The 225,925-nt window shown below is 72.5% G+C and carries 202 protein-coding genes, 8 tRNA genes, 5 pseudogenes and 1 riboswitch (2 of these 216 cut by a window edge); of the genes and pseudogenes, 106 read left to right on the top strand and 109 right to left on the bottom strand.

Annotated elements, in window-relative coordinates; genetic code table 11:
* Positions 1-780, top strand: partial view of an alanine--tRNA ligase gene (gene alaS / locus ACFYST_RS07525; protein ID WP_387860710.1) — the 3' portion only. 1,629 nt of this gene lie to the left of the window's left edge; 780 of the gene's 2,409 nt are visible here — the last part of the coding sequence; its start codon lies beyond the left edge, outside the window; the stop codon is at positions 778-780.
* 80 nt (positions 781-860) lie between these two features.
* On the opposite strand, the gene ACFYST_RS07520 is transcribed toward alaS, so the two are convergent.
* From ACFYST_RS07520 to ACFYST_RS07510, 3 genes and pseudogenes are all read right to left on the bottom strand, one after another.
* Positions 861-1,325: a GNAT family N-acetyltransferase gene (locus ACFYST_RS07520; RefSeq protein WP_387860708.1), complete on the bottom strand. Its 465-nt coding sequence runs from the start codon at positions 1,323-1,325 to the stop codon at positions 861-863.
* A gap of 342 nt (positions 1,326-1,667) precedes the next feature.
* Positions 1,668-6,269, bottom strand: a complete 4,602-nt coding sequence (locus ACFYST_RS07515) for a tetratricopeptide repeat protein (protein ID WP_387860707.1) — start codon at positions 6,267-6,269, stop codon at positions 1,668-1,670.
* 1,192 nt (positions 6,270-7,461) lie between these two features.
* Positions 7,462-8,853 (bottom strand): annotated as a pseudogene (locus ACFYST_RS07510) (IS1380 family transposase); the annotation flags it as partial.
* A gap of 319 nt (positions 8,854-9,172) precedes the next feature.
* Between ACFYST_RS07510 and ACFYST_RS07505 the strand changes: the two are divergent.
* A complete protein-coding gene (locus tag ACFYST_RS07505; protein ID WP_387860706.1) occupies positions 9,173-11,560 on the top strand; it encodes a helicase C-terminal domain-containing protein in 2,388 nt (795 codons plus the stop codon).
* 56 nt (positions 11,561-11,616) lie between these two features.
* On the opposite strand, the gene ACFYST_RS07500 is transcribed toward ACFYST_RS07505, so the two are convergent.
* The 3 genes from ACFYST_RS07500 to ACFYST_RS07490 form a co-directional block, all read right to left on the bottom strand.
* Positions 11,617-11,895, bottom strand: a complete 279-nt coding sequence (locus ACFYST_RS07500) for a type II toxin-antitoxin system RelE/ParE family toxin (protein WP_387860704.1) — start codon at positions 11,893-11,895, stop codon at positions 11,617-11,619.
* Positions 11,896-11,898: 3 nt separating this feature from the next.
* Positions 11,899-12,180, bottom strand: coding sequence for a type II toxin-antitoxin system Phd/YefM family antitoxin (locus tag ACFYST_RS07495; protein WP_387860703.1), 282 nt, complete (start codon positions 12,178-12,180; stop codon positions 11,899-11,901).
* A gap of 133 nt (positions 12,181-12,313) precedes the next feature.
* Positions 12,314-12,535 carry a hypothetical protein gene (locus tag ACFYST_RS07490; RefSeq protein WP_387639316.1) on the bottom strand — a complete coding sequence of 74 codons (222 nt, stop codon included), beginning with the start codon at positions 12,533-12,535 and terminating at the stop codon, positions 12,314-12,316.
* A gap of 449 nt (positions 12,536-12,984) precedes the next feature.
* On the opposite strand from ACFYST_RS07490, the gene ACFYST_RS07485 reads away from it, so the two are divergent.
* From ACFYST_RS07485 to ACFYST_RS07470, 4 genes are all read left to right on the top strand, one after another.
* Positions 12,985-13,188 carry a cold-shock protein gene (locus ACFYST_RS07485; protein WP_030916923.1) on the top strand — a complete coding sequence of 68 codons (204 nt, stop codon included), beginning with the start codon at positions 12,985-12,987 and terminating at the stop codon, positions 13,186-13,188.
* 106 nt (positions 13,189-13,294) lie between these two features.
* A complete protein-coding gene (locus tag ACFYST_RS07480; protein WP_387860702.1) occupies positions 13,295-14,740 on the top strand; it encodes a DEAD/DEAH box helicase in 1,446 nt (481 codons plus the stop codon).
* 266 nt (positions 14,741-15,006) lie between these two features.
* Positions 15,007-15,558: a nuclear transport factor 2 family protein gene (locus tag ACFYST_RS07475; RefSeq protein ID WP_387639322.1), complete on the top strand. Its 552-nt coding sequence runs from the start codon at positions 15,007-15,009 to the stop codon at positions 15,556-15,558.
* A 121-nt stretch (positions 15,559-15,679) separates the two neighbouring features.
* Positions 15,680-16,894: a hypothetical protein gene (locus ACFYST_RS07470; protein ID WP_387860700.1), complete on the top strand. Its 1,215-nt coding sequence runs from the start codon at positions 15,680-15,682 to the stop codon at positions 16,892-16,894.
* Here ACFYST_RS07470 and ACFYST_RS07465 read toward each other — a convergent pair.
* Complete coding sequence (locus ACFYST_RS07465; RefSeq protein ID WP_387860698.1) at positions 16,879-17,793, bottom strand: AraC family transcriptional regulator; 915 nt, start codon at positions 17,791-17,793, stop codon at positions 16,879-16,881. The two genes, ACFYST_RS07470 and ACFYST_RS07465, sit on opposite strands and share 16 nt — an antisense overlap.
* 102 nt (positions 17,794-17,895) lie before the next feature.
* Between ACFYST_RS07465 and ACFYST_RS07460 the strand changes: the two genes are divergently transcribed.
* Entirely contained in the window at positions 17,896-18,804 is a 909-nt protein-coding gene (locus ACFYST_RS07460; RefSeq protein ID WP_387860696.1) for an MBL fold metallo-hydrolase, read from the top strand.
* 283 nt (positions 18,805-19,087) lie between these two features.
* Positions 19,088-20,584: a hypothetical protein gene (locus ACFYST_RS07455; protein ID WP_387860694.1), complete on the top strand. Its 1,497-nt coding sequence runs from the start codon at positions 19,088-19,090 to the stop codon at positions 20,582-20,584.
* Positions 20,585-20,600: 16 nt separating this feature from the next.
* On the opposite strand, the gene ACFYST_RS07450 is transcribed toward ACFYST_RS07455, so the two are convergent.
* Positions 20,601-20,867, bottom strand: a complete 267-nt coding sequence (locus ACFYST_RS07450; RefSeq protein WP_387860691.1) for an ArsR/SmtB family transcription factor — start codon at positions 20,865-20,867, stop codon at positions 20,601-20,603.
* A gap of 49 nt (positions 20,868-20,916) precedes the next feature.
* Between ACFYST_RS07450 and ACFYST_RS07445 the strand changes: the two genes are divergently transcribed.
* A complete protein-coding gene (locus ACFYST_RS07445; RefSeq protein WP_387860688.1) occupies positions 20,917-21,210 on the top strand; it encodes an alpha/beta fold hydrolase in 294 nt (97 codons plus the stop codon).
* A 7-nt stretch (positions 21,211-21,217) separates the two neighbouring features.
* On the opposite strand, the gene ACFYST_RS07440 is transcribed toward ACFYST_RS07445, so the two are convergent.
* On the bottom strand, positions 21,218-22,153 hold the full coding sequence (locus ACFYST_RS07440) for a LysR family transcriptional regulator (protein ID WP_387860685.1): 936 nt from the start codon (positions 22,151-22,153) through the stop codon (positions 21,218-21,220).
* A gap of 142 nt (positions 22,154-22,295) precedes the next feature.
* On the opposite strand from ACFYST_RS07440, the gene ACFYST_RS07435 reads away from it, so the two are divergent.
* Both ACFYST_RS07435 and ACFYST_RS07430 read left to right on the top strand, forming a co-directional pair.
* A complete protein-coding gene (locus ACFYST_RS07435; RefSeq protein WP_387860683.1) occupies positions 22,296-23,516 on the top strand; it encodes an MFS transporter in 1,221 nt (406 codons plus the stop codon).
* A gap of 79 nt (positions 23,517-23,595) precedes the next feature.
* Positions 23,596-24,150, top strand: a complete 555-nt coding sequence (locus tag ACFYST_RS07430) for a cysteine hydrolase family protein (protein ID WP_387860681.1) — start codon at positions 23,596-23,598, stop codon at positions 24,148-24,150.
* Between the two features lie 7 nt (positions 24,151-24,157).
* Here the strand turns inward: ACFYST_RS07430 and ACFYST_RS07425 are convergent, their stop codons facing one another.
* Positions 24,158-25,063, bottom strand: coding sequence for a LysR family transcriptional regulator (locus tag ACFYST_RS07425; protein WP_387860678.1), 906 nt, complete (start codon positions 25,061-25,063; stop codon positions 24,158-24,160).
* A gap of 220 nt (positions 25,064-25,283) precedes the next feature.
* Between ACFYST_RS07425 and ACFYST_RS07420 the strand changes: the two genes are divergently transcribed.
* Positions 25,284-26,732 (top strand): MFS transporter, encoded by a 1,449-nt coding sequence (locus ACFYST_RS07420; RefSeq protein WP_387860675.1) that lies wholly within the window; start codon positions 25,284-25,286, stop codon positions 26,730-26,732.
* A gap of 14 nt (positions 26,733-26,746) precedes the next feature.
* On the opposite strand, the gene ACFYST_RS07415 is transcribed toward ACFYST_RS07420, so the two are convergent.
* Positions 26,747-27,529, bottom strand: a complete 783-nt coding sequence (locus ACFYST_RS07415) for a helix-turn-helix domain-containing protein (protein WP_387639353.1) — start codon at positions 27,527-27,529, stop codon at positions 26,747-26,749.
* A 228-nt stretch (positions 27,530-27,757) separates the two neighbouring features.
* Here ACFYST_RS07415 and ACFYST_RS07410 point away from each other — a divergent pair, with 228 nt between their 5' ends.
* From ACFYST_RS07410 to ACFYST_RS07395, 4 genes are all read left to right on the top strand, one after another.
* A complete protein-coding gene (locus tag ACFYST_RS07410) occupies positions 27,758-28,426 on the top strand; it encodes a DUF4097 family beta strand repeat-containing protein (protein WP_387860673.1) in 669 nt (222 codons plus the stop codon).
* A 52-nt stretch (positions 28,427-28,478) separates the two neighbouring features.
* On the top strand, positions 28,479-29,504 hold the full coding sequence (locus ACFYST_RS07405) for an ATP-binding cassette domain-containing protein (protein WP_387860671.1): 1,026 nt from the start codon (positions 28,479-28,481) through the stop codon (positions 29,502-29,504).
* Complete coding sequence (locus ACFYST_RS07400) at positions 29,501-30,277, top strand: ABC transporter permease (RefSeq protein WP_387639360.1); 777 nt, start codon at positions 29,501-29,503, stop codon at positions 30,275-30,277. Before ACFYST_RS07405 ends, ACFYST_RS07400 begins: the two co-directional genes overlap by 4 nt.
* Before the next feature lie 151 nt (positions 30,278-30,428).
* Positions 30,429-31,835 carry an alpha/beta hydrolase family protein gene (locus ACFYST_RS07395; protein WP_387860668.1) on the top strand — a complete coding sequence of 469 codons (1,407 nt, stop codon included), beginning with the start codon at positions 30,429-30,431 and terminating at the stop codon, positions 31,833-31,835.
* Positions 31,836-31,847: 12 nt separating this feature from the next.
* On the opposite strand, the gene ACFYST_RS07390 is transcribed toward ACFYST_RS07395, so the two are convergent.
* The 5 genes from ACFYST_RS07390 to ACFYST_RS07370 are packed head-to-tail and all read right to left on the bottom strand — an operon-like array spanning position 31,848 to position 35,356.
* Positions 31,848-32,729: a hypothetical protein gene (locus tag ACFYST_RS07390; RefSeq protein ID WP_387860665.1), complete on the bottom strand. Its 882-nt coding sequence runs from the start codon at positions 32,727-32,729 to the stop codon at positions 31,848-31,850.
* Entirely contained in the window at positions 32,726-33,238 is a 513-nt protein-coding gene (locus ACFYST_RS07385; RefSeq protein ID WP_387639367.1) for a SigE family RNA polymerase sigma factor, read from the bottom strand. Before ACFYST_RS07385 ends, ACFYST_RS07390 begins: the two co-directional genes overlap by 4 nt.
* Positions 33,239-33,297: 59 nt before the next feature.
* A complete protein-coding gene (locus ACFYST_RS07380) occupies positions 33,298-34,287 on the bottom strand; it encodes a hypothetical protein (protein ID WP_387860662.1) in 990 nt (329 codons plus the stop codon).
* Positions 34,284-35,171 carry an ABC transporter ATP-binding protein gene (locus tag ACFYST_RS07375; protein WP_387860660.1) on the bottom strand — a complete coding sequence of 296 codons (888 nt, stop codon included), beginning with the start codon at positions 35,169-35,171 and terminating at the stop codon, positions 34,284-34,286. The genes ACFYST_RS07380 and ACFYST_RS07375 overlap by 4 nt, the downstream gene beginning before the upstream one ends.
* Positions 35,168-35,356, bottom strand: coding sequence for a hypothetical protein (locus ACFYST_RS07370; RefSeq protein WP_387860658.1), 189 nt, complete (start codon positions 35,354-35,356; stop codon positions 35,168-35,170). The genes ACFYST_RS07375 and ACFYST_RS07370 overlap by 4 nt, the downstream gene beginning before the upstream one ends.
* A gap of 120 nt (positions 35,357-35,476) precedes the next feature.
* Here ACFYST_RS07370 and ACFYST_RS07365 point away from each other — a divergent pair, with 120 nt between their 5' ends.
* The 4 genes from ACFYST_RS07365 to ACFYST_RS07350 all read left to right on the top strand — a co-directional run bounded on the left by ACFYST_RS07365 (position 35,477) and on the right by ACFYST_RS07350 (position 40,044).
* Entirely contained in the window at positions 35,477-36,601 is a 1,125-nt protein-coding gene (locus ACFYST_RS07365; protein WP_387860655.1) for a sensor histidine kinase, read from the top strand.
* 103 nt (positions 36,602-36,704) lie between these two features.
* Entirely contained in the window at positions 36,705-37,361 is a 657-nt protein-coding gene (locus ACFYST_RS07360; RefSeq protein ID WP_387640692.1) for a response regulator, read from the top strand.
* A 123-nt stretch (positions 37,362-37,484) separates the two neighbouring features.
* Positions 37,485-38,687 carry a serine hydrolase domain-containing protein gene (locus tag ACFYST_RS07355; RefSeq protein WP_387860652.1) on the top strand — a complete coding sequence of 401 codons (1,203 nt, stop codon included), beginning with the start codon at positions 37,485-37,487 and terminating at the stop codon, positions 38,685-38,687.
* 154 nt (positions 38,688-38,841) lie between these two features.
* Positions 38,842-40,044, top strand: a complete 1,203-nt coding sequence (locus tag ACFYST_RS07350; protein WP_387860650.1) for a serine hydrolase domain-containing protein — start codon at positions 38,842-38,844, stop codon at positions 40,042-40,044.
* 56 nt (positions 40,045-40,100) lie between these two features.
* On the opposite strand, the gene gap is transcribed toward ACFYST_RS07350, so the two are convergent.
* The 4 genes from gap to ACFYST_RS07330 all read right to left on the bottom strand — a co-directional run bounded on the left by gap (position 40,101) and on the right by ACFYST_RS07330 (position 43,987).
* On the bottom strand, positions 40,101-41,099 hold the full coding sequence (gene gap, locus ACFYST_RS07345) for a type I glyceraldehyde-3-phosphate dehydrogenase (protein WP_387639385.1): 999 nt from the start codon (positions 41,097-41,099) through the stop codon (positions 40,101-40,103).
* A 421-nt stretch (positions 41,100-41,520) separates the two neighbouring features.
* Positions 41,521-42,477, bottom strand: coding sequence for a GlxA family transcriptional regulator (locus ACFYST_RS07340; protein WP_387639388.1), 957 nt, complete (start codon positions 42,475-42,477; stop codon positions 41,521-41,523).
* A gap of 65 nt (positions 42,478-42,542) precedes the next feature.
* Positions 42,543-43,214, bottom strand: a complete 672-nt coding sequence (locus ACFYST_RS07335; RefSeq protein WP_387860648.1) for an NAD(P)-dependent oxidoreductase — start codon at positions 43,212-43,214, stop codon at positions 42,543-42,545.
* 200 nt (positions 43,215-43,414) lie between these two features.
* Positions 43,415-43,987 carry a DinB family protein gene (locus tag ACFYST_RS07330; protein ID WP_387860645.1) on the bottom strand — a complete coding sequence of 191 codons (573 nt, stop codon included), beginning with the start codon at positions 43,985-43,987 and terminating at the stop codon, positions 43,415-43,417.
* A gap of 138 nt (positions 43,988-44,125) precedes the next feature.
* On the opposite strand from ACFYST_RS07330, the gene ACFYST_RS07325 reads away from it, so the two are divergent.
* A complete protein-coding gene (locus ACFYST_RS07325; RefSeq protein ID WP_387860643.1) occupies positions 44,126-45,118 on the top strand; it encodes a helix-turn-helix transcriptional regulator in 993 nt (330 codons plus the stop codon).
* Entirely contained in the window at positions 45,115-45,495 is a 381-nt protein-coding gene (locus ACFYST_RS07320) for a MerR family transcriptional regulator (RefSeq protein WP_387860640.1), read from the top strand. Before ACFYST_RS07325 ends, ACFYST_RS07320 begins: the two co-directional genes overlap by 4 nt.
* A 6-nt stretch (positions 45,496-45,501) precedes the next feature.
* On the opposite strand, the gene ACFYST_RS07315 is transcribed toward ACFYST_RS07320, so the two are convergent.
* Complete coding sequence (locus ACFYST_RS07315) at positions 45,502-46,023, bottom strand: DinB family protein (protein WP_387860638.1); 522 nt, start codon at positions 46,021-46,023, stop codon at positions 45,502-45,504.
* Positions 46,024-46,027: 4 nt separating this feature from the next.
* The gene (locus ACFYST_RS07310) at positions 46,028-46,828 is read right to left on the bottom strand and encodes a VOC family protein (protein WP_387639404.1); all 801 of its coding nucleotides are present in this window, start codon (positions 46,826-46,828) and stop codon (positions 46,028-46,030) included.
* Positions 46,829-46,989: 161 nt separating this feature from the next.
* Between ACFYST_RS07310 and ACFYST_RS07305 the strand changes: the two genes are divergently transcribed.
* Complete coding sequence (locus tag ACFYST_RS07305) at positions 46,990-47,292, top strand: TolB family protein (protein WP_387860635.1); 303 nt, start codon at positions 46,990-46,992, stop codon at positions 47,290-47,292.
* A gap of 194 nt (positions 47,293-47,486) precedes the next feature.
* Positions 47,487-48,494, top strand: a complete 1,008-nt coding sequence (locus ACFYST_RS07300; RefSeq protein WP_387860633.1) for a hypothetical protein — start codon at positions 47,487-47,489, stop codon at positions 48,492-48,494.
* Here ACFYST_RS07300 and ACFYST_RS07295 read toward each other — a convergent pair.
* A complete protein-coding gene (locus ACFYST_RS07295) occupies positions 48,482-49,081 on the bottom strand; it encodes a hypothetical protein (protein ID WP_387860631.1) in 600 nt (199 codons plus the stop codon). The genes ACFYST_RS07300 and ACFYST_RS07295 overlap by 13 nt on opposite strands.
* 26 nt (positions 49,082-49,107) lie before the next feature.
* A complete protein-coding gene (locus ACFYST_RS07290) occupies positions 49,108-49,617 on the bottom strand; it encodes a SixA phosphatase family protein (protein ID WP_387639413.1) in 510 nt (169 codons plus the stop codon).
* A gap of 96 nt (positions 49,618-49,713) precedes the next feature.
* Here ACFYST_RS07290 and ACFYST_RS07285 point away from each other — a divergent pair, with 96 nt between their 5' ends.
* Together ACFYST_RS07285 and ACFYST_RS07280 are read left to right on the top strand one after the other, a co-directional pair.
* Positions 49,714-50,298: an HhH-GPD-type base excision DNA repair protein gene (locus ACFYST_RS07285; RefSeq protein WP_387860629.1), complete on the top strand. Its 585-nt coding sequence runs from the start codon at positions 49,714-49,716 to the stop codon at positions 50,296-50,298.
* Between the two features lie 66 nt (positions 50,299-50,364).
* Entirely contained in the window at positions 50,365-50,862 is a 498-nt protein-coding gene (locus ACFYST_RS07280; RefSeq protein ID WP_387639418.1) for an FBP domain-containing protein, read from the top strand.
* Positions 50,863-50,871: 9 nt separating this feature from the next.
* Here the strand turns inward: ACFYST_RS07280 and ACFYST_RS07275 are convergent, their stop codons facing one another.
* Both ACFYST_RS07275 and ACFYST_RS07270 read right to left on the bottom strand, forming a co-directional pair.
* Positions 50,872-51,390 (bottom strand): YbhB/YbcL family Raf kinase inhibitor-like protein, encoded by a 519-nt coding sequence (locus tag ACFYST_RS07275; RefSeq protein WP_387639420.1) that lies wholly within the window; start codon positions 51,388-51,390, stop codon positions 50,872-50,874.
* 49 nt (positions 51,391-51,439) lie between these two features.
* A complete protein-coding gene (locus ACFYST_RS07270; RefSeq protein WP_387639423.1) occupies positions 51,440-52,276 on the bottom strand; it encodes an alpha/beta hydrolase in 837 nt (278 codons plus the stop codon).
* 94 nt (positions 52,277-52,370) lie between these two features.
* On the opposite strand from ACFYST_RS07270, the gene ACFYST_RS07265 reads away from it, so the two are divergent.
* From ACFYST_RS07265 to ACFYST_RS07255, 3 genes are all read left to right on the top strand, one after another.
* Complete coding sequence (locus ACFYST_RS07265) at positions 52,371-53,534, top strand: hypothetical protein (RefSeq protein ID WP_387639425.1); 1,164 nt, start codon at positions 52,371-52,373, stop codon at positions 53,532-53,534.
* A gap of 68 nt (positions 53,535-53,602) precedes the next feature.
* Entirely contained in the window at positions 53,603-53,899 is a 297-nt protein-coding gene (locus ACFYST_RS07260; protein WP_014136828.1) for a type II toxin-antitoxin system VapB family antitoxin, read from the top strand.
* A gap of 205 nt (positions 53,900-54,104) precedes the next feature.
* Positions 54,105-54,785, top strand: coding sequence for a LytR C-terminal domain-containing protein (locus tag ACFYST_RS07255; protein ID WP_387860627.1), 681 nt, complete (start codon positions 54,105-54,107; stop codon positions 54,783-54,785).
* Positions 54,786-54,877: 92 nt separating this feature from the next.
* Here the strand turns inward: ACFYST_RS07255 and upp are convergent, their stop codons facing one another.
* Positions 54,878-55,513 carry a uracil phosphoribosyltransferase gene (gene upp / locus ACFYST_RS07250; RefSeq protein ID WP_387639430.1) on the bottom strand — a complete coding sequence of 212 codons (636 nt, stop codon included), beginning with the start codon at positions 55,511-55,513 and terminating at the stop codon, positions 54,878-54,880.
* 149 nt (positions 55,514-55,662) lie between these two features.
* Here upp and ACFYST_RS07245 point away from each other — a divergent pair, with 149 nt between their 5' ends.
* The 4 genes from ACFYST_RS07245 (at position 55,663) to ACFYST_RS07230 (ending at position 57,523) form a co-directional block, all read left to right on the top strand.
* Positions 55,663-55,938: a hypothetical protein gene (locus ACFYST_RS07245; RefSeq protein ID WP_387860625.1), complete on the top strand. Its 276-nt coding sequence runs from the start codon at positions 55,663-55,665 to the stop codon at positions 55,936-55,938.
* 296 nt (positions 55,939-56,234) lie between these two features.
* A complete protein-coding gene (locus ACFYST_RS07240; protein ID WP_387860622.1) occupies positions 56,235-56,801 on the top strand; it encodes a hypothetical protein in 567 nt (188 codons plus the stop codon).
* Between the two features lie 29 nt (positions 56,802-56,830).
* Entirely contained in the window at positions 56,831-57,370 is a 540-nt protein-coding gene (gene tadA / locus ACFYST_RS07235) for a tRNA adenosine(34) deaminase TadA (protein ID WP_387639438.1), read from the top strand.
* A 66-nt stretch (positions 57,371-57,436) separates the two neighbouring features.
* Positions 57,437-57,523: transfer RNA gene (locus ACFYST_RS07230), tRNA-Ser, on the top strand.
* Between the two features lie 70 nt (positions 57,524-57,593).
* On the opposite strand, the gene ACFYST_RS07225 is transcribed toward ACFYST_RS07230, so the two are convergent.
* Entirely contained in the window at positions 57,594-59,624 is a 2,031-nt protein-coding gene (locus ACFYST_RS07225) for a hypothetical protein (protein WP_387860620.1), read from the bottom strand.
* Between the two features lie 265 nt (positions 59,625-59,889).
* Between ACFYST_RS07225 and ACFYST_RS07220 the strand changes: the two genes are divergently transcribed.
* The 6 genes from ACFYST_RS07220 to ACFYST_RS07195 all read left to right on the top strand — a co-directional run bounded on the left by ACFYST_RS07220 (position 59,890) and on the right by ACFYST_RS07195 (position 66,981).
* Positions 59,890-60,315 carry a hypothetical protein gene (locus ACFYST_RS07220; RefSeq protein WP_387860617.1) on the top strand — a complete coding sequence of 142 codons (426 nt, stop codon included), beginning with the start codon at positions 59,890-59,892 and terminating at the stop codon, positions 60,313-60,315.
* Complete coding sequence (locus ACFYST_RS07215) at positions 60,312-64,022, top strand: HEAT repeat domain-containing protein (RefSeq protein ID WP_387860615.1); 3,711 nt, start codon at positions 60,312-60,314, stop codon at positions 64,020-64,022. Before ACFYST_RS07220 ends, ACFYST_RS07215 begins: the two co-directional genes overlap by 4 nt.
* 367 nt (positions 64,023-64,389) lie before the next feature.
* A complete protein-coding gene (locus tag ACFYST_RS07210; RefSeq protein WP_189273132.1) occupies positions 64,390-64,554 on the top strand; it encodes a hypothetical protein in 165 nt (54 codons plus the stop codon).
* A 76-nt stretch (positions 64,555-64,630) separates the two neighbouring features.
* Positions 64,631-64,924: a Dabb family protein gene (locus ACFYST_RS07205; RefSeq protein WP_387639447.1), complete on the top strand. Its 294-nt coding sequence runs from the start codon at positions 64,631-64,633 to the stop codon at positions 64,922-64,924.
* Positions 64,925-65,128: 204 nt separating this feature from the next.
* On the top strand, positions 65,129-65,986 hold the full coding sequence (locus ACFYST_RS07200) for an RNA polymerase sigma factor SigF (protein WP_387639449.1): 858 nt from the start codon (positions 65,129-65,131) through the stop codon (positions 65,984-65,986).
* A 173-nt stretch (positions 65,987-66,159) separates the two neighbouring features.
* Positions 66,160-66,981 carry an RNA polymerase sigma factor SigF gene (locus tag ACFYST_RS07195; protein WP_387640695.1) on the top strand — a complete coding sequence of 274 codons (822 nt, stop codon included), beginning with the start codon at positions 66,160-66,162 and terminating at the stop codon, positions 66,979-66,981.
* A gap of 143 nt (positions 66,982-67,124) precedes the next feature.
* Here ACFYST_RS07195 and ACFYST_RS07190 read toward each other — a convergent pair whose 3' ends face one another.
* Together ACFYST_RS07190 and ACFYST_RS07185 are read right to left on the bottom strand one after the other, a co-directional pair.
* Positions 67,125-67,973, bottom strand: a complete 849-nt coding sequence (locus tag ACFYST_RS07190; RefSeq protein WP_387860612.1) for a tyrosine-protein phosphatase — start codon at positions 67,971-67,973, stop codon at positions 67,125-67,127.
* Positions 67,974-68,076: 103 nt separating this feature from the next.
* Entirely contained in the window at positions 68,077-68,277 is a 201-nt protein-coding gene (locus tag ACFYST_RS07185) for a hypothetical protein (protein ID WP_387639454.1), read from the bottom strand.
* A 151-nt stretch (positions 68,278-68,428) separates the two neighbouring features.
* Here ACFYST_RS07185 and ACFYST_RS07180 point away from each other — a divergent pair, with 151 nt between their 5' ends.
* Entirely contained in the window at positions 68,429-69,385 is a 957-nt protein-coding gene (locus ACFYST_RS07180; RefSeq protein ID WP_387860610.1) for an aldo/keto reductase, read from the top strand.
* 71 nt (positions 69,386-69,456) lie between these two features.
* Here the strand turns inward: ACFYST_RS07180 and ACFYST_RS07175 are convergent, their stop codons facing one another.
* From ACFYST_RS07175 to ACFYST_RS07165, 3 genes are all read right to left on the bottom strand, one after another.
* On the bottom strand, positions 69,457-70,413 hold the full coding sequence (locus ACFYST_RS07175; RefSeq protein ID WP_387860607.1) for a C40 family peptidase: 957 nt from the start codon (positions 70,411-70,413) through the stop codon (positions 69,457-69,459).
* Entirely contained in the window at positions 70,410-71,639 is a 1,230-nt protein-coding gene (locus ACFYST_RS07170; RefSeq protein ID WP_387860605.1) for an SPFH domain-containing protein, read from the bottom strand. The genes ACFYST_RS07175 and ACFYST_RS07170 overlap by 4 nt, the downstream gene beginning before the upstream one ends.
* Before the next feature lie 191 nt (positions 71,640-71,830).
* Positions 71,831-74,986, bottom strand: a complete 3,156-nt coding sequence (locus tag ACFYST_RS07165) for an Ig-like domain-containing protein (protein ID WP_387860602.1) — start codon at positions 74,984-74,986, stop codon at positions 71,831-71,833.
* A 271-nt stretch (positions 74,987-75,257) separates the two neighbouring features.
* Here ACFYST_RS07165 and ACFYST_RS07160 point away from each other — a divergent pair, with 271 nt between their 5' ends.
* A complete protein-coding gene (locus tag ACFYST_RS07160; protein WP_387860599.1) occupies positions 75,258-75,698 on the top strand; it encodes a globin domain-containing protein in 441 nt (146 codons plus the stop codon).
* Between the two features lie 12 nt (positions 75,699-75,710).
* Entirely contained in the window at positions 75,711-76,916 is a 1,206-nt protein-coding gene (locus tag ACFYST_RS07155; protein WP_387860596.1) for a globin domain-containing protein, read from the top strand.
* Positions 76,917-76,953: 37 nt separating this feature from the next.
* Here the strand turns inward: ACFYST_RS07155 and ACFYST_RS07150 are convergent.
* From ACFYST_RS07150 to ACFYST_RS07140, 3 genes are all read right to left on the bottom strand, one after another.
* Positions 76,954-77,029, bottom strand: a tRNA-Arg gene (locus tag ACFYST_RS07150).
* Between the two features lie 34 nt (positions 77,030-77,063).
* Positions 77,064-77,139: transfer RNA gene (locus ACFYST_RS07145), tRNA-Arg, on the bottom strand.
* Positions 77,140-77,316: 177 nt separating this feature from the next.
* Positions 77,317-77,407, bottom strand: a tRNA-Ser gene (locus tag ACFYST_RS07140).
* A 201-nt stretch (positions 77,408-77,608) separates the two neighbouring features.
* Here ACFYST_RS07140 and ACFYST_RS07135 point away from each other — a divergent pair.
* Positions 77,609-80,863, top strand: a complete 3,255-nt coding sequence (locus tag ACFYST_RS07135; RefSeq protein ID WP_387860594.1) for a PAS domain-containing protein — start codon at positions 77,609-77,611, stop codon at positions 80,861-80,863.
* 7 nt (positions 80,864-80,870) lie between these two features.
* On the opposite strand, the gene ACFYST_RS07130 is transcribed toward ACFYST_RS07135, so the two are convergent.
* Positions 80,871-82,304, bottom strand: coding sequence for a sensor histidine kinase (locus ACFYST_RS07130; RefSeq protein WP_387860591.1), 1,434 nt, complete (start codon positions 82,302-82,304; stop codon positions 80,871-80,873).
* Entirely contained in the window at positions 82,297-82,974 is a 678-nt protein-coding gene (locus ACFYST_RS07125) for a response regulator transcription factor (RefSeq protein ID WP_387639479.1), read from the bottom strand. Before ACFYST_RS07125 ends, ACFYST_RS07130 begins: the two co-directional genes overlap by 8 nt.
* Positions 82,975-83,108: 134 nt before the next feature.
* Between ACFYST_RS07125 and ACFYST_RS07120 the strand changes: the two genes are divergently transcribed.
* Positions 83,109-83,735 carry a PepSY domain-containing protein gene (locus ACFYST_RS07120; protein ID WP_387860588.1) on the top strand — a complete coding sequence of 209 codons (627 nt, stop codon included), beginning with the start codon at positions 83,109-83,111 and terminating at the stop codon, positions 83,733-83,735.
* A gap of 67 nt (positions 83,736-83,802) precedes the next feature.
* On the opposite strand, the gene ACFYST_RS07115 is transcribed toward ACFYST_RS07120, so the two are convergent.
* Entirely contained in the window at positions 83,803-85,464 is a 1,662-nt protein-coding gene (locus tag ACFYST_RS07115) for a long-chain fatty acid--CoA ligase (RefSeq protein WP_387860586.1), read from the bottom strand.
* 359 nt (positions 85,465-85,823) lie between these two features.
* On the opposite strand from ACFYST_RS07115, the gene ACFYST_RS07110 reads away from it, so the two are divergent.
* Positions 85,824-86,792 (top strand): DMT family transporter, encoded by a 969-nt coding sequence (locus tag ACFYST_RS07110; protein ID WP_387860584.1) that lies wholly within the window; start codon positions 85,824-85,826, stop codon positions 86,790-86,792.
* A gap of 593 nt (positions 86,793-87,385) precedes the next feature.
* On the opposite strand, the gene ACFYST_RS07105 is transcribed toward ACFYST_RS07110, so the two are convergent.
* Positions 87,386-88,750 (bottom strand): FAD-binding oxidoreductase, encoded by a 1,365-nt coding sequence (locus ACFYST_RS07105; protein WP_387860581.1) that lies wholly within the window; start codon positions 88,748-88,750, stop codon positions 87,386-87,388.
* Between the two features lie 105 nt (positions 88,751-88,855).
* On the opposite strand from ACFYST_RS07105, the gene ACFYST_RS07100 reads away from it, so the two are divergent.
* The 3 genes from ACFYST_RS07100 (at position 88,856) to ACFYST_RS07090 (ending at position 91,211) form a co-directional block, all read left to right on the top strand.
* On the top strand, positions 88,856-89,077 hold the full coding sequence (locus ACFYST_RS07100) for a hypothetical protein (RefSeq protein WP_387639492.1): 222 nt from the start codon (positions 88,856-88,858) through the stop codon (positions 89,075-89,077).
* A gap of 81 nt (positions 89,078-89,158) precedes the next feature.
* On the top strand, positions 89,159-90,646 hold the full coding sequence (locus ACFYST_RS07095) for a hypothetical protein (RefSeq protein WP_387860578.1): 1,488 nt from the start codon (positions 89,159-89,161) through the stop codon (positions 90,644-90,646).
* Positions 90,647-90,650: 4 nt separating this feature from the next.
* Positions 90,651-91,211: an NUDIX hydrolase gene (locus tag ACFYST_RS07090; RefSeq protein WP_387639498.1), complete on the top strand. Its 561-nt coding sequence runs from the start codon at positions 90,651-90,653 to the stop codon at positions 91,209-91,211.
* A 70-nt stretch (positions 91,212-91,281) separates the two neighbouring features.
* Here the strand turns inward: ACFYST_RS07090 and ACFYST_RS07085 are convergent.
* Together ACFYST_RS07085 and ACFYST_RS07080 are read right to left on the bottom strand one after the other, a co-directional pair.
* Positions 91,282-91,367: transfer RNA gene (locus ACFYST_RS07085), tRNA-Ser, on the bottom strand.
* 58 nt (positions 91,368-91,425) lie between these two features.
* Positions 91,426-93,192, bottom strand: coding sequence for a S1C family serine protease (locus ACFYST_RS07080; RefSeq protein ID WP_387860575.1), 1,767 nt, complete (start codon positions 93,190-93,192; stop codon positions 91,426-91,428).
* A gap of 241 nt (positions 93,193-93,433) precedes the next feature.
* Positions 93,434-93,585: riboswitch (TPP riboswitch) on the top strand.
* Here ACFYST_RS07080 and ACFYST_RS07075 point away from each other — a divergent pair.
* The 4 genes from ACFYST_RS07075 (at position 93,576) to ACFYST_RS07060 (ending at position 97,644) form a co-directional block, all read left to right on the top strand.
* On the top strand, positions 93,576-94,934 hold the full coding sequence (locus tag ACFYST_RS07075; RefSeq protein ID WP_387639503.1) for a purine-cytosine permease family protein: 1,359 nt from the start codon (positions 93,576-93,578) through the stop codon (positions 94,932-94,934). It overlaps the preceding riboswitch by 10 nt.
* Positions 94,935-95,013: 79 nt before the next feature.
* Positions 95,014-95,826, top strand: coding sequence for a glycerophosphodiester phosphodiesterase (locus tag ACFYST_RS07070; RefSeq protein WP_387639505.1), 813 nt, complete (start codon positions 95,014-95,016; stop codon positions 95,824-95,826).
* A 247-nt stretch (positions 95,827-96,073) separates the two neighbouring features.
* A complete protein-coding gene (locus ACFYST_RS07065; protein ID WP_387861102.1) occupies positions 96,074-96,601 on the top strand; it encodes an ATP-binding protein in 528 nt (175 codons plus the stop codon).
* A 65-nt stretch (positions 96,602-96,666) separates the two neighbouring features.
* The gene (locus ACFYST_RS07060; protein ID WP_387639509.1) at positions 96,667-97,644 is read left to right on the top strand and encodes a DUF5926 family protein; all 978 of its coding nucleotides are present in this window, start codon (positions 96,667-96,669) and stop codon (positions 97,642-97,644) included.
* A 190-nt stretch (positions 97,645-97,834) separates the two neighbouring features.
* Here the strand turns inward: ACFYST_RS07060 and ACFYST_RS07055 are convergent, their stop codons facing one another.
* On the bottom strand, positions 97,835-98,491 hold the full coding sequence (locus ACFYST_RS07055; RefSeq protein ID WP_387860573.1) for a bifunctional DNA primase/polymerase: 657 nt from the start codon (positions 98,489-98,491) through the stop codon (positions 97,835-97,837).
* Between the two features lie 349 nt (positions 98,492-98,840).
* Between ACFYST_RS07055 and ACFYST_RS07050 the strand changes: the two genes are divergently transcribed.
* From ACFYST_RS07050 to ACFYST_RS07040, 3 genes are all read left to right on the top strand, one after another.
* Positions 98,841-100,211, top strand: a complete 1,371-nt coding sequence (locus ACFYST_RS07050) for a PP2C family protein-serine/threonine phosphatase (protein ID WP_387860571.1) — start codon at positions 98,841-98,843, stop codon at positions 100,209-100,211.
* Between the two features lie 126 nt (positions 100,212-100,337).
* Complete coding sequence (locus ACFYST_RS07045; protein WP_387860568.1) at positions 100,338-101,828, top strand: aminopeptidase P family protein; 1,491 nt, start codon at positions 100,338-100,340, stop codon at positions 101,826-101,828.
* Positions 101,829-102,223: 395 nt separating this feature from the next.
* Positions 102,224-103,240: a helix-turn-helix domain-containing protein gene (locus ACFYST_RS07040; protein WP_387860566.1), complete on the top strand. Its 1,017-nt coding sequence runs from the start codon at positions 102,224-102,226 to the stop codon at positions 103,238-103,240.
* Positions 103,241-103,262: 22 nt separating this feature from the next.
* Here ACFYST_RS07040 and ACFYST_RS07035 read toward each other — a convergent pair whose 3' ends face one another.
* The 4 genes from ACFYST_RS07035 to ACFYST_RS07020 all read right to left on the bottom strand — a co-directional run bounded on the left by ACFYST_RS07035 (position 103,263) and on the right by ACFYST_RS07020 (position 105,363).
* The gene (locus tag ACFYST_RS07035) at positions 103,263-104,030 is read right to left on the bottom strand and encodes a MerR family transcriptional regulator (RefSeq protein ID WP_387860564.1); all 768 of its coding nucleotides are present in this window, start codon (positions 104,028-104,030) and stop codon (positions 103,263-103,265) included.
* An 80-nt stretch (positions 104,031-104,110) separates the two neighbouring features.
* Complete coding sequence (locus tag ACFYST_RS07030; protein ID WP_387860563.1) at positions 104,111-104,533, bottom strand: MarR family winged helix-turn-helix transcriptional regulator; 423 nt, start codon at positions 104,531-104,533, stop codon at positions 104,111-104,113.
* A 73-nt stretch (positions 104,534-104,606) separates the two neighbouring features.
* Complete coding sequence (gene trxA / locus ACFYST_RS07025) at positions 104,607-104,930, bottom strand: thioredoxin (protein WP_387639527.1); 324 nt, start codon at positions 104,928-104,930, stop codon at positions 104,607-104,609.
* A gap of 19 nt (positions 104,931-104,949) precedes the next feature.
* The gene (locus ACFYST_RS07020; protein WP_387860561.1) at positions 104,950-105,363 is read right to left on the bottom strand and encodes a MerR family transcriptional regulator; all 414 of its coding nucleotides are present in this window, start codon (positions 105,361-105,363) and stop codon (positions 104,950-104,952) included.
* A 94-nt stretch (positions 105,364-105,457) separates the two neighbouring features.
* Here ACFYST_RS07020 and ACFYST_RS07015 point away from each other — a divergent pair, with 94 nt between their 5' ends.
* From ACFYST_RS07015 to ACFYST_RS07005, 3 genes are all read left to right on the top strand, one after another.
* The gene (locus tag ACFYST_RS07015; RefSeq protein ID WP_387860558.1) at positions 105,458-106,270 is read left to right on the top strand and encodes a GNAT family N-acetyltransferase; all 813 of its coding nucleotides are present in this window, start codon (positions 105,458-105,460) and stop codon (positions 106,268-106,270) included.
* A 139-nt stretch (positions 106,271-106,409) separates the two neighbouring features.
* Positions 106,410-106,772, top strand: coding sequence for a YciI family protein (locus ACFYST_RS07010; RefSeq protein ID WP_387639536.1), 363 nt, complete (start codon positions 106,410-106,412; stop codon positions 106,770-106,772).
* An 8-nt stretch (positions 106,773-106,780) separates the two neighbouring features.
* Complete coding sequence (locus ACFYST_RS07005; protein WP_387860555.1) at positions 106,781-108,022, top strand: RNA polymerase sigma factor; 1,242 nt, start codon at positions 106,781-106,783, stop codon at positions 108,020-108,022.
* Between the two features lie 17 nt (positions 108,023-108,039).
* On the opposite strand, the gene ACFYST_RS07000 is transcribed toward ACFYST_RS07005, so the two are convergent.
* Positions 108,040-109,227, bottom strand: coding sequence for an ROK family transcriptional regulator (locus ACFYST_RS07000; RefSeq protein ID WP_387860553.1), 1,188 nt, complete (start codon positions 109,225-109,227; stop codon positions 108,040-108,042).
* 172 nt (positions 109,228-109,399) lie between these two features.
* Here ACFYST_RS07000 and ACFYST_RS06995 point away from each other — a divergent pair, with 172 nt between their 5' ends.
* The 3 genes from ACFYST_RS06995 (at position 109,400) to ACFYST_RS06985 (ending at position 112,010) form a co-directional block, all read left to right on the top strand.
* Complete coding sequence (locus tag ACFYST_RS06995) at positions 109,400-109,627, top strand: hypothetical protein (RefSeq protein WP_387860551.1); 228 nt, start codon at positions 109,400-109,402, stop codon at positions 109,625-109,627.
* Between the two features lie 200 nt (positions 109,628-109,827).
* The gene (locus ACFYST_RS06990) at positions 109,828-111,354 is read left to right on the top strand and encodes an LCP family protein (protein WP_387860550.1); all 1,527 of its coding nucleotides are present in this window, start codon (positions 109,828-109,830) and stop codon (positions 111,352-111,354) included.
* Positions 111,355-111,383: 29 nt separating this feature from the next.
* Positions 111,384-112,010, top strand: coding sequence for a hypothetical protein (locus tag ACFYST_RS06985; protein WP_387860547.1), 627 nt, complete (start codon positions 111,384-111,386; stop codon positions 112,008-112,010).
* A 135-nt stretch (positions 112,011-112,145) separates the two neighbouring features.
* Here the strand turns inward: ACFYST_RS06985 and ACFYST_RS06980 are convergent, their stop codons facing one another.
* The 4 genes from ACFYST_RS06980 to ACFYST_RS06965 form a co-directional block, all read right to left on the bottom strand.
* Positions 112,146-113,396, bottom strand: coding sequence for an MFS transporter (locus tag ACFYST_RS06980; RefSeq protein WP_387860545.1), 1,251 nt, complete (start codon positions 113,394-113,396; stop codon positions 112,146-112,148).
* A gap of 3 nt (positions 113,397-113,399) precedes the next feature.
* Positions 113,400-114,041 carry a pyridoxamine 5'-phosphate oxidase family protein gene (locus tag ACFYST_RS06975; RefSeq protein ID WP_387860543.1) on the bottom strand — a complete coding sequence of 214 codons (642 nt, stop codon included), beginning with the start codon at positions 114,039-114,041 and terminating at the stop codon, positions 113,400-113,402.
* A gap of 165 nt (positions 114,042-114,206) precedes the next feature.
* Positions 114,207-117,281, bottom strand: a complete 3,075-nt coding sequence (locus ACFYST_RS06970; protein ID WP_387860541.1) for a BTAD domain-containing putative transcriptional regulator — start codon at positions 117,279-117,281, stop codon at positions 114,207-114,209.
* Between the two features lie 81 nt (positions 117,282-117,362).
* Positions 117,363-118,691: a cytochrome P450 gene (locus ACFYST_RS06965; protein WP_387860538.1), complete on the bottom strand. Its 1,329-nt coding sequence runs from the start codon at positions 118,689-118,691 to the stop codon at positions 117,363-117,365.
* A gap of 206 nt (positions 118,692-118,897) precedes the next feature.
* Between ACFYST_RS06965 and ACFYST_RS06960 the strand changes: the two genes are divergently transcribed.
* On the top strand, positions 118,898-119,854 hold the full coding sequence (locus ACFYST_RS06960; protein WP_387860535.1) for a DUF4331 family protein: 957 nt from the start codon (positions 118,898-118,900) through the stop codon (positions 119,852-119,854).
* A 228-nt stretch (positions 119,855-120,082) separates the two neighbouring features.
* On the top strand, positions 120,083-120,556 hold the full coding sequence (locus ACFYST_RS06955) for a hypothetical protein (RefSeq protein ID WP_387639564.1): 474 nt from the start codon (positions 120,083-120,085) through the stop codon (positions 120,554-120,556).
* A gap of 86 nt (positions 120,557-120,642) precedes the next feature.
* Here ACFYST_RS06955 and ACFYST_RS06950 read toward each other — a convergent pair.
* Positions 120,643-120,716 (bottom strand) — tRNA-Gly (locus ACFYST_RS06950).
* A gap of 163 nt (positions 120,717-120,879) precedes the next feature.
* Between ACFYST_RS06950 and ACFYST_RS06945 the strand changes: the two genes are divergently transcribed.
* A complete protein-coding gene (locus ACFYST_RS06945) occupies positions 120,880-121,080 on the top strand; it encodes a hypothetical protein (RefSeq protein WP_387639567.1) in 201 nt (66 codons plus the stop codon).
* Between the two features lie 80 nt (positions 121,081-121,160).
* A complete protein-coding gene (gene dcd, locus ACFYST_RS06940) occupies positions 121,161-121,736 on the top strand; it encodes a dCTP deaminase (RefSeq protein ID WP_387639570.1) in 576 nt (191 codons plus the stop codon).
* Positions 121,737-121,807: 71 nt separating this feature from the next.
* On the opposite strand, the gene ACFYST_RS06935 is transcribed toward dcd, so the two are convergent.
* The 5 genes and pseudogenes from ACFYST_RS06935 to ACFYST_RS06915 all read right to left on the bottom strand — a co-directional run bounded on the left by ACFYST_RS06935 (position 121,808) and on the right by ACFYST_RS06915 (position 128,663).
* Positions 121,808-122,701 carry a metal-dependent hydrolase gene (locus tag ACFYST_RS06935; RefSeq protein WP_387860534.1) on the bottom strand — a complete coding sequence of 298 codons (894 nt, stop codon included), beginning with the start codon at positions 122,699-122,701 and terminating at the stop codon, positions 121,808-121,810.
* Between the two features lie 86 nt (positions 122,702-122,787).
* Positions 122,788-123,726 carry a Yip1 family protein gene (locus ACFYST_RS06930; protein ID WP_387860531.1) on the bottom strand — a complete coding sequence of 313 codons (939 nt, stop codon included), beginning with the start codon at positions 123,724-123,726 and terminating at the stop codon, positions 122,788-122,790.
* 237 nt (positions 123,727-123,963) lie between these two features.
* Positions 123,964-125,037, bottom strand: a pseudogene (locus tag ACFYST_RS06925) (sugar phosphate nucleotidyltransferase); the annotation flags it as partial.
* Between the two features lie 222 nt (positions 125,038-125,259).
* Positions 125,260-126,342 (bottom strand): LamG domain-containing protein, encoded by a 1,083-nt coding sequence (locus ACFYST_RS06920; RefSeq protein WP_387860529.1) that lies wholly within the window; start codon positions 126,340-126,342, stop codon positions 125,260-125,262.
* Between the two features lie 89 nt (positions 126,343-126,431).
* Entirely contained in the window at positions 126,432-128,663 is a 2,232-nt protein-coding gene (locus ACFYST_RS06915) for a (Fe-S)-binding protein (protein WP_387860527.1), read from the bottom strand.
* Positions 128,664-128,987: 324 nt separating this feature from the next.
* Here ACFYST_RS06915 and dnaK point away from each other — a divergent pair, with 324 nt between their 5' ends.
* The 6 genes from dnaK to ACFYST_RS06885 all read left to right on the top strand — a co-directional run bounded on the left by dnaK (position 128,988) and on the right by ACFYST_RS06885 (position 135,642).
* Complete coding sequence (gene dnaK, locus ACFYST_RS06910; RefSeq protein ID WP_387639582.1) at positions 128,988-130,835, top strand: molecular chaperone DnaK; 1,848 nt, start codon at positions 128,988-128,990, stop codon at positions 130,833-130,835.
* Entirely contained in the window at positions 130,832-131,422 is a 591-nt protein-coding gene (gene grpE / locus ACFYST_RS06905) for a nucleotide exchange factor GrpE (protein WP_387639585.1), read from the top strand. Before dnaK ends, grpE begins: the two co-directional genes overlap by 4 nt.
* Positions 131,423-131,558: 136 nt before the next feature.
* Positions 131,559-132,710, top strand: coding sequence for a molecular chaperone DnaJ (dnaJ, locus tag ACFYST_RS06900; RefSeq protein WP_387639588.1), 1,152 nt, complete (start codon positions 131,559-131,561; stop codon positions 132,708-132,710).
* Positions 132,711-132,717: 7 nt separating this feature from the next.
* Positions 132,718-133,236, top strand: coding sequence for a heat shock protein transcriptional repressor HspR (locus ACFYST_RS06895; protein ID WP_387860524.1), 519 nt, complete (start codon positions 132,718-132,720; stop codon positions 133,234-133,236).
* Between the two features lie 207 nt (positions 133,237-133,443).
* Complete coding sequence (locus tag ACFYST_RS06890) at positions 133,444-134,451, top strand: helix-turn-helix domain-containing protein (RefSeq protein WP_387639593.1); 1,008 nt, start codon at positions 133,444-133,446, stop codon at positions 134,449-134,451.
* Between the two features lie 579 nt (positions 134,452-135,030).
* Positions 135,031-135,642, top strand: coding sequence for a hypothetical protein (locus tag ACFYST_RS06885; protein WP_387639596.1), 612 nt, complete (start codon positions 135,031-135,033; stop codon positions 135,640-135,642).
* 7 nt (positions 135,643-135,649) lie between these two features.
* On the opposite strand, the gene ACFYST_RS06880 is transcribed toward ACFYST_RS06885, so the two are convergent.
* From ACFYST_RS06880 to ACFYST_RS06840, 9 genes are all read right to left on the bottom strand, one after another.
* Positions 135,650-136,636, bottom strand: a complete 987-nt coding sequence (locus ACFYST_RS06880; protein ID WP_387639599.1) for a LuxR C-terminal-related transcriptional regulator — start codon at positions 136,634-136,636, stop codon at positions 135,650-135,652.
* Between the two features lie 58 nt (positions 136,637-136,694).
* A complete protein-coding gene (locus tag ACFYST_RS06875) occupies positions 136,695-136,832 on the bottom strand; it encodes a hypothetical protein (RefSeq protein ID WP_387639602.1) in 138 nt (45 codons plus the stop codon).
* Positions 136,829-137,767: a helix-turn-helix domain-containing protein gene (locus tag ACFYST_RS06870; protein WP_387639605.1), complete on the bottom strand. Its 939-nt coding sequence runs from the start codon at positions 137,765-137,767 to the stop codon at positions 136,829-136,831. The genes ACFYST_RS06875 and ACFYST_RS06870 overlap by 4 nt, the downstream gene beginning before the upstream one ends.
* On the bottom strand, positions 137,764-138,714 hold the full coding sequence (locus ACFYST_RS06865) for a LuxR C-terminal-related transcriptional regulator (protein ID WP_387639608.1): 951 nt from the start codon (positions 138,712-138,714) through the stop codon (positions 137,764-137,766). The genes ACFYST_RS06870 and ACFYST_RS06865 overlap by 4 nt, the downstream gene beginning before the upstream one ends.
* The gene (locus tag ACFYST_RS06860; RefSeq protein WP_387860522.1) at positions 138,707-139,678 is read right to left on the bottom strand and encodes a helix-turn-helix domain-containing protein; all 972 of its coding nucleotides are present in this window, start codon (positions 139,676-139,678) and stop codon (positions 138,707-138,709) included. The genes ACFYST_RS06865 and ACFYST_RS06860 overlap by 8 nt, the downstream gene beginning before the upstream one ends.
* A complete protein-coding gene (locus tag ACFYST_RS06855) occupies positions 139,671-140,675 on the bottom strand; it encodes a LuxR C-terminal-related transcriptional regulator (protein WP_387639614.1) in 1,005 nt (334 codons plus the stop codon). Before ACFYST_RS06855 ends, ACFYST_RS06860 begins: the two co-directional genes overlap by 8 nt.
* Before the next feature lie 653 nt (positions 140,676-141,328).
* Positions 141,329-142,573 (bottom strand): IS701 family transposase, encoded by a 1,245-nt coding sequence (locus tag ACFYST_RS06850; RefSeq protein WP_387861101.1) that lies wholly within the window; start codon positions 142,571-142,573, stop codon positions 141,329-141,331.
* 282 nt (positions 142,574-142,855) lie between these two features.
* Positions 142,856-143,845: an NAD-dependent epimerase/dehydratase family protein gene (locus ACFYST_RS06845; protein ID WP_387860519.1), complete on the bottom strand. Its 990-nt coding sequence runs from the start codon at positions 143,843-143,845 to the stop codon at positions 142,856-142,858.
* A gap of 252 nt (positions 143,846-144,097) precedes the next feature.
* Positions 144,098-145,207, bottom strand: a complete 1,110-nt coding sequence (locus ACFYST_RS06840) for a TDT family transporter (protein ID WP_387639617.1) — start codon at positions 145,205-145,207, stop codon at positions 144,098-144,100.
* A gap of 70 nt (positions 145,208-145,277) precedes the next feature.
* Between ACFYST_RS06840 and ACFYST_RS06835 the strand changes: the two genes are divergently transcribed.
* The 3 genes from ACFYST_RS06835 (at position 145,278) to ACFYST_RS06825 (ending at position 149,661) form a co-directional block, all read left to right on the top strand.
* Positions 145,278-146,207, top strand: a complete 930-nt coding sequence (locus tag ACFYST_RS06835) for a LysR family transcriptional regulator (protein ID WP_387860516.1) — start codon at positions 145,278-145,280, stop codon at positions 146,205-146,207.
* Positions 146,208-146,294: 87 nt separating this feature from the next.
* Complete coding sequence (gene clpB / locus ACFYST_RS06830) at positions 146,295-148,898, top strand: ATP-dependent chaperone ClpB (protein WP_387861099.1); 2,604 nt, start codon at positions 146,295-146,297, stop codon at positions 148,896-148,898.
* 199 nt (positions 148,899-149,097) lie between these two features.
* Positions 149,098-149,661 carry a YbjN domain-containing protein gene (locus ACFYST_RS06825; RefSeq protein WP_380480394.1) on the top strand — a complete coding sequence of 188 codons (564 nt, stop codon included), beginning with the start codon at positions 149,098-149,100 and terminating at the stop codon, positions 149,659-149,661.
* 70 nt (positions 149,662-149,731) lie between these two features.
* On the opposite strand, the gene ACFYST_RS06820 is transcribed toward ACFYST_RS06825, so the two are convergent.
* From ACFYST_RS06820 to ACFYST_RS06810, 3 genes are all read right to left on the bottom strand, one after another.
* Entirely contained in the window at positions 149,732-151,129 is a 1,398-nt protein-coding gene (locus ACFYST_RS06820) for a DUF2079 domain-containing protein (RefSeq protein WP_387860513.1), read from the bottom strand.
* Positions 151,130-151,409: 280 nt separating this feature from the next.
* Positions 151,410-152,495, bottom strand: a complete 1,086-nt coding sequence (locus tag ACFYST_RS06815) for a peptidase (RefSeq protein ID WP_387860511.1) — start codon at positions 152,493-152,495, stop codon at positions 151,410-151,412.
* Positions 152,496-152,499: 4 nt separating this feature from the next.
* Complete coding sequence (locus ACFYST_RS06810) at positions 152,500-152,973, bottom strand: hypothetical protein (RefSeq protein ID WP_387860509.1); 474 nt, start codon at positions 152,971-152,973, stop codon at positions 152,500-152,502.
* Between the two features lie 251 nt (positions 152,974-153,224).
* Here ACFYST_RS06810 and ACFYST_RS06805 point away from each other — a divergent pair, with 251 nt between their 5' ends.
* Positions 153,225-154,385 (top strand): pyridoxal phosphate-dependent aminotransferase, encoded by a 1,161-nt coding sequence (locus tag ACFYST_RS06805; RefSeq protein WP_387639630.1) that lies wholly within the window; start codon positions 153,225-153,227, stop codon positions 154,383-154,385.
* Positions 154,386-154,396: 11 nt separating this feature from the next.
* On the opposite strand, the gene ACFYST_RS06800 is transcribed toward ACFYST_RS06805, so the two are convergent.
* A complete protein-coding gene (locus ACFYST_RS06800) occupies positions 154,397-154,927 on the bottom strand; it encodes a hypothetical protein (RefSeq protein ID WP_387860507.1) in 531 nt (176 codons plus the stop codon).
* A gap of 48 nt (positions 154,928-154,975) precedes the next feature.
* Entirely contained in the window at positions 154,976-155,338 is a 363-nt protein-coding gene (locus tag ACFYST_RS06795) for a hypothetical protein (RefSeq protein ID WP_387639635.1), read from the bottom strand.
* Between the two features lie 575 nt (positions 155,339-155,913).
* Between ACFYST_RS06795 and ACFYST_RS06790 the strand changes: the two genes are divergently transcribed.
* From ACFYST_RS06790 to pyrE, 4 genes are all read left to right on the top strand, one after another.
* A complete protein-coding gene (locus tag ACFYST_RS06790) occupies positions 155,914-156,534 on the top strand; it encodes a DUF2617 family protein (protein ID WP_387860506.1) in 621 nt (206 codons plus the stop codon).
* Positions 156,535-156,651: 117 nt separating this feature from the next.
* Positions 156,652-158,310: a spermidine synthase gene (locus ACFYST_RS06785; protein WP_387860504.1), complete on the top strand. Its 1,659-nt coding sequence runs from the start codon at positions 156,652-156,654 to the stop codon at positions 158,308-158,310.
* A gap of 389 nt (positions 158,311-158,699) precedes the next feature.
* Positions 158,700-159,563, top strand: coding sequence for a CoxG family protein (locus ACFYST_RS06780; protein ID WP_387860501.1), 864 nt, complete (start codon positions 158,700-158,702; stop codon positions 159,561-159,563).
* Positions 159,564-159,595: 32 nt separating this feature from the next.
* Positions 159,596-160,132: an orotate phosphoribosyltransferase gene (gene pyrE, locus ACFYST_RS06775; protein WP_387860498.1), complete on the top strand. Its 537-nt coding sequence runs from the start codon at positions 159,596-159,598 to the stop codon at positions 160,130-160,132.
* A 105-nt stretch (positions 160,133-160,237) separates the two neighbouring features.
* On the opposite strand, the gene ACFYST_RS06770 is transcribed toward pyrE, so the two are convergent.
* Positions 160,238-160,954 carry a DedA family protein gene (locus tag ACFYST_RS06770; RefSeq protein ID WP_387639649.1) on the bottom strand — a complete coding sequence of 239 codons (717 nt, stop codon included), beginning with the start codon at positions 160,952-160,954 and terminating at the stop codon, positions 160,238-160,240.
* A 263-nt stretch (positions 160,955-161,217) separates the two neighbouring features.
* Between ACFYST_RS06770 and fbaA the strand changes: the two genes are divergently transcribed.
* Complete coding sequence (gene fbaA, locus ACFYST_RS06765) at positions 161,218-162,240, top strand: class II fructose-bisphosphate aldolase (RefSeq protein WP_387639651.1); 1,023 nt, start codon at positions 161,218-161,220, stop codon at positions 162,238-162,240.
* Between the two features lie 98 nt (positions 162,241-162,338).
* Positions 162,339-162,758 (top strand): DUF3151 domain-containing protein, encoded by a 420-nt coding sequence (locus tag ACFYST_RS06760; protein ID WP_387639654.1) that lies wholly within the window; start codon positions 162,339-162,341, stop codon positions 162,756-162,758.
* A gap of 57 nt (positions 162,759-162,815) precedes the next feature.
* Here the strand turns inward: ACFYST_RS06760 and ACFYST_RS06755 are convergent, their stop codons facing one another.
* Positions 162,816-164,615, bottom strand: coding sequence for a hypothetical protein (locus tag ACFYST_RS06755; protein ID WP_387860496.1), 1,800 nt, complete (start codon positions 164,613-164,615; stop codon positions 162,816-162,818).
* Between the two features lie 140 nt (positions 164,616-164,755).
* Between ACFYST_RS06755 and ACFYST_RS06750 the strand changes: the two genes are divergently transcribed.
* Complete coding sequence (locus ACFYST_RS06750; protein ID WP_387639659.1) at positions 164,756-165,535, top strand: WXG100 family type VII secretion target; 780 nt, start codon at positions 164,756-164,758, stop codon at positions 165,533-165,535.
* Positions 165,536-165,548: 13 nt separating this feature from the next.
* On the opposite strand, the gene ACFYST_RS06745 is transcribed toward ACFYST_RS06750, so the two are convergent.
* Both ACFYST_RS06745 and ACFYST_RS06740 read right to left on the bottom strand, forming a co-directional pair.
* Positions 165,549-166,127 carry an SUKH-4 family immunity protein gene (locus ACFYST_RS06745; protein WP_387860494.1) on the bottom strand — a complete coding sequence of 193 codons (579 nt, stop codon included), beginning with the start codon at positions 166,125-166,127 and terminating at the stop codon, positions 165,549-165,551.
* A 58-nt stretch (positions 166,128-166,185) separates the two neighbouring features.
* A complete protein-coding gene (locus tag ACFYST_RS06740; RefSeq protein WP_387860491.1) occupies positions 166,186-167,166 on the bottom strand; it encodes a nucleic acid/nucleotide deaminase domain-containing protein in 981 nt (326 codons plus the stop codon).
* A 125-nt stretch (positions 167,167-167,291) separates the two neighbouring features.
* Here ACFYST_RS06740 and ACFYST_RS06735 point away from each other — a divergent pair, with 125 nt between their 5' ends.
* The 4 genes from ACFYST_RS06735 to ACFYST_RS06720 all read left to right on the top strand — a co-directional run bounded on the left by ACFYST_RS06735 (position 167,292) and on the right by ACFYST_RS06720 (position 170,561).
* The gene (locus ACFYST_RS06735) at positions 167,292-168,155 is read left to right on the top strand and encodes a nucleic acid/nucleotide deaminase domain-containing protein (protein ID WP_387639666.1); all 864 of its coding nucleotides are present in this window, start codon (positions 167,292-167,294) and stop codon (positions 168,153-168,155) included.
* Positions 168,156-168,199: 44 nt separating this feature from the next.
* Positions 168,200-168,913 carry a hypothetical protein gene (locus ACFYST_RS06730; protein WP_387860490.1) on the top strand — a complete coding sequence of 238 codons (714 nt, stop codon included), beginning with the start codon at positions 168,200-168,202 and terminating at the stop codon, positions 168,911-168,913.
* 125 nt (positions 168,914-169,038) lie between these two features.
* On the top strand, positions 169,039-169,884 hold the full coding sequence (locus ACFYST_RS06725) for a DUF3152 domain-containing protein (RefSeq protein ID WP_387639670.1): 846 nt from the start codon (positions 169,039-169,041) through the stop codon (positions 169,882-169,884).
* Complete coding sequence (locus ACFYST_RS06720; protein ID WP_387860487.1) at positions 169,884-170,561, top strand: SUKH-4 family immunity protein; 678 nt, start codon at positions 169,884-169,886, stop codon at positions 170,559-170,561. The genes ACFYST_RS06725 and ACFYST_RS06720 overlap by 1 nt, the downstream gene beginning before the upstream one ends.
* Positions 170,562-170,577: 16 nt before the next feature.
* Here ACFYST_RS06720 and ACFYST_RS06715 read toward each other — a convergent pair whose 3' ends face one another.
* The 4 genes from ACFYST_RS06715 to purS all read right to left on the bottom strand — a co-directional run bounded on the left by ACFYST_RS06715 (position 170,578) and on the right by purS (position 174,690).
* On the bottom strand, positions 170,578-171,390 hold the full coding sequence (locus ACFYST_RS06715) for a sterol carrier family protein (protein WP_387860484.1): 813 nt from the start codon (positions 171,388-171,390) through the stop codon (positions 170,578-170,580).
* Between the two features lie 74 nt (positions 171,391-171,464).
* Positions 171,465-173,720, bottom strand: a complete 2,256-nt coding sequence (gene purL, locus ACFYST_RS06710) for a phosphoribosylformylglycinamidine synthase subunit PurL (protein WP_387639680.1) — start codon at positions 173,718-173,720, stop codon at positions 171,465-171,467.
* A complete protein-coding gene (purQ, locus tag ACFYST_RS06705; protein WP_387639683.1) occupies positions 173,720-174,397 on the bottom strand; it encodes a phosphoribosylformylglycinamidine synthase subunit PurQ in 678 nt (225 codons plus the stop codon). The genes purL and purQ overlap by 1 nt, the downstream gene beginning before the upstream one ends.
* Entirely contained in the window at positions 174,394-174,690 is a 297-nt protein-coding gene (gene purS, locus ACFYST_RS06700) for a phosphoribosylformylglycinamidine synthase subunit PurS (RefSeq protein ID WP_387639685.1), read from the bottom strand. The genes purQ and purS overlap by 4 nt, the downstream gene beginning before the upstream one ends.
* A 416-nt stretch (positions 174,691-175,106) precedes the next feature.
* Here purS and ACFYST_RS06695 point away from each other — a divergent pair, with 416 nt between their 5' ends.
* The 7 genes from ACFYST_RS06695 (at position 175,107) to ACFYST_RS06665 (ending at position 179,638) form a co-directional block, all read left to right on the top strand.
* Complete coding sequence (locus tag ACFYST_RS06695) at positions 175,107-175,424, top strand: Lsr2 family protein (RefSeq protein WP_073807183.1); 318 nt, start codon at positions 175,107-175,109, stop codon at positions 175,422-175,424.
* 152 nt (positions 175,425-175,576) lie between these two features.
* A tRNA-Gly gene (locus tag ACFYST_RS06690) sits at positions 175,577-175,649 on the top strand.
* A 38-nt stretch (positions 175,650-175,687) separates the two neighbouring features.
* Positions 175,688-175,763 (top strand) — tRNA-Gly (locus tag ACFYST_RS06685).
* Positions 175,764-175,948: 185 nt separating this feature from the next.
* Positions 175,949-176,926 carry an ABC transporter ATP-binding protein gene (locus tag ACFYST_RS06680; protein ID WP_387639688.1) on the top strand — a complete coding sequence of 326 codons (978 nt, stop codon included), beginning with the start codon at positions 175,949-175,951 and terminating at the stop codon, positions 176,924-176,926.
* Positions 176,923-177,726, top strand: a complete 804-nt coding sequence (locus tag ACFYST_RS06675; protein ID WP_387639691.1) for an ABC transporter permease — start codon at positions 176,923-176,925, stop codon at positions 177,724-177,726. The genes ACFYST_RS06680 and ACFYST_RS06675 overlap by 4 nt, the downstream gene beginning before the upstream one ends.
* Before the next feature lie 59 nt (positions 177,727-177,785).
* The gene (locus ACFYST_RS06670; RefSeq protein ID WP_387860481.1) at positions 177,786-179,027 is read left to right on the top strand and encodes a sensor histidine kinase; all 1,242 of its coding nucleotides are present in this window, start codon (positions 177,786-177,788) and stop codon (positions 179,025-179,027) included.
* Complete coding sequence (locus tag ACFYST_RS06665) at positions 179,024-179,638, top strand: response regulator (protein ID WP_387639696.1); 615 nt, start codon at positions 179,024-179,026, stop codon at positions 179,636-179,638. Before ACFYST_RS06670 ends, ACFYST_RS06665 begins: the two co-directional genes overlap by 4 nt.
* A 27-nt stretch (positions 179,639-179,665) precedes the next feature.
* On the opposite strand, the gene ACFYST_RS06660 is transcribed toward ACFYST_RS06665, so the two are convergent.
* From ACFYST_RS06660 to purD, 4 genes are all read right to left on the bottom strand, one after another.
* A complete protein-coding gene (locus tag ACFYST_RS06660) occupies positions 179,666-180,565 on the bottom strand; it encodes a phosphoribosylaminoimidazolesuccinocarboxamide synthase (RefSeq protein WP_387639698.1) in 900 nt (299 codons plus the stop codon).
* Between the two features lie 93 nt (positions 180,566-180,658).
* Positions 180,659-182,203, bottom strand: a complete 1,545-nt coding sequence (locus ACFYST_RS06655) for a N,N-dimethylformamidase beta subunit family domain-containing protein (RefSeq protein ID WP_387860479.1) — start codon at positions 182,201-182,203, stop codon at positions 180,659-180,661.
* A gap of 151 nt (positions 182,204-182,354) precedes the next feature.
* Positions 182,355-183,845, bottom strand: a complete 1,491-nt coding sequence (locus tag ACFYST_RS06650; RefSeq protein WP_387639703.1) for a hypothetical protein — start codon at positions 183,843-183,845, stop codon at positions 182,355-182,357.
* 431 nt (positions 183,846-184,276) lie between these two features.
* Positions 184,277-185,521, bottom strand: coding sequence for a phosphoribosylamine--glycine ligase (gene purD / locus ACFYST_RS06645; RefSeq protein WP_387860477.1), 1,245 nt, complete (start codon positions 185,519-185,521; stop codon positions 184,277-184,279).
* Between the two features lie 429 nt (positions 185,522-185,950).
* Between purD and ACFYST_RS06640 the strand changes: the two genes are divergently transcribed.
* Positions 185,951-186,736, top strand: a complete 786-nt coding sequence (locus ACFYST_RS06640; RefSeq protein ID WP_387639709.1) for an SLATT domain-containing protein — start codon at positions 185,951-185,953, stop codon at positions 186,734-186,736.
* A gap of 126 nt (positions 186,737-186,862) precedes the next feature.
* On the opposite strand, the gene ACFYST_RS06635 is transcribed toward ACFYST_RS06640, so the two are convergent.
* The 3 genes from ACFYST_RS06635 to ACFYST_RS06625 form a co-directional block, all read right to left on the bottom strand.
* Entirely contained in the window at positions 186,863-187,513 is a 651-nt protein-coding gene (locus ACFYST_RS06635) for a hypothetical protein (RefSeq protein ID WP_387639712.1), read from the bottom strand.
* A 43-nt stretch (positions 187,514-187,556) separates the two neighbouring features.
* Entirely contained in the window at positions 187,557-188,453 is an 897-nt protein-coding gene (locus tag ACFYST_RS06630; RefSeq protein ID WP_387860474.1) for a GntR family transcriptional regulator, read from the bottom strand.
* Between the two features lie 118 nt (positions 188,454-188,571).
* Positions 188,572-189,369 carry a carbon-nitrogen family hydrolase gene (locus ACFYST_RS06625; RefSeq protein ID WP_387860471.1) on the bottom strand — a complete coding sequence of 266 codons (798 nt, stop codon included), beginning with the start codon at positions 189,367-189,369 and terminating at the stop codon, positions 188,572-188,574.
* A 159-nt stretch (positions 189,370-189,528) separates the two neighbouring features.
* Here ACFYST_RS06625 and ACFYST_RS06620 point away from each other — a divergent pair, with 159 nt between their 5' ends.
* Positions 189,529-190,356 carry a maleylpyruvate isomerase family mycothiol-dependent enzyme gene (locus tag ACFYST_RS06620; RefSeq protein ID WP_387639720.1) on the top strand — a complete coding sequence of 276 codons (828 nt, stop codon included), beginning with the start codon at positions 189,529-189,531 and terminating at the stop codon, positions 190,354-190,356.
* A gap of 31 nt (positions 190,357-190,387) precedes the next feature.
* Here the strand turns inward: ACFYST_RS06620 and ACFYST_RS06615 are convergent, their stop codons facing one another.
* Positions 190,388-191,731: an MFS transporter gene (locus ACFYST_RS06615; RefSeq protein ID WP_387639723.1), complete on the bottom strand. Its 1,344-nt coding sequence runs from the start codon at positions 191,729-191,731 to the stop codon at positions 190,388-190,390.
* Positions 191,732-191,812: 81 nt separating this feature from the next.
* The gene (locus ACFYST_RS06610) at positions 191,813-193,039 is read right to left on the bottom strand and encodes a M64 family metallopeptidase (protein ID WP_387860468.1); all 1,227 of its coding nucleotides are present in this window, start codon (positions 193,037-193,039) and stop codon (positions 191,813-191,815) included.
* Positions 193,040-193,300: 261 nt separating this feature from the next.
* On the opposite strand from ACFYST_RS06610, the gene ACFYST_RS06605 reads away from it, so the two are divergent.
* Entirely contained in the window at positions 193,301-193,594 is a 294-nt protein-coding gene (locus ACFYST_RS06605; protein WP_387639725.1) for a helix-turn-helix domain-containing protein, read from the top strand.
* 61 nt (positions 193,595-193,655) lie between these two features.
* On the opposite strand, the gene ACFYST_RS06600 is transcribed toward ACFYST_RS06605, so the two are convergent.
* From ACFYST_RS06600 to pdhA, 3 genes are read right to left on the bottom strand one after another with little or no spacing between them, the layout of a single operon-like run.
* On the bottom strand, positions 193,656-195,065 hold the full coding sequence (locus tag ACFYST_RS06600) for a dihydrolipoamide acetyltransferase family protein (protein WP_387860466.1): 1,410 nt from the start codon (positions 195,063-195,065) through the stop codon (positions 193,656-193,658).
* Between the two features lie 13 nt (positions 195,066-195,078).
* Positions 195,079-196,053, bottom strand: a complete 975-nt coding sequence (locus ACFYST_RS06595) for an alpha-ketoacid dehydrogenase subunit beta (RefSeq protein WP_387639730.1) — start codon at positions 196,051-196,053, stop codon at positions 195,079-195,081.
* Complete coding sequence (gene pdhA, locus ACFYST_RS06590; protein WP_387639732.1) at positions 196,053-197,201, bottom strand: pyruvate dehydrogenase (acetyl-transferring) E1 component subunit alpha; 1,149 nt, start codon at positions 197,199-197,201, stop codon at positions 196,053-196,055. Before pdhA ends, ACFYST_RS06595 begins: the two co-directional genes overlap by 1 nt.
* 311 nt (positions 197,202-197,512) lie before the next feature.
* On the opposite strand from pdhA, the gene ACFYST_RS06585 reads away from it, so the two are divergent.
* On the top strand, positions 197,513-198,172 hold the full coding sequence (locus ACFYST_RS06585; protein ID WP_387860463.1) for a response regulator: 660 nt from the start codon (positions 197,513-197,515) through the stop codon (positions 198,170-198,172).
* A gap of 58 nt (positions 198,173-198,230) precedes the next feature.
* Complete coding sequence (locus ACFYST_RS06580) at positions 198,231-199,319, top strand: phosphotransferase enzyme family protein (protein ID WP_387860460.1); 1,089 nt, start codon at positions 198,231-198,233, stop codon at positions 199,317-199,319.
* Between the two features lie 22 nt (positions 199,320-199,341).
* On the opposite strand, the gene ACFYST_RS06575 is transcribed toward ACFYST_RS06580, so the two are convergent.
* From ACFYST_RS06575 to ACFYST_RS06555, 5 genes and pseudogenes are all read right to left on the bottom strand, one after another.
* Positions 199,342-201,015, bottom strand: a complete 1,674-nt coding sequence (locus tag ACFYST_RS06575) for a protein kinase (protein ID WP_387860457.1) — start codon at positions 201,013-201,015, stop codon at positions 199,342-199,344.
* Between the two features lie 201 nt (positions 201,016-201,216).
* A pseudogene (locus ACFYST_RS06570) lies at positions 201,217-202,551 on the bottom strand (protein kinase); the annotation flags it as partial.
* An 89-nt stretch (positions 202,552-202,640) separates the two neighbouring features.
* Positions 202,641-203,252 carry a bacterial proteasome activator family protein gene (locus tag ACFYST_RS06565; protein ID WP_387639740.1) on the bottom strand — a complete coding sequence of 204 codons (612 nt, stop codon included), beginning with the start codon at positions 203,250-203,252 and terminating at the stop codon, positions 202,641-202,643.
* A gap of 88 nt (positions 203,253-203,340) precedes the next feature.
* Positions 203,341-204,408 carry a hypothetical protein gene (locus ACFYST_RS06560; protein WP_387860455.1) on the bottom strand — a complete coding sequence of 356 codons (1,068 nt, stop codon included), beginning with the start codon at positions 204,406-204,408 and terminating at the stop codon, positions 203,341-203,343.
* 118 nt (positions 204,409-204,526) lie between these two features.
* Positions 204,527-205,495, bottom strand: coding sequence for an NAD(P)H-quinone oxidoreductase (locus tag ACFYST_RS06555; protein WP_387639745.1), 969 nt, complete (start codon positions 205,493-205,495; stop codon positions 204,527-204,529).
* Between the two features lie 151 nt (positions 205,496-205,646).
* On the opposite strand from ACFYST_RS06555, the gene ACFYST_RS06550 reads away from it, so the two are divergent.
* Positions 205,647-206,753 (top strand): potassium channel family protein, encoded by a 1,107-nt coding sequence (locus tag ACFYST_RS06550; protein WP_387860452.1) that lies wholly within the window; start codon positions 205,647-205,649, stop codon positions 206,751-206,753.
* Between the two features lie 44 nt (positions 206,754-206,797).
* On the opposite strand, the gene ACFYST_RS06545 is transcribed toward ACFYST_RS06550, so the two are convergent.
* The 4 genes and pseudogenes from ACFYST_RS06545 to ACFYST_RS06530 all read right to left on the bottom strand — a co-directional run bounded on the left by ACFYST_RS06545 (position 206,798) and on the right by ACFYST_RS06530 (position 210,043).
* Positions 206,798-208,000, bottom strand: a complete 1,203-nt coding sequence (locus ACFYST_RS06545; RefSeq protein WP_387861098.1) for a molybdopterin molybdotransferase MoeA — start codon at positions 207,998-208,000, stop codon at positions 206,798-206,800.
* A gap of 23 nt (positions 208,001-208,023) precedes the next feature.
* Positions 208,024-208,281, bottom strand: a pseudogene (locus ACFYST_RS06540) (DUF6457 domain-containing protein); the annotation flags it as partial.
* A gap of 183 nt (positions 208,282-208,464) precedes the next feature.
* Positions 208,465-209,001, bottom strand: a pseudogene (locus ACFYST_RS06535) (molybdenum cofactor guanylyltransferase); the annotation flags it as partial.
* A 52-nt stretch (positions 209,002-209,053) separates the two neighbouring features.
* Positions 209,054-210,043 (bottom strand): MBL fold metallo-hydrolase, encoded by a 990-nt coding sequence (locus tag ACFYST_RS06530; protein ID WP_387860449.1) that lies wholly within the window; start codon positions 210,041-210,043, stop codon positions 209,054-209,056.
* A gap of 213 nt (positions 210,044-210,256) precedes the next feature.
* Between ACFYST_RS06530 and manA the strand changes: the two genes are divergently transcribed.
* Positions 210,257-211,450, top strand: coding sequence for a mannose-6-phosphate isomerase, class I (gene manA, locus ACFYST_RS06525; RefSeq protein ID WP_387640707.1), 1,194 nt, complete (start codon positions 210,257-210,259; stop codon positions 211,448-211,450).
* Here the strand turns inward: manA and ACFYST_RS06520 are convergent.
* On the bottom strand, positions 211,447-212,007 hold the full coding sequence (locus tag ACFYST_RS06520; protein WP_387860446.1) for an HD domain-containing protein: 561 nt from the start codon (positions 212,005-212,007) through the stop codon (positions 211,447-211,449). The two genes, manA and ACFYST_RS06520, sit on opposite strands and share 4 nt — an antisense overlap.
* A gap of 103 nt (positions 212,008-212,110) precedes the next feature.
* On the opposite strand from ACFYST_RS06520, the gene ACFYST_RS06515 reads away from it, so the two are divergent.
* A complete protein-coding gene (locus ACFYST_RS06515) occupies positions 212,111-213,322 on the top strand; it encodes a GNAT family N-acetyltransferase (protein WP_387860444.1) in 1,212 nt (403 codons plus the stop codon).
* A gap of 34 nt (positions 213,323-213,356) precedes the next feature.
* Here the strand turns inward: ACFYST_RS06515 and dnaB are convergent, their stop codons facing one another.
* Positions 213,357-214,865, bottom strand: a complete 1,509-nt coding sequence (dnaB, locus tag ACFYST_RS06510) for a replicative DNA helicase (protein ID WP_387861096.1) — start codon at positions 214,863-214,865, stop codon at positions 213,357-213,359.
* Positions 214,866-215,449: 584 nt separating this feature from the next.
* Between dnaB and ACFYST_RS06505 the strand changes: the two genes are divergently transcribed.
* Complete coding sequence (locus tag ACFYST_RS06505) at positions 215,450-216,796, top strand: MATE family efflux transporter (RefSeq protein ID WP_387860441.1); 1,347 nt, start codon at positions 215,450-215,452, stop codon at positions 216,794-216,796.
* A gap of 126 nt (positions 216,797-216,922) precedes the next feature.
* On the opposite strand, the gene rplI is transcribed toward ACFYST_RS06505, so the two are convergent.
* The 4 genes from rplI to rpsF form a co-directional block, all read right to left on the bottom strand.
* Complete coding sequence (gene rplI / locus ACFYST_RS06500; RefSeq protein WP_387639760.1) at positions 216,923-217,369, bottom strand: 50S ribosomal protein L9; 447 nt, start codon at positions 217,367-217,369, stop codon at positions 216,923-216,925.
* 17 nt (positions 217,370-217,386) lie between these two features.
* A complete protein-coding gene (gene rpsR, locus ACFYST_RS06495; RefSeq protein WP_030457605.1) occupies positions 217,387-217,623 on the bottom strand; it encodes a 30S ribosomal protein S18 in 237 nt (78 codons plus the stop codon).
* 67 nt (positions 217,624-217,690) lie between these two features.
* On the bottom strand, positions 217,691-218,290 hold the full coding sequence (locus tag ACFYST_RS06490) for a single-stranded DNA-binding protein (protein ID WP_387860438.1): 600 nt from the start codon (positions 218,288-218,290) through the stop codon (positions 217,691-217,693).
* A 101-nt stretch (positions 218,291-218,391) separates the two neighbouring features.
* On the bottom strand, positions 218,392-218,682 hold the full coding sequence (gene rpsF, locus ACFYST_RS06485; RefSeq protein ID WP_387639765.1) for a 30S ribosomal protein S6: 291 nt from the start codon (positions 218,680-218,682) through the stop codon (positions 218,392-218,394).
* Between the two features lie 234 nt (positions 218,683-218,916).
* Here rpsF and ACFYST_RS06480 point away from each other — a divergent pair, with 234 nt between their 5' ends.
* From ACFYST_RS06480 to ACFYST_RS06470, 3 genes are all read left to right on the top strand, one after another.
* Entirely contained in the window at positions 218,917-219,222 is a 306-nt protein-coding gene (locus tag ACFYST_RS06480) for a hypothetical protein (RefSeq protein WP_387639767.1), read from the top strand.
* Between the two features lie 188 nt (positions 219,223-219,410).
* A complete protein-coding gene (locus ACFYST_RS06475; RefSeq protein ID WP_387639769.1) occupies positions 219,411-220,529 on the top strand; it encodes a lipid II:glycine glycyltransferase FemX in 1,119 nt (372 codons plus the stop codon).
* Between the two features lie 32 nt (positions 220,530-220,561).
* Positions 220,562-221,593 (top strand): alanine racemase, encoded by a 1,032-nt coding sequence (locus tag ACFYST_RS06470; RefSeq protein WP_387860436.1) that lies wholly within the window; start codon positions 220,562-220,564, stop codon positions 221,591-221,593.
* Positions 221,594-221,672: 79 nt separating this feature from the next.
* Here the strand turns inward: ACFYST_RS06470 and ACFYST_RS06465 are convergent, their stop codons facing one another.
* Positions 221,673-223,211 carry a glycosyltransferase family 87 protein gene (locus ACFYST_RS06465; RefSeq protein ID WP_387860433.1) on the bottom strand — a complete coding sequence of 513 codons (1,539 nt, stop codon included), beginning with the start codon at positions 223,209-223,211 and terminating at the stop codon, positions 221,673-221,675.
* A gap of 237 nt (positions 223,212-223,448) precedes the next feature.
* Here ACFYST_RS06465 and ACFYST_RS06460 point away from each other — a divergent pair, with 237 nt between their 5' ends.
* Positions 223,449-223,700: a hypothetical protein gene (locus ACFYST_RS06460; protein WP_387860430.1), complete on the top strand. Its 252-nt coding sequence runs from the start codon at positions 223,449-223,451 to the stop codon at positions 223,698-223,700.
* A gap of 103 nt (positions 223,701-223,803) precedes the next feature.
* Here ACFYST_RS06460 and ACFYST_RS06455 read toward each other — a convergent pair whose 3' ends face one another.
* Positions 223,804-225,925 carry the 3' portion of a transglycosylase domain-containing protein gene (locus ACFYST_RS06455; RefSeq protein WP_387860428.1) on the bottom strand. 500 nt of this gene lie beyond the right edge of the window, so the window shows 2,122 of its 2,622 coding nt (coding positions 501-2,622); its start codon lies beyond the right edge, outside the window; it ends in the stop codon at positions 223,804-223,806.

Here is a 225,925-nt window from a genome sequence, read left to right as displayed (position 1 = left end):
GACGACCCCGAGGTCCGCATCTGGCACGCCACCCGCGCCGACGCGGAGGCCGCCGGTGCGACGGCTCTGTTCGGCGAGAAGTATGGCGACCACGTCCGCATCGTCGACATCGGCGACTTCTCCCGCGAACTGTGCGGAGGCACCCACGTCGGCCACGGCTCCAACGCCGGCCCCGTCCGCATCCTCGGCGAAGCCTCAATCGGCTCCAACCTCCGCCGCATCGAAGCCCTCACCGGCCGCGACGCCCTGAACTACTACGACACCGAACGCCGTCTCCTCGAAGAACTCTCCACCCTCCTCAGCACCCGCCCCGAGGACGCCCCCGACGCCCTGCGCAAGCGCCTCGACGCACTCACCACCGCCCAGCAGGAACTCGGCCGTCTCAAGGACGCCGAACTGCGTGAACAGGCCCGGCGGCTCGCCGCGTCCGCCCGCGCTGTCGTCGGCGGCCGAGTCATCACCGAGAGGCTGACCGGCCTCAACCCGGAGGATCTCCGCCACCTCGTCGGCGAGACCGCAGCCCTGATGGCCCCCGACCGCGCCGTCGTCGTCCTCGGCAGCGAACACCAGGGCAAGGCCGTACTCGCCGCCGGGATCACCCGCGCCCTCCACGAAGCCGGCACCCAGGCCAGCCAGATCCTTTCCCCCGCAGCCCGCGCCGTCGGAGGTGGAGCCGGCGGCAAGGGAGCCGTCGCCAGCGCCGGAGGCCGACGCGTCGAAGCCCTCGACGAAGCCCTCACAACCGCCGCCCAGGAGGCCGAACAGCACCTCGCCCGGTAGCAGCCGCACGGCAGAGAACAGCGCTCGGTGGGCGCGTCCCCAGCTTGGGGACGCGCCCACAGCCATTCCATAGCCGGCGGTCATCCTGCAGACAGGGCCTTCGAAAGAACGACGCTCTCGTAGTTCGTCACATCCCAACGCCAGCTACCGACCGGCACATATCCCCGCCGCCGGTACCAGCCGACCAACTCGATCGCCTCGACCGACGTGTCGATGACCACCTCGGTCGCGCCGAGGGCTGTGATCCGCTCCTCCGCCAGGGTCAGCAGCCGTTGCCCGAGGCCCGTCCCCCGGTACGCGGGATCCACCGCCAGTTGCCAGAACGAGCCCGCTCCCGCCGGGGCTGGGTACCCGTCCGGCACCTCGTGCGGGGCCGACAACGTCACTAAGCCCACCAACTCAGTCCCCTGCACTGCTAACCAGCACTCGCCCCTTCCTAGTCGGATGGCCGTGTCCTCCACCGACTGGTAGGAGGCAAAGAAGGCCCGCCCTGCTGCAGCGTGATCGGCGTAAGCCCGGTGGAGGAGGCTCGTCAGCTCCTCCACCGAGTCGCGCCCGGCGAACCGTCGCACCACAAGCCGATCACGCACTGTGAACGATGTCGGCACTCGGGCCGGTGGTTTAGGCACGTGATCAAGTGTCGGCCGGGTAGCGACAGACCGCCCGCTAGACGTCGGACCCTGGTCTCAGTTTTGGTCTCATTCACCCCCGTCCAGCCGGGTTCAGCCGCCGCCCAACCGCTCGCTCCGCCGCAGGTCAGAACGAGCGTGAACCCAGACGGCAGCGTTCGAGAGGGGGCATTCCTGGCAACCAGGTAACAGGCGACTGCAGGCGGCAGGCACTCGCGATGGCCCGTCGGCTTGCATTGCTCCGCTTTCTGGCCGAGCTCAACGGGTCCTGCCACAGCAGTGCTTGAACTTGCGCCCGGTGCGCATCATGCACGGGCACGGTGCGTTCCTCCTCGGGCGGGCCACGACCAGCGGCACAGTGCCGCCGACGGTCTGCCCGGTATCCATCGCCTGCAACAGGTAGCCCGGGTCGTCAGCCGCCATCCCCTGAAGGTTTCGGCCGACCACGATGATCAACGTTCCCTCCCGGGCGGCCCGGTACCAGTGGGGGAAGAAGTTGAGTGGCATGCCGTCCAGCAAGGCTCCCGAGGGGCCAGAGACGGTGAGCCTGTTGTCCACCAGGCGCGCTTGAAGGTCGCGGTTCCGCACTCGGGGAATGGTCCTGAAATCCAGCACGTCGCCATCTTGCAAGCCCTCGAGCACGCTCCGGAGATCGGTGAACCCGGCGGCGAGGTGGGAATCCAGGACCAAGTCTTGGATGGGCCCATCGCCGACCGACCCCCATCCGCCGTAGCAGTCGACGATAATGCCTGCCGTGTCGCCGCCAAACAGGATGCACTCGACCTCGGAGATGATCTTGGGCGCCTTCGGCGCTCTCCCAGCGAGCTGGATCACCTTGGAGCCCACGCAGTGTGGGTGGGCCAGGCGCACAACCTCGTGCTCAAGCTCCGGGTGCTGAAACAGCAGCAGTTCGGCCTCGCTGGCCTCGTCGATCACCAACTTGCAGGCTTCACAGACCTGCCGAGAGCTGGCAAGCCGAGCGATCATTCGTGTGATGTCATGGCCGGCCAGCTCGCGCTGGACCGACGAGGCGACATTGATTCGCCTCCCGTCCCGAGCGGGTGTCAGCTGCTGCCGATCATTGTCGGCTGAAGCGAGGAGACTCCGGCTGGCGGGCTGCAAGCGGGCCCGAATGGATTCCAGGACTCGGCGGTCCTGCAGCTTCTGCGGGCCGAGCAAATCGCTGAGCGTGGGCTCGGTAGCGTTCGGTTCGCTGCGAGCGTGAAGACGACGCAGCTCAAGGAGCGCGTTTCCCGCCCCCGACCAGTCTCCGATGCGCTGGTCGACACCGAAGGCCTCGCGTGCGTGGTGCCGCGCGGCATCGATCTGTCCGAGCGCCTTATAGGCGCGCGCCAAGTTCATCAGACAGGGCGCCAGCAGAGTGTCGTCGTCGAGATCCTCAATCAAGGCCAGGGCCTGGTTGAACCGTTCAACGGCCGACGCATGATCGCCTGTATCCGCACAGCGGGCACCGATATTGACATGGATGGCTACCTCCAGGGAACGCATCCCTAGCTGCTGCGCCGAAGGCATAAGGCGGTCGAGATCGGCAACGGCCTGCTCAGGATCTTCTCCGTACAGCAGGCAGACGGCTGCCTGTGTCTCGGCGGTGAGGAGGACGTGCAGATCCTTTTGCGCTACGGCGAGATCCGCGGCTTTCCGGTACTCGTTGAGGGCCTCGGGCCAGTCCCTATTGCGGGCGTTCACGTTCGCAAGCGCCATTCTTGTGCGCAGGATGGCCGTGGCGTCGCCAGCGCGGTCGCATGCATCGAGTGATCTGGTGATCATGGTCTTGGCCTCTGTGTGGAGGCCACGGCGCGAGTAGAGGATGGCAAGCGCCCGGTCTGCGTGGGCTCTGGTAAGTGGCAGGGCGTCGTCCGAGGTAACGGAGGCGACCTGCTCCAGCATCCGAGCGCCCTCCTGCCACTGCCCTGAGACAAGGAGGGCTTCCCCCAAGGCGGTCCTCGCCTGCGCCCTAGCGTGCTTGTGCTCGGTGCCGTCGAGCAGACCTACGGCCTCGGTCAGCAGGTTCACGGCTCGACCGATTCGACCTGTACGCCATACAAATTCCGCATTCTTCTGCAAAGCCTGCGCTAGTACGCCGGGGTTCCCAGTGTGGCGAGCCAAGTCCTGAGCTTGAGTAAAGAAGGCTTCCGCTTCATCCAAATGCCCGGCGCCTCCGTGGTAGGACGCCAGGTAGGCCACCGCCTGGGAGGCATGGTCGTAGTCGCCGATATCTACCCCCAGCCGCGCGCATTCGCCTAGATATGCGACAGCCGTGTCGATCTCTGCCCGCTCGGCGGCCCGCTCGCCCAGACGATACAGCGCCCGCACCTGACCCTGGACATCTCCGGTGTCCCGGTAGATCGCCAGCGCCGCGTCAAGCGGCTCAACGGGTGCGGAGTCCGGCCGATCCTGCGGGGGCGTCTCGGCAAGTGCCATCAGGGCCGCCGCCTCCAACGCCCGGCTTCCCACCGCGCGGGCCCGTTCGATGTCCTGAGCGGCCTGCTGCGAAGCCTCAGCCATACGACCGCCAGCACGCAGAAGGGTGCCGAGCGCGCCGCGGTTCCACAGTTCCGCAGTGGTTCCTACCTTCAAGAGACTGCGGCTATTGCGCAGGTAGCGCTCGGCCCGGCGCACCTGACCAACAGCGAGATAGGCCTGACCCAGGTTGCCAAGGGCCTGGGCCAGCACCTGCTGCGAGCCGGTGATACGCCAGTACGGCAGTCCCTGGCGCAGGTAGGGGATGGCGTCGCGGGCGCGTCCGAGATTGATGAGCAAGGAGCCCATGGCCAGCTCCGCGAGGTGCATCAGGTGTGGATCGTCGGCGTCGTGGGCGGTCCGGGCTGCCTGGTGGTACAGGTCGGCGGCACGCTGACTATCGCCGAGGTGGGCGGCAGCCATGGCGAGGTTGTTCAGGGCTGTTGCCATCCACTCGGGGTTATCGGACCGGGTGCCAGCCTCCAAGACACACTGGTAGACACGGTCGATGTCACTCCAATGGCTGCCATGCCACAGAGCGGCAGTGTGGTTGGCCGCGAGAGTGACGAGCGGGCCCCAGGCCTGGTGGTCCCGGGCAAGTTCGACCAGAGCAACCGCGCCTGGCCGGTCCGCGTTCAGTTGCTGCAGGGCCTGCCGGTTGTTCGGCGCCGGTACGGTGGCTTCCTTATCGGCAAAACCAATCGATTCGGTGGCCGATTCTGCACGGGCGGCCGCCATCAGACAGGCATGCCGAATTGCGGTCTCGCGGCACTCCATCGCGGTCGAGGCGGACTTGAGGCGGGCGAAGCGATGCAGGATCTCGTGAAAGACGTAGCGGTCTTCGTCAACCTGCTCGATGAGACTCAGCTCGAACAGTTCGTCGAGGAGTTCCGCTACAGCGTCGAGGCGGATATCTGCCAGTTGCTCCGACGAGGCAATGGCGGCGGCAGCGATGTCGACGGTGATGGACATGTGCGGCAGGATCCCGAGCACCGTGAACAGATGCTCCTGCTCCTCATCCAGAGCAGCAAAGCTTCGCTCGATCACAGGTTCGATAGCGGTCCGACCGGCCCGCAAGGCCCGCAGTCCGTGGTCAGGACTCGCGATGTCCTGGATGAACCGGTCTGGGTCGACCTTCGGACGCCTCGCCAAGTGGGCTGCCGCGATGTGCAGCGCGAGCGGATGTCCACCGCAGGCCTCGGCCAGGTCCGACACTTGTTCATTGGTCAACCGCCTCGGCCCGGCGACTGCCGTCACGAGCGCTTGGCTGTGCTCGACGGGCAGGGGACCGATTTCGACGGAGTGGACCAGTCCGGCAAGGCCGCTGAGCCTAGACCTGCTAGTGCACACGAGCGCGAAGGGACCGTCCATCTGCAGCACCTCCAACAACGCCTCCTCAGAGACGATGTCGTCCACCAGCAGGAGGACTCTACGGTCGGCCAATGTTGCGCGCAGGAGAGCGCGACGCTGACCACTCACCTCGGGGATTGGATCACCGATAGGCCGAAGAGCCTGGAGGAGCATCGACACTAGGTCGACCTCGGATCCGTCGTTACCACCAAGTGCCAGATCGAGGTGGTACTGGCCGTCGGGATAGTGCTCCTCCACCAGCCGCGCCAGTCTCAGAGCCAGACAGCTCTTCCCGATGCCTGGCCCGCCGGTGACGAGCACTGAGCGTCTTCCGTCGGGATCGGGCGTTTGGAGAGCCGCCAACGCATCCGCGAGCGCATCCTCGCGCCCGATCAGCGGCCGCAGCTCTCGCGGCAATCCGTAGCCGGCAGACAATCCGGACAGCGCTCGAGATGCGTCCAGCTCCTGAAGCAGCGCATACAGACGGGCCAGGACATCGCCGGGCAGGACCGCGTCGGCATTGGCGTGGCGCACATCCTCGTTATTGTCGAGGAGTCGGCAGATCTTGTCGTAGTGCCAGACTTCCCAACCCTTGACCGGCAGATTCAGCTGACGTACGCGCTCGCGCACGGCCTCATGGACACGGTCGGTACCCCCGCTGCCCGGAACAGCGGAGAGGACGACGTTGGTGGTGATCAGGAGATAGTCGGGGATGCGACCCTTGCGGACCCGATTGGAAGCAGGATCGCCCCACGCATCCAGCTCCGCCTTGATATGGCCGATCAGCCAATCAGCGTCCTTGCCCGTACCTTCTGGACGACTACGAAACTTGGCCTGCAATACGCCGTAGCCGGTCCATGGAGTATCAGGGTCCGGGAAGTGCGTCAGCCCCTGGAAACTGGCTTCCCGTCCGCCGTCAGGACCGTCGCCGAAGATCTCCACTGATGCCCCGAGAGTCTTCAGGGCAAGAGCCTGGGACAGTTCCTCGAACCGCTGAGCACCAAGGCCGGTCAGCACATAGGGCGTCATGCCGACCATGCTGACGCATACCGCTGACAACGGGGTGTGGGTGGAAGGGTCTTGGCTGACCAGGGCCCTGGATCATGCGACACCGAGCCGGCGGTCGATAACTTCAGCGGAGGAACCTCCGAGTTGACGCCGTGCTGTTTGCGAGCGGCTGCTGCCGAGCAGGTCGCTCCGGTCCCCTGTAGCCCGCCCTTACGAGAGGCGGTGTTTGAAGGGGTCGCATGGCTGGTCCTGGTCCAACGAGCCAACCACCCAGTCAGGTGAAGCTACCGGCCGCCCGCCACTGGTCAGAACGGATGCGAACCCGACCGGCGGGAGCTTGAGGGTCCTGGAGTCACCCGCCACCTCGAAGGTCTCGCTCCTGGTCTCAGTTGTCCTGAAGTCGCACGTCCAGACAGGCGCTGAGGACTACGGTCGCTCCACTCGACTACTGGAGGCCAGCATGGTGGAAAACAAGGAACGAACCTGCGGGCGACCGACCCGCGCAGGCACGCCGTGCCGCGTTCGCGTATCCGGCTCGGATGTCGCCTGCAGTACCCATGCGACGGACGAAGATCGCGCAGTGGCAAAGGCTCACCGGCAGGGTTGGAGCGAGGGATACAAGGCAGGCTGCGAGTCTGGAGCCAGTTCGGCGAAGCTGAAGATCGAGTGGCTGGAGCGGCGGGTTGCGGAACTCGCCCAGCGGCTCGACGAGGCCACTCGCATCTACGAACTTGGCGGCCACCAAGTCGTAGACGTAGGTGGGTACGCATACCGGTGGCGAGGCGGAGATCAGCTCAAGGTAGGCGATCGGGTGCTGCTTCTGGAGAACTACGTGAGCCGCATGAAGCACGGCCCGGGACCGGTAATCTGGTCAGCCAGCTGGGCACGACGTATCGGGGCACGCTCTCCTTCATCAGCGGGCGGGTGCCAGCGGTGGAGGATCAGGCGTAGAACGCACCAGCAGGCCGTTTCCCCCGGCGATAACAGAGCTCGTATCCTCCGCCTCCGCCCGCCAGGGCAAACGAGGGTCCCGACCGCTCAGCCCGGATCCACCGGCCTGATTCGTGGGTGATCGTTTCGGGTGCTGCCGGTTGACGGCCTGGGTGAGGGTATGGGGTGGTCGCTGGTCTGCCCAGCTTTTCCACGTCTGTCCTGGTCGGGCCCTCGCGGGCGGGTGGTCGGGGTGGTCAGCAGGCCGGCGGGGGGTGGGTGGCGTCGAACAGGTCGGCGGGGGGTGGGTGGCGTCGAACAGGTCGGTGAAGGCGTGCTGCCAGGGCCAGCGGGTCGGCAGGTGGAGTGTCAACCGGCGTGCGGTGCGGGCGAGTCGGGCCGGGACGTGGACCAGGTGTCCGCGGATCGTGGCCGTGGTCGCCTTCGCGTGGAAGGGCCCGGCGAGTGCGCCGGCGGCCCGCAGCAGGTTGTGCGCGATCGCCCACAGGGTCAGCCAGGCGGCGTTGGCCTGGAAGTTCCCGGAGGGCAGGTGGGCCAGCGCAGATGCCTTGCCGTCCGCGATGACCTGCTCGATCACCGCGTGCCGCCGGTGCTGCAGCTCGGCCCCCAGCGTCTCGAAGGGGCTGTCGGTGAACACCGGGTGGTAGCGCCAGGCGGCGAACAACTCGCCCTGCCCCGCGACGACTTCCGCGTTCAGGCGCCGGACCCGGCGCACGATCAGCCGGGCGGTGACCTGCTCGGCCTTCCGGCGTCCGGTGAACGCCGTGTACTCGGTCTCGGCGACCTCGGCGTCGGAGACCAGCTCGCCGGTGCCGGGGTCGACGAACGCGTCCGGGTAACGGATCGCCGTCCACGCAGTCCCGGGGATCGCGCTGATCGCGGCGGCGACATGCGGGTTCATCCGCACCGTCACGGAGAAACGGGCGTCCGCACGGCGGCAGGCCGCCACCACGTCGGCGTTGTAGAACTGGCTGTCCGCCCGCACCACCACCGTCCCCGTCGCACCGGCCTGCCTGGCTGCCGCGACGGCCTCGGCGGTGAACGGCCCGGCACCGCGCGCGTCGGACGCCTTGCCCCGTCGCAGTCTCACTGACGCGATCACCGGCCGTGCGAGCGGTGTCGACAGCGTGGCCAGGATCGGGTGGAGCGTGCGGACGCCCTTGAACCGGCCGACCTCGGCGCCCTGCTTGGCGCGTCCGAACACCCGCCGGTGAGTAGGGTCGATGTCCACGAACGCCACCTCGCCGACATCGGGCAGCAGCGGCGTCGCTTCGGCGAGCCGAGCAAGGAACTCCCGGTGCGTGGCGTGGAGTTGGCGGTTGTGGCCGTGGGTGAACGAGCGCAGGAACGTGCCCAGCGTCGAGGGCGCGCGTACCCCGTCGAACAACCTGACCGTCGCCCCGACGCGCAGCCGGTCGGCGTCGTCGATCGAGTCGGCCCCGGCGCACATCGCCGCCACCAGGCTCATCGCCTTCGCCGCCGCGTTCGCCCCGCCGCTGTTGCCGGCCCCGTCGATCCGCAGCCGGTCCGCGACCAGGCCCGGCAGACCGAGCCGCTCGGCCAGGCGGACCAGCGGGACCAGGCCTGCGTCCGCTACCAGATTCGACTCGTCGAACACGGCGGAGACCCCCGCTGGGGCATGGGAAGATTGCACTTACGGGATGCCTTGCTGATTGTGCGTGCTGGAGCTTAGAGAACTCCCATCATCGCAGGTCGCAAGGCATCCCTTTGCTCCGTCGCACCTCTTCAGTGGCGATCGGCCGGTGGATCCGGGCTCAGCGGTCGGGGCCCTCGTTGTGTTCGGGACGCGAGCCGGAGTGGTGGCCCGAGGCGTTCTCCGGCATCATCCAGCCCTTCGTGTGACGCGCGACCCTTTTCGTACGCCATCCTGGAGCCCCGGCCGGTCCCGCGACGGAACGGCGGTACTCCTGCGTGGCGAGGTGTTCCCCATAAGCAAGACGAACGGTTCGGCCATGGCGGCGTGGCTGCGCGGACTCGACGCACCCGGGTTGGAACGGGTCCTGGCGGCGCGCCCGGATGTGGCGGTGGCGCCGGAGCCGCGGTCGGTCGGTGAACTGGCGGACCGTCTTCAGCGCCCGGCGTCAGTGGCACTGGCCCTGCCCCGGCTCGCACTGCCGTGCCTGCAAGTGGCGGAGGCCATCGCCGCGCTGGGGTCCGTGTCCCGGGACGACCTGGCCCCCTTCCTGGACGCGGCGGACGGGGAACGCACCCGCGGGTTGGACGTGGCCCTGGAGGCGCTGGCCGATCGTGCTCTGGTGTGGCCGGGCCACGACGGGGTGCTGCACATGGCAGCACCGCTGCGGCACGCATGGGACTCACCCCTCGGGCTCGACGCCCCGCTGGCGCGTCTGCTCGCAGGCACGAACTCCGACGAACTGGGCCGCGTACTGGCGAAACTGGGCGTCAAGCCGGCTGCCAACAACAAGTCACGACGATTGGCGGCGCTGATCGACCATCACAGCGATCCGGAAAAGGTCGCCGCGCTGGTGGCCAAGGCTCCGGGGGCGACGAGGAAGCTCCTTGAGCAGCGTGCGAGCCGGCCTCCGAAGCAACCGGCGTTCATCATGTTCACAGGGTCGCAGTCCGGCTCCGAGCCAGGCGAACAGTGGGCGCTGGAGCGGGGGTTGCTGATCCGGGACCGCCATCGGTACGGGTCGGCCCGGATGCCGGCAGAGGTGGCACTCGCGGTGCGCGGGCCCGGCTGGTTCGCTCCGTTCACGCCCGTCCCGCCGGTCGTGCGATCGGTGTCCATCACTGCTTCACAGATCGAACGGGAGGCCGCAGCCGCCTCGATGGCGTTCGCCGCCCATGCCGCGTCGGTTCTCAGGGTGTGCGCCGTCACTCCCCCGACTCGGCTCAAGGCTGGTGGGATCGGCGCACGCGAGTTGTCCCGGATCGGCAAGGCGGCGCAGTGCGACGAGATCGTGGTCCGCATCGCGCTGGAGGCGGCGAACGGTGCTGGGCTGCTCGCCCGGGACGGTGACCGGGTCGCGGCGACCGCCGGCTACGACGTCTGGGCCGAGAAGGAGCCGGCCGACCAACTCGCCGTGCTTCTCCAGGCGTGGTGGACACTCCCGCTGTCCCCCGGCGGCAGCCGCGACGAGGACGGGAAGGCTCTGCCTGCCCTCGCCGGCCCACCGGCCTGCGGGGGCTGCGTACAGGGTCGGCACGGACTGCTCTCGGCCGCGTCACAGCTCCCGGCCGGCGAAGGCGCGTCGAACCCAGCGGAGTTGGGGGCGCTGATCGTGTGGCACCGGCCGCTCGCCGACGAACTCCCCCAGGACGCCACGCCGTTCGCCACCCTGATCCGTGAAACGGAACTGCTCGGCGCACTCGCCCTCGGGGCGCTGTCCCCCATCGGGACCGCGCTGCTCGCCGGTGACACCGCCGCGCTGGCGGACGCCTGCCGGCAGCTACTGCCCGCCGCCAGCGGGACCGCCCGCTTCGGCAGCGATCTCACGGCCATGGTTGCCGGTACGCCATCAGCAGCCATCGCCACGTTGCTGGACTCCGCCGCAGACCGGGAGACAGCCGGGACGGCGTCCGTGTGGCGGTTCAGCCCGGGAAGCGTCCGCCGCGCCCTCGACGCGGGCCTGACCCCCGACGCGATCACGGCCGACCTGGCCGCCGTCGCCGTCGAACCGCTTCCCCAGCCGCTCTCGTACCTGATCCACGACACCGCGCGCAGCCACGGCCGGGTCCGTGTCGTCTCCGCAGCCAGTGTGATCCACGGCGGGGAACCGGCTCTCCTGGCCGAACTCGCTGCCCACCGCAAGCTCGCCCAGCTCGGCCTACGGCAATTGGCACCGACCGTCCTGATCAGCCGGACCCCGCCGGACAAGACACTCGCGGCACTGCGATCGGCGGGCTATGCCCCCGTCGCCGAGAAGCCCGACGGCACCGTCCGCGTCGAGCGGGCCGAGCGCCCCCGCGCAGCGCCCCCGATCCCGTCCCCGCGCCTGCCCCGCGGCAGGTCCCGGCCGCAGCAACCGGAGAGCCGTACCGTCGACTTGAGTGCCCTCGCCGCCCGGCTACTGGCCGGCCCGCAGGACATCCCGGAGCCCGACCCGTGGGACGGCCGCCCCTACGGCAGTGACACCGAGGAGATCATCGCCGGGTACGCGCGCAACCTGTCCTTCACCGACGTCCGCCAGCTGGCCCACGCGGTCAACGAGGGCCTGGCGGTCACCATCGAGTACATCGCCACTTCCGGCAACGAGACCATCCGCACCCTCAGCCGTCTAGATCTCGACCCGCCCTACCTTCAGGCCTGGTGCCATCTGCGAAACGACGAACGCGTATTCACCATCTCCCGCATCCACGGGGTGATGCCCGGGTAGCCAACGCCGTCGTCGGCCTCCTGTCATGGGACCTCCGGTTGGGCGGCCGAAGTCGCCTACAGGTTGCGGTAGACGTCGCGGCGGTTGCCGACAGTCAGGACCCACACGACCAGTTGGCCGTCCTCAACCGTGTACACGACGCGGTAGTCCCCGACCCGCAGTCGCCAACGCGCACTGTGCCCCTGAAGGGCTTTGGCATCGAAGGCCCCGGTGTCCCCGTCGTCCAGCGCCTTCTGGAGATCAGTGAGGCGATGCAGGACACGCACGGCATCAGGCCGGGGAATCCTGAGCATGTCCCGCTGGGCGTGCGGTGTGAACCGCGTGACGTAGCCCATGGCTCAGGCGTGGTGGTCGCGGAGCACGGCGGCCATCTCTTCGAGCGACACGGATCCGTCGCGCCCCTCGGTCTCCGCCTCGTCGGCCAACCGGTTGAGCCAAGCGTCTTCGGCCTGCTCCGCCAGCCTGCGCAGGTGCTGGTACTCACGGATGTCGATCACCACGGCTTCCTGCTTGCCGCGCCGCGTGATGATCGTGGGGGTTTCGTCCCTGCGCGCGCGATCGAGGACGTCCGCAAGGTGGCTGCGGACCTCGGCCATGGATTCGATCACCGGCTCACTCATGCAACAAATGTAGCAGATGTACATCCATGCCATCTTTGTGGTCGGCACCTCCCGCGTCCACGGCGCCATGCCGACGCAGCCCGGGCCGGGGTGGCGCGGGCTGGGGGCGGGATGGCGCCGGGGGCGGGGTGGGTCAGAGGTTGAACATCCCGCGGTACGGCTCGGCGATGCGCTCCTGCCGTGATCCGAAGTCGACCAGTACTGCGGTGTCGCCCTCGACGCCGATGACCCGGCCGAGGCCGTAGGCGTCGTGGGTGACGCGATCGCCGATGGCGAAGTGCTTGCGCGGCGCTTCGGCCTTGGCCTTGAAGGGGCTGGTGGGCAGGTGGCGGCGGACTGCTTCAGGTTTTCTCATCCAGGTCAGTATGCTCCGCGAAGCGTGGTAGCGGCCCTTTCTGACGACCCGAAATCCTGGATGCCTGAAATGCCGGGTTTGTTGAACGTCACTTTCCGGGGGCGTGCGCCCGGAGTCACACCACAGGTCGGCCGCCGCGCCGGGGCGCCGCGCGCGGTCGGATCAACTGCCCGCACCAGCAGTGATGTTGGCGTACGCGGTGGATCCGGCCCGTCGGTGCCGGGGCAGCGGCCGCCGAAACCTGGGGCAAAATGTCCCCCCGTTCCGGGCTTGGGGCTGCTACAGTCGGAGGAGTTGCAGTAGTGGTTCCCATGAACTTTGTGTGCGCCTGCTGATGTATCGCAGGCGCATTTTTGTTTCCCGGACATTTTCCGGGCGGGCGCTCATCGCGGTGACTCGGTGCCCGTATCGTGCGGGTTCCGGAAGGTCCCTTGAAGGAGATTTTTTACATGGCTAATGGCACCGTGAAGTGGTTCAACGCGGAAAAGGGCTTCGGCTTCATCGAGCAGGAGGGTGGCGGCCCGGACGTCTTCGCCCACTACTCGAACATCAACGCCAGCGGCTTCCGCGAGCTGCTCGAGGGCCAGAAGGTCGAGTTCGACGTCACGCAGGGCCAGAAGGGCCCGCAGGCCGAGAACATTCGCCCGCTGTAGTTCCTACTGCCACGGCAACCGCCTGGCAGCGAGGGGCCCGCGCCGCGCACATGGTGCCCGGTGCGGGCCCCTCGGCTTTTGTGCCGCCCCGAGGAGGGTCTCCCGCATGAACCGTTCCAGCCGCCCTCCGCGCCGACACACCGGTTCCGGTTCCGGCTCCGCATCGGGCGGCGGCGCGGGATCCGCCTCCCTGCGGGAGTTCTCGGTGCCGGTGAGTACCGTGCCGGCCCTGCCGCCCGTCGAGTCCTTCGAGGAACTGGACCTGCCGAGGGAACTGCTGACGATCCTGGCGCGCAGGGGCATCAGCACGCCCTTCCCGATCCAGGCCGCGACGTTGCCGAACTCGCTGGCCGGCCGCGACGTGCTGGGACGGGGCCGTACCGGCTCCGGCAAGACACTCGCGTTCGGTCTCGCCGTACTCGCCCGCACCGTCGGGCAGCAGGCTGAGCCGCGGTGCCCGCTCGCACTGGTCCTGGTCCCCACCCGTGAACTCGCCCAGCAGGTCACCGAAGCCCTCACCCCGTACGCCCACGCGACGCATCTGCGGATGGCCACCGTGGTCGGCGGGGTGCCGGTCCGCCGCCAGGCGCAGGTGTTGAACCGCGGTGCGGAGATCGTGGTGGCCACGCCCGGCCGGCTGGGGGACCTGATCGAGCGCAGGCTCTGCCGCCTGGACCGGGTCGGTATCACCGTCCTCGACGAAGCCGACCGGATGGCCGACATGGGCTTCCTGCCCGACGTCACCGCGCTCCTCGAACAGGTCGCCGAAGGCGGCCAGACGATGCTGTTCTCCGCCACCCTGGACCGCAACGTCGACGGCCTGGTACGGCGCTTCCTGAAGGACCCGGTCACGCACTCGGTGGATCCGTCCGCGGGAGCGGTCAGCACGATGGAGCACCACGTGCTGCACGTGCAGAACTCCGACAAGACCGCCACGATCGCCCACATCGCCTCCCGCGACGGCAGGGTGATCATGTTCATCGACACCAAGAGCGGCGCGGACCGCCTGGTCGACACCCTGCTGGCAAAGGGAGTGAAGGCCGCGGCCCTGCACGGGGGCAAGTCCCAACCGCAGCGCACCCGCACCCTGGAACAGTTCCGCACCGGTCAGGTGGCCGCGCTCGTCGCGACCGACGTCGCCGCCCGGGGCATCCACATCGACGGCCTCGACCTGGTCGTCAACCTGGACCCGCCCGCCGACCACACGGACTACCTGCACCGCGGCGGACGCACCGCCCGGGCCGGCGAGTCCGGCACCGTCGTCACTCTGGTCCTCCCCAACCAGCGCCGCGGCACGGCCCGGATGATGTCCACGGCCGGCATCACCCCCGTCACCACCAAGGTCCGGCCCGGCGACGCGGAACTCACCCGGATCACCGGCGCCCGCGTCCCCACCGGCGTGCCCACCACGATCCCCGACCCCGTCGTCGAACGGCCCCGCCACAACCGGTCCACCGGCCGCCCCCGCTACGGCCGCCCGGCCTCCGCCACCCGCACCCGGCCGACCACCGACGGCTCGGGCGGCACCGCGTCCCGGTCGCGCGGCAGGTAACCGCGAACAATCGCCCCGGCGGCGTCCACCGGCGGCGGTGGACGTCGCGTCGGTTGCCCATCGCCATGACCCAGACGGTCAGTCGGCCGTCCTTGAGGGAGGGCCGGAGTCGGCGGGCCGGGCGGGGTTCGGGCTGCACGGGCGTGGCTGACGGGCACCGGTGGCTCTGTGCCGGGCCTTGATCTCCAGTGGGCTTGAAGTTCTAGCCTCAGCGGTACGCGGCCGGGTCGGCCGCGGCAGGCAGCGCGAGCCGGGGAGTCACGGCCATGGGCATCAGCACGGAGGCGTTCGCCGCTCTGGAGCGGCAGGTTCAGGTTCTGGTCGATCGCGCCGAGATCACCGGACTCATCGACGGTTATCTGATCAGCCTCGACACGGTGCCCCAGGGCGGCGGCCGGTTCGACGAAGCGTGGGCGCGGCGGTACTTCACGTCCGATGTTCGGATCAGCAGGCCGGTCGGGGAGCACGAGGGGATCGCCGGGCTGGCCGAGGCGGAGCAGGTGGCGCTCGGAAAGTTCAAGCGCACTCAGCACACGGGGGCCAACTACATGATCGACCTGGCCGGGGACCGGGCCGCGGTCCGCTGGAACGCGATCATGACGCACGTGCACCTCGCCGCGACGCAGCAGGCGCGCGGCGAGGAAGCCGGCGGCCACTTCGATGTCGGCGGCACGTTCACCGGCGAGGCGGTGCGGACCTCGGACGGCTGGCGACTGCGCCGCCTCGAGGTGCAGGCGGTCTGGACGAACGGGAAGGGGCCGCTCGCCCTGACGCCGGAGGCCGAGGCGACGCTGCGCGACCTTGCGGTCGGCGTGTGACGTCCCGTGGGGACGGCCAACCCCCTGGCGGGTGACAAAGCGGCCAGAGTGTTGCGTACATGTCCAGCACGAGCCTAGCGTGAGGGCCTGTTGGACTGTTCGCACGGAGAGGCTCGATGTGATGCTTCGTCAAGTCAGGGCAGCAACAAGCGCGGTGATCGCCGCCGGACTGGCGGTCGCCGGCGGATGGGTGGGGGCCTCGCCGGCCGGGGCCGCGGCGGGCCCGACGGCGCTGAACGGGGCGGACTACACGCTCAGCGCGGACTATCACAAGTACGACGCGCTCGACTCGGCGCTGGTGACGGCGCTGGGGACGTCGCCCGTGCACACCGTGATGGAGAACGCGAACCACACCCGGCAGGCGCTGCCCTCTTCGTTCTCGGTGGCGGGGCTGTCCACGGGGTTCCGGTTCGACGACGGTGACAACACGGACTGCAAGAGCGTTCCGCAGGGGATCACCACGAGCCGGGACGCCGTGGGGACGGCGAACAGCGGGAACTACGACGGGCATCAACTGGTGCTGGTCAGCTGGTACACCGCCGACGCCTGCGGCGGGAACCACCAGCGCAGCCGGATCACGCTGGCGGACTGGGACGCCACCTACCCCAACACGTACCGCAAGATCCTGCTGGTGGAGCCGACGGGCACGGCGGCGGCGCCGGACTTCAAGGACATCCCGATCCACGCGGGCGGCGTCTCCTGGTACGGGGACTACCTCTATGTCGCCGACACCGGGCGCGGCATGCGGGTCTTCGACATGCGCAAGATCCTCAACACCGACACCGGCGGCACCGCCGATCAGATCGGCCGCCAGGCCAACGGGGCCTACTACGCCCACAATTACGCCTACGTGCTGCCGCAGGTCGGCACCGTCACCTCGCAGACGGCCACCGGTGTGACCGGGCTGGCGTGGTCGTCCATCTCGCTGGACCGGGTCAGCCAGTCGATCGTGATGACGGAGTACACCTGCCCGGCGAGCTCGACCTGCACCGACTACCCGAAGCGGGCGCCGCGGGCCGTGCGCTTCCCGTTCGCGCCGGGGGCGACGACGTTCGCCACGACGACGACCGCGAGTCAGGCGCTCATGCTGCCCTGGTACCACCTCAACGGCGTGGCGTCCCACAACGGCCGGTGGTGGTTCAACTCCTCGGGGGAGAAGCAGCTTTACTACTGGACGCCGACGGCCGGCCCGTCCACCTTCGCCTGGGTGGGCGGCGGCGAGAGCCTCTCCTACTGGGAGGACGCCACCAACCCCGACCTGCTGTGGTCGTTGCAGGAGACCACGGGCGGACGCAATGTCTTCGCCGTCACCCAGGCCACCTACGGCGGGGGCTGAGCGGCGGCGCGGTAGCGGCCGGGTGTGGTGCCGAACTCCCGCTGGAACGCGTGGGAGAAGGCGTAGGGCGTGCCGTAGCCGACCCGGCGGGCGATCGCGGCCAGCGGGTCGGGGGTGTCCCGGAGTCTCGCGGCGGCCAGGGCGAGGCGCCACCAGGTCAGGTACGCCATCGGCGGCCGGCCGACCAGTGCGGTGAACCGGCGCGCCAGGGTGGCGCGGGACACCCCGACCTCCGCCGCCAGGAGGTCGGTGGTCCACCGGGCGGCCGGGTCCGCGTGCAGGGCGCGGACCGCGGCCGCCGCCACCTCGTCGTCCAGGACGGCCGGCCAGGCGCCCGTCGAGCCCTCGGTGAGCCAGGCGCGGATCAGGTAGACCAGCAGCAGGTCGAGCAGGCTGGGGACGGCGACGCCGGAGCCGGGGCGGCGGCCGCTCGCCTCGCGCCCCAACAGGTCGATGGCGGCGCGGAGTTCGGGGTGGCGGCCGACCCGGTTCGGGAGGTGCACCAGCTCCGGCAGCTCGGCAAGCAGTGGGTGCGCGCGGCTGTGGTCGAGCCGGTACTTGCCGCACAGCAGCTCCACCTCCCCCTGGCCCGGCCGCCCGAGAATCTCCCTTTCGGCCAACTGCTCGAACGGGACTGCGCGTTGGGCAGCGCCCAGGCCGGCCTCGGCGTCCGCGAGGACGTGGCCGGCGCCGCGCGGCAGCAGCACCGCGTCGCCGGAGGTGAGCGCCAGGGTGGTGCCGTCCGCGCCGATCAGCCGGCAGCTGCCCGCCAGGACGACGTGGAAGCCGGCGCCGCCGTACGGGGCGAGGCGGGTGCTCCAACTTCCGCCGACCCGCACGCGGTTGGAGGAGGGCCGTCCGATCCGGACCGTCGATATCGCGTCGCTGACCACGTCCATGCCGGGGAGTGTATTCACCCGCGCAGGTGAGAGCGTGTTGCGTATCCGGGTGAGCCGATCGAGCATTGAGACTCTCACCAAATGGCCCTTAGCGTCGACGACATGAACAGCGAACACGTGCGGAGCATCACGCTCGGGAGTGTCGAAGTCCTCCGCGTCATCGAGTGGCAGGGCCCGTTCCTGCCGGCCCACCAGCTGGTCCCCGGGTTCGGGGCCGAGCGGTGGGAGGAGAACGCCGGGTGGCTGGCGCCGCAGCACTGGGTGCCGGAGAGTGGGCTGGCGGCGGCCGCGTTGCAGACCTGGGTGCTGCGCAGTAGCGGCCGAACGGTCTTGGTGGACACCAGCGTTGGCAATGGGCGCGAGCGGCCCGAGACGCCGGCGTTCCACCAGTGGCAGGGTGACTTCCTCGGCCGGCTCGCCGCGGCCGGCATCCGCCCGGAGGACGTGGACGTCGTCGTCAACACCCATCTGCACGCCGACCACGTCGGGTGGAACACCACCGAGTCGGACGGGGAGTGGGTGCCCACGTTCCCGAACGCGCAGTACCTGCTGCACGCCGCGGACGACTTCCACCTCGGCCCGGAGAACTCCTACGGCGGCGGGCGGGAGGCGGAGCTGATCTACCAGGACAGCATCGAACCGGTGGACCGGAGTGGGCAGTTGGCGCGCTGGGAGGGTGAACACCGGATCGACGAGAACCTGGTGCTGGAGTCCGCGCCCGGCCACACGCCCGGCTCCTCGGTGCTGCGACTGGAGTCCGGGGGCGAACGGGCCGTCTTCGTCGGTGACTTGATGCACAGCCCGGTGCAGATCATCGCCCCGTCCTGCAACAGCTGCTGGTGCGTCGACCCCGCGCAGGCGGCGGCAAGCCGTCACCGGATCCTCGAACGGGCGGCGGCGCGGCGGGAGTTGGTGGTGCCGGCGCACTTCGGCGGAGCCGGGGCGCTGGAGGTCCGGCGGGCGCCGGGCGGCGGGTTCGCGATCGAGCGGTGGGCGGCCGCCTTCGCCTGAACTGCGGTGAAAGTAGCGAAAGTTCTACTTCGCAGACGCCAGGGAATGCCTCAACGCGTAGCCCTGTTCGGGCAGACGGAGGGAAGCGGTCGGGAGTGTGACAGACATCGACCGCCTGCGGTCGGGAATGGTCCGATTTCATCCGCAGGTGGCGAAATTTCGGCTACCCGCCGGTTTCGCCGATCTTCGATCGGTTCGGGTGCTAAGTTCCGTGCCTGTAAACATAGTTAGCCCCGACGACGCGGCAACGTCCCGGGGCCTGGCACTAGGACAACACCTCCCAATGCGTATTCATCGTAGCGCCCAGAGCGGCGAATCCACGGCTATCGCCAACGAAATCCTGCAGAACGGTGACCTTTCGTACGCCGCCCGAGGTGTGCTCACGTACCTCCTCTCGCTGCCGGACGGCTCGTTGGAGAACAGCAAGAACCTGGCCGCCATCGGCATCGAGGGCCGCACCACCATCAAGAAGGCCGTGGCCGAACTGCGGGCCGCCGGGTACTACCAACTGGTGACGAAGCGCCTCCCGGCGGGCCGGGTCATCAGCGAGATCCACGTCTACGACACGCCCCAACTCCCGCAGGACACTGCCGAGCCGGGCACCGACGCACCGGGGGCCGGGATTCCGGGCCCCGGTGCAGCGAGCGTCGGTGCGCCGGGCGGGTACCTACAAAAGAAGGTAAAAGAAACTACTACCCCCCTACCGTCCCCAGCGCCGAGCGACCGGCGCGAGCCGGGCGGGGCGGACGAGGCGGACCGACCGACCGAGCCGACCGAGCCGGACGCGCTCGACGAGCCGGGCGAGCCGGACCTGCCTGGCCAACCCGACGAGCCGGACCTGCCGTACTGGGCGTACTGGGCGAATTGGCCGACCTGGCCGACCTGGCCGAACCGGACGCACGCGCCTGCCGATCCCAGCGAGGCCAGCGGGACGACCGATCCTGGCCAGCCCAACGGACCGGACCAGCCGGACCTGCCGGACCTGCCGAACCAGCCGCACGCGCCCTGTGAGCCCTACGAGCCGAACGCGCCCGCCGACCAGGCCGGTCAGCCCGAGCCGGACGAGCGCAGCAGGACCGCCGTACCGCCGCAGCAGGCCGCGCCGCCGGCCGGGCCGGACGAGCGCAGCAGGCCCGCCGCACCGCCGGCCGAGCAGGCCGAGCCGCCCCAGCGCGCCGAACGCGCCATCCCGGCGCAGCGAGCCGCCCCGACCATCCCGGCGCAGCGAGCCGCCCCGACCGGGCGGGCGCAGCGCGCCGAACGCGCTCCGCGAACCCCGCGTGGCACGGCCCGGACGGCCCTGACGGCCATGGACGGCCGGACCCGCGAGGCGGTCGCCGCGCTGTTCCGGGCGCTCCGCAACGAGCCGCGCCTGCGTCTCGGCGAGGCCGAGGCGCGGAGGCTCGCGCCGCTGGTCGTGCCGTGGCTGGAGCGCAACGTGCCGGAGGCCGATCTGGTCCGGGCCCTGACGAGCTACCTGCCCCCCGAAGTCACGTCGCCGGCCGGCCTGGTCCGCTTCCGACTGAGGGACAAGCTCCCGCCCGTCCCGGAGCCCGCGCCTCCCGCCAAGCCCCCGCAGGCCGAGTGCGCCAAGTGCTGCGACCCGATCCCGCAGCCCGGCATCTGCCCCCCGTGTGCCGGTCTGGGCGCCCGTCGGGAGCCCGCTGTAGGTGGCGGTGCGGCGTTCGCCCGGGCGGGTGCCGCCCGGGTCAGGGAGGCGATGCAGTGGGTCGCCCGGCCAGGCAGGTCGGCTGTCGGCAACCCCGTCCCGGCGGGCTGATCGGGACGGGTCGCCGTCACGGGTTCGCGTCGAGCAGCGCGTGCCCGAGCGGCGTGAGGGCGTGCTGCACCTGGCGCCCCTGCCGGGTGGTGGTGATCAGTCCGGCGGCTCGCAGCGCGTTGGTGTGCGGCGAGGCGGACGGTGCGGCGATGCCGAGCGTGGCGGCCAACTCCGTGGTGGTGCACGGGCCTTGGGCGACAGCCCGGAGAGCTCGAGTGCGGGCCGGGCCGAGCAGCGCGAGCAGGCCGTCGGGAGCGGCGTCCGGACGGACGGCGGGCGTCACCGGGTGCAGCACGGCGGTGGGCCGGTCGGGCGGGTGCAGGACGGCGCACTTGTCGAGGAACAGGTTCGGGTTGGAGGTGGCGAACTCCCACCTGATGACGCTGCCGGACGAGGAGTATCTCGGCCGTGAACTCGACCCGCCCGTCAAAACCCGGTTCGCCGAACTCGCTGTCCCGGTAAGCGTTCTGGTCGGCGGAAGCGACCTGGAGGCGACCCGGCTGTGGGCCCGGCGGCTGGCCGCGCAGGCACCGGACGCGACGCTGACGGAGCTGCCGGAGGCGGACCACTTCCCGATGCTGTCGGCGCCGGCCGCGTTCGAGAAGTACCTGCGCGCGCTGCTCTGAGCCGTGCTCAGTCCCGCTGCACCCAGTCGGGCACCCAGGTGCCGGGGGCGTCGTGGGCGGCCTTGGTGGCGGCCAGGTGGGCGCGCAGGGCGGCCAGTGCCGGGTGCGGGTTGTCGCGGTGCCACACCAGGGAGTGCGGGTAGACGGGCGTCGGGTCGGTGAGCGGGATCCGGCGCAGGCCGTGGCTCTCCGGCCAGACCAGCCGGGTGCCGTCGCTGAGGAAGGTCGCCAGTGCGGGAGTGTCGGCGATGGTGTCGAGCAGGGCGTCGGAGCCGAAGTTGGGGCCGGTGGCCTCGATGGTGAGGCCGAACTCGGCGACCAGGTCGTCGTAGTAGGCCGCCCACTCGGAGCCGGGGAGGATGCCGGGCATCCAGATCCGGTGGCCGACGAGTTCGCGTGGCGTCACCGAGCGGGCCTCGGCGAGGGCGTGGTCGGGGCCGGTGAGCAGCTGGAGCTGCTCGTCGATCACCCGGGCGGCGGCGAGGTCGTCGGGCAGCGGCCGGCCCGGGGCGGCGACGGCACGGAAGGTGGCGTCGATGGCCCCGGAGCGGACGGCGCGGACGGCCTCGTCGATGTCGAGCAGCTTCACCACGTCGAGTTCGGTATCGGGGTGGCTGCGGTGGAAGTCGCGCAGCAGGCCCGACGCGGCGCCGCGCAGGTTGATCACGTCCACCCGGAGCGGGCGGCGGGCGGCGTGCACGGAAGCGACGGCGCGTTCGGCGACCCGCAGCAGTTCGCGGGCGTGCGGGAGGAACGCCTGACCGTCGATGGTGGCCTCGGCGCCGCGCGGGGTGCGGATGAACAGCCGGACCCCGAGGTCGCGTTCGAGGGCGGCGATGCGCTTGGAGACGGCCTGCTGGGTGATCGCCAGGTCGGTGGCGGCCTTCTGGAACTGGCCCGCCTCGGCGACGGCGAGGTAGGTGCGTACGGCTTCGAGGTCCACGTTGCCCCACCTTAGTGAACAACCACTGGTTGTACAGTCGGCCCTCCTCAGTTGTTTGACCTGCGCTTGTGCGGCCCGGTTGGCTCTCCATGGTCAACGAAGGTTTGTACGGTCGGCGGGGGTGGCGGTGGGCAGGCGGTCCTTGGGACGACGGTTCGGGTGGCTGTGGGCGTCGTACGCGGTGAGCGCGTACGGGTCGGGGCTGGGGTTCGGGGCGCTGCCGCTGATCGCGGTGCTGGTGCTGCACGCCGGGCCCGCCGAGGTGTCGGCGCTGTCGGCCGTGGGCCCGGCGGTGGGGGCGATGCTGGCGGTGCCGCTCGCGCCGTGGGTGGAGTTCCGGCGCAAGCGGCCGGTGATGATCGCGGCCGACCTGGTCCGGTTCGGCGCGATGGCGTCGATCCCGCTCGGGTACGCCTTCGGGGTGCTCGGCATCGGGCAGCTGTTCGCGGTGTCGGCGGTGGTCGCCGCGGCGAAGATCGCGTTCGGCGCGGCCAGCGGCGCCTACCTGAAGGCACTGGTCCGACCGGAGGACCTGCTGGTCGCCAACTCCCGCTTCGAGTCGACGAATTGGAGCTCGATCGCCATCGGGCCGCCACTCGGCGGGGCCGCGATCGGCGCGTTCGGGCCGGTCATCACGGTGCTGGCCGACGCGGGCAGCTACCTGCTGTCGGCGCTCGGCCTGACGGCGATCCGCGACCGCGAGGAAGCACCCCGGCGGCGCGAAACAGGCACGGCCGGATCGCTGCTGGACGGCTGGCGGCACCTGCTGGGCGACCCCGGGCTGCGCGCGCTGTACCTCAACAACCTGCTGGTGTCCGGCCTGATCATGGCCACCGAACCGGTCCTCGCCGTCCTACTGCTGCGCCAACTCCACTTCCCCGCCTGGCAGTACGGCCTGGCCTTCGCCGCTCCCTGCCTCGGCGGACTGATCGGCTCCCGGCTGGCCCCGCGGGTGGTGGCGCGGTACGGCCGGACGTGGGTGTTCCGGACGATCGGCACGCTGCGCGCCGTCTGGCTGGTCGGGCTGGCCTTCGTCCGGCCCGGCGTGGTCGGACTGGTCACGGTGATGGCCGTCGAGCTGGCGATCATCGTCAACATGAGCCTGTTCACGCCGGTGCTCGCCACCTACCGGCTGGAACGTACCCCGCAGCACCTGGTCGCCCGCACGCTCTCGGCCTGGTCGATCGGCCAGCAGGCCGCCATCGCCGCCCTCACCGCGCTCGGCGGCCTGCTCGCCACCCTGACCGGCCCGCGCACCACGCTGGCCGTCGCGGGCCTGCTCGCCCTGGCCACCCCGCTGCTGCTGCCCCGCCGCGAACCGGCAGCGCCGCACGAGCCCGCGCCGCTCAACAACCGCGCCTGATTCGAACCGGCGCCGCCGCGCGAGCCCGCACTGCTCAACAACCGCGCCTGATCACCCCCTTAGGAGTGAGGAGACTCCCGTGAAGAACACCGCGCTGCTCCTGCTGGACTGCCAGCCGGCCGTCCTGTCCGCCGTCCCCGAGGCCGGTCCGCTGCTCGACCGGCTGGAGCGGGCCGTCGCCGAGGTCCGCGCGAAGGGCGGCGCGGTGGCCCACGTGCGGGCCGCGTTCACCGAGGACGACTGGGCGGCCGTCCCCGCCGCCAACACCACGTTCGCCGCCGTGGCCCGGTACCGCGCCCTGCACCACCAGGACCCGGGCGCCGCCTTCCACCCCCGACTCGCCCCGCAGCCAGACGACTTGGTGGCCCGCAAGACCCGCCTCGGCGCGCTGTCCACCACCGACCTCGACCGGTGGCTGCGGGCCCGCGGCATCGACACCCTGATCGTCGGCGGGCTCAGCACCGGCGGCGCCGTACTGTCCACCGTCCTGGACGCGGCCGACCGCGACTACCGCCTGCACGTACTGTCGGACGGCATCGCGGACCCGGACCCGGAGGTGCACGCGTTCGTGCTCGACCGACTGCTCCCGTCCCGCGCCCAACTGGTCACCTGCGCGGCTCCGTTCGCGCCCTGATCGCGCGTCAGGCCACCGCCATCCGGGCGAACGCGGCGCGCGCGGTAGCGAGGAACGCCGGTACGGCGGGCCGGAGTTCGGCGCTGCGCAGCCAGCTCATGGTGATCGTGGTCCGGGCGGCGTCGCCGAGCACCGGGACGGCGGCGAGTTCGCCGCGGGCCGCCGCGTCGGCCACCGCGAGCTCGGGCAGCAGGGCGCAGCCGAGCCCGGCCACGGCACACTGGCGGAGGGCGGCGATGCCGGCCAGCTCGGTGTCGATCACGGGGGCGTCCGGGCCGAGGCTCCCGATCAGGGCGTCCAGCATCTCCCGGAAGCCGCAGCCGGGCGGGGTGGCCAGGAAGGGTTCGCCGCGCAGTTCCGGCCCGCCGAGCTGCGGGTGCTGGGCCAGCCGGTGGCCGATCGGAGCGACCACCATCAGCCGTTCGCCGGCCAGCGTCTCACTGGCCGTCAGCTCGTCCTGGGGTGCCCGGCCGAAGGTCAGTGCCACGTCGATCTCGCCGCGTCGCACCGCGTCGTACAGCTCGCCCCGGTTGCCCTGGCGGACCGCGACCTGCACCTGGGGGAACTCGCGGCGGTACGGGGCGAGGACGGCGGGCAGGCGGTGGGCGCACAGCGTCTCCAGTCCGCCGATCACCAGTCGGCCGCCGGGCCGGCCGTCCTCCTGCTCGACGGCTGTGCGGGCCTGCTGGGCGAGCAGCAGCATCCGGTCCGCGTACTCGAGCAGCCGTTCGCCGGCCGGGGTGAGCGACAGTTGGCGGTGGCTGCGGTCGAACAGCTTGGCGTCGAGTTCCGCCTCGAGGGCCTGCACCTGCGCGGTGACGCTGGACTGGGCGTAGTTCAACTCCGCGGCGGCCCGGGTGAAGTTGAGCGTCCGGGCGACGGTGCGGAAGGTCCGGAGATGGCGCAGTTCCACGGTGTCCGCTCCTCGTCGTCGGCCGAGTCGGCCCGGGCCGGCTTCGTCATCGGCTCCGGCGATGGGTGCCATCGGAAGCTTCCGCTTCCTCAACCGCCGTGCCGCGGCAAGAATTTCAGTGATCGCCCGCCGCTCACAACCGGCCCGGCGAACCGCGGCGCCGCCGTCGTCCGGCGCGCCCGTCGCATCCACTCTTCTTCGCACCCTCGGGGGGACAGCTGTGCCCGGTGGACGGACCGACGCCCGGCGCGGGAACGGGCTGCTGCTGCTCGGAATCTCGCTCGGCTACTTCATGGTGATGCTGGACACCACGGTGGTGACCGTGGCGCTGCCCGCGATCGGCGCGGACCTGTCGGGTTCGCTCGGCGGCCTGCAGTGGGTCTCGAACGGCTACACCCTCACCTTCGCCGCGCTGCTGCTCACCGCCGGTGCACTGGCCGACCGCCACGGCGGGCGGCGGGTGTTCCTGGCGGGGCTGTGGCTGTTCGGCGCCTGCTCCGGGGTGAGCGCGCTGGCCGGGTCGATGGGCGTACTGATCGCGCTGCGGGCGCTGCTCGGCGCGGCGGGCGCGCTGCTGCTGCCGGCCTCGCTCGCGGTGATCGCGCACGCCTGGAGCGAACCGGCGGCGCGGGCCCGGGCGATGGGCGTGTGGGCGGCGATCAGCGGCAGCGCGCTGGCCGCCGGGCCGCTGGTGGGCGGGGTGCTCACCGACCGGTTCGGCTGGCAGGCGATCTTCCTGGTCAACGTGCCGGTGGCGCTGCTCGCCATCGCCCTGACGGTGCGCCACGCCCCGGCGGACCGGCCCGGGCCGGCGAAGGGTGTGGACCTGCCGGGTCAGCTCTGCGCGGTGCTGGCGCTGACCGGGCTGACCTGGGCGCTGATCGAGAGCGAGCCGGCGGGCTGGGCGTCGCTGCCGGTGCTCGGCGGTTTCACGGTGTTCGCGCTGGCGGGCGGGTCGTTCGTGGCGGTCGAACGCCGCCGGGAGGCCGCGCGGCTCGCCCCGATGCTCCCGCTGGGGCTGCTGCGCGACCGGACCCTCGCCACCGGGCTGTTCGCCGGGCTGCTGGTGAACTTCGGGCTGTCCGGGGTGCTGTTCGTGCTCTCGCTGCACTTCCAGCGGGCGCACGGCCTGAGCGCGCTCGGCGCGGGCGTCGCGTTCCTGCCGCTGATGCTGCCGACAGCGTTCAACCCGGTCTTCACGGGACGGCTGGTGGGCCGGATCGGGGCCCGCCGCCCGGCCGTCGCCGGATTCCTGCTGATGGGCACCGGGGTGCTGGTGGCCGCCGCGGCGACCGCGGACTCGACGGCCGCGCGGGTGGCGATGGCGGCCGGGCTGCTGGTGCTGGGCTTCGGGGTGTCGTTCGCGATCCCGTCGCTGATGACGGCGGTGGTCGGCGCGGTCACCAAGGAGCGGTCCGGGATCGCCTCGGGCGCGCTGAACTCGGCCCGGCAGACCGGCGCGGTGCTCGGCGTGGCCGTGCTGGGCGCGCTGGCCAACACCGCCCCGGGCGGCTCCGGCACCCGGCTCGCCCTGCTGGTCGCCGGGCTCGCGCTGCTGGCCGGCGCGGCCGCGGTCGCCGCGTTCCTGGGCCGCCCGGCCGGACGGTCGGACCAGGCCGGGCGAGAGGCTCCAGCCCGGCGAGAAGCCCCGGCCGGGCGAAAGACCTGACCGGGCAACGCAGTTCAGCGCTTGCCGCCGTCGCCCCCGCCCTCGGGGGTGTCGGCGGCTTCGGCGCTCTCGGGTGCGTCGGCGTTCGGCTCGGGCTTGACGAACAGGATGTCGCGGGCCTGTTCGGCCGTCCGGTAGAGGCTCTCGGTGACGAAGTCGAGGAACCGCGCGATGTTCTCCAGCCGGGCGGCGGCCGGGGTGCTGGGGCCGAGCACGGAGACGCCCTCCCGGGCGATGGCGACCACGGCGGAGTTGGCGCGGGCGCTGGCGAGGGTGGCCTGGTACCAGATGTCCTCGTCCAGCACGTAGCGCTCGCGGCGCCGGTCGTCGCGCTCGCGGCGGATCATGGTCTGCTCGTCCAGGAAGGCCACCGCCTTGGAGACGGACGCCGGGCTGACCTGAAGCCGCTGGGCGAGTTCGGCCGCGGTGAGGGTGCCCTCGTCGGTGAGCAGCAGCGCGGCGAGCACCCGGGCGGGCATTCGGCTCATCCCGGAGTGCATGAAGACCGTGGTGACGGACTCCTCGTAGGCGCGCACGGCCTCCGGGTCGCGCCCGTCGACGGGCCGGTCGGCGTACGGGTCACGGGGCAGCGCCGCGCGGCGCTGGGCGCGGTGTTCGGTGGCGCGGTGGGCGAGGTCGGCCCGGTAGCCGTTGGGGCCGCCGTTGCGCATGACCTCGCGGGTGATGGTCGAGGTCGGCCGGTCCAGGCGGCGGGCGATCTCGGCGTACGCCAGATCGTCGGCCAGTCCCAGCGCGATCTGCTGGCGTTCCTGCTGGGTGAGCCTGCCTCCCGGCATCGCGGTCTCCTCGGGTCGATCGGTGCGTGACGCGGTCCAGCATAGCGTTCACCCTTAGCCCATTGCAACGCGCGCCTTTCCGTCGTTGCGTTATCCTACGAACCATTGCAACGATTTATGATCCCTGAGCTGCGCAAACACTGATCGATTGCAACAACCTTCTTGCCGACTTCATGAACGCAACGTAGCGTTTCCACCATCAGAAACGACGCGCAGACGGAGTCCACGATGCAGAAGTTCGACACCCCCACCACGATCACCGCCGTCATCGACATCCCGGCCGGCCAGCTCCGCCTGATCGCCGCCGACCGCACCGACACCGTCGTCGAGGTGCGCCCCGCGAACCCGTCCAAGGGCCGCGACGTGCAGACCGCCGAGCAGACCGAGGTGTCCCTCACCGACGGCGTGCTGCGGATCGTCACCGCCGCCTCGAACCACCGCCTGCTCGGCCCGAGCGGCGCGCTGGAGGTGACCGTCCAGCTGCCGTCCGGTTCGCGGGTCGAGGCGAAGGCCGCCGACGCCGAACTGCGCGGCGTGGGACGGCTCGGCGAGGTCTCGTACGAGAGCGCCCGCGGCAAGGTCAAGCTCGACGAGACGGCCGGCGGCCGCCTGAGCCTCCAGGACGGCTCCGTCGAAATCGGCCGGCTCACCGGCTCGGCGCAGCTCGACACCCAGCGCGGCGACCTGACCGTCACCGAGGCGGTGCGCGGCGAACTGACGCTCACCACTCAGTCCGGGTCGATCACCGTCGGCGCCGCCCGCGGCATCTCGGCCTCGCTGGACGCCGGCACCGGCTACGGCCGCATCCACAACGCGCTGCGCAACGCCGACGACGTGCCCGCGCTCGCCATCCGCGCCACCACCAAGAACGGCGACATCACCGCCCGCACGGTCTGACCACCACCCCGCACCGCCCCACCAGCTCAGCGACAGAAGAAGGAGTTCTCCCATGACCGGCCTGGCCATCGCGGCGCAGGGGCTGCGCAAGTCCTACGGGGACAAGACCGTCCTCGACGGCGTCGACCTGTCCGTCCCGGAAGGGACCGTCTTCGCCCTGCTCGGCCCGAACGGGGCCGGCAAGACCACCGCCGTCAAGATCCTCTCCACCCTGATCTCCGCCGGCCCGGGCAGCGGGCCGATCCGGATCGGCGGCCACGACCTGGCCGCCGCCCCGCAGGCGGTGCGCGCCGCGATCGGCGTCACCGGCCAGTTCTCCGCCGTCGACGGCCTGATCACCGGCGAGGAGAACATGCTGCTGATGGCCGACCTGCACCACCTGCCCAAGGCCGAGGGCCGCCGGGTCGCCGCCGAGCTGCTGGCCCGCTTCGATCTCACCGAGGCCGCCCAGAAGCCCGCCTCCACCTACTCCGGCGGCATGAAGCGCCGCCTCGACATCGCGATGACCCTGGTCGGCAGCCCGCGGATCATCTTCCTGGACGAGCCGACCACCGGCCTCGACCCGCGCAGCCGGCACGGCATGTGGCAGATCATCCGGGAGCTCGTCACCGGCGGCGTCACGGTCTTCCTCACCACCCAGTACCTGGATGAAGCCGACGAACTCGCCGACCGCATCGCCGTCCTGCACAACGGCGTGATCGCCGCCGAAGGCACCGCCGCGGAGCTCAAGCGCCTCGTTCCGGGCGGCCACGTCAGCCTCCGCTTCACCGACCCGGCCGGGTACCGGTCCGCCGCCGACGCACTCACCGAGGGCGCCCGCGACGACGAGTCGCTGACCCTGCTGGTCCCCAGCGAGGGCAGCCAGCGCGCGCTGCGCTCGGTGCTCGACCGGCTCGACGCGGCGGGCGTCGAGGCCGACGCGCTGACCGTGCACACCCCCGACCTGGACGACGTGTTCTTCGCGCTGACCGGCGCACCCGCCGTCCCCGCCCAGCCCGACGCCGCTCAGTCCGGCGCCGCATCCACCGCCACCGCCCCGGCCGCCGCGGCCGCATCCTCGAAGAAGGCTGTCCGATGAGCTCGTTCGCCCTCGCCGTCCGCGACTCGTCCACCATGCTGCGGCGCAACCTGCTGCACGCCCGGCGCTACCCGTCGCTCACCCTGAACCTGCTGCTCACGCCGGTGATGCTGCTCCTGCTGTTCGTCTACATCTTCGGCAACGCGATGAGCGGCGGCGCCGGCCGCGCCGCCTACGTCGCCTACCTGGTGCCCGGCATCCTGATGATGACCATCGGCTCCACCGTGATCGGCACCGCCGTCTCGATGGCGACGGACATGAACGAGGGCATCGTCGCCCGGTTCCGCACCATGGCCATCCACCGTGGCTCGGTGCTGTTCGGCCGGGTGATCGGCAGCGTGCTGCAGTCGATGCTGAGCGTGCTGCTGGTCGGCGCGGTGGGTGTCGCCATCGGCTTCCGCTCGCACGACGCCACCGTGCTGGAGTGGCTGGCCGCGATCGGCCTGCTGGCGCTGGTCGCGCTCGCCCTCACCTGGATCGCCGTCGGCATGGGCCTGGGCAGCCCCAACGCGGAGGCCGCCAGCAACAGCGCACTGCCGCTGATCGTGCTGCCGCTGATCTCCAGCGCGTTCGTCCCGCTGCACTCGATGCCCGGCTGGTTCCAGCCGATCGCCCAGTACCAGCCGTTCACCCCCGCCATCGAGACGCTGCGCGGCCTGCTGCTCGGCACCCACATCGGCAACAACTGGTGGATCGCCCTGCTCTGGTGCGCCGCCCTCACCGTGCTCGGCTACGTCTGGTCCCGCTCGCAGTTCGACCGCGAGCCGAAGTAATCGCCCGGCCCCGCCCCGGAGCTGACGCTACGTCAGCTCTGTCGGCGTTTCCGGGGGCTGTCCCCCCTGAGCTTCCGGGTGACTGCCCCATCCCGCGGCGCCGCGCGATCGGAAAAGGTGGAGCGACCATCGACCACGGGGAGACCACGCCATGGGCGGCAGACACCGAACGGCACACCGCACCGCACTGCTGGGACTGATCACCCTCCTGCTCGGCCTGCTGATCACCACCCCCGCCACCGCGGCGGACACCCAACTCGACCACACTGCAGTCGAGTTCACCAGCGCCGACGGCACCCGGCTGCACGGCGAACTGATCGCCCCGCACGGCGCGAGCGGCGCCCCCGGACTGGCGATGGTCGCCGGGGCCGGGCCGGTCACCATGGACGAACTGCGGCCCTCCGCCGAGGCCTACGCGGCACACGGCGTCCCCGCGCTGATCTGGGACAAGCGAACGGCCGGCTACTCCACCCTCGAACGGGACTACGGCCGGCTCGCGGACGACGCGCTCGCCGCCGTCCAACTCCTGCGCTCACGGCCCGAGATCGATCCGAACCGGGTCGGCCTGTGGGGCCTGTCCGAGGGCGCATGGGTGATCACGCTGGCCGCGGGCCGCACCACCGACGTGTCCTTCGTGGTGACCGCGGGCGCGTCCGGCCTCAGCCCGTCCCGCCAGGAGGCCTGGGCGTACGGCGAGTACCTGCGGCACGCCGGGATCACCGGCTCGCTGCTGCCCACCATGCAGCACACGCTGATCCGCGAGCTGGCCGCCGCCAAGCTCTTCCCGGAGGCGGACTACGACCCGGTACCGGCCTGGGAGCGGCTCCAGGTACCGGTACTGGCCGAATGGGGGACGCTGGACCGCGAGGCCGTGCCCGCCGAGAGCGAGCAGATCGTCCGGGAGGCCTTGGACCGCAGCGGCAACCGCCACTACACGATCCGCACCATCCCGGACGTCCGCCACAATCTCCGGCGCACCTTCGACGACGGCTTCGACCGGCCGAGCCAACTGCCCGGCGACTACGCCGAGTTCGAGTCCCGCTGGATCACCGGACTGGCCACCGGCCTGCCGCCGGTCACCGTCGACGCCGCCCCCGCGCAGCAGTACGCCAGCCGGCCGCTCGCCCCGCTCCACTGGTACGAGTCGCCCTGGCTGCAGGCCGCACTGACCGCCGTCTGCCTGCTCGGCTTCGCCGGGCACCTGGTCACCGGCACCGTCCGCCGTCTTCGCCGCCGCCCCGCACCGGCCGGCCTCCCCCGCGCGGCCCGCTGGGCCGCCCTGACCGGCACACTCGCGGTCGCCGGCACGCCGGTCTACCTGCTGTACATGGCGCTCGTGGCAGCCGCCCTGCCCGGACCGGTCCTGCTCGGCCGACCCGTCCCCTGGCTGGTGCTGCAACTGGCCGCCACGGCAACGGTGGTGGCGGCCGGCGTCACCGTGGCCGCAGCCGTCCGGAACCGCCCGGCGAGCGGCAGCCGGGTCCGGATCGGACTACTGGCGCTCTCGGGCGCGGCGTTCGTCCCGTGGGCGCTGTACTGGGGGCTGCTGCGCCCCTGACCCGCGTCGGGATCAGCCGAACTGGGCCTTCAGCTGGTCGATCACGTTCGACCAGACCGGGTCCAGGACGAGGGTCGTGAGCTGATCGCCGTTGAAAGCCGGCTGCACGATCGGCCCGCCCATCATCGGGGAGTTGTTCGCGCTGGCGGTGACGATGTTGCCGTCGGTGCGGTACAGGGCTGCCGACCACCGGTAGAAATCGCCCGCCGCCGGGGGGAGCTTGACCATCAGCACGCTGCCGTCGGGGCGCTGCGTGACGGTGCAGTTGGACATCCCGTCGCAGGTCGGATTCGGCTGGTACGTCGTCCCGGGCGCCATTCCCGGCATGTGGCTGATCTCGAGGCGGATGTCGGTGCCCTCCACCGGGCTCTTCGCGTCGTTGACGAGAAGCATCGTCGTCGCGACCCGGTACCGCACGCCCGATCCGGGCGCCGGGTCCGGATCGTCGTAGCTGTTGGCGATCCGGTAACCGGCCGGGATCCGCGCCGTGAGCAGCTCCTTCACCCTCGGATCGAGGACCGGGCTGTTGCTGGTCTTGGTCGACGGCGTGCCGGAGGGCTTGCTCACCTCCGACGGCTTGCCGGACGGCTTGGCCGACCCCGAAGGCTTGGTCGACGGCTCCCCCGAGGGCTTGGACGACGCCTCCGGCCCGGACGCGGCAGCGGCGGCCGGCCCGATGCCCGTGGTGGTGGCCCCCGGGCCGCCGATGAACAGCGTCCCCATCGCGAGCGCGCCGACGGCGACGGCCGTGCCGGTCACGGTGGCGGCACGCAGCCGCTTGCTGCGGCGGCCCCGGCGCAGCAGGTCCGCCGTGGGTGCGGAGCCGGGCGGGAGCTGGCGGTCCGCCAGCACCTCCAGCGCGTGCGACAGGTCCTCATGGTCGTTGGTGCTCATGGGCTGACAGCCTCCTCGTTCTTCGACCGGTTCTTCGGAAGTGCCGTGCGCAGCCGGGCCAGGGCCCGGGAGTGCTGGCTCTTGACGGTGCCGACGGAGCAGCCGAGAACGCTGGCGGTGTCCTTCTCCGACAGGTCCTCCAGGTGCCGAAGCACCACCACCGCACGCTGCCGGGCGGGCAACGAGCGCAGGGCACGGTGCAGTTCGTCCGTCTCGCCGTACTCGTCGCCGGCCCTGCCGGGCAGGTCCGGCAGCTCGGCGGTGAGGGTCTCCCGGCGTCGCCGACGCCACCAGCTGACGTGGCCGTTGACGAGCATCCGCCGCAGGTAGGCGTGCGGGTCGTCGGTGGCCATCCGGTGCCAGCGGACGTAGAGCTTCACCAGGCAGTCCTGGAGCAACTCCTCGCCGCGGAGCCGGTCCCCGGTGATCAGGGTGGCCGTCCGTAGATGTCGCGGCCAGGCGGCCGCGACGAAAGCGGTGTAGAGGTCGTCCTCGGTTCCTCGCGTCACACCGACCACACGCCCGAGCCCGTCCGAAAGGTTGTCAGCTCTTCCGATCGATTCTCCGGTCAGTCGGCGCGGGTGCGCAGCCGACGGACGGCAAGGGCGGCGGCAAAGGCGGTGAGCAGGGCGAACAGGGCGCTCTCGACGACCTGGAAGGTCCAGTAGCGGTCGGCAGGCTGCTGGGTGATCTCCACGTGGATCCGGTGGTCGGCGAGGCAGCGGGGCAGGTCGGCGAGCGAACTGTGGTCCATGCAGTCCTGGAACCAGTCACTGTGCCCGACGGGTGCGCCGCTCTCGTCGAGGATCGCGCTGGTGTCGATCACCCACGGGCCGCCGGGGACGCGCAGGCCACCGATGTCGCCGTAGGTGCCGATCTTGCTGAGGTTGGCGACGATCGGCGCGGTCAGCTGCACACTGGTCCGCTCGGGCGCCTGGTAGTGCGGCCGGACCAGGGCCGGAACGGCCAGCTGGACGGCGGTGAACACGGCGAGCGTCGTGGCCATCGCCGGAACGGTCCGACGCAGGTGGAGTCCGAGGGTGGCCCCGAGCACGGACGCGAAAGCGGCGTACGCGGCGGGCACCAGCCCGTGCGAAGCAAAAGCCACCGGCTCGAAACGCGCGCCCTCGACGGCGACGACGGGGCCGGTGGCCCAGCCCAGCAGCAGCGAGACGAGCGCGACGGCAAGCGTGCAACTGCCGCCCACCACCGCCAACTTGACCGCCAGCCAGCGGCGGCGGGTGATGCTCTGGTTCCACACCAGCCGGTGCGTACCGGCCTCGAACTCGCGGGCGACCAGCGGCGCACCGCAGAACACGCCGAGAACGACGGGCAGCACCAGCAGCAGATAGCCGAGCAGGTCGGTGCGCAGCCGGTAGCGGTCGGCGAAAGCCCCGAGCGGGCCGGCACAGTCCCGGCCACCGCAGTGCGCGAGGACGTCCTGGTGCGCGTGCTGGATGTCGAGGCCGAGCACCAGCAGGTAGCCGCCCAGCAGGAGCAGCGCGGCCAGGCCGATCAGGGCCTGGGTGCGGAACTGGCGCCAAGTCAGCCAGATCATCGACGGGCCTCCGGTCGGGCGGCGGCCGGCTGCCCGGGGCGGGCGGCGCGGGCCAGGTGGGCGAGGACGAGTTCTTCCAGGTCGGGCGCAGTGACGGTGAACGGCCCGTCGGGCAGCGGCCGTTCGAAACGAACCAGCGCGGTCTCCGGGTCGGTGCGGGTGAGCACCGTGACGTCCGCCGGGAGCGCGTCGAGGGCGGCGGGCCGGCCGGTCAGCCGGGCGTGCTGAGCGATCAACGGCTCTATGTCGCCGTGCAGTTGGACCCGGCCGCGGGCCAGCACCACCAGGTGGTCGCAGACCCGGGCGACGTCGGGCAGGGCGTGCGAGGAGAGCAGGGCGGTGGCGCCGAGTTCGGTGACGGACTCCATCAGGTGGTCCAGGAAGGCGTGCCGGGCCAGCGGGTCCAGGGCGGCGGCGGGCTCGTCCAGGATCAGCAGGTCGGGGCGCTTCGCGGCGGCCACGGTCAGCGCGAGCTGGGCGCGCTGACCGCCGGACAGCCGTCCGGCCTTCTGCCGGGGGTCCAACTCGGAGCGGGCAAGCCTGCGTTCGGCGAGCGCGGCGTCCCAGCGCGGGTTGAGGCGGGCGCCGAGCCGCAGGTGCTCGGCGACGGTGAGGTCCGGGTAGACCGGGGTGTCCTGGGCGACGTACCCGACCCGGGCCAGGTGGTCGGGGCGGGTACCGGGCTCGGTGCCGTGCACCAGGATCCGCCCCGAGCTCGGGCCGATCAGCCCGCAGGCCAGCTGCATCAGCGTGGACTTGCCGGCGCCGTTGGGCCCGACCAGGCCGACCACCCGACCCGCCGGAATGCTCAACTCGACGTCGGCGAGCGCGAGTCGGCGCCCGTACCGCTTGCCGAGCCCGACGGTCTCCAGCACCGGCGTCACCACTGCCCGTCCTCCGCGTCCTGCTCGGCGCGCCGCGCCCGCCAGGCCCGCACCAGGCGGTACCCGCCCCAGCCGAGCGCGATCAGCACGCCCAGTTGGAGCGCCCACCAGGCGTAGAGCAGCGGGCTGCGTTCGGTCTTCTCGGCCACCGCGAGCAGCGCGGCACCGGCCAGTGATGTGGTCATGGCCCCACGCTGCCGTTCGGCGGCAGGCGCCCACAGCGGCCGAAGGTACGGTCCGGACGGGAACGGGGTCGTACTTTCGGCCGGTTCGCGGCGGCCGCGGATTCCCCTACCGTGGCGGCCGTGAGGCGAACGGCGATGGTGGGGAACGCGGTGCTGGGCGCGGGATTCGCGCTGGTACTGCTGGTGATGGCCGCGCAGTACGCGGCGCAGGGCCGGGTGTGGGCGCTGGACGCGGCGACCGGCGCCGTGGTGTGCGCGCTGGCGCTGGGCCGGGAGCGGCACCGCGGCGCGGCGGCGGCCCTCGGCCTGGCCGTGGCCGGTGCGGCGGCGCTGATCGCGCGGGAGGCGGGACTGCCCGGGGAGCCCGGCGCGGCAGCCGTATTGGGCCTGCTGGTGCTCGGCGGATCGGCGGTGCGGACGCTGCCGTGGCGTCCGGCAGCGGCCCTCGGCGCGGCAGGACTGGCCCTGATGACGGCGGGCCTGCTGGCGGCCCCCGCCCCGGCCACCTCGTTCCGGATCGGCATCGAGGTGTGGGCGCTGGCCCTCGCCGCCGGCCTCGGCCTACGGCTCCTCGACCACCGCCGCAGGGCCGCCGCCGAGTCCGTCCGCCGGGACGAACGGCTGGCGCTGGCCCGCGAGTTGCACGACCTGGTGGCCCACCACATCACCGGCGTCGTGGTCCAGACCCAGGCCGCCCGGATCGTCGCCCGCAAACGCCCCGAGCAACTGGACGAGACCCTCGCCGGCATCGAGACGGCAGGCGCCGACGCCCTGTTCGCGATGCGCCGCGTGGTCGGCCTGCTACGGGCCGCCGACGACACCCCGGGAACCGCGCCCACCACCCCCGGCACCGCCGAACTCGCCGCCCTGGTACGGCGGTTCGACGACCACGGACCCACCGTCCAACTGCACCTCCCGGACCAGAACGCCACACCCTGGCCACCGGAGGTCGCCACCACCGTGCACCGCATCGTCCAGGAGTCACTCACCAACGTCGCCCGGCACGCCGCCCACGCCCGCACCGCCCAGGTCACCGTCGCCCACCCGCCCGGCACCCTCACCGTCACCGTCACCGACGACGCCCCGCCCGGCCACACCCGCCACCTCCGCCCGGTCGGCTTCGGCCTCCTCGGCATGCGCGAACGCGTCGAAGCCCTCGGCGGCACCTTCACCGCAGGCCCCGCCCCCACCGGCGGCTGGACCGTCCACGCCGAACTCCCCGCCCCCACCGGCGCCGCCCGATGACCACCCGCGACCTGCCCGCCGCCGCCCGAGACCGGCAGCCCACCCAACTCGGCCCCCTCCAACGCAACTTCACCGCCACCCCCGGCCAGAACGGCGCCACCCGATGACCATCCGCGTCCTGCTCGCCGACGACCAGGCAATGATCCGCGGCGGCCTGCGCCTGATCCTGGAGGACCAGGACGACATCACCGTGGTCGGCGAGGCCACCGACGGCCCCGAGGCGGTCGAACTCGCCCGCCGGCTGCGCCCCGACGTCTGCCTGGTAGACATCCGGATGCCCGGCCTGGACGGCATCGACGTCACCCGCGCACTGGCCGGCCCCGGCGTCCAGGACCCGCTGCGGGTGGTCGTCGTGACCACCTTCGACCTCGACGAGTACGTCCACGGCGCGCTGCACGCCGGCGCGGTCGGGTTCGTGCTCAAGGGCGCCGCACCGGCCCTGCTGATCGAGGCGGTTCGCGCCGCGCACGCCGGCGACGCCCTGATCTCGCCCTCCCTCACCCTCCGTCTGCTGCGCGGCCTCACCACCCCCACCGCCCCGGCCGCCGCCCCGCCCGGCCGGCCGCTCTCCGCCCGCGAGACCGAGGTGGTCCGCGCCATCGCCCGGGGCCGCACCAACCAGGAGATCGCCGCCGACCTGTTCATCACCCTCAGCACCGTCAAGAGCCACCTGACGGCCGTCCAGCAGAAGCTCGGCGCCCGCAACCGGGTCGAGATCGCCGCCTGGGCCTGGCAGCACAAGCTGATGGACCACCCCTGACGCCTCCCTGGGCCCACACTCCGGGTCCGATCGGGGTCCGCCCCGGATGACCCGACGGCAGCCGAGCGAAAGACTTCTCCACGTCAACAGGCAGAGCGGGAACGGACGTTGGGGGACACGGGGATGCACGCGAACACCACAGGACGCAAGCTGGCAGGCACGGCCGCGATCGGCGCGATGGTCGTCGCCCTCACCGCCGGAACAGCCTCGGCCGCGCCCACCACCACCGCCACACCCCCGAACGCGGCCGCGCTCCGCGCCTCCATCGCGGGCTACCCGAACGACCAACTCACCAGCGCCGTCGCCCTGGTGGGCGGCGACGGCGGCCGCTGGTCCGGCACCTCCGGCACCGGCGACCCGGCCACCGGCCGCCCGGTGAAGGCCGACGGCCGGTTCCGGATCGGCAGCATCACCAAGGTGTTCACCGCCACCGTCCTGCTCCAGCTGGCCGCCGAGCACCGCGTCGACCTGGACGGCACCGTCCAGCAGTACCTGCCCGACGCCCTGCCGAACGGCTACCCGGCCGTCACCGTACGGCAGTTGCTCAACCACACCTCCGGCCTGCCGACCGGCGGCGACCTGGGCGAGGACGACGGCAGCGAGGCCTGGTTCGCCGCCCACCCGGGCGCGCGCTGGAGCCCCGAGCAGGTGGTCGCCGAGGCGATGACGCACCCGAAGGAGTTCATGCCCGGTGCCGCCCAGGAGTACAACGGCACCAACTACTTCGTGGCGGGCCTGGTGATCGAGAAGGTCACCGGCCGCAGCTTCGCGCAGGAGGTCAACGACCGGATCCTGCGCCCGCTCGGCCTCCACCACACCTCGGCACCCGCCGCCGACGACACCTCGCTGCCCGACCCGACGGCCCACGCCGTGCTCGCCGTCCCCCGCCCCGACGGCGGCACCACCCTCGCGGACGTCACCCGGCAGAGCCCGTGGCCGTGGGCCGAGGGCGGCATGATCTCCACCGCGCCCGACCTGGAGCGTTTCATGTCCGCGCTGCTGCACGGCGAGCTGCTGCCGCCCGCCCAGCAGGCCGAACTGTTCGCCGTCCCGGACGTCCCGAACTTCCGCAACCACAACTGCGACATCGGCCCCACCGCCGGAAGGGCCTGCTTCAGCACCGCCCTGATGCGCTTCTCCCCCGCCCCGGGCGTCGAGTTCTGGGGCAAGACCGGGACCAGGCCGGGCTACTCCAGCGGCGTCTTCGCCACCCGTGACGGCTCCCGCGACCTGGTCTACTCCTTCACTCCCACCAGCCGCTTCGGCGCCCCGTTCGCCGCCCAGTACCGGGTCTTCTCCGCCGCGTTCGACCTGCCGGCGAACTGACCCCCTGCGACACCGGGCTGCCGCCCCTGACCCGCACCGGGGCCAGACCTCGGGGGCGGCTCAGGGTCCGTCCCGGATGACCGGGCCGCGACCCCCACGAAACACTGATCAACGTCAACAGGCACAGCAGAAACAAAAGTTGGGGGACACGGGGATGCGCGCGAAGACCACGGGACGCAAGCTGGCGGGAACGGCCGCGATCGGCGCGATGGTGGTCGCACTCGCCGCCGGAACCGCCTCCGCCGCACCCGCCACCACCGCCACGCCCCCGAACGCGGCCGCGCTCCGCGCCTCCATCGCGGGCCTGCCGAACGACCAACTCACCAGCGCCGTCGTGCTGGTGAACGGCGACGGCGGCCGCTGGTCCGGCACCTCCGGCACCGGCGACCCGGCCACCGGCCGCCCGGTGAAGGCCGACGGGGAGTTCCGGATCGGCAGCATCACCAAGGTGTTCACCGCCACCGTGCTCCTCCAGCTCGCCGCCGAGCACCGCGTCGACCTGGACGGCACCGTCCAGCAGTACCTGCCCGACGCCCTGCCGGACGGCTACCCGGCCGTCACCGTACGGCAGTTGCTCAACCACACCAGCGGTCTGCCGACCGGCCTGGGGCAGTTCCCCGACGACGGAACCCCGGAGTGGTTCGTCGCCCACGCGAGCGACAGCTTCACCCCGCAGGAAGTGGTCAGGCGGATCATGGCCAACCCGAAGCAGTTCGAGCCGGGCACCGCGCAGCAGTACAACGGCGTCAACTACTACCTGGCCGGCATGGTGATCGAGCAGGTCACCGGCCACAGCTACGGCCACGAGGTCAACGCCCGGATCCTGCGCCCGCTCGGCCTGCACCACACCCGGGTGCCCGACGTCGCCGACACTTCGCTGTCCAACCCGAGTGCGCACGCCGTCCTCGCCGTCACCCGCCCGGACGGCAGCACCGGCCTGGCGGACGTCACCCGGCAGAGCCCGTGGCCGTGGGCCGAGGGCGGCATGATCTCCACCGCGCCCGACCTGGACCGCTTCATGTCCGCACTGCTGCACGGCAAGCTGCTGCCGCCCGCCCAGCAGGCCGAACTCTTCGCCGTCCCCCATGTCCCGAACAACCAGAACGACCACTGCGACATCGGCCCCACCTCCGGCTGGGCCTGCTTCAGCACCGGCCTGATGCGCTTCTCCCCCGCCCCCGGCATCGAGTTCTGGGGCAAGACCGGCAGCCGCCCCGGGTACACCAGCGCCGTCTTCGGCACCCGCGACGGCTCCCGCGACCTCGTCTACTCCTTCACCCCGACCTCCCGCCGCGGCGCCTCCTCCGAGTCGCAACTCCGCCTCGCCGCCGCCGCGTTCGACCTGCCGACCGGCTGACCCCGGCACGCGAAAGGGCCCGCACCGTCCAAGCGGTGCGAGCCCTTGCCGTGGCGTCAGCTCGCGGCGAGCAGCTCCAGGCTGTCGATGACCCGGTGCGAGAAGCCCCACTCGTTGTCGTACCAGGCGACCACCTTGACGTGGCGGCCGTCGACCCGGGTGAGCTCCGAGTCGAAGATCGAGGACGCCGGGTTGCCGACGATGTCGGACGAGACCAGCGGGTCCTCCGAGTACTCCAGCACGCCCGCGAGCTTGCCGCCGGCGGCCTCCCGGTAGGCGGCGAGCACCTCCTCGCGGGTGACGTCGCGGGAGACGGTGGTGTTCAGCTCGACGATCGAGCCGACCGGGATCGGCACCCGGATCGAGTCGCCGGACAGCTTGCCGTCCAGCTGCGGCAGCACCAGACCGATCGCCTTCGCGGCACCGGTGGTGGTCGGCACGATGTTGACGCCGGCCGCGCGGGCCCGGCGCGGGTCGCGGTGCGGACCGTCCTGGAGGTTCTGCTCCTGCGTGTAGGCGTGCACGGTGGTCATGAACCCGTGCTCGATGCCGGCCAGTTCGTCGAGGACGGCGGCCAGCGGCGCCAGCGCGTTGGTGGTGCAGGACGCGTTGGAGACGATGGTGTGCACGGCCGGGTCGTACGCCTCGGTGTTGACGCCGTAGGCGAGCGTGACGTCGGCACCGTCGGACGGCGCGGACACCAGGACCTTCTTCGCGCCGGCGGTCAGGTGCGCCCGGGCCGCCTCCGCGGAGGTGAACCGGCCGGTGGCCTCCAGCACGATGTCCACACCGAGCTCGGCCCACGGCAGGTCGGCCGGGTTGCGCTCGGCGAGCACCTTGATCCGGCGGCCGTCCACCACCAGGACATCACCCTCGACGGTCACCGGGCGCCCGAGCCGGCCCGAGGAGCTGTCGTACGCCAGCAGCCGGCCCAGCGCGGTCGGCTCGGTCAGGTCGTTGACGGCAACGACCTCCAGCTTGCTGTCGCGCTCCAGCAGGGCGCGCAGCACGTTGCGCCCGATGCGGCCGAATCCGTTGATGGCGATGCGGGTCATGGCAGGTGCCCTTCTGTCCTTCTGAGCGGGGTGGACTCCTCCACTTTCGCTCGCGGACCGGGCCGGTGGCAGTGGCGTCCGTGCCACGGTTCGAAAGGATCGTGCCAACCACCGAACCCAACGGGAAAACGCTTTCCCTCCGCGCCCAGAAACCGCTTTCCTACCGCTTCCCCGCCGCCGGAAAGCCCCTTCCCCTCCGCCCCGTCTCCCCCGCCGCCGCCAGGCGCTTCCCCTCCGCCCCCTCCGCGACCGGCAAGCGCTTTCCCCCGCCTCCCCCGCCGCCGCCAAGCGCTTCCCCTCCGCCCCCTCCGCGACCGGCAAGCGCTTTCCCCCGCCTCCCCCGCCGCCGCCAAGCGCTTCCCCTCCGCCCCGTCTTCCCCGCCGCCGGAAAGCCCCTTCCCTCCGGGAACGGAAAGCGCTTTCACTCCCCCTTGGTGAACGTCCGCCGGTACTCGCTCGGCGTGGTCCCGAGGATCTGCTGGAAGTGCGTACGCAGATTCGCGCCGGTACCGAGTCCGGTCTCGGCGGCGATCCGCTCGACGCTCCGCTCGGAACGTTCGAGCAGCTCCCGGGCCAAGTCCACCCGCGCCCGCAGCACCCACTGCATCGGTGTGTACCCGGTGTCCTCGACGAACCGCCGGGAGAACGTGCGCGGCGAGACCGCGGCGTGCCGGGCCAGCGTCCGCACCGTCAGCGGCTCGTCCAGCCGGTGCAGCGCCCACTCCCGGGTGGCGGCGAACCGCTCCCCGATCGGCTCCGGCACGCTGCGCGGCACGTACTGCGCCTGCCCGCCACTGCGGTACGGCGCGGCCACCAGCCGCCGCGCGGTGTGGTTGGACGCGGCCACCCCGAGGTCGCGGCGCAGCATGTGCAGACACAGGTCGATGCCGGACGCCGCGCCCGCCGAGGTGAGCACGCTGCCCTCGTCCACGAACAGCACGTTCTCGTCCACCCGCACCCGCGGATACTTCGCTGCCAGCGCCCGGGTGTAGTGCCAGTGCGTGGTGGCCCGGCGGCCGTCCAGCAACCCGGTGGCGGCCAGCGCGAACGCCCCGGTGGAGATCGCCGCCAGCCGGGCCCCGCGGGCGTGCGCCGCGCACAGCGCCTCGACCACGGCGGCCGGCGGGTCGTCCCGGTCGGGGTGCCGGTAGCCGGGGACGAACACCGACTCCGCCCACTCCAGCGCCTCCAGCCCGTGCGCCACGTGGTACGACAGCCCGTCCCCGCCCGCCACCAGCCCGGGCGCCGCCCCACACACCCGCACCTCGTACGGCATGCTCGCGCGGGTCGAGAACACCTGCGCCGGGATCCCGACGTCGAGCGGCTTCGCACCGTCCAGGACCAGCACGGCCACGCGGCGCAGACGAGGAGCAGACATCCCTTCAGCCTAGGCGCCCACCCGACCGGCCCCACCCGACCGGCCCCGTCCGACCTGCGCCCGGCTCAGTCCGCGATGCCGAGAATCTGCCCGACCGTCTCCGGATCCCCCAGGCTGCGCAGCATGCAGTGCGCGACATCGGCCCGGGACACGGCGGAGCCGCCGCGCACGTTCCGGCCGTACGCGGTCCGGTAGTCGCGGGTGAGCGCCTTGTCGGTGAGCCGTGGCGGCCGCACCACCGTCCAGTCGAGGCCGCTGGCGAGCACCGCGTCCTCCATCCGGGCCAGGTCCGCGTAGTGCGCGCGCAGCACCCGCTTCACCAGCGGCGTCAGCAGGTACCGCATCACCGGCCCCTCCCCGGGGTCGTGCCGCGGCGGGTGCGGCCGGTCCGGGGACGGCACGGTGCCGATCGGCGCGGCGCTGACCACCACCAGCCGCCGCACGCCGGTCTGCCGCATCGCCTCGATGACCGTCCGGGTGCCGTGTTCGGCCACCCCGATCCCGGCTTTGCCCACCGCGCCAAGCCCGGACAGCATCGCGTCCGCGCCCTCCACCGCCGCCCGCAGCTCAGCCGCACCGGCGGTCGCCAGGTCGGCCTTCACCACCCGCGCCCAGGACTGTTCCCCCAGCTTGGCGGGGTTGCGCACCACCGCCGTGACGTCGTGCCCACTCGCCAGCGCCTGTTCCAGCAGCTGCCGGCCGATGCCCCCGGTGGCGGCCAGTACGGTCAGTCTCATCCTTCGCCCCTTCTCTCCCACACAGCCCAACGGCCTCGATCGCCTTGACGCCGCCGCCCGGCACGTTGTGACACGCCACCCGCCCAACCCGCCCCGCCGAACGCAAAACACCGAACGCAAAACACCGAACGCAAAACGCCGAGAGGCCCGCACACCTGACACTCTGTCAGCTGCGCGGGCCCCTCGACGTGCTCCAGGCCTCAGCCCATGCTCTTCGCCCCGTCGATCGCTTCCCGGATGATGTCGGCGTGCCCGGCGTGTTGGACGGTCTCGGCGACGATGTGCATCACGGTGCGGCGGGCGGACCAGCTCTCCTTCTGGTTGAACCAGGGGGCGGCGGGCAGCGGGTGGGACGCGCCCAGGTCGTCGAGGCCGGCCACCAGCTCGTCGGTGGCGGCGGCCACGGCCTCGTACGCGGCGAGCACGCCGGCCAGGGTCTCACCGGGGAGCATCCGGTACTCCTGGGCGCGGCGCTCGTAGTCGGCCTCGGTGAAGTTCATGAAGTCCGGCATCGCGGACGTACCGAACTCGATGAACCCGGCCCAGGTCCGCTCCCCCGAGGTGACGTGCTTGATCAGGCCGCCGATGCACAGCTCGCTGACGGTGCTGCGGTGCCTGGCCTGCTCGTCGGTCAGGCCCCGGGCGGTCAGCCGCAGGAAGTGCCGAGCCGCGCGAAGCCCCGCCACCAGGTCGGCCTTCTCGCCGGTCAGCCGCTCGTCCGTGATGGTGGCCGCGGGGTACTCGTTGACGGTGGTCTCGACGGTCTCGGTCATCGGCTCGCCTCTCGATAGCAACTGCGCTTCTCCGCACCGGAGTTCAACACCGTTTTCGGCGGTGTCTCGCTCTCTCGTGTTCCACACTAGAAGCCATTCCGGTCAGTTTCCGGCCGCAATTCGAGCAGGATGAACCGCATGGCCGACACCAGTGCCCGCACCCTGCGGCTGCTCACCCTGCTCCAGTCCCACCGCTTCTGGCCGGGCGAGGATCTCTCCGCCCGGCTCGGCATCTCCGCCCGCACCCTGCGCCGCGACGTCGACCGGCTGCGCGAGCTCGGCTACCCGGTGGAGGCCCGCCGCGGCGTGGACGGCGGCTACCAGCTGGCCGCGGGCGCCGCGCTTCCGCCGCTGGTGATCGACGACGAGGAGGCGGTTGCCCTGGCCGTCGGCCTGCAGGCGGCGGCCGACGGCGCGGTGGAGGGCCTGGCCGAGGCCTCGGTGCGGGCGCTGGCGAAGGTGGTGCAGGTGATGCCGGCCCGGCTGCGCCGCCGGATGGAGGCGCTGCGCACCGTCACGGTCCCGGCCGGCTGGCGCGGCGACGGCGGCAACGACGCCCGGATCGACCCGGACGCCCTCACCGCCGTCGCGCTGGCCTGCCGCGACACCGAGCGGCTGCGCTTCCAGTACGGCACCGCGGACGGCCGCGCCGGCGAACGCCACACCGAGCCGCACCACCTGGTCCGGCTGGGACGGCGCTGGTACCTCGTCGCCTACGACCTCACCCGGCACGACTGGCGTACCTTCCGCCTGGACCGGCTCACCGCCCCCGCACCGACCGGCGCCCACTTCCTCCCCCGCACCCTCCCGGCCACCGACGCCGCCGAGTTCGTCCGGGCCGGCCTGTCCGGCCAGTCCCGCCCGCACCGCGTCGAAGTGCTGCTCGACGCCCCCGCGGAGACGGTCCGGCAGCGGATCGGGACCTGGGCCGAGATCGAGGAGCTGGACGAGGACCGCTGCCGGATCCTGATGAACTCCGAGTCGCTCGACTGGCCCGCGATGGCCATCGGCTCGCTGGACATCGACTTCCGGGTCGTCTCCCCACCCGAACTCACCGCGCTGCTCGCCACCTGGGGCGAACGCTTCACCCGCTGCACCCGCCCCGACCAGCAGGCAGAATCGGCCCCGTGACGACTCAGCAGCTCCTCACCCCCGCCGAGGCCGCCGAACTCTCCGGCTTCAGCCTGGACACCCTGCGCTACTACGAACGCATCGGCCTGCTCACCGCCATCACCCGCGCGACCAGCGGCCACCGCCGCTTCACCCCCGACGACCTGGCCTGGCTGGGCATCCTGCGCTGCCTGCGCGACACCGGCATGCCCATCGCCGACATGCGCCGCTACGCCGAACTCGCCCGCACCGAAGGCCCGGCCGGCCTCCTCGACCGCATCGCCCTGCTGGAACAGCACGACACCGCCGTCAACGACCACATCGCCCTGCTGGAACGCCAACGCACCCACCTGCGCGAGAAGATCGACTGGTACCGCAGCCTCCTCCCCGCCGGCTGAGACCCGTCAGCCCATCGTTCGCTGCCCGTCCAGGGCCTCGCGGAGAATGTCGGCGTGCCCGGCGTGCTGCGCGGTCTCCGCGACGATGTGCAGCAGGACCCGGCGGACGCTCCACTCCGCACCGGGTTCGAACCAGGGCGCGGACGGCAGTGGGTGTTCGCTGTCGAGGTCGAGGGTGGCGATCAGGCCGTCGGTGTGTTCGGCGACGGCCCGGTAGCGTTCGAGCAGGACGTCCAGGGTCTCGCCGGGCAGCATCCGGAACTGGTCGGCCCAGGCTTCGGCGTCCTGCGGCGCGCCCTCGGAACGCATCGCCTCGGCGCCGCCGACGGCGAACCGCATCCAGCGTTCCTCGACCCCGGCGACGTGCTTGATCAGCCCGCCGAGGGTGAGTTCGCTGACGGTGGTGCGCTGCTGGGCCTGCTCGTCCGTCAGGCCGCGGACGGTGTAGCGCAGGAAGCCGCGGTGCTTGTCGAGCGTGCTGAGCAAGTCGGCGCGTTCGCCGGTGAGTTCGGGCCGTGGGGTGACCATCGGTTCAGGACACCTCCACCGTGGCCGGCATCTCGCCCTCGGCGGCGGCCGGGTCGATCAGCGAGAACGCCGCGCCCTGCGGGTCCACGAAGGACGCGAACCGCCCGAACGGGGTGCTCATCGGCCCGAACACCTTCTGCCCGCCGGCCTTGGCGACCCGCTCGACCGCCGCGTCGCAGCCGTCCACCACGAAGTACACGCTGATGAACGACGGTACCTGCGCGGGCACTTCGGGCGTCATGCCCATCGAGCCGAGCACCGGCACGTCGCCGAGGCTGAAGACCCGGTAGTCGACCTGCTCGTCGGCGAGCTTCCGGACGCCGTAGGAGAACACCTTCGGGAAGAAGGCGTTGGCGGCGGCCGGATCCCGGGTGAACACCTCCGCCCAGCCGTAGCTGCCTGGCACGTCGCGCAGTTCGAAGCCGGCGTGCTCACCGGCCTGCCAGATGCCGAACACCACGCCGGCCGGGTCCTTCGCGAGCGCCATCGAGCCGAAGGTGCCGACCTTCATCGGCTCCAGCAGCAGGGAGCCGCCGGCCGCCCGGATCCGCTCCGCGGTGGCCCCGACGTCCGGCGAGGCCAGGTAGAGCACCCAGGCGGACTGTCCGGGGCCCTGCCCGGGCATCGGCGGGACGATCGCGGCGACCGCCTTGCCGTCCCGGTACGCCTGCGTGTAGTTGCCGTACTCGGTGGAGGATTCGCCGAACGTCCAGCCCAGCACGTCACCGTAGAACTTCTTGGCGCCCTCCAGGTCGGTGAACATCGCGTCCGCCCAGACCGGGGTGCCTTCGGGTTGCGCAGCCATGGTGCATCTCGCTCCGCTGTCGGGAATCGGGGATCCGCGGCGCGCCGAAGAGCCGGCCCGCGGACAGAAGCACATGCACTGCCACGCTAACCAGCTACCCGCCCCGCCACCACACGACGGCCCTTCACCACCCGCGAACCGCGAACGACCGTTGCACGGCAGTGACGATGCCCGCACGGATCGAGGTCATCCGGCTGCCAATCTTTGGTCATCACCCGAACGGCGACCTGGTGTTCGTCCGCTCGAGCGGCGGGCACGACCACATCTTCGAGCGGAGCAACGACACCCGCCAGGAGCGCGATCTCACCCCGGACGCCCCCGTCAGCTTCACCGAGCCGGTCGTCTCGCACGACGGCACCACCGTCGCCTCCCGTGGCACGGACGGCGTCCACACGCTGCCCACCAGGGGCGGGACGCCGCAGAAGGTCACCGACCGGGCGGGCCTGCCGACGTTCCGCGGCTGATGCCCCACCTGTCCCGATTCGCCTATTCGGTTTCCACAAACCAAAATTGACGCACTGATAGCCCGAACGGCCCCGGCTTCCGGACTGTTGTCGCTTACTGACAGGATGTGTACGAGGCACATGCCTGTTGGCGGCGGCCCGGTCTTCGGCCGGGCCGCCGCCATACGTAGATCCGTTCCGTGGGGGAGTTTTTGATGAGCGAACGCACCCGTCTGCGCCGGTCTGCCGCCGCCCTGCTGGTGGCCGCGGTCACCACCGGGTCGGCCCTGCTGCTGACCGCCTGCGACCCGGAGGGCGGCGACACCGGGGGGACCGCCGCTCCCAGCAGCACTGCCAACAGCCCGTCCTCCGACGCCCCTGGCGGCTCGACGGCCGGTTCGTCCGCGCCCGCCGCCGCGGGCGGCAAGCTGAACAAGACCGCCGGCACCAAGGTGACCGTCAGCACCGGCACCAACACCGTGCTGATGGACGGCAAGGCCGTCGACTTCGGCACCGTGGTCCGCGACCTGGCCTGGTCCCCGGACGGCAAGCACGCCGCGTTCATCGACGGCAGCGGCAACCTGGAGACCTCCGACCCGGACGGCAGCCACAAGACCGTCATCGCCAAGGCCCCGTCCGGCGAGACCTGGTCCCACCCGACCTGGCAGGTGTACGGCCCGGACGAGCCGCACGGCGCCGGCACCTTCCTGCTGTTCACCGCGGACGACAAGAAGGCGCTGAAGCTGCTGTCCGTCGAGGCGAAGGCCAACGCCAAGCCGGCACCGCTGTCGGTCGGCGACTCCGAGGCCGAGAAGCCGCTGCCGGAGGCCGGGAACCAGTGGCCGAACTCGGCCGGCAAGTTCGGCATGACGGTGTACGCCAACAAGACCGACGGCCAGGTCTACTTCCACGACGTGGTCTCCCGCACCAACGGCGGTGTGGTCACCAAGGGTTCGCAGCCCGCGCTCGCCGACGACGGCGAGGTGGTGTTCGTCCGCTCGGTGAACGGCCACGCGCACATCTTCGCCAAGGCGCAGGAGCAGGGCTCCAAGGAGATCGACCTGACGCCGGACGCCACGGTGGACTACACCGAGCCGGCGGTCTCGCACGACGGCAAGTCCGTCGCGTTCCGCGGCCCGGACGGCATCTACACCATGCCGGCCAAGGGCGGAAAGCCGGACAAGATCACCGACACGGTCGGCCTGCCCGCCTACCGTTCCTGAGTCATCCGGGCCAACTCGGCCTGGAGATTCGGGAGTTGCTGCTCGGCCAGGTCGTGCGGCAGGCACTCCACCGGGTCGATGAAGCGGAACAGCACCCGGGTCGGAGTGATCGCGAACTCGTAGTCCTCGAAGCCCACCACGGCACCCAGCTCGCCCCGGGCGGCCCCGCGCACCACGTGCGCGGTCAGGTCGTCCGGGGCCATTTCCTGATCGGCGGTCACCTGGCGGCGGGCGTTCGGGCGGCCCAGGTACGGGCAGACCATCGACGCGTACAGCATGCACGCCCGGTGGCCGGGGGCCTCCATGGTGGGCGCCATGTTCCGGTACGGCCGGCCCGCCGCCAGCGCCTCACCGATCGCGGCCGCCTCCTCCCCGCCGACCACCCGCCACACCGGGCCGCGCGGCATCAGCGTGTTGCACACCGAGCACAGCCTCTCGCGGGCACAGGTGGCGGACCGCTCGTAGTCGGTCAGCCCGAACTGCGGGTGACCGTCCTCCCACGGCGTGATCGCGGGCACCGGGTAGCCGCGCTCGTCACGCGGGCGGGCGGCCACGGCGGGCGGCTTGGGCACGGAGTCGAAACGCATACCCCATGCCTATCACGCCCTACAGCTCACCCACGCGGTACCGCAAAGTCGGTCAACTCAGCACTTCCCGGGACGAGTTGACCCCACTCCCCGGGCACCTCCAGGACGGCGATCCCCGCCGTGGAGAACTTCTCCCGCAGCCGCTCCAGCGGCTCGCTCTCCCGCTCCCCGGCCAGCGCCAGCACCAGCTCCTGCACCTGCGGCCGGTGCCCGACCAGCATCGCGGTGCGCACCATCGGCGGCAACTCCCGCACCAGGCCGATCAGTTCGTCCACCTCACCGCGGTAGGCCCGGGGCTCCAGGACGAGTTCGGGCGTGCCGCCGAGGGCCGGCTCCGCCAACTCCCAGGTCTGCCGGGTGCGCACCGCCGTCGAGCACAGCACCCGGTCCGGCACCAGCGCGTGCGCGGCCAGCCAGCGTCCGGCCGCCGCCGCGTCGGCCCGGCCGCGCTCGGCCAGCGGGCGCAGCTCGTCCGGAACGTCCGGCCAGTCCGCCTTGGCGTGCCGCAGCACGATCAACCGCCGCTGTTGGGTCATCCACCCAGTGTGGCCCGCCCCGCCGGTGGTGTGTTGCGGGACGCGCCGCCGAACGGCGGCTGCCAGGATGGGAATCCCGACCCCCTGGAGCCCGCCATGGCGCCCGCCGTCCACCTCGCCCAGCAGGACGACGCCGACGAACTGCTCGGCCGCAGCCCGCTGGCCGCCCTCACCGGCATGCTGCTGGACCAGCAGGTCCCGATGGAGAAGGCGTTCAGCGGCCCGCTGGTGATCGCGCAGCGGATGGGCGCGGACGACCTGGACGCGCACGCCATTGCCGCCGCCGCCCCAGAGGCGTTCGCCGCGCTGTTCGCCGAGAAGCCCGCCGTGCACCGCTACCCCGGCTCGATGGCCAAGCGGGTCCAGCAGCTCTGCGCCCACCTGGTCGAGCACTACGACGGCGACGCCGAGGCGGTCTGGCGCGACGCCCCCACCGGCAAGGATCTGCTGACCCGGCTGAAGGCACTGCCCGGCTTCGGTACCCAGAAGGCGCAGATCTTCCTGGCCCTGCTCGGCAAGCAGTACGGCGTCCGCCCGACCGGCTGGCGCGAGGCGGCCGGCGCGTACGGCGAGGAGGGCTGCCACCGCTCGGTCGCCGACATCACCGGCCCGGAGTCGCTGCTGAAGGTCCGCGCCACCAAGCAGGAGGCCAAGCGCGCCGCGAAGGCGGCCAAGGGCTGAACGGCACCCCCGCACCGCCGGAAAACCGGACGACACGCCCGGGGCCTCTCGGTTAGCGTCCGGTCCATGCGTGCCCTGACCGAGCCCGAGATCCGCGCCTCCTTCGTCAACTGCTCGAAGGGCGAGGCCAAGCGGCTGCCCGTTCCGCGCGAGCTGGCCGAACAGCGCTGGGACGACCTGGACTTCCTCGGCTGGCGGGATCTCGGCGCCCCCGACCGGGCGTACCTGGTCGCCGAACTCGACGGAGACCTGGTCGGCGCGACGCTCCGCTCCCCGAACGTCCGGCGCAGCCTGACCAGGACGAACGTCTGCTCGCTGTGCATCACCGCCCACCAGGGCAGCGGCGTCTCGCTGCTCACCGCCCCCCGGGCGGGCGTCCGCGGCCGCGAGGGCAACTCGGTCGGCACCTACATCTGCGCCGACCTGGCCTGCTCGCTGTACGTGCGCGGCATCCGCCGCCCGGCGACGGTCAGCCGCCCGAACGAGTCCCTCCCGCTGGAGGACCAGATCGCCCGGACGGTCACCAACCTCGACGCCTTCCTCCGCCAGATCCTGGCGGCCTGACGCCCCGCCCTACGCGGACTTGTACTCCACGGTGAGCAGCGCGCGGCCCAGCGCGTGCGCGGTCAGCGCGAAGCCGACCTGCGCGGCGGGGGTGTCGCGCTCCACGCCGAGGCTCGCCACGTCCAGGGCGTGCACCACGAACACGTAGCGGTGGGCCGGCCCGGGCGGCGGGGCCGCGCCGTCGTAGCGGTGGCCGGGGAAGTCGGTGCGGACGTGGAACGCCCCGCCGGGCAGGTCGCTGTCCTGCGCCCCGGCGCCGCGCGGCAGTTCGGTGGTGTCGGCCGGCAGATCGACGGCCAGCCAGTGCCACCAGCCGGCCCCGGTCGGCGCGTCCGGGTCGTAGCAGGTCACCGCGAACGACCGGGTGCCCGCCGGGAAGCCCGACCAGGACAGCTGCGGCGACTGGTTCCCGGCCGCGTACACGTGCGCGTCCGGCATGGTCGTCCCGTCCACCAGGTCGGAGCTGCGCAGCTCGAACCTCGGCACCGGCGGCAGGAAGTCGTACGGAAGCGGGATGCGGCCGGTCATCGGTGTCCTCTCGCGGCGGTTCGGGGGTACGCGGGCAGTCTACGGAGCGTCAGGCGGGACCAAGTGCCTCGACGGCCGAGCCGAGTACCGTGTCGGTCCGGCCGAGGTCGAAGACCAGGTCGAAGTGGTTGCGTCCGCCGACCAGCAGTTCCCGTACCGGCACTCCGGCGGCCCGCGCGGCGTGCGCGAACTCGTTCTGCTGGCGGGCGAATTCGCCGGTCTCGTACTCGCCGAGCGCCACCACCAGCGGCGGCAGCGCCGCCAGGTCGGCGAACAGCGGGCTGAGCCGGCGGGCCCGTTCGGCGTCCAGCCCGAGCGGCTCGTTGATGTAGCTGAGGGCGATCGGTTCCAGGTCGTAGACGCCGCTGAGCAGCGCCGCCCCGGCGATCCGCCCGCGCAGCCGCCCGTCGAGCAGTGCGGTGGCCGCCAGGTGCGCGCCGGCCGAGCTGCCGCTGAGCACGATCCGCTCGGGGTCGACGTCCAGTTCGGCGGCGTGCTCGACCAGCCACACCACCGCCTCGGTGACCTGCGCCGCGATCTGCTCCACCGTCCAGGTGGGCGCCAGCCCGTAGCCGACGGCGGCGTACGCGGTGCCCCGGGCGACGAAGTCCAGCGCGGGGAAGACCGAGTCCTCCTTGCCGAGCTCCTGCCAGTAGCCGCCGTGCACGAAGACGTGCAGCGGCGCGCCCGGCACCGCCGGGAAGAAGTCGATCAGTTCCGGCCCGTCCGCCCCGTACCGCAGCTCCCGGTGCCCGGGCAGCTCCCGCAGGGCCCGCCCGCTCTCCCGGGTGTACGCGGCGAGCTCCGCGTCGAAGTCCGCCACCCGGCTGCTGGGCGAGTACTCCCGATCGAGTTCCCGCTGGTCGAATCCCCGGTAGACCGCCACCTTGCCGCTCCCCTCATCCAGCCAGGTATAGACCAATACGGGAGGCCGCGGTTAGCGTGGTCACTCCCTGTACTTCCTTCTCCGGAGTTGCCCTGTGGAGACGTCCGTCCTCGCCTTCGCCACCGACCTGCTCGACGAAGGGGCCGACACCTTCTTCGGCAACCTTACCGACCGGGCCGGCGTCGGCGGAGTCACTCTCGCCTCCGTCTACCACGAGGCCCGCGACGTCTTCCCGCACAACCCGCGCCGGGTGCTGCGCTACCTCGAACCCGGCGCCGCCTACTTCCGCCCCGACCCCGCCCGCTGGGCCGGCCGCCGCCTCGCCCCGTTGCCCTCCACCGCCATCGGCACCCGCGACCCGTTCGCCGAGGCCGCCGAGGAGAGCCGCCGACGCGGCCTCAAACTGCACGCCTGGACGGTGTTCTGCCACAACGACCGGCTCGGCTTCGCCCATCCCGACTGTGCCCCCGCCAACGCCTTCGGCGACCGCCACCTCACCGAGCTCTGCCCCGCCAACCCCGAGGTCCGCGAGTACTGCCACACCCTGGTCGAGGAACTCGCCCGCTACGGCGTGGACGCGATCCGCGCCGAGTCCCTGCACTTCCACGGCCTGGCCCACGGCTACCACCACGAGCGCTACTTCGAGCAGCTCGGCCCCGTCACCGAGGCCCTGCTGTCGATCTGCTTCTGCCGGCACTGCCTGGCCGCCGCCACCGCCGCGGGCGTCCCCGCCGAACACGTCCGCGACACCGTCCGCACCGAACTGCGCGCCCGCCTCGCCGACGAGGACCGCGCCCTCACCCCCGTCCCGCTCGACGAACTGGCCGGTGGCGCCCTCGCCGCCTACGTCGACGCCAGCGCGAGCACCGTCACCGGCCTGGCCGCCGAACTCGCCGCCACCGCCGCCGCCCACGGCATGCGGCTGACCTTCATGGACGGCGGCGGCCCCGGCACCGGCTGGCTTTCCGGCATCGACCTCCCCGCTCTGGCCGGCGCCGCCCACCAGATCGAGACACTCGGCTACGCGAAGACCCCCGAGGCCGTCCGCGAGAAGGTCGCCGCCTTCGCCCTGCACGGCGTCCGCCCCCAGGACATGGCCGTCATCCTCCGCCCGATGTCCTCCGACTGCGACGGCCCCGCCAACCTCGCCGCCAAGATCAGCACGCTCCGCGAGCTCGGCGTCCCCGAGGTCGAGTTCTACAACTACGGGCTGATGAGGCTCTCTTCGCTCGACCGGATCGGCGCCGCACTGCGCTGAGGCGGAAAGTCGGTCACCGTTGGTCCCGCTTGCTGCGCCCGCCATGTCCCAAACGGTAGGCTTTCCGTGTGATCTTCAAGCGCATCGGTAACGGGCGGCCGTACCCGGATCACGGCCGGACCAGCACCCGCCAGTGGGCGGACGTCGCGCCGCGTCCGGTGCGGCTCGACCAGTTGGTGACCACCAAGGGCCAGTTGGACCTGGAGACCCTCCTCGCGGAGGACTCCACCTTCTACGGGGACCTCTTCGCCCACGTGGTGAAGTGGCGCGGTGACCTCTACCTGGAGGACGGGCTGCACCGAGCCGTGCGGGCCGCCCTGCAGCAGCGGCAGGTTCTGCACGCCCGGGTACTGGAAATGGACTGACGCACCGCCACCCGCCATCAGCTGCAACCGATGGTCGGTGTCGGTACGTCCTTTCGAGTGCCGTCGTCCCCCGGATGATGATCATCCAGTACCTGTGTCGCTGTAGTCGGATTAATCTGCTGACTACCACGGCTCACGCGGCCACTTCCCACGGCCGCACCGCGGTCACCGGCACCCCACCCTGGCACCTACGGGGAGACAGACCATGAGCATGTTGACTCCCCGGGGCTTGAAGGGGAAGCAGTACCGGATCACCGGCAACAGTTACCCCCGCCTCGGACGTCCCCCGCGTCGCGGCCGCAAGGTCGTCGCCGCCGTCGGCGGAATCCTCGCCCTCGGCCTGGTCTCGGTCGGCGGCGTCCAGCTCTACGACGTGTTCACCGGCAAGAACAAGAACAGCGCCGCGCAGGCCTGCGCCTCGGCGAACCCGTCCGGCAAGCCGCTGGCCGCCCCGGAGGGCTCTCCCTCCGCCGGCGCCGCCGACTCGCCGGGGACGGCCCCCAGCAGCACGGCCGTGCCGCAGCCCGCGAGCGTCACGGTGAACGTCTACAACGCCACCGGCAAGTCCGGTCTGGCGGCCAAGACCGCCGACGAGCTGAAGAAGCGCGGCTTCCAGGTGGGCAAGGTCGGCAACGCGCCGACCGCCCTGGACAAGAAGGTCCCCGGCACCGCGCAGGTGCTGAGCGGCCCCGGCGGACTGGGCGCGGCCACCCTGCTGGTCTCCCAGGTCGCCTCCGCCACCAGCACCGAGGACGGCCGCACCGACAACACCGTGGACCTGGTCATCGGCGACACCTTCAGCGCGCTGGCCGACCCGACCCAGGCCGCGGCCGCGCTGGCCGAGCTCATCAAGCCGTCGCCCAGCCCGGAGCCCCGCAACTGCTGACCGGCCGAACAGCCGTACACGACGAGATCCGGCCGGAAACGGAAGCCCGTTCCCGGCCGGATCTCTTGCGTTCGAAGGACGCCTCGCAGGCCTCAGCCGGCGGTGCCGTACAGGCGGTCGCCCGCGTCGCCGAGACCCGGCACGATGTAGCCGTTCTCGTTCAGGCGCTCGTCCACGGCCGCGGTCACCACGGTGACGGGCTGGCCGGCCAGCTCGCGCTCCATCACCTCGATGCCCTCGGGCGAGACCAGCAGCACCACGGCGGTCACGTCGGTGGCGCCCCGGTCGAGCAGCATCCGGATCGCCGCGACCAGGGTGCCGCCGGTGGCGAGCATCGGGTCGAGGACGTAGACCTGCCGGCCGGAGAGGTCGTCCGGCATCCGGGTCGCGTAGGTGGAGGCCTCCAGGGTCTCCTCGTTGCGGACCATGCCGAGGAAACCGACCTCGGCGGTGGGCAGCAGCCGGGTCATGCCGTCGAGCATGCCGAGGCCGGCCCGCAGGATCGGGACCACCAGCGGGCGCGGGTAGGACAGCCGGGTGCCCTGGGTGACGGCGACCGGGGTGGTGATCTCGACCGTGTCGGTGCGGACGTCCCGGGTCGCCTCGTACGCGAGCAGGGTCACCAACTCGTCGGTGAGCCGCCGGAAGGTCGGCGAGTCCGTGCGCTCGTCGCGCAGGGTGGACAGCTTGTGGGCGACCAGCGGGTGGTCGACGGCGTGGAGGCGCATGACAACGACGATAACGGCCGTCGGCACATCTGTACGACTTCGCAGGGTCGGCGGCGACCCGCCGTGACCTGCCTGGAGTCCCGCTGGAAACACCGATTCCCGGCCGCCGCTGTGGTATCGGCGGGTGACATCTGGGAAAGTCGGAACCTATGAAGAGCAACCCGACGCGGGCATCGACCGCCGGCGCGGGCGGGTCCGGCTCGACAGACGAGTCCCGTCCGGAGTCACTGGCCGTCGAGGAGACAGCCGGCCAGGAGACCGACGCCGAAACCACTACGGACGCCGACGCGGACCGGCGCAGGCGCCGGGCCGTGTTCCTCCGCGAACTGGCCGAGGCCCGCGAACTGCGCGCCCGGGTCCAGCCAAGACGCACCAAGGAACGCCGGATGCGCGAGGCCATGCGGATGCGAACCTTCCGGATCTGAGCCGTCCGGGGACGCGCCCGCACCACCGTCGCGCCCCGCAAGCCCCCGTCCGCCCCCGCCCGTGGGGCGTTCGAGGGGCGTTCGAGGGGCATGATCCACGCCCGGAGCGGCCGGAAGCAGGCCATTCCGACACGACCTGCGAAGACGCGCTGCCGAACACCCCCCGCAGCGGCGGCCTTTCTGTCACGATGCGGTGGGACGGTCCGAACAGCGGACCGCTCTTCTGGCGCGGGGGCGGCCGGACCGCACCCGCCCGAGATCGCCGACAGCCGAGACCAATCTTGGGAGTGTCCCTGGTGGCGTACTTCGCTGCAGTGCTTGCTCGCACCGGTGCCGGGTGGGATGTGAGCGAGACCGAACTCGACGACGTAGAGACCCTGGCCGACCTGACCGACCTGGCCCGCGAAACGGCCGAGGACGACGACACGGTGCTGGTCTTCATCGAGCAGGAGGACGCCTGGTTCGCCGTCCTGCGCATCGACGGTGAGGACGACCCGCGGATCTTCGTCTCGGACGCGGCCGCCGCGGCGCGCAGTTCGTACGGCTCGGTGCTCACCGACGAGCTGATCGAACAGGACGGGGATGCCGACTTCGACGACCTGGACGGCCTGGTGGCCGAACTCGACGACGAGAACGCCGCGAGCGACGAGGACGACGAGACCGACGAGGACGACGACGAGCCGGCCGACGGCCGGGGCGCGACCCCGGTCGGGCCGATCGGCGACTCCGAACTGCTGAGCGAGTTCGGCCTCGGCCAGGCCGCGCTGCTGGAGCTGGCGGGCGAAGGCGCGGCGCCGGGCGACGCGCTCGGCGAGATCGCCGAGGCGCTCGGCTGCGGCGAGGTCCTGGAGGCCGTTCGTTAGCGGCGGGCCCGGTGGCCGACACTGGGTCCATGCAGCACGCCCCCGCCCCTTCCAGCACCCTGGGCGACCGGCCGCGGATCGCTCCGCTGCCCGCCCCCGAACGCCCCGACCCGGTCCGCGACCGGTGGCGGGACCAGATGCGCCTCGCCATCGCCGAGGCCGCACTGGCCACCGCGACCGGCGACGTCCCGGTCGGGGCGTTCGTGCTCGGCCCGGACGGTTCGGTGCTGGGCCGCGGCCACAACGTCCGCGAGGCGGTCGGCGACCCGACCGGGCACGCCGAGGTGGTGGCGATCCGTCAGGCCGCGAACGCCGTCGGCGAATGGCGCCTGAGCGGCTGCACCCTGGTCGTCACCCTGGAACCGTGCACCATGTGCGCGGGCGCGATCGTGCTGTCCCGCCTCGACCGGGTGGTCTACGGCGCCCTCGACCCGAAGGCCGGCGCGGCCGGCTCACTCTTCGACGTCCTCCGCGACAACCGCCTCAACCACCGCCCCGAGGTCATCCCGGGCGTACTCGCCGACGAGTGCACCGCCCAACTGCGGGCCTTCTTCGACACCCAGCGCTGACCCCCGCCGCCACCCCCCGCGGATACGGATTTCGTCCGTTCCCACGCATCCGGTAGAGTTCCCCTCGGTAGCGTGTCCGAGCGGCCAAAGGAGCACGCCTCGAAAGCGTGTGTGGGGGCAACTCCACCGTGGGTTCGAATCCCACCGCTACCGCTCGCGAAGAGGCCCCGACCATCAGGTCGGGGCCTCTTTTGTATGTGCCTGGCGTCAGTCACCGGGCGGGTCAGCCGCGGCGGCGGGCCCAGCGGAGGGTGAACAGGCCGGCCACGCCGAGTCCGGCGGAGAGCAGCAGCGGGACCAGCGGGGAACCGCTACCGGTCTTGGGCAGCTCGCCCGGGTGGTTGGGGCGCTCGACCGGCTTCTTGGTCGGCTCCTCGGACGGGTGCTCGGTCGGGTGCTCGGTCGGCTTCTCGGAGTGCGAGGGCTTGGGCGACGGCGACGGGCTGGGGCTCGGCTCCTCGGCCCTGACCGCGATCTCCTCCTGGGCGGGCGGCGAGGTGACGGTCCGTTCGGGCGCGTTGCCGGTGGCGTGCGCGGTGTTGCGGACCACTCCGGCCTTCGCGTCGGCCTCGGTGACGGTGTACGACCCGGTGCAGGTGGTGACCGCGCCGGGCGTCTCGGCCGGGGTGAGCGTGGTGGACTCGCACGTCACGTCGGTCAGCCGGTCGTCGAGCACGGCGAGGTCGGAGACGGTCTGGTCGGTGGTGTTGGTCACGGTGTACGTGTAGGTCGCGGTCTCACCGGCCAGGTACTCCCGGCTGTCGTCGACGCGCTTCTCCAACAGCAGGCCGTAGTTGTCGGTCAGCGGCAGGGTGTGGTCGGCCTCCGGGGAGGTGACCGGTCCACTGTCCGAGTCGCCGTTGGCGACGGCCACGTTGGTGATGAAGCCGCGCCGCACGTCCTCCTCGGTGACGGTGTAGCTGCCGGTGCAGGTGACTGTCTCGTCCACGGCCAGCGTGGTGGTCGGGCAGCTGATCGCGCCGACCTGCGGGTCGGTGACGACGAGGTCGCGGATCTCGCTGCCGCCCGCGTTGGTGACCACGAACTGGTAGGGCACCACGGTGCCGGCGGTGACCGGGTCGGGCAGCGGCGTGGTGCGGTCGATCTGCTTGACCAGGTCCAGCTGGGGCAGCGGGTTGACGCTGCGGGCGACGACGTTGCGCAGCAGGTGCACGTCGGTGAAGTCACCGGTGGACGAGGCGAAGCCGAACTTGTAGGTGGAGGGCACCGGTTGGGGCGCGGGGGTGCTGAGCACCCGGACCGGGCCGGAGCCGAAGTCGACGTCCACCTCGACCTGCGGGTCGGGGGTGGGCGTGACGGTGACGGTCACGGTGCGCTTGCTGGGCAGCAGCGCGATCTCGGCCTGCTCCGGGGTGATGCCGGGCGGCAGGTCGGCGGCGGTGGTCGGGCCCTGCAGCTCGCCGGGCAGGGTGGAGGGCCACGGCGGGGTGGTGGTCTGGTTGCTGGTGGTCGCGGCGAGGTAGCAGTACCCGGTGGTGCCGTTGCCGGGCCCGCGCAGGGTGATCACGTTCGGTCCGGGCGCGGGCACCCGGAAGCCGGTGCCGGCCGGGGAGCGCTCGCCGGGCGGGCACCCGTTGCCGCGGTGCTCCCAGTCGCCGAAGTAGTTGCCGAGGACGTCGAGCCCGACGCCGAGGTAACCGTCCTCGACGCCCGGGATGAACGGGTTGGCCGGGTTGTCGTCGGGCAGCTTCTGGGCGTACCCGAGGCTGCCGCCGTACGCGCCGGGCCGGGTCAGCGGGGCGGCGCCGTCCACCAGGAAGAACGAGATGCCGTCGGCGGGCCGCGGCTCGGTGGGGTCGCCGCCGTACTGCCACTGTTCGAACGAGACCTGCATGCCCTCGTGGGCGGGCAGCGCGCGCTCGTACAGCACGGCGGCGGTGCGGTCGTGGCCGGCGTCGGTCAGCTGCAGGTAGCCGTGCGGGGCGCCGTTCTCCGGCGGGACGGGGCCGGTCTCGACGGGCGGGCAGCCGCCCAGCGGGTGCGGGTCGCTGCCCGGCGGAGTGCTGGTGGCGGGGGCGCCGGTCAGGCAGGCGCCCGAGGTGGCGACGAACGCCGGGTCGGCGGTCGCGCCGGTGAAGGTCTCGGACACCAGCAGAGTTCCGGAGCCGGCCCGCGGCACGGTCGGCGCTGCTGCCGCCGATGGCAGGGCGGCCGGGCCGAGAGCGGCCAGGGCGCAGGCCACGCCCGCCAGGAGTCTGCGGCCGGTCCAGCTGGGCCGGAGGGTTTTCAGCACTTCTCGTTCCGCCTTCCTGCGGCGCTCCGCCGGGCCACTGCCCCGTCGCGGACGCGCGCGTCTGCTGTCGACGTTTCGCAGTCGACCTGTCCGAACGGCGAGTCGAGGTCCGGACACGCGCGCGACCGCCGGTAAGTACCCGCCCGGTCCAGCGCCCGGGGGCCTTCGGAGTGGAAACCCGGATCGTCCGGTTTTTCCAGGGGCCGTCGCGCACCGACGGCTCATTTCCGGTTGCCGGGGCCGCAGTTGAGGGGATGATGCGGGCATGGGGAGTACGCGGTGGCGCTGGATGGTGTGGGTCGGGGCCGGGATCTCGGTGGTGGGGCTGGCGTTCTTCCTGTGGGAGGAGGGGCTGGACCGGGCGAATCAGTGGGCGGGCGTACTGGGCCTGTTCGTCGGCTTGGCGGGCCTGGTCCTGTCGGTGACGGGCGGCGTGCGCGGCCGCGGCGGTGGCCAGTCCGCGGACGGCGCGGCGGTCGGCGGATCGGTCCGGATGGTGCGCGACGTGAAGGGCGACGTGGTGATCGGGGGCGGCGCCGCGCCCGGCCCCGTCCCGGACGCCTCGGCGACGCCCGTCACCGACACGACAGGTGACGGGCAGTCGGCGCGCGGGATCCGCGCGGGCGGCGACGTGAACCTGGTGGACGGGGTGGAGGGTTCGGTCCGGTTCGGCGAGCAGCAGCAGCCGTGAGCGGATTCTGGCGCCGGCTGCTCGGCGCGGAGGGCGCCGCGGCCGGCGGCGGCCAGTCCGCCGAGCACGCCACCGCGGGCGGCGACCTGACGATGATCCAGCACGCACAGAGCGTGCAGATCACGGTCGGCGCCGCACCACCGCCCCCGGGCGACCTGGACGGGGCGCGCCGCCGGCACGCGGTGCGGCTGCGCGAGCGCTACCACCGGCTGGACCTGGAGGTGCTGACCCCACTGTCCGAGCAGGACGAGCACCCTGCGGTGCACCTGCGCGAGGTGTTCGTCCCACAGCTGGTGCGGGCCGACCCGCCGCCGGTGGAACTGCCCCGCGAGCTGCTGAAACGTCTCACGGAGACCGGCGAGCTGGACCCGGGCCGGCTCCCGCCGGGCGTGGAGCGGGAGACGGTTCGCCGGGTCCGGGAGGCCTACCGGCGCCGCCCGGCCGTCCCCGTGCTGCCGCTGCTCGCCGGGCCGGACGGCCACCGGGCGGTGCTGCTGGGCGACCCCGGGTCGGGGAAGTCGACACTGGCCCGGTTCCTCGGCCTGGCACTGACCGAGCCGCTGCTGCACCCGGACACCGCCGTCCCGGAGCAGGTCGCGGCGCTGGCCGGCCGGCTGCCGCTGATCGTGGAGCTGCGCCGGTACGCGGACCCGGAGTGGCGGGAGCGGACCTTCGAGGACTTCCTGGCCCACCTGCACGGCACCGAGGGCCTGGGCCTGCCGGCCGACCTGCTGGAACGCCAGCTGACCGAGCACCCGGCGGCCACCCTGGTGGTGTTCGACGGCCTGGACGAACTGTTCGACCCGCAGGTCCGGGAGACCGCGAGCCGGCGGATCGCCGCGTTCGCCGCCCGCTATCCGCAGGTGCGGGTGCTGGTGACGTCCCGGGTGATCGGCTACCGGCGGGAGCCGCTGGACGCCGCCGGGTTCGGGCACTACATGCTGCAGGACCTGGACGCCCAGCAGATCGACGCTTTCGCGGCCCGCTGGTACGCCACCGCCTGCCCGGGCGACCCGGTGGAGGCGCAGCGGCTGCGCCGGCGGGTGACGGCGGCGGTGGCGTCCTCGGCGCCGGTGCGGGAACTCGCGGGCAACCCGCTGATCCTGACCATACTGGCGATCATCGGCCGCCGCCGGGAGCTGCCCCGGGACCGCCGCACGGTGTACGAGCACGCGGTGGCGGTGCTGGTGGAGCACTGGGACCCGAGCAAGTACCTGCAGGACCGGCGGGTGGACGGCGGGATGCCGTACCTGGCGTCCGAGGACCGGCTCGAGCTGCTGCGGCTGGTGGCGCGGCGGATGCAGGAGGGCGGCGACGGGATCGCCGGGAACCACATCCCGGGGCGGGTGCTGCTGGCGTCCTTCGAGAGCTACCTGCGGGAGCGCTACGAGCTGCCGGCCGACCGGGCGGCGCCGGTGGCGCGGGCGATGCTGCAGCAGTTCCGGGAGCGGAACTTCATCCTGAGCCGGTTCGGCGGCGAGGTGTACGGCTTCGTGCACCGGGCGTTCCTGGAGTACCTGGCGGCGTCCGACATCGCCTACCGGTTCAACCGGGAGCGGTCGCTGACGGAACACCAGCTACTGGAGGGCGTGTTCGCGGCCCGCTGGCGGGACCCGGCGTGGCGGGAGGTGCTGCTCCTGCTGGCGGGCGAGCTGGACGAGCGGTTCGTCGGCGAGGCGGTGTCGCGGCTGCTGGCGGCGGCCCCGGCCCTGCCGGGGGCCGGCGACCCGGTGCCGGAGTGGCTGGTGCTGGCGGTGCGCTGCCTGGGCGAGGTGCGCAAGCTCGGGCTGGTGACGGCACAGAGCGAGGCGGTGGTGGACGCCCTGGTGGCGCTGTTCGAGGCGTACGCCGCGGAGGGTTCGACGGTGCTCCCGGGCGACACCGTGGAGGCGCTGGACGGTCTGCGGCCGGTGCTGACCGGGCTCGGGCCGCACTGGGTGGGGCGGGAGCGGTTCCTGCGCTGGTACCTGGTGTACGGGCACCACGCGCAGCGCGAGTCGCCGCTGCCGGCGGTGGGCGCGGTGACGGCCCGGCTGGCGTGCGCGCTGCTGCTGAACGATCCCCGCGGACCGGCGGTGCTGCGGGCCTGGGCCGAGCACGGCTGGTCGCCGGCGCAACGGGCGGCGGCGTTCGCTGCGCTCGCGGAGGGCTGGGCGGGCGACCAACGGGTGGGGGCGTTCGTGCGCCGCCGGATAGAGGAGGACCCGGATCCGCTGACCCAGGAGGCGGCGGTGGCGGCGCTCGCCGACGGCTGGGCGGGCGAGGCGGCCGGCGGGGCGTTCCTGCGGGCCCGGGTGGCGTCCGCGCGGGGCGAGAACCGGCTGAACGAGATGCTGGCACTGGGCAAGGGCTGGGCCTGCGACGGCCCGGCGCAGCAACTGCTGCGGGAGCTCGCGGCGTCCGACCCGCAGCCGGAGCTGCGCGGGCTGGCGGTGTTCGCGCTGACCGTGAACGAGCGGGTGGGCGGCGCGCTGGCGGAGTTCCTGCGCGAGCGGGTGCGGAACGACCGGGATCCGGGAGTGCGCGGGCTGGCCCTGCAGGCCATCTGCCTGCAGCCGGCCGAGGATCCGCGCAACGCGTCGTTCCTGCGGCTGCTGGCCGGCGCCGACAAGGACCCGCGGGTGCGGGTGGCGGCGCTGGCCGGACTGGCCCGCGGCTGGGCGGGCGACCCGGAGGTGGCGGAGTTCCTGCGGCTGCGGGTCGCCCAGGACCCGGATCCCATGGTCCGCCGGCGCACCCTCGCCGTCCTGGCGCACCGCTGGGCCGGCGACCGGCAGGTGGCCGAGCAGCTGCGCGGCTTCGTCGCCGGGGACGGGCAGCCGGAGGTGCGGGCCTTCGCCCTGACGCTGCTCGGGCAGGGCTGGGCGGGCGACCCGGAGGTGGCGGAGTTCCTGTTCGAACGGGCCCGGGCGGCGGACGGGCACGGCCGGGCGCAGGCCACCGGCGAACTGGCGGCGCACTTCGCCGACAACCCGGAGCTGGACGCGTTCGTCCGGCACGAGGCGGTGCACTCGCCGGACCCGCTGGTGCGCGGCGCGGTGCTGACCGCGCTGGCGGACCGCCGCTCGCCGAGCGCGCAGGCCCGGGCGCTGTTCCTGGAACGGGCGGTGGCCGACCCGGACCCGCGCACCAGGGATCTGGCACTGGTCGCGGTGGTGCGCTGCTACGACGGCGAGGAGCGGGCCGGGATGCTGCTGCTGGCGCGGGCCGCGCACCTGCGGGACGCGGCGGTTCGGCTGTCGGTGCTGCGGACGCTGCTGGCGCACCGGCCGGACGATCCGGCGGTGCGGGCGATGCTGCGGGAGCGGGCGGTGGCCGACTCGTCGGCGCCGATCCGGGCGATCGCCCTGCACGCCCTGTCCCGCGACCGGGCGGCCCGACCGTCCGGTCTGCTGCGCGAGCGGGCGGTGGCGGACGCCGATCCGCTGCCCCGCCGGGTGGCGCTGCGGGCACTGACGGCCGACCCGGACGTGGCGGAGTTCCTGCGGCTGCGGGCGGTGGCGGACGGCGACGAGGAGGCCCGGATAGCGGCGCTGCGGGCGCTGGCGTTCGCCTTCCCGGGGCCGTCGACGGTGGACCTGCTGGCGGCCCGGGCGCGGGCCGAACGGCTGCCGGCGGTGGCGGTGGAGGCTGCCCGGCTGGGCGAGGCACTGCGCACGGCGGCGGCGCCGTGGACGGCGAACGGCCCCGCGCTCCCGGGCGGTTGACCACCGCGCCTCGGGAGTGCGGGGCCGCCGCTCCGCGGAGGGGGCAGCAGCTCCGGGGGAACGAGCTGCTGCCCCGGGCGGAGGTCCCACAACCGGGTCCGCGTCGGGGGGAAGCCGCGGTGCCCGGTCCCACAGCGGGGACCTCCGGATCGCCGTACCGGGGATTCCTGCCAGATCCTCGGTACATGAACCATCCTGCCGCGCCCCCGTGGCGGCCACACCCGGAGAAAGCCCCGTCCGAGCAGGACCTTCGTCCTGGCGGGTGAACAAGGCCCTCACTTCTTGCGCCGTCCGGTGGATAAGCTGCGGGTGGCAGGGCCGTGCGGGGAGAGGACGACGGCCCGACTCAGGGAGGCAGGCCCGTTCGATGGCTCAGGCGAAGAAGGTGGCCATGTGGATTGTGGTCATCTTCGTCATCTACACGATCATCACCTCGCCGGTGCGCGCCGCCGAGCTGGTGCAGTCCGGGTTCGTCGGGATCTCCGACGCGGCCAAGGCGGTCGGTTCTTTCATGACCGGACTGGTCCGCTAGTACCGTTTGCGGGGTTCGTCCTTCGGGGGCGCTCCCCTGCCGGGGCGTGCCCTCCTGATCCGCGAGGAGCGGCATCGTGATCCGGCACCTGGTCCTGTTCAAGCTCAACGAAGGCGTCGGCAAGGACGACCCGCGGGCCCTGGCGGGCGCGAAGGCGTTCGCGGAGCTGGGCGCGCTGATCCCGGAGCTGCGCGAGTGGGAGTGCGGCTGGAACACCACCGAGCGGGACATCGCCTACGACTACGCGATCAACAGCCTGGTCGAGGACCGCGAGGCGCTGGCCGCCTACCTCGGCCACCCGGCCCATCAGGCCGCCGCCGGGCAGTGGAAGACCTTCGCCACCTGGGTGATCGCCGACCTGGAGGTCTGACCGCCCGCCACCCCCGCCGTACCCGCACCACCACCGCGACCCCCGGCCTGCCGACCAGGCCGGGGGTCGCGGCATGCTCCGCCGAATGCTCCACCGGCCGCCAACACGCCTCGGCCGGGTACTTGCCCGGCCACAGAGCGACTTGTGATGCTATGACCGGTTTTGCCGGAAATTTTGGCGAGGTGGTTCAGAGGGAGGGGTGACGTGTCCGTGCGGACGCAGGGCAGCAGTGCGCCGGAGGACCGGGCCGAGGAACTGCCGGACCCGCTCGAACTGGCCGCCCGCCGCCCCGGCGGGCGCGGCACGATCGACGTCCGGACGCTCACCCGGGTGCTGTTCGAGCGGCTCACCGAACTGCCCCCCGGCGCCTCCGAACGCTCCCGGGTACGAGCCGCCCTGATCGAGATCAACATCCCGCTGGTCCGCTACGCCGCCACCCGCTTCCGCAGCCGCAGCGAACCCATGGAGGACATCGTCCAGGTCGGCACCATCGGCCTGATCAACGCCATCGACCGCTTCGACCCGACCCGCGGCGTCCAGTTCCCCACCTACGCGCTGCCCACCATCCTCGGCGAGATCAAGCGCTACTTCCGCGACAACGTCCGCACCATGCACGTACCGCGTCGGCTCCAGGAACTGTGGGTGCAGGTCAGCGGCGCCATGGAGGAGCTGACGGTCACCCACGGCCGGGCCCCCAAGGTCCCCGAGATCGCCGCCAACCTGCGCATCCCCGAGGAGGACGTCCGGGCCTGTCTGGACGCCGGCCGCGCCTACAACGCCGCCTCGCTGGAAGCCGCCCAGGAACACGAAGGCGGGCTCGCCCTGCTGGACCGGCTCGGCTACGAGGACTCCGCCCTCACCGACGTCGAACACCGCGACATGGTCCGCCACCTGCTGGTCCAACTCCCCGAACGGGAACGGCGGATCATCATGCTGCGGTTCTTCGCCAACCTCACCCAGTCGCAGATCTCCACCGAACTCGGCATGTCCCAGATGCACGTCTCCCGGCTGCTGTCCCGGATCCTCACCCGGCTGCGCACCGGCAACTCCTGGGAGGAGTGAACCGCCCGCCGCCCACCGCAGGGTGACGACTCGCCACGATCGGGTTTGCCGGGGCCGGTGATCCGGTATTGAGCAGGAGGACACGGCAGTCGGGAACCGCCGTTCGGCGGCACCCGTTCGACAGGCAGTCACAAGGGGGTGGGCGCGTGTTCACAGAACAGGGCAGTGCGGTCATCGAGTCCGTCGTCGTACCGATCCCGGCCCAGGCCGGTCCCGCCGAGGCCCCCGATCGGGCGCTCGACACCCGTACGCTCTCGCGCTCGCTGTTCCGCCGGCTCGCCGTCCTGGAGCCCGGCAGCGCCGAACACGGCTACGTCCGGGACACCCTCATCGAGCTCAACCTGCCGCTGGTCCGGTACGCGTCCGCGCGTTTCCGCAGCCGCAACGAGCCGATGGAGGACATCGTCCAGGTCGGCACCATCGGCCTGATCAAGGCCATCGACCGCTTCGACCCCGAGCGCGGCGTCGAGTTCCCCACCTTCGCCATGCCCACCGTGGTCGGCGAGATCAAGCGCTTCTTCCGCGACACCAGCTGGTCGGTGCGCGTCCCGCGCCGCCTCCAGGAGCTGCGGCTGGCCCTCACCAAGGCCGGCGACGAACTCTCCCAGCGGCTCGACCGCTCCCCCACCGTCCCCGAACTCGCCGCCTACCTCGGCGTCTCCGAGGACGACGTGGTCGAGGGCCTCGCCGTCGGCAACGCGTACACCGCGAGCTCCCTCGACTCCAGCCCCGCCGAGGACGACGGCGGCGACGGCCCGCTCGCCGACCGCCTCGGCTACGAGGACCTCGCGCTCGAAGGCGTCGAGTACCGGGAGTCGCTGAAGCCGCTGCTCGCCAAGCTGCCGCCGCGCGAGCGCCGGATCATCATGCTGCGGTTCTTCGGCAATCTGACGCAGTCGCAGATCGGCGAGGAGATCGGCATTTCGCAGATGCATGTCTCGCGGCTGCTCACCAAGACGCTCGCGCACCTGCGGGAAGGCCTGACGAGCGAGTGATCAGTGGCTCCGGGGGCAGCGGACGGTCGTGTTGCGGCGGGTCAGGACAGGGACCAGAAACGGCGGAACGCAAAGCGCCCTGTTGATCCTCCGCAGACTTGGCCCCGCCGTTCCCCGGGCCCCTGGAATCGCACCTCCTGCCCCTAGAGGGTGCAAGTGGTCCTGATCGCCAAGAGGTGATCGTCCGTCAGTCCGAGGCCGTCGTGCCAGAAGGCTTCGAAAGTGGGCCAGCCGCGGGTGAGTTCTTCGAAGGCGGCGTCGAGGTAAATCGTTTCAGCACGGGCCAGGGGGCGCAGCAGGGGGTCCACGCGGGCGATTCGCGTCGCGGAGCGGTCGTTGGTGAGGAGGTAGTCGGCGAGGACGGCCTCGCGGCTCACACCGAGGGCGGTGAGCAGGAGGGCGGCCGTCCAGCCGGTGCGGTCCTTGCCCGCGGTGCAGTGGAAGAGGACCGGGCCGCCGTCCGCCTCGGCGATCAGGCGGAGCACGGTGGCGAAGCGGGAGCGGGCGACCGGGTCGGTGACGAACCAGCGGTACATCGAGGTCATTATCGCGGTGCCGCGGCCGTCGCCGAGCATGGTGTGCATCGCGTCCGGTTCGCCGCTGCCCAGGGCACGTTGCAGGTCCACGTAGAGGTCGAAGTCGGCGGAGAAGACCGGCAGGTGGTGCAGGGCCGGGCCGAGTCCGTCCGGTGAGAGCACGGTGAGGGTCGCGGCGGCGTCCATCGGGAGCACCGCGGTGGGCAGGCCGGGGACCAGGTCGGCGCCCAGGTGGCGGACCTCGTCCAGGCTGCGCAGGTCGACGACGTGCCGGAGGCCGAGCGCGCCGAGCAGTTCGCGGTCGTGCTCGCCGAGCCGACTCAGCGCGTCGGTGCGCAGCAGCAGGCCGGGCCGGACGGTGCGGCCGTCCGCGGTGCGGTAACCGCCGAGGTCACGGGCGTTGACGGCGGCCGTCAGGCCGAGGCTGCGGGCGGTCTCGGTGGACGGCGCGGACACGGGGCCTCCTGGCGGGCTGCGACGGTTGCCGCCAGTGTAGGCGCGCCGCGGCGCGGGACCGCCCGGGGTGTCCGGCCGGTCCCGGGAGGGCGGGTTTCGCGGGTTACTTGACGGCCAGCCAGATCACGCCGACCACGACCGCCAGGGCCACGATGGCCCCAATGACGATCACCGGGGTGCGGTTCGACGAGGAGTTGCTGCCGTAGGTGGTGACGGTGCCCGGGGCCTGCGCGGCCGGGGCCTCGTCGACGAACGCCCGGAACATCTGGGTGGAGCCGGCGGGGTCGTAGTCGTTGTCAGCCATGGAACGGGACTCTAGCCAACCCTGACGGCCCGCCGACACCCCGGACCCCACTGCGGGCCCACTCTGCACGGAGCCCTCACCTCGAACGACACCCGGGTGAACAACCGGTCGCGGCGGAATCACGCAGGCCCCGAATGGGTTGTCCTTGGGTATGACTTTCACTGACGCCCCTCGGGTTCCCCTTGGCAACTCCGACCTGTCCGTGTCCCAACTTGCCCTCGGCGGCAACGTGTTCGGCTGGACGGCCGACGAAGCGCAGTCCTTCGCGGTGCTCGACGCGTACGCCGCGGCGGGAGGCAATTTCGTCGACACCGCCGACGGCTACTCGGCGTGGGTGCCGGGCAACTCCGGTGGCGAGTCCGAGACGGTGATCGGCAACTGGCTGCGCAGCCGCGGCAACCGGGAGCAGATCGTCATCGCCACCAAGGCCGGCATGGCGCCCGGCATGGACAACCTGAAGCGCGACACCGTGCGGCGCGCCGTCGAAGGCTCGCTGCGCCGGCTCGGCGTCGAGCGGATCGACCTGTTCTACACCCACCGGGACGACCTGGACACGCCGGTCGAGGAGATCGTCACGACGCTGGACGAGCTGGTCCGCGAGGGCAAGGTGCGGGAGCTCGCCGCGTCCAACATCGGCGCGCGGCGGCTCGCCGCCTCGCTGGAGTTCGCCGCCCGCGAGGGCCTGGCCCGGTACGTGGCGGTGCAGCCGCACTACAACCTGGTCTCCCGCGACACCTACGAGGGCGAACTGGCCGGGGTGGCCGCCGCGCACGGGCTGTCCGCCGTCCCGTACTACGCGCTCGCGTCCGGCTTCCTGACCGGCAAGTACCGGCCCGGCGCGCAGGTGGACAGCTCCCGGGCGCAGGGCGCGTCCCGGCACCTGGAGACCCCGCGCGGTCTGCGCGTGCTGGCCGCGCTGGACGAGGTCGCCGCCGCACACGGCGCCGAGGTCGCCACCGTCGCGCTGGCCTGGCTGGCCGCGCAGCCCACGGTCGCCACGCCGCTGGCCAGCGCCCGCACCGTCGAGCAGCTGCCCCCGCTGCTGGCCGCCGCCACGCTGCGGCTGACCGAGGCCGAGCTGAAGCTGCTGGACGGCGCCTCCGCCTGACCTGGCGTCAGCATGCCGACGGCGCCCCTCCCGCAGCCGTGGGAGGGGCGCCGTCGGCATGACCGGCCGGGTCAGGGGCGGCCGAAGAAGTCCGGGTAGTACCCGCTGCTCAGCCGGGAAACCCGGACGTCCTTGCCGGGGCGGGGGGCCTCCACGTACGTCCCGTCACCGAGGTAGATCGCGACGTGGTGGATGCCGGAGACCCGGCCGTTGCCCGACCAGAAGATCAGGTCGCCGCGCTTGAGCTGCTTCGAGGTGATCGGCGTGCTGGCCCGGTACTGGTCGTCGGCGACCCGCGGCGTCGAGACGCCCGCCCGGCGGAACGCCTGCTGGACCAGGCCCGAGCAGTCGAAGCCGTTCGGACCGTTGCCGCCCCACACGTAGGGCTTGCCGACCTGCGCGAGTGCGTACGAGACGGCCGCCTCCACCCCGCTCGCGGCGGGCGCGGCGGGCGCGGAGGGCCCGGACTGGCCGGAGGAGGAGCCGCCCCCGCCGGTGCGGGACAGGTACACGTCGTAGTGGCTGGTGTAACGCCACTCGCCGGCCGCGTTCCGGAACCAGTAGACCTTGCCGTCCCAACCCTGCCGGATCCCGCCCGAGGACTGCGCGGAGCTCGAACTCTGCGACGACGACTGACCCTTGGCGCCACCCGTGCGCTCAAGGTAGACGCTGTGCCACTTGGTGTAGCGCCACTCGCCGGCCGCGTTCTTGAACCAGTAGACGCTGCCGTCCCAGCCGGGACCGGACGGTGCGGGCATGGCGTGCGCGGTGGTCGCGCCCAGCCCCAGACCGACGGCTCCCGCGCCGGCCAGAACAGTGGTGGCCAGACAGGTCGAACGGACGGCCCGGTGTATTCGGCTCGCCCGGTCGGACGCGTCGGACGCGGCGGCGCGCGGGGCCGGGCGGTTGCAGTGCGGACAGCGGCAGGCTGCGGCCCCGTCGGCTTCGGCGAAGCCCAGCAGCGGGGCGCCCGACCAGTCGGGTAGATCGGTGGGGTCGGTGGATATGGAGGCGAGCACGGTCGTCACGCGGGTTTCCCTTCCTTGCGGCCCGGCCGGGCGGCCGGTGCGGGCACCGAGGCGGTCACCCCGGCCGGGGCGACGAACGCGACCAGCAGCTGCTCCATCAGGGCGCTGCGCGCGCTGTCGTCCAACTCGTGGGCGGTGGCACGCTCCAGGCGGCGCACCGCGAGCGCCGCGGCCTCCACCGCGTCGTCCACCAGGACCGTCCGCAGCCCGGCGTCCAGGTCGGCGAGACGGCGGCGCCGCATCGACTCGGCGACCTCCGGCGCGTAGTCCAGGGCCAGCGGCTGCACCGAGTACACCTCGATGCCCGCCGGGGCGGTCTCCGCCGCCAGCGCCCGGGTCAGCTCGTCGGCGAACCACTGGCCGTCGCGCAGCGCCGGTCCGGGAGCGGAATTGGAGTCGCAGGGCAGAGCCGAGGCGGTTCGGGTGAGAACGGCCTGCACCTGCTCGCGCAGATACGTTTCGTGGTCGGCGATGCCCAGGGTGACCCGCGCGGTGTCCTTGACCCGCCACACGATCAGCACCCGCACCAGCAGCGGGGTGCCGGTCCGGTCGGTGACGTGCACCGCCTCGCTGCGCCAGTGCCGCAGCCGGACGTCCACCCGGCGGCGGCGCACCATCGGGTTCACCCACAGCAGGCCGGTGCGGCGCACCGTGCCCCGGTAGCGGCCCCAGCGGGTCAGCACCCGGGTCTCGCCGCCCGGGTTGGACAGCAGCCCGGCCAGCGCCACCATCATCGCCAGCCCGATCGCGCTGATCGTGGCGATGGTCCGGTCGTCGGCCACCGCCCCGTCCGCCTTCGCGGCCGCCGTACGGACGTCCGGCAGGCCGGACAGGTGCGGGACCACACCGGCCCGGGCCAGCACCAGCAGCACACCGGCCACGCCAAGGATCAGCGCCAGCAGCGGCAGCCAGCCCGGCAGCGTGAACGCCGGGCGCTCGCGCAGCGACTGGTCTGCGCGCGGCGGCCGCCGGTGGGTCGCGGCGTCCGCGACCGTCGGGTGGGCCGAGGACTCGGAGCGGTCCGCCGGCTCGACCACCGGGAGCTGCTGGGTCGACGCGCCCCGGTCGAGTTGCTCCTCGACGGGGGCGGCGGTCCTGATCAGCGGGTTGTGCACCGCCTCGGCGACCGCCTTGGCCAGTTGGGTCGCGCCGACGGGGTCGGCCGGGGGTTCCGTGGCGGAGGGCCAGGAACGGGGTCGCGGCGACGAGTCGCGGGTGACGTCCATGCACGTGTCCTAAGGGTCAGAGTGTCGCGCAACGGGCGGCCCGGAGCTGACGGGCAGTGCCGGGGACCCAGGCTAGGCTGATTGATCATCAAATGCGACGTATGCCACTCGGTGTGTCGCTATGTCGGAAAACCGGTCGGCTGAGGTACCGCCCGCCACGAACAGCGGAACGGGCGGTACCGGGCCCGCCGTCAGTGCCGGCGGGCGCCACTCCGCCGGCTGCCGAGCATCCGGCGCGCCAACAACCCGAAGCCCGCCGTGATCAGCAGCGCCCCGCAGGCCATCCCGCGCCATCCGGTGGCCGTCGCCCGGTGCACGACCGCCGGCCCACCCGGCGGGGGCGCCGGCAACGTCCGCCCTCGCACGACCTCGTCCGCCGAGCCGGCACCGGTCTGCTCGGCCGGCCCGGCGCGGTCGGGCTGCTCGGCCGGTGCGGCCTGCGGGTCCTGCTCGGTGGGCGCGGTCGACGCGGCGGCCGACGGCGGCTGCGGCGAGCTCGACTCGCCGGCAGACGGCGCGGTGGTCGGCGACGGGCTCCCGGACGGCGCGGCCGTCCCGTCCGGCACCTGCCCGCCCGGGGCCTCCGACGACCACGGGTGCGGCGCCGTGAACACCCACTGGCCGGGCGTCGCCCCCGGCACCAGGAACGGCGGCAGCGGCACGGCGACCGTGCCGGGCACCGACGGGGCGGCGGAGACGGACGCAGAAGCGGAAGCGGTGGCCGATGGGGAGGCGGCGGCCGACGCGGAGACGGTGACCGAAGGGGAGACCGTGACCGACGGGGATGCGGACGGGCTTGCTGCGGGCGAGCTCTGGCTTCCCGTCGGCGTCGGTACCGGGGTCGGCACAGGCGGCGTCGGGGTCGGGGTCGGCACAGGCGGCGTCGGGGCCGGGACCGGGACCACGATCGGCAGCACGTCCGGCGGTACCGGCACCCAGGGGGCCCCGCTCGCCGGAGCGCCCGTCGGGAAGGGCCGAGAGGAAGCCGATGCGGAGGCGGACAGCGACGCGGACGGGCTGGTCGCAGCGGGGCTGTGGGAGCTCGGCGACGCGGTCGTGGTCGCGGTCGGTGCCGGTGCGGCGCTGCTGCTGCTCGCCGCCGGGGTGGGCACCCGGACCGGGACGGGATCGCCGGGAGTGCCGTTGCCCGCCGGGTCGGTGGCGGTGGCGATCAGGGTGACGTCGCCGCCGGTCAGGTCCTGGGTGGCGGTGCAGGACCAGTTGCCGTCGGTGGCCGTCACGGCGCTGCACACGGTGGTGCGTGCGGCGCTGCCGTGGCCGGCGGTGACGGTGACGGTGGTGCCGGGCTCGGCGCGGCCGGTGATCAACGGGCGGGCGGTGTGCAGGAGTTCACCGGCGGCCGGCGAGACGAGCTGCGGCTTGTCGGGCGCGACGGTGTCCACCGTGAGCCCGACGGACTTGCCGTCGGCGCGGTTGCCCGCGCCGTCGCGGGCGTGCGGGGTGAGCCGGTGGGCGCCGTCGGCGAGGTTCTCCACCGGCAGGCAGGACCAACTGCCGTCGGCGGCGACGCCGGTGGTGCACAGGTCGAGGCCGTCCGGCTCGCCGTCCGCGGTGACGGTGACGGTGGAGCCGGGTTCGCCGAGGCCGGTGACCAGCAGGCCGGGGTCGTTGGTGTAGGCGGGCAGGGTGAGCACGGGGGCGGTCGGTGCCGTGGTCTTGACGGTCAGCCGGAACGGCTCGCCGCGCACCGCCGTGCCGCCCTGAGGGGTCTCCGCCAGGACGAGGGCGTGGGTGCTCTCGCCGAGCGCGTTGTCGGGGCGACAGTTCCAGCTGCCGTCGTCACCGACCTGGGCGGAGCACAGGGTGGTGCCGTCCTCCTGGACGGCGATGCCGGCCCCGGCGCGCGCGCCGTCGCCGCGGAACTCGGGGCGGACCTCGCCGGTGACGGTGCCGGGGACGGGCAGGCCGATCTCCGGCCCGGTGGCGGCGGCGCTCTCCGGGGCAGCGGTGCGGACCGACAGCGCGACCCGCTGGTCGACGACCTGGCCGGAGTCGGCGAAGCCGTCGGCGGTGGCGAGCTGGGAGCCGTCGCGGGCCAGCCGCAGCCGGGCCCAGGTGTCGCCGCTCACAGCGCCCTCCGGGACCGGCCACTCCAGCGCGGCGCTGCTCGCCCTGGCGGGGACCTCGGCCTGCACGCGCTCCGCCGGGTCGAAGCGCCCGTTGTGGTCGAAGTCGATCCAGCCGGCCAGTACGGCGGGCTCGGTGCCTGGGCTGACCGGCACCTCGATCCGGTAGGTGCGCCCGGCGGTGGTCTCGGCAGGGAAGGCGAGGTCGGGGTCGGCGCCCTGGTAGTCGGCGTGGCCGGGCTGGAGTCGGGGCGGCGGCGGCAGGCTGGCCCAGGGGCTGCGGCGGCTCGCCCCGCCGTCGGTCTCCACGCTGAGGGCGACCGGGCCGGCGGCGGGCGGGCCGGCGGCCGGGCCGGCGGCCGAATTGGACAGCAGCGGCTTCTCGACGGACTGGGCCAGGCCGGGCCGGGTACGGGTGGCGGCCGGTGCGGCGTCCTGGCCGAGGAACAGGTCGGAGACCAGGTGGGAGGCGTTGCCGTAGCTTTGCGGGGCGCTTCCGAGGCCCTCGTCGAGGGAGACCGTCCAGGCCGGGCGGAGCGTCATCGGCGGTGTGGTGGAGCCGTCGCGGGCGGTGGAGCGCTGTTCGAGGCGCAGGTCGACGGTGGTGACGGTGCCGGACAGTTCGAGGGTGCCGTCGCCGCCGGCGTCGCCGTCGCGCGGGCCGTCGGCGGCGGGGGCGAGTTCGCCGGGGCCGACCGTCCAGCCCGGCCAGCCGGTGCGGCCGACCAGGGTGGGGGCGGCGGGGGTGCCGCCGGCGACCGTCAGGCGGGTGCTGGTGCCGGTGGTGCCGCCCTGGCCGGTGGCCAGCCCGGTCAGGCCGCTGACGTGCAGGCGGGGGTTGCGCACGGGGCGGGAGAAGGTGAGCCGCAGCGTGCCGAGGGGGTGCCAGGCGCCGTCCGCGTGGGGGTGGTCCTCGGCGGCGCGGAAGGTCTCGGCAGGGTCGCCGGGGCGGATGCCGTCGCTGTAGGCGTCGCCGCCGGCGGCCCGGTCGGCGAGCTTGCCGGGTGCGGCCTCGACCGTCACGCCCTGGACGGCCTCGAAGTCGAACCGGACGGCCAGCCCGGAGGGCAGTTGGGCGCGTCGCTCGGCGGACCAGCTGTCGGGTGTCTGCTGGGCGGCCACCGGTGGGGTGCCGAGGCCGGTGAGCAGCCCGGTGGCGATCAGGGCGGTGGTGGTCCGGCCGATCCGGGGCCCGGGCCGGTCACGGTCGGCCGGGCGGGCGTCGGGGGCCGGGGCCCGGTGGAGGAACTGTCGGCACATCCGGCTCTCCTCTCGGTGTCTTCGTCCGCCGAATTCGCGGCCCGTGCCATGCACCCGAATGGTGATGACGATCAGACAAAAGGGAATCACGATCGGGTTTCGGTCATACCGCGACACCTGCTCGATCGCCCGATTCCACCCGTTCAGCAGCCAATCTGTCCGCAGCATCTGGATACCCGCCAAGCCAGGCATCAACTCGCCCAAGCAGGCATCAATCGGACGCTACCGTCCAGTACTTGAGTGATCGTCAGATCGCCCCGCTGGAATTGGTGTGTTTATCAGTAGAGTCGGCTGGCGTGACTATTATTCCGCGCTCATCAAAAGAAGCTTCGCCGCCGTCGAGCCCCACGGCAGCGATGTCAGCGCATACTTCTACGCCCATTTGTTCGAGCACAACCCGGATGTCCGTAAGCTCTTCGCCGAGCACCTGAATGACCAGCAGGACCGCCTCTGGGCGGCGATATCCACCCTGGTCGACAAGCTCGACGACACCGAGACCGTGGTCGAGGTGCTGCAGGGCCTGGGACGCCGGCACGCCGGGTACGGCGCCCTCCCCGAGCACTTCCCCGCCGTCGGCGCGAGCCTGCTGGCCGCCCTCGCGCACTTCGCCAGGGACGCCTGGACGCCGGAGACCGCCGCGGCCTGGACCGCCCTGTACGGCGTCGTCGCGGAGGTCATGGGCGGCGCGCTGACCGAAGCCGCCGCAGGCTGAGGGGCCTCCCCGGTGCCCTTCGACCCCGCGGTCGTCCGTGCCAGCTTCGCCGTCGTCGAGCGCCGGGCCGACCAGCTGACCAAGTACTTCTACGCCCACCTGTTCACCAACAACCCCGGCGTCGAAGCGCTGTTCCCGGCCCGGCTCGCCGAACAGCGGGACCGCCTGATCGCCGCACTCGCCCAACTCGTGCTGCGACTGGAGGCCCCGGAGAAACTCACCGGCTACCTGGCGGCGCTCGGACGCGACCACCACAAGTTCCAGGCCGCGCCCGAGCACTACCCGGCCGTCGGCGCCAGCCTGATCGCCGCGCTGAAGCACTTCTCCGGGACCGCCTGGACCCCCGAGGTCGAGCAGGCCTGGACGGAGGCGTTCGGCATCATCGCCCAGGCCATGATCGACGCGGCCGCGGCCGTCCCCGCCGGCACCCCGCGCTGGTGGAACGCCGACGTGCTGGCCGTCCGCCGCGCCACCCCCGACCTGGCGGTGCTCACCCTGGCGCCCGACCACCCGTACCCGTTCACCGCCGGCCAGTACCTGACCGTCAGCTCGGACCGACACCCGCAGGTCTGGCGGCCCTACTCACCGGTCTGCGCGCCCCGGCCCGACAACACCCTGGAACTGCACGTCCGCCGGGTCCCCGACGGGCTGCTGTCCACCGCGCTGGTCGACGAGGTCCGGGCCGGTGAGACGCTCCGGCTCGGCCCGCCGCTCGGCGAGGCGGTGCTCGCCGAGGACTCCGGGCGGCCGCTGCTGATGGTCGCCGCCGGAACCGGCTGGGCCCAGATCAAGGCCCTGCTGGAACAGCTCGCCCGGAACGGCGGCCGGCCCACCACCGTGTTCGTCGCCGCCCGCGACGACCGCGACCAGTACGACCTGGCCGCCGTGCACGACCTGGTGAAGGCGCATGCCTGGCTGCACGCCGTCCTGTCGGCGCCCGTGCCCGGCGCGTCCCGTGCCACCGCGATCCGCCTGCTCCGCGACGGCCTGCGCGACTACGGCACCTGCGCCGGCCACGACATCCACCTGTCCGGCCCGCCCGACCTCGCGCCCGCGCTCGCCGCCCAACTTCTCGACCAGCACGCCGATCCCGGGCTCATCCGGCACGACCCCGTCACCGCCACGTTCAACCGCAGCCGCCCGCTCACGCCCGCGGACTGGTTCCTGGAAGAACGCGAGGTGCTCTGGATCAACCGGACCGAACTCGGGACGGCATGACGACGAAGGCCCCGGGTGGAAACCCGGGGCCTTCGGTTGGTGCGCTCAGCAGGATTCGAACCTGCAACCTCTTGATCCGTAGTCAAGTGCTCTATCCGTTGAGCTATGAGCGCTCGGACGGCCCCTTGCGGAACCGCGAGCGGAGATTGGTGCGCTCAGCAGGATTCGAACCTGCAACCTCTTGATCCGTAGTCAAGTGCTCTATCCGTTGAGCTATGAGCGCTCGCCCCGTCGGCCTTGGCCTCCTGGGCGGTGCGGGGACAACATTACATGACCGGCGACCTGGGGCGAAATCGATTGCCGGGGACCCCGTCAAGACCGCCGCGGAGGCCGCTGGACGAACAGTGGCCGACAACGCGGAAGCCCCGCCGGTCAGTGACCGACGGGGCTTCCGGTGAAGCGGAGGCGGAGGGATTTGAACCCTCGATGGACGGTAAAGCCCAAACCGCATTAGCAGTGCGGCGCCATAGACCGGACTAGGCGACGCCTCCAACACCCGGACTGCGACCGGGACTCCGGCGCACTCCGTGCGACTGAGATGATGCCACAGCCGAAGGCTCCGGCACCAACCACCACAACGATACTGGCCGGGTCGTCCACGGCGCAAAGAAGAATGAGATACTCCAGTCTCCGAGGAGAGCCAGAGCCGCCCGTCGAAGCGGCGGCCCGAAGGCGTGAGGAGACCTGTCGACGTGAGCAGCAGGCCGACCCGAGGCGCTGCTCGCCTCGCCGCGATACTCGACGCACTGCCCGATCCGTTGCTGCTGGTGAACTCCAACGGCACGGTGGTCGACGTCAACAAGGCCGCCGTGGAGAGCCTGCAGGCACCCGGCACCTCGTTGGTCGGACGGGGAGTGCTGGACCTGCTGCCGGAGTTCGACCCCAGCCGAATCCCCGGTTCGATGCGGCCCCCGGCGAGCGAGACCCAGAGCCTGGAACTACCGGTCCGGATGACCGCCCGACGCACCGACGGCACCACCTTCACCGTCGAAGTGTCGGGCAACGACTTCACCGACGAGGGCGGCGGGGAGGCGCACGGGTTCCTGTCCTTCACCACGACGGACCAGGACCTGCTGCTGCTCCTGGTCCGTGACCTGTCGACCCGCCTGGGAGTGGAGACCGAACTCCGGCGCCAGCACAAACAGACCGAGATGATCCTGCGGGCCGCCGCCGAGGGTGTCCTCGGCGTCGACCTGGAAGGCCGCGTGGTGCTGGTCAACCCGGCCGCCGCGCACATCCTCGACTTCCGGGCCAGCGAGCTCGGCGGCCGCGAACTGCACCCGCTGATCCAGCACTCGCAGCCCGACGGCAGCCCGCTGGCCGCCGAGAGTTCGGCGCTGAACGACACCCTGCACTCCGGCCGCAAGCACCGGATCCGCAACACCGTGCTGTGGCGCAAGGACGGCAGCCCCGTCACCGTCGACCTGACCACCGCACCGGTCCGGGACGGCGAGCAACTGGTCGGCGCCGTCATGACGTTCACCGACCGCACCCACGAACTCGCCCTCACCGCACGCAACGAGCACCTCACCGCCGTGCTGGAGTCCGAACTCGGCGGCGCGCTCGGCGCCCTGCACCGGCGGATCGACGCGCTCGCCGCCGACCCCGCCGGGCAGCTCTGGCCGGAGGCCAACTGGACGCTGCGCCGGCTCGCCGACGAGTGCCGCCGGTTCGAACGGCTGATAGAGGGCGTACTGGAGCACCAGCGCTTCGAGGCCGCCGCCGAGCGCGGCAAGGCCGCCCTGGACCGCGAACGGATCGGCCTGGACGAGGTCGTGCAGCTGGCCGTCGACCGGGCCGGCGAACTGGTCGGCCCCGGCCGGGTCCGCTACTCGGTGCACGCCGCCGCCGTGAAGGTGCTCGCCGACCGCGAGCGGCTCGCCCAGGCGCTCGCGCACCTGGTCGCCGACGTCAGCGGCGTCACGCCCGTGCCCGAACCCGCCCGCGCCGAGGACGAATCCGCCACCACCGGCGGCGCGTTCGCCGGGCCGGCGCCGGATCCCGGGCAGCCGCCCATGGTGGTGCTGGCCGCCGCGCAGCGCGGACAGGTCGCCCGGATCGAGGTGCGCGGCCCCGCGCAGACCGCCAGCGCCGTCCACCTGCCGATCGCCCGCGCCGCCGTCCAGCGGCACGGCGGCGTCCTGCAGCGGCACGACCTGCCCGGCGGCGGCGGGGCCACCTACGTGGTGGAGCTGCCGCTCGACCCCGACGGCGGCGACGGCGACACGCCGGACAAGCAGCAGCACGTCCCCAAGGACTCCGACACCGCGATGCTGCCCGACCTTCCCGGGCAGCCCCCCGCGGCCGAACCGGCCAAGGACGACGCGCCGTCAACGCCCGAGCCGGCCGAGGACGGTTCCACCCCCGCCGCCCGGGCCGACGACACCCAGGGCTCCGGCCGGCGCCGGGCCCGCCCGGCCCGCGAGGAGGACGCCCGACCCGAACCGGCCGCCCCCGGGGCGCCGATCGCGCTCGGGCCCGGGCCGTCCGCCGCCGTCTCCGCCTCCGCCTCCGCCTCGGCCGAACCGGCCGAGAGTGGAGCCGCCGGGGCCGACCAGCTGCCGAGTGCCGAGCCGCCCACGCGTACCGGGCGGCGGGCCCGCCGGGCGCACGCCGGTTCCGGCGACAGCATGCCGGCGCTGCAGCTGCCCGGTATCCCGGACCCCGGGACGCCCGTCTACCCGGGGCTGGAGCACGCGCTGCCGGCCGCCCCGCCGGAGCCCGTCGTGCCGCCGACCCAGCCCACCGGGCGGCGGCGACGGCTGGCGCTGCCCGCCGACACCGCGGAGAGCGCGGAGGAGGTGACGACGGTTCTGCCGCCCGTCCCCGCCGGGGTGCCGGAGCCGTCCACCGCGCTGGAGGTCGCCGCCCGGCCCGCCGCGCCGGCCGTGCCCCCGATGCCCGCGACGCCGCCGCCAGCCGGGGATGCCGGCCAGCCGCAGCCGGTCGGCACCGGGCTGGGCGGGCTCGTCCCGCCGCGGCCGCTGGCCGCCTTCCCGGGCGCGTTCCCGCAGCCCGGGGCGCCGCAGCAGGCCGAACTGCCCGCCGCCCCGGCCGAGACGGCCCCGCAGGCCGTCAACGGGCAGGCGCTGCCCGCCGGTTCGGGCGAGGGCGGCGGCGCGCTGGCGCTGCCCGCCGGGCCCGGCGCGGTCGAGGGGCGCACACCGCCCCGGCCGATCGCCGAACTGGCCCCCGCCAAGGAACCCGCGTTCGACGGCCCCCGACCGCTGCTGGTGTGGCCCGAACCCGACCCGTCCACCCACGACGCGCTGCAGAACCGGGGCTTCCGGCCGGTCGTGGTGGCCTCCCGCGAGGAGGTCGACGCCCAGGTGCCGCAGGCCCCCGCCGCGCTCTTCGTCGACCCGCTGACCGGGCCGATCACCCGCACCGCCCTGCAGGCGCTGCGCACCGCCGCACTGGCCGGACGGATCCCCGTGCTGCTGGCCGCCGGCCTCGGCCAGGCCACCCGGGACGCCGCCTACGGAGCCGACCCGGCCGTGCTGCTGCGGGCGCTGGCCCCCCGGGACAGCGAGAACCACGCCGCGCGGGTCCTGCTGGTCGAGTCCGACCCCGAGGTGGCCGCCGCGCTGGTCGCCAGCCTGGAGCGGCGCGGCATGCAGGTGGAGCACGCCGCCGACGAGAACGAGGCGGTCGCCCGGGCCAGCAGCATCCAGCCCAACCTGGTGGTGCTCGACCTGCAGCGGATCGAACACGGCGACCTCGGTCTGCTGGACTGGCTGCGCGCCAACGACCGCCTGCACCGCACCCCGCTGGTGGTGTACACCTCGGCCGACCTGGACCCGCAGGCCCGCGCCGGGCTGCGCACCGGCGCGAACGTGCTGTTCCTGGCGGAGCGCTCCACCACCGACGAGGTGCAGCGCCGGATCGTCGAACTTCTGGCCCGGGTCGGCGCGTTGGGGCAGGTGGCGACGGCCGCGTCGTTCTGACTGTCCGTCAGTTCTGTTCGGCTCCCGCCTTCGGCAGGCGGGCCACCAGGCGGGCGCCGGTGCGGGCGGGCTCGGCGGCCAAGGTGCCGCCGTGGTGCCCGGCGAGGTCCCGGGCGATGGCCAACCCCAGTCCGGCGCCGCCGAGTTCGCGGCTGCGGGCGTCGTCGAGCCGGGTGAAGCGCTCGAACACCCGCTCCCGGTCACCCTCCGGGATGCCCGGCCCGTCGTCGCGCACCTCCAGCACCACCAGCGGCCCCTGGACGGCGAGTTGGACCTCCACCCGGCTCGTGGCGTAGCGCTGGGCGTTGTCGACCAGGTTGGTGAGCAGCCTGGTCAGCCAGGTGCGGTTGCCCAGCACGTGGGCCCCCTCGGCTAGTTGGGACGTGACCGGGATCCGGTCGGCGGTGCGGGCGGCCAGCGCGGCGGCGAACAGGGCGGTCAGGTCGAGGAGTTCTACGGATACCGGGTCGGCGGCGTCCAGCCGGGCGAGCAGCAGCAGGTCGGCCGCCAGGTCCTGCAGGCGGACGGTGTCCTCCAGCGCGTCGGCGAGCAGTTCGGGCCAGAGCTCCGGGTCCGGGTGGGCCAGTGCCACCTCCAACTGGGTGCGCAACACGGCGATGGGGCTGCGCAGTTCGTGCGAGGCGTCGGCGATGAAACGGCGCTGGCGCAGGCCCGCGTCCTCCAGCCGGTCCAGGGTGGCGTTGACGGTGACGGCCAGCCGGGCCACCTCGTCGCCGGTGTGCGGGACGGGGACCCGGCGGTGCAGGTCATGGCCGGTGATCTCGGCGACCTCGGCCCGGATCGCCTCCACCGGGCGCAGTGCCCGGCCGGTGACCCGCCAGGTGACGGCCGCGACCAGCAGCACCAGCACCGGGACGCCGACGGCGAGCGCGGTGCCGGTGGTGTCCCCGGCGGCGTCCACGTCGCGCAGCGAGGTGCTGGCGTGGACGACGAGATAGCCGTCCGGGCCGGTAACGGGCATGGTGATCACCCGCGACCGGTGCTCCTGCATCCGCGGCACGGGCATCAACGGCTGGGCGCCCTGGGCGGGTTGGGGCTGCTCCTTTGCGGCGGGCGGTACCGGCGGCGGGGCGAGGGGGTGCGCCAGCAGGTCCGGGGTGGCGGCGACCGGGCGGCCCTGGCCGTCCACCACCCAGATGGAGGTTCCGCCGTGCAGGGGGAGGATCGGCGACAGGTGCTCGCGGGCGGCCAACTCGACCACCTTGCCTGCCTGTTCGACCGCGGAGTCCTGGGCGGTGCGGAGCAGGTTGGCGTGGAGCACGGCGAGCAGCGCGGCCGAACTGCCGCCCAGCGCGAGCGTCACCACGGCGGTGGCGGCGAAAGTGGCCCGGGCCCGCACCGAGCGCGGCAGCAACCGCCGCAGGCGCGGCGGGACTTGGAGGCGGCGGAGGGCCGGGAGGCGGTGCACGCGGTCAGCCACCGTCCGCCGCCAGCCGGTAGCCCGCGCCGCGGACGGTGCCGACGGCGCTGCGGCCGAACGGGGCGTCGATCTTGCGGCGCAGCGCGCTGATGTGGACCTCGACGATGTTCGGGTCGCCGTCGTAGGCCGAGTCCCAGACCCGCTCCAGGATCTCGCGCTTGGAGACCACCCCGCCGGCCGCCCGGGCCAGGCACTCCAGGACCGCGAACTCGCGGGCGGTGAGCCGCACTTCGGTGCCCGCGCGGGTGCAGGTGTGGCGGGCCGGGTCGATCGCCAGGTCGCCGAACTCCAGGGTCTGCGGCAGACGGCGGCCGGTCCGCCGGACCAGGGCGCGCAGCCGGGCCACCAGCACCACGTACGAGAACGGCTTGGACAGGAAGTCGTCGGCGCCGGTGTCCAGCGCCTCGGCCTCGTCGAGTTCGCCGTCCTTGGCGGTGAGCATCAGGATCGGGGTGTCGTCGCCGGCAGCCCGCAGCCGGGCGCAGACCCGGTAGCCGTTCAGGCGGGGCAGCATGATGTCGAGCACGATCACGTCGTAGTCGTGCTCGGTGGCCAGCCAGAGGCCGTCCTCGCCGTCGTGGGCGACATCGACGGCGAACCCCTCGGCCCGCAGGCCGCGTTGCAGTGCGGCGGCGAGCCGCCGTTCGTCCTCGACCACCAGTACGCGCATGGGGACCAGCCTGGCAGGCGCCGGATCCGGCGGTGGGGGCGGCTTCAGCTTGGCTTCAGGCGGGTGGCGGCATGCTGGGCGCCCGGCCGGCGGATTCGGTCCCGGCCGGGTCGTCGAGGGGAAGTGGGACGCAGATGTCCGAGCCGCAGTCGCCGGAGTCGTTCGAGTCCAGTGCCGAGGAGAAGGTCGCCGCGGCGGCCCGACCGACGCTGCGCAAGCGATACATCCGGCTGCCGGAGCGGCGAGGCCGCCGCTGGGTGCTCGGCGCGGCCGTCGCGCTGGTGCTGGGGGTCGGTGTGGTCGGCGCCGCCGCGGTGGCGGCGCACCACTCCGGCCGGGAACGGCCGCCGATCGCCCCGTTCGCGATGCGGGAGCCGGGGGCTCCCGGGGCACCGAACGCATGGGGAAGCGATTACGGGAAGCACCGGAACGGGGAGCAGAAGGGCGACGGGAAGGCGGCGCACCGCGGCGCCCAGGGCGACGGGAAGGCGCAGCCGGGTAGCGGGAAGGCGCAGCCGGGCGGCCGGGCGGCGAAGCTCGCGCCGGCCGCGCTGCCGGCCGTGCCCGCCGATCAGGCGGTGGCCAAGGCGGCCGGCGCGGTGCCCGGCGGCAAGGTGGACGCGCTGTCGGTGGTGGGCCGGGAGGGCGGCGGCAGCTCCTGGGCGGTCGAGGTGCTCGGCACGGACGGCGTCCGCCACCAGGTGGTGGTGGATGGCACCGATGGGTCGATCACCGCCAACACCGTCGTGAACGGCCGCTGACCGTACCCGAAGGCCCCGCCGCAGGACCGAGAACCGCGGCGGGGCGTTCCGGGCGGACCGTGAGTGGTCAGCCCTTGCCGATCACCGTCACGTCCAGGCGGTCGGCTGCGTAGTCGGCGCGGATCACCTTCTTGTCGAACTTGCCCACCGAGGTCTTCGGCACCGCCTCGATCACCGACCAGCGTTCCGGCAGCTGCCAGGAGGCGACCCGCTCGGCCAGGAAGGCGCGCAGTTCGGGGAGGCCGACGGTGGCGCCGGGGCGCAGGACGACGGTGGCGAGCGGGCGTTCGCCCCACTTCTCGTCGGGGACGGCCACCACGGCGGCCTCGGCCACCTGGGGGTGGGCCATCAGGTGGTTCTCCAGGGCCTGCGAACTGATCCACTCCCCGCCGGACTTGATCACGTCCTTGGCCCGGTCGGTGAGGGTCAGGTAGCCGTCGGCGGTGATGGTGCCGACGTCGCCGGTGCGCAGCCAGCCGTCGGGGCTGAACTTGTCCTCGGGACGCTCGGGCTCGCCGTTCGCGCCGCCGAAGTACGCCCCGGCGATCCACGGGCCGCGCACCTCCAGCTCGCCCTCGGCGACGCCGTCGTGCGGCATCACCTCGCCGCCGGGGCCGATCAGCCGGGCCTCCACGGAGGCGGGGAAGACGCCCTGGGTGATCCGGTAGGTCCACTCGTCCTCGCCGGTGACGCCGGCCGGCGGGTGGGCGACGGTGCCCAGCGGGGAGGTCTCGGTCATGCCCCAGGCGTGGATGACCCGGATGCCGTGCCGCTCCTCGAAGGCCTTCATCAGCGCGGGCGGGCAGGCCGAGCCGCCGATGACGACGGACTTCAGCGTGGAGGTGTCGTAGTCGCCGGCGTCCAGCTCGTCCAGCAGGCCGTTCCAGATGGTCGGGACGGCGGCGCCGAAGGTCGGCTTCACCCGGTCGATCATCGCGGCCAGCGGCTTGGGCTGCAGGAAGCGGTCCGGCATCAGCAGGCTGGAGCCCGTCATGAACGCCGCGTGCGGGATGCCCCAGGCGCCGACGTGGAACATCGGCACCACCGGCAGCACGATGTCGCGGGGGGTCAGGCCGAAGCTGGCGGGGGCGATGATCTGCATCGAGTGCAGATAGATCGACCGGTGGCTGTACACCACGCCCTTGGGGTCGCCGGTGGTGCCGGACGTGTAGCAGAGCACGGCGGCCTGCTTCTCGTCGATGTCGGTCTGCCACGGGTAGTCGGTCGGGCGGCCCTCGATCAGCGCCTCGTAGTCGTGCACCGTCCCCTCGAAGCCCGCCAGCAGCGCCGGGTCGTACGGGCCGGAGACCACCAGGTGGCGGACGACGTCGGCGAGCTTGGGCAGGACGGCGGCGAGCAGCGGCAGCACCGAGCCGTTGACGATCACCACCCGGTCCGCGGCGTGCCGGACGATGTACTCCAGCTGGTTGGCGGGCAGCCGCAGGTTCAGGGTGTGCAGCACCGCTCCCATGGAGGGGATCGCCAGGTACGCCTCCTGGTGCTCGGTGTTGTTCCACATCAGCGTGGCCACCACGCTGCCGTCCGTGACCCCGAGTTCGTCCCGGAGGGCGTGGGCGAGCTGTGCGGCGCGGCCGCCGACCTCGGCGAAGGTCCGCACGACCGGGCCGTTCTCGGTCCAGGTGGTGACGGTCGACCGGCCGTGGATGGTGGCCCCGTGCTGCAGAATCCGGGCGACAGTGAGTGGAACGTCCTGCATCGTGCTGTACACCAGGGGTCCTCCTTGACCGGCCGGCGGATTGTTACCCGCAGGTAGTAGGCGATGCCTCCGATTGTTTCCCCGGCACACCCACGCTGTCAGTAGCCGCAACCGAGATGAGACCGACGCCGCCGACCTGCGCGGCTTTCCGTCTCCGCGCGTGTCCGTCCGGGTCCGCGGCGTGTTCGGAATGCGGGGCACGTCACAGTTCCATGGTCGCGCGGCGGGGTCGCTGACCGGTCGTCAGTTCGCCCGGGCGGCCCGCGCCGCCGACGGCCCGCAGGCCTTGATTCGCCCCTCAGTGCACCCCGGCTTGCCTCTGGCGGTAACCGTCTTTGACCAAAGGCACTCCTTACGACACACTCGATCTCATGCCAGGCACCTCCCTCACCGTCGAAAGCACCACCGACATCCGCGCCATCGCCTCCGTTTCCAAGGTCACCAGTTCCGGCCGAGCCCGGGCAAGCGGAATGCGACGACGGCTGGGCGGTATCCCGGCACCGGTGCTGTGCGTGGTCTCGATGGTGGCGGTCCAGCTCGGTGTGGCGGCCTCCAAGCCGCTGTTCGGGGTGCTGGGGGTGGCCGGCGCGACCTTCCTGCGGATCTCCTTCGCCGCCATCGTGCTGCTCGCCTTCACCCGCCCCCGGCTGCGCGGCCGCAGCAAGCGCGACCTGGCGCTGGCCGGACTGCTCGGCGTGGCGTCCGCCGGCATGACCCTGCTGTTCGCCGCGGCCGTCGACCGGCTGCCGATGGGCACCGCCGCCACCATCGAGTTCCTCGGCCCGCTCGCCGTCGCCCTGGTCTTCGCCCGGCGCGCCGGACACGTGCTGTGGGCGATGCTCGCCGCCGGCGGCGTGGTGCTGCTCACCCTGTTCGGCCACGGCGAGTCCGGCTCCAGCCTGGACCCGGTCGGCCTGGCCTGCGCCTTCGGGGCGGCCGCCTGCTACTCCGGCTACATCCTGTTCACCGACAAGGTCGGCGCCGCGTTCAAGGGCTTCGAGGGCCTGGCGGTCTCCTTCACCGTCGGCATGGTGGTGCTCGCCCCGTTCGGCGCCGCCGAGGCGATGCACGGCCTGTCCGGCTCCGACTCCCCCGCCCTGCTGCTGCTCGCGATCGCGGGTGTCGCCCTGCTCTTCCCGGTGCTGCCGTACGCGCTGGAGATGGTCGCGCTGCGCCGGATGTCCCAGCGGGTGTTCAGCGTGATCGTCAGCCTGGACCCGGCGGTCAGCGCGCTGGTCGGGCTGCTGGTGCTCGGCCAGGTGCTGGGCCTGCCGCAGTTGTTCGGCATCTTCTGCGTGGTGGCCGCCAGCGTCGGGGCCACGCTCACCGCCAGGCGGTAGGGCCTCCGCGGTAGGGCTTCCTCTTCCGAACACCCCTCGGGGGCGCGGTGCCGTTCGCGGCTGCCGCGCCCCCGAGGGGTTTCTGCTCGTCCTGCTCCCCGAGGCGGGTGACCCTTTCCACTCCCGGGTACTCCGGCGGTCCGTGCTCGGGCCGGTCCGGCGCCCCCGCCGGCCCGGCCGCACCTCCCGCCGGGAGGTCAGTAGCGCGCCATGGATTTCCTCCGTGCTGCCGATGTCCGGTTCCGATGGTCACAGCTGATGACCGTGAATCACTGTCCTGCACTTCCCTGCACTTCCTGGGAACAGAATTCCGCAACAAATCGACAAAGCACCAGCACCACTGGGCCTTTTCCCTCGTTCGCGTGATACCGAGGTCGCCGCACGAGGTGGCCGGCCGCTGGTTGCATGGCTGTTGAGCTGCGCTTCTGCCCGGACGGCGGAGCGCAGGCCGCCGCTTTCCGGCGAGTCGTTCCACCCCGCAGGCGCACGAATGGTGCGCCCGCGCCCCGGTAACAGCCGAGATGACCGTCAAATGTCGATTTTTATCCGCACGCCAGGGGCAATGGAAATCCGATCCGAATTCAGAACGATTCTCAGATCATCTTTCCCGGGTTGAGCAGACCCAGCGGATCGAAGACCGCCTTGATCTGCCGCTGCAGCTCCAGCCCGACCGACCCCAGCTCCCGGGCCAGCCACTCGCGCTTCAGCAACCCGATGCCGTGCTCGCCCGTCACCGTGCCGCCCAACTCCAGGCCGAGCGCCATGATCTCGTCGAAGGAGATCCGGGCCCGCTCCACCTGCTCCGGATCCTTGGCGTCGAAGATCACCACCGGGTGGGTGTTGCCGTCGCCCGCGTGCGAGACCACGCCGATGGTCAGCCCGTGCCGCTCGGCGATCTCCGCGACGCCGTTCAGCATCGCGGCCAGCGCGCTGCGCGGCACCGCCACGTCGTCGATCATCGTGGTGCCCATCCGCTCCAGCGCGGGCAGCGCCAGCCGGCGGGCCTGGAGCAGCAGTTCGGACTCCGCCCGGTCCTCGGCCGGCACCACCTCGGTGGCCCCGGCGGCCGTGCACAGCGCGCCGACCGCGGCCAGCAGCTCGCGCTGGTCCGGGCCGTCGAAGGCGACCAGCAGCAGCGCCCTGGTGGACTCCGGCAGCCCCATCTGCGCCATCTCGTTGACCGCCCGGACGGTGGTGGCGTCCATCAGCTCCATCAGCGAGGGCGTGAACCCGGCGGCCATCACATCGCACACCGCCCGCCCGGCGGCGTCCACCGAGTCGAACTCGGCCGCCAGCACCAGCTGCGGGCCGGGCGCGGGACGCAGCGCGAGCACCGCCTCGACCACCACGCCGAGGGTGCCCTCGGAGCCGACCAGCAGCCTGGTCAGGTCGTAGCCCGCCACGCCCTTGGCCGTGCGCCGGCCGGTCCGCAGCAGTCGGCCGTCGGCCAGCACCACGTCCAGGCCGAGCACGTACTCGCTGGTCACGCCGTACTTCACGCAGCACAGGCCGCCGGCGCCGGTGCCGATGTTGCCGCCGATGGTGCAGGACTCCCAGCTCGACGGGTCCGGCGGGTAGGCCAGCTGCTGGGCCTCGGCGGCCCGGGACAGTTCGGCGTTGACCACGCCGGGCTGCACGATCGCGATCCGGTCGACCGGGTCCAGGTGCAGGATCCGGTTCATCCGGGTCAGCGAGAGCAGGATGCAGCCGTCGACGGCGTTCGCGCCGCCGGACAGGCCGGTGCGCGCGCCCTGCGGCACCACCGGCACCCGCAGTTCGGTGGCGGTGCGCATCACGTGCTGCACCTGCTCGACCGTCTCCGGGAAGACCAGCACGGCCGGCTCGCCCGCCTCGCAGAATCCCGCCATGTCGCGGGCGTACGCGCCCGTGACGTCCGGGTCCACCGCGACGGCGCCGTCCGGCAGTCCCTTGCTCAGCCGCTCGACCAGCTCACTCACGACAACCTCCACTCGTTCCGCCCGCACTCTCCTCCCCCGCCCGGCCCCCCGCAATCGTCACCGGCCACTGTCGGGCTGTCGGTCGGTTCGGGCACCCTGGTACCCATGCGCGCACCCCGTGTCCAGTGCCCCGCCTGCGGCCGTCCGGTCGCCCTCATGCCCACCCGCCGCACCGGCTACGGCATCGTCCACGACCACAAACGCGACCGCCGCTCGCTGGTGCTGTGCGACGGCAGCATGCGCCAACTCCCGTTCAGCGACGCCACCCTGTGGCAGGACGCGCTGCCCGGCCTGCCCGCCCAGGACGGCGAACCCACGCTGTTCTGACGGCCCGTCGCCCCGGGGCTGGCCAGTACCGGACGCCACGAGTAGCGTCCCCGTGCGACGGTTCGTCCTGGGGGGCACGACATGGCGTACGACGACGGCACGCGGTACCAGTACCTGGAGTCGCTCGACTCGACCCGGACGACCTGGCCCGGGCCGGAGCGCACGGCCGAGGGGCACGAGGACGAGCTGCACCTGCAGATCTTCACCGAGGTGCTGATGACGCTGGCGCTCGGCCGCGAGGTGGTCGTCCCGCAGTCGTACGCGTTCGACTCGTTCGGGTTCCAGCGGGTCGCGGCCACCGTGCTGCGGGCCCGGGACAGCGGCGCGGCAGGCGAACACCCGTTCCGGCTCCATCTGTTCGGGGTGCGCTCGTACGAGGAGGCGGTGGCCGGCATCCTCGCCCAGGCGGGCGATCCGGCCAGTCCGTTCCTGAGCAGCCTGCTGCCCGAACTCAACGACCCCACCGAATACGGCCTCGACCCCGGCGACGTGCGGGAACAGGCCGCCGACTTCGACCGGCTGCTGAACGCCGAATGGCTCGACCCGGAGCGGGCCGACGGGCTGGCGGTGGTCCGCGACGAGTTCCGGCACCTCCCCCGGGTCGCCGCCCGGCCGCCGGCCCGGCTGTACGCGCTCGGCGAGCTGGTGCTCGCCGCCGTCGACGAGACCTCGCCGATGGGCCGGGCGGTGGCGGACCTGCCCGAGCCGTACCGGGAGGTGCACGCCACGGTGGCCACCGCGATCCGCCGGCTCGGCGCCGACCGCCCGCACACGTTCCACCACCGCAGCCGGCTGCGACTGGCCCGGCCGTGGCCCGGCGACGCCGCCGGACGGACCCCCGAGGAGATCGTCGGCGGGCCGGAGACCCTCGGCCTGCTGGTGGAGTTCGTCGACACCCTCTACAACCTGATCGTGGTGGACTCCATCGGCGTCGCCGACACCACCCTCAGCACCGGCCAGGGCCACGACGACAACCGGCTCGCCGCCCGCGCCACCGCCCAGGAACTCGCCCTCGCCCAGTACCGCCACCGGGCCGGACGAACCCTCCCGGAGACCGACGAGACCTCGGACGGGCCACTGTTCGAGGTGAAGGTCGGCGCGGCGGCAGGCCTCACCGACGAACGGGTACGGGCCCGGATGGCGGCGCTGCGCACCGACGCCGCCGACGCGATCGCCGCCCTGCTGCAGGCCCGCGCCGAACGCGGCCGCACCGCCAAATCGCCGTTCTGGCAAGGCATCGAGCGGCTGCGCGCGGCCGAGGACCCGCTCTCCGCGCGCAAGGCGCTGGACGCCCACCTGAGCCGGGTCGCCGCCATCCTCGGCGACCGGACCGGCCTCGTCCCGATCGGCGGGATGGCCGTCGAACTGATCCTCACCGCGGCGGGCACGGTCGGCCCCGCGCTGGCCACCGAGGTGTGGAAACTGCCCGGGCTGGTCGGCTACCCCGCGATGGCGGCCGGCGCCGTCGGCAACGTCCTGTACCGCAAGGGCAAGGAGAATGTGGCACGCCGGCTCTCCACCCGGCGGCTGGCGTGCGCGCTGGGACGAGTCGTCGACGTGAGGAGCTGACGCCATGACAGACACCGAGCACCCGGACGCCATCCGCCGCACCCGCGAAGTCCTCGCGTACCGCAACAGCTTCGTCGACGTCTACGACGACGAGGTCGCCTTCCCAAGCGGGACCGCCGGGCACTACCTGAGGATCCGTCACCGCGACGAGGGCCTCGGCGTGGTGATCATCCCCGTCCACGGCGACCTGATCGGACTGGTCCGCACCTACCGCTACCCGCTCGGCCGCCCCCAGTGGGGCCTGCCCCGCGGCTTCTCACAGAGCGCCGACCCGCTGGTCACCGCGCGGGCCGAACTGCACGAGGAACTCGGCGTCCCCAACGCCGAGTTCGAACTCCTCGGCACCATGACCCCCGACTCCGGCCTGCTCGCCAGCACCGTCGCGATCGTCCACGCCACCGTCCGCGACACCCCCTCCGGCACCCCGCTGCTGCCCGACGAAGTCACCGAAACCCGCTGGCTCCCCCTCCCCGACCTCCGCCACTGGATCACCACCGGCCACCTCGACGACGGCATGACCCTCGCCGCCCTCACCCTCGCCCAGGCCCACCGCCGCCTCCCCTGACGGCCCCTCACCCCGCGGACGCCGAACGGCCCCCGACCGGAAACTGCAGGTCGGGGGCCGTTCTCATGCGCGGAGGGTGTGGGATTTGAACCCACGGTGACCAGAGGCCACGACAGTTTTCAAGACTGTTCCCTTAGGCCGCTCGGGCAACCCTCCTCGGCGGAGGCCAGCCTAACGGGTCGGGGCGGGTTCGGTGCACTCCGTTGCGGAGGGGTCAGTTGTCGCCCTTGCGTTCGCCGAGGGTGACGGTGGTCTTGGCGGCCTTGCCGTCGCGGGTGTACTCGACCTCGACCTTCTCGCCGGGCTTGTGCGTCCAGATCTCGCTGACCAGGGTCGGGCCGCTGTCGATGGAGATGCCGCCGAGCTTGGTGATGACGTCGCCGGCCTTCAGGCCGGCCTGGTCGGCGGGGCCGCCGGGGGTGACGGCGGGGGTGTCGCGGACGGGGGCGGTGGCGATCTGGGCGCCGTCGCCGCGGTAGTCGTCGTTGCGCAGGACGCCGAGGATCGCGTAGACGGGGGTGCCGTCCTTGATCAGGGTCTGGGCGACCCACTTGGCCTGGTTGATCGGGATGGCGAAGCCGAGGCCGATGGAGCCGGCCCGGCCGGAGCCGCTGGTGTTCGACTGGATCGCCGAGTTGATGCCGATGACCGAGCCGGAGCCGTCGAGCAGCGGGCCGCCGGAGTTGCCGGGGTTGATCGACGCGTCGGTCTGCAGGGCGTTCATGTACGAGGAGTTGGCGCCGGTCTCGTCGCCGGAGGCGACCGGGCGGTCCTTGGCGGAGATGATGCCGGTGGTGACGGTGCCTTCGAGGCCGTAGGGCGCGCCGATGGCGATGGTGGAGTCACCGATGGCGACCTTGTCGGAGTCGCCGAGCGGCAGCGGGACGAGCTTGTCCTTGGGCGGGTTGTCGAGGCGGATCACCGCGACGTCGTAGCCCTCGGCGCGGCCGACCACGGACGCGGTGTACGAGGACCCGTCGGAGAACTTGACGGAGAGCTTGCCGCCCTTGGCGGCGGGCGCGACCACGTGATTGTTGGTCAGGATGTGGCCCTCGGTGTCGAAGACGAACCCGGTGCCGGTGCCGGACTCGCTGGAGTTCGAGGCCTTGATGGTGACGGTGGACGGCAGCGCCTTGGCGGCGATCCCGGCGACGGACTCGGGGGCCCGGTCCAGGGTCTGGTGGGCGTTGCCGACGCTGACGGTGGTACTGGTGTGCTTGGTGCCGCTGTCGCCGTTCCCGCCGGAGACGCTCGCGCCGATCGCGCCACCGGCCAGGCCGGCCACCAGGGCGACCGCCGCGACCAGCGCGACCAGGCCGCCGCGCTTGCTCTTGCCGGAGCCGCCGCCCGGAGCGGGCTGCGGGCCGCCCCACGGCGCACCCGGCTCGCCCGGCTCGCCAGGCCCGCCGACGCCGCCCGGACCGCCGGCCGGGTGGCCCCAGCCACCCACCGGGTGACCGGCGCCGAACGGGTGCTGCCCTTCGCCGGGGACGCCGGGGACGCCAGGGACGCCCGGGGTGCCCTGCGGGTCGTGGGCGACCGCGGTCGGCGCGAACGGGTTGGCCGCCACGGGCTGGGCATCCGGGGCCGACGCGTAGGGGTTGGCCGGCGCCTCCTGGGCGTGCGGCGGCACGGCCGGGGTGACGGTGGTCGGCGTGTAGGGGCTGGGCGGCTCGCTGACGCTGCCGTACGGGTTCTGGAACGGCGGCGGCGCGTCCACCGGAGCCGGAGCCGGAGCCGAGGCCGGAGCCACCGGCGGGGCCACCGGCGCGGCGGGGACCTTCCCGAGCTGCATGGTCTGGTCGGACACCGGCGCGGCGGGCGCGGGCGCCGCCGGGGCCGCCGGCAGCACCGGCGGCGGGGCGTCGAGGTAGGAGGGAGCGGGCGCGGGCGTTCCGGCGGTGGCGGCGGCCGCCTCGGTGCCGGTGGCCTCGGGGGCCTTCTCCGGCGGGGTGGTACCACTCGCGTGCTCGGTGCTCACGGACGACCTCCATCGCTGACAGAACCTTGGGCTGCGGTCCGTCGCTCGGTCGGCGCGGCCACAGCCTCGGGGCACAGTTTTTCCTATGCCGGATTCGGACACCGTAAGCGGGCCCCTGAAGAAATCATGAGAAGCCTTAGGCCTCGCTGACATGGACATCAGTGGTCCCGCGATGCGGACGCCGTTCCCCCCGGCCTTGGCGTTCTCCCACCCGGAGGCTAGCCTGTCGCTCCTGTAAACCGAAGAACGTCGCGGGAGCTTGGACCAGCCAGGCTGAGAGTGCGCCGGATCGACCGTAGGGCATGGCGGTGTCGCCACCCCGGTCGAGGGGGCGCTGACCGCCGGAACCTGTCCGGGTAATGCCGGCGTAGGGAGTATCGGCCATGACGGCTGTTCCGTCTGCCCCAATTTCCGATCTTGAGACGGCCGCGCGGGCCGAGGCCCCGCTGACCCTCGACACGGCGCCGCCGCGGACGCTGGATTTCCGGGCGCTGTTCGCGCTGTGGGCGAACCTCGGGGTGAGCCTGATCGGGTTCACCAGCGCCGCGACGGTGCTGGGCAAGCAGGGCCACGAGCTGGGCTTCACCGCGGCCGTGACGGCGATCGTGGCGGGTACCGCGATCGGCACCGCGATGCTCGCGGTGGCGGCGCTGGTGGGCGCCCGCACGGGCGCGCCGGCCATGGCGGTGCTGCGCGGCCTGTTCGGCACCCGGCTGTCGTACGTGCCGACGGTGCTGAACATCCTGCAGTGCGTCGGCTGGGGCGTGTACGAGCTGACGGTGATCGCCTGGGGCGCCCAGACGGTGGCCGGCACCGAGGGCTGGCGCTGGCTGTTCGTGCTGCTGGCGGGCGTGCTGACGACGGTGCTGACGATCTGGCCGCTGGGCGCGATCGCGGTGCTGCGCAAGTACGTGGCCGTCGCGGTCGGTGTGGCGATGGTGTACTTCACGGTGCAGTTCGCCCGGCTGGGCTTCCCGGACCCGGGTGCGGGCAACTGGGACGGCTTCCTGTCGGCGACGGACGCGGTGATCGCGGTGTCGATCTCGTTCGTCCCGCTGGCCGCCGACTACACCCGGCACGCGCGCACCTCGGCGAGCGCGTTCTGGGGGACGTTCTCCGGCTACACGGTGGCCCAGGTGTGGTGCTACGTGCTGGGCGTGGTGGCGCTGCTGCAGTCCGGCGGCGACCCGGAGAAGATCCTCGGCTCGTTCACCGGCGTGGCCGCGGGCTGGGCGTTCCTGCTGGTGCTGGTGCTGCGCGAGTCGGACCAGTCGTTCGCGAACGTGTACTCGACGGCGATGTCGATCCACAACCTGTGGCCGAAGGTGGACCGGCGGGTGCTGACCGGCGGCATCGGCGTGCTGGTGACGGTACTGGCGCTGCGCATCAAGGAGTTCACCGACTCGTACTACGCGTTCCTCGGCCTGATCGGGTCGGTGTTCGTGCCGCTGTTCGCGGTGCTGGCGGTGGACTATTTCCTCGGGGCCGGCCGGCGCGGCTGGAACCTGACCCAGGACGCCCCGGCGCGCTGGGTGATGCTGGCGCCGTGGGCGCTGGGCTTCGCGGTGTACCAGTTCCTGGCGCCGACCGCGGTGGCCGGCTGGTGGACGGACCTGTGGACGCAGGCGCAGGAGGCCGTGCACTTCACCCCGCAGGCGTGGAGCTCGGCCTCGCTGTTCTCGTTCCTGGTGGCGGCGCTGGCGACCGGCGCGGTGGCGGCCGTGGAGCGCCGCAAGGGCTGACGCCGCATCAAGGGCTGTTCACCGCGGTGTTGCCGGATCGGAAGCCACCCGTCATCCGGTGCCGCGTAGGCTGGTTGACGTGAACACCCAGCACAGCGCCTCGGCCCCGCTCCCCGCTCCGATCGACCGCTCCGCGGTCAAGGTGATCGCCCACCGAGGGTCCTCCGCGGCCCTTCCGGAGCACACCGAGGAGGCATACAAGCGGGCGCTGGAGGAGGGCGCGGACGGGCTGGAGTGCGACGTCCGGGTCACCGCCGACGGGCAGTTGGTGTGCGTGCACGACCGCAACGTCCGCCGCACCTCGGACGGGCAGGGCGTGGTGTCGACCATGACGCTGGCCCAGCTGTCCGCGCTGGACTTCGGCTCGTGGAAGCACCCGGAGCAGCCGCAGCGCAGCTCCGTGCTGACCCTGGAGCGGCTGCTGGAGCTGGTCGCGGACACCGGGCGGCGGGTGGAGCTGGCCATCGAGACCAAGCACCCGGTGCGGTACGCGGGCCGGGTGGAGTCCGAACTGCTGCGGATGCTCGGCCGGTTCGGGCTGCTGCCGGCCGCGCCGGAGGAGTCCACGGTGCGGGTGATGAGCTTCTCGGAGCTCGCCCTGCACCGGGTCCGCCGGAACGCCCCGGCGGTGCCCCGGGTGTACCTGTGGGAGCGCCCGGTGCCGCTGCTGGGCCGCACCAAGGCGCTGCCGGGCGGCGCGTCGATCGCCGGCCCGGGCATCTCGCTGGTACGCCGCGACCCGGACCTGATCCGGGCGCTGCGCCGGGCCGGCCACCGGGTGCACGTGTGGACGGTGGACCGCCCCGAGGACGTCGAACTCTGCCTGGAACTGGGTGTGGAGGCGCTGATCACCAATCGACCGGCCGACGTACTGGCCCAGTTGGGCCGCTGACCGCGCGACCGGCAGGTGGCACCCGCGCCCCATAGGCGTGACAGAAATACCGAACGGGGTATTTCCTGTTGGCCATTCGGACAAGCCCCCCGGTGAGGCCGGAGGTGAGACGCTCCTCACCTTTTGGCCGCCCGTCGTGCGGATCTCGTTAATGCCGCGATCGGATCGTCGAACTCCCGTTTCCGATGCATTAACGGCGGGCATCCATCCCTCGGCAGAAGCTGAAGGAGGTCCGGGGGTGGCGTTGATGGTGGCGCGAGCTTTGCCAGTTCAGGCCGGGTCGACCTCATCGGCCATGGCCGTTCCGCACGGTCCGGCCAGTGTTTCGACCGCGCGGCGGAGGCTGCGCAACGATCTCGGTGATCGCTCGATACCGGACGGGGTGATTGACGACGCGGTGTTGATCCTCTCCGAACTGCTCAGCAATTCCTGTCGTCATGCCAGACCGCTGCCGGCCGATGATCCCGACGAGGCGGACAGATCGTCCGAGTGGCATCCGCACGGCGATGACGACGCGGAGATCGGTACGGTGCTGTGGAGTTGGCGGATGCGCGGGGACGGTCTGCTGACCCTCGAGGTGACGGACGGTGGGGCGACCACCCGGCCGGTGCCGGCCAGCCCGTCGGTGTCGGCACACGGCGGCCGGGGGCTGAGCATCGTCGGCAAGCTGGCCCGGGACTGGGGGGTGCGGCACGCCCCCGGTCAGGTGACGGTGTGGGCGGAGCTGCCGGCGTTCGAGCAGGTGGTGGGCGGCGGGGAGCGGCGCAGCGCCTGAATCCCGGGCCGCGGGCGAAGTAGGCTGCGCGGTGCAAAGTCCGACGTCCCCGGGAGAGCCGCACCATGGCCAAGAAGGCCGCGAAGAAGCAGCCCAGCCAGTCCACCGTCGTCGAGGGCGAGATCCCGGTCGTCGGAGCGCGCGAGGCGTGCCCGTGCGGCTCGGGCCGCCGGTACAAGGCCTGCCACGGCCGCGAGGCGGCGCACGCGGTGCAGGAGTTGGTGCACCGGCCGTTCGAGGGCCTGCCGGGCGAGGCGGACTGGGTGGCGCTGCGCGAGCTGGTGCCGGCCGCCACCGTGCCGCTGACGCTGGCCGCCGGGGTGGCCGAGGAGGCCGTCGGCACCGTCCCGTCGGTGACGCTGGCGACGGTGCTGCCGCTGGCCTGGCCGGCGCTGCGCCGGGCGGACGGCTCCATCCTGCTGGGCCTGCAGACCCAGTCGTCCTCGGGCGACCTGAGCCGTGACCTGGCGGACGCGCTGGAGCTGGCGCTGGCGACCGAGCCGGGCACCCCGGTACCGGCCCGCCGGACCAACCCGGGCGGCCGCCGCCTGCAGGAACTGCTCGACACCACGGCCGATTTCGTGCCCACCGTGTTCACCGGGTTCGAATTCTGGCTGGAGGACGCCGAGTCGGCGACCGGCGAGGTGGCGGCGTCGCTGGAGCGGGCGAACGCCTCGGCGATCCCGACCGAGAAGCTGGCCGGCGTGGACTCCGCGTACTGGTGCGGCACCCCGGACAAGAACCACCTGCGCTGGGTGATGACCGTGCCGGAGGAGCAGCTGCTGGACGCGCTGGCCCGGCTGACGGCGGCCGGCGAGAGCTCGCTGGGCGAGAACACCAAGCTGGTCGGCTCGTTCCGGGCGCACGGCCTGACCGTGCCGGTGTGGGACCTGCCGGTGGACATGACCGCCGCCGAGGTGGAGAAGCCCGCCGTCGAGTTCGCCGCGAAGCTGGCCGAGGTGCTGGCCGCGCCCGCGCCGCTGACCGCCGAGGAGCGCCGTGCCCGCGCCAACCTGGTGAACCGTCAGATCACCCTCAACTAGCAGGGCAGTGACCGGCGTCACATTTCCGCCAGACGGCCGAAAATCCCAAGGTCCTTTCGGCGTGGACAAATTGGCGCGGAGCCGGATCTTTGTTACTGTTTGAACAGTCCGACCGCTGGTGCATCCCCCGTCGCCAGCGGTCGGGCCTTTTTTGTCTCCGGGCCTACCCCGCAACGGACCTGACGGAAGGTCAGCAGTACGGCAGGGCGACCGCGCTCGCGGTGATCAACCCGCCCAGCAGGGTGCCGACCTCGGGCAGCCAGGGCCGGCCGTGGCCGGGGCGGCGTACCCAGTGCACCGGGCCCGCGCCCGTCCGCGAAGGCGGCAGCACCAGGTAGCCGCCCGGCCCGTGGTAGCGCAACGTACCCGGCACCCACGGCCGTTCGGACAGCAGCGCGCCCAGCTCCGGCAGCGTGTACGGCGCGGTCAGCAGCACGAACCGGCCCGGCGCGCCGAGCACCGGGCCGAACGGGACGCCGGTCTCGTCCAGATGCCGCAGCAGCCACGGCCCGGCCGCGCGGGGCAGGCTCACCGCGCACAGCGACCGGCCGGTGGCCGCCAGCACCGGCGCGCCCGGCGCGCGCCGCTCCCACCAGTGCCGGACCATCCGCGGATCGGTGGTGGCCGCCTCCAGCGGCGGGTCGCACGGGTGCGCGCCGGGCGCCGGACAGAGCCGGTCCGGGCACGAGCAGGCCGGTCCGCGCAGCGCCCGCGCCCCCGGCACCACCGGCCAGCCGCAGCCGACGGCGGCCTGCAGCGCGGCGGCCAGCGCCAGCGTCCGGCCTCGGCGGCCCGGCCACCACTGGCCGACCCGCTCGGTCAGCGGCTCTTGGCTGTGTCGGCGCATGGCGGCTCGTTCCTCTCCGCGTCGGTCGGCCTGGGCCGGGGGTGCGGGCGGGTGCGGGCGCGCTCATGCCCACGCCGCTCCGCTGGAACGAGAATCCCCCATACGTCCGGATGGACGCGCCTCCGCCGACGCCGGTTCCACCGTACGAGTGAGTGCCCGGCGCCCCGGGTGGCACCTGCGGGGCCTCGCCGTACGATCCCTGGCACGTTCGGCCCGTCGCAGTCCTGGACATGCCCCGATCGGCCTGTGTACAAGTGGGGGAATCGTGCCGAGTAGTGAGTAAAGACATCGTTTTCGGTCGGTCTCGGGGCTCCTGCGTGACACGTTCCGGATTGTGGGGAGTTGCGACATGACCGACGTCCAGCCGCTGGCGGCCGAGGCCCTGAGGTCCGAGCCGGTGCTGCTGCCGGAACTCGGCGAGGTGCCCTCGGCGGATCTGCAGGACCGTTTGGCCGGATGGCTGTCCGATTTCACCAGCCTCCAGGAGCACTTGGAGCTGCTGGCCCGGGCCGACGGGCTGCCCGGCACCCTCGACGCGCTGCTGGACTCCGGCGCGGCACTGCTCGGCGCCCGCCGCGGCCTGGTGGTCACCCTGCGGCCCGGGCCGGCCCGCACGCTGGCCCGGCCGGTCGGCCTCGGCCTGGATCCGGCGACGCTCGGCCAGCTGGAGACCATCCCCGCCGAGCACGGCCCGTTCGCCGACCTGCTCAGCCTCCCCGGCGCCACCGGCCGGCTGCTGATCTCCGACCTGGCCACCGACCCGACGGTCGGCCCCCGGTTCCGCGAGATCGCCGCCCGACTCGGCCTCGGCGCCTGCTACGCGCTGCCGCTGGCCACCGCACGCGAGGGCGCGCTCGGCGCCGCCGTCTGGTTCTACGACGAACCGGGCCGCCCCGACGAACGCCGCGAGCACCTGGTGCGCCGCTACTGCGAGTTCGCCTCCCCGCTGCTGGCCCGCCAGCTGGAGGCCGACCGGGCGGTGCGCGCCGCCGCCGCGCTGCGCCGCTCGCTGCTCCCCGACCACCTGGCCGCCCGGCCCGGCCTGCGGATCGCCGCCCGCTGCGTGCCCGCCGCGCTGGAGCACGCCGCGGGCAGCGACTGGTACGACGCGGTCCCGCTGCCGGACGACACCCTGGCGCTGACCGTCGGCAGCGTGCTCGGTGGCGGCCCCAGCGCCGGACCGGGCGCGGGCGTCGGCGCCGCCGCCGCGATGGGCCGGGTGCGGGCCGCGCTGCGCGCCTACGCGGTGCTGGAGGGCGAGGACCCGGTGTCGGTGCTCGGCGACCTCGAGCTGCTGCTGAAGACCACCGAGCCGACCCGTTCGGCGACCGCCGTGTACGCCAACGTCGACCCCGCCGAGCGCCGGATCGCGCTGGCCGGGGCGGCGAACTGCCCGCCGGTGCTGCTCACCCGGTACGGGGCGAACTTCGTCGAGACCTCGCTGTCCGCACCGCTCGGCATGCTCAGCTGCTGGGAGGCACCCGGGGTGGAGCTCACCGCGGAACGCGGCGACGTGCTGGTGCTGTACACCGAGGGCCTGGCCCGCCGGTTCGGGTCCAACCTGCACGCCGGGCAGAGCGCGCTGCGCCGGGCCGCCGCGGACGCCCCCCGCGACATCCGGCTGGACCCGGAGCGGCTCTGCGACCACCTGCTGGCCGAGGCCGGCGGCGAGGACCCGGGCGAGGACGACCTGGTGCTGCTGGCGGCCCGCTTCGAGTAGCACGAGCCGCCTCCCGAACAGCCTTTCTTCACTCGAACGGCCCTACGTACCATGGGGGCGACGTCCGCCCTCGCGCCCCGCGACCCGGGGAGTGCGGGGCGGTACCACGCGCAAGGAGGCGACGTAGTGACCGAGGACCGCAGCCCGGCGGAGTCCGAGAACCCCGAAGGGACCGCCGACGGCGAGAAGGACGAGCCGATCAAGAGCCGCAAGAACGGCCTGTACGACGGCGTCTCCGACGAACTCGCCGCGTCCATGCGTTCCGGCTGGGCCGACACCGAACTGCACGGCCTGCAGCCGGTCGCCCAGGCCTCGTACGCGGCCGAGCGCCGCGCCAAGCTGTCCGCCGTCTTCCCGGGCGAGCGGCTGGTCGTTCCGGCCGGCAACCTGCGCACCCGCGCCAACGACACCGAGTACGCGTTCCGCGCCGCCAGCGAGTACGTGCACCTGACCGGCAACCAGACCGAGGACGCGGTCCTGGTCGGCGAGCCCGTCGAGGGCGGCCACGAGTTCACGCTGTACCTGCTGCCGCGCTCCGACCGGGAGAACGGCGAGTTCTGGCTCAGCGGCCAGGGCGAACTGTGGGTCGGCCGCCGCAACTCGCACGCCGAGGCCGAGCAGCTGTACGGCCTGCCCGTGCGGGACGTCCGCAAGGCCGCCGAGGAGCTGGCCGCGGCCACCGTCCCGACCCGCATGGTGCGCGGCTACGACGCCGCCCTGGAGACCGCCCTCGCCGAGCAGCTCGACGCCGAGAAGGACGACGAGCTGACGGTGTTCCTGTCCGAGCTGCGCCTGGTCAAGGACGAGTGGGAGATCGGCGAGCTGCGGGCCGCCTGCACCTCGACCGTCAACGGCTTCACCGACGTGGTGCGCGAGCTCGGCCAGGCCGTCGCCACCTCCGAGCGCTGGATCGAGGGCACCTTCTGGCGCCGCGCCCGGGTCGAGGGCAACGACGTCGGCTACGGCACCATCGCCGCGGCCGGCCCGCACGCCACCACCCTGCACTGGGTGCGCAACGACGGTGACGTCCGCCCCGGCGAGCTGCTGCTGCTCGACGCCGGCGTGGAGACCAGCACGCTGTACACCGCCGACGTCACCCGCACGCTGCCGATCGACGGCCGGTTCAACCCGCTGCAGCGCAAGATCTACGACGCGGTGTACGACGCCCAGGAGGCCGGCATTGCCGCCGTCCGCCCCGGCGGAACCTTCCGCGACTTCCACGACGCCGCGCAGCGGGTGCTCGCCGAGCGCCTGCTGGAGTGGGGCCTGATCGACGCCTCGGTGTACGACGTGGAGAAGGTGCTGGAGCTCGGCCTGCAGCGCCGCTGGACCCTGCACGGCACCGGCCACATGCTCGGCCTGGACGTCCACGACTGCGCGCACGCCCGCCGCGAGAGCTACGTGGACGCGGTGCTGGAGCCCGGCATGGTGCTGACCGTCGAGCCCGGCCTGTACTTCCAGACCGACGACCTGACCGTCCCCGAGGAGTACCGCGGCATCGGTGTCCGGATCGAGGACGACATCCTGGTCACCGCCGACGGCAACGAGAACCTGTCGGTGGGCCTGCCCCGGCAGGCCGACGAGGTGGAGGCCTGGATGGCCTCGCTGAACGGCTGATCCCGTTGACCAGCTGATCATGCATCGCACCGAAGCCCCCGTCCGATCCGCCGGCGGGGGCTTCGGTGCGCTCAGTGCCGTCGGCCCCACCCGGAGCGGACGGCGGCGATCACGACAATCTTCTCGAAACGGGCACGGCCGGGCGTGAACATGGCTGCTCTCCGGAGTAGGGGTGTGGTGAGGTCCGCGAAGGGCGCTGCCGCTGCCCGCGCGTGCTGTCGACCCCATCCTCCCGGGCGGCCGCCGCTCAGTTCCAAAGGTTTTCCGCCACCGTCCGGTCAGCCTGCGGCACCGCCCGGACGCACCCGGTCCGCCCCGGCCCGGCGCGCGGCACGGCGGCGGCACGGGCCGCTACACTCGCCGCGTCCCGCCAACGGCCGCACCTGGAGCACCACATGGCCGAGCCCGTGCCCGTCACCATCGGAAAGCGCCCGGCGCCCGTGCACACCGTCGCCGTGTACGCCTTCGCGGGCATGGCCCCGTTCGAACTCGGGGTGGTGGTCGAGGTGTTCGCCCTCGCCCGCCCCGAACTCGCCGGGCTGCTGGCCGCCCCCTGGTACGACGTCCGGGTGTGCGCGGAACGGCCCGGACACCCGCTGGAAGCGGTCGGCGGCTTCACCCTGACCCCCCGGCACGGCCTGGAGGAACTCGCCGCCGCCGACACCGCCGTGGTGGTCGGGGTGCCCGACCCGTACGGCCAGGTGCCGCCCGCCGTGGTCACCGCGCTGCGCACCGCGCACGCCCGCGGCGCCCGGGTGGTGTCGATCTGCTCCGGCGCCTTCGCGCTGGCCGCCGCCGGACTGCTCGACGGCCTGCCCGCCACCACCCACTGGCGGTGGGCCGACGAACTGCGCCGCCGCCACCCGGACGTCCGGGTCGACCCGGACGTGCTGTACGTGGACAACGGCCAGGTGCTGACCAGTGCGGGCAGCGCCGCCGGCATCGACCTGTGCCTGCACCTGGTCCGGCAGGACCACGGCGCCAAGGTCGCCAACACCGTCGCCCGCCGCTTCGTCGCCGCGCCGCACCGGGACGGCGGGCAGGCCCAGTACGTCGAAGCCGCGGTGCGGCCGGTGGACGAGCCCGAGGACGGGGTGGCCCGGTCGATGCGCTGGGCGCTGGACCAGCTCGCCCGGCCGCTGACCGTACCGCTGCTGGCCCGGGCGGCCGGCATGTCCGACCGCTCGTACCTGCGGCACTTCACCGCCCGCAACGGGGTCAGCCCGATGCGGTGGGTGGCGATCCAGCGGATCGCGGCCAGCCTGCCGCTGCTGGAATCGCCGGAAGGCAGCGTCGAGGAGATCGCCGCGGCGGTGGGCTTCGAGTCGGCGGCGACCTTCCGCCACCACTTCGGCCGCACCATGCGCACCTCGCCCACCGCCTACCGGCGCACCTTCGGCCGGGCCGCGTGACGCCGGCCCGGCCGACGCGCCGTCAGGACCGTTCCTGCCGGTCCGCGTTGGCGTGGATCGCGTCCCGCAGCCACCCGGCGAGGCCCGGGGCGAGCTGCTCGTAGGTGGCGGTGAACCGCGGGTCGGCGACGTACATGTCGCCGAGGCAGCGGTGCATCTGCGGGGCGCACTCGTAGAAGTTCAGGCCGATGTGGTCGCGGTGCCGTTCGGCGGCGTCCATCGCCTCCGGGCTGTCGGGGGCCGCGCCGGCCGTGAACGCCGCCACCAGGGCGTCGTTGATGGCGTCGGTCTCCTCCTTGATCCGCTCCCAGTCGGCCTTGGTGTACTTCGAGGTCTTCTGCTGGGACTGCTTCCAGGCGTCGGTGTCGCCCCAGCGCTGCTCGGCCTCGTCCTCCCAGTTCTCCTGGTAGCCCTTGCCGAACACCTCGAACTTCTCCTCCGGGGTCAGCTGAATGCCCAACGTCCTTGCCTCCATCGCTCGTTCGACTGCCGCGGCGAGGTCCTCCAACTTCCTGATCCGGTCGCCGATCAGCTCGCGCTGCCGGCGCAGGTGCTCGGTCGGGCTGACCGAGCGGTCGTCCAGGATCGCCGCGATCTCCTCCAGCGGGAAGCCGAGTTCGCGATAGAACAGCACCTGCTGCAGCCGGTCCAGCTCGGCGTCGTTGTACCGCCGGTAGCCGGCCGGGGTGCGGTCGCTGGGCGACAGCAGCCCGATCTCGTCGTAGTGGTGCAGGGTGCGCACCGTCACTCCGGCGAGGTGGGCGAGCTGTCCCACCGTGTATCCGCTCATCGCGTTGCCTCCTTCCTTCCCGCTGCGCACCAGCCTCCGGCCTCACGTCGCGTGAGGGTCAAGCCGGTTGCGCAGCAGGGCTATTCGGACGCGCCGTAGCGGACCAGGTAGCCGGCGAACCGGTCCAGGTCCTCGTCGTCCCAGGAGGTGAAACGGTCGGTGAAGGCCCGCCGCCGCTGCTCGTACGCCTCCGCCAGCAGCTGCTCCCCGGCGTCGGTCAGGTGCAGCAGCTGCCCGCGCTGGTCGTCCGGGTCGGCCTGGCGGCCCAGCAGCCCGAGCCGCTCCAGCGCGCCGACCTGCCGGCTGACGGTGGACTTGTCGAGCATGAAGTGCGCCGCCAGGTCCGCCGCCCGGCACGAGCCGCGCTCCTTGACCAGGTCGAGCATGCTGTACGTGACCAGCGACAGCTCGGGATGCAGCTGGGCTGCCTTGTGGCGGGCCCGGCGGGCGAACGCGGTGAGCTCGCGCTGAATGGTGTCCAGCGCGGCGTCGCGGTCGGGCATGGCGGTGACTCCTTCGTCGTGCGGTGTTGCGACCCACCGTAGGGGCACCCGCCCGACCGCGCCGACCGGCGTCCTACAGCAGGTCGTCCAGCTCGCGCAGCAGGCGGGCCTTGGCCCGGGCGCCGACCAGGGAGCGGACCGGCTCGCCGCCCTGGAAGACCATCAGGGTGGGCATCGACAGGACGCCGTACGCGGCCTGGGTCTCCGGGTTGCGGTCCACGTCCAGCGCGACGATCTTCAGCTTGCCCGCCTGCTCCTCGGCCACCTCGGCCAGCACCGGCGCCAGCTGGCGGCACGGCGGGCACCAGTCGGCGGTGAACTCCACCAGCACCGGGCCCTTCGCCGCCAGCACCTCGCTCGCGAAGTCCTGGTCGGTCACGGTCTGCACGCCACTCATCGGATTCTCCCCTCGTCGTTCACTCGTGGTCACGGACCAGCTCGCAGCGCGGCTCCCGGTCCGCCGCGGCCAGCGCGTCGCGCGCCGCCTCGGCCTGGGTCAGCTGGGCCGCCACCTGGTCCCGGACCTCGCTCAACCGGGCCACCATGGCGTCCAGTTCGGCCAGTTTCGCCCGGTACACCTCCAGCGAGGCCGGGCAGGAGTCACCGGCCGGATGCCCGGCCCGCAGGCACTCCACGAACGGCCGGGTCTCCTCCAGCTCGAACCCGAAGTCCTGCAGCACCCGGATCTGCCGCAGCAGCCGCAGGTCCTCCTCGTCGTACGCCCGGTACCCGTTCCCGCCGCGCCGCGCGGGCAGCAGCCCCCGCGACTCGTAGTACCGCAGCGTCCTGGTGGTGGTCCCCGCCCGCTGTGCCAGCTCGCCGATCCGCATGGCTCCGACGCTAGACCTTCACCCCGGCGTCAACGCCAGTGGTGTTCCCGTGAATTGCCGGTGAGCGCCTGCCAAGATCGTTTACCCTCACCTGGTGACTGACCCGACCACGGCCCTGCTCGCGGCCTACGACGAGCACATGCGCGGCCTCGGCCCCGCCCGCGACGGCGAGACCCGGGACTCCGACGGCCCGCTGCTGCGCAAGAGCGGCGGCTTCCGCGGCTTCGTGACCTCCCCGTCCGCCGACCTCGGCCTGGACGGCGCCGAGCTCGACGCGCTGATCGCCCGGCAGCGCGACTTCTTCACCGCCCGCGGCGAGAGCGTCGAATGGAAGACCCGCGGCCACGACCTGCCCGCCGACCTCCCGGAACGGCTGACCGCGGCCGGCTTCGTCGCCGAGGAGCCGGAGACCGTCCTGATCGGACTGGCCGCCGAACTCGCCACCCCCACCCCCGCGCCCGACGGCATCACGCTGCGCCGGGTCACCGCCCGCACCGACATGCGGCGGATCGCCGCGCTGCAGGGCGAGGTCTGGGGCCAGGACTGGAGCTGGCTGGTCGGCGACCTCACCGAGAACGCCGCCGCCGACCCCGAGGGCTTCCTGGTGGTGGTCGCCGAGACCGACACCCCCACCCCCGAGGTGGTCTCCGCCGCCTGGCTGACCCGCACCCCCGGCACCGAGTTCGGCGGCCTCTGGGGCGGCTCCACGCTGGCCGCCTGGCGCGGCCGCGGCATCTACCGCTCGCTGGTAGCCCACCGCGCCCGCTGGGCCCTCGACCACGGCATCCGCTACCTCCAGGTCGACGCCTCCCCCGACAGCACCCCGATCCTGCGCCGCCTCGGCATGCACGCCGTCACCACCACCACGCCGTACGTCTGGACACCGCCGACCGCCTCCGCCGAATAACGTCGCCCCGCGCAGAGAAGCGCCACTCCGTGTAGAGAAGCACCGCTCCGTGCAGAGAAGCGCCACTCCGTGTAGAGAAGCACCGCTCCGCTCCGACCAGTGGACACAAGCACCCACCGACACAGAGGACGTGGTCCCCGTGAAGTACCTGCTGATGACCTACGGCAACCAGGAGAAGTGGGCGTCCATCTCGGCCGAGGAGTGGCCGGCGGCGATCGCCCAGCAGGACGCGTTCAACCAGCGCTACCGCGAGACCGGCGAACTGATCGGCGCGTACGGCCTCGGCGACGCGGCCGCCAGCCGGCTGGTGCGCCGCCAGGACGGGCTGCCCGCGGTGAGCGACGGGCCGTACCTGGAGACCAAGGAGTACATGGCGAGCTTCTACCTGCTGGACTGCGAGAACGAGCAGCGGGCGCTGGAGATCGCCGCCGACATGCCGTGGGCGGACCAGGAGCCGGTCGAGCTGTGGCCGATCCTGCACGAGACGCCGATGACGGACTGAACCGCGTCATGACCGACCGGGCACCCGCCTGCCAGGACCTGCTGCGCGAACTCGCGCCACAGGTCCTGGCGGTGCTGCTGCGCCGCCACCCCGGCGCGTTCGACAGCTGCGAGGACGCGGTGCAGGAGGCGCTGCTGGCGGCCGCGACACAGTGGCCGCGGCAGGGCCGGCCGGAGAACCCGCGCGGCTGGCTGGTGACGGTGGCGGCGCGCCGGCTGGTCGATCTGGTGCGCGCGGACCGGGCCCGGCGCGAACGCGAGGAGCGGCTGTTCCTGGCCACGCCGCAGTCCGAGCTGCTGGGCCGGGCGGCCGACGCCGACCCCGCTGCGGACCGGGACGACTCGCTGGCGCTGCTGTTCCTGTGCTGCCACCCGGCGCTGACCGCGCCGAGCCGGATCGCGCTGACGCTGCGCGCCGTCGGCGGCCTGAGCACGGCGCAGATCGCGGCGGCGTTCCTGGTGCCGGAGGCGACCATGGCGCAGCGGATCAGCCGGGCGAAGCAGACCATCCGTTCGTCCGGGCTGCGGTTCGTGCTGCCGGAGCCGGGCGAGACGGTGGAGCGGCTGCGCGAGGTGCTGCAGGTGCTGTACCTGGTGTTCAACGAGGGCTACACCGCCACCTCCGGCGAGGACCTGACCACCCCCCGGCTGTCCGACGAGGCGATCCGGCTGACCAGGCTGCTGCACCGGTCGCTGCCCGCGGACGCCGAGGTGATGGGCCTGCTGGCGCTGATGCTGCTCACCGACGCCCGGCGCCCGTCGCGGACCGGCCCGGGCGGGGAGCTGGTGCCGCTGGCGGAGCAGGACCGGACGCGCTGGGACGCGGCGGCGATCGCCGAGGGCGTGGCGCTGGTGGAACGGGCGCTGCCGCACGGCCGGGTGGGCCCGTACCAGTTGCAGGCGGCGATCGCGGCGCTGCACGACGAGGCGCCGGACGTGGCGGCCACCGACTGGCCGCAGATCCTGGCGCTGTACGACCTGCTGGTGCGGGTGGCGCCCGGCCCGATGCCGGAACTGGGCCGCCTGGTGGCGCTGGCGGAGGTGCACGGCGCGGAGCTCGCGCTGAAGGAACTCGAAGCGCTGGAGCGAGTGTTGGGTCGGCACCACCGTTTTCTGGCGGTGCGGGCCGAACTGCTGGCCCGCACCGGCGAGGCGGAGGCCGCGGCGGAGGTGTTCCGCCGGGCGTCCGCGCTGGCACCGAGCCTGCCGGAGCGCCGTTTCCTGGCGGAGCGGGCCCGTCAGCTGCGTTAGGGCCGGCGCGGCGTCGATCAGGGCAGTTGACCGACCGCCGCGGCCACCGCGGTGTCGATCGCTCCGTACAGTTCGGAGCGCAGGCCGAGCCGGCTGGCGCGGATCTCGACGGCCTCGGCGACGGCGGGCTGTGCGTAGCGGTCGACCGACTCGCGGATGCCGTTGATCAACGGCGCTCCGGCCAGGCCGAGTTCGCCGCCGATCACGATGGCGGCGGGGTTGAGGCAGTTGACCAGGTCGGCGAGGACGCGTCCGATGGTGCGGCCGGCTTCGCCGATGACGCGGGCGGCGGCAGGGGTGTCGGTGAGTTCGCCGAGCGGCGGCAGTTCGACGTTTTCGTCGGGTCGGGCGCCGGGGGCGAGGACGTGGGCCAGGCGGCGGCGGACCTCGACGATGGAGGCGACGGACTCCAGGCAGCCGCGGTTGCCGCAGCGGCACCAGGTGCCGGTGTCGGGGAGCTGGATGTGTCCGATCTCGCCGGAGATGCCGCTGGCGCCGCGGTAGATGCGTCCGTCGAGCAGCAGTCCGGCGCCGATGCCGGTGGAGGCCTTGACGTAGATCAGGTCGTTGACGGCGTTCCCGCCGCTGTGGGCGCGTTCGCCGCGGGCGCCCATCTCGGCGTCGTTGCCGACGGTGACGGGCAGGCCGAAGAGCCGGCCGAGTTCGGCGGCGGGGTCCATGCCGATCCACTGGGAGAGGGTGGAGGGGGCGCGAACCACGTTGGTGCGGGTGTCGAGGGCGCCGGGGATGCCGGCGGCGACGGCGGTGATGGCGTCCAGGGGGTGGCCGGCGGCGGCGAGTGCCCGGTCGGCGAGGGTGCGGGCGGCGGCCAGCACCTCGCGGGGGTGGTTGTCGACGTCGAGGCGGGCGGTGGCCTCGCCGCGTACGGTGCCGGTGGTGTCGGCGACGGCGGCGGTGACGTGGGTGTGCCCGAAGTCGAGGGCGAGGACGAGGGCGTGGGCGCGGCGCAGGGTGACGGCGGCGGCGCGGCGGCCCCGTCCGGCGGTGGTGGTGGCGGCGGTTTCGCCGGCGAGTCCTTCGTCGATCAGGTCGGTGACGGCGCTGCTGACGGCGGAGCGGGAGAGCCCGGTGAGCCGGCTGATCTCGGCGCGGCTGAGCGTGCCGTGTTCGCCGAGGACGGCGAGCAGGGTGGCCCGGGTGCGCAGGCGGCGGGCCGAGGGTGCCGGGTGGGCGGGGGCGGTCATGGCCGGAACGGTAGCGGACAGCGACCGGATATACACCGTTGAACGGATTATCTAATGGACAACTTGTCCTCTTGACGGAGGAATTGGCCTATACCTATGGTCTAAGGACCCCTGCCGCCCGCGGAAGCCCCCCAGGTACCGGCACGGAGGTCCCGCCGGGAGAGGAAGGCCGATGGACGCCACCCAGAGCCGTCACCGTTGGTGCGTCGAGATCCCGCACGCCAACCAGGTCCGCTCCGGCAGCCACCTGTTCATCGTGGACGCCCCCGCCGAGGACGACGCCCGCCGCACCGCCATCGAACGCGCCGGATCCGCCGAAGCCCGCCGCCACCGCCGCGGCGCCACCCTGGACCTCGCCCGGGCCACCGTCGTCCACCTCGCCCTGCTGCGCGTGCACTGACCTTCCCCGCTCACCGATCCCCCGACGGCCCCCGGCCGCCGGGGGATCGCGCTTTCCCGGGCACCGGGCGCGGGCGCCGCCACCGCACGGAGGGAGGGGTGTGACTTCACCCGACCGAATTTGTATGCTTCGCTGAACCTCTACAGCTCTGTAGAAGTTCGGGCCGGCGCTCCGCCGGCCACGACGGGGAAGGGTGCGTCATGTCTGCACGCAGGGTGGGGGCCCGGAGCGACGGATCCGGTCGCGGCCGCAAAGTCCGCCGGATCGTCCTGTGGTCCACCGCCGGCGTCGTCGCGCTCGCCGTCACCGCGGGCGGCCTGGTCTACTACCGGCTCAACGGCAACCTGAGCACCTTCGACAGCGCCGGCATCAGCAAGGACCGCCCCGACGCCGCCAGCGCCGACTCCCAGGGCCGGGTCCCGGTCAACCTCCTGCTGATCGGCTCCGACTCGCGCGCCGGCACCAACAAGGACCTCGGCGGCGGAGACGACGGCGGCGCCCGCTCGGACACCGCGATCCTGCTGCACGTCTACGCCGACCACAAACACGCCGTCGGCGTCTCCATCCCGCGCGACTCGCTGGTCGCCATCCCGTCCTGCCTGCTGCCCAACAAGACCTGGACCAAGCCGCAGGCCAGCGCCATGTTCAACGGCGCCTTCTCGGTCGGCAACACCGACCAGGGCAACCCCGCCTGCACCCAGAACACCGTGGAGAAGCTCACCGGGCTGCGCATCGACCACACCATGGTGATCAACTTCCAGGGCTTCGCCGACATGACCTCCGCAGTCGGCGGCGTCGACGTCTGCCTGCCCAAGGCCGTGTACGAGGGCGACCTCAACCCGAACCTCGGACACCGCGGCAAGGAGCTCTTCGCCCAGGGCCACCAGAAGATCTCCGGCCAGGCCGCCCTCGACTACGTCCGGATCCGGCACGGCCTCGGCGACGGCTCCGACATCGGCCGCACCAAGCGCCAACAGGCCTTCCTGTCCTCGCTGATCAAGCAGGTCAAGTCGCAGGGCATGAACCCCGTCGCGCTGCTGCCGCTGGCCGACGCCGTCACCAAGTCGCTCACCGTCGACGAGGGACTCGGCTCGGCGCAGAAGCTCGTCGACTTCGCCATGTCGCTCAAGGACATCGACCTGCACGACATCAAGTTCCTCACCGTGCCGTGGCGCTACCAGGGCGACCGGGTCGCCCTCGTGCACCCCGACGTCGACCAGCTGTGGGCCGCGCTCAAGGCCGACCGCACCCTGGACGGCCAGGACGCCTCGGCCGGCGCCAGTGCGCCCGCCGCCAGTGCGCCCGCCACCGAACCCACGCCCAGCCGGACCGTCGCACCGGCCAAGGTCGACGGGGCCGGCATCAAGGTCACCGTCTACAACGGCACCGAGACCGGCGGACTGACCGGCAAGGCCGCCGAGGCGCTGGAAGGCTCCGGCTTCACCGTCACCGGCCGGGCCAACGCCACCTCCCGCAGCCACGCCACCACCCTCGTCGAATACGGGCCCGGCGAGAAGGCCAAGGCCCAGAAGGTCGCCGAACTCTTCCCCGGCGCCACCCTGCAGGCCGGCAGCCACGCCGGCATCTCCCTCACCCTCGGCGCCGACTACGCGGCCGGCAACGGCACCACCGCCGCGCCGCCGCTGCCCACCGGCCCGCTGCCCACCAGCGTCAGCCAGGCCCGCTCCGCCGACGACGACCTCTGTTCCGACGTCAGCTACGGCTGACCGGCATTCGACCCACGGGGGACAACACCATGGACCCGCTCACCGGCCACGGCCCCACCCAGCAGGACCGCGCCGACTTCGAGTACGCCCTCGGCCGGGCCTTCGCCGACCCCACCGTGCGCACCGCACTGACCGGCGACACCTCGCAGGCCACCCGGCTGCGGACACTGGCCCGGCAGCGCACCGAGGAGATCCTGGCCGCGGCCGAACCCGAGTACCTGACGTACTGCCGGCTCCGCGACGCCGCACCCCCCGCACCCGGGCCCGCCGCCGAACCCGGCGAGCGGATGTCCGGCTGGTTCGGCGCGCTGGCCCTGGTGGTACCGATCGTGTCCGGCAGCGCCGCCGCCGTGTTCTTCCTGCTGGCCTCCCTGATCGGCCTGTCCAGCCCGCACGCCTTCACCGCCGACGTGCTGCGCACCGCCGCATGGTCCACCGTCGCCATCGCCGTCGCCAGCGCCCTGATCGGCCTGCTCGGCTTGCTGTTCAGCGCCTCCCGCCAGCGCGCCACGCCCTCCGAGGAGCCGCAGCACACCCAGGAGCTGTCCGCGGCCCGCACCGCCTGGCGCACCGCCCTGCTGCACCGCGGCCTGATCCCCTTCCTGCTGGCCGCCCCGCGCCCCGCCGCCCCCGCTCCGGAACCGCTGGACGACTGATATCGGCCCGATATCGGGGCGATGACGTGCTCTTCTGCGGTCACGGTGATCCACTTCTGAACCGGCCGTGCGCTCGTGCGCGAGAGTGCCGAGCAGAGCGTGATCGACCGGACAATCAGCGGTCTGCATCGTTTTTCAGCTGCGGTCCGGCACCCGGGTCAGCGTGCGGATCGGGCGGGTGAGCAGCAGCGCGGCCGGGACGAGCAGCGCGACGACGGTGCCGACCAGCAGGACGGGCGTGGTGCCGAAGGCGTGCACGGCCGGGCCGGCCAGCGCGCTGCCGAGGGGGTACATGCCGACCGAGCCGGCCACCTCGTACGCGTGGACCCGGTTGAGGACCTCGCCGGGAACCTGGGTCTGCACGCTGGTGGCCCACATGACGCCCCAGACGCCGATCCCCACGCCGACCAGCAGCTGCGCGGCGGCGAGCAGCCAGACCGGGGCACCGAGCACCAGGCCGAGCGGGTACAGCGGGTAGGCGAACATCGCAGCCCCGCCGGCGGCGAGCGGACGGGCCGGCTTCCAGCGGATCGCGATCAGCCCACCGGCCACCGTCCCGGCGCCGAGCGCGCAGTTGACCAGCCCGAAGGCGGTGGCGCCGTGCCTGGGGACGATCAGCCCTGCGGCGAGCGAGAGTTGCGGGCCCCAGGACAGCACGGCGTAGACCATCCAGATCGCGATGACGCCCCACAGCCAGCTGCGGGAACGGAACTCCCGCCAGCCGACCACCAGGTTCCGCCACAGCCCGTCCCCGACCGGCGGGGCGGGCACCGCACCGAGGCGGAGCGCGAACAGGCAGATCGCACTGGTCGCGTAGGCGAGGCCGGAGATCACCATCACCCAGCCCGTGGAACCGAACCCGACCAGCACGCCGGCCAGCGCGGGCCCGCCCAGCCCGGTGACCGCCTCGGAGGTGCGCAGCACCCCGTTGGCACCCTGCACGTCCCGGGCCACCAGCGGGACGGTGGACGAAGCCCCGGGCTGGAACAGCGCGTTGGCGGTACCGGCCACCACCAGCAGGGCGTACAGCTGCCACAGGTGGTCGATGCCGTACAGGAAGAGAACGGCCAGCAGGATGTGCGCGGTGAGGTTGGCCAGGTCGGCAACGATCATCATCCGGCGGGCGGTGAACCGGTCGGCGAGCACCCCGCCGAACAGCACCAGCCCGGCGAACGGGCCGACCAGAAAAGCCATCGCGTAGCCGGCGGCGTCCAGGCCGTGGCCGCTGCCGATCAGACCGGCCGAGACCGCGACCGGGAGCATCGCCCAGCTGAGCAGGCCCGCACTGCGGGCCGTGAAGTAATAGCGGAAGTTGCGGGACCAGATCGCCGGTTCGGCGGGCCGGACCTGTTCCGCCGCAGGGGCATCGGCAAGGCGTTCGGACACGGTTCAGTCCTTCAAATCGGTACCGGCGGCGGCGAGTTCGGCGCGCAGGGCGGCGTTCTCCGCCTCCAGCCGGGCGAGACGCTCGCGGACCGGGGCGAGGGCGTGGTCGAGTTCGGCCTCGCTGAACCGCGGCGTGATGTGGTTGGGGCAGTTCCAGGCGAACGCCTCGACCCGGACGGTGACGACCTGTTCGATCCGGCCGTCGGTGCGCGGGGATTCCAGGCGGGCGACCAACTCCGGGTACCGGTCGGCCGGGACGGCGGTGGCCCGGCCGAACAACTTGAGCCGGGCCTGCCTGGCGTGGTCGAGGAAGAACAGCGACACCCGGTCGTCGGCGCGCAGGTTGCCAGTGGTCAGGTACTGCCGGTTGCCGCGGACGTCCAGGTAGCCGAGCGTGTGCGCGTCCAGCACGTGCACGAAGCCCGGCGGGCCGCCCCGGTACTGGAGGTACGGCCAGCCGTTCTCGTTCACGGTGCCGACCAGGAAGCCGTCGAGACCGGTGATGAACGCGGCGGCAGCATCGGTCAGCGGCTCGGGCTCCCCGGCGGGCTCGCGCAGGCGGCGCGCGGCCGCGGCGGCGCTGCCCAGCTCCTGTTGGACGCGGCGCGCCGCCGGGGTGGACGCCAGCAGGTCGTAGCGGCTCATGCGAAGTCCTCCGGGTGTCGGCGCGGGCGGTGCGCCCACCGTACGAAGGTGGCCTGTACCCGCTCCCACAGCCGGACCAGAGGCGCCCAAACCCCTTCCGACCTGCCGATATGACCTTCCGTCAGCCGCGACCGGCAGAAAGCGCGGAAGCGGCGGAACTGCCGCTCAGCGCAGCCTGCTCACGCCCATCGCCCGGGACAGCCGCAACGCCTCCCGCCAGTGCCCGACGGCGAGGCCGGGCGCGCCGAGCGTGGACTGCGCGCGGCCGAGGGCCAGCAGGGCCCGCACCTCGCCGGGCAGGTGGCCGGTCGCACGGTGCAGGGCGAGCGCGCGGCGGCCGCTGTCCAGTGCCGCCTGCGGCTGCTCCAGCCGGACGAGTGCGCAGGTCAGAGCGGCGAGAGCGTTGCCTTCGAGGATGCGGAAACCGGCGGCGCGACTGATCCGGAGAGCGTTTTCCACGTGCTCCAGGGCGGCCTGCGGGTCGGTGCCGGAGCGGGTGGTGGCGAGGCCGATCAGCGCGACGGCCTGCGGGTGCCGGTCGTCGGCGGCCTCCGCGAGGCGCAGCGCCTCCCGGTATCCGGCGGCCGCGTCGGCTCGGCAGTGGGCGCGTTCGTGCGCGGCGGCCAGCGCGAGGTGGGCGCCCGCCTCCAGCGCGGGGTGGCGCAGGGTGCGGGCGGCGGTGATCGCGGCGCGGGCGAGCAGCCGGCCGGCGGCGGGGTCGCCGAGGTCGGTGCGTGCGCCGGACAGGCAGGTCAGCGCCACCGCCTCGCTGAACGTGTTGCCGGTGCGGCGGTGCACGGGCAGCGTCGCGTCGAGCAGGCGGACGGCGTCGGCCGGACGCCCCAGCGCGCGGCGGACGGCGGCCAGGTTGGTCCGGGCGATGGCCTCCTCGGCGGTGGCGCCCTGCTCGCGGTGCAGCCGGGCGGCCCGGGTGAAGTGCTCGGCGGCCTCCTGGAGCCGGCCTAGCTTCCCGCAGATCAGCCCGAGCACGGTGAGGTCGTCGGGGTGCCCGGTGGCCGCCGCCGCGGGCCGCCGCTGTTCGGCGAGCCGCCGGGCGGTGGCGGGGAAGCCGGCGTCGCAGGCCTGCCGGACCGTGGCGGGGAAGCCGGCGTCGCAGGCCTGCCGGACAACGGGGGCCAGGTCCTCGTCGGCGTCCGTCAGATACCAGTCGAACTGCCGCTGCCGGGCGGGGCCCATCTCCTGACGCTCCGTCAACTCGCGGGCATGTGCACGCAGCAGCCCGGGCAGCCCGTACCGGCCGGCGCGCTCACGCAGCAGATGGGCGTCGGCGAGGGTCCGCAACAGGGCGGCGGCCTCGCCGGGGCCGGTGCCGGCAAGGGCGGCGGCGCCGTCGGCGGTGGTGTCCGGGCCGGGGAGCAGCCCGAGCAGGCGGTACAACCGCCGGGCCGGGGAGGGCAGTTCGCGGTAGGAGAGGTCGAGCGCGGCCCGGACGGTCGAACGCGGGTCGCCCTCGACGTGCAGCAGCTCGAGCAGGTCGTCCCCGGCCAGCCGAGCGCAGTGCTCGGCGATCGTGCCGTCCCGGGCGACCAGGCCGGCACCGGCAGCACGGACGGCCAGCGGCAGGCCGTCGCAGAGCTCGACGAGGCGGCGGGCGGCCTCGGGTTCGGCGGCGACCCGGCACTCGCCGACCACGCTGCCGAGCAGCTCGCGGGCCTCGTCCGGGCCGAGCGCGTCCAGGGTGAGCCGGCGGGCGCCGTCGGCGGCGACCAGCCCGGTCAGGCGGTGGCGGCCGGTGACCAGGACGGCGCAGCCGCGGGCGCCGGGCAGCAGCGGGCGGATCTGTTCGGCGTCGCGGGCGTTGTCCAGCACGATCAGCACGCGCCGGTCGGCGAGCAGGGTGCGGTAGAGCGCGGCGGCCTCGTCCCGGCAGTCGGGCAGCCGGTCCGGCGGGGTGCCGAGGGCGCGCAGGAAGCGGCCGAGCACCTCGGCGGGACGCAGCGCCGGGTGCGGAGAATGGCCGCGCAGGTCGATGTACAGCTGCCCGTCCGGGAAGCGCTCGCGGCGGGTGTGCGCCCAGTGCACGGCGAGCGCGGTCTTGCCGACACCGGGCGGGCCGACCACCGCCGCCAGGCGCGGCTGCGGGCCCGGGGCGGTCAGCGCGTCGAGCAGCCGGAGCTCGGCCCGGCGGCCGAGGTGCGGGCCGCTCTCGGCGGGCAGCTGGGCCGGCTGGACATCCCTTGCGGGCAGCTGAGCCGGCTGGACATCCCTTGCGGGCAGCTGGGCCGGCTGGATGCCCCTTGCGGGCACTGGAAGTTGGCGACGCAGCACCCGCAGGTGGGCGTCCTCGACCTCCGGGCCGGGGGCGATGCCCAGCTCCTCGTCGAGTCGCTCGCGCAACCGCTGGAACACGTCGAGCGCGGCGGCCTGCTCGCCGCCCCCGGCCAGCGCGAGGATCAGCCGGGCGTGCAACCCCTCGTGCAGCGGCTCGGCATGCACCAACTCCCACAGCTGGGGGACGGCGTCGGCGGGCCGGTGCAGCAGCAGGGCGGTGTCGGCGTACAACAGCGCGGCGCGGATCCGCCGTTCGCCCGTCGCGACGGCGGCCGGGTGCCGCCGCAGCGCCGGGTCGGCGTCGGCCAGCACCGGCCCGCGCCACCAGCGCAGCGCCCGGGCCAGCGTCTCGTGGACGGTGGCCGGTTCGGGCGCGTGGTGCGTGCACACCGTACGGGCCAACAGGGCGTCGAAGCGGCCGAGATCGGTGTCCTGCGGGCCGGCCGTCAGCCGGTAGCCGGTGGGGGTGCGGGCCACCCCGGTTGCCAGCAGGCGGCGGGCCTGGCTGACGTACGTGTGCACCAGGCTCTGCTGCGAGTCCGGCGGCCCGTCCGGCCACAGCGTGTCGGTGATCTCCTGCCGGGTGGCGGGCTCCGGGTGCTTGAGCGCCAGCAGGCCGAGCAGGCGGCGCAGCATCGGACTGGTGACCGGGACGGGATCGCCACCGTTCCGCAGCTCCAGCGGCCCGAGGATCAGCAGCCGCGGCCCCTCATCCAACTCCCGTTGTGCATCGGCGAGTTCTTCGTCGCTGATCGCCAGCGCCTCGGCCAACTGCCGCAGCGTACGCGGCCGGGGCCGGCGGACCCGGCCCTGTTCGAGGTCACGCAGCGCCCGGGTGCTCAGCCCGGCGCGCTCGGCGGCGGCCTGCTGGCTGAGCCCGGAACGCCGGCGCAGCGCCCGCAACCGGGGGCCGAACGGGACCCCGCCGACCGCTGCCGGTACCGTCATCGCGCGCCCCCCTCGTCCGACCCGAGGCAAGTGTGGCCGGGCCGTTCGCGCCGGGCAAGGGAGGACGGGGTCGCTCTTGGATCAGCCGGTCAGCCAGCTGAGGAACTGGCTCCAACGCCCGGGTTTTCCAGCCGGCGCCTCCGGCTTCCGCGCCGCCTCCGGCTCCGCGGCCGCGCGCCGGGCGGGCACCGGCGGCACCGGCTCGCGCGGCGTGAACCGGCCCGGCAGCGCGGCGAGCGCCCGGTTGAACGGGCCCGGACGCCAGCTCAACGACGCCTCGGGAACGGCCAGTTCGAGATCCGGCAGCTGCTGGAACAGGTTGTCCAGCGCGGCCATGGTGATGTGCAGCGCCGGATCCTTCGACGGGCAGGCGTGCGGCCCGGCACTCCACGACAGGTAGGCGCGACTGCCGGCCTGGCGCTGCGCGACCAGCTCCGGGCCGGTGTTGGCGGCGGTGAAGCTGACCAGCACCAGGTCGCCCGCCCGCACCCACTGCCCGCCGAGGTTCAGGTCCGTCACCGGGTAGTGCGGCGCCAGGTTGGTGATCGGCGGGTTGTCCCACAGGGTGTCGTCGATCGCCTCGTCGGTGAGGCCGCCGCCCACGGTGTAGGTGTCGCCGGTGAGCCGCCGGTGCAGCGTGTTGCCGATCAGGTTGCCGAGCGGCTCGGCCCCGGCACCCAGCAGCAGGGCCAGCTGATGGACCATCTCGTCGTCCGTGAGCCGCTGGCCGTGCTCCATCAGCCAACTCGTCACGTCGTCGCCCGGCCGCTCCCGCTTGAGCACGACCAGTTCGCCGACCGCGCCGAACAGCACCTGGGCAGCCTGCTCGGCGTTCACCCCGTCGAACATGCCGGAGATCCCGAACAGCACCCGGTCGCCGATCTCGGCCGTGCAGCCGAACAGGTCGTTGAACACGAACAGCGGCAACTGCTTGGCGTACGCGGCCAGTAGATCGGCCGCCCCCTGCTCCGCGAACCGCGAGATCAGGAAGTCGGAAACCTGCCTGGTCGTCCGGGCCAGCCGACCCGGATCGACCCGGGCCATGCTGTCGGTGACCGCCCGCCGCAGCCGCAAGTGCTCGGCGCCGTCCGTGAACATGCAGTTCGGACGGGGCGCGAGCAGCGGCAGCACCGGGCTGTCGGCCGGGATCCGCCCCTCGTACAGCGCCCGCCACCGGTGCGGATCCTTGCGGAACGTCGCCGAATCCTGCAGCAGTCGCAGGGCCGTCGCGTAGTCGGTGACCAGCGTGGCCTCCACCCCGGGCGCCAACTCCACCGGAGCCGCCGGCCCGAACCGCCGCAACCGCTCGTAGTACCCCTGCGGATCGGCGGCGAATTCCGGCCCGTACAGCGGCACCCGCCCGCCCTTCACCGGGCACCCCGGCACTGCCTCGTCGAGTCGTACGTCCATCGTCCCGGCTTCCTCCTCGCAGGCACACACCTCGGCCGACCGCGCATGCTACCTGCGCACCCGCCACTCCGCCGAAGCAGAACTCCCGTGCCTCGACGGCGACTTGAGGCCACGTCCGCTCCCCCTCCGGGGCCAACCGGATGAATCCCGGCCCCCGCAAGCCGCGCCGCAACACCCCTGAACACTCGACTTCCGATGCTGGCGCCATGTCCCATCACCTCAGCGGCCCCAACCTCCGCTCACCCCTGGACGACGCCCGCCTCGACATGACGGACCTGTTCGCCTTCGCCGCCCCCGGCGACCGCACCGTCCTGATCCTCAACGTCAACCCGATCGCCCCCACCGGCGGCGACGCCTTCCACCCGGACGCCGTCTACCGCATCAACATCGACACCGACAGCGACCATCGGGCCGACATCGCCTACAGCTTCACCTTCTCCCCACCCACCAACAACCATCAGACCGCCACCGTCCGCCGCGCCACCGGCGACCAGGCCCGCGCCCACGACGCCACCGGCCAGGAACTCTTCACCGACCTCCCGGTGAACTTCGACGCCACACCCACCGTGACCGAGTCCGGCCCCTACAAGTGCTACATCGGCTTCCGCAGCGACCCGTTCTTCGCCGACCTGGACGGCATCGTCGCCAAGTTCCAATGGACCGGCATCGACTGGGGAGCCGACAAGAACGTCTTCGCCATGGCACTGGAAGTCCCGAACACCGAACTCGGCCCGCACCCCGAAATCGGCGTCTGGGGCCGGGTCAGCCTCCACCAGAACGGCCGACTCACCTCCGTCGACCGCGGCGCCCACCCGTCCCTGACCGCCTACTTCAACGCCGAGGACGTCAAGGACGCCTACAACGCCGGCGAACCCGCCGACGACTGGACCACCTACCGCGAACCCTGGTCGGCCGTCCTCCAGCACTTCGGCGACTACACCCCCCAAGCCGCCGAACAGGCCCTACGCGCCGTCCTCCCCGACATCCTCCGCTACGACCGCACCAAGCCCACCGCCTACCCCAACGGCCGCACCCTCACCGACGACGTCACCTCCGCCCGCCTCACCATGCTCACCGGCGGCAAAGTCCCCACCGACCACATCACCCCCCACACCGACCTCCTCCCCCACTTCCCCCACCTCGGCGCCCCGCACCCGGCCTGACCCCACCACCACAAAGAGCCCCGGACCACCGGCCCGGGGCTCTCCGCTGGAGCGGGCGACACGAACCGAACTCTCCTTCCAGGCTGGTGATACTGGTGGCCTACCAGCCCCGGCCTCTGTGCGCACCAGCCTGATGGGGTTTCGAAAAGCGAGAGGCAACCGTTCGGCGTCGGCCGCAGTACCGGCCTTCCCGGCATCCCCGGGGCCGACCCACTGCACAATGACGACATGACCAACTCGGAACGCCTGCTCGATCTGATCGAAACCCTGGCCAATCACCTCGACCGCGAATCGGGCAACAGCCGGCGCCCGGCCGATTGGCCTACGGCGGCAGAGATCCGCGGCACCGTCGAGGAAGCTCGCGCGGTGCTCAAGCGCGAACGCATGGATCTGGATCTGCTGCGGGAAGAGAACGACCGGCGCACCGCGTCGCTCCAGAACTGGTACTCCGAGATCGACACGAAGAACGCTCCCATGCTCCGCAACACCGAGAAAGTGAGGGCTGCGGACCTCCGCGCAGGCGACACAATCCTGATTGAGGCGCAGTCCGGGCGGTACCGGACTGCCGGCGTCCAGAAAGTCGCGCCCTCCGCGCACTACAGCGAAATGTACGAGGAGCCCATGGTCGAGGTCACCCGTACCGGACGGAGCACGCCGGAGCCCTTCGGGGAGGACCAACCCGTCCTCCGAAAGATCAAATAGCGCCGGACCCGTGCCGAGCCGGCCTTCACCCCCGAATTGGCCCAGGCAACGAGAAAGCCCCAGGCCTCTGGCCTGGGGCTTTGCCGTGGAGCGGGCGACGAGAATCGAACTCGCGCTCTAAGCTTGGGAAGCTCATGTTCTACCATTAAACTACGCCCGCAGCTGACGAACCGTCAGGGACGGATCGATCAAGCACCACTGTACCCCATCGGGTGGGGTGGGAGTACGGGGTTCTGGGTGGCGGCGAGCCTGGTGGGGTGGTGTCCGGTTGGTCCCCTAATGTGACGGCTTTCGGTGGATGCGGAAGTACGGGAAAGGGACCGATGGAGCAGCGCACCCTGGTTCGTTGTGCGGAGGGGCATCTGTTCGGAACGGCGGCGTTTCCGATGCAGCAGTTGCAGGCGGGGCGGCTGGGGCCGGGGCGGTTGTTGCGGTGTCCGCGGTGCGGGCGGTTGCGGAATTCGGTGCCGGCGGACGTGTCGGAGCTGTCGGAGGTCCAACTGGCGCGCGGGCTAAGGATGTAGGCGGTGCGGGCGGCCGCCGGGGCTGGTCTGCGGGGCGGGTGCTTTTGGGCGGCCCGCCCGTGGCACGTACCCTCGGGGGCGTGCTGCTCTCTGACAATGACATCCGTAGCGAGATCGACAAGGGCCGGGTCGTCATCGACCCGTTCGACCCGTCGATGGTCCAGCCGTCGAGCATCGACGTCCGCCTCGACCGGTTCTTCCGGGTTTTCGAGAATCACCGTTACCCGCACATCGACCCCTCCGAGGAGCAGCCGGACCTGACCCGGCTGGTGGAGCCGGAGGGCGATGACGCGTTCATCCTGCACCCGGGCGAGTTCGTGCTGGCGTCCACCTACGAGGTGATCACGCTGCCGGACGACGTCGCTTCGCGGCTGGAGGGCAAGTCCAGCCTGGGCCGCCTGGGCCTGCTGACGCACTCGACCGCGGGCTTCATCGACCCGGGCTTCAGCGGCCACGTGACGCTGGAGCTGTCGAACGTGGCGACGCTGCCGATCAAGCTGTACCCGGGCATGAAGATCGGCCAGCTGTGCCTGTTCCGGCTGTCCTCGCCGGCCGAGCACCCGTACGGCTCGGAGCGTTACGGCTCCCGCTACATGGGCCAGCGCGGCCCGACGCCGTCGCGGTCGTACCTGAACTTCCACCGCACCGAGGTCTGAGCCGCTTCAGCAGAGCGCACGGACAGCAAGGAGGGCCGGCCCCGCAGTTCGGGGCCGGCCCTCATCATGTGTCAGGCGCGCTTGGGGCTGGTCCGGGCGACCAGCTCGGTGCCGTCTGCGGAGAGCGTCAACTCGGTGCGCAGCTCGACGAGTTCGCCGAGGTGGTGGAGGTGGGTGCCGCCGCAGGGGATCTCCGCGGCGCCGTCCGGGAGGTCGGCGTGCCAGCGGCGGCGGGCGGTGAGCTCGGGGCCGGGGACGTCGATCCGGACGGCCGCGTCGGCGGCGACCCAGGCGGCCAGGCGGGCGTTGACGTCCGCGGTGAGGGCGGGCAGCGCGTCGGCGAGCGAGGGGAGTTCCTCGGTGGCGTCGACGGTGAAGCCCTTCTTCTTCAGCGACTTGCCGATCCGGTAGGTGTCGGTGCTGGCCTCGGTGTCCATCACCGAGGTGTCCATGGCGAGGCTGTCGAAGTCCGGGTTGCCGAAGGCGTCGGAGCGGCCCGGGTCCTTGCGCCAGCGCGGGGCGAGCGCGGCGTTCAGGGCCAGTGCCAGCAGGTGGCAGCCGGTGTGCGCGGCGGACAGCAGCGCGCGGCGCTCGGCGTCGACGGCGAGTTCGGCGGTGCGTCCGACAGCCTCCGGGCCGAGCGCGCCGGCGGGCAGCACGTGCAGCACCAGCCAGGCCCAGTCCTCGTCGCCGCGCCGGACCGGGATGTCGGCGCCGGCCGCGAACTCGCCGTCCGGGCCGTGGCCGCCGGTGAGGCAGTCGACGACCGGGTGCGCGGTGCCGTCGACGGTGAGGGTGCCGAGGTCGGCGGGCTGGTCGGGCCAGGTGTGGTCGACCGGGTGGAAGGGGGTGGCCTCGGTGACCACGGCGGTGCGCCCGTCGGGCAGGGTGTGCACGGCGAGGATCGGCGAGGCGCCGGTCACCGCCCCGGCCGGGAAGCTGACGTGGGTGGTGGGCAGGCTCATGCGCGGGCTCCGGACGGGATCTGAGGGTGGGCCGAACACCCCACCCTACAAAAATCCCACCATCCGGACGCCCGGGGCTACGGGCCTCAGCTCAGCGTGGGCAGCTTGATCAGCACCAGCAGCGCGATCAGCTGCACCGCCGCCGCACCGGCCGCCTTGCCCCAGGGCAGGTCGTGGATCCGCCGCACCATGATGGTCAGCAGCGCCGCGCAGCCCACCCAGGTCGCCCAGCCGACCGCCTGCACCACCACGTTGCCGGCGGGCAGGAACAGCGTCAGCAGCAGCCGCGGGACGTCGGTGGTCCAGCTGACCAGCACGGCCAGGCCGACCGTCGACTGCCAGGGCCCGTCGCCGCCGAACTGCCGGGCCAGCGCGTAGGTGACGGCGCTGAGGATGCCGCCGGCCAGGGTGAAGCCGATCGCGGCGGCGGCGATCGCGGACAGCGCGACCCCGAAGGTGGACCGCACCACCTCGTCGTAGGTGCTGTCGAGGCCGAACACCGCGAGCACGCCGTACAGCAGCGAGACGGACAGCGCGGGCAGCCACACCTGGTGGTCGCGCATCCGGTCGAAGGTGGCGCTCGGGCGGCGGTAAATCCCGGCGAGCAGCTCCCGCCAGGCCAGCCGGGGCCCGCCGAGGTGCGGCGCGGCCTGCCCGCCGGCCCGGTAGACGGCGACGTTGTCCTCGACCGGGTAGCCGCCCTGCTGGTCGTACTGCTGCTGGTACCCGTCCGCGTACGGCTGCTCGCCGTACTGCCCGCCGTACTGCCCGCCGTACTGGTCGTACGAGCCCTGGTGGGCCCCGTCGTCGTACGGCTGCTCGCCGATCGCGAAGGCCCTGGTGTGACCGGGCTGGTCGCCGGGGTGCGCGGGCGGGGCGGGGTAGCCGGGGGTCGGGGCGGTGAAGTACTCGGGGACACCGGTGGGCGCGCCGCGGTACGGGTCACCCTGCGGGGTGCCCGGTTGGGGTGCCGTCCAGCGCCGGGGGTCGACTCCCCGTCCGTCGTCGTGTCGATTGCCAGCCACGGCACGACGGTACCCGCAACGGCCGACCCCTGGCCGGGTGATCATGAAGGTACGACCGGATTGCAGCCGTCCTGTGACGCGGCCGCGCGGGCCCGGAAACGGCGCACGGCCGCGCCGTCGGCGGTGAAGCCGAGGGCGCGGCCGTGCGGGGGCCGTTGGAGGTCAGCCGATGACGCGGCTGCCGGGCGCGTGCACCGCGGCGGCGTTGCTCAGGCCGGCCTCGCAGCCGCCGGGGCCGGCGGAGCGGCGCACGGCGCCGACCGGCAGGCGGGTGCCGCAGGCGATCCGCAGGCCGTTGGAGAGCTCGTTCTCGGCCTCCAGGACGGCGCCGTCGCCGATCACCACGCCGTCCAGCGAGCAGCTCTCACCGATCTCGGCGAAGGCACCGACGATGGAGTCCTTGACGTACGCGCCGGCCTTGATCCGGGCGCCCTGGAGCACCACGCTGCCCTCGACGATGGCGCCGGCGGCGATCTCGGCGTCCGCGGAGACCACGGTGCCGGAGCTGAGCACGGCGGCCGGGTCGACGTGCGAGCCGGGCAGCAGCAGGGCCTCGCCGGTCGCGCCGGGGACGGCCGGGGAGTCGACCTTGCCGAGCACCAGGTCGGCGGAGCCGCGGACGAACGCGGCGGGGGTGCCGAGGTCCAGCCAGTACGAGGTGTCGACGACGCCGCGCAGCAGGGCGCCGGTGGCGAGCAGCTCGGGGAAGGTCTCGCGCTCGACGGAGACCTCGCGGCCGGTCGGGATGCGGTCGATCACCGAGCGGGTGAAGACGTAGCAGCCGGCGTTGATCTGGTCGGTGACGATCTGCTCGGGGGTCTCGGGCTTCTCCAGGAAGGCGAGCACCCGGCCGTTCTCGTCGGTCGGGACCAGACCGAAGGCGCGCGGGTCGGCCACCCGGGTGAGGTGCAGGGTGACGTCGGCGCCGGAGGCGGTGTGCTCGTCGCGCAGCGCGGCGATGTCCAGGCCGGACAGGATGTCGCCGTTGAAGATCAGCACCGGCTCGTCGGCGCCGCAGGTCAGGCCGGCCGCGGCGTTGCGGATGGCGCCGCCGGTGCCCAGCGGCTCGTCCTCGGTGAGGTAGACCAGTTCGAGGCCGTAGGGGCTGCCGTCCTTGAAGTGGTCGACGAAGACGTCGGCCAGGTACGAGGTGGCGAGCACGACGCGGGTGACGCCGGCGGCGGCCGCACGGGCCAGCTGGTGGGCGATGAACGGGACACCGGCCACGGGCAGCATGGGCTTCGGCGTGTGCGTGGTCAACGGGCGCAGCCGGGTGCCCTTACCGCCGACCAACATGATCGCCTCGGTCATGTCCTATCTCCCCTGGTCAGATTCCGGCGGCCCGGCTCGACAGGGTCCGGTGCGCTCGCTCGGTGACTGTGTCGGGCCGGCACAAGGCGGCCTCCGACGGAACCGGCTATTTCCCGGCCCCGCCGCATACTCTATTTGCTCGAACAGCGTGTCAAACCCACTCCCCCTGTCGGGCAGGTGTGCGGACGCCGGGGCAGACCCGGGACAGCCGCCGGGTCCGGGCTAGGGCAGCAGCCAGGAACGTTTGGCGGCCGTTCCCGCATCGGTGCCGCCGGACCCGTTCAACCGGGCGACGGCGGTGGCGGGCAGCGCCTGGTCCCAGACCTGCACGTCGGAGATGGCGCCGTCCCAGAAGTCGCTCCAGGTGTTCTTGTAGCGCACCCGGCCGAGCTGGAGTCCGCCGGTGGTCTGCCAGACGCCCTGGACGGCGGTGGTCTGCTGGAGCACCCCGTTGACGTACAGGGTGATCTTCTTGCTGCCCGCGTCGTAGATGCCGGTGAGCAGCGTCCACTGGCCGGTGGTGGCGGCTCCGGCGGCGGTGGAGAAGGCCTGGTAGGTGGTGTTGTCCTGGGCTCCGGCGGCGGTCTGCACCTTGAACACCCACTGGTTGTGGGTGCCCCAGTCGTCGCGGCCCAGGTAGAAGGAGTAGTAGCTGTCGTTGCCCTGGGTGACCACGGCCCGGCCGCCGGCCGGGGCGTTGTTGCGCACCATCGCCGAGACGGTGAAGGACCGGGAGGTGTCGATCACCGGGCTGCCGCTGTCCGCCCAGCCGTCGGTGTTGCCGTGCAGGGTCAGGGTGGGCCCGTTGTGGCCGGCGGTGCTGCCGATCGCGGTGCCGCCGCCGAGGGTCATGCCGGGCAGCGTCGCCGCGGGGGCGTTCGGTTTTCCGCCGGCACTGCCGCTGGGCTTGGCGCTGTTGCCGGCGGACGCCGAGCCCGAGGGCTGCGCGGAGCCGGACGCCGAGGGCGAGGCGGAGGCGGAGGCGGAATCGGACGGGCCGGGGCTGGGGGCGGTGGTGGGCGCGTCGGTGGGGCCGTCGGGCTGGATGGTGACGGCGGGCGCGGACGAGGTCTTGGGTTCGTCGGACGGCCCGGACATCGCGACGGCGGTGGCGACCACGCCGCCGATCAGGACCACGCCGAGCGCTCCGGCGCCGATCCGCAGCCGCAGCCGGCGACGACGGTGCTCGTTCTCGTTGGCCTCGGCGAGCGCCGCCCAGTCCGGAGCCGCGCTGGTCACCGTCGGCAGGTGGTAGGGCCCGCCACCGGAGCCGCCGGGCCCCGGTATTCCCCCGTCAGCAGTCATGCGGCAGATGCTAGGTCATCGGCGATCGCCGAAAACGCCCGGACCCCGGAGCCGCGAGGGGCGTCCGGGGTCCGGGGAGTGAGGCGGTGTCAGGCCTCGACGGGCTCGGCGTCCGCGGTGGGCAGGGCCTTGACCGACTCCAGCAGCAGCTGGGCGACGTCCACGACCTTCAGGTGCTCCTTGGCGGCGCCCTCGTTCTTCTTGCCGTTGACCGAGTCGGAGAGCATCACCAGGCAGAACGGGCAGGCGGTGGAGACGATGTCCGGGTTGAGGGACAGCGCCTCGTCCACGCGCTCGGTGTTGATCCGCTTGCCGATGCGCTCCTCCATCCACATCCGCGCGCCGCCGGCGCCGCAGCAGAAGCCGCGCTCCTTGTGGCGGTGCATCTCCTCGTTGCGCAGGCCGGGCACCTTGCCGATGATCTCGCGCGGCGGGGTGTAGACCTTGTTGTGCCGGCCGAGGTAGCACGGGTCGTGGTAGGTGATCAGGCCTTCCACCGGGTTGACCGGCAGCAGCTTGCCCTCGTCGATCAGGTGCTGCAGCAGCTGGGTGTGGTGGATGACCTCGAAGTGCCCGCCGAGCTGCGGGTACTCGTTGGCGATGGTGTTGAAGCAGTGCGGGCAGGTGGCGACGATCCGCTTGGTCGGCGCGTCCTCCAGCGCGGCGTTCAGGGTCTCGACGTTCTGCGCGCCGAGCATCTGGAACAGGAACTCGTTGCCGAGGCGGCGCGGGGAGTCACCGGTGCAGGTCTCCTCCTTGCCGAGGATCGCGAACTTGACGCCCGCGGTGTGCAGCAGCTCGGCGAAGGCCTTGGTGGTCTTCTTCGCCCGATCCTCCAGGGCGCCGGCGCAACCGACCCAGTACAGGTACTCGACCTCGGCGGGGTCGATGTCCTCACCGATCACCGGCACCTCGATGCCGGTCTCCTTCTTGAGCTCCTTGACCCAGTCCAGGCGCGCCTTGGTGGCCAGGCCCCACGGGTTGCCCTTGTTCTCCAGGTTCTTGAGCATCGTCCCGGCCTCGGTCGGGAAGCTGCTCTCGATCATCACCTGGTAGCGGCGCATGTCGACGATGTGGTCGATGTGCTCGATGTCGACCGGGCACTGCTCGACGCAGGCGCCGCAGGTGGTGCAGGACCACAGCACGTCCGGGTCGATGACGCCGCCCTCTTCGGCGGTGCCGATCAGCGGGCGCTCGGCCTCGGCGAGGGCCTCGGCGGAGACTCCGGCCAGCTGCTCGCTGGAGGCCTTCTCCTCGCCTGACCCCTGCCCTCCATCCGGAGCGGACTTGCCGCCACCGGCCAGCAGGTACGGGGCCTTGGCGAAGGCGTGCTCGCGCAGGCTCATGATCAGCAGCTTGGGCGACAGCGGCTTGCCGGTGTTCCAGGCGGGGCACTGCGACTGGCAGCGGCCGCACTCGGTGCAGGTGGAGAAGTCGAGGATGCCCTTCCAGGAGAAGTGCTCGACCTGCGAGACGCCGAACACCGCGTCGTCGGCCGGGTCCTCGAAGTCGATCGGGGCGCCGTTGCTGGTCATCGGGCGCAGGGCGCCCAGCGCGGTGCCGCCGTCCTCCTCGCGCTTGAAGTAGATGTTGAAGAAGCCCAGGAAGCGGTGCCAGGCGACACCCATCGACGGGTTGATGCCGATGGTGGTGGCCCACGCGAACGAGATGACGATCTTCAGCATCGCGAACAGGTAGATCAGGTTGACCAGGGTGCCGTGGGCGGTGCCCTCGAACGCGGCGACGATCGGGTACGAGATCAGGTACGTCGGGTCGTAGGAGGTGACGCCTTCGAGGGCGCCTTCCAGGCCGCGCAGCATCATGATGCAGATGCCGATGCCGAGGATCGTGTACTCGACGTAGAACGCCTGCCAGGCGATCGAGCCGGCGAACCGGGACTTGCGGCCGGACCGGGACGGCAGGCTGAGCAGCCGGATCACGATCAGGACGGCGATACCCAGGGTGGTCAGCGTGCCGATCAGCTCGACGAAGATGTTCCAGACCAGCCAGTGGCCGATGATCGGCAGCGTGAAGTCGGCGTCGAAGAGCTGACCGAAGGCGTTGACCAGGGTGAGGATCAGCGAGAAGAAGCCGACCGCGACGAACCAGTGGGCGACGCCGACCACGCCCCACTTGTTCATCCGGGTGTGGCCGAGGAACTCCTTGGCCACGGTGGCCACGCGCTGCGCGGGCTGCCCGAATCGGGTGCTGTCGGCGGAGCCGGTGCGCACCACCTTGTAGATGTACAGCGCCGCCCGGGCGGCGAGCGCGGTGCCGATCACGAAGGTGACCAGCGAGATGACGATCGCTGCTAGCTGCATCGGCTCTCCGTCTTCAGCGGCTTCTGGTCCGGGTTCTCCCCAGCTTCCCAAGTCTTCCCAAGAGTGTACTGGTCGGTAACTTTGAGGGTAGACGCGCCGGACATTACCGCGCGTTAACACCCGTCCAGAAGATGTTCAAGGTATGGCGGCAGTCACTATGCCCAGACTCACCCGTCCGGAGCACCTCCAAGCCCTGGTCGGAGAGCCTCGCGACATAAGCGCTCAGTAAAGTTGAGCCACATCAACTCAAAGCTGTTGACGGTTCGGGCGACCTCGTGCATAGTTGAGCCCGTACTGCTCAACTTCTCCCCGGAGGTATTCACGATGGCACGCGCGGTCGGCATCGACCTCGGTACGACGAACTCCGTCGTCAGTGTTCTTGAGGGCGGTGAGCCCACGGTCATCACCAACGCCGAGGGTGCTCGGACCACGCCGTCCGTCGTCGCCTTCGCCAAGAACGGCGAGGTGCTCGTCGGCGAGGTCGCCAAGCGCCAGGCGGTCACCAACGTCGACCGGACCATCCGTTCGGTCAAGCGCCACATGGGCACCGACTGGAAGATCGGCATCGACGGCAAGGACTTCACGCCGCAGCAGATCTCCGCTTTCGTCCTGCAGAAGCTCAAGCGGGACGCCGAGGCCTACCTGGGCGAGACGGTCACCGACGCCGTCATCACCGTCCCGGCGTACTTCAACGACTCCGAGCGTCAGGCCACCAAGGAGGCCGGCGAGATCGCGGGCCTGAACGTCCTGCGCATCGTCAACGAGCCGACCGCCGCCGCCCTGGCCTACGGCCTGGACAAGGACGACCAGACCATCCTGGTCTTCGACCTCGGTGGTGGCACCTTCGACGTGTCGCTGCTGGAGATCGGCGACGGCGTGGTCGAGGTCAAGGCCACCAACGGTGACAACCACCTCGGTGGTGACGACTGGGACCAGCGCGTCGTCGACCACCTGGTGAAGGTCTTCCAGTCCGGTCACGGCGTCGACCTGTCCAAGGACAAGATGGCCGTCCAGCGTCTGCGCGAGGCTGCCGAGAAGGCCAAGATCGAGCTGTCCTCCTCCTCGGAGACCTCGATCAACCTGCCCTACATCACGGCCTCCGCCGAGGGCCCGCTGCACCTGGACGAGAAGCTCACCCGCTCGCAGTTCCAGCAGCTGACCGCCGACCTGCTGGACCGCTGCAAGGTCCCGTTCCACAACGTCATCAAGGACGCCGGCATCGCGCTGTCCGAGATCGACCACGTGGTCCTGGTCGGTGGCTCGACCCGTATGCCGGCCGTCGCCGAGCTCGTCAAGGAGCTGACCGGCGGCAAGGACGCCAACAAGGGCGTCAACCCGGACGAGGTCGTCGCCATCGGCGCCTCCCTGCAGGCCGGTGTGCTGAAGGGCGAGGTCAAGGACGTCCTGCTGCTCGACGTCACCCCGCTGTCCCTGGGCATTGAGACCAAGGGCGGCATCATGACGAAGCTGATCGAGCGCAACACCACGATCCCGACCAAGCGCTCCGAGATCTTCACCACCGCCGAGGACAACCAGCCCTCCGTGCAGATCCAGGTCTACCAGGGCGAGCGCGAGATCGCGGCGTACAACAAGAAGCTCGGTATGTTCGAGCTGACCGGCCTGCCGCCGGCCCCCCGCGGCCTGCCGCAGATCGAGGTCACCTTCGACATCGACGCCAACGGCATCATGCACGTGGCCGCGAAGGACCTCGGCACCGGCAAGGAGCAGAAGATGACCGTCACCGGCGGCTCCTCGCTGCCGAAGGACGAGGTCAACCGCATGCGCGAGGAAGCCGAGCGCTACGCGGAGGAGGACCACAAGCGCCGCGAGGCCGTGGAGACCCGCAACCAGGGCGAGCAGCTCGTCTACTCGACCGAGAAGTTCATCGCGGACAACGCCGACAAGCTCCCGGCCGACGTCAAGACCGAGGTCGAGACGGCGATCACCGAGCTCAAGGAAGCCCTCAAGGGCGAGGACATCGCGGCCATCCGCACCGCCACCGAGAAGGTCTCCACCACTGCCCAGAAGCTCGGCGCGGCGCTGTACGCGCAGGCCGACGGCGCGGGTGCGGCCACCGGTGCGGCCGGGGCCGGCGAGGCCGGCGCCAAGGACGACGACGTGGTCGACGCCGAGATCGTCGACGACGAGAAGCCCAAGGGCGGTGCGGCATGACGGAGAAGCCGCAGGGCGAGCAGCCCGGCGACGACTCCGCCGCCGAGGAAGCCGTGCTGAAGGCCGCCGAAGAGGCTGTCGCGGGTGCGGGTGCCGACGAGCTGGCCGCCGCCAAGCGCGAGGCCGGCGAGCGTACCGCCGACCTGCAGCGTCTCCAGGCGGAGTACCAGAACTACCGCAAGCGGGTCGAGCGCGACCGGGCCACCGTCCGGGAGATCGCGGTCTCCAACATCGTGGAATCGCTGATCCCGGTGCTGGACGACATCGGCCGGGCCCGCGAGCACGGCGAGGTGACGGGTGGCTTCAAGTCCGTCGCCGAGTCGCTGGAGACGGTCGTCGCCAAGCTCGGGCTGCAGCAGTTCGGCAAGGAGGGCGAGCCCTTCGACCCGACCATCCACGAGGCGCTGATGCACAGCTACTCGTCGGATGTCACGGAGGACACCTGCGTGCAGATCCTCCAGCCCGGGTACCGGATCGGCGAGCGGATCATCCGCCCGGCGATGGTCGCGGTCGCGGAGCCCCAGCCGGGCACCCAGACCACCGGCGAACCGGACGAGGACAAGGCTGACGGTTCGTCCGACAGCTGAGTAGAGTCCCTGTGCGCTGCGGAGTCGTACGTCGTCCAGTACGGCGGCCGGCTCCGCAGCGCCGTATCAGGGCTCTTCCCAACAACACGCTTCACCAACAGACTTACGGGATTACGGGAGGTGGCGGTCAAAGGCCATGAGCGCTAAGGACTACGTGGAGAAGGACTACTACAAGGTCCTCGGCGTGCCCAAGGACGCCACCGCCGCCGAGATCAAGAAGACGTACCGCAAGTTGGCCCGGGAGTTCCACCCGGACGCCAACAAGGGCGATGCCAAGGCCGAGGAACGGTTCAAGGACATCTCCGAGGCGTACGACGTGCTCTCCGACGAGAAGCGCCGCAAGGAGTACGACGAGGCGCGCTCGCTGTTCGCCGGCGGCGGTTTCCGGCCGGGCGGCGCGGGTGGCGCCGGCGGCGGCTTCGACTTCGGCGACCTGTTCAACGGCGGCACCGCCGGCGGCAGCGGCGGACTCGGCGACGTGTTCGGCGGCCTGTTCAACCGCGGCGGCCGGCAGACCGCCCAGCCGCGGCGCGGCGCGGACGTCGAGACCGAGGTCACCCTGAACTTCGAGGAGGCCGTGGACGGCGCGACGGTGCCGCTGCGGATGACCTCCCAGGCGGCCTGCCGGGCCTGCGCCGGCACCGGCGCCAAGACCGGCACCACCCCCCGGGTCTGCCCGACCTGCGTCGGCGCGGGCACCGTCAGCCGGGGCCAGGGCGCGTTCGCGCTCTCCGAGCCGTGCCGGGACTGCAAGGGCCGCGGCATGATCGTCGACGACCCGTGCACCGTCTGCCACGGCAGTGGCCGGGCCTCCTCGGCCCGCACCATGCAGGTCCGGATCCCGGCCGGCGTGCAGGACAGCCAGCGGATCCGACTCAAGGGCAAGGGCGCCCAGGGCGAGCGCGGCGGCCAGCCCGGCGACCTGTACGTCACCGTGCACGTCGACCCGCACCCGGTGTTCGGGCGCAAGGGTGACAACCTCACCGTGACGGTGCCGGTCAGCTTCCCCGAAGCCGCACTCGGCGGCACCATCGAGGTGCCGACCCTGAACGGACCGGCCGTGAAGCTCAAGCTGCCCCCGGGCAGCGCCAACGGTCTGACCATGCGGGCCCGCGGCAAGGGCGCCACCCGCAAGGACGGCACCCGAGGAGACCTGCTGGTCACCGTCGAGGTCGCCGTACCCAAGATCGTCAGCGGCGACGCACTGAGCGCACTGGAGCAGTACCGCGAGGCCACCGCCTCGGACGACCCGCGAGCCGCCCTGTTCAAGGCGGCGGAGGGAGCGTGAGATCCCGATGAGCCCCCATCCCGACAGCCCGCGCGGCACCGAGGCCCGGATCGGCGCCGGCATCGGCGAGGGCCTGCCCGGCGCCGGCCGCCGCCCCGCCGGTCCGCCGACGTACGTCCTCACCGAGGACACCCCGGTCTACGTGATCTCGGTCGCCGCCGAGCTCTCCGGCCTGCACCCGCAGACCCTGCGCCAGTACGACCGGCTCGGCCTGGTCTGCCCGGACCGCACCGCCGGGCGCGGCCGGCGCTACTCCGCGCGTGACATCCAGCAGCTGCGCGAGGTCCAGCGCCTCTCCCAGGACGAGGGCATCAACCTGGCCGGCATCAAGCGGATCATCGAACTGGAGAACCAGGTCGCCGCCCTGCAGTCCCGGGTCTCCGAACTGGTCGACGCCCTGGAGGGCGCCGCCGCCACCCTGCAGCAGCGCGAGGCCGCCGTGCACGCCTCCTACCGCCGTGACCTGGTGCCCTACCAGCAGGTCACGCAGTCCAGCGCCCTGGTGGTCTGGCGCCCCAAGCGCTGACCGGCCCGACCACGAACCGTCGACATTCCTGCCCACCGGGGGGTGTCGGCGGTTTCGGTGTGCTGCCAGAGTCTTGGGAGAGGACGTGCTTCCGGCTCCGCTCCGATCCGGTAATTCGGCGGAACCGAGCGCCCTTCGCTCTATGATGCGGGCCGGAAGACGCTCCCGAACTGCCGGAAGCCCCAGCTCAGGCAAGGAGTCATGGACATGAGTACTGAGCAGAGGAGCAGTGCCGTCACCCCGGCCCTGTCCCCGGAGGCCAGGTCCCTCTACGTCCGCGCCGTACAGACCGGAGGCAGGCTGACCGAGCGCGATGCCGGCAGCCTGTCACCCGGTCAAATCGCCGGCCCCTTGCAGGAGTTGCTGGCCATCGGCCTGCTTCAGGCGGAGGTGGGACCGTCCGGCACCTACGCCGTGAAGGATCCCCAACAACTGGCGGAATCGCTGACGCTGGAGCTCCAGCAGGAAGCCGGCGAAATACTCCGGCGCTCGGTCTCGATCCACCACACCCTGCAGGACCTGAACCGGGAATACCAGAGCTACATCAGCCGCCCGGAGGCCGGCGGTTCCATCGCATATGTCCAGGGCCGCGGGAACATCAACCAACGGCTGGCGACGCTGATGGCCAACGGTGCGAAGGAAATGCTCACCGCGCAACCCGGCGGCGGCCGCGGCGAGGACGCGCTGAAAATCGCGATCGCCCGTGACCTGAAATTCGTGGAACGCGGCGGCACGATCCGTACGATCTACCAGCCCAGCGCCCGCTATTCGAACCCGACGGTCAGTTACGTCCAGGCGGTCACCCAGGAAGGGTGCCAGGTCAGAACGCTCGACGAAGCCTTCGCCAAACTCATCGTCATCGATCGGCAGGTCGCGGTCGTCACCGTGGGGGACGAGGAGAACCGCGATCGCGCGGCGTTCATCCGGGACGACTCGGTCATCGACTACATCGTCGGGGTGTTCAACAGCCAATGGGAACGGGCAATTCCGTTCACCGGCGACCACGGAATTCCACCCCTGGTGGTCACCCGAATGCGCCGGCAGATCGTGCGAATGATGCTGGAAGGGATCGCCCATCGCACCATTGCCAGGCGGCTGGGCCTCAGCGAACGGACGCTGGCCCGGCACATCGCCGAAATGCGCGAGGAATACGGGGTCGACACGCTGTTCCAACTCGGCTGGAAACTCGCGCAAACGGAGGGGCCGACGGCTTGATGCCGGCGGCCCCTCCGTCCTGCGCTTCAGGGCTCTACCAGTGGCTGTCGAGGGAGGCCACCTGGGTTTCGGTGGTCTGGGACGCAAACCAGTGAGAGTCCGCGCTCGCCGGGGCGGCCCCGAGGAACACGGCCATGCCCAGGAGGAGCGCCGAGATCAGGATACGGCGGGCCTTCAGCACAAAATCACCCCTTTCGGACAAATTCATCGCGAGCACCGTTCACCGAACGGCGCCCGCATCAATTGGCACCCATATGATTACTCATCAACTGCCTCGCCGTCACCTACCGGGTGCGGCAGCACCGCCCGGGCCGTGAAATGTGCATGTCGGCACTAAGAAGTCCGGATGATGGATAGAGGTGTCATCTGTCCGCCAGGCAGCCAGATGCCACCATGCGCCAGTGGACTCCCTGACACCCGGCGATGGACGATCAGCTAGTCGTAACCAAAGCGGCATGATCTGCGAGTTCCACGTCGGTCCGCTCGACCCCGAAGTGCGGCAATCTTCGGGCCCGCACCGCTTCCACCGGACAGGGCCTTCCGGACCGAGCCGGCCGAATCACCACACCCGGAGTCGACATGACTGAGCCCCACCTGCAGTACCAGGCCTCCGAGGGGCGACGCGCACGGGTCTTCCTCGCCGCGCCCCTGATGCGGCTGACCGGGCCTGCGGACAGCGTGGTGACGCTGGCCAGCCGGACCAGACTGACCACGCTGCGGAGCACGCTGCTTCGCAGTGGAGCCGCGGTGTACAGCGCCCACCACAGCGACGCGTGGACGGTGGCCGGGAAGGCGCCGGAGCAGCGGGTCCCCTCGGACTTCCGGGCGATGCAGAGCGCGGACCTGGTGTTCGCGTACGTCGGCGCCCCGCTGTCGGCCGGGGTCAGCCTGGAGCTGGGCTGGGCGTCGGCGCTGCGCAAGCCGATCGTGATGCTGGTGGACGAGGCGATCACCCACAACCCGCTGATCGCCACCATCGAGCAGGTCTCCCCCGTGCTGCCGCTGGTCTTCGACGACACCTGGTCGCAGGAGGCGCTGCACCACACCGTGGAGACCGCGCTGGACTGGGCCGGCATGGCGCTCTCGCTGCGCAGCGGCTTCTGGACCGCGCCCGGCGAGCAGTTCCCGCGTCCGCGCCGTGAGCACGCCGCCCCGTACGGCTTCTGGTCCCCGGAGATCGCCACCGGCTGATGCCCGGTCAGGCCGGTGGCGCGGCCGGGCCCTCGGCCGCGCGCATCTGCCACCCCAGCTGGAACAGCGTCTCCGCGTCGTGCAGTTCGCGCAGCCGGGAGATGTGGCCCGCCACGGTCCGTTCGGAGAGGCCGAGGCGGGAGGCGATCGAACGCTGCGTCAGGCCCTGGGCGAGCAGCCGGCCGACCTGTTCGTGGACCGGAACGACGCTCTCGCCCTCGCGGTCGGCCGAATGCCAGCGGACCCGTTCGGCCCGATCCCAGTCCCGTTCGAAGGCGGCGACCAGGAACGAGACCACCGCCGGGTCCTCGACCAGCGCGGCGCTGGAGTTGTCCGCCGACGCCGGGACGACGGCGATCCGGCGGTCGAAGACGGTCATCCGGCTGAACGGCTCGCTCAGCGTCCGGAACCTGCCGCCCCATCCGGTGACGGCCTCCGCCCAGCGCACCGTCCCCTCGTCGAGCAGCGCGGCCGGCTCGTAGACCGTGTGCAGCACGGCCCCGCCGGTCAGGAAGCCGCGGGCCCGCTCCAGGGAGTCGGCCTGGAGGTCGCCCGCGGGCGCCCCGCCGGGCTGCAGGGCGAGCACCTCCTCCTCGGCCTCGTTCTCCAACTGCCGTACCCGCTCCCGGATCCGGTCGCTCCGGCCGACGTGGTGCACCACGCTGGAGCGGTCCGCGCGGCGCGGGGTGGCGTCGTAGGCGTGGGTGAGGTCCTCCAGCAGGACGGGCATCTCCTCGGCGCGCAGCAGCATCCGGGTGCCCTCGGCGCGGAGTTCGGCGCTGATCCGGTCGCCGACCACCCGCGGGTTGACCGCCGTCAGCGACTGGCCGACCGCGTCGTGCACCAGCAGTCCGAGTTCCAGCAGCCGCAGCACCCCCGCCGAGTCCTGTTCGACCGCCTCGCGGAAGGCCACCCGGCCGCCCTGGTCGAGGATCTGCTGGTACAGCTGCCGCTCGGGCCCGGTCGGCAGGGCGGCTCCGTTCGACTCGCTCACAGGTCCCACTCCTTCCGGGCCGCTCGGCGGCGGCGCCAGGGCGGTCGGTTCCGATCGGTCATTCCGGTGCTCCGCGCAGCTGCCGGCCGAGCCGGAACAGGGTCTCCGCATCGTAGAGGTCGCGCAGCAGGGCGATATGGGCGGCCACCGTCCGTTCCGACGGGCCGAGCCGGGAGTCCGGCAGTCGGTCCGTCACCGGGCACCGTCCCGCATCAGCCAGCCGAGCTGGAAGAGCGTCCCGGCGTCGTAGCGTTCGCGCAGGCGGGCGATGTGTTCGGCGACGGTGCGTTCGGAGACGCCGAGGCGGCTGGCGACAGCGCGCTGGGTGAGGCCCTGGGCGAGCAGGCGGGCGATCCGGTCGGTGACGGCGGGGACGGCGCCGCCCGCGAGGTCGTGCCACGGGACGCGTTCGGCCCGCTCCCAGTCGCGCAGGAACAGGCCCACCAGGTGGCCGACCACGGCCGGGTCCTCGATGAACGCGGCGGTGCGGTTGTCGGCGGACGCCGAGATGATCGCCACCTTGCGGTCGAAGATCAGCATCCGGGTGAAGTCCTCGTCCAGCGAACGCAGCCGCATGCCCCAGCCGGTGGCGCGCACCGCGTAGTCGATCACCGCCGGATCGGTGCTGCCGACCGGCTGGTAGAGGATGTCCATCCGGGCGCCGGCGGCCAGGGCCCGCTCGGTGCGGTCGCTCTTCTCCAGGTAGACGGTGGGGCGGTGGCCGGGCTGCGCGGCCAGCACCTCCTCGCGGAAGTCGGCCTCGATCTGCAGCAGCCGGTGCCGGATCCGGTCCACGTCGAAGATGTGGGTGATCTGCGGCGCCCGGTCGCCCCGGCGGGTGGAACTGTCGAACGCGTCCGCCAGCTCGTCGAGTTCGGCCGGAACCCGCTCGGCCTCGATGAACCGGCGGGTACCGGCCTCCCGCAGTTCCCGGCTCAGCCGGTGGCTGACGTTGCGCGGGTTCACCGCGGTCAGCTGCTCGCTCTCGTCGTGCTGGATCAGCAGGCCCAGTTCGAGCAGCCGGGTGGTGGCCTCGGCGTCCTGCTCGACCGCCTCCCGGACCGAGACCCGGCCGCCGGCCCGCAGGACGGCGAGGTAGAGCGCCCGTTCGGCCGCGGTGGGCCCGGTCATCGGACGCCGTCCCGCATCAGCCAGCCGAGCTGGAACAGGGTCTCGGCGTCGTAGCGCTCGCGCAGGCGGGCGATGTGGGCGGCGACGGTGCGTTCGGAGAGGTTCAGGCGGGAGGCGATGGAGCGCTGGGTGAGCCCGGCGGTGAGCAGCTCGCCGATCCGGCGTGCGGTTTCCGGGAGTTGACGTCCGGCCAGGTCGCGCCAGGGAGCCCGGACGGCGCGGGCGAAGTCGCGCTGGAAGACGGCGACCAGGTGGTCGACCACGGCGGGGTCCTCGATGAAGGCGGCGGCGAGGGTCCTGGTGGACGCGGAGACGACGGCCACCCGCCGGTCGAAGATCAGCATCCGGGCGAACGGCTCGTCCAGGACCCGCACGCGGACGCCCCAGCCGGTGGCCTCGGCGGCGTAGGCGACGGTGTGCGGGGCGTGCCGGGTGAGCGGCTGGTAGAGGACGTCGATGACGGCTCCGCGGGCCAGCGCCTTGTGCAGCCGGGAGCTGTCCTTCAGGTACTCGGGCGGGCGCGGTCCCGGCTGGGCGGCCAGGCCCTCCTCGCGGTAGTCGGCCTCGATCTCCAGCAGCCGGTGCCGGACCTGCTGGACGCTGGTCAGGTGGGCGATCCCGGCGACCGGTTCGGTGCGGCGCTGGGCGGTGTCGTAGGACTCGGCCAGTTCCTCGAAGCCGGCCGCCGTCCGGTCGGCACGGGTGAGCAGGCCGGTGGCGCGCTCCCGCAGGGTGCTGCCCAGCCGGGCGCCGGCCGTGCGCGGGTTGACGGCCGCCACCCAGCCGTCCACCACGTAGTGCTCCAGCAGCCCCAGTTCCAGCAGCCGGGCGGCCGCGCCCGCGTCCTGTTCCATCACCTCGCGCAGCGAGACCCGGCCGGCCCGCAGGACGGCGAGGTAGAGCGCCCGTTCGGCCTCGGTCGGGGGGACGGTGTCCGGTTCAGTCACGGTCCTCGCCCCCGCGCATCAGCCAGCCGAGCTGGAACAGGGTGTCGGCGCCGTGCTGGTCGCGCAGGCGGGAGATGTGGCCGGCGACGGTGCGCTCCGACAGGCCGAGGCGGGTGGCGATGGCGCGCTGGGTGAGGCCCTGGGCGAGCAGGCGGGCGGTGCGGTCGACGGCGGTGCGGGTGGGGGCGGTGTCGAGCAGCGAGTCCCAGCCGACGCGCTCGGCGCGGGCCCAGTCGCGTTCGAAGCCGGCCACGACCATCGCGACGGTGGCGGGGTCGAGGATCAGCGCGGCCCGGCTGTGGTCCTCGGCGGCGGGGACGACGGCGGTGCAGCGGTCGAAGACCAGGGCGCGCTGGAAGGGTTCGTCGAGCAGCCGGACCTCGCCGCCGGCCTCGGTGAGAGCGGCGGCGTAGCGGATCGCGGCGGGTTCGGCGAGCACGCCGGGCCGGTAGAGGGTGCGGATCCGGCAGCCGCGCCGCAGCACCGGGAGTTCCTGGTGGAGCGAGGTCTCCAGGGCGCTGGGGGCGAACGCGCCGGGGTGGGCGGTGAGGGCCTCTTCGCGGCAGTCCGCGCCGAGTTGGGCGATCCGCCGGCGGATGTGCTCGCGGCCGATCACCTGGATCTCGCAGCCGGCCGGTTCGATCGGGCGGGGGACGCTCTCGTACGCGGTGATCAGCGGTTCGAGGCGGCCGGGCAGGCATTCGGCGCGGTTGAGCAGCCGGGCGGCCTCGGTGTTCATCTCGGCGCCGAGGCTCTCGGCCACGAACCGCGGGTCGACGGCCAGGTAGGCGCCGTCCAGGCCGTCGGAGATCAGCAGGCCGGTGCGGAGCAGTTCGGCGAGCGCGGGCCGCTGCGGGTCGGCGATCCGGTCGGCGGCGATCCGGCCGCCCGCGTCGAGGATCTCCAGGTAGAGGCGTCGGGCGAGGTCGTCGACCGGCGGGGGTACGGCGGAGGGGTCAGCCACGTCCACCGCCTCTCATCAACCAGCCGAGCTGGAACAGGGTCTGGGCGTTGTGCAGGTCGCGCAGCCGGGAGATGTGACCGGCCACGGTGCGCTCCGACAGGCCGAGGCGGGTGGCGACGGCGCGCTGGGTGAGGCCCTGGGCGAGCATCCGGCCGACCCGGTGGGTGACGGTGCGGGTGAGGGTGCGGCCGTCGAGGCTGTTCCAGTGCACCTGGTCGGCCCGGGCCCAGTCGCGTTCGAAGCCGGCCACCAGGTAGGCGATGGCGGCGGGGTCCTCGACGAAGGCGGCGCGGCTGTGGTCGTCGGCGGCGGGGATCACGGCGATCCGCCGGTCGATGACGATCACCCGCAGGAACGGCTCGTCCAGTACGCGGAGTTGGGCGCCCTGCTCGGCCATCGCGGCGGCGTGCCGGACGGCGCTCTCCTCGGTGAGCGCGACCGGCTGGTAGAGGGTGCGCATGGTGCCGCCCCGGCGGAGCATCAACTGGTCCTGGGTGTGGGCGAGTTCGAGGACGGCGGGCGGGCGCAGGCCGGGCTGGGCGCTGAGCAGTTCGAGCCGGCAGTCGGAGACCAGCTGGGCGATCCGCAGCCGGATGCTCTCCTGGCCGTCCACGTAGACCGCCCGCCGGGCCCGGTCGGCGGGCCGGGGGACGGCGTCGTAGGCGCGGGCGAGCGGGTCGAGGGCGGCGGGCAGCCGGTCGGCGTCGAGCAGCAGCCGGGTGGCCTGGGCGCGCAGGTCGGCGCCGACGCGTTCGGCGACGGCGCGCGGGCTGACGGCGACGTAGCACTCGTCGATGCGGTTGGGCATCACCAGTCCGATGGCCACCAGCTGCTCCAGCAGGGCGCGTTGGCGTTCGGGGGTGAAGTCGGAGCCGGGCAGTTCCGGATGGTCGAGCGGGATCCGACCGCCGGCGGCCAGGATGGCGAGGTACAGCCGGGAGGCGTCGTCCTCGGGGAGTGTGTCGTCCGGGTCGGACTTCGGGTGGTCCGCAGCCACGTCGAGCTCTCCTGCCGTCTTCCTCCGTTGCGGATGATGATCTCAGCAGGGCCGTCCGGCTCGACGGCGGGAGTCCCCGCAGACGGGCGCGTCCCCCGGGGGCGGGCGCCACAGGCACCCGGACCCCGGAGGACCCGCTCGTGTCACGCCAAGCGTCAAGGCGCTTTCGGCGAGGCGGAGCAGCAACGCCTCACCGATCCCGGTCCCTCGGCCACCACCACACGTGGCGTCCGGACCGGTGCTCTTCCCCCCGTTGCGCAGATACGAACGCACCTGTCGCCCCCACGCGAAGAGCAAGTCGCCGACTCGGGCTGCGGCGGCCCGGGACGACTTGACGTGACTACACCCTCACAGCGCGGGGAACGCCGAACAAGTGCTCTCCGGCTGCAGGTTCCCGCAAGTGCAGGAACCTGCAGCAAACCACTCGATCGAGTGACCGGAATCCTCGATTTTTCGGCATTGCCCCCCTCTCCGAGCAGGCATTCGTCCCTCTCCGACGGTCCGCCGGGGCGGTAGCGTCGCGCGGCACGGAAATGTCACTGGTGTCTCCGAGAATTCGACAATCCTTCGCCGAATCCACCGATCCGGAATCGCCCGCACGCGACTCACCCGGTCCCGATAGGGGCTAGTACTCCGGCTGTAGATCGTGATCTTCATAGCTGTAGGGCGGCTTGTCGCCGGTAGTGGCTGGTGCGTGCGCGGGCTTGGTGTCGGCGGCGCCATGCCGACCATCGCAGTCGGTGCGCGACGTCGCGGACGGACTGGACGAGCAGGACAGCGAACAGCCGCCGGATCTCGCTGCAGGTGAGCGGGGCGAGGTCGGGTGATGACGGGCCTTGGGCTTGTTCAATGGCGGCGGTGACCGCGAGGAAGGCGTGCGCGAGCATGGCGAGGGTGGTCCAGCGGTGCCAGGAGGTCCAGCGGCGGACCTGGTGTTCGTCCAGTCCGGCCAGGCCCTTGGCGGCTTGGAAGGTCTCCTCCACCGTCCAGCGTCGGCCCGCGACCTTGACGAGCGTGCTCAGCGGGACGTGGCGGGCCGAGTAGCAGCGGTAGAAGGCGAGTTCGCCGGTGCGTCGGCTGCGCCGGATCAGCAGGCACCGGTGACCGGGGCCGGCCGTCGGTGCGTCGATGTCGACCTGGGCCCAGTCGTAGAAGCGGTGGCCCTTGGCTCCGGCCCCGGCTGACAGCCGCTGCCAGGCCCGTTTCGGCAAGCCGTGCGCGAGGACACCGGCGCGGTAGACGCCTGCCCGGGTGGGGATCGGTCGCTTGCGCGAGACGGCCAGGACGTAGCCGATCTGGCGTCTCTCCAACTCGGTGCTCAGATACGGATCGCCTCCGTAGACCTCGTCACCGGCAACCCACCTGGCCGGGAGGTCGGCGTCCAGGGCCTGGGCGATCATCTCGGTGGCCAGTGCGGGCTTGGTGGCGAACTTCAGGTCGTCGGGGATGCCGGCCGTGCGGCAGCGGTCGGGGTCCTGGGTCCAGGACCTGGGGATATAGAGGCGGCGGTCGATGGCGGCGTGCCCGGCCGTGGCGGAGTAGACAAGGTAGACGGCAACCTGGGAGTTCTCGATGCGGCCAGCGGTTCCGGTGTACTGGCGCTGGACTCCGACAGTGTCGGTGCCCTTCTTCAGGTCGCCGGTCTCGTCCACAACGAGCACGGCGCCTTCGTCGCCGAGGTGGTCGACGACGAAGTCCCGTATGTTGTCGCGCATTTGGTCCGCGTCCCAGGACGCCCGGCTGAGCAGGTGCTGCATACCGGCCGGACTCGCATCTCCGGCGTGCTCGGCGATCGTCCAGCAGTTCTTCCTCGGCAGGTCCGCGAGCAGGCCCAACACGAACGCCCGCGCCCGGCGACGCGGCTCCACTCGGGCGAACCGGCCCGCCACCTTGCCCATCAGGCCCTCGAATACCGCCTGCCAGCGGGCAGGGTCTACGCTGTGGCCCACGGCCACCGGCTGATCTTCGTTTGTCGACACAACTCACGATGATCAACGGTGGCTGTCTCCGTCTCTGGCCAAGGGTGCCAGAGACGGAGACAGCCAGCTGCCGAGCAGCCGCGACACCTGGGCGCCGAGAAGGGGGCGCGGCCCTGGGCGAACTGCTTGGGAGTGACGTCGGCGTCTTCGCCGCCGTCCGTCACTTCACTCACCCGGGACCGCCCCGCTCTCAGCGCGGGATCACGTCAGCTCGTCCAGCAGCCACTGCTCCTCCGCCGCAGTGAGCCCCTCGCTGCCGACGGCTGGCCCACCGCGGGCGGTGTCCCAGGCGAGTGTGTCGACGAGAGTTTCGGCGAGCGAACGGTGTGTCAGGCCGACCGCCAGAGCGCGGGAGATGTCCACCCGGTTGATCGCCGCGCACTCGGGGGCGCCAATCCACATCGGCACGCCCATCCACGAGTCGACGCCGGCTTTCAGCAGCTTCTCGGTGCTGACCCAGACCGGCTCCGAGCTGGGGTTGACCAGGGCCCGGCAGGCGGCGAAGAAGTCGCCGAACGGCAGGGTGCGGCCGGTGACGTTGTAGACGCCGCCGCGCTGTGCCGTGATGCAGCCCAGCGTCCACGCCGCGACATCGCGGACGTCGATGAACTGGGCGGCGTCGGCCGGGTCGCCCGGCAACAGCACCCGGCCGCCCCGCCGGAAGCGTCGCGGCCAGTAGGGGAAGCGGTCGGTCGGGTCATGCGGCCCGACGATCATGCCGGGGCGCACGACACTCGCGTGGTCGCCGTAGGCGTCCAGCACGATCCGCTCGCAAGCGGCTTTGCGCGCGCCGTAGAGCTGGTGTGGCGGCAGGTCCTCGCTGAGGACGAGCAGCTCACCGTCCTCGTCCTGCACAGTGGCCTGGTCGGCGAGGACCGACAGGGAGGAGACGAAGACGTACCGGCCCACGCGCCCACCCAGGGCCGTCACCGACCGGCGGACCACCTCGGGCTCGTAGCCCGCGACATCGACCACGGCGTCCCAGTGGCGGTCACCGAGCGCGGACAGGTCGGTCGTGCGGTCGCCAATGACGGCCTCGACCCCAGGGAAGAGATCGGGCGCGGTCCGGCCGCGGTTGAACAGCGTCACCTGATGCCCCTCGGCCAGTGCGGCCTCGACGAGGGTGCGACCCACGAAACGCGTGCCACCCAGCACGAGCAAGCTCAGCGGGCGGGGGGTAATGCTCTGCATTGTTGACGGACTCCGGAGTTGTGAAGCGGTCCGGGCCGCTGGCGGCAGAAGCCGGCTCAGTCGGCGACCCGGTCAGGGACGTGACGGAACTCGCTCCCGGCAGCCATAAACCTCACCCTCTCGGTGACGCATCGACATGGCATTGCTCTGGCGCAGGCGAACCTAGCAGAAGGCGATCAAGGCCGTCGATAGCAGTCAGGCGCCCCGGACCCAGCCTGGCGGCAACGAAGATCACGATCTACAGCTGGAGTACTAGAGGAGCCGCCCGGCCTTCAGACCGGCCAGGGTGCGGGCCGAGGCCACCGCCCAGGCGGTGAAGAGCAGCAGCCACAGTGCGACGCCCAGCCCGGTGAAGCCGCCGAAGCCGGTGTGCCGGGACAGCGCGGCCGAGCCGGTGACGAGCGTGCCGACCGGGAAGGTGAACGCCCACCAGGTCATCGCGAACGGCATCCCGGCGCGCAGCGCCCGCAGGTTGGCGACCAGCGCCACGGCCAGCCACAGCAGCGCGAACCCCATCACCGCGACGCCGTAGACCTCCGCCAGGCCGCGTGCCACCGCCGCCCCCTGGTGCCCGGCGCCCGGCAGCGCGAACGGCACCGCGTCGGCGAACTGGTTCACGGCGGTGGTGGACTGGCCGAGCGGGCCGAGCACCAGGAACAGCGACGGGGTGAGCACCACCGCGGGCAGCTTGCTGTGCACCAGGCCGCCGAACACCACCGGCAGCAGCGCCAGGGTGGCCAGCAGACTGGCCCCGAACATCGCCACGCACCCGTACAGCAGCGCCTGCCGCGCCGTCCCCTCCGGCAGGTGCGGCACCAGCGCGGGGCCGAGCGCGGCGGCCACCATCGGGGCGACCACCGGCAGTAGCCAGGTCGGGTTGGCCTCCAGCGCGGACAGCCGGTGCCGGGTGATCATCAGGTACGGCAGTCCGGCCGCGACCACGAGCGCGTACAGCGTCCCGGCGCTCCACAGCAGTACGTCCAGCGCCAGCCCGGCCCGCTCGCCGATCACCGGCCCGCCGACCGCCAGCGCGCCGTAGCCGACGGCCAGCAGCGCCATCGGCGGGCAGCCGTAGAAGACGGCGGCGGCCGGCTCCTCCAGCAGGGTGCGGCGGGCCTGCTCGCGGTGGCGCACCAGGTGCACGGCGCGGGCCGCCAGCAGGACGGCGAGCAGCAGCAGCGACAGCGTCCACACCGCCTCGGCGAGGACCAGCCGGCCCGGCAGGTCGACCGGCAGCGCGGCGGCGCCGTTGCCGGTGATCGCGGTGCCCATCACGGCGGCGTACCAGTTGGGTCCGAGCCGGGACAGCCTGGGCAGGCTCGGGGTGTGCGGGTGGGTCTGCGGCGCGAGGAGGGTTGCCATGGCACCACCGTCCCCGCGCGGCTGGGGCGGCGGTAGCGGGGGCTCCGCTATGAGGACATAGCCTGGGCCTATGGCTCTCTCCCCGCACGTCCCGGAACTCGGCGCCCTGGAGCTGCTGCTCGCGGTGGCCCGGCTGGGCAGCGTCGGCCGGGCCGCGGCCGAACTGGGCGTCAGCCAGCCCGCCGCCAGCGCCCGGATCAAGGGGATGGAGCGGCAGATCGGGGTCGCGCTGCTGGAGCGCTCCCCGCGCGGCTCCCGGCCCACCGAGGCGGGCCGGCTGGTGGTCGAGTGGGCCCGGCAGGTGGTGGAGGCCGCCCAGGCGCTGGACGCCGGGATCGACGCGCTGCGCGAACGCCGGGACGCCCGGCTGCGGGTGCTGGCCAGCCTGACCGTCGCCGAATACCTGATGCCGGGCTGGCTGCTGGCGCTGAGCGAGGCCAGCCCGGGCACGGCCGTCACCCTGCGCACCGCGAACTCCGCGGACGTCGCCGCCCGGGTGCTGGCCGGGGAGGCCGACCTCGGCTTCGTCGAGGGCACCTCCACCCCGCCCGGCCTGTCCGGCGCGGTGGTCGCCACGGACCGGCTGGTGGTGGTGGTCTCCCCCGAGCACCGCTGGGCCCGCCGCCGCACCCCCGTCACCGGACCCGAACTGGCCGCCACCCCGCTGGTGCTGCGCGAGGTCGGCTCCGGCACCCGGGAGGTGCTGGAGGAGGCGCTCGCCCCGTACGGCGGGCCGGCCGCGCCCCGGCTGGAGCTGGCCTCCTCGACGGCGCTGAAGGCCGCCGCGATGACCGGCGCGGGCCCGGTCTGCCTGAGCGAGCTGGCCGTCACCGAGGAGCTGGCCACCCGCCGGCTGGTCGCCGTCCCGCTGGCCGGGCTGGAGCTCCAGCGCCCGCTGCGCGCGGTCTGGCCGGCCGGTCAGCGCCCGGCCGGCCCGGCCCGGCTGCTGCTCGGGCTGACCCGCGGGGGGCAGCCGCCGCAGGGCTCAAAAAAAAGTTGAGCGGAATAGACTCAACTTAGTGCATGCTGTAGTCAGCAGACTTGGTCACGAACCAGATGACCCGAAGACGAGAGGGGTATGCCCGCAGTGGACGCCAGTAAGTTCACCAGCAAGACGCAGGAGGCCCTGTCCTCCGCCATCCGCCAGGCCGGCGCCGCGGGGAACCCCGACGTCAAGCCGGTGCACATCCTGCTGGCGCTGCTCGACCAGCCGGAGGGCCTGGCCCGCCCGCTGCTCAAGGCCGTCGCGGCGGACGCGGCGCCGATCGCCACCGAGGCCCGCCGGCAGGCCGCCGCGCTGCCCGCCGCCCAGGGCTCCACGGTGGCCGCCCCCCAGCTCGCCCGGGACACCCTCGCGGTGCTGGAGGAGGCCGGCAAGCGCGCCGCCGATCTGGACGACCAGTACGTCTCCACCGAGCACCTGCTGGTCGGCCTCGCCGCCGAGGGCGGTGCGGTGGCCGAGCTGCTGAAGCAGCACGGCGCCACCCCGAAGGCCCTGCTCGCCGCGTTCAAGGACGTCCGGGGCAGCGCCCGGGTCACCTCGCCGGACCCGGAGGGCACCTACAAGGCGCTGGAGAAGTACGGCTCGGATCTGACCCAGGCCGCCCGGGACGGCAAGCTCGACCCGGTGATCGGCCGCGACCAGGAGATCCGCCGGGTGGTGCAGGTGCTCTCCCGCCGCACCAAGAACAACCCGGTGCTGATCGGCGAGCCCGGCGTCGGCAAGACCGCCGTCGTCGAGGGTCTGGCCCAGCGCATCGTCGCCGGTGACGTGCCGGAGTCGCTGCGCGGCAAGCGCCTGGTCTCGCTCGACCTGGCGGCGATGGTGGCCGGCGCGAAGTTCCGCGGCGAGTTCGAGGAGCGGCTGAAGGCCGTCCTGAACGACATCAAGGACTCCGACGGCCAGGTCATCACCTTCATCGACGAGCTGCACACCATGGTCGGCGCGGGCGCCGGCGGCGACTCCTCGATGGACGCGGGCAACATGCTCAAGCCGATGCTGGCCCGCGGCGAGCTGCGCATGGTCGGCGCCACCACGCTGGACGAGTACCGCGAGCGGATCGAGAAGGACCCGGCCCTGGAGCGCCGATTCCAGCAGGTGCTGGTCGGCGAGCCCACCGTCGAGGACACCATCGCCATCCTGCGCGGCCTCAAGGGCCGTTACGAGGCGCACCACAAGGTGGAGATCACCGACGCCGCGCTGGTCGCCGCCGCCACCCTGTCCAACCGGTACATCACCTCCCGCTTCCTGCCCGACAAGGCGATCGACCTGGTCGACGAGTCGGCGTCCCGGCTGCGGATGGAGATCGACTCCTCCCCGGTCGAGATCGACGAACTCCAGCGCGCCGTGGACCGGTTGCGGATGGAGGAGCTGGCGCTGGAGAACGAGTCCGACCCGGCCTCCGTCGAGCGCCTCGGCCGGCTCCGCCGCGATCTGGCCGACAAGCAGGAGCAGCTCAGCACCCTCAACGCCCGCTGGGAGCAGGAGAAGAAGTCCCTGAACCGGGTCGGCGAGCTCAAGGAGCGCCTCGACGACCTGCGCGGCGCCCTCGACCGCGCCCAGCGGGACGGCGACTTCGAGCGCGCCTCCAAGCTGATGTACGCCGAAATCCCGGCCGCCGAGCGCGAGTTGACGGAGGCCCAGGAGCGCGCGGCGGACGAGCCGAACACCACCATGGTCAAGGAGCAGGTCGGCCCGGACGACGTGGCAGACGTGGTCTCCTCCTGGACGGGCATCCCGGCCGGCCGGCTGCTGGAGGGCGAGAGCGCCAAACTCCTGCGCATGGAGGACGAGTTGGGCAAGCGCCTAATCGGCCAGCGGGAGGCCGTCCAGGCGGTGTCCGACGCGGTGCGCCGCACCCGCTCCGGCATCGCCGACCCGGACCGCCCGACCGGCTCGTTCCTGTTCCTCGGCCCGACCGGCGTCGGCAAGACCGAACTGGCCAAGGCGCTCGCCGACTTCCTGTTCGACGACGAGCGGGCGATGGTCCGGATCGACATGAGCGAGTACGGCGAGAAGCACTCCGTCTCCCGCCTGGTCGGCGCCCCGCCCGGATACGTCGGCTACGAGGAGGGCGGCCAGCTCACCGAGGCGGTCCGCCGCCGCCCCTACAGCGTGGTGCTGCTGGACGAGGTGGAGAAGGCCCACCCCGAGGTGTTCGACGTCCTGCTCCAGGTGCTGGACGACGGCCGCCTCACCGACGGCCAGGGCCGCACGGTCGACTTCCGTAACACCATCCTGATCCTCACCTCCAACCTCGGCTCGGCCTACCTGGTCGACCCGACCACCCCGGAGGAGCGGAAGAAGGAACTGGTGCTGGAGACCGTCCGGCAGGCGTTCAAGCCGGAGTTCCTCAACCGGCTGGACGACATCGTGGTCTTCGACCCGCTGAGCACCACCGAGCTCAGCCGGATCGTCGACCTCCAGGTCGCCGCGCTGGCCCGCCGCCTGCACGAGCGCCGGCTCACCCTGGACGTCACCGCGGCCGCCCGCGACTGGCTGTCGCTCACCGGCTACGACCCGGCGTACGGCGCCCGCCCGCTGCGCCGCCTGGTGCAGTCCGCGATCGGCGACCAGCTGGCCAAGGAGATCCTCTCCGGCCGGGTCCTGGACGGGGACACCGTCCTGGTCGACCGGGACGAGGCGAACGACCGGCTCAGCGTCGGCCCGAAGCCCTCGCTGGTGAAGTGACCAGGTGAAGTAGCGATGCCCCTCCGACTGGCGGAGCCCCTGCGGGCTCCGCCCGTCGGCGTGTGCGCACCGCCCGGGACCAGGCAGGAACACCCCGAGGTCACTCTGTGCCGGGAGCCACGAATGAGGCAGGATGGAGGCATGAGAAGGCGGCCCCCTATCGGCAGCCGACCTTGTGCACCGTGAAAGGGACACCCCCGTGAGCATCGACCCGTCGTCCATCCCGTCCTTCGGCCTGCCGCAGCCGCCGCAGGGCGGACAGCCCGGTGGCGCTCCGGCCGGGCCGCCGCCGGTGATCGTCCCGGACCAGAACCTGGTCGCCCAGCTGCTCGACCAGATGCAGCTCAAGCACGTGGTGGACGAGGAGGGCGACCTCACCGCCCCCTGGGAGAACTTCCGCGTCTACTACATGTTCCGCGGCGACCACAAGGAGCTGTTCGCGGTCCGCGCCTTCTACGACCGCGCGTTCCCGCTGGAGAAGAAGGGCGAGATCCTCGACCTGATCGACGAGTGGAACCGCGAGACCCTGTGGCCCAAGGTCTACACCCACACTCACGAGGACGGCGTGGTCCGCCTGATCGGCGAGTCCCAGATGATCGTCGGCAACGGCGTCAGCCTGGAGTACTTCGTCGGCACCACCGCCAACTGGACGCAGGCCGCGGTCGGTTTCGAGCAGTGGATGGTCGAGCGCCTGGGCCTGCAGGAGCAGGTCGAGGACGAGAAGCCCGCCGACGGCGAGGACGGCCCGGCCGACGAGGCCTGAGCCTCCGCCCCCTGGCACACGGAAGGGCCCGCGCCGGATCGGTGGGCGGGCCCTCTCGCGTTCTCGCGTACTACTCGGCGACCGGCCCGCGCAGCAGCAGCACGCCCTCCTCCTCGCGCACCGTCCAGAAGCCCTCCGTGCGCAGCTTCGCTATCTCCGCGGCCTCCTGAGCCCCGTTCAGCGGCCACCCCATCGGGTTGCGGGTGTCCAGCACCACCCAGTCCGCGGTGCGCCAGTCCTTCGGCCAGCCGAACTCGAACACCGTGCAGCGGCCGGTCAGTTGGGGCACCAGCCGGTTGCCGGCCGCCACCCGCGCCCCGGACGGTATGTCGGCCAGCACCGACTGCACCGTCCGCACGTGCGCGGAGTCCCGGTAGAAGCCCGCGTCGGTCGCCTGCGCCATCGGGAAGAACGGGAACAGCACCCCGGTGACCACCACGCTGCCGGCCAGGAACGGCACCGTCGCCCAGCGCCCCCAGTGCGGCTTCGCGGCCCGCAGCCGGATCAGCACATCGACGAACGCCACGAACACGATCGGCATCAGCACCACGCTGTAGTGGTACTGGGTGCCCCAGTACATCGGGTTCTTGCTGAGCAGCCGCCAGCCCAGCGTCGGGACGGCGACCAGGAACAGCGGCGAGCGCAGCGCCAGCAGCAGCGTCGGGATCAGCAGGAAGAACAGCAACCGCCCCTCGACGGTGGCGGTCACCAGGTGCCCGGGAATCGACAACAGCCGCTCCACCAGGCTCGGTTCGGTGCCGGGCTGGCTCTCCAGGTTGTCCCAGTAGTTGTAGGCGTGACTGGGACTCATCGCCGGCAGCAGCACCAGCAGTTCCACCACGCTGGCCAGCACGCCGGACACCGCCGTCACCAACCCGAGCCGACGCGGCCCGCGCCAGGCGACGTAGCCGCCGATGACGGCGACGGTGAGGCCGAGGTCCTCCTTCACCAGGCAGAGCGGCGCCGCCCAGGCGACCGCCGCCACCCAGCGCCGCTCCGCCAGCGCGACCACCGAGAACGCCAGCAGCGGCGCCGCGAAGGCCACCTCGTGGAAGTCGAAGCCGATCGTCGAGCCGACGCCCCAGGAGAGCCCGTACCCGAGCGCCACCGCCACGGCCGCCGCACGGCCCAACTCCCGCTGCGCCCAACGGGAGATCGGCACCACGGCCAGCGCCAGCAGGGCGGCCTGCCCGAGCAGCAGCGTCTCGGCGGCCGGCCACACCAGGTAGAACGGCACCAGCGCCAGCAGGATCGGCGAGAAGTGGTCGCCGAGCAGGTTGAAACCGTTCCCCTTCAGCGGGGTGACCGGCAGCTCGAAGTGCGCGTAGCTGCGCACCGCCTGTTCGAATATCCCCAGGTCGTAGCCGGTGGTCAGCAGCAGCCCGTGGCGCCGCAGGCAGAACACCGCGTAGAACGCGAAGAACCCGGCGGCCAGCCCCCACGGCAGCAGCCCCGGCCAGTTGATCACGCGCCGGCCGGCCGGCGGGCTGCCGTCTTCCCCGCTCAGCCGGACAGGAGACGACGATACGACTGTTCCGGACGCCATATCTTCACTTCCGATAGCCCCACGCGGGCCCGGTTCCCCCCGGCCCCACGGATCCCCGAAGGAGGATCACCCCTCTGGCGGCAGACTATGCCAGCCTCCGCGAACCGACGATCCGTCCGAGGTAGGAGCACGCACGGCCGCGGCCCCGGCGGACGGTGTCCGGCGGGGCCGCGGCCTGGAGGGTCGAGCGGGCTTTCCGTGGTCAACGGCGGCGCCGACGACGGAACTTGGGCAGCAGCAGGCCCACCGCGGCGAGCGCGAGGACCGCAAGCCCGGTGACCACCGGGGTGGGGAAGTACCCCGACCGGGCCGCCGCCGCGGTGACCGCCCCGGTGGCGCCGGGCGTCCCCGGGAACGTGACGGTGGCCCGCGTGGAGTGCTCGACCAGGCCGCTCCGGAGCGCGAGCTCCACGGCCCACGGGCCCTCCGGCACCCGGGCGTCCAGCCGGACGATCGCGTCCCCCCGCTCGCCCGGGGCCAGCGTGGTGCCCGTCCTGGCGGAGAAGGGTCCGGCGCGCAGTCCGCCCGGCCCGTCGGAGAGCACCAGCCTCCCGCCGATGTCCAGGGCACGTCCCCCGGTGTTGTGGATCCGGGCGCGCAGCTCGGCCCGCCCGTCGCTGCCCCGGCCGGGAGTGAGCTGCTCGATCTCGAAGTCCGAGGCCGGCTCACCCCCCGGGCCGATGTCGAGGTACATGCGGACGCCGACCCGGCCCAGGAGCGTCAGATTGCCCGCACGCTTCTCGGGCGGGCCGGTCTGCGCCCAGATGACGCCGTACCGTTCGCCGGCGGAGGCGTTCTTGGGCACCTGGATGGTGGCGCGGACCTTCGCCGTCTCGTGGGCCGCCAGGTCGAGGCCGGTGGTGTCGAGCGACGTCCAGCCGGTCAGCTCGTTGGCGGTGCGGTCGGCCGCGACGGTGAACTGCCCCTTCGCGACGGACGCCGCCGCCGCGTAGACGTCGATGTGCATCGGCGTGGACGACTCGTTGCTGACCTCCACCCGGCGCTCGATGGTCGAGCCCGGCGCGAGGTGGTCGACGATGTAGGCGTGCGCCCTGGGGTCGTCCTGGCGGTCCTCCGGGGCGTCGAGCAGCTTGATGCCGATGGTCCGCTGTTCCGGGTTCGCCTCCGGGGACGGCCGCCCGTGCTCCTCGTGCTCCTCGTGCCGCTCGTGCTCGGCCGTGCTCGGCACCGGGGAAGGCATCCCGTCCGCCATGGCCGGCAGCACCGCGGCTGTCTGGACGGCGGCCGCCAGCAGCAGCGGTAGCACGTACCTGCGCGCGCGCTTCATCGCGTCAGCTCACGGACTGGGTCAGCGTGCCGGTGTACAGCCCGCCGACCGCCGAGGCGGGCACGTTGACGCTGACGGTCGGGTCCCAGGTCGCGGTGTTGTCCCCGACCCCGGCAGTTCCGGTGAGCACCGTCTGCGCGGCGTTGCTCAGCGTCACGTTGGTCGGGGTGACGGTGATGGTGCCGGTCGTCGTCACCGAGCCGACCGTGTAGGTGGCGTCGGAGGCGGGAATCGTCTGCGTCCCGTGCGCGAAGTCCGTCTCCGCCGCGGTCACCGTCCAGGACGCCGAGAGCAGGGCGCGGTCGTCGGTGACGGTGCAGGGGCCGATCGGGGAACTGATCGTGGTGCCCGGCGCTCCCGAGCCGAGGCTCGCGAACGCCGGTACCGACAGCGACAGCGCGCCGGAGGTGACCACGAAGGTGACGGTGGTACTGGGGTCGTCCGCCTCGTCGGCGACAGCCAGGCCCGGCTGGGTCATGGCGAGGACGGCGGCCACGGCCGCGGCAGACAGAATTCGTGCACGCACAATATCCCCCGTAGTAACCCCCCCCCACCGACTGACATACCGATCGAAAACGTCTCTTGACGTGCGATCAGCCAATCCAGCGCGGCCGGTACACGCAACCCGGATTGCGCCGATCCGCCCCACCGGAACGAGCACCGCTGTGTGCTTGTCCACGGCCTGCCGCCGTCGGAGGATTGGCCGACCACAACCTGCGAGGAGCCGCAATGGGTGCAAGGCCGCTGCTGAACCGCCGACTGGCGGGCATGGGGACGACGATCTTCGCCGAGATGTCCGCCCTGGCCACCGCCACCGGCTCGATCAACCTGGGGCAGGGGTTCCCGGACACCGACGGCCCCGAGGAGGTCCGGGAGGCGGCGGTCCGGGCCCTCCGTGACGGCCGCGGCAACCAGTACCCGCCCGGCCCGGGCGTGCCCGAGCTGCGTACCGCGATCGCCGAACACCAGCACCGCTTCTACGGGTTGACGGTCGATCCGGACACCGAGGTACTGGTCACCGCCGGCGCCACCGAGGCCATCGCCGCCGCCCTGCTCGCCCTGCTGGAGCCCGGCGACGAGGTGATCGCCTTCGAGCCGTTCTACGACTCCTACGCGGCCTGCATCGCGATGGCCGGCGCGGTCCGGGTGCCGCTCACCCTCCGCCAGCCCGCGTTCCGCCCGGACCTCGACGAGCTGCGCTCGCTGATCACCCCGCGCACCCGGCTCCTGCTGATCAACACCCCGCACAACCCGACCGGCACCGTGCTGACCCCGGAGGAACTCGCCGCGATCGCCGAACTGGCCGTCGAGCACGACCTGTTGGTGATCACCGACGAGGTCTACGAGCACCTGGTCTTCGCCGGCGCCCACCACCCCCTCGCCGCCCTCCCCGGCATGCGCGAGCGCACCGTCGCGATCTCCTCGGCCGGCAAGACCTTCTCGTTCACCGGCTGGAAGGTCGGCTGGGTCACCGGCGCACCCGAGCTGGTCGCCGCCGTCCGCACCGCCAAGCAGTACCTGACGTACGTCTCGGCCGGCCCGTTCCAGTACGCCGTCGCCGAGGCGCTGCGGCTGCCCGACTCGTACTTCGCCGAATTCCGCGCCGAGTTGCACCGCAAGCGCGACCTGCTGGCCGCCGGGCTGACCGAGGCCGGGTTCCGGGTGTTCGAACCGCAGGGCACGTATTTCATCACCACCGACATCACCCCGCTCGGCGAGAAGGACGGCATCGAGTTCTGCCGCACGCTGCCCGGCCGGTGCGGGGTGGTGGCGATTCCCAACGCGGTGTTCTACGACAACACCGACCTCGGCATCAGCCAGGTCCGATTCGCCTTCTGCAAGCGGGAGTCGGTGCTGCGGGACGCCGTCGAGCGGCTGCACCGGCTCTGAGGACCCACCCGTTACCGGGGAGCCACCGGCATCGCGTCGAAACCGTCGAACAGGTAGGCGTAGACCTGGCCCAGAAAAGCCGTCAGCCGGCGCTGGTCGTGGAAGCTGATGTAGGTCAGCGCGTACCACTGGTCGACCGTCAGTGGGCGGTTGCGGATGAGGTGCAGCAGGCCGGCCCGAATCACGTCCCGATAGTCGGGCCACGCCTCGTCGAAGGTCTCGCGCAGCTCACCGAGATCGTCGACCGCCTCCACTCCGAGAATCCCGGCGCAGAAGTGCACGAACCGACGGTCCACCCCCGGCGCATCCAGCCCGAGTTCGCCGAGGCCGATCTTGGTCGGATCGATCGCGAACGCGGTGGCCTTGCCCGCGCACTCCAGGAACGGGCCGTAGACCGCCTCGAACGGGAGGATCGGCGACAGGTCGTGGTTCTTCAGTGCCGCAGCCCGCAGGGCGTCCTCGGCTTGGTACAGGGCGTCCTCGGAGTCGAACCGGCTGGCCCAGGGCCCACTGCGGGGCGGGAGCTCGTTGCGAAGCGGCATGGTGTCGCCGCTTCCTTCCAGGGTGTGATCGGAGCAAGGACCGACAGGTCAGGACCAGAGCATGTCGACCCAGTCCGGCATCGGGGCCTCCGGGTCCGGTGCCACCGGCAGCTCGCTCCGGCCCTCGAAGAGGTGGTCGAAGAGATCCTGCAGGTAACCGTACAGATGCGCCTCATCGTTGAAGGCAACCTTGGTGAGACGGGCCCAGTCGATCACGTCGCAGGGCCGCTCCCCCAGTAGGTACTCCAGGGCCTCTCGAAGATGGCGGGAGAACGCGGATTTCCGTCGTTCCGCGCTCACCCGCGCCTCGTGGACGTCGTCGATGAACTCGGGCGAGAGCGCGTAGCGGAAGAACGTACCGATCGCCGGGTCGGCGTCGAAGTACGGAATGCTGGACGGCTGGAAACTCACCTGTTCCTCCCTCTGTCTGTCGGGTTCCGGGAACATGGTGACCAGACGGTGTCCGCCGTTGCCGTGATCCAGACAAGCTCCGGCGGTAACTCGATCGACAACGCTCAACCCCCAGATCCGAGCGGACACTTGCTTGGTTCCAACACGAAGGCCGAACGGGACTTCCCATGCGGTTCCCGCCGGCCCGGCGAGGCGCCGCGAGCACGGGGCATCCGGTGGGCGGCGATTCCGGTGCCGGGTGTCCTGTCGTGTCCGGACGCCCTTCACCCCGAGCGCACTCCAGGAGTGCACGGCGCGCGAGACCGGCGTGGTGGCGCCCGTCGGACAGAGTGCAACCCGGGACCGATCACACCCAGTCGGGCACAGGCCTCAGAACGGTGAATGAGTGCCAAACATGGGTAAATCCCTGACGGACCCGGAGAATTCATGCTTCTCTGCTGCTGAATCTCCAGCCGGAATTCCTCCTTCCCCCCGGTCGGCCGCGCCCCGGATCAGACAGTCTCGAACAGCCTCACGCACTGAGGAGTGGAATCCGGCCGTTGGGGCGCGTACGGAGCTGAAACGCGGAGCCGAGCATGCTCACCACCTTGCAGACCTCCTACACGGACACCCGCGCCGGCGACCTGGCCTGGCAGCTGGGCGGCGATCCGCTTCCCGCGCTGGCCGTCCGTGACATCGGACTCGACGACGGGACCGGCCGGTCCGGCGCCCTCGGCGGCACCCTCCAGCTGCGGCTGCTGGGCGCCTCCCACCAGGTCGTCCTGGCGGCCGGCCCGGGCGACTGCCTGGAGACGGTGGCCTGCCTGCCCGGCCGCCGCACCCCGCTGCCGGCCCGGGTCGCCGAGCAGGTGGCCGGCTGGGAGTACGAGTTCGCCGCCCGGATCGAGGAACTCCCGCCGCACGTGTTCGCGGCCCGCGCCCAGGAGCTGCTGGCCCTGGTCGAAGGGCACCCGCGGGCGCTGGCCGGGGTCTTCCCCGGCGACCCGAGCGCCTTCACCGCGCTGGTCGCCCACTGCGGGGACCGCCGGGTGCACTGGCGCACCTGGCACGCCTACCCGCAGGAGGGCCGCCTGGTGTGCACCCGCTCCTCGCTCTCGCTGCGCCGCACCGTCGAAGCAGCCCCGGGCGGCGGGGGCGGCCGGAGCGGGCACGGCGGGCACAGCGGGCACAGCGGGCACGGCGGGCACAGCGGCTAGGCCCCGGAAATGGACCGGAACCGCAGGCCGGACGGTGACCGGACGTCAACCGGACGCCGCCCGCTGTCCCCCGATTGGGCGCAGCCATTCACCCGGGCTCTCGCCTAGCGTTCATTCATGATCAACCATCCGGTCGGACGGTCCGCGCAGCCGGGTCCGGACGCCCCCGCTCCCCCGCCGGCGGCCGAGTCCCGGCCCACCGCCACCCGCACCGCGGGCCTCGGCGGCGCGATCCGGGCAGCGGGCGCCATACCGCTCGCCCTGCCCGCCCGGCCGGCCCGGATCCTGGTGCTGCTGGCCGCGTTCGTCTGCGCGGCCTGCGGCCTGGTGTACGAACTCGAACTGGTCGCGCTCGGCGGCTACCTGCTGGGCGACTCGGTCACCCAGACCTCCGTGGTGCTCTCCGTGATGGTCTTCGCGATGGGCATCGGCTCGCTGCTCGCCAAGGGCCTCACCCGCCGCCCCGCCACCTCCTTCGCCCTGGTCGAGTACGCGCTGTCGCTGACCGGCGGCCTGTCCGCACTCGCCCTGTACTGCGGCTGGGCCTGGCTGCGCCAGCCGCACGCCACGCTGGTCGCGCTGGTCGCCGCCACCGTGCTGATCGGGCTGCTGATCGGCGCCGAGATCCCGCTGTTGATGACGCTGATCCAGCGGATCCGGCGGGAGCACGCCGGCCGGGCCGTCGCCGACCTGTTCGCCGCCGACTACGTGGGCGCGCTGATCGGCGGCCTGGCCTTCCCGTTCGTGCTGCTGCCCGCGCTCGGGCAGGCCGCCGGCGCGCTGGTGACGGGCGCCGTCAACGCCGTCGCCGGGGCGGTGGTGGTGCTCTGGCTGTTCCGCGCCGAACCCACCCGGCGGGCCCGCCTGCTGCTGTGGACCGGCTGCGGCCTGGTGCTCGCCGTCCTCGGGCTGGCCGCCGCCTGCACCGGCGCGATCGAGCGCGCCGCCCGGCACGCCCTGTACGGCGGGCCGATCCGGTACGCGGCGCAGAGCCGCTACCAGGAGATCGTCCTCACCGGCGGCCCGGCCGGCGTGCTCCCGCCGGATCCGCTGAAGCTCTTCCTGGACGGCCGGCTCGCCGTCTGCGGCGCCGATGAGTACCGCGAGCACGAGGCGCTGGTCCGCCCCGCGCTGGCCGGCGGCCCCAGCGACCGGGTGCTGGTGCTCGGCGGCGACGGCCTGGCGCTGCGCGAGGTGCTGCGGCACCCGGCGGTGCGCAGCGTGCTGGTGGTCGAGCGCGACCCGGCACTGTCCGCGCTGGCCCGCCGGGACGACGCCTACGACGTGCTGACCGAGCACGCCTGGGACGACCCCCGGGTGCGGCTGGTGACCGCCGAACCGATGGGCTGGCTGCGGGAGACCCCCGACCAGTTCGACGTGATCGTCTCCGACCTGGACGACGAGGCCGCGCACGGCAAGTACCGCTCGCGCGAGTTCTACGGCCTGGCCGCCCGGCGCCTCGCCACGGACGGGCGGCTGGCGGTGCGCGGCGGCGCCCCGGACGGCGTGCTGTGGAGCTCCGAGGCGGGACTGGCCGCCGCCGGGCTGGACGCCGTCCCGTACCAGGGCGTCGCGCCGACCGCCGACGACTGCGGGCCGGCCGGGCCCGCCCCGGCGTTCCTGCTGGCCGCCCACGACGCGCCCGCGCTGGCGCTGGACCCGGCCGCGCCCGCGCCGCGTTCGCTCACCGTCGACGGGCTGCGCGGCACGGCGGCCCGGCTGTCCGCGCACCGGCCGTCGCCGCTGCCGCCGCCGCACTCGCTGATCGGCCCCTGACCGGGGCACCACCCTCCGGCCGGGCCCGCGGCGCTCGAACCACCGCTCGCCGTGCGCCCGTTCCGAGCACACCCAGCCCGGCTGTGGGCGCGGGGCCTGGCTGTCCACCCACCGGCCGTCGCCGCGCTCGGCCACCGTCCGGCCGGGCCCACGGCGCTCGAACCACCGTCCGCCGTGCGCCCGTTCACGGCACACCCGGCCCGGCTGTCCGCGCACCGGCCGTCGCCGCTGCCGCCGCCGCACTCGCTGATCGGCCCCTGACCGGGCGCCGTCCGGCCGGGCCCGCGACGTTCGAACCGCCGTTCGCCGTGCGCCCGTTCGCGGCACGCCCGGCCCGGCTTCGGGTGCGGGGCTCGGCACGGCGGCGGCCGGTCGGTAGGCTCGCTGGTATGGAGCATGAGGTTGTCGTCCCGGTGCCCGCCGAGGTGGTGCGGGAGGCGCTGCTGGACCGCGAACTGGTGGCCCGCTGCGTGCCGGGGCTGAGCGCGGTCGCGTCCACGTCCGCGCCCTCGGCGGCGGACAGCCGGCTCAAGGTCCGGATCGCCGGCTCCACCATCACCTTCGCCGGCCGGCTGTCGGTGGGCGACTGGCAGGACGGCGCGCTGGAGCTGCGGCTGGCCGGCGAGGAGATCCGCGGCGCCGCCCCGGTGACCGCCGAACTGCGGGTCACCCTGCGGGAGCGGCCGGGCGAGACCGTGGTGTGCTTCGCGACCTCGCTGACCGCGTCCGGCCGACTGGCGGGCTTCACCACCCCGGTGCTGGAGACGGCCGGCCGCCGGCTGATCGACCGGGCGGTGGCGGCCCTGGTGGCCGAGCTGTCCGGGCCGGGCGAGGACGCCGAGGATGAGCCGGCGGACGGCGCGACCGTGGTGTTCCTGGACGAGCGGGCACAGGGCCCGGACCTGGACGACGACCTGTCCGACCTGATCGCGTTCGGCGAGGACGACCTGCCCGAGCCGGTGCCGGTCACCCGCCCGGAGCCGGCGTTCGAGCAGGAGAGCGCCCCGGTGCGGCGCAGCATCGTCGGCCGCTCGGCGGAGGAGGTCGACCACGCCCCGCCGCACGGTCGGTACGCGCCCGCCCCGCCGGCGCACAGCGCGCGGGCCCGGGCCGCCACCCGCTGGGGCGGCGCGGAGCCGGCCCTGGTGCCGGGCGCGGGCGGCGAGCGCAGCGCGCTGCCGTGGGTGATCGGCGGCGGGGTGGCGCTGCTCGGCGGTGCGGTGGTGCTGGTCCGGGCGCTGCGGCGGCGCTGACGGGGCCCTTTCTGCACCTAAACTGGCTGTCCATGAGCAACGACCGGGACGCCCTGCTGGCGCAGATCAAGAACAAGGCCGTCGTGCACGGCAAGGTCACCCTCTCCTCGGGCCGGGAGGCCGACTACTACGTCGACCTGCGCCGGATCACCCTGGACGCGGAGGCGGCCCCGCTGGTCGGCAAGGTGATGCTGGACGCGGCGGCGGACCTGGAGTTCGACGCGGTGGGCGGCCTGACCCTGGGTGCCGACCCGGTGGCCGCGGCGATGCTGCACGCGGCGGCGGCCCGCGGCCGCAAGCTGGACGCCTTCGTGGTCCGCAAGGCGGGCAAGGCGCACGGCCTGCAGCGCCGCATCGAGGGCCCGGACGTGAAGGGCCGCCGGGTGCTGGCGGTGGAGGACACCTCGACCACCGGCGGCTCGGTGCTGACCGCCGTGGAGGCGCTGCGCGAGGCGGGCGCCGAGGTCGTGGGCGTCGCGGTGATCGTGGAGCGCGGCGCGGCCCCGGCGATCGCGGAGACCGGCCTGCCGTACATCACCGCGTACACCCTGGACGACCTGGGCCTGTGAGCCCCTGAACCGGCGCCCGGGAAGCGCGCCGGTTCCACGTGGAACGAGCCAGAGGCCCCGGCCACCGGAAGGTGGTCGGGGCCTCTCGCGTCGAGCGGTGCGGGCTCAGTGCTTGCGGTGCCGGCCGCTGCCGAGCGCCTCCGCGGCCTCGGCCTCGGCGGCGCCGCCGGCCTTCTTCTTCTTCCGCTCGCGGATCACCTCGACGATGATCGGCGAGATCGAGATCAGGATGATCAGCGCCATCGCGGGCAGCAGGTACTTGTCGATCACCGGGGCGAGCTGGTCACCGGTGAAGTAGCCGATCAGCAGCATGGTCTCGGTCCACAGCACACCGCCGACGACGTTCCAGAGCAGGAAGGTCTTGGCGGGCATCTGCAGGGTGCCGGCGACCGGGTTGAGGAAGGTCCGCACGATCGGGATGAAGCGGGCCAGCACCACGGCCTTGGCCGGGCCGAACTTGTCGAAGTAGTCCTCGGCCTTCTCCACGAACTCGGGCCGGAAGATCTTCGAGTTCGGCTTGTCGAACATCTTCGGGCCGACCTTGCGGCCGAGCAGGTGGCCGAGCTGGGCTCCGGCGATCGCGCAGAGCGGTGCGCCGATCAGCAGCATGGCGATGTTCATCTGGGCACCGTCGCCGAGCACCGCCGGGGCGGCGCTGGAGGCGGCGACACCGGCCAGGATGAGCAGCGAGTCACCCGGGAAGAAGAACCCGACCAGCAGGCCGGTCTCGGCGAAGATGATCGCCAGGATCCCGATGGCGCCGACGGAGGCGACGAGCGATTTGGCGTCAAGGACGTTGACGGCGAGCTGGATGTGTTCCACGCGCGCAGGATAGCCCGACTCGCTTCGCGAAGGCTCGGCCGGAGGCCCGCGAACCCCCCTGCGGGAGCGCCCGCCCGAGCCGTTGTCCCAACCTGCGGGCCGCTGGGTGTGTCCGCGGGGCGAGTCTGGGAAGATGACCGAGGTGTCCGGCCCGCGGTCGAGCAACCACCCTCAGCTCGTGCCGCATCCGTCGTGAACCACAGGCGTATCGAGCCTTCGGACAGCGTCGTCCGATCGCCCCACACCGACAGGAGCGGATTCGCATGCCCATCGCAACTCCCGAGGCCTACAACGAGATGCTCGACCGGGCCAAGGCGGGCAAGTTCGCCTACCCGGCCATCAACGTCACCTCGTCGCAGACTCTGCACGCCGCCCTGCGCGGTTTCGCCGAGGCCGAGAGCGACGGCATCATCCAGATCTCCACCGGTGGTGCGGAGTTCCTGGGTGGCCAGCACAACAAGGACATGGTGACCGGCGCCGTCGCGCTGGCCGAGTTCGCGCACATTGTCGCGGCCAAGTACGACATCACCGTGGCCCTGCACACCGACCACTGCCCGAAGGACAAGCTGGACGGCTACGTCCGCCCGCTGCTGGCGATCTCCGCCGAGCGCGTCGCCCGCGGTGACAACCCGCTGTTCCAGTCGCACATGTGGGACGGCTCGGCCGAGACCCTGGCCGACAACCTGTCCATCGCGCAGGAGCTGCTGGCCCAGGCCGCCGCCGCCAAGATCATCCTCGAGGTCGAGATCACCCCGACCGGCGGCGAGGAGGACGGCGTCTCGCACGAGATCAACGACGAGCTGTACACCACCGTGAACGACGCGGTGCGCACCGCCGAGGCGCTCGGCCTGGGCGAGAAGGGCCGATACCTGCTGGCCGCCTCGTTCGGCAACGTGCACGGCGTGTACAAGCCGGGCAACGTGGTGCTCCGTCCGGAGCTGCTGGCCGACCTGCAGGCCGAGATCGGCAAGCAGTACGGCAAGCAGGACCCGTTCGACTTCGTCTTCCACGGCGGCTCCGGCTCCACCGCGGAGGAGATCCGGACCGCGCTGGAGAACGGCGTGGTCAAGATGAACCTCGACACCGACACCCAGTACGCCTTCACCCGCCCCGTCGTGGACCACATGTTCCGCAACTACGACGGCGTGCTGAAGGTCGACGGCGAGGTCGGCAAGAAGAACACCTACGACCCGCGCACCTGGGGCAAGCTGGCCGAGGCCGGCATGGCCGCCCGCGTGCTGGAGGCCGCGCAGCAGCTGCGCTCGGCCGGCAAGCGGATGAAGTAACAGCGCCACCGCCGGTGCCCCGTACCCGCCCGGGTGCGGGGCACCGGCGTTTCCGGAAGCGGCGACCACCGGCCGCCCGAGTGGCAGACTGGCACACCATGGAGATGCACAAGAACCTGCTCGACGGACCGGAGCCGACCCTCCTGCCCGAGGAGGAGCAGCCCTACCGGATGCTCGCCGAGGAGTCCGCCTCCCCGACCCAGGTGGCCGCCGAGTACCCGGCGTTCTGCCTGGCCTGGGCGATGCTCGCGGACGACTCGTTCGCGGCCGGCCGGACCGTCGAGTCCTACGCCTACGCCCGCACCGGCTACCACCGCGGCCTCGACCAGCTGCGCCGCGCCGGCTGGCGCGGACACGGCCCGGTCCCGTGGGAGCACCGCGGCAACCGCGGCTTCCTGCGCTGCCTGGCCGCGCTCGCCCGGGCCGCCGGCTCGATCGGCGAGACCGAGGAGGAGGCCCGCTGCTGGCAGTTCCTGAAGGACAGCAGCGCCGAGGCGTACGCCGAACTCAAGCAGTAAACCGCACGCACATGCACCGACGGGCCGTCCCCCACCGCGGGGGGCGGCCCGTTCCCGTCAGCCCTTCAGGTCGACGGCGAGCGGGCCCTCGTCGAGGCCCACCAGCAGGACGTCGCCGGCCAGTGAGAGCCCGTCGGCCGGGGAGCCGAGGCGCAGGTCGAGCACGCTGTCGGGCTGCTCCGGGCGCCTGACCCGGATCAGGCCGTCGGACCAGGCGGTGGCCAGCAGCAGCCCGGACGGCCCGGTGCCGAGGGCGAGTGCGGTGACCGGGCACGGGCGGCGCTCGGCGGGTTCGGGCATCGGCTCGGAGCCGGGCCCCCAGAGCCGGACGGCACCGTCCAGGCCGCCGCTGGCCAGCAGCGGGGCGCCGGGCCCGGTCTGGTCGGCGCCCACCGCGCCGGCCGCCAGCGCGGTGACCGGGCCGGTGTGCAGCTTCTCGCTCAGCACCGCGCCGTCCTGGTACCAGTGCACGCCGCCGCCGCTGTCGCCGAGCGCCGGGGCCGCGCCGGGCAGGCCGGGAGCGGCGGCCAGGACGGCCGGTTCGCCACCCACGGCGGCGCGCAGCCGGGCCAGCGCCTCGTCCAGGGCGTACGGATCGAGGCCGGGGCCGGTCGGGCCGGGCGTGACCAGCTCGAGGCCGCCCCAGACGTCCAGCAGGACGATGCTGCCGCCGGGGGTGGCGGCGAGGGCGCGCAGCGGTTTCGGGCCGGGCACGGCGATCCGGCCGAGCACGGTGCCGTCGGCCGGGGAGAGCGCGTGCACCGCGCCGCCCGCGTCGGCGAGCAGCCACTGGCCGAGGTACGGGCCGGCGCCGGGAGCGGTGGCGGCCGCGCCGGGGCTGTGACGGGCCCAGCGGGCGGCCCAGCGGCCGGGGGCGGTGCCGAGCCGGTCGGCGGCCAATGCGGCGGCGACGGCGACCGCCGGGTCGGCGGGGTCGGTGCCGAGCAGCCGGGCGCGGAGCTGGTGGGCCCGGACGGCGGGCTCGGGGGTGTCGATCAGCGCGGGGCCGACGGCCTGCCAGGCGGCGTCCAGCGCGGCAGGGGCGGTGCCCGGGGCCGCGCTCTCCAGGGCGGCCGTGACGGCGACGGGTTCGGCGAGCACGTACAGCAGCGGGTCGGCGGCCAGCGGGCCGAGCTCGCCGGCGCGGGCTGCGGCCGCCCACAGGCCGGTGAGCAGCTCCGTCCCGGCGGCGGGGAGGTCGGGCCCGCCGTCGGCGCCGAGCGGGACGCGGGCCAGCAGGTCGGCGAAGGCGGGCGGCGCGGGCGGCTCGGCGGTGCCCAGGGCCCGCCCGGGGTTCGGGTACCCGGTCGGGTCATGGCCCTCGTGCTCGCACCAGGCGTCCCAGCGTTCGCGGTCGGTCCAGCGGGGGTCGTCCAGGTCGAGTTCGGCGGGCCCGGTGACCGCGGTGAACGCGAGCTCCGGGGTGGCCTCGACCACCAGCCGGACGTGCGGCAACCCCAGGAGCGGGTCGAGGAGTTCGGCCACCAGCCGGGCCGGGTCGAGGGCCTTGTCGAGCTCGGGGACGCAGATCACGGTGCGCCGCGGGTCGGCGGCCAGCCGGTCGAGCAGGTCCCCGGGGGTGCGGGCCGGCACGTCCAGCTGCTGTTCGAGCTGCCAGACCGCGGCCCGGACGCCGTACCCGTCGGCGGGCAGGAAGGCGTTGACCCGCCGTTCCATGGGGGTGTCGGGGGCGGTGGCGCCGGCGATCAGCCAGGCCAGCAGGTGGGTCCGGCCGCTGCCCGGCGACCCGGAGACCCGGCACAGGCGCGGCGCCCTCGGGTCCCGAAGCCAGCCGAGCAGGGCCGCTCCGGCGGCCCTGCGGCCCGCGCGCAGCGGCGGTATCCGGTGCTCGTCCATCCCCTGGCCCCCGTTCCGTTCGGTGTTCGGCACTGTCCTTGTCGGAGCCTACCCATCGGGAATCCCGTCGGGGCAAGGGAGTTGACCGACTCTCGGTGCAGCCTGAATAGTCGTTCCGGAAGACGGGGGAAGGAGAGCGCATGGGCGTCGTACTGCCGGGTGAACTCGCCTGGGTGCTCGACCTGATCGGCGTGAACTGGCCCAACGTGGACGAGGACGAGTACCGCGAGATGGCGGACGAGCTCCGCGAGCTCGCCTCCTCGCTCACCGAGGACCGGGACGTCCTGTCGAGCGTCGTCGGCAACCTGATGGGGATGAACCAGGGGCCGGCCGCGGAGGCGTTCCAGGCGAAGTTCGACAAGGTGGTCGGCACCCACCTGCCGCAGGTCAGCAAGGCGCTGGACCTGTTCGCCACCGGGCTGGACGGCGCCGCGCTGGTGATCACCGGCGCGAAAGTCGCCGCGATCGCCCAACTCATCATCATGGCCACCGAGTTGATCGCCGCGCAGGCGGCCGCGCCGTTCACCTTCGGGCTGTCCGAGGCGGGCGCGGTGGGCGCCACCCAGGCCACCCGGATCATCGTCAAACGCCTCCTCAAGGAGGCCGAGCAGCAGTTGCTGTCGCAGCTGATGTCGCTGGTCGAGGGCCCGGTGTTCGCGGCGCTCGGCGGCATGGCGCAGGACCTGGTGGTGCAGCTGACGATGAACGCGGTCGGCGCCCAGCACGGGATCGACCTGGGCCGCACGGCGCGGGCCGGCGAGGACGGCTTCAAGGACGGCGTGCAGCAGTCCGTCGACCAGGTGAAGGGCTACGCCGCCGACCCGCTGGGCTCCGCCGAGCAGTTCGGGCAGAACGTGGTCTCCGGCGCCGCCGCCAACCGCGGTGCGGCCCCGTCCGGCAACGCCCCGCGCGGACGCTGACCCCGACGGGCCGTCAGGAGCCGTACCGGATCTCGTCGAGCAGCAGCCGCCAGACGCCCTCCGGTTCGGCCATGGCGCGCGGCTCCAGGGCGGTCAGTTCGGCGGTGAGCCGCTCGACCGAGTCGCGCAGCTCCTCCGCCCCGCTGCCCTCGTCGTAGTGCGGCAGTTCGCGCTGGAAGGCCAGCAGGAAGGCCGCCAGCGAGGACAGGTCGGCGTGGTACGGGCGGTCCAGGCCGTCCTCGGCGATGTCCAGCGGGATGGCGTGGACGCCGCCGGTGGCGCCGTTCAACGCCAGTGTGCCGGTGGCGAGTTCACCGAGGATCAGCCAGGAGCCGACACCGGGGCCGAACAGCTCCAGGTACTCGTCCTCGGCCTCGCTCCAGTCGCCGAAGTGCTCGCGCAGCGGCACGGGCCCGGTGGCCAGGTGCTCCTCCGCCTCGAACACCGCGGTGCGGCCGGCCGGCAGGCCGACGGTGGTCAGGAAGTCCCGGGCGCCCGGGTCGGTCACCGACTCGGCGATCCGCTCCGCGGGGGGCCGGACCAGGCCGTCCGGCCCGAACTCCCGCTCCATCTCCGCGCGTGTCACTGTCACCCGGGGTCCTCCCGCCGTCCGCCACGGCCCCGCCCGGCCCGGTGCGGGCCGGCGCGGCTCAGCCGTAGATCTGCTGGTGTCTGCGCTTCAGGTTTATCAGATAGCGGTTGTGCTGCTTGTTGCCGTCGGAGGATGCGTCGCCGTTGTAGTCGAAGCTGTGGGTGACGTCGGTGGTGTTCGGGAAGTACTGCTTGAGCCAGGCCCCGCAGGTGCTGCCCTTCGGGCATGGCTGGCGCTCGGTGTAGACGGCGTCGACGTTGTCCTGCAGGCCTTTGCGCAGGAAGGGCAGGCCGAGCACGATCTCGGAGTGGGAGCTGCGGGGAATGCTCTGGGCCACCACGATGACCGGGTTCCCGGTGCCGTTGTCGTAGTGGAAGGCCGCGTAGTTGGCGCTCGGGTTCTCCAGGACGCCGCCGCCGTACTGGTTGGTCGCCCGCCGGGCGCGCTGGGTGGCGCGGGCCAGTTCGGAGCTGCCGGTGTCGATCTTGGTCGACGGAACCAGCGGGCGGCCCGTCTTGGGGCGCCGCTTGGGGTTGAACGGGTAGTTCTTGCGGTCGTTGGGCGGGCCGACGGTGGTCAGGTTGCCCGGCCCGTGCGGGTTGGGATCGAGCAGGTCCCGGATGCCCGGCTCGTGACCGGCGATCGGCTTCGGGGCGCTCCCGTCGCTGTGCAGCCGGTGGAGCTGGCCGTCGGCGCTGAGCAGGTAGACCGGGGTGGTGTCGTGCTTGGCGGTGATCCGCTTGAACTCCTGGCCGAGGCGTTCCTCGTTCTCGCGGTGGTTCTTGTTCATCGTCAGCAGGCCCTTGGAGGCCTTGTCGGCGTGGTCCGCCAGGGCGTCCAGGGCCTTCTCGATGCTCTGCAGGGCGGTGGAGGCGGCCTTGGCCACCACCTCGCCCAGCTTGTCCCCACGGCCGGTCGAACTCGCCTTCGCATGGCCGTGGTTGACCTTGTGCTTCTTGGCGCTCAGCTTCGCGTGCAGTTGGTCGAACTCGGCCGCGGCCTTTTCCACGTTGTCGTAGTGGTGCGCGATGTCGTTCACGTCAACCCCCGTCCCGCCCACCGCAGTTGCCGCCCTCGATCGGGGCGCTCGCCGTATCATCGCACCGATCCGCCGCCTGCGGCCGGTCCGGCGCCGATCGAACGCCCCGCGCATACACTGCTGCCATGACCGCAGAACTCGCCCAGCGCCTGCTCGACCGCTTCGGCCCCGCCGGCCTCCGCCGCCCGGACGCTGCCGAGTTCGCCCGCGTGACCATCCCCGCCGCGGCGGCCGAACTGCTGGCCGCCACCGGCCTGCCGGTCCAGGTCGGCCCCTACTTCCGCACCTCCGCCGAGGACGCGCTCGCCCTCGGCGACCTCACCGCCGGCCAGGACCGGCCCGGCCCGCGCGACGGCGAGGAGCAGTGGGCCCGGCTCGGCACCGACGGCGGCTCCGAACTCTGCCTCGACCCGCAGGGCCGCGTCTGGTCGGTGTTCGTCGACTTCGAGGAGCCGCCCGTGCTGGTCAGCACCAGCCTGGAGGCGTTCCTCTCCTCGCTCGCCGAACTCGACCGCAGCCTGGCCGCGTTGGCCACCGCCGAACAGCCCGACCAGGTCTTCGCCGAGTTCACCACCGTGGAGAGCCGGCTGCGCGCCACCGACCTGCGCGCCTTCGAGGACGACGAACTGTGGTGGCCCCGGGTCCTGGAGGACGTCCGGCACACCCGCGGCGTGCCGAGCTACGCCTCCTTCAAGTACCTGGACGCCAAGGGCGAGCCGCAGATCATCACAGCCGGCGGCTCGCTCGCCCTGCACGCCGAGGAGGCGCTCTGGCATCGCGCCCGGGCCCTCGGCGTCCAGTCCGAGCAGGTCGTCGAGGTCTACACCGAGCTGCAGGCCTGCTTCATGCCCGGCCACTACTGCTCGGTGTGGATGGCCGAAACCTTCCCGCAGGCGGCGTTCACCCATAGCTACGACTACGGCGACACCGCCGCCGAGCGCGAGGCCGGTATCCGCGAACTCGCCGAGGCGCTGACCGCGCGCGACTGACGCGGCCTCAACTACCCTTCACGCCAAGGACGTAGCCTGGGCCGGTGACTGCTGACCGCATACCCGGCCCGGCCGCCCGCCGGCTGCTCGCGCTGCCCGCCGCCGTCGGCCTCGCCCTCGGCGCGGCCGCCTGCTCGGACGACAGCTCCGGCAGCGGCCTGTCGTACGCCAAGGTGCGCTCCACCGCCGAGCAGCTCCGCCAACAGCCGTCCACCACCTGCCCGTTCGGTCTGGACGAGCTGGCCGCCGCGCTCAGGAACGCCGGGATCGACCGCCCCGTCGCCCCGGGCGCCAAGGACACCAAGGCGGTCGAGGGCGAGCTCGGCGACGGCACCCCGCCCTACCCGTGGCCGTCCGGCACCAGCCCGTCGCCGACCACTGCCTCCGCGCCCGGCATGCCCCCGCACGCCTGGGTGACCTGCACCTGGACGGCCGGCAGCGCCACCGTCCGGCTCGACCTGGAGGCCGTACCGATCGACGACGTCGGTGTGAGCGTGATGCTGCCGACCCTCCAGCGGACCGGGCAGCTGACCGTCGACCAGCTCGGCCAAGTGGTCACCGGCCGGCCCGGGCCCGGCGACCGGCCGAAACTGCTGCCCGGCAGCGGGATCGCCGCCATCGCCCGGGTGCCGCTCAAGGGCGACGGCGACCTGGTACTGCTGCTCTCCCAGGGCGACGCGGACCCGGCCGACCCGGCCCTGACCGGGGAACCGCTGACCAAGGTGCTGGAGCAGCTCCAGGGCCGGATCCACAGCTGAGACCCGGCCCGGCGGAACCAACCGCAGCCAGGCCGCGTATGTTCACGATGCAGCAACAACCGTGCGAAACGGGCCACCGAACCGCACCGCACACCCGCAACTGTCGTCGTCCCGAGGGAAACCAGATGCCCGCAGCCCGCAGGTCACCCGGCAGGTCCGCCCGGCGCCGCGCCCGCTCGCGCCGCCGCCGGACGGCCCTGGCGCTGGGCGGCACCGCGGCGCTGGTCGTGCTCGGCGCGGCCGGATTCACCCTGCTCGGCCCGAGCGACGGCCAGCCGCAGGACGCCGGATCCACCACCCAGGCCCGGCCCGTCCCCCCGGTCAGCGACTCCCCCGAGCCCTCGAAGTCCGCGGAGAGCAGCGCGCCGCCGCAGACCGAGCCGCCCAAGAACGACTCGCAGGTCGTGCAGCACGGCAGCGGCAACTTCACCACCGCCACCGCCAGCAGCGGCGCGGTCGGCACCGGCGGCACCGTACGCCGCTACCAGGTCCAGGTCGAGGACGGCATCAACATCGACCCGAAGGCCGCCGCCGACGCGATCCACAAGGTGCTGGGCGACAAACGCAGCTGGATCTCCAACAAGCGCGACAGCTTCAAGCTGGTCTCCTCCGGCACCTACGACTTCACCGTCATGATCGCCTCGCCCGACACCACCGACAAGATCTGCGGCGCCGGCGGCCTGGACACCAAGGGCGAGGTGAACTGCGACGTCGGCAAGCAGGTGGTGGTCAACTCCAAGCGCTGGCTGACCGGTTCACCCCAGTTCGACGGCACCCTGGACGACTACCGCGCCCTGATCGTCAACCACGAGGTCGGCCACCGCATAGGCCACGGCCACGAGGGCTGCCCCGGCCCCGGCAAGCCCGCCCCCGCGATGATGCAACAGATCTACGGCCTGAACGGCTGCACCGCCAACGCCTGGCCCTACGACACCAAGGGCACCTACCTCAAGGGCCCGTCGGTGCCCTGATGCCCACCCCACCCGTCCGGCCCGTCACCCGCGCCGAGTTGGAGCAGGTCTACGGCGCCGACGGGCTCCGCCGCTACCCTGCCGCGGAGCTGCCCGCCGTCGTCACCGACCCCTCCGCCCGTGCCTTGCTCACCGACGTCGGCCTGCCCGACGGGCCCGGCGCGTTCCTCTTCTTCGGGCAGGTACCGACCCCGCTGGCGGAGTACGTCAGCGATCCGGCCGCGCTCTGGCCCGACCTGCCGGACGGCGGCGCCGGCCTGGTCGCCCTCGGGTACTGGGGCGCGACGTTCGCCCTCGACGGCGCCACCGGCGAGGTGTACGCCCTGATCCCCCACCAGCCGGCCACCGTCGACGGCCGGCCCGCCCACCGCGACCTGCACTCCCTGCTCCGCTGCCAAATCGCCTTCGGCGCCGACGAGCTGAGCCTGCTCGGCGACCTGATGGACCCGGACACCGTCGACTGGTGCCGGGCCCACATCGCCGGCTTCGCCGAGGCGTTCCCGCCCGAGGAACTCGACGAGGACGGATATCCGGTCGACGAGGAGCCGGACGGCACCGCACCGCATCCCGACGAGGTGATCGCCCGGCTCTCCGACAAGCTGCGGCAGATCGAGCCCGACCTGCTGCGCCACGCCGGCTGGGAGTCGATCGTCCAGCACTTCCGCTACGGCTACTGACGCCCGCCCGGCAGCCTCAGCCGAGCACCGGCAGGTAGCCGGACAGGTCGCTGCGCTCGCCGCTCGCGGTGAGGGTGGCGTCCAGGGCGTCGGGCCAGGCGAGGCGGCCGGTGGCGAGGCGGATCCAGCTGAGCGGGTCGGTCTCGACGACGTTCGGCGGGGTGCCGCGGGTGTGCCGGGGGCCCTCGACGGCCTGCACCACGGCGTGCGGGGGGATCCGCAATTCGACGGCGCCGCCCGGCACTTGGGCGGCGAAGGCGTCGGCGAGCAGCCGGGTGGCGGAGGCCAGCGCGAAGCGGTCGTGCGGGAAGGCGTCGATGCCCAGCGCGTCCGCCAGGTCGTCCGCGTGCACCACCGTCTCCACCAGGCGGGTGACCAGGAAGTCGGCCAGCAGCATCGGGCCGAAGCGCATCAGGATCACCCGGCCGGGGTCGCGGCCCTCGTCGCTGTCCAGGGTCTTCCACAACTCGCCGAACTGCCGGTCGAGTTCGCCGGACACCTGGGCGGCGTCCCCGGCGAACTGCTCGGCCACCAGCTCCACCGCCGTCGAGTTGATCGCGGCGGCCGCCGTGCGGGTCTTCGAGGCCCAGTACAGCGGCGTGATCGGGGCCTGCGGCGGCAGCGGGTCGTGCAGGTGCAGCGGCACCCAGCTGGCCACCATGCCGAGGTGGGCGACGAGTTCACGCACCCGCCAGCCGTCCAGCCGGGTCGGCAGGGCGAGCTGCCCGTCGTCCAGCGCGCGGACGGCGGCGGCGATCGCGTCGAGCTGCCCGGTGAGCGCGGCGCGCACCTTCACCGGGTCGTAGGTTCGGGGCTTCGCAGTGGGCATGCCCGCAGCGTACAAAAAGGCGGGCGGCCGGTCCGGAGAACTCCGAACCGACCGCCCGTCGAAACAACGCCGCGTCAGGCGAGCAGCGCCTCGATGACGCCGGTGTGGGCGTCGCGCAGCTCGGCCAGCGTGACGGTGAACTGACCCTGGACCTCCAGGGCGTCGCCGTCGACCACGCCGATGCGGGCGGCGGGCAGGCCGCGGGCGCCGCACATGTCGTTGAACCGGAGCTCCTCGCTGCGCGGGACGGCCACCACGGCGCGTCCGGCGGACTCGGAGAACAGGAACACGAACGGGTCGATGCCCTCGGGCACGACCACCCGGGCGCCGTTGCCGCCCTTGAGGCAGCTCTCCACCAGGGCCTGCGCGAGGCCGCCGTCGGAGAGGTCGTGGGCGGCGTCGATCATGCCGTCGCGGGAGGCGGCGATCAGGATGTCGCCCAGCAGGCGCTCGCGCTCCAGGTCCACCTTGGGCGGCAGGCCGCCGAGGTGGTTGTGCACGACCTGCGACCAGGCGGAGCCGCCCAGCTCGTCGGCGGTGTCGCCGAGCAGGTAGAGCAGCTGGCCCTCTTCGGCGAAGCCGACCGGGGTGCGCCGGGTGACGTCGTCGATGACGCCGAGCACCGCGACCACGGGGGTCGGGTGGATGGCGACGTCGCCGGTCTGGTTGTACAGCGAGACGTTGCCGCCGGTGACCGGGGTACCGAGCACCAGGCAGGCGTCGGCCAGGCCGCGGGTGGCCTCGGCGAACTGCCACATCACGTCCGGGTCCTCGGGGGAGCCGAAGTTGAGGCAGTCGGAGATCGCGAGCGGCTTGGCGCCACCGGCCGCGACGTTGCGGTACGCCTCGGCCAGGGCCAGCTGGGCGCCGGTGTACGGGTCCAGCTTGGTGTAGCGGCCGTTGCCGTCGGTGGCGACCGAGACGCCGAGGTTGGTCTCCTCGTCGATCCGGATCATGCCGGAGTCCTCGGGGCTGGCGAGCACCGTGTTGCCCAGCACGTAACGGTCGTACTGGTTGGTGATCCACGCCTTGGAGGCCTGGTTCGGCGAACCCGCGACCTTCAGCAGCGCGTCCTTCAGCTCGGCGCCGTTCGCCGGGCGGGCGAGCCGCTCGGCGGTCGGGGCGTCGGCCTGCAGGGCGTCCTGCCAGGACGGGCGGGCGTACGGGCGCTGGTAGGTCGGACCCTCGTGGGCGACGGTGCGCGGCGGCACGTCGACCACCAGTTCGCCGTGCCAGAAGATCTCCAGGCGCTCGCCGTCGGTCACCTCACCGATGACGGTGGCGATGACGTCCCACTTCTCGCAGATCTCCAGGAAGCGGTCGACCTTGCCGGGCTCGACGATGGCGCACATGCGCTCCTGCGACTCGCTCATGAGGATTTCCTCCGGCGAGAGCGTGTGGTCGCGCAGCGGCACGGTGTCCAGCTCGATCCGCATGCCGCCGGTGCCGGCCGAGGCCAGCTCCGAGGTGGCGCAGGACAGGCCGGCGCCGCCGAGGTCCTGGATGCCCGCGACGAGGTCTTCCTTGAAGATCTCCAGGGTGCACTCGATGAGGAGCTTCTCCTGGAACGGGTCGCCGACCTGGACGGCGGGGCGCTTGGCCGGGCCGGTCGCGTCGAAGGTCTCCGAGGCGAGCACCGAGACGCCGCCGATGCCGTCGCCGCCGGTGCGGGCTCCGTACAGGATGACCTTGTTGCCGGGGCCGGAGGCCTTCGCGAGGTGGATGTCCTCGTGCTTCATCACGCCGACGCAGAGCGCGTTGACCAGCGGGTTGCCCTGGTAGCAGGAGTCGAAGACGACCTCGCCGCCGATGTTCGGCAGGCCCAGGCAGTTGCCGTAGCCACCGATGCCCGCGACGATCCCGGGCAGCACGCGCCGGGTGTCCGGGTGGTCGGCCGCACCGAAGCGCAGCGGGTCCATCACGGCGACCGGGCGGGCGCCCATCGCCAGGATGTCGCGCACGATGCCGCCGATGCCGGTGGCCGCGCCCTGGTAGGGCTCGATGTACGACGGGTGGTTGTGCGACTCGACCTTGAAGGTGACCGCGTAGCCCTGGCCGACGTCGACCACACCGGCGTTCTCGCCGATGCCGACGAGCATCGCGTCGTTCTCCGGGGCCTTCTCGCCGAACTGCTTGAGGTGGATCTTGGAGCTCTTGTACGAGCAGTGCTCCGACCACATCACCGAGTACATGGCCAGCTCGGCGCCGGTCGGACGGCGGCCCAGGATCTCGCGGATCCGGGCGTACTCGTCCTCCTTGAGGCCGAGTTCCGCCCAGGGCTGGCCCGCGTCCGGGGTCTGCTCGGCGTTCTTGACGGTATCGAGACTCATCAGGCGTTCACCAGCTGCTTCAGTACGGAAGTGAAGAAGCCCAGGCCCTCGGTGGTCGGACCGGTGAGCGGCTCCACGGCGTGCTCCGGGTGCGGCATCAGGCCGACGACATTGCCGGCGGCGTTGGTGATGCCGGCGATGTCGCGGTACGAACCGTTCGGGTTCACATCCAGGTACCGGGCCACGATGCGGCCCTCCGCCTCGAGTTCGTCCAGGACGTGCTCGTCGGCGACGAACCGGCCTTCGCCGTTCTTCAGCGGAACGACGATTTCCTGGCCGGCCGAGTAATCCCGGGTCCAGGCGGTGTCGGCGTTCTCGATGCGGAGCTTCTGGTCGCGGCAGATGAAGTGCAGCGAGTCGTTCCGGGTGAGCGCGCCGGGCAGCAGGTGCGATTCGCACAGCACCTGGAAGCCGTTGCAGATACCGAGGACCGGCATTCCGAGCTTCGCCTGCTCGATGATGGTGTCCATCACCGGGGAGAAGCGGGAGATGGCACCGCAGCGCAGATAGTCGCCGTAAGAGAATCCGCCCGGCAGGACGACGGCGTCGACCTGGTGGAGATCCTTGTCGCGGTGCCAGAGGGCGACCGGCTCGGCGCCGGCCAGGCGGACCGCGCGCTGGGCATCGCGGTCGTCGAGGGAGCCGGGGAAAGTGACAACGCCAACGCGGGTGGTCACTTGGCGTCTCCGACGACGGAGGAGGAGGGGACCATTGTCGCGGTCTCCTCGACGCGGACGGTGAAGTCCTCGATCACGGTGTTGGCGAGGAAGGTCTCGGCAGCTTCACGGATGCGGGCGAGCGCGGCGTCATCGACCGGCCCTTCCAGCTCCAGTTCGAAACGCTTGCCCTGGCGAACGTCGGCGATCCCGGCGAATCCGAGACGCGGCAGTGCACGCTGCACCGCCTGTCCCTGCGGGTCGAGGATCTCCGGCTTGAGCATGACGTCGACTACGACGCGTGCCACTGGCACTCCCGGTGGTGATTGCGTGAAGGCGGGGGACCTTCAGCCTACCTGGGCCGGAAGGCGTTCTTGCGGCCTACCTGCGGCAACGCGCGTAGACCCATGCCCCTTACGAGCCAAGGCCTCCAAGCCTCTCCCCCGGGCACCCGGATCCCCGGCGGCACCCGATTTCGTCGGTTTAATCCCGTCTGTAACGGGGCTGTATCGGCATCCGAGGGAACCCCGTGAATATCCAGAAAAAAGGAATCCCGAACTCTTCGATTTCCACCCGTTCCGGGTGCAGAATAGGGCGACCGGCAGCCGAACGCGCCGCATCTCGGCGTGGGCTCCCCCTGCCCGCCGACGGATGCCGTGATCCCGGCCCAACGGACCGGCGGGGCATCCGAGACCTCCGCCGGCCGAATTGCCCGAGAGGATTGACACCCATGGCTCAGCGTGTAGTCGTCACGCTCTCCGACGACCTGGACGGCGGCGCCGCCGCGGAAACCGTCCACTTCGGCGTGGACGGGAAGTCATACGAGATCGACCTGTCCGCCGACAACGCGGAAAAGCTTCGGGAGGCTCTCGCCCCGTTCGTCGCCGCCGGACGCCGGCAGAGCCGCAGCGGAAAGTCCTTCCGTCGTACCGCGCTCACCCCCGACCCGGCCGCGGTCCGCGCCTGGGCGCAGTCGAACGGCATGGAGCTGCCCGCCCGCGGCCGCATCCCGAAGCACGTGTACGAGGCGTTCTCCGAGAACAACTGACCCTCGCCGGCGGCCCGTTGCGGGCCGCCGGCCCCTTCCCCGGCCGCCCCGCCGGGGAAAGGTGGGGCAAGCAGGTCGATTGATGTTGTAGAGTTCTTCTCGTCGCCGCAACCGGGGAAGCCCGAGCGGGGCGGCCGGTGCCCAGGCACCGTGCGGACGTGGCTCAGTTGGTAGAGCATCACCTTGCCAAGGTGAGGGTCGCGAGTTCGAATCTCGTCGTCCGCTCGCAGCTAGCGTTACAGGCTGTAACAATTCAATATCATGCGGACGTGGCTCAGTTGGTAGAGCATCACCTTGCCAAGGTGAGGGTCGCGAGTTCGAATCTCGTCGTCCGCTCCAGTTCCGAAGGCCCCCTCGACCGAGGGGGCCTTCGGCGTTTCCAGCCCCGACCGGCACCCCGACGGCAGGACGCCCGACGACAGCCGCACCCGATGACATTTGTCATCGCCGACCCGTGGAACTCCACCGGCACCCGGTGACGGCCCGCACTACTGGACGGCCCGGCCCGGCGGAAGGCTGGAGCCATGACCGACACCAGCCGTCCCCGCCCCGCCGTCGAGGCCCGCGGCCTGCACCGCCGCTACGGACCGTCCGGCGCCGCCGGGTTCGAGGCCGTCCGCGGCCTGGACCTCAGCGTCGCCCGCGGCGAACTCTTCGCGCTGCTCGGGACCAACGGCGCCGGCAAGACCTCCACCATGGAGGTGCTGGAGGGCCTGGCCGCGCCGAGCGCCGGCGAGGTCCGGGTGCTCGGCCTGGACCCGGCCCGGGAACGGCCCGCGCTCCGGCCGAGGATCGGCATCATGCTGCAGGAGGGCGGCTTCCCCGGCGAACTGACCGTCGCCGAGACCGGCACCTGCTGGGCCGGAATGACCAGCGACGCCCGCACCGTGGACGAGGCGCTCGACCTGGTCGGCCTGCTGCCCCGGCGCTCGGTGCGGGTCAAGCAGCTGTCCGGCGGCGAACGCCGCCGCCTCGACCTGGCGATGGCCCTGCTCGGCAGGCCCGAGGTGCTGTTCCTGGACGAGCCCTCCACCGGCCTCGACCCGGAGGCCCGCGCCTCGGTCTGGCGGCTGATCCGCGAACTGCGCGAAGCCGGCACCACCGTCCTGCTCACCACGCACTACCTGGAAGAGGCCGAGGAACTCGCCGACCGGCTGGCGATCATGCACGGCGGCCGGGTGGTGGCCGGCGGCACCGTCGCCGAGGTGCTGGCCGACCACCCCGCCCGAATCGGCTTCGAACTGCCCGAACGCACCGGCCCGCACGCCGCACTCGCCCTGCCGTCCCTGCCCGGCGCCGACCTGCGGATCGACGGCCGCCGGATCACCCTGCGCACCACCGACCTCCAGGGCACCCTGACCGAGCTGCTCGGCTGGGCCGCCCACCACCAGGTCGTACTGGACCGGCTGGACGCCCGCAGCGCCTCGCTGGAAGAGGCCTTCCTCGCCATCGCCGCGTCCGACGCGGCCACCGCCCCGCCGCAGATCGGACGTGCCGCATGACCGCCGCGACCACCCCCGCCGGACGCCTGCTCGCCCTCGGCCGCGCCGAGGCCACCCTGCTGCGCCGCAACCGCACCGCGATGTTCATGGCCCTGGCGCTGCCGCTGATCCTGGTCACCACGCTCCGCGGGATGCTCGACCGCCTCTCCGAGCACTCCCCCGGCCTGGACGTGAACGGCAACCTGGTGGCCGGATCAATGGGGATCGTGCTGATGATCGTCATCTACTGCAACCTGACCTCCGCCTACACCGCCCGGCGCAGCGAACTGGTGCTGAAGCGGCTGCGCACCGGCGAGGGCACCGACGCCGAGATCCTGCTCGGCACCGCCGCCCCGTCGATCGCGCTGGCGCTCACCCAGTGCCTGCTGCTGGGCGTCGGCGGCGCACTGCTGCTCGGCCTGCCCGCCCCGGTGAACCCGGTGCTGATGCTGGCCGGACTGGCCCTGTCGGCGGCCCTGCTGACCGCACTGGCCGCGCTGTCCAGCGCCTTCACCAAGACCGTGGAGACCGCCGGCATCACCACCCTGCCGCTGCTGCTGGTGGCGCAGCTCGGCTCCGGCCTGATGGTCCCGCTGGAGTCGATGCCGGACTCGATGGCGAACATCTGCCGACTGCTGCCGACCACCCCGGCGCTGGAGCTGCTGCGGATCGGCTGGTTCGGCACCGACGGCTCCGGCCCGGCGGAGGGCTTCGCGGGCACGTGGTCGCAGGGCGCGCTGCCGCTGCTGCTGGCCGTGGTGTGGACGGCTGCGGCCGCCTGGGCGGCCCGGCGCTGGTTCCGCTGGGAACCGCGCCGCTGAGCGGCCGCGGGCGGGCTGGCAGGATGCTGGGGAGTCGTCAGGAAGCGGGGTACCCAGCGGTGAACAGGCCGAGGCCGATCGGGCGGTGGCGGTCCCTGTCGAAGCCGCAGCGCACCGAGTTGTACGTGCGCTGGTCGCTGTACCTGGTGTCGGTGATGCAGGTGCTGGCCGCGCTCCTCGTGGTCGGGTCGGTGAGCGCCCGGCAGGAGGTGCCGACCGGCCAGCTCCTGCTGGCGGTGCCGGGCGTGCTGCTGGCGGCGGCGCTGAACGTGGTGCTGTTCCGCACCGGGCTGAACGCCTACCTGGGCCGCCGCCCGCACCCGTACGGCTGGGTGACGCTGACCGGGGCGGTGGCGGTCGGAATGTCACTGGCGATGATGCTGCCCACCGCATCGATGACCGGCGACGACGCGATGGTGCCGGCCGCGATCGCGCCGATGACGGTGACGTTCTGGCTCGGCGCCTGCGTGCTCGCCCTGTCGGTGCGCGAGGCGCTGCTGACCGCGGCCGTCTCGCTGACGCTGCTCGCGGCGCCGCTGCTGCTGGCCGGCGCCCACCCGGCCGCGGTGGTCGGCCTGCTGGTGGGCTGCCTGGTCGGCGCCGCGATGGCCGGCGCCACCGCCCGCTGCTCGTCCTGGACGGCGAAGGTGGTGTGGGAACTGGACGGGGCCCGGGAGGCCCAGGCCCGGCTCGCCGTCGCCGAGGAGCGGCTGCGGTTCTCCCGTGACCTGCACGACGTGCTGGGCCGCAACCTCGCCACCATCGCGCTGAAGAGCGAACTGGCGGTGCAGCTGGCCCGCCGCGGGCGCCCGGAGGCGGTGGACCAGATGACCGAGGTGCAGCGGATCGCGCAGGACTCGCAGCGCGAGGTCCGCGAGGTGGTGCGCGGCTACCGCACCGTCGAACTGCACACCGAACTGATCGGCGCGGCCTCGGTGCTGCGCGCCGCGAACGTCGACTGCCGGACCGAACTGGCGGGCACGGACGCGCTGCCTTCCGAGGCGCAGTCGGTGCTCGGCTGGGTGGTGCGGGAGGCCGCGACCAACGTGCTGCGGCACTCCGAGGCCGCCAACTGCTCGTTCCGGCTGCGGGTCTCGGGCGGCCTCGCGGTGCTGGAGGTGGAGAACGACGGGGTGCCCGCCGTCCCGCCGTCCCGCACCGACGGCGCGGGCAGCGGCCTGCGCGGTCTGCGCGAACGCCTGGCCGCCCACGGCGGCACCCTGACGGCTGCCGGACCCGGCCCCGGACGGTTCCGGGTGACCGCCGAACTACCGATGAAGGCAAGGGAGTCCGTGGCGTGAGCGACCGGGTGCGAGTACTGCTCGCCGACGACGAGCATCTGATCCGGGGAGCGCTGGCCGCACTGCTCGCGCTGGAGGACGACCTGGCGGTGGTCGCCGAGGCGGCGTCCGGCCCGGAGGCGCTGGCGATGGCCGCCGCACACCGCCCGGACGTGGCGGTGCTGGACCTGCAGATGCCGGGCCTGGACGGCCTGGAGGTGGCCGCGGAACTGCGGCACCGACTGCCGGACTGCCGGGTGATGATCGTGACCGGGCACGGCCGCCCCGGCTACCTGAAGCGGGCCCTGGAGGTCGGGGTGCGCGGCTTCCTGCCGAAGACCGTCTCCGCCTCCGACCTGGCGGGCATCATCCGCACCGTCCGGGCGGGCGGCCGCTACGTGGACCCGGAACTGGCCGCGGAGGCGATCAGCGCGGGCGACTCCCCGCTGACGCCGCGCGAGACGGACGTGCTGGAACTGGCCGCCGACGGCTCCTCGATAGCCGAGATCGCCGACCGGGCCTCGCTGTCGCAGGGCACGGTGCGCAACTACCTGTCCTCGGCGGCGGGCAAGCTGGGCGCGGAGAACCGGCACGCGGCGGTGCGGATCGCCCGCGAGCACGGCTGGCTGTGACGGCGCGTCACAGCCAGCCCTGGGGATCTACTTCCAGTCGAGACCGGTGAGCTTCTCGTACGCGTCGATGTAGCGCTGCCGGGTGTGCTCGACGATCTCGGCGGGCAGCGCCGGCGGCGGGTTGTCGCTCTTGCGGTCCCAGCCGGAGGCGGGCGAGGTCAGCCAGTCGCGGATGATCTGCTTGTCGAAGGACGGCTGGTCGCGGCCCGGCTGCCACTCGTCGGCCGGCCAGTAGCGGGACGAGTCCGGGGTCAGCACCTCGTCGCCGATGACCAGTTCGCCGTCCAGCAGGCCGAACTCGAACTTGGTGTCGGCGAGGATCAGGCCCCGGTCACGGGCGATCTCCCGGGCCCGCGAGTAGACGGCCAGAGTGGTCTGCCGCAGGGTGGCGGCCAGGTCGGCACCGACCCGGTGGGCGGTCTCCTCGTAGGAGACGTTCTCGTCGTGCTCGCCGACCTCGGCCTTCAGCGCCGGGGTGTAGATCGGGGCGGGCAGCTCCGAGCCGTTGTCCAGGCCCTCGGGCAGCGCGATGCCGCACACCGTGCGGGACACCCGGTACTCCTCCAGGCCGGAGCCCGCCAGGTAGCCGCGGGCCACGCACTCGACCGGCGCCATCTCCAGGCTGCGGCAGATCAGGGTGCGGCCAGCCCAGTCGGCGGGGGCGCCCTCGGGCAGCTCGGTGGAGATCACGTGGTTGGGCACCAGGTCGGCGATCCGCTCGAACCACCACAGCGAGAGCTGGGTGAGGATCCGGCCCTTGTCGGGGATCTCGTTGGGCAGCACCCAGTCGTAGGCGGAGGTGCGGTCGCTGGCCACCATCACCAGGTTGCCGTTCCCGTCCCGGTACAGGTCGCGCACCTTGCCGGTGTGCAGGTGGACCAGGCCGGGCACCTGGACCGGCTCGGGCTTGGTGACGAATCCGCTCACGGTCGTAAAGTCCTCACAGCTGGGGGGCTCTGCTGCGGGGAGTCTTTCATGCGCACGAGGCAGGGGGCGGGTGCGGCCCCGCTCAGCACCAGGTCAGGGACGGGTGCGGCCCTCCTTGCAGAGCCGGTCGAGCAGGTTGGCGGTGGCCTTCTGGATCCGTTCGTCGATGTGCCCGGGCCGGTCCAGCGCGGGCGACCAGGCGAACGTCCCGGACGCGAAGACGTACGCGCCGCTGGGCGCCCGGTACAGCGAGGTCTCCTGGTGGGTGAGCCGGCCGGCGGCGTCCCGGTACGGGGAGTGCGCCAGCAGGGTGCGTTCGGTGCAGGCGGGCAGCGCGACCTTCGGGTAGTAGCGGTCGGCCTCCCCCGCGACCAGGCCGGGCAGCTCCTCGCCCTCCTCCAGGCCGGTGCCCTCCCACAGCCAGTGCGAGGTGTTCCGGGCCACCAGCGGCACCGGCGTGGGCACGCTGCCCGCGTACTGGATGCCCAGCAGGTGCTGCTCGGGCTCCCCCGCGTCGCGCCAGAGCGCGCTCGCCGAACCCGCCGGGCCGGCCGCGGGGTGGTCGGCACCGACCTTCTGCCGCTTGCGGCAGTTCAGCAGCCGGGACGGCTCGCCGTTCGGGCCGGCCGTCAGCTCGACCCGCCAGTACAGCGAATTGGCGGACAGGAACACCAGCGAGGTGCCGCCGTCCCGGGCCCGCTCGACGGCCCGCCGCATCGGCTCCGACCAGTACTCGTCGTGCCCGGGGAACACCATCGCCTTGTACCGCTCGGCGTTGACCAGCCCGGCGTGCAGGTCGGTGGCGGTGGCGTAGCCCAGGTCGTAGCCGTACCGCTCGGCCCAGCGGATGAAGTCGTACGCGTGCCCGACGTGCAGCGGCAGCCCGGCCCCGGCGTGCGGCCGGTCGAAGGAGACGGTGACCGCCGCCTCCTCCTCGCGCACCAGCCGCCCCGCCGCGTCCCACGCGTGGTAGAGGCTGGCCCCGAGGTGCCCGTCCTCCGGGAACAGGTTGTACGCCTGCCAGGTCACGTCCGGCAGCACCAGCAGCAGCTCCGCCGCGTTGAAGTCCCGGACGGTGAACGGGATGTGGCTGCGGTGCCCGCCGTCGGCGGTGGTCAGCACCGCGACGTACGCGCCGGGCCGCCAGTCCTGCGGGACCTGCAACCGCCAGGACTGCCACCAGTGGTGGCAGGAGACGGTGCGGTCGGCGACCATCGGGGCGGGCTGGACGAGACCGGCGATCAGCGGGCTGGAGGACACCTGGCGGGCGCCGTCACCGCCGTCGTGGCCGATCCGGTAGACGTCGACCTGGAACTCCTGCGGCGGGTGGACCGTCACCCGGAGATCCACCGAACCGCCCGGCCGGACCACGCCCGAGGACGCGAACCCCTTGATCTGCTGCCGCACGTCGTCGGAGTTGCTCGGACCGCTCACCGCGGGCCGCGGCGGCCGGGCCGCGCCTTCCAGCGGCTGCTGCCCCGGGGCGTCCACGCTGACGTACCAGGGCACCGCGCCCTCGCCGTCCGCCAGGTAGTGGTCGGGGCTGCGCAGCCACGGCAGCGGGCCCTGGCCGAACGGATCGGACACCCCGTGCGCCAGCGTGCCGGACTCCCACCGGCGGTTGGATTCCGTTCCCACACGCCCTCCCCACCCTTGCGCATCCGCCGAGGGTGGCAATTGCCATGCGGATGTGCGTGCGGACCAGCACACCACAGGTTGCTGGCGCAGTGTCACCCCACCGTAGCAATTTGTATCGGCGAAACCGGGTTTTCCGGGATCTTTCGGAAATTCATCCGGAAAGCCGCACCGGTCGCTCCAGTCGCACCCCGGCCCGCTCCAGCCAGGACCGCAGCGGGCCGTCCTGCCCGGCCTCCGCGGCGGCCGTCACCGCCGGGGACAGAGCGGCTCTCGGTGCCGCGCGGGACAGCAGGACCGGGCCGTCCAGCCAGTCCAGGCCCGGGCTCGCGGTGCCCGCGTCCACCGCGGCGCAGCAGACGGTGGCGGTGAGGTGCTCGACCAGCAGGTCGCGTCCGCTGCGCACGGGAGGCAAGGGGGGCGCGACCTCGGCGGCGCGCGCCACCCTTCCCGCCAGTGCGGCCGCCAGGGTCTCGGACTCCCCGGCCGCCAGCCGGGCGAGCAGTTTGTCCAGCGCGGGGCCGGTGTGCGGGTGGTCGTCGCCGAGGGCGCTCTGCAGGGCTGCGGCGCTCTCCCGCCAGCCGTGGTCGACCACCTGCTCCGGGTAGTCCTCCCAGTCCAGCGGCTGCCAGCCGCCGGGCGGCTCCTCGTGCAGCAGTTCGGCGGCCAGCCGGGACACCCGGGTGTCCACCAGGCCGGGCTCCTCCAGCAGGTCGCAGGCGGGGCGGTCGCCGAGCCGGCTCCCATAGCCGTCGGCGAGCCGGTCGCGGCGGGAGAGCTCGGTGAGCGCGGCGACCACGCCGGCGTTCAGGTGCGAGGGGTGCCGGCCGAGCCGCCAGGCGGGCAGCGCGACCCGGGTGAGCAGCCGGTCCCAGCCCGCGTAGGCCAGGCCGACCTGCTCCTGGGCGGCGATCCGCAGCCCGTAGTCGACGGCCTTGGCCTGCTCGGAGGCCCAGGCGGCGACGGCGTGCTCCAGCTCGGCGGAGTGCTCGCGGCAGGCGCCCAGCAGGTGCCGGTCGACCCGGCCGACCAGCGCGGCGGGGCCGCGGTGCCGGTCGCCGAGCGCGGCGTCCAGGGTGCGCAGCCAGCGGCGGGCGGCGGCGATGTCCGGATCGGCGGCGGCCGCGGTGCCGGCCACCACGGGGGCCAGCAGGGCGCGCAGCTCGCCGGCCCGCATCCACCACAGGAACGGGGAGCCGATCACCAGCACCGGCGCGCCGGGCGCGGCCCGCCGGCCGGGCCGGTGCGGCTCCTCCAGCCAGCTGTCGCAGTCGGGGGTGAGCGCGATCGCGCCGGGCGCCGGAACGTCCAGCCGGTCGGCGAGCTCCTCGATCAGCCGGTAGAGCTCCGGCGCGTCCGCCCTGGTCAGCGGCACGGCGGGGGTGACCGGGGGGACGGCCCGGCGGTGCGCGCGGGCCACCATGGCGGCCAGCAGCAGCGTCAGCGCGGCGACCGCGCAGACCGCCCAGCGGATGCCGTCCCACAGGGGCGCGTCCGGCGACCCGGGGGCGCCTATCCGTCCGGTGAACCGCCCGGCCAGCAGCACCACCGCGCAGGCGGCGGGCAGCGCGGCGGCGGCCACGGCCCGTCCGCGCAGACGCAGGACGGCCCGGGCTCGTGCGCGTGCGGTGTCCACTGCAGCCATCGCCGCGGCACCCCCTTCGCAGCCGACTCGACTCGATCAATTCCGGTACGGGAAGCGGCGGGTGCCGAACCCGGTGGTACGACTCGCGTGGCGCTTTCCTGCCAGTCTCGACGCCCCGGTACGGGCGGGTGTTCCGGAACTTCCGGGAGACCACCCGTCCTGGTGACACCGCGGCGGGACCCGCCACCGCTCCCAGCATCCCCCGGGCGCGTCATGGCGACGAGCCGCGCCCGCGCCGGCGCCCCCGCCCCTGCACGATGCAGCGCACCCTACGGCGCTCGCTCCGGCCCCGTCAGCGGGATGACCAACAGATCACCCGAAGGACTGCTTTTTCGGCGTGCGGCCCGCTCCGCCCCGATCCCGGGAAACGCCGCGGGGCGCTACGTCCGGACGGGTCGGTCCGGGCGCAGCGCCCCGCGGGTACTCCCTACTTACTGCGCGGCCTCGGCCGCGATGTCGGTGCGGTGCTGGGCGCCCTTGAAGGAGATCTTCGCCAGGCCCGCGTACGCCTTGGCCCGGGCCTCGGCGAGGTCCGCGCCGGTGGCGGTGACGGACAGCACCCGGCCGCCCGCGGTGAGCACCTCGCCGTCCGGGCCGCTCTTGGTACCGGCGTGCAGCACGAACGCGGTGCCGTCGGCCTCCGCCTCGTCCAGGCCCTCGATCGGGTCACCGGTGCGCGGGTTCGCCGGGTAGCCCTCGGACGCCAGCACCACGGTGACCGCGGCGTCCTCGTCCCAGCGCAGCGGCTCCAGCCCGGCCAGCGTGCCGTTGGCGGCGGCGAGCAGCACACCGGCCAGCGGGGTGCGCAGCCGGGCCAGCACGACCTGGGTCTCCGGGTCGCCGAAGCGGGCGTTGAACTCGATCACCCGGGTGCCGCGCGAGGTCAGCGCCAGGCCCGCGTACAGCAGACCGGAGAACGGGGTGCCGCGGCGGCGCAGTTCGTCGACGGTCGGCTGGAGAACCGTCTCCAGCACCTCCTCGACCAGGCCCTCGGGGGCCCACGGCAGCGGGGTGTAGGCGCCCATGCCACCGGTGTTGGGACCCTGGTCGCCGTCCAGCGCGCGCTTGAAGTCCTGCGCGGGCACCAGCGGCAGCACCGTGGTGCCGTCGGTGATCGCGAACAGCGACACCTCCGGGCCGTCCAGGTACTCCTCGATCACCACGCGGTCGCAGCCCTTGGCGTGCTCCAGCGCGGCGGCGCGGTCCTCGGTGACCACGACGCCCTTGCCGGCCGCCAGGCCGTCGTCCTTCACCACGTACGGGGCGCCGAACGCGTCCAGCGCCTCGGCGGCCTCCTGCTCGGTGGTGCACACGTAGGACCGCGCGGTCGGGACGCCGGCCCCGGCCATCACGTCCTTCGCGAAGGCCTTGGAGCCTTCCAGCTGCGCGGCCTCGGCACTCGGGCCGAACACCGGGATGCCGGCCGCCCGCAGCGGGTCGGCGACACCGGCCACCAGCGGAGCCTCCGGGCCGACCACCACCAGGTCGGCGCCCAGCTCACGGGCCAGCGCGGTGACCGCGGCGCCGTCCAGCTGGTCGACCGGGTGCAGGGTGGCCACCCGCGCGATCCCGGCGTTGCCCGGGGCACAGTGCAGCTCGGTGACGGCGGGATCTTGGGACAGGGAGCGGCACAGGGCGTGTTCGCGGGCGCCGCCGCCGATGACGAGGACCTTCACGAGTCGAGAGCCTAGTCGGTGGCCGGTTCCGCACCGTCGGCGGCACCGTCCGCGGCCCCGAATCCGGTGTGCCCGCCCACCAAAAGCAGCTGGCCTGTTCGAACAACCGCGCAGTCACACCGACCGCCCCCGTTCACCTCGCTCGGACGGGTGAAATCCGGCCGGGCAGCACAACCCTCCGACCTCGGCTTCCGGAGGTGAAATCACATAACGATCACTGCGGAAGCGCCCACACGGTCAGCCATTTGGCGGTAAGAAGTGCTGTTGGACAAGAACCCGGCCGCAGACCGGGCACGGCACCATGGGCGGCTCCGCCGAACTCGAGGTCCGCGCCGAAAACCCGATGTCCACGCCACTTCGATATTCCGAACCGTCAGTCCCGGTACCCGCCGGGCCTCCGCAGTCACCCCGCCACAGGGAGCGCCACAGGTGAGCCAGCCGGAAATGCAGCCCGAGGAGAGTCCTTGGGGCAAAGAGGTCGCCGACGACGACCAGAGCGCCCCCGGCTCCGGCGGACGGATCCCCACCCGCCGCCGCACCGACCTGAGCGCCCGTCAATTCCCGCTCGGCGACTGGGGCGAACCGGCCGAACGCCTCGAAGAGCTCTACCGCTGGTCGGAAGAACGCGCCGTCGAGGCCATCGAGTGGTACCGCCGCGACCGGGTCTGGAAGCGCCGCTGGGCCAGGCTGCTCCGCAAGGCCGCCGGCCTGTTCACCGTCGCCGGCGTCACCGCCCCGATCGTCTCCCTCACCGGCGTCCTCCCGCACGCCCTCGAATGGGGCTACGTCGGCCTCGCGCTCGCCGCCGCCTCGCTGGCTGCCGACCGCGCGTTCGGACTCACCTCCGGCTGGATGCGCGACGTCTCCACCTCGCAGGCACTCCAACGCCGCCTGGAAGCCTTCCAGTTCGACTGGGCCTCGGAATGCGTCCGGGAAGTCCTCGGCCCCACCGAAGGCACCGCCGGCGAGGCCGCCGAACGCTGCCTCGGCGTGCTGCGGCGCTTCTGCGAGGACGTCTCCGAGATGGTCCGCACCGAGACCTCCGAGTGGATGCTCGAATTCCGCGCCGGCATGACCCAGCTGCCCACCCAGACCCCGGGCAGCTGGGGCGGCCGCAACGAGGTTGGCACCGGCGCACAGGTCCGCGTGCTGCCGCCGCCGGGCACCAGGCCCACCATGCCGCGACAGCGTCCCCCGGAGGGACCCCTGCGCTGACCTTCGCGACAAGCGCGGGCCGATCCGCAAGGTCGCACGCACGTGCAAGTCATTGTCCTGCGGCGCGATCTTGCGGTCGGGTGCGTTCCCCTTCGCGCAGTTCCTCGCGCCCCTGGTGGCTCCCTCTCAGGCGAAGACGATCATCGAGGACTGGGAGACGCTGCGGGCCGCCGCCGAGTACAGGCCGGCCCAGGCGTGGCGCTCCCTTGCGAAGGGGTGCTGGAAGTCGTCGATCGGGGGGCCGAAGGGCTGTTCCAGTTGGGTGGGGCCCAGGGGGCGGGTCGGGGCCGGGGGGTTGAGCGGGTCGATGCCCAGCAGGGGGGCGACGGCCTGGAGTTCGCGGAGCAGGCCGTACGAGGAGCCCAACGGGCCGCCTGCGGCGAGGAGTTCGTCGGCGACCAGCGGGACGGCGAAGTCCACCGGGACGTATGCCCCGGCGTGGTCGAAGTGCCAGACCAGGTGCGACTGTTCGGCGGTGGCCTCGAACATCTCCAGGAGCTGTTCGTAGTCGCTGCCGAGTGCGTCCACCGGCGCCACCTCGAAGCCGGTGAGCCCCAGCAGGTAGGCGCGGCGCAGGAAGTGGAGCGAGTCGTAGTCGAACGCGGCTATCGTCTCGACGTCTCCGGAGAAGCCCGGTACGTAGGGGTTGACCGGGACGGGCGGCAGCCCGTGCTGGGCCAGCACTCCGTTGTAGCGGTCGAGGTCGTCCCGGAAGGGGTTTTCGGGGCTGTACGTGAGCACGTCCACGAGCGGGACGAGCCAGAGGTCGCAGGCCATGGGCCGGCTCATCCTCTCGGTGGCGGGGCAATGGGCCCCAACCCTACCGGCCCGTGGCGGGCTCGCCGCGCCCCGGGCGGAAGGACCGGGTGAACCGGCCGGGCGGGACGACCCGGGGCAGTGGGACCCGGCCCAATACGACGGCGCCGTGGGGCGGTTGGGGGGCGTCCTCGCCCTTCTCGGGGGCGGCTGACGGCGCGTCGGCCGGGGCCGGTTCGCGCAGCAGTCGCATGACGGAGACACCGTCGAGGGTCCGGTCGAGCAGCCTGGCGAGCAGTTCGATGGTGAACAGGTTGTAGTGGTTGACGAGCCGTCGGGCGCCGTCGTGGTCGCGGTCCTCGATCCGGTCGACGAGGTCGCCGTGCCGGTCCCAGCAGACGCCGGCCAGTTCGCCGGCGGCGCGCAGGTGGGGAGCGGCGAACATCCAGGACTGGACGCGCAGCCAGCCGAGGTAGTCGGCGATCCGCTCGTTGCACAGGATGGCTGCGGCCTCCTGCCAGAACCGCAGGTCGCAGCCGACCAGGACGTCGAGGTGGCCGGCCCGGGCGGCGCGGGTGGCGGCGTCGGCGCGGCGGCGCAGCGAGACGGTCCGGGTCCAGTCGTAGGGGTGTTCCCGGTTGCCGAGGTGGCGCAGCGCGTTGTCGGTGAGCAGCGCCCGGGCTTCGAAGATCTCCAGGTAGTCGTCCCAGTCGAACTCGGGGACGGTGAAGCCGCGGTGGGGTTCGCTGACCAGCATTCCCTGGGCGGAGAGGTCGACCAGGGCTTCCCGGGCGGGGGTGGCGGAGACGCCGTAGATTTCGGCGATCTCCTTGACGGTGAAGCTGCGGCCGGCGGGCAGCCGGCCGCACATCATCTCGTCGCGCAGGGCGTCGGCGATCTGTTCGCGGAGACTGTTGCGCCGGATCAGGGCGCGGCCGCTCCCGGCTCCCGCAGCGTTCATCGCCGCTCCCCCCTATCCGGGCCGTGCCGATCGCGGCCGGGCCCAGCTCCCCAAAACGGGCACAGATTACCCCGGAATGGTCAATCCGGACCAAGGTACGGCGATGTGCGGCGAAATGTCAGCGTTGTACGGGTGCCGGGATTCCGAGCAGCCGGTCCCGGTGGACGGGGAACTCGGCGCGGCTCCTGGCGACTTCGGCGGGGTCGAATTCGACGGTGAGCACCTGCTCGTCCGGTCCGGCCTCGGCGAGCACCCGGCCCCACGGGTCGACGACCAGGCTGCGGCCGGCCTGTTCGACGCCGCCGTGGGTGCCGGCGGTGTTGCAGGCCAGCACGTAGGCCTGTTCCTCGACGGCGCGGGCGCGGGCCAGCAGGTTCCAGTGCTCGGCACGCCGGGCGGGCCAGGCGGCGGGGATCACCAGCAGTTCGGCGTCGGCGTCCAGCAGCGCCCGGAACAGTTCGGGGAAGCGCAGGTCGTAGCAGGTGGCCAGGCCCAGGGTGGCGAAGCCGGCGTCCGCGGTGACGATCTCCTGGCCGGCGCCCATCACGACGGCCTCGCCGGCGTCGAAGCCGAAGCGGTGGATCTTGCGGTAGGTGCGGACCAGTTCGCCGTCGGGGGCGAACAGCAGCGAGGTGTTGTAGATCGGCCCGTCGGGGTCGCGTTCGACGATCGAGCCTGCGTGCAGCCAGCAGCCGACCGCCCGGGCGGCGGCGGACATCGTCTCGGCGGTGGGCCCGTCGAGCGGTTCGGCGCCGTCCGACCAGGCGTCGTAGGCGAAGCCGCCGACCGGCCACAATTCGGGCAGCACGACCAGGTCGGCGCCGTCCTGGGCGCGGATCAGCGCCGCGGCCCTGGCCCGCCGCTCGGCGGCCGGCTCGGCGTCCGAGACCGCGAGTTGGATCAATGAAGCGCGCACAGTACCACCGTCCACGACAAGAGTCCTACGATCGTCACCCGAAAGCGCTGCCCTGCTCTCACCCGGCAGCGTAACGTGCCGTATGCGCGTCCGTGCGGAGGTCTCGGCAGCCCGGGCGACGTGGGACGACGCAAGCCGACGGAGGGGCCGGAGATACCAGTGACGGACAACCAGACCGTGCAGGCGTACACCGATGCGTGGACGCAGTCGATCGAGTCCATATCCGAGCTGCTCGCCCCGTTGCCGACCGACGCGTGGAACCGGGCCACCGAGTGCCCGGGCTGGTCGGTGCGCGACGTGGTGTCGCACATCATCGGCGTCGAGTCGGAGATGCTCGGCGACCCGCGGCCGATCCACGCGCTGCCGCGCGACCTGCCGCACGTCCGCAACGATTTCACCCGCTACATGGAGCTGCCGGTCGACAAGCGCCGCTGCTGGACCGCCGTGGAGATCACCAGCGAGCTGGAGTACACGGTGATCCGCCGCTCCCGGGCGCTGCGCAACTCCCGCCACGGCGCGGAGGACCTGGTGCGCTGGCCGGCCGGCCCGCTGGCCCGGGAGCTCCCGTACGCGACGGTGCTGCGGCTGCGCGCCTTCGACGTCTGGGTGCACGAGCAGGACCTGCGCCGGGCGCTGCAGGAGCCCGGCAACCTGGACTCCCCGGCGGCCCTGGTGACGCGCGACCTGCTGATCGACTCGCTGCCGAAGCAGGTGGCCAAGGAGGCGGGCGCGCCGATCGGCAGCACCGTGGTGTTCGACGTGGCGGGCGCGATGCCGTTCCAGCGCACCGTACGGGTCGGTGCGCACGGCCGGGGCACCGTGGACGAGTCGGTGGAGCCGGCCCCGGACGTGCGGCTGGCGATGGACTGGCAGACCTTCGTCCGGCTGTGCTGCGGCCGGGTCCGCGCGGAGACCGCGCTGGTGAACGTGATCGGCGACCAGGAGCTGGGCATGCGGGTGCTCGCCCATCTGACGAGCACCCCCTGACCCGTACGACCCTGCCGGGCGGACAGGCCCCTCAGGCTGCGGCCAGCTTGCGCCGCAGCCGCAGGATCATCGCCGTCCCGAGCAGCAGCGGCACCAGCTGGAAGCAGAACGCCAGCTGGTAGGCGTGCGCGCCGTAGCTGTCGCTGCCCGGGTCGGCCAGCGCGTCCAGCAGGACGCCGATGCCCAGCAGGGTGATCATCGAGCCGATGAAGCCGCCCATGTTGGCGATGCCGGACGCGGTGCCCATCCGCTCCGGCGGGTTGTGCGCGCGGGCGTAGTCGAGGCCGATCAGCGAGGCCGGGCCGTTGCTGCCCATCACCAGCACCAGCACCACCAGCAGCCAGAGCGGCGGGTGGCCGTGCGGCCAGGCGAGGGTGACGGTCCAGCAGAGCGCGGTGGCGCCCAGCACCGTGAAGGTGACGGGCAGCCGCAGCGCGGCCGAGCGGGAGAGCAGCCGGCCGAACAGCAGGCCGAACGCCATGCTGCTGAGCACCAGCAGGCTGAGCAGGCCGCCCGCGCCGGCCCGGGACATGCCCTGGCCCTCGACCAGGTAGGGCAGCCCCCACAGCAGGCCGAACGCGTTCGCCGGGAACGCCGTGGTGAAGTGCACCCACAGGCCGAGCCGGGTGCCGGGCTCGGACCAGGCGGCCCGGATCAGCCGCCCGACCGGCAGCCGGCCGCCCTCCCGCGGCACCGGGGCGGGCACCCCGGGCGGAGCCTCCCGCAGCAGGGCCAGCACGGCGACGAAGACCAGCACGCCGGTCACCGCGATGGCGCCGAAGGTGGTGCGCCAGCCGGCCGTGTGCAGGGCCTGCGCGAGCACCACGGTGGTGAACAGGTTGCCGCCCATGCCGGCCAGGCCGGTGAGCTGGGCGACGAACGGGTTGCGGGCGGCCGGGAACCAGCGGATGGCGAGCCGCAGCACGCTGATGAAGGTCATCGCGTCGCCGCAGCCGATCACCGCGCGGGAGGCCAGCGCGGGCCCGAACGCGGTGGAGAACGCGAACGCCAACTGGCCGGCGCTCATCAGCGCCACGCCCAGCAGCAGCACCCGGCGCGGGCCGATCCGGTCGACCAGCAGGCCGACCGGGATCTGCATCCCGGCGTACACCAGGACCTGAAGGATCGAGAAGGTGGACAGGACGGAGGCGCCGATGCCGAACCGGGCGGCGGCGTCCAGGCCGGCCACGCCGAGGCTGGTGCGGTGCACCACGGCGAGGACGTAGACGCTGACGCCGACCGACCAGGCGAACCAGGCGGCGCGGCCGCCGGGCGGGTGCGGGAACGCGGACCGGGGGGCCGCTCGGGGGTCGGTGGCGGGACGGGGAGCGGGTACGGACAGGGACGGTGCGGTGGGGGCGGGGTCCACGCTCATAGTGGAACCAGGCTAGTCATCCCATCACCTGACCTTTTGGTCAGGGTACGAACCTGGCGGGAACCCGCCGCGCGGCTCCGCTCAGTCGGTGATCGTCCAGCTCACCGTCCGGGTCATGTACTGGGCGCGGAACGCCTCGTCGCGCACCCAGTCGGTGGTGTCCTGGACGGTCGCGGTGACGGTGTGCCGGTGACCGGGCGTCAGCGCGAGCGCTCCGGTGTCCAGCCAGGTGCCGTCCGCGGTGCCGGCGTCCACCGGCTTCCCGTCCAGCGACCAGGTGATCTGCAACTGGCGCGGGCCGGTCAGGGCCAGCGGCCGCACGTGCAGTTTGGGCCGGCCGGTCACCTGCCCGGCGGCCGGTTCGGGGTCGTCGGTGGGCTTCACCCGGCGGTACAGCTGCTCGATGATCGCCTCCCGGGACGGCAGGTTGTACGTCCCGCCGAGGGTGCGCATCACCGAGTCCTCGGTCGGCCGGTACAGCCCGTTCGCGCTGCGGAAGGCGCCCACCGGGCCGCCGCCGTCCGGGGAGACCGCGCCCAGCCAGCGCCACCACTTGACCTTCTCGCGCGCCATCTCCTCGGCGTCCACCGGGGAGAGGTTCGGGTAGTCCGGGTCGCTCGGGGCGGTGTCGTACTCGTCGCCCAGCAGGCCGACGGTGTGGCCGATCTCGTGCTGGATGATCCGCCCGGCGTCCGGGCTGCCGCCGGCCAGCGTGGTCACCCCGGTGCCGCCGGCCCCGCCGTACTCGGTCGAGTTGGCCAGCGCTATCAGGTACTGCGGGCCCTCGCCCTGCCCGGCCCAGCGGGCGGTGGCGTCCTCGTCCGCGCACAGCAGGCGGGCGGTGCCCTCGCACCAGAAGTGCATGCCCAGCGGGGTGACGGGCGACTTCCCGGCGCTCTCGCTCTCGGCTATCCCCGACACCGGGGACACCACGTCCACCCGCCGTATGTTGAACAACCCCTGGTAGGTGCGGAACGGCTCGATGTCCAGCAGTGCGTGCCAGGCCCGGTCCGCCTGCTCGTGGAACAGCTGCAGCTGGGCCTCCGTGTAGCCGTCGCCCAGCAGCACCAGGGTGATCCGGTTGGCCGGATCGCCGGAGGTCCGCAGGTCCACGGCCGGCGCGCCGGGGGCCCGCAGGTCGGGACGGGCCGCGGGCGGCGCGGCCCGGTCCGGGCCCGGCAGCGGCGGGCCGATGACGGTGGACGGCGAGGGTGAGGCCAGCTCCACCACGACGGGCAGCACGGCGGCGGCGGCCAGCACCAGAGCGGCCGCGGAACGCATCACGGGGCCGGGAGCACCAGGCGGCATACGCGGGAATCCTCGCTGCGACGACACCCGGCCTGACTGCGCGGGTGGCTGGTCGCACAGACGTACCCATCGCGGTCCCCGGCCCGGCGCGGGCGGCGCGAAACTCCCTCGGGCGGCGTAATGCGCGGCGCGCCCCCGGAGGGCCTCGAAAATCACCGGAGAATCACCGGACGAGAACGATCGGAGCAGTCAATTCCATATGCCCGCAGCGGAGTTGGAAACCGCGAACGATCCGCCGCCGGGCGGGATACCCTGCCGAACGTGAACCACCTGGGGGGAAAGGCGACGGACATGGAGATCGGGCCGGACACGGACCCACGCGGGGCATTCGGACAGGCCCTGCGGACACTTCGGCAGGGGGCCCGGCTCACCCAGCAGGAGCTGGCCGTCAAGGCGGGCCTGGGCATCCGCACGCTGTCCGACCTGGAACGCGGCACCGCCGGCCCGCGCCCGGCCACCGCCGCGCTGCTGTCCGCCGCGCTCGGCCTGGACCGGCCGGGCACCGAGGCCTTCCACACCCTGGCGCACGCCGCCTGGCGGACCGCCAGAGGCTAGGGTCCCTGAAAAACCGCCGGCCCCGCTCCGCGAACGGAACGGGGCCGGCGGCCGGGGCGGATCAGCCCCAGGTGATCAGGCGCTTCGGGTACTCCAGGATCGCGGCGACGTCCGCCAGCACCTTGGAGCCGAGCTCGCCGTCCACCAGCCGGTGGTCGAAGGACAGCGCCAGCGTGGTGACCTGGCGCGGCACCACCTTGCCCTTGTGCACCCACGGCAGATCCCGCACCGCGCCGAAGGCCAGGATGGCGGCCTCGCCGGGGTTGAGGATCGGGGTGCCGGTGTCGACGCCGAACACGCCGACGTTGGTGATGGTGACGCTGCCGCCGGACATGTCCGCCGGGGAGGTCTTGCCCTGCCGCGCGGTCTCCACCAGCTCGCCGAGCGAGACGGCCAGCTGGGAGAGGGTCTTGGCGCCGGCGTCCTTGATGTTCGGGACGATCAGCCCGCGCGGGGTGGCCGCGGCGATGCCGAGGTTCACCGCGCCCCTGATCACGATCTCCTGGGCGGCCTCGTCCCAGCTGGCGTTGATCTCCGGGTGCCGCTTGATCGCGGTGAGCAGCGCCTTGGCGACCAGCAGCAGCGGGCTGACCCGCACCCCGGCGCCGAGTTCGCCGCTCTCCTTGAGCTTGCGCACCAGCTTCATCGTCCGGGTCACGTCGACCTGGACGAACTCGGTGACGTGCGGCGCGGTGAACGCCGAGGCCACCATCGCCTGCGCGGTGGCCTTGCGGACGCCCTTGACCGGGACCCGGACGTCCCCGGAGGCGGTCGCCACCGGGAGGGCAGCCTGCTCGGCGACCGGCTCGGCGACCGGCTCGGCGACCGGCTCGACGACCGTCTGGGCGGCGGTGGCGGCGGCGTGCACGTCCTCGCGGGTGACCACGCCGTTCGGGCCGGTGGGCCGCACGGTGCGCAGGTCGATGCCGAGGTCCTTGGCGAGCTTGCGCACCGGCGGCTTGGCCAGCGGGCGCTCGCCCTCCGCCACGACGACCACCGGAGCGACCGGGGCGGCCGGAGCGACGGGCGCGGGGGCCGCGACCGGAGCCGCCGGGGCGGCGGCAGGCGCCGCGCCGTTGGTGCGGCGGGCCCGGCGCTGCACCGAACCGGTGCGCGGGCCGTAGCCGACCAGCACCTCGCGGCGCTCGGGCTCGGTCTCCGCGGCGGGCGCGGCAGCGGCGGCCGGAGCGGGAGCGGCCTCGGCCGGGGCGGCCCCGGCGACGGCCACCGCGATGATCGCGGTGCCGACGTCGACGGTGGCGCCCGCCGGGAAGTGCAGCGCCTCGACCACGCCGGTGAACGGGATCGGCAGCTCGACCGCGGCCTTGGCGGTCTCCACCTCGCAGACGACCTGCCCGTCGGTGACGGTGTCGCCCGGCTTGACGTACCAGGTGAGGATCTCGGCCTCGGTGAGTCCCTCGCCCACGTCGGGCATCTTGAACTCGCGGAGCGCGGTGGTTCCGTTGGTCATCTTCGTTCCCCGCTCAGTACGCGAGCGCGCGGTCGACGGCGTCGAGCACACGGTCGAGGTCGGGCAGGTAGGTCTCCTCGACCCGCGACGGCGGGTACGGGGCGTGGTAGCCGCCGACCCGCAGGATCGGCGCCTCCAGGTGGTAGAAGCAGCGCTCGGTGAGCCGGGCGGCGAGCTCCGCGCCCAGGCCGAGGAAGACCGGGGCCTCGTGCACGACGATGCCGCGGCCGGTGCGCTTGAGGGACTCCTCCAGGGTGGGGAAGTCGATCGGCGACAGCGAGCGCAGGTCGACGACCTCCAGCTGGCGGCCGTCCTCCTCGGCGGCCTTCGCGGCCTCCTGGCAGACCTTCACCATCGGCCCGTAGGCGATCAGCGTGGCGTCGGTGCCGGGCCGGACGATGCGCGCCGAGTGCAGCGGCAGCATCGGGTCCTCGCCGACCTCGCCCTTGTCCCAGTAGCGGCGCTTGGGCTCCAGGAAGATCACCGGGTCGTCCGACTCGATGGCCTGGCGCAGCATCCAGTGCGCGTCGTGCGCGTTGGACGGGCTGACCACCCGCAGGCCGGCGGTGTGCGCGAAGTACGCCTCGTGCGACTCGCTGTGGTGTTCCACCGCGCCGATGCCGCCGCCGAACGGGATGCGGACGGTGACCGGCATCTTGACGTGGCCGAGCGCGCGGGCGTGCATCTTGGCGAGCTGGGAGACGATCTGGTCGAAGGCCGGGTACACGAAGCCGTCGAACTGGATCTCCACCACCGGGCGGTAGCCGCGCAGCGCGAGGCCGATGGCGGTGCCCACGATGCCGGACTCGGCGAGCGGGGTGTCGATCACCCGGTCGTCGCCGAAGTCCTTCTGCAGGCCGTCGGTAATTCGGAAGACGCCGCCGAGCTTTCCGATGTCCTCGCCCATCAGGACGGTCTTCGGGTCGCTCTCCAGCGACTTGCGGAGCGCGTCGTTGAGCGCCTTGGCAATGCTGAGCTGACCGGCCATCAGTGGTGCTCCCCACCCTCGAAGGAGGCGGCGTACGCCTCGTACTCGGCGCGTTCCTCGTCCACCAGCGGGTGCTGCTCGGTGTAGACGTGGTCGAAGATCAGGGTCGGGTCCGGGTCCGGCATCGAGCGGACGCCCTCACGGACGCGCAGGCCCAGCTTCTCGCTCTCGGCCTCGACCTCGGCGAAGAACGCCTCGTCGGCGAGGCCCTCCTTTTCCAGGTGGGCCTTCAGCCGCAGGATCGGGTCCTTGGCCTTCCAGGACTCGGTCTCCTCGGTCTGCCGGTAGCGGGTCGGGTCGTCGGAGGTGGTGTGCGCGCCCATCCGGTAGGTGAACGCCTCGACCAGCACCGGGCCCTGGCCGGTACGGGCGTGGTCCAGCGCCCAGCGGGTGACCGCGAGGCAGGCCAGCACGTCGTTGCCGTCGACCCGGACGCCGGGGAAGCCGAAGCCGGAGGCGCGGCGGTACAGCGGGATGCGGGTCTGCACGGTGGTGGGCTCGGAGATCGCCCACTGGTTGTTCTGGCAGAAGAACACCACCGGCGAGTTGTAGACCGAGGCGAAGGTGAAGGCCTCGTTGACGTCGCCCTGGCTGGAGGCGCCGTCGCCGAAGTAGGCGATCACCGCGTCGTCCGCGCCGTCCTTGGTGATGCCCATCGCGTAGCCGGTGGCGTGCAGGGTCTGCGCGCCGATCACGATGGTGTAGAGGTGGAAGTTCTTCTCGTTCGGGTCCCAGCCGCCGTTGTTCACGCCGCGGAACATGCCGAGCAGGTTCAGCGGGTCGACGTCGCGGCACCAGGCCACGCCGTGCTCACGGTAGGTGGGGAAGGCGTAGTCGCCGGGGCGCATCGCCCGGCCGGAGCCGACCTGGGCGGCTTCCTGGCCCAGCAGCGAGGCCCACAGGCCGAGTTCGCCCTGCCGCTGGAGTGAGGTGGCCTCGGCGTCGAAACGCCGCACCAGTACCAGGTCCCGGTAGAGCGCCCGCAGCTCCTCGGGTGTCACGGTGAGCGGGAAGTCCGGGTGCTCGACCCGGTCGCCCTCCGGGGTGAGCAGCTGGACGAGCTCCGGTGCTGCGGAGCCGGCACTGGCTTTGTCAGGGACGCCGGGGGCGGCCTTCTTGCGCGCCCTCGCCGTGCTTTTGACGGTCACGTTCACTCCCTCGGTCTGTCCGGCCGCCCGGGGTCGCCAGGTGGCCGGTCCGGTCGCCCTCCCGGCTTGCGCGCGTGGGTGTGCGCGCAGTACGGGCAGGCGGTGTTCCCTTTCCGACGGCGTCCCTCACGAGAACGTTACCCAGCGGCACCCCTTGGCGCTCTTGCGCTAGGACGTCCTAGTTGTTCTCCGGTGGGGAAACCGCCGCTGTGACGCGGCTAACCTCCCGGTCAGGACACCAGCGCACGGTATCCGGGCGCGGCCCGCTGCGAAAGGGGGTAACGCCCATCGATTTGTGCGAGGCTTTGCAAATGACTGATAACGGACATATCAGGGTATTTCTCCTCGATGATCACGAAGTGGTCCGTCGAGGCGTGCACGAGCTCCTCTCGATCGAGGGTGACATCGAGGTGGTCGGCGAGGCCGGCATGGCCGCCGAGGCGCTCAACCGGATTCCGGTGGTCCACCCCGATGTGGCGGTGCTGGATGTCCGGCTTCCCGACGGAAACGGGGTCGAGGTGTGCCGGGAGATCCGCTCCCGGTACCCGTCGGTGAAATGCCTGATGCTCACCTCCTTCTCCGACGACGAGGCGCTGTTCGACTCGATCATGGCGGGGGCCTCCGGATATGTCCTGAAAGCGATCCGCGGCACCGACCTGCTCTCCGCGGTCCGCGACGTCGCGGCCGGCAAATCCCTGCTCGACCCGGTCGCCACCAGCCGGGTGCTGGCCCGGCTGCGCGACGGTGGCGAGAAGGAGGACGAACGAATCGCGCAGTTGACGAAACAGGAGCGCCGCATCCTCGATCTGATCGGCGAGGGGATGACGAATCGGCAGATCGGCAATGAGCTGCACCTGGCCGAGAAAACCGTAAAAAACTACGTCAGCAGCCTGCTGGCGAAGATGGGCATGGAGCGCCGGACCCAGGTCGCCGCGTACGTCGCGCGCCGCCGGACGGACCCGCAGCACTGAGATCACGCCGAACACGGTGTGTCAAGTCGCTATCACGCCGAGTAATACGCTCTGCTCCGTGACGTACGGTCAGACCATCTCCCTCGCGCCGGCCCGCCCGGACGCCACCGCCCCTCCCATCGGCACTCTCAGCCCCCCGGTGGCGCACGCCGCCGTGGCCGGGGTCCTGCGCTCCTACCGCACCGCGCCGCCCGGCGCGGTGGTGCCGGTGGCGGAAGGACTGCTCAACCGCGGCTACCGGATCGCGGCCGCCGACGGCGCCGAATACTTCCTGAAGTGCTACGTCGACCGGGCCACCGCCCACAAGCCCGCGATCCTCCGCCAGCACCGCGCCACCGCCGGCCTGGCCGCGCTCGGCCTCCCGGTACCGCCGCCGCTCACCAACCGGGACGGCCGGACCGTCACCGCGTACGGCGGCCGGCTGTTCGCGCTCTACCCGTGGGTGCCCGGCAGCCACCGGCACGGCACCGAACTCGCCCCCGCCCGGTGCGGCGAACTCGGCACCCTGCTGGGAGCACTGCACGGCGCACTCCACGAGGTCTGCGCCCCCCTGCGGCAGCCGGACCGGGTGCTCAGCGCCGAGGTCCAGGAGACCGAGCGGATCGTCCTCGAGCTGCGCGACCAGGCCCGCGCCCACCGCCCCTACGGGCCGTTCGACCGGCTCGCCGAGCAGCGCCTGACCGAGCGGCTGGACCTGCTCGCCACGCACCGGCACCGCCGCCCCGGCCCGACCGCCGCACCGCCCACCGGCTGGACCCACGGCGACTTCCACGGCCTGAACCTGCTCTACCGGGGCGACGCCGTCAGCGCCGTCCTGGACTGGGACAAGCTCGCCCCGCACCCGGTCGCCGAGGAGGCGGTACGGGCCGCCACGCTGCTGTTCAACGACCGCACCACCGGCGTCCTCGACCTGGTCCGGGTCCGGCACTGGGCCCGCGCCTACCGGGCCACCGGCGCCGCGGACGCCGAACAGGTCGCCGCCGCGGTCCACCGGGTCTGGTGGGAGCGGCTGAACGACCTGTGGATGCTGCAGTGGCACTACCAGCGCCGCGACCACCGGGCCGACCCGCTCTTCCCGGCCTCCGCCGGGCAGCTCACCTGGTGGTGCCAGGACTACGAGCAGGTCATGGACGCGTTCGCCAACTGACCTGCCGCGCCCCGTCCTCCGCTCAGCCCGTCAGCTGCGCCCCGGCGCCCGGGCTGGTGCTCGGCTTGGGCACCGCGGGGGTGCTGGAGGTCGGGCTGGGCGGCGGCGAGCTCTTCTCGCCGGACGCACTCGCCGAGGGTGACGGCTTCGTCGAGTGCGACGGGCTGGCCGAGGCGGAGCCGGAAGGGCTGGCCGAGCTGGAGGCGCTGGCCGACGGCGACCAGCTCGGCTGCTCGGTCTGGCGGCCGGTGCCCTGGCTGCGGGTCGGCGGGGCGCTGGTGGGGTGCTCCGACTGCTCGCCGGGGGACGGGGTGCTGGTGGAGTGCACCGGCGTCTTCGAGTCCTGGTCTGTGGACTTGTGGTTGCCCCCGTTCGCGGTCAGCGCCAGCGCCACCCCGATGGTGGCGGCCAGCACCAGGGCGACCGCGCCCAGTACCAGGCCCCACGGGTTGCGGCGGCGCCGCTCCTCCACGTCCTCGCCGCCGTGGTCCCCGCCGCCGACGGCCGGGTACGCGCGGGCGGGCGTCTGGTAGCCCGAGGCCATCGGGTACGGCAGCGCCTCGGTCCGGGCGGCAGGGTCGCCGAGGGCGCCGAGCACCGTGGTCGGCGCGGACGAGCCGCCCGGCGGGGTGCTGTCCCAGCCGTCGGCCCCGAGGACCGCCGTCTCGGCCGCCGGGTAGCCCCCGGCGGCCGCGCCGTGCAGCTGCCGCAGCGCGTGCTGCACGTGGGCGCGGAACTCGTCGGCGCTCTGGAACCGGTCGTCCGGGTTCTTCTCCAGCGCCCGCAGCACCAGCGCGTCCAGCTGCGGCGGCACCCGGTCGTTCACCCGGGACGGCGGCACCGGCGCGTCCTGGACGTGCTGGTACACCACCGACAGCGGGGTCTCGCCGACGAACGGCGGCCGCAGGGTGAGCAGTTCGTACAGCATGCAGCCGGCCGCGTACAGGTCGGAGCGGTGGTCGACGGCCTTGCCGAGGGCCTGCTCCGGCGACAGGTACTGCGGAGTGCCCATCACCATGCCGGTCTGCGTCATGGTGGTGGCCGCGCCGGTCAGCGCGCGGGCGATGCCGAAGTCCATCACCTTGACGGCGCCGCCGTTGGTGATGATGACGTTGGCGGGCTTGATGTCCCGGTGCACGATCCCGTGCTGGTGGCTGTACGCCAGTGCCTCCAGCACTCCGGCGGTGATGATCAGCGCCTGGTCGACCGGCGGCGCCTCCTCGTCCACCAGCAGCTCGCGCACCGTGCGGCCCTCGACCAGCTCCATCACGATGTACGGGGTGGACTCCCCGCCGTGGTGCTCCTCGCCGGTGTCGTAGACCGCCACGATCGAGTGGTGGTTGAGCGCGGCCACCGAGTGTGCCTCACGGGTGAAGCGCAGCCGGGCGGTGTCGTCCTCGGCGAGTTCGGAGCGCAGCAGCTTGACCGCCACGGTGCGGCCCAGCCGGAGGTCCTGGGCGGCGAGCACCTCGGCCATGCCGCCGCGGCCCAGCCGGCCGGTCAGCCGGTAGCGGCCGTCACCGACGGTGGAGAGGGGAAGCGCGCCGCCCCGCCCGGAGGTGGCCGACCCGACCGGCAGTGCCTCGGTCGGTCCGGTGATCTCGGCGGCCCGGCCGTCGTCCTCGTCCCGCGCGTACTGCGCCGGAACGTCCCGCTGGTCCGCCCGGCCGTCGTCCGGTCGTTCGCTCTGACCCATCGCTCCTCGCCCCGGGCATTCGCTCGGCGCGCGTTCGCCCTGTCGGTTCCGTCCTCAGAACGCTACCGTCTCGCGCGCTCCGACGTGGCACGGGAGGGCCGGTGCGGGGCTCACAGCGAACTCTGCGAGCCCGCTCCGAAGGGGAGTTCGAGCACGGAGCAGGGCCCGGGATCAGTAGGTCGAGGTGCTCGCTCCGGCCGCCGCGATCGACACGATGATGATCGCAAGGATGATCACACCGACAATCACACCGACCACGATCAGCGCGGTCGAACAGCCGTTGCTGTTGTTCGCCGGCGGCGGGTACGCCATCGGCCCCGTTGTCATTGGCCCCGTCATCATCGGACCCGGCATCGGCGGCCCGGGCATCGGTTGCGGGAACGGCGGCGGCGTGGTCTGCGGGAAACCCTGCTGGAAGTGCGGTTGCGGGAACGGCTGCGGCGTCTGCGGCGCCTGCGGGAACGGCGGCGGGGTCTGCGGGAACGGCTGCGGCGTCTGCCCGTACGGCGGCGGCGTCTGCGGCCCGGGCACCGGCTGGTACGGCTGCGGCGGCGGAGTGCCACCGTTCACCGGCGGGAAGTTGGTCAGCGACGGCGCGGCATGCACCGACCGCGGCCCCTCGCCGATCACCAGCGGAGTCGACGCCTGCAACGGCGTACCGCCCTGCTCCCCCGCCGCGACCCGCTCGACCTCCTCGCGCATCGCCTCCGCCGACGGGAACCGGTGCGCCGGGTCCTTGCGCAGCGCCTGCGCCACCAGCCCGTCCACCGCGGGCGTGACCGCCCCGTTCAGCGTGGACGGCGCCGGCGGGGTCTCCTGCACGTGCTTGTACGCGATCGAGAACGCCGAATCGCCGTCGAACGGCAGCTGCCCGCTGAGCAGCTCGAACAGCATGCAGCCCACCGAGTACAGGTCGGACCGGGCGTCCACGCTCTTGCCGAGCGCCTGCTCCGGCGACAGGTACTGCGGGGTACCGACCACCATGCCGGTCTGCGTCATCGACGTCACCCCGGACTGCAGGGCGCGCGCGATGCCGAAGTCCATCACCTTGACGACGCCCTTGGTGGACACCATCACGTTCGCCGGCTTGATGTCGCGGTGCACCAGCCCCTGGTCGTGCGAGGCCTCCAGCGCCGACAGCACCGCCGCGGTGATCTTCAGCGCCTGCTCGGTCGGCATCGCGCCGCGGGTGGTCACCTGCTCGTCCAGCACGTCCTTCAGCGAACGGCCCTCGACGAACTCCATGACGATGTACGGCGTCGCCGTCCCGTCCGGACCGACGTCCTCACCGGAGTCGAACACCGAGACGATGTTGGTGTGCTGAAGCCGGGCCACCGCCTGCGCCTCGCGCCGGAACCGCTCCTTGAACGAGGCCTCCCGGCCCAGCTCGGTGTGCAGCGTCTTCACCGCGACCTGACGGTCCAGCACCGTGTCGTACGCCAGATGAACGGCCGCCATGCCGCCCTGCCCGAGCAACCGCTGCAGCACATACCGGCCGTGGCCGAGCGAGTGGCCCTCGGTGGTGCCCTCAGTCATGGTCCCAGCTCCCCCTCGGCGCGCCGTACTTCCGGACAGGGGCCAGGGTAGCGGTTCGGGGCCGCGCCGCAGCGCGGCCCCCGAGACCGCTACAGGTAGGGGCCGGAACGCATACCGCGGCCGGGGACCGGCTCGTCCAAGTCCCCCTCCGCACCGTGCAGTCCCGGCGGAAGCGCCCGCCGCATCTGCTCCAGCTGCGCCCGCGCAGCCATCTGCTGGGCGAACAACGCGGTCTGGATGCCGTGGAACAGGCCCTCCAACCAGCCCACCAACTGCGCCTGGGCGATGCGCAGTTCGGCCTCGGTCGGGATGACGTCGTCGGCGAACGGCAGCGACAGCCGCTCCAGCTCCTCGACCAACTCCGGCGCCAGGCCCAGCTCCAGCTCCTTGATCGAGCTGGCGTGAATGTCCTTCAGCCGGGCCCGGCTCGCCTCGTCCAGAGGCGCCGCCCGCACCTCCTCCAGCAACTGCTTGATCATGCTGCCGATCCGCATCACCTTCGCCGGCTGCTCGACCATCTCGGTCACCGGCAGCTCACGCGGCTCGTCGTCGTCGTCGCTCCGGCCGAGCCCGCCGACCGGCGCGGTGCCCACCGCCATGCCGTCCGGTCCGACGATCAGCACCTTCGGACTGTCCTCGGACTTCCCGCTCGACGCCTGGTGAGGCTCCTGCTGCGACCGCTCGTTCATCGGGTTGGTCATAGCTCCTTCATATGCTTCGTCCACCGCGGAGGTCAACGCGCCTGGTATCCGGATCGTCCCACCCGGCGGCTACCCGCGTCGCACGGCATCACCGCCGGCGCAGCTTCATTCCGACCAGGCCGAGGCCCAGTCCGATCATGCCCAGTCCGACGCCCAGCGGCAGCTGATTCGCGGACTGATCCCCCGACCCGAGCGGCCCCACCGGCACCACCGGGCCCACCGGCGGCGCCCCGCCCGCGACCACCGAACCGTCCGCGCCCGCCCCGGCGCCCGGCTCCGCCGGGGGCTCGAGCACGTCCTCGTCGCGCCCCCCGGCCCCGTCCGCCCCGCCCTGCGCACCCGCCCCGGGGGCGGCCTGCTGCCCACCGCCCCCGCCCGGCGGGTCCGTCGACGGGTCTGGCTGCTTCGCGGCAGGGGTCGGGGCCTGGACCGGGGCTTGGGTCGAAGCTTGGGTCGGGGCTCGGCCCGGGGCTTGGGTCGCGGCCTTGGGCGGGGTCGAAGCCGGGGCGTGGACCGGGGCCGGGGCCGGGGGCATCACCGGCCGGTGGTGGTGCGCCCACCCGGGCCGGCCCGGCTCCGGGCTGCTCGTCGGGGCGCCGGGAGGCTCCTCTCGCGACGGCGACGGGGGCTCGGCCGAAGGTTCCGCAGACGGCGACGGCTCTGCGGCGGCGGACGGCGCCGCGGCGGGCATCGGTGTGCGGGACGGCGCGGCCGGTCCAACGGGGACGGGGGTACGGCTCGGAGTGGGGCTCGGCGAGGCGGCGATCCGGGTCGCGCTCGGGACGGCGGGCACCGGGACCGGAACCGGCACGGGGACGGCCGGGGCCGACGGGGCGGTCGCGGATATCGCGCCGTCGGTCGGCGCCGCCGGCTGCACGGACTGCCCGGCCGCGACGGCCCGGGCGATCCGCTCCGCCGCCTGCCCGCGCGCGGCGTCGAACTCCGCCTGCGCCTGCTCCCTCGCGGCGTCCAGCCGCGCCTGGGTCTGCTCACGGGCATCACGGGCATCGGCCGCCGGATCGACGGCGAAGACGGGGGCGGCCAGCAGCAGCGGCAGCGCCAGGCCGGTCAGCGCCGCTCTGCGGAGCAGCACGCCGGGGCGGGCGGTGGGGGTGCGGCGCGGGGCCGGGGGCACGAGGCGGCGGCGAGCGAGCATCGAAAGCAGGTCCTCCCGACGGCCGTCCGCACCGAGGTGCGGACGGAGGCGGAACAGCTTCCCACCAGACTCACACACCCGGACATTACGGGCATTTCCGCCGCCTCGGGCCCCGGGATCACACCTCCAGGACGACCTTTCCGACCTGGGTACCGGCCTCGACCACGCGGTGCGCCTCGGCGGCGTCGGTGATCGGCAGAACCCGGTCCACCACGGGCCGGACCACGCCCGCCTCGACCAGCGGCCAGACGTGCTCGCGCACCGCCGCGACGATCGCCGCCTTCTCGGCGAGCGGCCGCCCGCGCAGGTTGGTGGCGATCACGGCGGCGCGCTTCGACAGCAGGGTGGCCAGGTTGAGCTCGGCCTTGATGCCGCCCTGCATGCCGATCACCACCAGCCGGCCGTTGACCGCGAGGGCGTCCACGTTCCGCTGCAGGTACTTTGCGCCCATGATGTCGAGGATGACGTCGGCCCCGCCGAGCGCGGCGATCTCGGCGACGAAGTCCTGCTTGTTGTAGTCGATCAGCACGTCCGCGCCGAGTTCGGCGCACCTGGCGAGCTTCTCCGGGCTGCCGGCGGTGACCGCGACCCGGGCACCGACCGCCTTGGCCAGCTGGATCGCCATGGTGCCGATGCCGCTCGCCCCGCCGTGCAGCAGCACCGTCTCGGCGGGGCGCAGGTGCGCGACCTGGAAGACGTTCGACCACACGGTGCAGGCCACCTCGGGCAGCGCGGCGGCCTCCACCAGCGTCAACCCCTTCGGAACCGGCAGCAGTTGACCGACCGGCACGGCAACCTGCCGGGCGTAACCGCCGCCGGCCAGCAGCGCGCACACCTCGTCGCCGACCGACCAGCCGGCCACGCCGGGGCCGAGCGCGGCGATCCGGCCCGAGCACTCCAGCCCCGGGTAGGGCGAACTGCCGGGCGGCGGATCGTAGAAGCCCTGACGCTGCAGCAGATCGGCCCGGTTGACCGCGGTGGCGGCAACCTCGACCAGCACTTCGCCGGCCGCCGGAACGGGATCGGGCACCTCGGCCCAGACCAGCTGTTCGGGACCACCGGGCTCGGGAATCGTGATGGCTCGCATGGCCGCCACGCTACGCCTCCGCCTTTGGGGCACCCCTTCCCCCCGCCGTCAACCGGCAGTCCGTCAAGGGCCGGCACCGGCACTGGACAGGGTGGCGACACTCCGCCCCCGGGGTCGGTCGGTGACGTCCGCACCCCTCATTCTTGTGCCTGTGTCGAACTCCAACCCGCCCACCGACCCGGGTGCCCGGCCGTCCCGTCTGACGCTCAGTCGTTTCCGGGACCAGGGCGCCGAAGACACCGACCCCGCCCGCCGGATCGCCCTGCCCGCCCGCCGCACCCGCCCACCGACGCGGCAGGTCGGCCGCCGCCTGCTGCTGGCCCTGGGCGTGCTGGTGGCGACCACGCTGATCGTCTACGCCGACCGCGGCGGCTACAACGACAACGCGAACAGCTCGGTCAGCTTCCTCGACGCGGCGTACTACGCCACCGTCACCCTCTCCACCACCGGCTACGGCGACATCACCCCGGTGAGCGACAGCGCCCGGCTGGTGAACATCTTCGTGATCACGCCGCTCCGCGTGGTCTTCCTGATCATCCTGGTCGGCACGACTCTCGAAGTGCTCACCGAACGCACCCGCCTGCAGTGGCGGATCGAACGCTGGAGGCACACCGTGCGGGACCACACCGTCGTCATCGGCTACGGCACCAAGGGCCGCAGCGCCGTGGACACCCTGCTCGGACAGGGCGTCCCGAAGGACTCCATCGTGGTGGTCGACCCGCAGGCCCGGGCCATCGACCAGGCCACCCACGACGGCCTGGTCGGCGTGCTCGGCGACGCCACCCGCACCGCGACCCTGATGCGCGCCGAACTGCCCCGCGCCGCCCAGGTGGTGGTCGCCCCCGAACGCGACGACACCGCCGCACTCATCACCCTGACCGCCCGCCAGCTCAACCGCGGCGCCACCGTGGTCGCCGCCGTCCGCGAGGACGAGAACGCCCCCCTCCTCCGCCAGAGCGGCGCCGACGTCGTGGTCACCTCCTCCAGCTCGGCCGGCCGCCTGCTCGGCATGTCGATGCTCAGCCCCAACGCGGGCGCCGTCATGGAGGACCTGCTCACCTACGGCAACGGCCTGGACGTCGCCGAACGCCCCGTCACCAAGGCCGAAGCCGGCCTGAGCCCCCGCGAACTCCCCGACCTGGTGGTGGCCGTGGTCCGCGGCCGCCGGGTCCTCAACTACACCGAACCGGAGGCGGCCGTCCTCCAGCTCACCGACCGCCTGATCGTCATCAAGCCGGGCGCCCCCATCCCGTCCTGACCCACCCGGTTCCACGGTTCCACGTGAAACATCCGCCCGACCGGTCAGGGCAACGGCAGCACCTCGGCGTGCTCCCCCGCCGCCAGGCCGCCGGGCGGGACCACGGCCAGGGCTTCCGCCCGGGCCAGGCCGCGCAGCATCGCCGGGCCGTCGTGCGGCAGTGGGGCGAGGCCGGACGGGGTGTGCCGGACGGGGTGCAGGCGGGTGTCCGTCGGGTGTCCGGGGAGCGCGGCGGCGAGCGGGCCGGTCGAGACGGCGGAAGTTCGTCCGGACAGGGCGTGCAGCAGCGGCAGCGCGAGCGTGACGGTGCCCGCGACGGCCGCCAGCGGATTGCCCGGCAGGCCCACCAGGTGTCGACCGCCCGGCAGCGCCGCCAGCAGCATGGGATGCCCGGGCCGCACCGCCACCCCGTCCACCAGCAGGTGGCCGCCGGTGGCCTCGAGCGCGGCATGCAGGAAGTCCACCGGCCCGGCGGCCGTCCCGCCGGTGGTGAGCACCAGGTCGGCCGGCGAGTGCCGGACCGCGTCCCGCAGCAGCCCGAAGTCGTCCCGGACGTGGCGGCTTCCCAGCAGTTCGGCCCCGGCGGCGGCCAGCCAGGGCGGCAGCAGCGGACCCAGCGCGTCCCGCACCCGGCCCGGCGCGGGCAGCCCCGCCGTCAGCAACTCGTCGCCCAGCACCAGCAGTTCGACGGTCGGACGGCGGCGCACTGCCAGCAGGTCGTGCCCGGACGCGGCCGCCAGGCCGAGCACCGCCGGCGTCACCGGCAGCCCGGCGGGCAGCAGTTCCTCGCCCCGTCGGCACTCCTGCCCGCGCGGCCGGACGTCCTGGCCCGGGCCGACCTCGCCGCGCAACTGGGCCGTGCCGTCCGGGAGTTCGGCCACCCGCCCGCGCTCGCGGCGGAGCACCCCGGTGGCGCCGGACGGCAGCTGGGCGCCGGTGGCGATCACCACCGCCGCGCCGTCCGCCAGTGGGGCGCAGTCCTGGCCCGCCAGCACCCGGCCGGACAGCCGCCACGGCCCCGGCCCGGCCACCGCCCAGCCGTCCATCGCCGACGTGTCGAACGCGGGCAGGTCGGTGAGCGCGGCCAGCGGCTCGGCGAGGGTCCGCCCGGCCGCGACCGCCAGCGGCACCCGCTCCACCGGCAGCGGACGCGCCGCCGCCCACGCGGTACGCCGGGCCACCGGCCACGGGCACCCGCGCAAGGTGGCCGCACCCGGCGACAGCACCGGTTCGCCGACCGGATCCACCGTCCCGCTGCCCGCCCCGCCGTTCACCGCTCCGCCGGACCGTCCGTCTCGGCGGCCCAGCGCTCCGCCAGGGCCGTCGCCTTCGCCGACGCCTCGGCCACCGCCGCCGCCCCACCACCGTTCAGCGCCGCCGCGTACCCCACCAGGAACGCCGTCAACGGCGCCGCCGGGCGCTCCACCCCGTGCGCAACCACCCGGGTCATGTCCAACAGGCCCCGGACGTCCACCGCAAGGTCCAGCCCCAGCTCGGCCGCGGCCGCGGCCATCCACTCGTCCAATGTGCGCTCCATGACGCCCATGCTGCCCGATCCCGGCTGCCGCAGGCCGCTTCCCCCGGCAGCGCCACGCAGCGCACCTCCCGCCGCACCGACGACACCCGGTGCGCTGCGGCGGGCCCCCGCACCTCGCCCGGGACATGCCCCGGGTGCGCCGAGCGCCCGCCGGCCTCAGCGTTCCCCCGCCGCCCGCTGCCGGGCCGCCGCCAGCTCCTGCGGGGTGTCGCAGTCGAAGGACGCGCCCGCCGGGTCGGGCACCCGCACCAGGCGCAGGCCGCCGGTCAGGGCGCGCAGGGGGCGGCCGGCCGGGTCGGGCAGTGCGGCGAGCTTGCGCCGCAGCGCGGCGGTGCGATAGGCGGCGGCCAGCGGCTGGTCGCGGCCCTCGGCGTCTACCAGCAGGGCCCCGTCGGCGTCACCGACGGCGGCCAGCAGCCGCTCCACCGTCGTGGTGTCCAGGAACGGCAGGTCGGCGGCCAGCAGCAGCACCAGTGGCGACGTCACCTCGGGCACCGCGGTGGCCACCGCCGCCAGCGGGCCGCCGCCGGGCGGGTCCTCACGCAGCCAGTGCACGCCGGGGTGCTCGGTGGGCCGCGACGGGCCGACCACCAGAACGTGCCGGGCCCCCGCGCAGGCCGTCAGCACCCGGTCCAGCAACGGGCGGCCGCCGACCGTGAGGGCCGGCTTGTCCACGCCGCCGAGCCGCCGGCCCGCCCCGCCTGCCGCCACCACCGCGTCGTACACCGCGTCGTCCTGCGTCACCCGGGCAGTATCGCCGCTGTCACCGCTCGTCGTCGCCCTCGGAGCCCTCGGAGCCTGCAGCGCCCGCATCGTCCTCGTCGCTCTCCTCGACGATCTCCGCGTCGATGATGCCGTTCTCCTCCTGCCCGACCTCCGGCACCGCCGCGTCGACGCGGCCGACGTTCGCCGCCGCGCCGAGTTCCAGGATGGCCGGCAGGGTCAGGCCGCCGTAGCGCTCGTTCACCGCGTTGGCCAGTGCCTCCGCGTCCCGGGGGTGGTCGGCCAGGGCCTCGTCGAAGTCGCGCAGGTAGGTGGCGGTGAAGCCGAGTACCCGGTGTGCCGCGTCGTCCATGCCGGGGGCGCGGTGTCCGGCGATCACCCGGTCCACGGCCAGGTCGGCGATCCGGTTGAGGTTGTGCGACCACTGGCCGCGTGCCGCCGGGTCGGTGTCGGCCGTCCACACGTGGGTGCCGTTGTAGACGAAGTCGCCCGCGATGACGGTGTGGATGCTCGGCAGGTAGACCGCCGTGGAGCCGGCGCAGTCTGCCTGACCGAGCGGCAGCACCCGGATCAGCTGACCGTCGATCATCAGAGGCTGCGGCAGCAACGGGGCGGGCAGCAGCGGCTGGTCGGGGATGTCGTCGCCGTAGACCGGCTTCCACTGCGCGACCTTCGCCGCGGCGGTCCGCGCGATGCCGTCCACCACCGAGGGCGCGGCCAGCAGCTGCGCGGCGGGGAACAGCCGGAGCACCTCGTCCGCGCCGAAGTAGTGGTCGGGGTGCTGGTGGGTGATGACGATCGCCAGCAGCTGCCGGCCCTTGCCGGCGATCCACTCCGCGAGTTGCCGGCCCGCGCTGCGGGTCAGCTGGGCGTCCACCAGGATCGCCGTGTGCTCGCCCATGATCAGGCTGGAGGTGGCGAAGAACGCGCTCTCCGGGCCGGTGAACACCTCGACCTCCAGCGGGCGGAAGGACGGCGCGGCACCCGCCCCACGGCCCTCGGCGTTCTCGTCGGGCGGTGACGCGGTCACGGTTGCTCCCCTGGTCGGTGTTCGGTGGCGGGACCGATCGGCCCCGGTTACCGTCCACCCTCTCCCGGAACCCCCCTCCGACGCCGGGTAGGCACGCCCAGCAGAGTGATCACCTGGCACCATCGGACGGCCGGCTGCGTCAGCTATTGTCGGTGGTCCTCGCGCACCGGCCACCGCAGCGCACGCATGTCCGCACGCATCTTGGAGTACTTGATGGACCGGCTCGACAACACCGTCCGCGACTACGCCTGGGGTTCGGCCACCGCCATCCCCGAACTGCTCGGCCGACCCGCCACCGGTGAGCCGCAGGCCGAACTGTGGATGGGCGCCCACCCCGGCGCACCCTCGGTGATCGACCGCGGCAACGGCCCGGTGCCGCTCGACCGGGTGATCGCCGCCGACCCGGCGGCCGAGCTGGGCGCCGCCGCCGTCGCGCAGTTCGGGCCGACGCTGCCGTTCCTGCTGAAGGTGCTGGCCGCCGCCACCCCGCTGTCCATCCAGGCCCACCCCACCCGCGCCGAGGCCCGGGCCGGCCACGCCGACGAGGAGCAGCGCGGCGTCCCCGCGAACGCGCCGCACCGCAACTACAAGGACGACAACCACAAGCCCGAACTGATCTGCGCGCTCAGCGAGTTCGAGGGCCTGTGCGGTTTCCGGGCGCCCGCCGACGCGGCCGACCTGATGGCCTCGCTGGAGGTGCCTGGGCTGGAGCCGCTGATCGACCTGCTGCGCACCAAGCCGGAGGCCGAGGCGCTGTCCGGCGCGCTCGCCGAGGCGCTCGCGCTGACGGACGAGCAGGGCCGGGCCACCGTGGACGCCGTGGCCCGCGCCGTCACCGCCGCCGCCCCGTCCGACCCGACGGGCGCGATGGCCGGCTACGCCTTCGCCGCCGCCGAGTACCCCGGCGACCGCGGCCTGGTCGCCGCCCTGCTGCTCAACTACGTCCGCCTGCAGCCCGGCGAGGCGCTCTACCTCGGCGCCGGCCTGCCGCACGCGTACCTGCGCGGTACCGGCGTGGAGATCATGGCCAACTCCGACAACGTGCTGCGCTGCGGGTTCACCCCGAAGCACGTGGACGTTCCCGAGCTGATGAAGGTGGTGGGCTTCGAGAGCGGCAGCCCCGAGATCCTCCGCCCCGAGCCCGGCGCGGACGGCGAGCGGCTCTACCCGGTGCCGATCGACGAGTTCCGGCTCTCCCGCTACGACCTCGCCGAGCAGCCCGCCGTGCTGCCCGGCGACGCCCCGCAGATCCTGCTCTGCACTGCCGGCACCGTCGAACTCGCCTCCGGCGCACAGACGTTGACGCTCCACCAGGGCGAGTCGGCGTTCCTGCCGGCGAACGGCGCCGAGACCACGCTGACCGGCCCGGGCGCGAGCGTCTTCCGCAGCACCGTCACGCTGGCCTAGGCCGTCGGGAAGAGCGCCTGGTGGGCCAGGCGCTCTTCCGCACCGTCGCCGATCGCGGTGAGCAGTTCGTCCAGTGCGAGGAACTGCTCCCACCGCTCGCCACCGCCGGCCCGGACCAGGGCGGCGACCAGCAGGTCCTCCAGGTCCGGGACGCGCCTGTTCTTCCACACCTTGTCGGCCAGGGACACCAGCAGGTCCTCAACTCCGCTGTCCGGGCCCCACGTTGCGTGGCCGGCCGCGAAGCGGGCCAGCTCCGGGGCGACACCCGCCGCCAGCAGCAGCTCCCGTCCGGCCGGCTCGTGCGCCGATCCTGGGCCGGACAGCTCCGCGCGGTGCAGGGCCTTCCCGATGTCGTGGGTGGCCGCGCCGAACAGCACCGCCGCCCGGTTGAACTCCAGCCCCGGGCAGTGCTCCGCCGACCAGTCCACCAGCCGCACCGCCACGTCGTGCACCAGCCGCAGGTGCGCCACCAGCCGCGGCGGCGCGGCCAACTCGGCCAGCAGCAGCGTCACTTCGTCCGGCAGCGGGCACAGTCGCAGTTCGTCGTCGTCGCTCACGGCGGGCGAGGCTACCAGCCGCAAATTCGCTTGACCCAGCAGTGGGCCGCCGCTTGCACTTGGGCGGGCATCTGGCCGACAAGCGCGGGGAGGCAGCACAGCCATGGAGATTCGTTCCACCACCGAGAAGGACCTCGACGTCTTCGTCGACACCGTTTTCGCCGCGTTCGGGAAGCACCCGACCACACCGGCCGAGGACGGCACCGGCGTCTGGTGGTCGGCACTCGAACCCGAGCGCGGGCTGCTCGCCGTCACCGAGGAGGGGCGGCCGGTCGGCACCTCGTGCGCGTACTCCTTCGAGCTGACGCTGCCCGGCGGGGCGACCGTGCCGGTGGCCGGCATCAGCTGCGTCGGCGTGCTGCCCACGCACCGGAGGCAGGGCGTGCTCACCGCGATGAAGCGCCGCCAACTGGCCGACCTGCGCGAGCGCGGGGAGATCATGTCGGTGCTGCTGGCCTCCGAGGCGGTGATCTACCGGCGGTTCGGCTACGGCCCGGCCACCTACACCCGGCGGCTGACCGTACCCCGGCACCGCGCCGCGCTCACCCCGCCGCGGGCCGGCCAGGAGCCCACCGGCACCGTCGAACTGCTCCGGCTCAGCGACTGCCGCGAGCTGGTGGAACAGATCTACGACCGCTACCGCCGCACCCAGCCCGGCGCGATCTCCCGCCCGCCCCGCTGGTGGGCCCGGAAGGCGGGCCACGCCCCGACCGGCCCGGACCAGCGCTATATCGCCCTCCACCGGGACGCCGACGGCACCCCGGACGGGTACGCCAGCTACTCCCTCGACGACTCGCTCGCCATGCTGGTCGACGAGACCATCGCACTCGACGACGCCGCGTTCACCGCGCTGGCCCGCTGCCTGCTCGGCCACGACCTGGTCACCGACGTCGCCTTCCGGCACTTCCCGCCCGGCCACCCGCTGCGCTGGCAGCTGACCGACTTCAACGCCGGCACCATCAGCGGGGACACCGACTGGCTCTGGGTCCGGCTGCTCGACATCCCGCGCGCCCTCACCGCCCGCGCATGGTCCGCGGACGGCGAACTCGTCCTCGACGTCGACGACCCGTTCCTGGGCGAACACACCCGCCACCTGCTGACCGTCCGCGACGGCCGCGCCGAATGCACCCCCACCGACCGCGAGCCCGATCTCTCCATGGACATCAGCGACCTCGGCTCGATCTACCTCGGCGGCACCACCCCGACCACCCTCGTCCGAGCCGGCCACATCCGCGCCCACCACCCGACCGCCGCCACCCAGGCCGACGCCATGTTCCGCGCCGAACGCGAACCGCACTGCCTGCACTGGTTCTGACGGCGCGCCGCCCCGGGCAGGCCCCGACCGCCCGTCAGGTCACGTCGCGGGTCATGTCCACGAAGCGCGAGTAGTGGCCCTGGAAGGCGACGGTGATGGTGGCGGTCGGGCCGTTACGGTGCTTGGCGACGATCAGGTCCGCCTCGCCGGCCCGGGGGGACTCCTTCTCGTAGGCGTCCTCGCGGTGCAGCAGGATGACCATGTCGGCGTCCTGCTCGATCGAGCCGGACTCACGCAGGTCGGAGACCATCGGCTTCTTGTCGGTGCGCTGTTCGGGGCCACGGTTCAGCTGGGACAGCGCGATCACCGGGATCTCCAGCTCCTTCGCCAGCAGCTTCAGGTTTCGGGACATGTCCGAGACCTCCTGCTGGCGGCTCTCGGCCCGCCGCGAGCCGCCGGCCTGCATCAGCTGGAGGTAGTCGATGACCACCAGGCGCAGGTCGTTGCGCTGCTTCAGCCGGCGGCACTTGGCCCGGATCTCCATCATCGACAGGTTCGGCGAGTCGTCGATGTACAGCGGCGCCGCGCTCACCTCGGGCATTCGGCGCGCGACCCGCGTCCAGTCGTCGTCGGTCATGTTGCCGGACCGCATGTGGTGCAGCGCGACCCGCGCCTCCGCCGACAGCAGGCGCATGGCGATCTCGTTGCGGCCCATTTCGAGCGAGAAGATCACGCTCGGCAGGTTGTTGTGGATCGAGCAGGCGCGGGCGAAGTCCAGCGCGAGGGTGGACTTACCCATGGCGGGGCGGGCCGCGATGACGATCATCTGGCCGGGGTGGAGGCCGTTGGTGAGCTGGTCGAAGTCGGCGAAGCCGGTGGGGACGCCGGACATCTGGCCGGACCGGGAGCCGATCGCCTCGATCTCGTCGAGGGCGCCCTCCATGATGTCGGCCAGCGGGGCGTAGTCCTCGTTGGTGCGCTGCTCGGTGACGGCGTAGATCTCGGCCTGGGCCTGGTTGACGATGTCGTCGACGTCGCCCTCGGCGGCGTAGCCCATGCCGGCGATCCGGGTGCCGGCCTCGACCAGACGACGCAGCACGGCGCGCTCGTGGACGATCTCGGCGTAGTACTCCGCGTTGGCCGCGGTCGGGACGGAGTTGACCAGGGTGTGCAGGTAGGACGCGCCGCCGACACGGACCAGCTCGCCGCGTTTGGTGAGCTCGCCGGCCACGGTGATCGGGTCGGCGGGCTCGCCGCGGGCGTACAGGTCGAGGATCGCGCCGTGGATCAGCTCGTGGGCGGGCCGGTAGTAGTCGGCGGGCTTGAGCACCTCGACGACGTCGGCGATGGCGTCCTTGGAGAGCAGCATGCCGCCGAGCACGGACTGCTCCGCCGCCAGGTCCTGCGGGGGGACGCGCTCGAAGCCCTCGGCGCCGCCGAGGCCGGCCTCGCCGTCGCGGTCGCGCCGCTCGCCCTTGCCGGGGAAGCGGTCGCCCTTGCCGCCGCCGTCCCGACGCTGGAAGCCCCCGCCGCCGCCCTGCCCGCCGGAGCCGCCGCCGGCGTTGTTCGAACGGCGGGTGGCGGGCAGGCGGTCGCCCGGCATGTCGGGGAAGGCGTCGAGCGGGAAGGCGTCGTCGGACGGCTGCCAGTCGTCCTCCGGGGGCGGAGGGGCGTCGTGGTCGTCGTACTGGGGGCCGGTCACGCGTGTTCCCCGATCAGCGGTTGGTGCGAGTTGGTGCGGGCCTGTCCGGTGCTGGCGCCCTGTCCTTCATACGCCACCGAGCGTCTTTCATACGCCACCGAGCCGACAGTTCCGGCTGCGTGCGGGGCGGTGTCGCGCGGCCACCGGGGTCTGGTCCGGAGCCACGGTACGGGGGGCCGGGCGGTTCCTCCAAGACGGTTATCCACAGGGCATGTGGACAACTCTCCGCAGCCTGTGGAGAACCCCCGGAAAGCTGTGCACAACCCTGTGGACACCGCTGTGGATAACCACACGATCGCCCCGGTGTCAACTCGCTGACCTGCGATTACCTCATCCACTGCCTGTGCATGAGAAATTCTTCACACAGCCGGGGACAAGACCGCCCAGCTGTTCGATCTGCCGTTCGATCCGCCGTCCGTCCACAGGTCCGGTAAGAGACAAAACCCACTAGCGATCATTACCTGTGGATGAGTAGGGTGGACACCATGCCAGCGACGCCCACCCGTCCCGCTCCCGCGGCCGAACCCCGCCGCCACGACCGCGAGATACTCGCCCTCGCCGTCCCGGCGTTCGGCGCGCTGGTCGCCGAACCGCTCTTCCTGATGGCCGACTCGGCGATCGTCGGCCACCTCGGCACCGCCCAGCTGGCCGGCCTCGGCATCGCCTCCGCCGCGCTCACCACCGCCGCCGGAATCTTCGTCTTCCTGGCCTACGCCACCACCGCCGCGGTCGCCCGCCGGATCGGCGCCGGCGACCGCCGGGCCGCCGTCCAGCAGGGCATCGACGGGATCTGGCTGGCCCTGATCCTCTCCGCCGGCATGGTCGTGCTCACGCTGGCCCTCGCCCCGCAGGCCGCCCAACTGCTCGGGGCCTCCCCCACCGCCCTCCCGTACGCCGTCACCTACCTGCGGATCAGCGCCCTCGGCGTGCCCGCGATGCTGCTGGTGCTGGCCGCCACCGGCGTGCTGCGCGGCTTCCAGGACACCCGCACCCCGCTGCTGGTGGCGATCGGCGGGTTCGGCGCCAACCTGCTGCTCAACCTGGTCCTGGTGTACGGCGCCGGCCTCGGGGTGGCCGGCTCCGCCTGGGGCACCGTGATCGCGCAGAACGCGATGGCCGCCGTGTACGTGGCCGTGGTGGTCCGCGGCGCCCGCCGGGAGGGTGCCGGGCTGCGGCCCGACCTGGCCGGCATCAAGGCCTCCGCCCGGGCCGGCGGCCCGCTGATGGTGCGCACCCTGAGCCTGCGCGCCGCCCTGCTGCTGGCCACCGCGGTGGCCGCGCGCCTGGGCGACGGCGAGATCGCGGCCCACCAGATCACCATGACCATCTGGTCGTTCATGGCCTTCGCGCTGGACGCCGTGGCGATCGCCGGGCAGGCCATCATCGGCCGCTACCTGGGCGCCGGCGACCTGCCGGGCACCCGGGCGGCGACCCGCCGGATGATCGAGTGGGGCGTCGGCGCGGGCCTGGTGCTGGGCCTGCTGATGGTGCTGGCCCGGCCGCTGTACATCCCGCTGTTCACCGACGACCCGACGGTCCGGGCGCAGCTGTCCACCGTGCTGCTGCTGGCGGCGCTGACCCAGCCGATCGGCGGCGTGGTGTTCGTGCTCGACGGCGTGCTGATGGGCGCCGGCGACGGCCGCTTCCTGGCCTGGGGGATGCTGGCCGCCCTGCTGCTCTTCGCCCCCGCCGCCCTCGCGATACCGGCGCTGGGCCTGGGCCTGGCCGGGCTGTGGTGGGCGATGAACCTGTTCATGCTGGGCCGGGCCGCCGTCCTGACCGGCCGGCTCCGCACCGGCCGCTGGATGGTGACCGGCGCCGTCCGGGCGTGAACCCACGCAGGCACGACGAAGGCGCAGGCCTTCACACGCACGACGAAGGCGCAGGCCTTCACACGCACGGCGAAGGGGCCGGACTCCGAGTGGAGTCCGGCCCCTTCGTCAGCTGTGCAGCCGAGATCAGGCAGCGACGACGGCGACGTCGAGGTTGGCCTGAACGTCCGAGTGCAGCTTGACCGAGACCTTGTGGGTGCCCACGGTCTTGATCGGCGAGCCGATCGCGACGGCGCGCTTGTCCACGGCCGGGCCGTTGGCGGCCTTGATGGCCTCCACGACGTCAGCCTGGGTCACCGAGCCGAACAGGCGGCCGGCCTCGCCGGAGCGAACGGCCAGCTTGACCTGCAGGCCCTCGAGCTTGGCCTTGACCTCGTTGGCGGCCTCGAGGGTCTGGATGGCGTGGATCTTCCGGGCGCGACGGATGGCGTCGACGTCCTTCTGACCGCCCTTGGTCCAGCGGATGGCAAAGCCACGCGGGACCAGGAAGTTGCGGGCGTAGCCGTCCTTGACCTCGACGACCTCGCCGGCGCTGCCGAGGCCGGGGACCTCGTGAGTGAGGATGATCTTCATTGTTCGGTCACCCTCTCTTAGCGCGTGGTGGAGGTGTAGGGCAGCAGGGCCATCTCACGGCTGTTCTTCACGGCCGTGGCGACGTCACGCTGGTGCTGGGTGCAGTTGCCGGTGACCCGGCGGGCACGGATCTTGCCGCGGTCGGAAATGAACTTCCGCAGCAGGTTCGTGTCCTTGTAGTCCACGTAAGTGGCCTTGTCCTTGCAGAAGACGCAAACCTTCTTCTTCGGCTTGCGAGCAGGCGGCTTCGCCATTGTGTGCTCCGTTAAGTACGAGATCTGTCAGCGTTTGCGGACCCGCGAGGGGTCCGGCCCGCACCGCTTAGAACGGGGGCTCTTCCGAGTAGCCGCCGCCGGAGTTTCCACCCCAGCTGCCGCCACCCTGGTTGGGCGAGGAGGGCGCGCTGGACGCCCACGGGTCGTCGGACGGACCCTGGTTGCCGCCGCCGGGGTTTCCACCCCAGCTGCCGCCACCCTGGTTGCCGCCGCCGTACCCGCCGCCGCCCTGCTGGCCGCCGCCACCACCGAAGCCACCGCCGCCGCCGGGACCGCCGGAGCGGTTGGCGCGGGTGACCTTGGCGGTCGCCGAGCGCAGGCTCGGGCCGACCTCATCGACCTCGACCTCGAAGACCGTCCGCTTCTCGCCTTCCTTGGTCTCGTAAGACCGCTGGCGCAGTCGGCCCTGCACGATCACGCGCATGCCGCGCTGCAGCGACTCGGCCACGTTCTCCGCCGGCTGACGCCAGACGTTGCACGTGAGGAAGAGGCTTTCGCCGTCCTTCCACTCGTTCGTCTGACGGTCGAAGGTCCGCGGAGTCGACGCGATGCGGAACTTGGCCACTGCGGCGCCCGAAGGAGTGAAACGCAGCTCGGGGTCGTCGACGAGGTTGCCGACGAGGGTGATGACGGTCTCGCCTGCCATGTGGTGATGACCTCTCGGAAAGAAGTTCTGCGGTGCTCGTCAGCGGTGTTCCACGTGGAACACCGGACGCGAGCCCTCCGGCGCGAACGCCGGAAGTGGGCTCAGTGGGTGTCCGGGCGCAGGACCTTGGTCCGCAGAACCGACTCGCTCAGGCTGAGCTGGCGGTCGAGCTCCTTGACGACCTCGGGCGTGGCCGAGAGGTCGATGACCGAGTAGATGCCCTCGGACTGCTTGTTGATCTCGTACGCCAGGCGACGACGGCCCCAGGTGTCGATCTTCTCAACCTTGCCGCCGCCGGTGCGGACGACGTTGAGGAAGTTCTCGATCAGGGGGGAGACAGCGCGCTCCTCGACCGACGGGTCGAGGATGACCATCACCTCGTAGTGACGCATGTGTAACCCACCTCCTTTGGACTCAACGGCCACGGTCTCTCCGTGGCAGGAGGGTTGTGCGCGTCGGCACTGCTGCTGGGCATGCGGGCACGCCCTACACCAGTGCAGAGGGGCAAGCCTACCGGGTGAGCCGACCGACGGACAAAACGCCTGGTGTCCGCGGTTGTCATTTCGACCATATCGGTATCAATCTGGACAGAACGAACGTTCCCTCCACCACAGGAGGTGGGTCCTATGGCGCAGAACGTCCACCGCCCGCAGTTCACCCTGAACACCGACGGGAACCCGCATCCGCGGGAGAACGCCCTGGTAGGGGTGACGCTGCTGCTCGGCGCGGTCGCCTTCGTCACCTCGTTCTTCCACAACCTGCACCTGCTCAGCTCGTGGGCCGGACTGGTCGGCGTCATCACCGGAATGATCGGCCTGTTCGTCTCCGTCACCACCGCCGAGCGCTTCGTGGTGGTGATCGGCACCGGCGCCGCCGCGTTCGGCCTGTTCCTGGGCGTGGCGCACGGCGGACTCTTCGGGGGCGTGTGGTGACGCCCGCGCGCGGCAGAGCAGGGTGAACCTGGCAAAAGCGTGCAACCCCCAAGGCCCTCCCGGAGTAGTACCTGTGCCAGCGGGTGCGAACGGGGGGGCACACCCACGTCGGACCGCGTCCCACCCGAATCGGACCATTCGGGCGATAGGGTCACCTTCGGAAAGCCTGACGAGGAGGAGCACGGAGCATGAGCCTGCGTCTGCGGACGATCACGCGTGAGGAACACCTGGCTTTTGTGCAGAGCCGGTCCTCTGCCAGCCACATGCAGGTGCCCTCCTGGGCGGACGTCAAGGCGGAGTGGCGCGCCGAGAGCCTCGGCTGGTTCGACACCTCCGGCGAGCTGGTCGGCGCCGGCCTGGTGCTCTACCGCCAGCTGCCCAAGGTGAAGCGCTACCTGGCCTACCTGCCCGAGGGCCCGATCATCGACTGGTTCGACCCGGACCTGGACCGCTGGCTGAAGCCGATGCTGGCGCACCTGAAGGCCCAGGGCGCGTTCACGGTGAAGATGGGCCCGCCGGTGGTGGTCCGCCGCTGGGAGGCCGCCACCATCAAGGAGGCGATCGCCTCCAAGGAGGCCAAGCGGCTGCGCGACGTCGAACCGGACTGGTCCGAGCCGCGCGCCCTGGAGGCCGCCGAACGCCTGCGCCGCTCCGGCTGGCTGCAGGGCGAGGACGGCGGCGCCGGCTTCGGCGACGTCCAGCCCCGCTACGTGTTCCAGGTGCCGCTCGGCGGCCGCTCACTGGACGACGTCCAGCGCGGCTTCAACCAGCTGTGGCGGCGCAACATCAAGAAGGCCGAGAAGACCGGCGTCGAGGTGGTCCAGGGCAGCTACGAGGACCTCGCGGTCTTCCACAAGCTGTACGTGATCACCGCCGAACGCGACCACTTCACCCCCCGCCCGCTGTCCTACTTCCAGCGGATGTGGAAGGCGCTCACCGCCGAGGACCCCAACCGGATGCGGCTCTACATCGCCTACCACGAGGGCGAGGCGCTGGCCGCCACCACCATGCTCACCGTCGGCGAGCACGTCTGGTACTCCTACGGCGCCTCGGCGAACCACAAGCGCGAGGTGAAGCCGTCCAACGCCATCCAGTGGCGGATGATCCGCGACTCGTACGCGCTCGGCGCGAGCGTCTACGACCTGCGCGGCATCAGCGACACCCTGGACGAGGACGACCACCTGTTCGGGCTGATCCAGTTCAAGGTCGGCACCGGCGGACAGGCCGCGGAGTACCTCGGGGAATGGGACTACCCGCTCAACAAGCTGCTGCACAAGGCGCTCGACCTCTACATGTCGCGCCGCTGAGCACAACGTCGGACCTTTACGAGGGAAACGCGATGACCTTGACGATGTACGTGGACGGCGGCCGCTGGCGGGCGCACCAGCGCGGGCTGCTGGCCGAGTTCCCCGGGCTGGTCCCGGTCGCCAAGGGCAACGGCTACGGCTTCGGCAACCGACGGCTCGCCGAGGAGGCCGCCCGGCTGGGCAGCCCCCTGCTGGCCGTCGGCACCGCGGACGAGGCGGCGGCGATGGCCGACGCCTTCCCCGGTGACCTGCTGGTGCTCACCCCGTACCGGGTCGGCGAGCCCGAGGTGGACCTGCCCGCCGAGCGGGTGGTGCGGACGGTCGCGCACGCCGATGCGCTGGCCGCACTGCCCGCCTGCACCCGCGTGGTGGTCGAGTGCATGACCAGCATGCGACGGCACGGCATCTCGCTCCGCGACCTGGCCGAACTGCCGGTCGACCACCTGGAGCTGGAGGGCTTCGCACTGCACCTGCCGCTGGACCGGCCGGACGGCTCCGACCCAGTGGACGAGGTCGCCGGCTGGGTCAGGGCGATCGGTGCGGCCGGACTCCCCGACCGCACCGTCTACCTGAGCCACCTGGCCGCCAAGGACGTGCTGCGGCTGGCCGAGCGCCACCCCGACACCGAGTTCCGCTCCCGGATCGGCACCCGGCTGTGGCTCGGCGACGTACAGGCGATGTCCTCCCGGGCCACCGTCCTGGACGTCACCCCGATCGGCCGCGGCGAGCGCTACGGCTACCGGCAGCACAAGGCCCCGTCCGACGGCCACCTGCTGGTGGTCAGCGGCGGCACCGCGCACGGCGTCGGCCTGGAGGCGCCCAAGTACGTGAACGGGATACTGCCCCGCGCCAAGGGCCTGGCCCGGGCCGGCCTGGCCACCATGAACCGGACGCTCTCCCCGTACAGCTGGCAGGGCAAGCAGCTGTGGTTCGCCGAACCGCCGCACATGCAGGTGTCGATCCTGTTCCTGCCCGGCGAGCTCAAGCCGCCGGCGGTCGGCGACGAACTGTCGCTGGCGGTCCGGCACACCACCACCCACTTCGACCGGGTGGTCGAACGCTGAGGCTCCGCCGGAACGCCGGAAGCCCGCCTGCCTTCACGGCGGACGGGCTTCCTGCGTTCACGGGCTACTTGTTCACGGGCTACTTGGGGCCCGGCTCGGCCTCGACCAGCCAGTCGACCTCGCGCTGCGGCGCGTAGTCGGAGTAGCTCTCCTCCTCGCGCAGGCCGCGGGCACTGCCGAGCACGAACCGGTCCGGGGCGCCGTCCAGCACACCGCCCGACGGGTCGTCGCTCCCGTCCCAGCGCACCGGGTCGCGGTCCGGGTAGAGGATGTCGCGGACCACCAGGTAGCAGATGTACAGGGTGCCGATCAGGTGCAGGGCGATCGCGAAGTGGTACCACTGCAGGTCGATGCCGTGGTGCTTGTTGTCGCCGTTGTAGGCCAGGTACGACCAGATGCCGAGGAAGTACAGCACCTCGCAGGCCTGCCAGATCAGGAAGTCCCGCCAGCGCGGCCGGGCCAGCACCGCCAGCGGAATCAGCCAGAGCACGTACTGCGGCGAGTACACCTTGTTGGTCAGCACGAACGCGGCGACCACCAGGAAGGCCAGCTGGGCGAAGCGCGGGCGGCGCGGCGCGCTGATCGCCAGCCAGCCGACCGCCAGGCAGCAGAGCACCAGCAGGACGGCGATCCAGGTGTTCAGGGTCTCCAGGTGCTGCCCGTTGCGGACGGCCTGCATCAGGATCAGCCAGAACGAGCCGTAGTCCTCGGTGCGGACCTGGCTGAAGCTGTAGAAGGTCAGCCAGCCCTTCCAGTTGGCCAGCATGATCGGCACGTTGACGACCAGCCAGGCGCCGGCCGTGCCGCCGAACACCAACCCGAAGTCCCGCCACTTTCCGGTCCGCAGACACAGCACCAGCAGCGGACCGAGCAGCAGCAGCGGATAGAGCTTGGCGGCCGTCGCCAGACCGATGAACACACCAGCCAGCACCGGCCGGGCCCCCGCCCAGTACGCCATCGCCACCGCGGCCAGCGCCACCGCGAGCAGGTCCCAGTTGATGGTGGAGTCCAGCGCCAGGCAGGGCGCGAGGGCGAACAGCAGCGCGTCCCACGGGCGACGGCGGTGGGTGCGGGAGACCGCGACCACGGCGATCACCGCGCAGATCATCAGCATTCCGGCGTTGACCAGCCAGAACCACTGCTCGCGGCTCATCATGTCGCCGTTGTGGGTGGTCAGCCAGGCCGCGATCTGCATGAACAGACCGGTCAGCACCGGGTACTCCAGGTACTGCATGTCCGCCGAGGGCTGCGGGATCGGGTCCAGGTACGGACGGGACCCGTCCGCGAAACCGCGGGCCGAGAACAGGTGCGGAATGTCGCTGTAACAGGCGTGCGTGTACTGGCTGGTGGCGCCGAAGAACCAGCCGTCCTGGAAGCAGGACGCCTTCTGGAACAGACCCAGCACGAAGACCACGATCACGGCCACCGCCAGGAACCTCGCCGGCGTCCACCAGGACACCCCGAGCAGCGCCCGACGTCCGGGCGGACCACCCAGCAGCTCGCTGCCGGCCTCCGCCACCGGGTCCTCGTCCGCGGGCACCACCACGGTGTTCGGCAGCGGCCCCGCGGCCGGAGCCGGTCCGGGCGCTGAGGTCTCGTCACGCAGGCTGGACGTCATGGCGCGCATTCTGCCGCACTGGTCTACGCCTGAGCGAGTGTTGCCGCACGAACCGTCCGCTACTGCTCCTGAGTCCACCCCGCCGGAGGTTCACAGCCCGGTCGCTCCACCGCCGGAGCGGGCGGCGTGGGACGCAACGCCAGCCGGTAGCACCTGCTTTCCATCGAAACACCGATCACATCCGGCCACTCCTGGTACTCCGCCATGGCCTGGAACGTCAGGATCCGCTCGTCCCCCGTGCCGCCAGAAGGTGAACACCCCGACCTGTCCGCGCCCCTGCCGCTGCGCCCGGATCCGGGCCGACAGCTCCGCCAGATCGGGGATGCCGACCGCCTGCCGGGCATCGGCCTCGGCCACCGCGGCACTGAAGTCCTTCGCCGCCCCCACCACCTCGGCAGCCGCCGCCGAACGCCGTTGGTGCTCACGCACCAGGGGATCCACCACCAGCACGCCGACACCCAGCGCCAGCACCCCGGCCAGGACCAGTAACAGCGGTCGTCTGCGCATCACTCGTCTCCTCGAACAACTCGGGGCAGTACCGGCTGAAAGGAGAGGCCGGAAGCGGGATCCCGCTTCCGGCCTCTTGGTTGACCTACTGGCCCATCATTCCCAACAGGTTGCCCGCTCCTCCTCCACCGCCGCCGCCTCCGGGCGGCGCGCTCGGGCTGCCGCTGGCGCTCTCGCTCGGGCTCTTGCTCGGCTTCGGCGAGCGGGAAGGACCGCAGTTGTTGCCGTTGCCCTGGCAGGTCGAGCTGTTGCTCGGCGACGGCGAGAGCGGCCCCTCCGGGGACTTCGACGTGCTCGGCTCGGTCGGCCCGGTCGACTGCTCCGCCGGAGCGGAGGCCGAGGTCGAGGCCGGGGCGGACGGGCTGATCGGGGCACCCGAGGAGTCGACCTCCTGGCCCCACGGCGCCGGGTTCGGGAAGTCCAGCACCGGCTTGCCCTTCATGATGATCTTCATGTAGCGGGCGAAGATCTCGGTCGGGAAGTCACCACCGTGCACGGAGTCGTGGCCGGCGGTGCCGTTCAGCGACAGCAGCTTGGGGTTGCCGGCCTCCTCGCGCCACATGCCGACCGCGGTGGACAGGTCCGGGGTGTACCCCGCCCACCAGGCCGAGGTACCGGCGTCGGTGGTACCGGTCTTGCCGGCCACCGGCCGTCCGATCGACTCGGTCCCCTTCTTACCGGTGCCGTTCTTGGCCACGTTCTCCAGCACGTCGGTGATGTTGTCGGCGACCGCCTGCTCCAGCGCCTTCTTCGGCTGGGGCTTGCCGAAGTTCGGCAGCTCCTCGGTGCCGTGCATCACCTTCGACACCGAGTACGGGTCGGTCTGCTGACCGCGGGCCGCGAACACCGAGTAGGCCGAGGCCATCCGGATCGAGCTCGGGTGCGAGGTGCCCAGCGGGAAGGTGAGGGTCGAGGACGGCTCCAGGCTGCCGGGCAGGATCCCCAGCTCGGTGACCATCTTCTCCACGGTCTTGCCGCCCACGTCCTGGCCGAGCTGCACGAACGGGACGTTGTACGAGTACTGCATGGCCTTCTTCAGCGAGACGTAGCCGGGGCTGCCCGGGCTGTCGTTGCGCTGCTTGTATGGCTTGCCGTCGTCGCCGGTCAGCGGCTTGCCGTCCCGGTAGATCGGCGAGAGGTTGTCCGCCAGGTACAGCGAGTCCGGGTTGAGCTGGGTCGTACCGCTCTTGGTCTGCACGCCGTACTGCATCGCGGCGGCCAGCACGAACGGCTTGAAGGTCGAGCCGACCGGGACCTTGGAGTCCGCGTTGTTGCTGTAGTGGCCCTTCTCGATGCCGTCGCCGCCGTAGATCGCCACGATCGCACCGTCGTTGGGCCGCACCGAGGCGGCGCCGACCTGGACGAACTTGTCCGCCTCACGCTTGCTCTCGTCCAGGATCTCGCCCTTGACCTGGTCCACGGCCGTCTTCAGGGCGTCCACCTTGTCCTTCTCGAAGGTGGTGTAGATCTGGTAGCCGCCGCGGGCCAGCTTGGCCTCGGTGATGGTCTTGTCCTTGGCCATGATGAACTGGTTGGCGGTGTCCACCAGGTAGGAGACCTCGCCGTTCAAACTGGCCGGGGCCTTCACCGCGATCGGCTCGGGGAACTTCTGCCCGCACTTGGCGCGGTCCTCCGCCGTGATGGCCTTGGTCGCCTGCATCCGGTCCAGGACGTAGTTCCAGCGCTCCTGCATGCGGTCGTGGTTGGCCTGGTTCAGGGTCGGGTCGTACAGCGCCGCACCCTTCAGCAGGCCGGCCAGCATCGCGCCCTGACAGATGTCCACCTTGTTGGCGTCCACGCCGTAGTAGGCCTGCGAAGCGGCCTGGATACCGGTCGCACCGCGGCCGTACCAGCTGGTGTTCAGGTAGCCGGTGAGGATGCCGTCCTTGTCGTCCGCGATCTTCAGCGTGATGATGAATTCTTTTGCCTTGCGGCTGAGCGTCTGCTCCTGGGACAGGTAGACGTTCTTCACGTACTGCTGGGTGATGGTCGAACCGCCCTGGGTCTCGCCGCCGGTCGCCATCTTGTAGACGGCGCGGGCGATGCCCTTGGGGTCGATGCCGCTGTCGGTGCGGAAGGTCTCGTTCTCGGCCGCGATCACCGCGTCCTGGGCCGGGCGGCTGATCTCCGAGAGTTCCACCCACTGCTTGTTGGTGTCGCCCTTGCGGGCCATCTCGGTGTTGTCGGCCCAGTAGTAGATGTTGTTC

It is taken from the genome of Kitasatospora sp. NPDC004614, from assembly GCF_042873675.1.
Taxonomy (GTDB): domain Bacteria; phylum Actinomycetota; class Actinomycetes; order Streptomycetales; family Streptomycetaceae; genus Kitasatospora.
This window is presented reverse-complemented; position numbering and strand designations above follow the sequence as displayed.

What these genes read in the sequence shown, in the direction of transcription:
- purL (WP_387639680.1), bottom strand. Translation starts at nt 173,720, where the DNA reads ATGAGTCTCGATACCGTCAAGAACGCCGAGCAGACCCCGGACGCGGGC.
- ACFYST_RS06630 (WP_387860474.1), bottom strand. Translation starts at nt 188,453, where the DNA reads ATGAACGCTGCGGGAGCCGGGAGCGGCCGCGCCCTGATCCGGCGCAAC.
- ACFYST_RS07300 (WP_387860633.1), top strand. Translation starts at nt 47,487, where the DNA reads ATGAGCGAACGCACCCGTCTGCGCCGGTCTGCCGCCGCCCTGCTGGTG.
- ACFYST_RS07090 (WP_387639498.1), top strand. Translation starts at nt 90,651, where the DNA reads ATGACAGACACCGAGCACCCGGACGCCATCCGCCGCACCCGCGAAGTC.
- ACFYST_RS06790 (WP_387860506.1), top strand. Translation starts at nt 155,914, where the DNA reads ATGCTCACCACCTTGCAGACCTCCTACACGGACACCCGCGCCGGCGAC.
- ACFYST_RS06965 (WP_387860538.1), bottom strand. Translation starts at nt 118,691, where the DNA reads ATGGACGTACGACTCGACGAGGCAGTGCCGGGGTGCCCGGTGAAGGGC.
- ACFYST_RS07485 (WP_030916923.1), top strand. Translation starts at nt 12,985, where the DNA reads ATGGCTAATGGCACCGTGAAGTGGTTCAACGCGGAAAAGGGCTTCGGC.
- ACFYST_RS06505 (WP_387860441.1), top strand. Translation starts at nt 215,450, where the DNA reads ATGCCAGCGACGCCCACCCGTCCCGCTCCCGCGGCCGAACCCCGCCGC.
- ACFYST_RS06835 (WP_387860516.1), top strand. Translation starts at nt 145,278, where the DNA reads ATGGCTCTCTCCCCGCACGTCCCGGAACTCGGCGCCCTGGAGCTGCTG.
- ACFYST_RS07220 (WP_387860617.1), top strand. Translation starts at nt 59,890, where the DNA reads ATGGGGAGTACGCGGTGGCGCTGGATGGTGTGGGTCGGGGCCGGGATC.
- ACFYST_RS06675 (WP_387639691.1), top strand. Translation starts at nt 176,923, where the DNA reads ATGACCGCCGCGACCACCCCCGCCGGACGCCTGCTCGCCCTCGGCCGC.
- ACFYST_RS06480 (WP_387639767.1), top strand. Translation starts at nt 218,917, where the DNA reads ATGGCGCAGAACGTCCACCGCCCGCAGTTCACCCTGAACACCGACGGG.
- ACFYST_RS06945 (WP_387639567.1), top strand. Translation starts at nt 120,880, where the DNA reads ATGGAGCAGCGCACCCTGGTTCGTTGTGCGGAGGGGCATCTGTTCGGA.
- ACFYST_RS07255 (WP_387860627.1), top strand. Translation starts at nt 54,105, where the DNA reads ATGAGCATGTTGACTCCCCGGGGCTTGAAGGGGAAGCAGTACCGGATC.
- ACFYST_RS06895 (WP_387860524.1), top strand. Translation starts at nt 132,718, where the DNA reads ATGAGCCCCCATCCCGACAGCCCGCGCGGCACCGAGGCCCGGATCGGC.
- ACFYST_RS06800 (WP_387860507.1), bottom strand. Translation starts at nt 154,927, where the DNA reads ATGCCGCTTCGCAACGAGCTCCCGCCCCGCAGTGGGCCCTGGGCCAGC.
- ACFYST_RS07035 (WP_387860564.1), bottom strand. Translation starts at nt 104,030, where the DNA reads ATGAGCGGATACACGGTGGGACAGCTCGCCCACCTCGCCGGAGTGACG.
- ACFYST_RS07180 (WP_387860610.1), top strand. Translation starts at nt 68,429, where the DNA reads ATGACTTTCACTGACGCCCCTCGGGTTCCCCTTGGCAACTCCGACCTG.
- fbaA (WP_387639651.1), top strand. Translation starts at nt 161,218, where the DNA reads ATGCCCATCGCAACTCCCGAGGCCTACAACGAGATGCTCGACCGGGCC.
- ACFYST_RS07355 (WP_387860652.1), top strand. Translation starts at nt 37,485, where the DNA reads ATGCACGCGAACACCACAGGACGCAAGCTGGCAGGCACGGCCGCGATC.
- ACFYST_RS07500 (WP_387860704.1), bottom strand. Translation starts at nt 11,895, where the DNA reads ATGGGCTACGTCACGCGGTTCACACCGCACGCCCAGCGGGACATGCTC.
- rpsR (WP_030457605.1), bottom strand. Translation starts at nt 217,623, where the DNA reads ATGGCGAAGCCGCCTGCTCGCAAGCCGAAGAAGAAGGTTTGCGTCTTC.
- ACFYST_RS06915 (WP_387860527.1), bottom strand. Translation starts at nt 128,663, where the DNA reads ATGCAGCTAGCAGCGATCGTCATCTCGCTGGTCACCTTCGTGATCGGC.
- rplI (WP_387639760.1), bottom strand. Translation starts at nt 217,369, where the DNA reads ATGAAGATCATCCTCACTCACGAGGTCCCCGGCCTCGGCAGCGCCGGC.
- ACFYST_RS06565 (WP_387639740.1), bottom strand. Translation starts at nt 203,252, where the DNA reads ATGACCAACCCGATGAACGAGCGGTCGCAGCAGGAGCCTCACCAGGCG.
- ACFYST_RS06815 (WP_387860511.1), bottom strand. Translation starts at nt 152,495, where the DNA reads ATGAAGCGCGCGCGCAGGTACGTGCTACCGCTGCTGCTGGCGGCCGCC.
- ACFYST_RS07475 (WP_387639322.1), top strand. Translation starts at nt 15,007, where the DNA reads ATGGGCATCAGCACGGAGGCGTTCGCCGCTCTGGAGCGGCAGGTTCAG.
- ACFYST_RS07165 (WP_387860602.1), bottom strand. Translation starts at nt 74,986, where the DNA reads ATGTGCCGACAGTTCCTCCACCGGGCCCCGGCCCCCGACGCCCGCCCG.
- ACFYST_RS07390 (WP_387860665.1), bottom strand. Translation starts at nt 32,729, where the DNA reads ATGAGCACCAACGACCATGAGGACCTGTCGCACGCGCTGGAGGTGCTG.
- ACFYST_RS06850 (WP_387861101.1), bottom strand. Translation starts at nt 142,573, where the DNA reads ATGGGCAAGGTGGCGGGCCGGTTCGCCCGAGTGGAGCCGCGTCGCCGG.
- rpsF (WP_387639765.1), bottom strand. Translation starts at nt 218,682, where the DNA reads ATGCGTCACTACGAGGTGATGGTCATCCTCGACCCGTCGGTCGAGGAG.
- ACFYST_RS07055 (WP_387860573.1), bottom strand. Translation starts at nt 98,491, where the DNA reads ATGCGCCGACACAGCCAAGAGCCGCTGACCGAGCGGGTCGGCCAGTGG.
- ACFYST_RS07100 (WP_387639492.1), top strand. Translation starts at nt 88,856, where the DNA reads ATGCGCGCACCCCGTGTCCAGTGCCCCGCCTGCGGCCGTCCGGTCGCC.
- ACFYST_RS07330 (WP_387860645.1), bottom strand. Translation starts at nt 43,987, where the DNA reads ATGACCGAGACCGTCGAGACCACCGTCAACGAGTACCCCGCGGCCACC.
- ACFYST_RS06935 (WP_387860534.1), bottom strand. Translation starts at nt 122,701, where the DNA reads ATGAGCCTGCCCACCACCCACGTCAGCTTCCCGGCCGGGGCGGTGACC.
- ACFYST_RS07480 (WP_387860702.1), top strand. Translation starts at nt 13,295, where the DNA reads ATGAACCGTTCCAGCCGCCCTCCGCGCCGACACACCGGTTCCGGTTCC.
- ACFYST_RS06695 (WP_073807183.1), top strand. Translation starts at nt 175,107, where the DNA reads ATGGCTCAGCGTGTAGTCGTCACGCTCTCCGACGACCTGGACGGCGGC.
- ACFYST_RS06785 (WP_387860504.1), top strand. Translation starts at nt 156,652, where the DNA reads ATGATCAACCATCCGGTCGGACGGTCCGCGCAGCCGGGTCCGGACGCC.
- ACFYST_RS07125 (WP_387639479.1), bottom strand. Translation starts at nt 82,974, where the DNA reads ATGCGCGTACTGGTGGTCGAGGACGAACGGCGGCTCGCCGCCGCACTG.
- ACFYST_RS07170 (WP_387860605.1), bottom strand. Translation starts at nt 71,639, where the DNA reads ATGGACGTCACCCGCGACTCGTCGCCGCGACCCCGTTCCTGGCCCTCC.
- ACFYST_RS07040 (WP_387860566.1), top strand. Translation starts at nt 102,224, where the DNA reads ATGGCCGAGCCCGTGCCCGTCACCATCGGAAAGCGCCCGGCGCCCGTG.
- ACFYST_RS06985 (WP_387860547.1), top strand. Translation starts at nt 111,384, where the DNA reads ATGGACCCGCTCACCGGCCACGGCCCCACCCAGCAGGACCGCGCCGAC.
- ACFYST_RS07380 (WP_387860662.1), bottom strand. Translation starts at nt 34,287, where the DNA reads ATGATCTGGCTGACTTGGCGCCAGTTCCGCACCCAGGCCCTGATCGGC.
- ACFYST_RS07495 (WP_387860703.1), bottom strand. Translation starts at nt 12,180, where the DNA reads ATGAGTGAGCCGGTGATCGAATCCATGGCCGAGGTCCGCAGCCACCTT.
- ACFYST_RS07275 (WP_387639420.1), bottom strand. Translation starts at nt 51,390, where the DNA reads ATGACCGGCCGCATCCCGCTTCCGTACGACTTCCTGCCGCCGGTGCCG.
- ACFYST_RS07310 (WP_387639404.1), bottom strand. Translation starts at nt 46,828, where the DNA reads ATGGCTGCGCAACCCGAAGGCACCCCGGTCTGGGCGGACGCGATGTTC.
- ACFYST_RS07110 (WP_387860584.1), top strand. Translation starts at nt 85,824, where the DNA reads ATGCCAGGCACCTCCCTCACCGTCGAAAGCACCACCGACATCCGCGCC.
- ACFYST_RS06780 (WP_387860501.1), top strand. Translation starts at nt 158,700, where the DNA reads ATGGAGCATGAGGTTGTCGTCCCGGTGCCCGCCGAGGTGGTGCGGGAG.
- ACFYST_RS06920 (WP_387860529.1), bottom strand. Translation starts at nt 126,342, where the DNA reads ATGACTGCTGACGGGGGAATACCGGGGCCCGGCGGCTCCGGTGGCGGG.
- ACFYST_RS07350 (WP_387860650.1), top strand. Translation starts at nt 38,842, where the DNA reads ATGCGCGCGAAGACCACGGGACGCAAGCTGGCGGGAACGGCCGCGATC.
- manA (WP_387640707.1), top strand. Translation starts at nt 210,257, where the DNA reads ATGGACCGGCTCGACAACACCGTCCGCGACTACGCCTGGGGTTCGGCC.
- ACFYST_RS07360 (WP_387640692.1), top strand. Translation starts at nt 36,705, where the DNA reads ATGACCATCCGCGTCCTGCTCGCCGACGACCAGGCAATGATCCGCGGC.
- ACFYST_RS07325 (WP_387860643.1), top strand. Translation starts at nt 44,126, where the DNA reads ATGGCCGACACCAGTGCCCGCACCCTGCGGCTGCTCACCCTGCTCCAG.
- ACFYST_RS06885 (WP_387639596.1), top strand. Translation starts at nt 135,031, where the DNA reads ATGACTGAGCCCCACCTGCAGTACCAGGCCTCCGAGGGGCGACGCGCA.
- ACFYST_RS06725 (WP_387639670.1), top strand. Translation starts at nt 169,039, where the DNA reads ATGCCCGCAGCCCGCAGGTCACCCGGCAGGTCCGCCCGGCGCCGCGCC.
- ACFYST_RS06465 (WP_387860433.1), bottom strand. Translation starts at nt 223,211, where the DNA reads ATGACGTCCAGCCTGCGTGACGAGACCTCAGCGCCCGGACCGGCTCCG.
- ACFYST_RS06515 (WP_387860444.1), top strand. Translation starts at nt 212,111, where the DNA reads ATGGAGATTCGTTCCACCACCGAGAAGGACCTCGACGTCTTCGTCGAC.
- ACFYST_RS07095 (WP_387860578.1), top strand. Translation starts at nt 89,159, where the DNA reads ATGGCGTACGACGACGGCACGCGGTACCAGTACCTGGAGTCGCTCGAC.
- ACFYST_RS06635 (WP_387639712.1), bottom strand. Translation starts at nt 187,513, where the DNA reads ATGGCCTGCGACCTCTGGCTCGTCCCGCTCGTGGACGTGCTCACGTAC.
- ACFYST_RS07075 (WP_387639503.1), top strand. Translation starts at nt 93,576, where the DNA reads ATGACGGCTGTTCCGTCTGCCCCAATTTCCGATCTTGAGACGGCCGCG.
- ACFYST_RS06555 (WP_387639745.1), bottom strand. Translation starts at nt 205,495, where the DNA reads ATGCGAGCCATCACGATTCCCGAGCCCGGTGGTCCCGAACAGCTGGTC.
- ACFYST_RS07050 (WP_387860571.1), top strand. Translation starts at nt 98,841, where the DNA reads ATGACCGACGTCCAGCCGCTGGCGGCCGAGGCCCTGAGGTCCGAGCCG.
- ACFYST_RS07490 (WP_387639316.1), bottom strand. Translation starts at nt 12,535, where the DNA reads ATGAGAAAACCTGAAGCAGTCCGCCGCCACCTGCCCACCAGCCCCTTC.
- ACFYST_RS06650 (WP_387639703.1), bottom strand. Translation starts at nt 183,845, where the DNA reads ATGGCTGCAGTGGACACCGCACGCGCACGAGCCCGGGCCGTCCTGCGT.
- ACFYST_RS06595 (WP_387639730.1), bottom strand. Translation starts at nt 196,053, where the DNA reads ATGGCCGGTCAGCTCAGCATTGCCAAGGCGCTCAACGACGCGCTCCGC.
- ACFYST_RS07335 (WP_387860648.1), bottom strand. Translation starts at nt 43,214, where the DNA reads ATGAGACTGACCGTACTGGCCGCCACCGGGGGCATCGGCCGGCAGCTG.
- ACFYST_RS07515 (WP_387860707.1), bottom strand. Translation starts at nt 6,269, where the DNA reads ATGACGCCCTATGTGCTGACCGGCCTTGGTGCTCAGCGGTTCGAGGAA.
- ACFYST_RS07295 (WP_387860631.1), bottom strand. Translation starts at nt 49,081, where the DNA reads ATGCGTTTCGACTCCGTGCCCAAGCCGCCCGCCGTGGCCGCCCGCCCG.
- gap (WP_387639385.1), bottom strand. Translation starts at nt 41,099, where the DNA reads ATGACCCGCATCGCCATCAACGGATTCGGCCGCATCGGGCGCAACGTG.
- ACFYST_RS06575 (WP_387860457.1), bottom strand. Translation starts at nt 201,015, where the DNA reads ATGGGTCAGAGCGAACGACCGGACGACGGCCGGGCGGACCAGCGGGAC.
- pyrE (WP_387860498.1), top strand. Translation starts at nt 159,596, where the DNA reads ATGAGCAACGACCGGGACGCCCTGCTGGCGCAGATCAAGAACAAGGCC.
- ACFYST_RS06470 (WP_387860436.1), top strand. Translation starts at nt 220,562, where the DNA reads ATGACCTTGACGATGTACGTGGACGGCGGCCGCTGGCGGGCGCACCAG.
- ACFYST_RS06810 (WP_387860509.1), bottom strand. Translation starts at nt 152,973, where the DNA reads ATGACCCAGCCGGGCCTGGCTGTCGCCGACGAGGCGGACGACCCCAGT.
- ACFYST_RS07005 (WP_387860555.1), top strand. Translation starts at nt 106,781, where the DNA reads ATGACCGACCGGGCACCCGCCTGCCAGGACCTGCTGCGCGAACTCGCG.
- dnaB (WP_387861096.1), bottom strand. Translation starts at nt 214,865, where the DNA reads ATGCCGGGCGACCGCCTGCCCGCCACCCGCCGTTCGAACAACGCCGGC.
- ACFYST_RS06870 (WP_387639605.1), bottom strand. Translation starts at nt 137,767, where the DNA reads ATGACCGGGCCCACCGCGGCCGAACGGGCGCTCTACCTCGCCGTCCTG.
- dnaK (WP_387639582.1), top strand. Translation starts at nt 128,988, where the DNA reads ATGGCACGCGCGGTCGGCATCGACCTCGGTACGACGAACTCCGTCGTC.
- ACFYST_RS06610 (WP_387860468.1), bottom strand. Translation starts at nt 193,039, where the DNA reads ATGCCGCCTGGTGCTCCCGGCCCCGTGATGCGTTCCGCGGCCGCTCTG.
- grpE (WP_387639585.1), top strand. Translation starts at nt 130,832, where the DNA reads ATGACGGAGAAGCCGCAGGGCGAGCAGCCCGGCGACGACTCCGCCGCC.
- ACFYST_RS06600 (WP_387860466.1), bottom strand. Translation starts at nt 195,065, where the DNA reads ATGACCAACGGAACCACCGCGCTCCGCGAGTTCAAGATGCCCGACGTG.
- ACFYST_RS06840 (WP_387639617.1), bottom strand. Translation starts at nt 145,207, where the DNA reads ATGGCAACCCTCCTCGCGCCGCAGACCCACCCGCACACCCCGAGCCTG.
- ACFYST_RS06615 (WP_387639723.1), bottom strand. Translation starts at nt 191,731, where the DNA reads ATGAGCGTGGACCCCGCCCCCACCGCACCGTCCCTGTCCGTACCCGCT.
- tadA (WP_387639438.1), top strand. Translation starts at nt 56,831, where the DNA reads ATGCAGCACGCCCCCGCCCCTTCCAGCACCCTGGGCGACCGGCCGCGG.
- ACFYST_RS06715 (WP_387860484.1), bottom strand. Translation starts at nt 171,390, where the DNA reads ATGCCCACTGCGAAGCCCCGAACCTACGACCCGGTGAAGGTGCGCGCC.
- ACFYST_RS07030 (WP_387860563.1), bottom strand. Translation starts at nt 104,533, where the DNA reads ATGCCCGACCGCGACGCCGCGCTGGACACCATTCAGCGCGAGCTCACC.
- ACFYST_RS07000 (WP_387860553.1), bottom strand. Translation starts at nt 109,227, where the DNA reads ATGACCGCCCCCGCCCACCCGGCACCCTCGGCCCGCCGCCTGCGCACC.
- ACFYST_RS07370 (WP_387860658.1), bottom strand. Translation starts at nt 35,356, where the DNA reads ATGACCACATCACTGGCCGGTGCCGCGCTGCTCGCGGTGGCCGAGAAG.
- trxA (WP_387639527.1), bottom strand. Translation starts at nt 104,930, where the DNA reads ATGAGTGGCGTGCAGACCGTGACCGACCAGGACTTCGCGAGCGAGGTG.
- ACFYST_RS07290 (WP_387639413.1), bottom strand. Translation starts at nt 49,617, where the DNA reads ATGACCCAACAGCGGCGGTTGATCGTGCTGCGGCACGCCAAGGCGGAC.
- ACFYST_RS06990 (WP_387860550.1), top strand. Translation starts at nt 109,828, where the DNA reads ATGTCTGCACGCAGGGTGGGGGCCCGGAGCGACGGATCCGGTCGCGGC.
- ACFYST_RS06845 (WP_387860519.1), bottom strand. Translation starts at nt 143,845, where the DNA reads ATGCAGAGCATTACCCCCCGCCCGCTGAGCTTGCTCGTGCTGGGTGGC.
- ACFYST_RS07315 (WP_387860638.1), bottom strand. Translation starts at nt 46,023, where the DNA reads ATGGTCACCCCACGGCCCGAACTCACCGGCGAACGCGCCGACTTGCTC.
- ACFYST_RS07065 (WP_387861102.1), top strand. Translation starts at nt 96,074, where the DNA reads ATGGTGGCGCGAGCTTTGCCAGTTCAGGCCGGGTCGACCTCATCGGCC.
- ACFYST_RS06995 (WP_387860551.1), top strand. Translation starts at nt 109,400, where the DNA reads ATGGACGCCACCCAGAGCCGTCACCGTTGGTGCGTCGAGATCCCGCAC.
- ACFYST_RS07340 (WP_387639388.1), bottom strand. Translation starts at nt 42,477, where the DNA reads ATGTCTGCTCCTCGTCTGCGCCGCGTGGCCGTGCTGGTCCTGGACGGT.
- ACFYST_RS07400 (WP_387639360.1), top strand. Translation starts at nt 29,501, where the DNA reads ATGAGCTCGTTCGCCCTCGCCGTCCGCGACTCGTCCACCATGCTGCGG.
- ACFYST_RS06720 (WP_387860487.1), top strand. Translation starts at nt 169,884, where the DNA reads ATGCCCACCCCACCCGTCCGGCCCGTCACCCGCGCCGAGTTGGAGCAG.
- ACFYST_RS06805 (WP_387639630.1), top strand. Translation starts at nt 153,225, where the DNA reads ATGGGTGCAAGGCCGCTGCTGAACCGCCGACTGGCGGGCATGGGGACG.
- upp (WP_387639430.1), bottom strand. Translation starts at nt 55,513, where the DNA reads ATGCGCCTCCACGCCGTCGACCACCCGCTGGTCGCCCACAAGCTGTCC.
- ACFYST_RS06960 (WP_387860535.1), top strand. Translation starts at nt 118,898, where the DNA reads ATGTCCCATCACCTCAGCGGCCCCAACCTCCGCTCACCCCTGGACGAC.
- ACFYST_RS06975 (WP_387860543.1), bottom strand. Translation starts at nt 114,041, where the DNA reads ATGAGCCGCTACGACCTGCTGGCGTCCACCCCGGCGGCGCGCCGCGTC.
- ACFYST_RS07405 (WP_387860671.1), top strand. Translation starts at nt 28,479, where the DNA reads ATGACCGGCCTGGCCATCGCGGCGCAGGGGCTGCGCAAGTCCTACGGG.
- ACFYST_RS07060 (WP_387639509.1), top strand. Translation starts at nt 96,667, where the DNA reads ATGGCCAAGAAGGCCGCGAAGAAGCAGCCCAGCCAGTCCACCGTCGTC.
- ACFYST_RS06750 (WP_387639659.1), top strand. Translation starts at nt 164,756, where the DNA reads ATGGGCGTCGTACTGCCGGGTGAACTCGCCTGGGTGCTCGACCTGATC.
- ACFYST_RS07455 (WP_387860694.1), top strand. Translation starts at nt 19,088, where the DNA reads ATGCGTATTCATCGTAGCGCCCAGAGCGGCGAATCCACGGCTATCGCC.
- ACFYST_RS06760 (WP_387639654.1), top strand. Translation starts at nt 162,339, where the DNA reads ATGGAGATGCACAAGAACCTGCTCGACGGACCGGAGCCGACCCTCCTG.
- ACFYST_RS07460 (WP_387860696.1), top strand. Translation starts at nt 17,896, where the DNA reads ATGAACAGCGAACACGTGCGGAGCATCACGCTCGGGAGTGTCGAAGTC.
- ACFYST_RS06755 (WP_387860496.1), bottom strand. Translation starts at nt 164,615, where the DNA reads ATGGACGAGCACCGGATACCGCCGCTGCGCGCGGGCCGCAGGGCCGCC.
- ACFYST_RS07470 (WP_387860700.1), top strand. Translation starts at nt 15,680, where the DNA reads ATGCTTCGTCAAGTCAGGGCAGCAACAAGCGCGGTGATCGCCGCCGGA.
- ACFYST_RS07395 (WP_387860668.1), top strand. Translation starts at nt 30,429, where the DNA reads ATGGGCGGCAGACACCGAACGGCACACCGCACCGCACTGCTGGGACTG.
- ACFYST_RS07245 (WP_387860625.1), top strand. Translation starts at nt 55,663, where the DNA reads ATGAAGAGCAACCCGACGCGGGCATCGACCGCCGGCGCGGGCGGGTCC.
- ACFYST_RS07285 (WP_387860629.1), top strand. Translation starts at nt 49,714, where the DNA reads ATGGCGCCCGCCGTCCACCTCGCCCAGCAGGACGACGCCGACGAACTG.
- ACFYST_RS07020 (WP_387860561.1), bottom strand. Translation starts at nt 105,363, where the DNA reads ATGCGGATCGGCGAGCTGGCACAGCGGGCGGGGACCACCACCAGGACG.
- ACFYST_RS06560 (WP_387860455.1), bottom strand. Translation starts at nt 204,408, where the DNA reads ATGCTCGCTCGCCGCCGCCTCGTGCCCCCGGCCCCGCGCCGCACCCCC.
- ACFYST_RS07415 (WP_387639353.1), bottom strand. Translation starts at nt 27,529, where the DNA reads ATGCCGGGAGGCAGGCTCACCCAGCAGGAACGCCAGCAGATCGCGCTG.
- ACFYST_RS07120 (WP_387860588.1), top strand. Translation starts at nt 83,109, where the DNA reads ATGTCCGAGCCGCAGTCGCCGGAGTCGTTCGAGTCCAGTGCCGAGGAG.
- ACFYST_RS07185 (WP_387639454.1), bottom strand. Translation starts at nt 68,277, where the DNA reads ATGGCTGACAACGACTACGACCCCGCCGGCTCCACCCAGATGTTCCGG.
- ACFYST_RS06585 (WP_387860463.1), top strand. Translation starts at nt 197,513, where the DNA reads ATGACTGATAACGGACATATCAGGGTATTTCTCCTCGATGATCACGAA.
- ACFYST_RS07210 (WP_189273132.1), top strand. Translation starts at nt 64,390, where the DNA reads ATGGCTCAGGCGAAGAAGGTGGCCATGTGGATTGTGGTCATCTTCGTC.
- ACFYST_RS06680 (WP_387639688.1), top strand. Translation starts at nt 175,949, where the DNA reads ATGACCGACACCAGCCGTCCCCGCCCCGCCGTCGAGGCCCGCGGCCTG.
- ACFYST_RS07280 (WP_387639418.1), top strand. Translation starts at nt 50,365, where the DNA reads ATGCGTGCCCTGACCGAGCCCGAGATCCGCGCCTCCTTCGTCAACTGC.
- ACFYST_RS06970 (WP_387860541.1), bottom strand. Translation starts at nt 117,281, where the DNA reads ATGACGGTACCGGCAGCGGTCGGCGGGGTCCCGTTCGGCCCCCGGTTG.
- ACFYST_RS06955 (WP_387639564.1), top strand. Translation starts at nt 120,083, where the DNA reads ATGACCAACTCGGAACGCCTGCTCGATCTGATCGAAACCCTGGCCAAT.
- ACFYST_RS06890 (WP_387639593.1), top strand. Translation starts at nt 133,444, where the DNA reads ATGAGTACTGAGCAGAGGAGCAGTGCCGTCACCCCGGCCCTGTCCCCG.
- ACFYST_RS06475 (WP_387639769.1), top strand. Translation starts at nt 219,411, where the DNA reads ATGAGCCTGCGTCTGCGGACGATCACGCGTGAGGAACACCTGGCTTTT.
- ACFYST_RS06735 (WP_387639666.1), top strand. Translation starts at nt 167,292, where the DNA reads ATGACCGCAGAACTCGCCCAGCGCCTGCTCGACCGCTTCGGCCCCGCC.
- ACFYST_RS07505 (WP_387860706.1), top strand. Translation starts at nt 9,173, where the DNA reads ATGGCGGCGTGGCTGCGCGGACTCGACGCACCCGGGTTGGAACGGGTC.
- dnaJ (WP_387639588.1), top strand. Translation starts at nt 131,559, where the DNA reads ATGAGCGCTAAGGACTACGTGGAGAAGGACTACTACAAGGTCCTCGGC.
- ACFYST_RS07410 (WP_387860673.1), top strand. Translation starts at nt 27,758, where the DNA reads ATGCAGAAGTTCGACACCCCCACCACGATCACCGCCGTCATCGACATC.
- ACFYST_RS06490 (WP_387860438.1), bottom strand. Translation starts at nt 218,290, where the DNA reads ATGGCAGGCGAGACCGTCATCACCCTCGTCGGCAACCTCGTCGACGAC.
- ACFYST_RS07465 (WP_387860698.1), bottom strand. Translation starts at nt 17,793, where the DNA reads ATGGACGTGGTCAGCGACGCGATATCGACGGTCCGGATCGGACGGCCC.